Genomic DNA, 230686 nt, shown 5'->3' with positions numbered 1-230686 from the left:
AGGTGCAAAAATTGAACGGGTAAAAGCTGAAGTATAACCTGCATGTTTTTGTATTTTAGTGCATGAAAAAGGCCTGTTAGGTGTTATCTGACAGGCTTTTTCATTGCACCAATGATGATTGGCGATTGATACTTTTATTGCATTATACTCTTGCAGCGTTACTGTTGTATCGCTTATCTAAAAACATACAACGTATAGATACGCATACTCTGTCATGAGCAATAAAAGCGCAAGAGCCTCATGTGTCATCTTCGCTTAATGAATAGGATATTCACTGACTGTAACCGGAATAGTCATCTCTTTACCATCGCGGATTAGCGTTACTTGAATGGTTGAGCCTGGACGAATTTCTGCAACTTGATCCATGACACCAACAGCACTGACCGGAACTTTACCATCAATAGATGTCACAATATCGCGAACATGCAATCCTGCGATAGCCGCAGGGCTTGAAGGTTCAATTGCTCCAATAATAATGCCTTGTACACGCTCAAGATTAAAATGTGGGCTTCTTGCAGGCACAACTTCGCGACCTTGAACGCCAATATAACCACGGATCACCCGACCATCGCGGATCAGTTTACTCATTATTTTACTGGCTAACGCAACTGGAATTGCAAAACCAATCCCTTCTGCAGCCTCACCAGAGTTACTCTTATCTAAACTCAGCGTGTTAATCCCAACTAACTCACCCAAACTGTTTACCAATGCACCGCCAGAGTTACCGCGGTTGATTGATGCATCTGTTTGCAGGAAGTTTTGCCGTCCAAACGTACTCAAACCGATACGTCCAGTCGCACTGATAATTCCTTGTGTAATGGTTTGACCTAAATTATAGGGGTTACCAATAGCCAACACGATATCACCAACACGGGCAGGGCGTTCTGAGTTTTGCGGGATTTTTGGCAAATTTGTAGAGTCAATTTTTAGCACTGCTAAATCAGTCATTGTATCAGAGCCAACAAGCATTGCCTCAAAAACCCTACCATCTTGCAACGCCACAATGATTTGATCTGCACTGGCAATTACATGCTGATTGGTGAGAATGTAGCCACGCGGGTCCATAATTACCCCAGATCCTAAATTACGGATCCCCAGCGTTTGATCTTCACTGTTGTTCCCCATACTGCGGTTATAAACATTAACGACCGCAGGTGCAGCACGTCGTACCGCTGAATTAAAACTCACCGGTTGTTCAGTGCCAATAGATAAATGGGGAGCAGGTAGCCCGATAGAGCTTTTACGTATTTCAGGATAAAGCCAGAGCACCAGCAAGGCAGCCAGTATTCCTAATACAATTGCTTTAAACAGCTTTGCAAGCATAATGGCAGTCAGTTGATATTGGAAAGCAAAAAAGAAGAAGTCAGGATACAAAAACAGCATCCTGACTCCGTTATATATCGCTGTACATTAAATTGCGTTGACAGCACACACTACGGCAATAATCCTTGAGATGAAACGATATATTAGCGTAGTAATATATAGAGCGAAGCATCACCACGCAGAATATTCATCGCAATCACTGGAGGTTTGCTATCTAATACTTTACGTAGTTCGCCTAAATTCGCTATAGGCTGACGATTAATGCCAACAATCACATCGCCATTTTGTAGACCAACTCGCGCAGCTGATGAACCTTTATCCACTTTAGTGACCTGCACACCATGCTGCTCACCTTTACTGTAATTGAGCAACTCAGCGCCTTCTAAACCAGGATATAAGTTTGATGCGCTTGTTTGTACATCATCACTTTGTGCAAGTGTCACATTTGCATCAAGAGGTTTGCCATCACGTAATAGGCCGAGTTTTACCGTTTTACCCGCACCCATAGTGGCAATTTTGGCACGCATTTCAGCAAAGCTTACAACAGGTTGGCCATCCATCATCACAATCACATCACCCGCTTTAATACCGGCTTTTGCGGCTGCTGAGTTTGGTACAACCTCGCTGACAAATGCCCCTTTTTGAGCATCTAAATTAAATGCTTTGGCCAGATCAGGGTTCATTTCACCCGCTTTAATGCCCAAAATACCGCGACGTACACCACCAAACTGAATAATTTGATCAACTAAATTTTTTGCCATTGTACTTGGAATAGCAAAACCGATACCTACGTTACCGCCATTAGGCGCTAAAATTGCGGTATTAATACCAATTAACTCACCGTTTAAGTTCAGCAGCGCGCCGCCTGAGTTGCCTTGGTTTATTGCTGCATCAGTCTGAATAAAGTTTTCAAAGTTCTCTAAGTTTAATCCCGTGCGGCCCAGTGCAGAGATAATTCCAGACGTAACAGTTTGACCTAAACCAAACGGATTACCCACCGCTACAGCAAAATCACCTACGCGTAAACCATCTGAATTAGCAATCTTAATTGCCGTTAAATCTTTAGGATTTTCTAACTGCAACAGGGCAATATCAGATTGTTTATCTGTACCAAGCAACTTAGCTTTAAACTCACGACCATCTTTGAGTTGTACATTAATCTTATCTGCACCATTAATCACATGATTATTGGTAATCACATAACCTTTAGCTGCATCAATAATTACACCTGAACCTAATCCACGAAATGGGCGTGCATTTGATTGTTCAGTAGGAAAATCAGGGCCAAAGAAAAATTTGAACTCTTCAGGTAAGCGTTGACGTTGAACCTGAGTCCCCTCTACGGAAATGCCCACTACAGCAGGAAGTACTTTCTCTAGCATAGGCGCAAGACTTGGCACCGTCTGCCCATTGACTGCCGCAGGAAGCGCTGCAAACGCCGAAACTGGGCTCAAAGATAAGCCTAAACTTAACGTTAAAGCACTCAGCAATAGCATAGGTTTTTTCATAGCAACACACCCAACAATCGAAAAAATATAATTTAGTAAGGATAAAAGAATATTGCCGTTCAAAAAGAACAACTTATCCTCTAAGACTATAAATGCCCCATTTAGTTCACTAAATGACCAATTAAACCGCTGTTTTTTTAATCTTGAGGTTTTTTCGGATTAAAAATACCCGTGTGTTGATCAGGATAATCGCGTGGCATACTAATAGGTGCTTGGTCATTATCAGCTTCTGTTAAGCGATAACGAAAAGGGTTATCTTGCTTTGGTAACTCAGGCAGCAGCTGATTTGACGTTTTTGCCATATGTTGATAGAGCTTACGGTAATCATTAGCCATATTGTCTAACAGTTCTGCACTGTGTGCAAAATGGTCAGTCAACTCTTGACGATACTGCTCTAACTCATACTTATTTTTTTCAAGTTCAGTCTGTATTTTTTTCTGCTTGCGTAAATCTTTACGCATTAAACGAGCCAAAATCATACCTAGCGCCAAACCAACAATAAAAGTAAGCGCACTAATCCAAGTCATAATTACTCCTAAGGAAAATCAAGCTTAATCAGCAAGGTGGCTATCATGCCACTGTCTTTACTGTTGTCACTATACCTGCTCTTACAGGCGACGTGATACTATAAGCGTCATCTTTTAATGTGATAAAAAACACGTAAAGACTATACCGAATATTTATACAGGAAGTGGTCGAACAATGGATGTGATTCCACCTAGCCAACGTTATCAACAATTGTTACTTGAACCACAACTGAGTTTTGATCTCACTCAGCAGCGGGCAGTACAGGAATTAGATCGTCTTTTTTTCCAATTAGTTCAACATACCACTACCTCAGTGCCGTTGAATACCCTGTTTTCTTTAAGTGATAAAGATTTAAACAAGGCCATGGAAAAAAAGAGGGGAATAAAATCGTGGCTCCCTCTACTTAAAGTTGTTCGTTCGCGTTTTGTTACCTCCAATGCCCCTTCTACGCCGATACAGGGAGTATACCTGTGGGGTGGTGTAGGGCGAGGGAAAACATGGCTAATGGATCTGTTCTACGATGCATTACCAGGCAATCGTAAACTGCGTATGCACTTTCATCGTTTTATGCACTATGTACACAGTGCATTAAATGAGCAAAAAGGGCGCTCCGATCCGCTTATTCATATTGCGCAGCAACTGAGTGAGCAGTATGCCGTTATCTGTTTCGATGAGTTTTTCGTTTCTGATATTACCGATGCGATGTTGTTAGGAGGCTTATTTAAGGCACTATTTGCGCAGGGAGTGGTATTAGTGGCAACCTCAAATGTGCAGCCAGACGAGCTTTATCGTAATGGATTACAACGCAGCCGATTTTTACCTGCTATTTCACTTATCAAACAACATTGTCAAATATTGTCTGTTGATAGTGGAATTGATTACCGTTTGCGTACACTGCAACAGGCTGAAATTTATCATTGTCCACTGGATGCACAGGCCGAGCGCAACATGCAACATTACTTTTCCCGTTTAAGTACTGAACATCCTCAATGTAATCATTCCATTCTGATTAACCAGCGGTTAATTCAGGTTAAAGCTGAGTCTGCGGGTGTGCTCATGGTTGATTTTAACGCACTGTGTGAGCAACCGCGTAACGCGGCTGACTTTATTGCACTCTCACAGCGTTACCATACCGTATTGTTAATGCATGTGCGTTGTATGTCAGAGGAAAACAGTGATACTGCCCGGCGCTTTATTGCCTTAATCGATGAGTTTTATGAACGTAAGGTAAAATTAATTATTTCAGCTGAAACCTTGCCAGAACAGCTTTATCAGGGAAATTTATTGCGTTTTGAGTACCAAAGATGTTTTTCTCGCTTGCAAGAGATGCAGAGCATAGATTATCTTGCGCAGCCTCATTGGTCGTAATTGCAGATGTGATGCAAAAAACAGTCGATTTTATCGACGGTCTTCACTATAATCTTGCGACCCCACGTTACATTGGTAGTCCCCGCCAATACGGTGCTAGCAAACTCAACTCGAAGGGGTTGTTGTGCTTGGCATGTGAGTGTGAATTTTCATCATTCCCGACGTTAATTCACCGGGTGTAACTTTTTTATTGGGTAAGCTATTTCATGAAAACTTTTGTAGCTAAACCAGAAACCGTTAAGCGTGACTGGTATGTAGTAGACGCAAACGGCAAGACTCTGGGTCGTCTGGCGACCGAGCTGGCTCGTCGTCTGCGCGGCAAGCACAAGGCGGAATACACTCCGCACGTTGATACCGGTGATTACATCATCGTTTTGAACGCAGATAAAGTTGCTGTAACAGGTAACAAGCGTTCTGACAAGGTTTATTACCGTCACAGCGGCTATATCGGTGGTATGAAATCTGCCACTTTCGAAGAAATGATCGCCAAGCATCCAGAGCGCGTGATCGAAATCGCTGTTAAGGGCATGCTGCCAAAAGGTCCTCTGGGCCGTGCCATGTTCCGTAAGCTGAAAGTGTATGCGGGTGCTACGCACGATCATGCAGCACAGCAACCACAAGTTCTGGACATCTAATACGGGATCAAGGCAATGGCAGAGAATCAATACTACGGCACTGGCCGTCGCAAAAGCTCTTCCGCGCGCGTCTTTATCAAGCCGGGTAGCGGTAACATCGTAATCAACCAGCGTAGTCTGGATCAGTACTTCGGCCGTCCAACTGCCCGTATGGTAGTTCGTCAGCCGCTGGAACTGGTTGAGATGAGCGAGAAGCTAGACCTGTACATCACCGTTGTTGGTGGTGGTATTTCTGGTCAAGCGGGCGCAATCCGTCACGGTATTACCCGTGCACTGATGCAGTACGACGAGACCCTTCGTCCAGCTCTGCGCGCTGCTGGCTTCGTAACTCGTGACGCTCGTTGCGTGGAACGTAAGAAAGTCGGTCTGCGTAAAGCACGTCGTCGTCCACAGTTCTCCAAGCGTTAATTTGTTACCGCTTCGGCGGTTACAGATTACCTTCAAAAAGCCCAGCGTATGCTGGGCTTTTTTGTTGTTATATATGTTGCAAAAAGGTTTTAATAACTTGTCAAAAAGTGTTGTTTTTCTTATTATTTGCGTGACTTTTGCAATTATGGGGATCTCATGCTACTCAAATGTTAATATTTTAGTAGGGGGCAAGAGATTTCACGTCAGGAAGCAATAAGACCGCAGGGAAATAATAATAACCAAGCGGGATGCGATGGGAGAGTGAGGGATGAACAATGCGCCTGTAAACAACAGTCGCCGGCGTTTTTTAACTGCCGCAACTGGCGTAGTCGGTGGCGTAGGGGCAGTTTTTGTAGCTGTACCCTTCATCAAATCCTGGAATCCCAGTGCGAAGGCCAAGGCGGCAGGTGCACCGGTTCAGGTCGATATCAGCAAATTAGAAGAAGGGCAGTTGATTCGTGTCGAGTGGCGGGGGAAACCTGTCTGGCTTGTGCGTCGAACCAAAGTGGTATTGGATGAACTGGCCACGCACGATGGAAAATTGCGCGATCCACAATCGTCTGAACCACAACAACCTGAGTATGCAAGTAATCCTTATCGGTCGATTAAACCCGATATTTTTGTTGCGGTCGGGATTTGTACGCATTTAGGTTGCTCACCGAGTTATATTCCAGAAAACTTTGGTGTACAAGTTGAAGGTGTGCAATCAGGCTTCTTATGCCCGTGCCACGGTTCAAAATTTGATATGGCCGGTCGCGTATTTCAGGGCGTTCCCGCCCCCTTAAATTTGATGATCCCACCGTATAAATTTGTCGACGACAATACCATTATCATTGGCGTAGATGACAAGGGAGTGGCTGCGTAAATGAATACTCTACTCGACTGGATTAATGCCAGGATCCCCTTAACCGCAACCTACAACAAACATGTTGGCGAATATCCTGCGCCGAAAAACTTCAATTTTTGGTATTTTTTCGGATCGCTGGCAATGCTTGTGTTGGTGAATCAGATCATCACTGGGATCTGGTTGACGATGAACTACAATCCGTCTGCTGAAGGGGCATTTGCCTCTATCGAATACATCATGCGTGATGTTGAGTACGGCTGGCTGCTGCGTTACATGCACTCTACCGGTGCTTCGTTCTTCTTTATTGTCATCTACATGCACATGTTCCGCGGGCTGATTTACGGTTCATACCAAAAACCGCGCGAGTTGCTGTGGATTTTCGGCATGCTGCTCTTTCTTGCATTAATGGCCGAAGCATTTATGGGCTACTTGTTGCCGTGGGGTCAGATGTCATTTTGGGGAGCACAGGTGATCATTTCACTGTTTGGCGCAATCCCTGGTATCGGTGATGCGCTGACATTGTGGATCCGAGGTGATTATGTCATTTCGGGTGTTACACTGAATCGCTTTTTTGCTCTGCACGTGATTGCCGTTCCGTTGGTGTTGGTACTGTTGGTCTTCCTGCATATTGTGGCTTTGCATGAAGTGGGATCAAATAACCCTGATGGTATTGAGATCAAAAAGAATAAAGATGCCAACGGCTGGCCAAAAGATGCCATTCCGTTCCACCCTTATTACACCGTAAAAGACATTATGGGGGTCGCCGGTTTTCTGTTTTTCTTCTGTTATGTGATCTTTTTTAACCCTGAAATGGGGGGGTACTTTCTTGAGCCACCTAACTTTGAAGCGGCAAATGGCTTAAAAACACCGCCACACATTGCACCGGTTTGGTATTTCACCCCGTTCTACGCTATTTTGCGTGCCATTCCTGACAAGTTGTTGGGGGTAATTATGATGGGCTTATCGATAGCGGTACTGTTTTTATTGCCATGGGTTGATCGTGGTAAGGTCAAATCAGTGCGTTATCGCAGTGCTTTTCATCGTTGGAATATCGGGTTATTTACCGTTAGTTTTATTGCGTTAGGTATTTTAGGGACGTTACCAGCGACACCAACCTATACCTTGTTATCGCAAATTTTTACGGTGTGTTATTTCATGTTCTTTGTTTTGCTGTTTTTCTACAGCAAAAATGAAAAAACCAAGCCTTTGCCAGAAAGGGTGACATTCAAATGAAAAAACTGACGATTGTTTTATTTGCGTTGTTACCCGTGCTCTCTACGTTGCTGCCTGTAAATGCATCAGAAAGTGTGCCATTAATGAAAGCCAACAATGATTTAAGTGATAAAGCATCATTACAAAATGGTGCTAGATTATTTATGAATTATTGTGCAGGCTGTCATTCTACTAAATATCAACGCTATGAGAGAGTTGCAACGGATTTAGGTATTCCACCAGAGTTAATGACACAAAATCTGATCTTTGATCCACATGCAAAAATTGGGGATCTTATGGAGAATGCGATGCCGCAAAAGAGTGCTGCAGCTTGGTTTGGTGCGCCTCCTCCAGATTTAACGTTAGAGGCTCGTTTGCGTAGTCCTGATTGGATTTATACCTATTTACACTCTTTTTATGCTGACTCAAGCCGACCATTCGGTGTCAATAACACGGTTTTCCCAAATGTGGGAATGCCGCACGTGTTAGAAGAGTTGCAAGGAACACCAATAGCGAAAAAAGAGACACATGAAATTGATGGCCAGCCACATGAAGTGATTGTTGGTACTGAGATTGTACGTCAAGGGGAGCTAAATGCTGAAGAGTATGATAACGCCGTGCGCGATATTACTAACTTTTTGGAATATTCTGGTGAACCAATGAAAAAAGAACGTCAGTATATCGGTTATTGGGTACTCGGGTTTTTAGTGCTCTTTTTCATCATGGCTTACTTGCTGAAAAAGGAATACTGGCGCGACGTACACTAATTATGCGAAACTGAAGCCTGTTTTTCGGTTTATCCGACCGGCATGGGGGCTCGAGCCCCCTTTTGCTGTTTGTGTATTTGAGTGAAAGTGGAGGGTTGAATGGCTATTGCAGCTAACAAACGCTCGGTGATGACGCTATTTTCTGGTGCAACCGATATTTATAGTCATCAAGTTCGCATTGTTCTTGCTGAAAAAGGCGTGAGCGTAGAAATTGAGCAGGTTGATGCCGAGCATCTACCAGAAGATTTGCTTGATCTAAATCCGTATAATTCCGTACCAACGTTGGTCGACCGTGAGTTAGTATTATACAACGCGCGTATTATCATGGAGTATTTGGACGAGCGTTTTCCTCATCCACCACTGATGCCTGTTTACCCTGTTGCTCGTGGTCAGAGCCGTCAGATGATGTACCGTATTGAACAAGATTGGTACACATTGCTTGAGAAAATTGAGCAAGGTACACCGGCTGAAGCAGATATGGCACGTAAACAACTGCGTGAAGAGCTTCTGGCAATTGCTCCTGTTTTTGCAGAATATCCGTTCTTTATGAGTGAGGAGTTCAGCCTCGTTGACTGTTACCTAACACCGCTGTTATGGCGTTTACCCGTGCTGGGCATTGAGTTGAGTGGGCCTGGTGCGAAAGAGCTTAAAGCCTATATGACTCGCGTGTTTGAGCGTGATGCATTTTTAGCCGCATTGACAGAATCAGAGCGTGAAATTCGTCTACACGGTAAGGTCTAAATATGGAAGTAACCCAGATGAAACCACGTCGGCCCTATCTGGTTCGGGCTTATTATGACTGGTTGTTAGATAATGACTTGACTCCCCATTTGGTGGTGGATGCTATGTTACCTAATGTACAAGTTCCGATGGAGTTCGTACGTGATGGTCAGATAGTGCTGAACATAGCCCCTCGTGCTGTGGGAAATCTGGAGTTGGGTAATGATGCAGTAAGGTTTAATGCTCGATTTGGCGGTATACCACAGCAAGTGGATGTTCCACTTGCGGCGGTATTGGCTCTGTACGCCCGTGAAAATGGTGCGGGTACTCTGTTTGAGCCTGAGGTAGCTTATGATATTCCTGAAGATGAAATGATTCATTCATCAGAGGTATTATCACCGGTCGAGCCTGAGCCTGCATTAGCACTAGTTGAAGAGCTGGCAGATGGGGAGCCTGATCCTGATAATGAGCCCCCACGTCCGCGGACAAAACCAACGCTAAGGGTAGTAAAATAACGTTGGTGTATTGATTATTGCAGATACGCGATATCAAAAATGACAGTATATATTTATACTGACGATTTCATCGTTGGACAGTATTTGCTGATAATCCATAGAAAAAGATAAAAAAATGCAGCATATGCTGCATTTTTTTTATCTTTTGCTGATTACTGACGGATTTTTTGACCGATCTTTATGCCTTACATTTAACAACGGCCTACGTTAATTCGGTATTCAGTTCAGGTATTCAAACACTTTGACAACTCGTCTGACTCCTGCAACATTTCGCGCAATATTTGTTGCCTCTTCCGCTTCTGCCCGCGTTAGTTTTCCAATTAAAAACACTTCGCTATTTTCAGTGGTAACTTTTACATTACTGGCTTTAACTTTATCGCTTGCGAGCAGTTGAGATTTTACTTTGGTTGTGACCCACGTATCATTTGAAATAGTACCAAAGCTAATAGGTTTGCTAATACGAATTTCGTTATAGACAGCAGTAACACCTGCAACACCTGCAGCAATTTGTGCTGCGTGTTTTGACAGTAGCGGTGTGGGTGTTTCACCGACAAGTAATACTCGCCCTTCATAGGCAGTAGCTAAAACTCTTGCCTCTTTACGCAGTTGTGCATCTTTTGATAACGCATCGCCAACACGTAACTCAAGGGTTTCATCGTCAATTTGTCCACCGACTGAGCGTGGATCTGTGGCAACTTTACCGGCTACTGCCGCTGACCCGACTAAAACAGCACCAATACATCCTTGTAACATAAAGGCTAGTAGAATAATGCCCAGTTTACGGGTGACACTCATGGCGCTCTCCTTCGATGAGTTAAATTATTTCTTGTTATATTTACGTCATACACCCTGCTGAGCGGGGCATATTAATTATCTTGATGCGGAAATAATGTACGATCGATTAAATCACTTAAACAATTTAGTGTCAGCATATGCATCTCTTGAATACGGGCTTGCCGATGAGAAGGTATGCGTATTTCAACATCTTGTTCACCAAGTAATCCGGCTAAAATACCGCCATCACATCCAGTTAACGCAATAATGGTCATATCCCGCGTAACAGCAGCCTCTACGGCTTTAACAATATCTTTACTATTACCTTTAGTTGAAATTGCGAGCAAAATATCACCATTTTGCCCTAATGCGCGTACCTGTTTTGAGTAGACCTCAGCATGCAAATCATCATTACCGATCGCAGTGAGCATAATGCTATCCGCTGTGAGGGCAATAGCGGGTAAGCTGGGGCGTTCCGTTTCATAACGGTTGACTAAACAGGCTGTAAAGTGTTGTGCATTGGCGGCAGATGCTCCGTTACCGCAACATAAAATTTTATTACCGTTGAGTAGGCTTTGAGCCATGATCATCGCGGCTCTGGCAATTGCATCAGGCAATGCTTCGGCTGCAGCAATTTGTGTTTGGATGCTTTCAGTAAAGCAGGCTTTAATTTGCTCTAACATAACGTCTGTCATTGATGTTGTAAGGTGTTACGATACCAGTTGATAGTCTCATCTGGCCCGTCAATTGCCACAATATCGAAGCGACAATATTGTGTATCTATACTTAATCCACGCTGGTGAAACCAAGTTGCAGCAGCATGATGCAAGCGTTGTTGTTTTTTTGTTGTAATACTCTCAACTGCTGATCCGTAATGGTTTGAGCGTCGATAACGTACTTCAACAAAAATCCAATCATCTTGATCACGCATAATCAAATCCAACTCTCCACCACGAACGGTTACATTAGCTGCGATAAAACACAGCCCATGCTGTTCTAAATAGCGGCGCGCTATGTGTTCATAGTAAGCGCCGCATTGACGTTGTGAAGACTTGTTGATGATGGTCACTACGTCATTATTGTGCTGGTATTGCTACAGGCTCAGAGGCTGCCCCTGTATACGGGGTATCTGAGGATGATGGTGGAGTAATGGCAGTATTATCTGTTGATGCTACGGGTACCAGTGCCCCATTTTGATAGCGCAGCCAGTTGAGTTTACGGTCCACAGTGCAAGCTTCATCTGCACTGAGTAAACCAGTTTGCCCTGCATATTGATAACCACTGACTTGGCGCAACTCATTGAGGTGATTAGCTAATGACCATGCATCCATACCCATTGCATATAAGCGAGAGAGTGAATAATCAGGATTATGCCAAATTTGCGCAACTTGCTGTGCTGCAGGTGAGTTAGCTGTTGTCAGCATAGGGATATCACTAAACTGCACACCATCCATCTCTAAACGAAAATCTGGGCCATTTCCTGCTTGGTTACTGCGTGAGCTTGCATAGAGTGCGGGGCGCTGATATCCCGGCATAATGGCCGCATCGACAAACGGTTTGAGGAGTGCGAGTTCATCGGGTGTAGTGACATAATAAATGGCATCAATTGGACCATGTGTTGCATCTGCTTGCAGTGACACACCTAAAGCTTGGCGCATGATGTCAGCTTTACCTTGATTCCGCAGGCTTTGATTAATTGATTGGCGTAAAGCCGTTGTTGAACCAAAGTACTGAATCGTAGGTTGTTCACCGCTTAATTCTTGCCACTTACGGCTAAATGCACTAGCAACACGCTGCCCAAACGGTGAGCTTGGCACTAATATCAGTGGAGTGCGTTGGCCTTGAGCCCAAATATGTTGTGCGGCATCACGTGCTTCATCTTCAGGTGAGAGCGCATAGTAACAAAGATTTGGATTGGCATTCGGGTTTTCAGGTTGATTGAGGGTTAAAATAGATAAACCCGCTGGTAGTTGCATCTGCATTAATTCATCAACCCGATTTTTTAAGAGTGGGCCAACAAGAGTACGCACACCTTCTTGTTCTGCTTGTTGTAACAGTGCAGGAAGAGGTTTATCCGCTGTGTCGTAAACCTGAACACGAACATTCGGGTTACGTGCTGTATCCTCAAGCATACCAGCCATAAAACCCTGACGAATGGCATCGCCAAGTGCTTTGTTCTGACCACTGACAGGCAATAATAGACCGATAGCATCCATACTGGTTACTGGCAGTGTTAGATATTGGCTTAAGGGGGTAGGTAGTGTAATTGCAGCTGGGTGTTCAGGGAAACGCGCTTTCCACTCGGCAATACCGGCTTTAAGTTGTGGTAAGTTGTAACGATTATCTTGATACACGCGTGCTAAATCAAGCCAACCTATTAAGATGCTCTCTTTAGGGTTAACAATCGCTTGGGAGAGTTGTGCAGTTGACACTTTAGTCAAGGCTAACCAAGTTTGATCGTTATTTTGCTGTTTTTGTGTTGCATCAGTGAGATATTGATCAAGCGCAATATGATCACGTACAGCTTCAATAATCTGATTTTGGCTGTTATTCAGTGCAATTTTCGCACGGTAATAACGCACTTTCTGCGCAGGGGTTAACTGCGCCACATTTAGCATAGCGAGTTTGGCTGCAGCATGGGCCGGATCTTTTTGTGCTAAGGCAATATCTGCCCACAAAAGCAGTTGTTCATGACGTTGTACATCGCTCAAAGGCTCTTTGATTTTACGTAGCTCGATAGTGGCTTGTGCAATGTTGTTTTCTTTTAGCAACGCTTGCACCGCTAATAATTGCCACGGCGTTTTTTCACTGGCTGTGCTGATGTTGGCTTGTTGCAGATAATAGGCTGATGATGCTAGCAGATCAGAGGATGACGGAGTATTGCCATTTGAATGCAGTGGCATTTGGCATGCGCTCAGCATTAAAGTGGCAAAAATAGGTAAAATTATGCGTCTAACATTGACGCGAGTGTATAAAGAGGCAAGCATGGGTATCCCAATCACGTTTCTTCCTAGAGACGGTTAATCTTAAATCGGCAATGAAGTCTATACAATGAAAGCTACTGAACAATCTTTCATCACCCCAGCAACTTTATACATAGTTCCCACGCCAATTGGTAACTTAGATGATATTACACAACGGGCATTAAAGGTGTTGCAACAGGTTGATCTGGTTGCCGCTGAAGATACCCGTCATAGTGGTTTATTGTTGCAGCATTTTGGCATACAAGCGCGTTTTTTTGCGTTACATGATCATAACGAGCAACAAAAAGCGGAGGTTTTAGTCGAAAAATTGCTGCAAGGCAATAGTATTGCACTGATTTCTGATGCAGGAACACCACTGATTAGTGATCCTGGTTTTCATTTAGTACGTCGTTGCCGTGAAGTGAATATTAAGGTAGTTCCATTACCGGGACCATGTGCTGCAATCACAGCGTTGAGTGCTTCAGGAATCGCCTCTGATCGTTTCTGTTTTGAAGGTTTTTTACCTGCAAAAAGTAAAGGTCGACAAGATGCTCTACATGCCATCTTAGAAGAACCACGCACGTTAATTTTCTATGAATCTACTCACCGTTTGCTCGATAGTTTGCAAGATATGGTTACGGTTTTAGGTGCTGATCGTTACGTTGTCTTAGCCCGTGAGTTAACTAAAACCTGGGAAACACTGTATGGTGCACCGGTCGGTGAGTTATTGGCATGGGTGCAAGAAGATGAAGTGCGTCGACGTGGCGAAATGGTGCTGGTGGTTGAAGGCGCTAAACCGGCTGAAGATGATGCATTGTCTGCCTTGGTGATCAAAACTTTAAGCTTATTGGTACAAGATCTTCCGTTGAAGAAAGCGGCAGCATTAACTGCTGAGATTCATGGCGTTAAGAAAAATGCGTTATATCGTTATGGATTAGAACATTTCACCGAGTAGTAGCCTTGTGGTGTATTTCACTAGCACAGTGAGCTGTTTCTCTATATAATCCGCTGCGGAGTTAGCTAGACAGTCGCTGCTTCGTGGTCGTCCCTTCGGGGAGACACACGGAGGAGAGGAAAGTCCGGGCTCCATAGGGCAGGGTGCCAGGTAACGCCTGGGAGGCGCAAGCCTACGACTAGTGCAACAGAGAGCAAACCGCCGATGGCCCGTAAGGGATCAGGTAAGGGTGAAAGGGTGCGGTAAGAGCGCACCGCGCGACTGGTAACAGTTCGTGGCACGGTAAACTCCACCCGGAGCAAGACCAAATAGGGGTTCATTGGTGCGGCCCGCATTGAACCCGGGTAGGTTGCTTGAGCCAACGCGCGAGTGCTGGCCTAGAGGAATGACTGTCCACGACAGAACCCGGCTTATCGGCTAATTCCCTCGTTTCAAACAAAAAAGCCACGTTGAAAAACGTGGCTTTTTTGTTATCTGTAATACAAGCATGTGATAAGTCTATTTGCTGCCCATTTTTCTTTAATACGAATAGATAACCGTATTTTGCTTTCGCCCACACTTTTCATTCAATAAATAACACTAAGTGTTTTATTTATCGCTTGCCATTTTGACTAAACGATAGTGCAAAGTAGGAAATACTCTATTTCTCTTGTTCGTGTGGTAATTCATGCGGTTCTTTGCTTGACAAGCTTTTTCCCCCCTCCGTAAACTTGCATTTGTGGGACTTTATGGGTTTTAGTGGTGATTTTTGGGTAGCAAGAGGGGCATTAAGTTATGTTTCGTGGTACCCATACATTAAATTTAGATAATAAAGGGCGTATGGCTGTTCCCACTCGCTACCGCACATCATTGGTAGAGGCATATCAGGGGCAGCTTGTTTGTACGCTCGATATTCACCACCCATGCTTACTGTTCTATCCGCTGCCTGAGTGGGAGCGGATAGAACAAAAATTGATGACCTTGTCGAGTATCAACCCAGATGAACGGCGTATTCAGCGTTTATTATTAGGGCACGCTACTGAGTGTGAAATTGACAGTGCAGGGCGAGTTCTGTTAGCTGCTCATTTGCGTCTGTATGCAGATTTAGTGAAAGAGATAGTGCTAGTAGGACAGCTCAATAAATTTGAGATTTGGCGTGCTGATGTTTGGCAGCAACAAATCCAACATGATATTCAAGCGGAGCGGATGACACCACATACGTTATCGGCCCGATTACAGGATCTGTGTTTATAATGATGTCTGAAAATTACCAGCATATCACCGTTCTGCTACAAGAGGCCGTAGAGGGGTTAGCCATTCACCCTGACGGTATTTACATTGATGGTACATTTGGCCGTGGCGGGCACTCTCGTCTAATTTTGTCAAAATTAGGTCCAGAAGGCCGTTTGATTGCTATTGATCGTGATTTACGTGCAATTGCAGAAGCCAACACTATTGATGACCCCCGTTTTCAGATTATTCATGGGCCATTTTCTAATGTGCAGCACTATGTTAATGAATTAGGACTTAACGGTAAGATCAATGGCTTTTTACTTGATCTTGGTGTCTCTTCCCCTCAATTAGATGAGGCAGAGCGCGGCTTTAGTTTTATGCGCGATGGCCCGTTGGATATGCGTATGGATCAGTCATGCGGTCAATCAGCGGCAGAATGGCTGATGAAAGCAGAGGCAGATGATATTGCTTGGGTCTTAAAAACGTTTGGTGAAGAGCGTTTTGCTAAACGTATTGCGCGTGCCATTGTTGAGCGTAACGCCGAAAACCCGATGACTCGTACACGTGAGTTGGCGGAGTTAATTGCCATTGCCAGCCCGTTTAAAGAGAAACATAAGCACCCAGCAACACGCACTTTCCAAGCGATTCGTATTTATATCAACAGCGAGTTGGAAGAGATTGAGCGTGCGCTTGAAGGCTCATTGCCTATTTTAGCTGAAGGGGGGCGTTTGTCAGTGATCAGTTTCCATTCGCTTGAAGATCGAATTGTAAAACGTTTTATTCGTCGTCAAAGTAAAGGCCCTGAGATCCCTGCGGGATTACCATTAACCGAAGCACAACTTGCTCATGGTAAAAAAATGATGGCAATAGGTAAAGCAATTATGCCTTCAGAAGATGAAATTGAGCGTAATGCACGCTCGCGTAGTGCAGTACTGCGTTTAGCCGAGCGGACAACAGAAAGATGAGTGCTGAACGTCATTCGTTACCCTCTATTATCAGTGAGGATTTGTGCCGTTTCGGTAAGCTGCCACTTTTGTTATTAGTGTTAGTGTTTTGCTCTGCGATTGCCGTGGTTCTTAGTACACACCGTACACGCTTACTCAGTGTTGAGCGTGAACATCTGATATTAGAGCGTGATGCGTTAGATATCGAGTGGCGTAACTTGATCTTAGAAGAGAATGCGCTTGGTGAACATAACCGAGTTGAACGGCTGTCTGTTGAGAAATTGCAAATGCAGCGCGTATCGCCTGCTCAGGAAAAAGTGGTTAAACAGTAATGAGTAAACCAACCCGAACGGCAGCAGCAAAAAAAACAGAAGAGACATCAAGTTTTATCCATTGGCGCTATTTGCTCATTGGCGGTGTAATGGTATTGGCTTTGTTGGGCCTATTGCTACGCGCTAGTTGGATTCAAGTGATTAATCCTGATCGTTTGATTCGTGAAGGGGATATGCGCTCATTACGGGTGCAATCTGTTGCGACACCGCGTGGAATGATTACTGACAGAGCAGGTCGTCCATTGGCCGTGAGTGTGCCTGTTGATGCTATTTGGGCTGATCCGAAAGAGATTGCTGATAAAGCGTCATTGGATAAAACCGAACGTTGGGCAGCATTAGCCGATGCGTTGGGTATCCCTCTGGATAAACTGATCTCGCGTGTTAAAACTAATCCAACTTCTCGTTTTATCTATTTAGCACGTCAAATTAGCCCTTCACTGGCCAGTTATGTGCGTGACTTGAAAATTCCAGGGATTTATCTTAAGCAAGAGTCTCGCCGTTTCTATCCTAGTGGCGAAGTGAGTGCACACATTATTGGCTTTACCAATATTGATGGTAAAGGCATTGAAGGGGTAGAGAAGAGTTTTGATACTTGGTTAACTGGTGAACCTGGTAAACGAACTGTACGCAAAGACCGTTTTGGACGTGTTGTTGAGAATATCTCTTCAGTTGAAAGCCGTGCTGCACATGATTTGTCATTGAGTATTGATGAGCGTTTACAGGCAATGGCCTACCGCGAGTTAAAAAATGCAGTGGCATTTAATAAAGCGGAATCAGGCTCTATTGTTTTGCTTGATGTACAGACTGGTGAAGTCTTAGCAATGGCAAACTTACCATCGTATAACCCGAATAATCGAGTACAAGTTGACAGTTCACACTATCGAAATCGCGCGATTACTGACACATTTGAACCGGGTTCAACAGTAAAACCCCTGGTCATCTTGACAGCGTTAGACAGAAAAATCGTTAAAGAGTCAGCGGTACTTAATACTATGCCATTCTATTTGAATGGGCATCGTGTGCGAGACACTGTCGTTTATCCAGAATTAACATTAACCGGTATTTTACAAAAATCGAGTAACGTTGGTGTTTCTCATTTGGCATTAGCAATGCCAGAAACAGCCTTACCTGAAACGTATACGAAATTTGGTTTTGGTCAGCCTACCAATTTAGGGTTGGTCGGTGAGAGTACCGGTATGATGTTGCAAAAGCCACGCTGGGCTGACATTGAACGTGCAACGTTTGCTTTCGGATACGGGTTGCTTGTTACACCACTTCAGTTAGCAAGAGCGTATGCTACGTTAGGTAGTTTTGGTATTTATCGTCCACTGTCGATTACGAAAGTTGATCCCCCTGTTGAAGGCACGCGTGTTTTCTCTGAGGATGTGACTCGTAAAGTTGTTCATATGATGGAGAGCGTGGCATTACCGGGAGGCGGTGGTCGACGTGCGGCAGTTGAAGGGTATCGCGTTGCAATTAAAACCGGTACGGCAAAAAAGATTGGTCCAAACGGAAAATATATTGATAAGTATATTGCCTATACGGCTGGTGTTGCGCCTGCAAGCAATCCACGTTTGGCATTGGTTGTAGTGATTAACGAGCCTCAAGCGGGGCAATATTACGGTGGTGCGGTATCTGCACCTATCTTCTCTGCCATTATGGGTGGAGCTTTGCGGATCCTCAATATCGCCCCAGATGCCTTGCCTGCGGGTGATGAAGTGGTTATTAACAGGAGTAGTCACGCCCGTGTCAACACATGATCTGCGCACTTTATTAGCGCCTTGGGTAGAGAATGCGCCTGCGTGCGCGTTACGGGAGATGACCTTAGATAGCCGCACTGCGGCTGCAGGTGATCTATTTATTGCTGTGATGGGGCATAAGACAGACGGTCGACGCTACATACCCCAAGCGATTGCTCAAGGTGTGGCTGCAATTATTGCTGAAGCAGAGGGCGAAGCATCAAACGGTACAATACGTGAAGTTCATGGTGTACCTGTGGTGTATTTAACAGAGCTCAATCACCGTTTATCTGCATTAGCAGGGCGTTTTTATCATCAGCCAAGTGAAAAATTAACACTAGTTGGGATTACTGGTACAAACGGAAAAACCACTACAGCACAGTTGTTAGCACAATGGAGTGCTCTGCTTGGTGAACGCGCTGCAGTGATGGGCACGGTAGGGAACGGGCTATTAGGGCAAATTACGCCAGCAGATAATACGACCGGTTCTGCCGTTGATGTTCAGCACACGCTCAATGATCTTTGTCAGCAAGGTGCTACTTTTGCGGCAATGGAAGTGTCTTCACACGGATTAGTACAAGAGCGCGTTGCTGCATTGAAATTTGCTGCTGCAGTCTTTACCAATTTAAGCCGTGACCACCTTGATTATCATGGCAGCATGTCAAATTATGCCGATGCCAAATGGCGACTCTTTCAGATGCATCATGTTGAGCAGGCAATTATTAATGCAGATGATGCTATCGGGCGCGAGTGGCTAACACAGCGACCTGATGCTGTCGCTGTTAGCATGACAATGCCACGACGATCAGATTGGGGCGGACGTTGGTTACAGGTGACTGCAGTTGATTATCATAATCAAGGTGCGCGTATACAACTTGATTCTAGTTGGGGCTCTTGTGAAATTGAAAGCCACCTGATGGGGGCATTTAATGTCAGTAATCTTGCATTGGTATTTGCAACATTATTGGCACTCGGTTATTCGTTGTCTGATTTAGTGAATACGGCCGCGAAATTACAACCAGTGTGTGGGCGGATGGAGGTATTCACTGCTCCTGCGCGACCAACAGTGTTGGTTGATTATGCTCATACACCTGATGCATTGGAAAAAGCACTGGAAGCGGCCCGTTTACATTGTCATGGGCGTTTATGGTGTGTGTTTGGATGTGGTGGTGATCGTGATCGCGGTAAGCGCCCACTGATGGGGGCAATTGCAGAGCAATTAGCTGATTGTGTTGTGATTACCGATGATAACCCACGCACCGAAGAGCCACAGGCGATTGTGGCCGATATTCTGACCGGTTTGCTTAATCCTGCCAGTGCTCAGGTTATCGCTGGCCGTGCAGAAGCGGTGACAGCCGTGATCATGAATGCGCGTGCTGATGATGTTGTGTTGATAGCAGGTAAAGGGCATGAGGATTACCAGATTATTGGTCAGCGTAAGTTTGATTACTCTGATCGTGAGACAGTTGCACGTTTGCTAGGAGTTGTCGCATGATCCCTTTAACACTTGGCACTCTGACTGACATTGTCGGTGGGCAGTTACGATTAGGAGCTGCCTCTTCCACATCTATTATTACTCAGGTCACAACTGATACGCGTCAGCTTACTGAAGGCGGCTTATTTATAGCCCTACGGGGCGAGCGTTTTGATGCACACAATTTTGTACTGCACGCAATTGAGAGCGGTGCACAAGCCCTACTTGTTGATCACTACCTGACCGATGAACGGCTGCAATCAGTACCGCAGTGTGTGGTAGCAGATACCCGTATTGCGCTCGGTCTACTAGCACAGTGGGTACGCCAGCAATCACGTGCTCGTGTGGTCGCGATGACCGGCTCGTCTGGTAAAACAACCGTAAAAGAGATGACAGCCGCTATTTTACGTCAGTGTGGTTCGGTGCTCAGTACTGCTGGTAATTTTAACAACGATATCGGTGTTCCACTGACCTTGCTGCGTCTAACGGCTGAACATGACTATGCCGTTATCGAACTTGGTGCAAACCATATTGGCGAAATTGCCTATACCACTGCGTTAGTTCAGCCAGACGTTGCATTGGTCAATAACGTGATGGCTGCACACCTTGAAGGGTTTGGCTCACTCGCGGGTGTACATCAAGCAAAAGGTGAAGTTTATCAAGGGTTATCCAAAGGCGGTACCGCTATTGTTAATCTGGATATTGAGGATTACCAAGCATGGCAACCCTATTTTATTGGAAAATCAGTCAAAACATGGTCACTGACTCAACCTGCAGATTATTGTGCTGAAAACATCACTATTGTGCAGGGAGTAACTGAGTTTACACTCTGTACCCCGCAAGGAAGTGTACCGATTAAATTGCCTTATCCAGGCCAACACAATATTGCTAATGCATTAGCTGCAGCGGCATTGAGTTTGTCTGTTGGCGCAACGCTTAATGATATTGCCGCGGGCTTACTCTCGTTACAACCAGTTAAAGGGCGATTATTCCCATTACAGATTACTCCGCAATTGTTAGTGATTGATGACACTTATAATGCCAACGTTGGGTCAATGCAGGCAGCTATCAAAGTATTAGCTCAACAGTCAGGTATACAAATCTTTGTGGTAGGGGATATGGGGGAGTTAGGTCCAGACAGTTTAGAATGCCATCATGATGTAGGGATCAGTGCACTACAAGCCGGCCTGACCCACATAATGAGTGTTGGTACATTAAGCGCAGCGATCAGCCAGCCTAGTCAGGGGCAGCACTTCACTGAAAAATCAACCCTTATTGCAGCATTATTGTCACAAATATCTACATATTTACAGGCACAAACGGCAGTCACCGTTTTAGTTAAAGGTTCACGCAGTGCTGCAATGGAGCAAGTAGTGCAAGCGTTGCAGGAGACATATTCATGTTAGTTTGGTTAGCAGAGCTACTGGCACAGTATTATACCGGTTTTCACGTTTTCTCTTATTTAACGTTGCGGGCCATTGTCAGTTTATTAACTGCATTAGCAATTGCATTGTGGATGGGGCCACGTTTAATTGCATGGTTGCAAAAACTGCAAATTGGCCAAGTTGTTCGTAATGATGGCCCTGAGTCACACTTTAGTAAACGTGGTACGCCAACTATGGGCGGGATCATGATACTGGCATCAATCAGTATTTCTGTATTGTTGTGGGCTAACTTAAGTAACTTATATGTCTGGTGTGTACTGTTTGTATTGCTAGGCTACGGTGTTGTTGGGTTTGTTGATGATTACCGTAAAGTTGTCCGTAAAGACAGTAAAGGTCTGATTGCTCGCTGGAAATACTTTTGGCAGTCAGTCATTGCTTTACTTGTTGCCTTTGTTTTATTTGCGATAGGTAAAGATACTCCCGCAACTCAGTTGGTTGTGCCTTTTTTCAAAGACATCATGCCACAACTGGGGTTGTCATATATTTTATTAACCTATTTTGTTGTTGTTGGTACAAGTAATGCTGTGAATTTGACCGATGGGCTTGATGGTTTAGCCATTATGCCAACCGTATTTGTTGCCGCAGGATTAGGGCTTGTGGCATGGGCAACGGGTAACGTCAATTTTGCTGAATATTTGCATATTCCTTATATTCGGTATAGCGGTGAATTGGTCGTGGTTTGTACGGCTATGGTCGGTGCTGGTTTAGGTTTTTTGTGGTTTAACACCTACCCTGCCCAAGTTTTTATGGGGGATGTCGGCTCATTAGCACTCGGTGGGGCATTAGGAATCATTGCCGTGTTATTACGCCAAGAATTTCTTCTGTTCATTATGGGCGGTGTGTTTGTCATGGAAACACTGTCAGTTATTTTACAGGTTGGATCATTTAAATTGCGTGGACAACGTATTTTTCGAATGGCACCTATCCACCATCACTATGAACTAAAAGGCTGGCCTGAACCGCGAGTTATTGTGCGTTTTTGGATAATTTCACTGATGTTAGTCCTTATTGGTCTAGCTACACTGAAAATTCGCTAAGGATTGCACCATGGCACGTTATACAAATAAAAATATCGTCATTGTTGGATTAGGCGCAACAGGGCTTTCCTGTGTCGATTTTTTTCTCAGCCAACATGTTACCCCCAAAGTGATGGATACCCGTAATGCACCAACGGGGTTAGATAAACTACCAACAACGGTTAAGGTGCATACTGGTGGGCTAAATCAAGCATGGTTACTCGATGCAGATTTAATTGTTGTAAGCCCTGGCATTGCGCTTGCACGCCCAGAGTTACAAGCAGCATTCGCTGCAGGGGTAGAGATTATTGGTGATGTCGAACTGTTTTGCCGTGAAGCAAAAGCACCTATCGTTGCGATTACTGGCTCAAATGGCAAGAGTACAGTCACCCGCTTAGTTGGTGAGATGGCGAACAGTGCCGGATTACGTGTGGGCGTAGGAGGGAATATTGGCATTCCGGCCTTATCATTGTTAGAGGCCACTTATGATTTGTATGTTCTTGAATTGTCGAGTTTCCAACTAGAAACTACCCACAGTTTACAGGCTATTGCCGCTACGGTATTGAATGTGACTGAAGATCATATGGATCGCTATCGGGGAATAGATGAATACCGTGCAGCCAAACTCTCTATCTATCAACATGCGGCACATATTATCGTCAATGCCGATGATGAATTAACAAAACCTACTCAGCCTGTTGATGGCCAACTTATACATTTTGGGATCACACAAGGGCAGTATTATTTATCAGAAGTAAATAGCTCTGTATGGCTAACAGCCCCTATTGCTAGTGAGCTTCATGCACCTGTGCACTCTGAAGCTGTATTGCCTGTCGATGACATGAAACTTGTAGGGCAACACAATTATGCCAATGCATTAGCTGCACTTGCATTAGCTGATGCAGCAGGAATTTCGCGTACAGGCGCATTACATGCATTGCGTACTTTCAGTGGATTAGAGCATCGCTTTCAATTGGTACACGAAGCGCATGGTATTCGCTGGATTAATGACTCTAAAGCGACCAATGTTGGCAGTACACAAGCAGCATTACATGGCCTAAAAGTAAGTGGGCGCTTACATTTGCTGCTTGGTGGTGATGGAAAAGGCGCTGATTTCAGTACGTTACAACCCTTACTACAACCTAAGCACATTCAGTTGTACTGTTTTGGCCGCGATGGACAACACTTAGCAGCATTAAAATCAGGCGCCGTGTTAGTCGATACACTTGCACAAGCTATGCAACAAGTTGTGGATTCTGCAACGTCTGGCGATATAGTATTACTCTCTCCTGCGTGTGCAAGTTTAGATCAGTTTAAGAACTTTGAAGTGCGCGGACAAGAATTTGTGCGTTTGGCACAGGAGTTAGCGCAATGATAGGGGCAAAAATATTCTCACGCATTATCAACTGGATAACAGGTGCATGGGAAAATGATGATCCTGGAAGTCGACTTTACGATCGTACACTACTTTGGTTAGCCATCGGTTTAGCTTTAATTGGCTTAATCATGGTGACATCTGCGTCAATGCCCGTTGGGCAGCGATTAGCCGATGATCCCTTTTTGTTTGCTAAACGTCACGGCCTTTATTTAGCCATTGCATTTTGCTTGGCATTAGGCACGTTACGTATGCCGATGAGTTTATGGCAACAACTGGGCGTACCACTTTTATTACTTTCAGTACTCATGCTGATTGTCGTTCTTGGTGTAGGCAGCTCGGTTAATGGTGCTTCTCGCTGGATAGCCTTTGGGCCTTTACGTATTCAGCCAGCAGAGCTAACGAAGCTTTCACTATTTTGTTATTTATCAGGTTATTTAGTTCGAAAAGGGGATGAAATTCGGGGAAAGCGGCTTGGATTTTTAAAACCAATGGGCGTGATGCTGCTATTAGCCATGCTTTTACTCGCTCAACCTGACTTAGGTACAGTTGTTGTATTATTTGTTACTACTGTAGGTATGCTATTTCTTGCTGGTGCACCTTTGTGGCAATTTTTAGCCTTAATTAGTATGGGTGCATTAGCTGTTGTTGTCTTGATATTGGCTGAACCTTACCGTGTTCGACGCGTAACCTCTTTCCTTGACCCATGGCAAGACCCTTATGGCAGCGGTTATCAACTGAGCCAATCACTCATGGCCTTTGGTCGCGGTGATTTTTGGGGGCAAGGCCTTGGTAACTCCATCCAAAAACTTGAATATTTACCTGAAGCACATACTGACTTTGTTTTTTCGATCATTGGCGAAGAACTTGGGTATATCGGTGTGGTTCTCATTTTGTTAATGGTATTCTTATTAGCTTTTCGTGCGCTGGCCATTGGTCGTCGGGCATTAGAAGCTGAACTGCGTTTTTCTGGATTTTTAGCGTGTGCTATCGGTATTTGGTTTAGCTTTCAAACTTTAGTTAATGTTGGTGCTGCCGCCGGTATGTTACCAACCAAAGGTTTAACCTTACCCCTGATCAGCTATGGGGGCTCAAGTTTACTTATTATGTCAACGGCAGTTGTTATTTTACTGCGCATTGATCATGAAACACGGTTAGCTAAAGCACAAGCTCATGTAAGAGGAAGCTAATGAAGGCAAAACGACTCCTGGTAATGGCAGGAGGCACAGGTGGACATGTATTCCCTGGCCTTGCCGTAGCCCATCAGTTGATGGAACAAGGGTGGCAAGTTCGCTGGTTAGGTACTGCTGATCGTATGGAAGCTGATTTAGTGCCTAAACACGGCATTGAAATAGACTTTATTCACATTACTGGCTTGCGTGGAAAAGGCTTAAAAGCTCAACTGAGTGCCCCTTTACGTATTTGGCGCGCGATCAAACAAGCTCAAGCGATTATCGCAGATTACCAACCTGATGTTGTGTTAGGGATGGGGGGCTATGTTTCTGGTCCAGGTGGTATTGCCGCTTGGTTACAAGGTGTTCCTGTTGTATTGCACGAACAAAATGCTATTGCTGGATTAACCAATCGCTGGTTATCAAAAATTGCTGCACGTGTACTACAAGCCTTCCCTGGTGCATTTCGTAACGCAGAGGTTGTGGGAAACCCTGTGCGGGCCGATGTCCTTGCATTACCAGCACCTTCAATACGTTATGCTCATCGACAAGGTGCATTACGTGTACTCGTTATTGGGGGAAGCCAAGGTGCACGCGTACTAAACCAAACATTACCAAAAGCGGCGGCACAACTTGGGGATAAAATTTGTCTGTGGCACCAAGTCGGGAAAGGTGCACTAAATAGTACCGCCCAAGACTATCAGCAGGCGGGAGTAATCTGCCAAGTTACTGACAATGAGCATCCACTGACACAACCAATTACTGAGCATACACTGGGCGAATTTATTGATGACATGGCCGCTGCGTATGCGTGGGCAGATATCATTATTTGTCGTTCAGGCGCACTGACAGTTTCTGAAGTGGCTGCCGCAGGCTTACCAGCAATTTTTGTTCCATTTCAGCATAAAGATCGTCAGCAATATTTAAATGGCCTGACGTTGGCACGTGCTGATGCAGCAATGATTATTGAACAAGATCAGCTTACAACAGAATATCTAGTGCAAAGTTTGCTAGAGTTAGATCGTACACGACTACTTGATATGGCACAAAAAGCACGCCATGTCGCTATTTCCGATGCCACAGAGCGGGTTTGCACAGTCATTACGGCGCTAGCAGATAAGAGATCATAATGAATCATATTAATAATCAAAAAATTGCAAAATTGCGCACAATGGTTCCGGAAATGCGCCGTGTCAGCCGCATTCACTTTGTTGGTATTGGTGGCGCAGGGATGGGAGGGATTGCTGAAGTCCTTGCTAATGAAGGGTATCAAATTAGTGGATCAGATATTGCAGAGAATGCAGTCACTCAACGCTTGCGTAATTTAGGGGCTGAAATCTTCTTACAGCACAGTGCTGATAACGTCTCTACTGCCAGTGTGGTGGTCGTATCGACTGCCATAAAAAGTGATAATCCAGAAGTTACCGCAGCGCGTGAGGCACGAATCCCCGTGATCCGCCGTGCTGAAATGCTGGCTGAACTGATGCGTTTTCGTCATGGTGTAGCTATTGCCGGAACACACGGTAAAACAACTACAACAGCACTGGTTTCCGGTATTTTTGCTGAAGCTGGGCGTGATCCTACCTTTGTAAATGGTGGATTAGTTAAAGCAACGGGCACTAACGCACGTTTGGGTGCGAGCCGTTACCTGATTGCTGAAGCTGATGAGAGTGATGCCTCATTTTTACACCTGCAACCTATGGTTGCAGTAGTCACCAATATTGAAGCTGATCATATGGAAACCTATAAGGGCAGCTTTGAAAATTTAAAACAGACCTTTATTGATTTCCTGCATAACTTGCCTTTCTACGGTTTGGCCGTGATGTGCATTGACGATCCTGTGGTCCGTGAGCTTTTACCGCGTATTGGCCGCCATATTGTGACTTATGGTTTTAGCGATGATGCTGATATTAGAATATGTGAATATCAGCAGCAGGGGGCTCAAGGTCATTTTGTTATTTGCCGTAATGGGCGAGATGCACTACAGGTTAAATTAAATATGCCTGGTCGTCACAATGCTTTGAATGCTGCCGCGGCAATTGCAGTAGCAACTGAAGATGGCATTGATAATGAGGCCATTGTGCGAGCATTAGAAAATTTTCAGGGAACAGGACGGCGTTTTGATTGTCTAGGAGAGTTCAGTGTAAACGGAGGCGATGTCATGCTTGTTGATGATTATGGGCACCATCCGAGTGAAGTTGATGTCACCATCAAAGCTGCTCGTGCAGGTTGGCCTGATCGTCGGTTAGTCATGATTTTTCAGCCACACCGTTATACTCGAACCCGTGATTTGTACGAAGATTTCGCCAGTGTTCTTTCGCAAGTTGATGTATTACTGATGCTTGATGTTTACGCTGCCGGAGAAAATCTTATTGAAGGGGCTGACAGCCGCTCATTATGCCGTACAATTCGCAGCCGAGGGAATGTCGACCCTATTTTTGTTCCTGAGCAGCACGATTTGCCACAAATTTTAGGACAAATTCTAAAAGGTGGCGATCTTGTACTGGCTCAAGGTGCCGGTGATATTGGCAAAGTCGCCCGAAATTTGGCGAATATGCGTTTACAAGCGCAGTAAACATTACGCGCATAGAGGATAACCATGACAGAGAAAGTGGCAGTATTACTGGGCGGAACATCAGCAGAACGTGAAGTTTCATTGAACTCGGGTGCTGCGGTTGTTGAAGGTTTGCGTACCGCAGGTTTTGATGCGTATCCTATTGATACTAAGAGTATTTCTGTTGCCAGTTTACCGGCGCAAGGTTTCAGTAAAGTTTTTATTGCCCTGCACGGACGGGGTGGTGAAGATGGCAGTATGCAAGGCATGCTTGAGCAAATAGGCTTACCCTATACAGGCAGTGGCGTATTAGCCTCAGCATTAGCAATGGACAAAATGCGAACCAAACAGATTTGGCAAGCCGTGGGTCTACCAATTGCTGAGTATGAATCTGTCACAAATTCGGTATTGGATAACGATTACCTAGCTACTATAATCGCGCGCCTTGGGTTACCGCTAATGGTAAAACCCTCGTTAGAAGGTTCTAGTGTAGGAATGAGTAAAGTATCAACTGCTCAAGAATTACGACCTGCACTGGAAAAAGCGTTTGAGCACGACACTACCGTATTGGTAGAGCAGTGGCTCAGTGGCCCAGAATTTACGGTGGCCATTGTGGGTGAACAAGTATTGCCTTCGATTCGTATTCAAGCGTCTGGCGTTTTTTATGACTACCAAGCGAAATATTTGTCAGATGAGACAGGTTATTTTTGCCCAAGTGGTTTAAATGAGACACAAGAGGCGGAAATCGGTGCACTGGCGAAAGCCGCTTATGATGCATTAGGTTGCCGTGGCTGGGGACGAGTCGATGTGATGATGGATAGTCAAGGGCGCTTTAACCTGCTTGAAGTGAATACATCACCAGGAATGACAAGCCACAGTTTAGTGCCGATGGCAGCACGTCAAGCTGGAATTGATTTTTCACAATTAGTCACCACAGTTATCGGATTGGCAGTCTAATTATGGCGCAGGCCTCAATAGTCTCACGATCATCAGAAACAACTGCGAAACGCCGTACTTCACAACGTACGGTGGCCTCATTTTTATGTGGCTTGCTGTTTTTTATCGCCGTAGTTGGATATGGAGCGAAAGGCGTGTGGTCTGCTATCGAATGGATGCAAGATAGTGAGCGTTTACCGCTATCGCGATTAGTTATTGCAGGTGATCGAAAGTTTACCACTGATGATGATGTACGCCGAGCGATCCTCTCAATGGGACCGTTAGGCAGCTTTATGACGCAGGATGTCCACAGTATTCAACAGCAATTGCAAATGATGCCATGGATTTCACGCGCTTCTGTACGCAAAGAGTGGCCAGATACTGTTCACCTTGATATTGCAGAATATACACCGGTTGCACGATGGAATGACATGCAACTTGTTGATGATAAGGGGAAATCATTTAATGCCCCTGTTGAACGTATGGCGAATAGTAAATTACCGTTACTATATGGCCCTGAGGGATCAGAAAAAGAGGTACTAGATGCGTGGCATAGCATGGAAAAGCTCATGCAAGATAATGGATTTCACCTTACAATGTTGGCATTAAGTCCACGTCATTCATGGCAAGTTGGGCTTGAAGGTGATATCCGACTCGAATTGGGGCGCGACAACCGCATGGCACGTTTAAAGCGGTTTATTAACGTATATCCTTTGTTACAGCAACAACCGGATAAGCGAATTAGTTATGTTGATTTGCGTTATGACAGCGGTCTTGCAGTAGGGTGGGCTCCGGTATTAATTGATCCGCAGCAACCTATAGCACAAGCTAAAAAAGCAAATCGAGCCACAATAAATCAAGCGAACACTAAGTCAGGTTAAGCACATGACCAAGGCGACGGATAGAAAACTGGTTGTTGGATTAGAGATTGGTACATTTAAAGTCTCCGCTCTCGTAGGGGAAATACTCCCTGATGGTATGCTAAATATCATCGGTGTTGGTAGTAGTACATCCCGTGGTATGGATAAAGGTGGAGTCAATGATCTTGAATCTGTCGTAAAATCTGTACAACGAGCAGTTGACCAAGCAGAGCTCATGGCCGATTGCCAAATCTCATCAGTCTATTTGGCACTATCAGGAAAGCATATTAGCTGCCAAAATGAAATGGGGATTGTGCCTATTTCAGATGAAGAAGTGTCACAAGAAGATGTAGATAATGTTATTCACACAGCGAAATCGGTAAAAACAAAAGAAGAGCACCGCATTCTGCATGTGATTCCTCAAGAGTTTGCCATAGATTATCAAGAGGGGATTAAAAACCCGGTTGGATTATCAGGTGTACGCATGCAAGCAAAAGTGCATCTTATTACCTGCCATAATGATATGGCAAAAAATATTGTTAAAGCTGTTGAACGGTGTGGATTAAAAGTTGATCAGCTTATTTTTGCAGGTTTAGCATCGAGCGATGCAGTACTTACCGAAGATGAGCGAGAGTTAGGTGTCTGTGTCGTCGATATCGGTGGTGGTACAATGGATATTGCCGTTTATACTGGGGGGGCGTTGCGTCATACCAAAGTGATCCCCTATGCAGGCAATGTAGTAACCAGTGATATCGCCTATGCATTTGGTACTCCACCTACTGACGCTGAAGCAATTAAAGTGCGTCATGGTTGTGCGATGGGTACATTAGTTAGCCGTGAAGAGACAGTTGAAGTACCGAGTGTAGGGGGGCGTCCACCTCGTAGTTTACAACGTCAAACACTGGCTGAAGTTATCGAACCACGTTATACCGAGTTATTGAACTTGGTTAATGATGAATTACAGTATTTACAAGAACAGCTGCGGCAGCAGGGCGTAAAGCACCATCTTGCAGCTGGCATTGTACTGACCGGCGGTGCATCTCAAATGGAAGGGCTTGCCGAGTGTGCCGAGCGTGTATTCCACACGCAAGTGCGAATTGGTCAACCGTTGAACCTAACGGGATTAACCGATTATGCACAAGCACCTTATTACTCGACAGTCGTTGGGTTATTGCATTATGGAAAAGAGTCGCAAATGAATGAGGAAGCTGACACTGAAAAGCAACGTTCAGTGGGTGGCATGTTAAAACGCCTCAATGGTTGGCTGAAACGGGAATTCTGATTTAGACCTGCTGCGGACAGGCACAAAACGGAGAGGGTTATGTTTGAACCAATGGCAATGATTAATGACGCGGTGATTAAAGTCATCGGCGTTGGTGGCGGTGGCGGTAACGCTGTCGAGCACATGGTGCGTGAAAATATCGAAGGTGTTGAGTTTTTTGTCGTCAACACGGATGCACAAGCACTGCGTAAGACCGCTGTAGGTCAGACAATTCAGATTGGCGGTGGAATTACCAAAGGTCTGGGCGCGGGTGCAAACCCAGAAGTGGGTCGTGGTGCAGCAGAAGAAGATCGCGAAGCACTGCGCAATGCACTTGAAGGCTCTGATATGGTCTTTATTGCTGCCGGTATGGGTGGTGGTACAGGTACAGGTGCAGCTCCGGTTGTGGCTGAACTGGCAAAAGAGTTGGGTATCCTGACCGTTGCTGTTGTTACCAAGCCGTTTAGCTTTGAAGGCAAAAAGCGGATGGCATTTGCTGATCAGGGTATCACCGAGCTATCAAAGCACGTTGACTCATTGATCACCATTCCAAACGATAAACTGCTCAAAGTGCTGGGTCGGGGGATCTCTTTGCTTGATGCTTTTGGCGCAGCGAATGATGTTCTTAAAGGCGCAGTACAGGGTATTGCCGAGCTGATTACTCGCCCAGGCTTGATGAACGTTGACTTTGCTGACGTACGCACCGTAATGTCTGAAATGGGTTATGCCATGATGGGCTCTGGTGTGGCAAGTGGCGAAGATCGTGCAGAAGAAGCAGCTGAAATGGCTATTTCAAGCCCATTGCTAGAAGATATCGATTTGGCTGGTGCGCGCGGTGTTCTGGTTAACATTACTGCTGGCTTTGACTTACGCCTTGATGAGTTTGAAACGGTAGGTAATACGATTCGTGCGTTTGCTTCTGATAATGCAACGGTTGTTATCGGTACATCATTAGACCCAGAGATGCACGATGAGCTGCGTGTCACTGTGGTTGCGACGGGAATTGGTGTAGAGCGTAAACCTGATATCACTCTTGTTAGCAAACATGCGCCACAGCAACCTATACATGAGCGTTATGCCGCGCATCAGATGACACCGATTCAGCAAGAGCCAAAACCAGCAAAAGTGGTAAATGAGCCAGCAGTTCAGCCAACAAAAGAGCCCGATTACCTCGATATTCCGGCATTTTTGCGCAAACAGGCTGATTAATTAAGCAACAATTTGGAATCTCCGTCACTTGTGTTAACATGTCTGACTATGAGATGAACATTTTACTTCGTTGTTATTTTGCTGTGCTTTTGTATTGAAGGCGAGTAAAGAGAGTAAATGTTAACGTAGCTAACTATGAGCGTAGTCAGACAACATAAACTTGTTACGCAGACGAGATAAACAAGATGATCAAACAACGGACTTTAAAACGTGGTATTGAAGCGACTGGGCTGGGGTTACATACCGGTCGTAAAGTCACTTTAACATTGCGGCCAGCTCCGGCTAATACCGGGGTCATCTATCGTCGCACTGACTTAAATCCTCCGGTTGATTTTCCGGCTGATGCTAAATCCGTGCGTGATACTATGCTCTGCACGTGTTTGGTGAACGATGATGATGTACGTATCTCTACCGTTGAGCACTTAAATGCTGCGTTAGCGGGGTTAGGGATTGATAACATCATCATAGATGTGGATGCACCTGAAATCCCGATTATGGATGGCAGTGCAAGTCCGTTCGTTTACCTGTTGCTCGATGCAGGGATCGAAGAACAAAATGTAGCAAAGAAATTTATCCGCATTAAAGATACGGTACGTGTTGAAGATGGTGATAAGTGGGCAGAATTTGTTCCTTATAACGGTTTTAGAATTGATTTTACTATCGATTTTAACCACCCAGCAATTGATGCAGGTGCACAACGTTTCCGTTTAGATTTATCGGCAGATAGCTTTGTTAGCCAAATTAGTCGTGCACGTACTTTTGGTTTTATGCGTGATATCGAACACTTACAATCGAAAGGGTTGTGTTTAGGTGGTAGTTTTAATTGTGCCATCGTGTTAGATGATTATCGTGTATTAAATGAAGATGGTTTACGCTACGACGACGAATTTGTGAAACATAAGATTCTCGACTCTATTGGTGATCTCTATATGTGTGGTCACAATATTATCGGTGAGTTTCGTGCATATAAGTCAGGCCATGCGTTGAATAACAAATTGCTGCAAGCAATGTTGGCTCAGGCCCATGCTTGGGAGTATGTGACTTTTGAAAATGAAGCACAGATGCCACTTAAATTTGCAGCACCTTCATTGGTATATGCATAAACTGATAAACTGCGCACATTAACGATAAGCATAGAGTATAAACACAGATAAATATAGGCATGCCTTTTTCATCAGGCAGTGTTTAGATAAATTAATGTGTTATGTGCACAGAGTATAAGCAAACTAAAGAGGATTGTACGTCATTCATTTGCGTACAATCCTTTGTTCATTTTGGTGTTTTAAATCTGTATCTCTTGTGCAATAGAGTATGATAGTAGTGATTTTTGGGGACATAAATAGCTAAGTAGGTTGTTATTTAGCCTTGGAGTTTAATGCTGTATTTTGCTGTGCTAAAGCCGCAAGTTTTTGCAGTTTTTCCTTTAATTTAGCCGATGCCGAGCTATGGCTGGCCAATACATGTAAATGCTCTGCCGTTTGTGCACTAATAGTTCGTGTGGCCCTCTCTGCAGACTCAGAGTAATGCTGTATTGATGGTGTACTCTGCCATGTAGCATGAGAAATAGCCATTCTCGGATTGATTCGGTGCTCAATGGTCACTAGCGTTGGGAGTGTCTGGCGACGTAATTCCGAGAGTAATGCTGGAATAAGGTAGCGTAAACGTAACGCAAAGCTGGCATTTGTAATTTCAAGGATTAAAATGCTCTGGCGGAAGTTGGCTACTCGACAATGTGGATGCAGCTCTGCGGGTAGTAACGCTTTGACCGTTTGATTGAGCTTTAGCAGTGCAATAGCCCGTTGTTGTACATTTTGTAGATGGCTTTCAGTAAACAAAGCTTCTAGTGGTTGTGGGCGATGATCGCGCATAATAAGCTATACCGTACAGGTTATTTAGCTCACACGTTAAATTAACATTCAACGTGCGAGAGATGTGTCACATCTGATACTACTATGCTATCAGTCAGTTAGTGGTATCATCAGGTATAACGTGATGTAAAACCATCCGTATTATATAAGCCGTGGGTGCAAAACGGTTAATATTCGTTTGTCTCAATGCATTTGTTAAGATGTGCTTATAATATCCCTATATAGAGACAAGGGATCTTTAGTTTTTATCCCTAAACGGGGTATTTTTTGATGATGTATAGCATGAGTAGCTTATAAAGCATGTCGATTTTGGTTCGTTGTGGACAATTTGGCCGTCGTTACCTGTGGCCGCACCTTTTATTAGGTGTGGTAGCTGCCGGTGTCGGTACAGCCAGTACCACGCTCGAAATCCATGCTGATAACACAACGAACCAGACAATTAGCCGATCTGCTCAACCACTCTTTTTAAATACAGCAGTTCGCTTACGTAATGAGTTGATTGCACCGCAACGTCTTCCTGCAACAGGTGTTGCGTTACGCGTTGTTATTCCTCAAGCAGAGCAAAAAACGGAGTCTAGCTGGAATCCTGTTTCTGGCTTTTTTGTCCGTTTAGCTCGTATTCTTGCGCCACAGGTGCTTGCGGCAGATACTGATGTCGTTTTTAGCCCAGAGCAACAGTATTATAGCACCCACAATCTTACCCCTACGCTTGAAAGCGGTGCTGATGTTTTTAGGCCAATTTTTGCAGCAATAACACTGTTCGCGGCAGAACAGCGTTTACCGATTGAAATCGCCGTTTCAGCCATGTTATTGCCGCTTGTTCCCGTATTGTTAAGTTATGCGCCTTGCTTGTGGGTAGCACAAGTGCAAGGTATTCGAGCTGGGCCACAAGCTACAGCATAATAAAAGCGATGTCCTACCCGTTTTTATGCTGTGTTGTATCCCTTAGGATATCTGGTTTTACTCCGGCCGCCGGAAAAACCGCAGATTGACTTGCTAGAAGATGTAATTTAACTATGTTGACAAAAGTACTCACAAAAATTTTTGGTAGCCGTAATGACCGTACCTTACGTAGCTTAGGTAAAGTTGTTGCACGAATTAATGCGCTTGAAGAGCAATTTATTGCGCTGTCTGATGATGAGTTAAAAGCAAAAACGGCTGAATTTCGTGCACGTTTGGAGCAAGGTGAAGCGTTAGATGATTTGATCCCAGAAACGTTTGCAACTGTGCGTGAAGCAAGTAAGCGCGTTTTTGGTATGCGCCATTTTGATGCACAAATGATCGGCGGCATGGTGCTCAATGGCCGTAATGTGGCTGAAATGCGCACGGGTGAAGGTAAAACACTGACAGCAACACTGCCAGCATATCTCAATGCGTTAACAGGCCGTGGTGTTCACGTGATCACTGTGAACGACTACTTGGCTCGCCGCGATGCAGAGACTAACCGCCCGCTGTTTGAGTACTTAGGTCTGAGTGTGGGAATTAACCTGCCTGGTATGCCTGCACCAGCCAAACGTGAAGCGTATGCAGCAGATATTACCTACGGTACAAACAATGAGTTTGGCTTTGATTATCTGCGCGACAACATGGCATTTAGCCCAGAAGAGCGAGTACAACGCCCTCTGTTTTACGCCATTGTCGATGAAGTTGACTCCATTTTAATTGATGAAGCACGTACGCCACTGATTATCTCTGGCCCTGCAGAAGATAGCTCTGAGCTGTATATTCAAGTCAATAAGCTGATCCCTAAGCTAACGCAGCAAGAGAAAGAAGATTCAGAAGAGTTTCAGGGGGAAGGCGATTTTAGTGTAGATGAAAAGGCCCGTCAGGCGCATTTAACTGAGCGTGGTCAGTTACGCATTGAAGAGCTGCTCATTGGTGCAAAACTGATGAAAGAGGGGGATTCACTGTACTCTCCGGCCAATATTTCCCTGTTACACCATGCTAATGCTGCATTGCGTGCACATGCTCTGTTTGAGCGTGATGTGGATTACATTGTGAAAGACGGTGAGGTAGTCATCGTTGATGAGCACACTGGCCGTACTATGCCAGGTCGCCGTTGGTCTGATGGCTTGCATCAGGCTGTTGAGGCGAAAGAGGGGGTTCAAATTCAAAATGAGAACCAAACTCTAGCTTCTATCACCTTCCAGAACTATTTCCGTTTGTATGAAAAGCTTGGCGGGATGACAGGTACAGCCGATACTGAAGCGTTTGAGTTCCAACAAATTTATGGTTTAGATACGGTGGTTATTCCAACTAACCGCCCTATGATCCGTAAAGATATGGCCGATTTAGTCTATATGACTGAAGGCGAAAAATTTAACGCGATCATCGAAGATATTAAACAACAAGTTATTGCAAAACGCCCAACGCTGGTGGGTACAGTATCGATTGAAAAATCAGAAGCACTTTCACAAGCCCTGCGTAAGGCGAATATCCCGCATAAAGTTCTGAATGCCAAATTCCATGCTTCTGAAGCGGATATCGTGGCACAAGCGGGTCAACCGGGCGCTGTTACTATTGCAACTAACATGGCAGGCCGTGGTACTGATATTTTGCTCGGTGGCAGTTGGAAAGCGGATGTCGAGGCGATTGACGCGCCAACTCAAGACCAAATTGATGCAATTAAAGCGGCATGGCAAGTGCAACACGATCTGGTGGTTGAGGCGGGTGGTTTGCACATTATTGGTACAGAGCGCCATGAATCTCGCCGTATTGATAATCAGTTGCGTGGCCGTTCAGGTCGTCAGGGTGATCCGGGTTCATCCCGTTTCTATCTTTCAATGGAAGATAGCCTGATGCGTATTTTCGCCTCAGATCGTGTCAGTAACATGATGAAAAAATTGGGCATGCAAGAGGGCGAGGCAATTGAACACCCATGGGTGAGCAAAGCGATTGAAAATGCCCAGCGTAAAGTGGAAGCCCGTAACTTTGATATTCGTAAGCAACTGCTTGAGTTTGATGATGTAGCTAATGATCAACGTAAAGCGATTTACGAGCAGCGTAATGAACTGCTTGATGCTGACGAAGTGGGTGCGACCATTGATGCGATTCGTGATGATGTGGTTGGCGCGGTGATCGATCAATATATTCCGCCGCAATCACTTGAAGAGATGTGGGATGTACCAGGATTAGAGCATCGTTTACACAATGACTTTGATTTGACATTGTCTATTGGTCAGTGGCTCGAAGAGGATAATAGCCTGCATGAAGAGGTATTGCGTGAGCGCATTCAGGCAGAAGCTCTGAAACTGTATCGCGAAAAAGAGGATGTTGTTGGTGAGCCAATGATGCGCCATTTTGAAAAAGGCGTAATGTTGCAAACGCTAGATACACTTTGGAAAGAGCACTTATCGGCAATGGATCACCTACGTCAAGGTATTCATCTGCGTGGTTATGCGCAAAAAAATCCAAAGCAAGAGTACAAGCGTGAATCATTCGAGATGTTTACTGAAATGCTTGAAACACTAAAATTAGATGTTATCAGCACCTTAAGTAAAGTGCGTGTTCGCATGCCAGAAGAGGTTGAGCAAGTTGATGTACAACGCCGTGAAGAAGCTGAACGGATTGCACAAAAGCAGCAATATAGCCATACAGAAAGCGAAATCGATACTGAGCTTACAGAAAGCCCTGATGGTTCAGGTTCATTAGTGCGTGTTGAACGTAAAGTGGGCCGTAATGAGCTATGCCCATGCGGTTCAGGTAAAAAATACAAACAATGCCACGGTGTTTTGCAAGGTTAAGCTAATAGTCTACTGAGAGTCTCTGTGTATCAGTAGGTGTATTACATTGTGCAAAAAGGGCGATTACATCAGTAATCGCCCTTTTTTTAGAACAAAATTTTATTTGATATCGAGTACAAAATAAGAGCACTGATTATCACCATGGCACGTAATATGTGCCGTATTAGAAAGGGCGCTTTAGGGTGTGTATTGGAAATTTTTTATGGCTGTGTGTGAAACGGTAATATCTGTTGAGCCGTATTAGGCTCTTTCTGATAATGTGAAAGCTGACATTAATATACTTATGCATCATGTTTGGGGGGATGCATTGTGTGGCCCACAAGACAGCATTTTCCCACCGCATTGCCTTGAATATTCACCAATTTCTTGCACTGTGTATGTGAATGGCGCGTTAGCCAGTTATGCGGGTGTGCTTACGTTTCCTATTCAGCACCATGGTCTGACTTTTTGTGTGGCAGCATTAAGTATGTGTAGCGACTTATCTTCATTTAGCCCGTCAAGGCTTTGGCCACTTAGCCGTGAACGCGGCAACTCAGCATATATTGAGCAGTCAGGCTGATATTGGTTTATTTACTTGTGACCCTCCGTTACAGCAGTTTTATGCGCGTAGTGGGTGGCAAGTGCGCGGTAATTTGCGGCTGATTAGCCAGTCAGGTACAGAAGCCTTGTGCAGCCGAGCATTGGGAAAAGTGGTGTTGTTTCAAGGGGTATCTCTTTTAGCAAAAGAGAACGCCTACTGGTTTGATGATGACACACTGAATCTTGAATTAAGAGGTGGGCAGTTTATTTAATCATTATGTCAATTTTCCTCTGTTAATATCAGTGCGAGTGCCTGCTTTTATAGTAAATCGATATAACGTACTGTTTTTGATGATTTAAACGCATAAAGCTTTTTACACTCTTTTCGTGATATTTTTCATCTAAATCATCCGTTAGGGTACTGTGTAGAGCAGGTGTATGTAGGTTGAGTTATGCATACAAATAAACGATTTTTTGAGGAAATTAGCGTGAAAAAACAGATGCATGTTGCCGTGGGCATTATTCGTAATGCTGATCGTGAAATTTTTCTGACAAAACGTAAACCTGATAGTTTTTTAGCCGGTTACTGGGAGTTTCCTGGTGGAAAATTTGAAGCCGGAGAGTCAGCACAACAGGCATTGGCCCGCGAGCTACAAGAAGAAGTGGGTATTGAGGTGATACAATCAGTGCCGTTTGATAATGTCAGTGTGGAGTTTGATGACCGTGTTGTACATTTACACTTCTTTTTAGTTGAAGATTATCAGGGTGAACCTTTTGGGCGCGAAGGCCAACGTTCAGCATGGGTTGCGCAGCGCGATTTACTGGCCGAACGTTTTCCTCACGCTAATGCTGCCATTGTTCAGACATTACTGGCCGAGGTTGCCACAGTTAACACTCAGTGCTGATAATAGGGCTGCAGAGTATATGCCTGCCCCCGTTTTTGACAACGGGGAGCGGCTTACAACACGAACGTGTATTTACAACTGATCGTTTTCACTCCAATTTTCTGCATTGGAGTGATCTTCTGGGCCAGGGATTCGCTTTTCCTCTTCTGCCCACTCACCTAAATCAATTAACTGGCAGCGTTTACAACAAAAGGGGCGATAAGGGCTGTTTTCGCTCCATTCAACCGCCGCCTGACAGGTTGGGCACGGAACGTAAAGTGGTTGCGTCATTGGGGTTTCTCTTTTCAATGGGCAGATATACTGCCACCTATTTTAGGTGTTTTTTACTGTCAGAGCTTAACAACACGCCAGCTTAAACGGCAGATGTTGTGGTACTTCACCGTGTTCGCTGTCGAGCGGTAAAAAGCGAATAGCATAACGGCTTTTGTGTCCAGACACTTGCGGATAGACCATAAAATCAAGCTGTAAACAGAGACGCAGCATTTCAGCATCACCACCATTATCTTGATAAAAACCGGCATTTGCACTGCATGGGTGAAACGTTGCAGTTTGTCGAATTAGCGTAAGAATCAGGCGCAGCGGGTTACGCAGTGTGTCGAGTGTTGACATCCAGTGAACGGCTTGCTGCTCTTTTTGCTCATGGGATAAATGCAACCAAAGGTGCAGAGTAGGCAGATCAAAACTGCAACTGCCTCCGGGAATACTCAAGCGTTGGCGGATTGGGTTAATAAAGCGATCATCACGCAGTGCTTGCCCTAAACGTGGGGCATTGAGCAAGTCAGTATAGTGTTGCTTTAATTGGGTGCGCAGATCTTGTAATACGCTGATATCAACCCCTGGTGTATCAATAAATTGCTCTAATTTTTTTTGTTGGCGCTCAAGATCTTTGAGCAGATCGGTTCTTACTTCGCCACGATCAAGCACATCAAGTAGATCGGCAATAGTGCGGAAAAAGACCATAGATTGCGCGGTATCGGCTAAGTGTTGATTATCATCTAATTGTTGTAGTAGATACTCTATGCGTAACCACGCTCGCATCTTCTCATTAAGGGGATGCTCAAAAATCACTGGGCAAGTTGCGTCATTTGTCATGGATTAATTCATTGAGAGTGAAAAAGTCATTGGGCTAAATACTAAGTAATAATCTGGGCAGCGTCTATATGGGTGACCTACTGATTCATGGCTATCTGGTATAACCAGTGTGCTAAGGTTTGTCTGTTATTCCTGATGATCTTGTTGGTATTACGTAGCCGTAGTGTGGCGATTAAGCTGATAGTGTGCCGCTAATTGCAAATATTTTTGGTGGAGTAATGCCACTTGCGCGCTGAGGGAATTTGCTGTTGATACCGGCTGGGCGTGTGTGTTGTTGTGATGTGGTGTGTGGAGCAAATTTTGCTGATGCTGTTCAGCAACCGTGTTGCTTACCGTTGCGTGATGACCGTGGTGATCATTATCAATAATATCATCAGCCACCGCTAAACGGTCACTGCGTGAGGCTTGTGCATTTAGAATTTGCTTGATCTGCTGTTCAGAGACTTGATCGCGCAGCAAAGTACGCGTGATCTGAGTTTGTGGGCTGACATCAACCACTAAGACACGATGCGCGAACTTGCAAAGGTTGTTTTCAACCAGCAATGGCACAACCCACAGTGCATAAGGTGAGGTGACAGCGGCTAACTGCTGTTGCATTGTCTGGTTGATTAGCGGATGCAATAACTGGTTCAACCACGCCTGTTGCTGCGGATCGGCAAAGATGATTTCACGCAGTGCGGCGCGATTTAAGCTGCCATCGGCGAACTGCACTTGTGTGCCAAAATGGGTGATGATGCTGTGCAGTGCCGATGAACCGGGTGCGACTACATCGCGTGCTACAATATCAGCATCTACCAAGGTAATACCGTACTGGGAAAATAGATTGGCAACGGTGGTTTTACCACTGCCAATGCCTCCAGTAATCGCGACGGTGTAGGTCACAAGTAGCTCCATAATAGGGGCAATAAAACGGTTAAAAGCGCAACAATATGCACATGGAGTATGTGCATAAGATAGCCTGCTCATTTTAATGATTTTAGGGAAATGATAGCCTAATTCAACGTGTTATATATCACTGCATTGTATATCAACGTACCATAAATTACGGTGCTATACGTTAATTTATGGTGCTATATGTTGAGATGCCCTTACGTTAATCTGCCAGATTAACGTGCTAGAGACCCATCAGGGTAAAATAAGTGTGCACAATATTATCGCCCCACAGTAAAGTGATCCAACCGCCAAGTGCCAACCATGGGCCAAAGGGAATAGCTTGTTGAGTGCGGCGGGTTATGACGGCATAAAAAAGGCCACTGAACGAGGCAAGCATAGCCACTAACAGTAATTTTTCAGCGCCCACCCATGCGCCGAGTGCGGCCATCAGCGCAAAATCGCCGCGGCCCATGCCCTCTTTACCGGTTAGCAGTTTAAATATCCAGAACAACCCCCAGAGCGAAAGATAGCCGACCATTACCCCAGCAAGGGCGCTGTGTAGGTCAAGGTGGCTTTCACCTTGCCAGGCTAACAGTAACCCTCCCCAGAGCATTGGGTGTGTCAGGCTGTCGGGTAGCCAGAATGTGTCAAGGTCTATCACACTGGCAACCAGCAGCAGAGCACTGAGCAGCATAATAGCCAGACTCCACGGAGTAAGCCCCCACAGTAAGATTGGCAGTGCAAAGAGTGTGGCAGTTATCAGTTCAATGGCGGGATAACGAACACTGATTGGTGCTTGGCAGTGCCGACATTTTCCACGTAGCCATAACCATGAAGCCAGTGGCAGGTTGTCAAACCAGCGAACGGGCGTTTTACACTGTGGGCAGTGTGAGGCAGGCAACAACAGATCAAAACGCGAAGAGCTTGGTGTGGGGGGCAGATCGCTAAACTGGGCACTGCACTGTGCCCGCCAGTGGCGTTCAAGCATAATCGGGTAGCGGTAGATCACCACATTCAGAAAACTGCCGATGACTAAGCCAAACAGTGCCGCTAACAACATGATCCCGTCCACTGGAAACCTTATCCTAAGGGCGCACAACGCGCAGAAAAAAGAGATAAGCGCATAGCTGCATGCTTATCTTCGTGTATAAAATCAGTTAACTTCCTGAGATACCAGATAATATTACCGCAAAAGATAAACAGCGTCTTGCTGCGGTTTACGTGTGCATTAGTGAATAATATTCCCCAAATTGAAGATAGGCAGATACATGGCAACCACCAGTGAGCCAACAATGCCACCAATAATGACCATGATAAAGGGCTCTAATAAGCTTGCCAGAGCATCAACCATATCATCAACTTCTTGCTCATACACCACGGCCACTTTATCAAGCATGCCATCAAGCGAGCCAGACTCTTCCCCGATCATCACCATTTGTGTGGTAATAGGGGGAAATAAGTTCTGTTTTTGCATGGCTTGGTAAATGGGTAAACCTTGCTCGGCTTCTTTGCGTACGGCTAATATGGCATCACGGTAGACAAGGTTTCCGGCTGCGCCCGATGCAGAGAGCAGCCCACTGAGTAAGGGAACACCTGCTGAAAAGGTGACAGAAAGCGTGCGAGCAAAACGGGCAACGGATGCTTTATGCAGCAATAAACCGATAACAGGCAGTTTGAGCATGAATTGATCTTGTTTATAACGCATTTTTGCAGAGGCGCGGTATAGGTGCCGATACCCCAACGCGACCGCCACCACAGCAGCGAAAAGATACAGCCCATTTTCCCGCAATAAGCGTGAAAGGGCTAACACCATATTGGTAAAGGCCGGTAATTCAGAACCAAAGCTGGCGTAAATAGACTCAAATTGTGGGATAACAAACAGCAACATCAACAGCGTGACCCCAATGGCTACTACCATCACCATAGCGGGATAAAAGAGTGCCTTTTTTATTTTCGATTTTAGCGCCTCCATTTTTTCACGGTGCGTAGCGATTCTATCCATCACGATATCGAGCCGACCGGTGATCTCGCCAGTGCTAACCAGATCGCAGTAAAGGTCATCAAAAATAAGTGGATATTTGCGCAGCGATTGTGAAATCGGCAAACCGCTCTCTACATCGGTGGTGATGGTGGACAACAACCGCCGCATGCTGCGTTTGGCATGGCTCTCTCCAATCATTTTTAGGCTTTGTAAAATGGGAACACCGGCAAACAGCATGGTTGAGAGCTGGCGGCTCATAAATGCAATATCAGCCGGTTTGATACGATCTGTGATACGGCTAAACAGTGACACCGGCGTTTTTTTCAGCTCTATACGGTTAAAGCCTTTGCTCATCAGTTGCATACGCGCTTCATCAATAGAGCTTGCTTCTAATTCGCCCTCGGCAGGTTGCCCCTGACGATTAACCGCTTTCCATGTATATGGCGATAAACGGCGCGGTTTTGGCTGTGCCAGTGTGTTCATGGTTACACTCCTGTTACCCGTGCTATCTCTTCTAATGAGGTGATGCCGTCAACCACTTTCGCAAGGCCCGCTTCACGCAAGGTTTTCATGCCGAGCTGACGGGCAATGGCTGTCAGCTCAGGGGCGTGATCGCCGCGCAAAATGGCCTCGGTCAGGGTGGCGGTGATCGGCATAATTTCATACAACCCCGTGCGCCCTTTATAACCGTGGGTGCATTTAGGGCAGCCTTTGGCTTTAAAAATGTGCATGCCCGTTGCCAGTGGGTGGCTAAACCCTGCTGCCTTTTGCTCGGTTTCTGTCAGCAAACAGGGCTGGCGGCACTCTGGGCAGAGTTTGCGGGCTAAACGCTGGGCAATAATCAGGTGAATAGATGAAGCAATGTTGTAGGCTGGCACCCCCATATTGGCAAGGCGTGTGAGCGTTTCGGCTGCCGAGTTGGTGTGCAGGGTTGATAGCACTAAGTGGCCGGTTTGTGCCGCTTTAACGGCAATTTCCGCCGTTTCCAGATCACGAATTTCGCCCACCATGACCACATCAGGGTCTTGGCGCAAAAAGGCCCGTAAGGCACTGGCAAAGGTGAGCCCTGCTTTAAGGTTAATTTGAGTTTGGTTGATGCCGGCTAAGTTAATTTCCACTGGATCTTCAGCCGTTGAGATATTGCGCTCAGGCTGATTTAAAATGGATAACCCCGTATATAAGCTGACGGTTTTACCGCTGCCAGTTGGCCCGGTGACTAAGATCATCCCCTGCGGTTTGGCCAGTGCATTGAGGTAGAGCTGTTTGTCGTGGTCAGTAAACCCCAGTTGTTCAATGTTTAAACTGGCGGCGCTAGAGTCTAAAATGCGCAGTACCACTTTTTCACCGAACAGGGTTGGCAGGGTAGAGACACGCAGATCAATGGCTTGAGTTTCTGTTAGTTTGAGCTTAATACGGCCATCTTGCGGGATCCGCTTTTCAGCGATATCGAGCTTGCTCATGATTTTTAGGCGTGCAGCAAGGCGCGCGGCTAATTTTTCCGGCGGGTTAGCTATCTCTTGTAATACGCCATCAATACGAAAACGCACCCGATACTGCTTTTCATACGGTTCAAAGTGAATATCAGAGGCCTTAACCCGCACCGCCCGACTGAGCATTTGGTTGATAAAGCGCACTATTGGGGCTTCATCTTGATCATCATTTAACGCCCGCTCATCAAGGCTATTGCTGTTTTCATCAGCAAGCTCGGCAAGTTCAATCAGGGTATCAGTATCACGGGCTGATGGGGTGGGGTTCAGTTGCTCGGTATCTTCTGGATATTCACCAGTAACTTCAAAAATTGCACGGCGCAGCTCTTCTTTATCCACCAAAACAGTTTCAATCTGTTTTCCAGTGGCAAAGCGAAAAGCATCAATACAGTTGAAACAGTGATTAGTATGGGTTGCGATATAAATCGTATCGTTTTTTTCAAACAGAGGAACAGCAAAGAATTTATTAATCAGTGATGAATAGGGTAAGTATTTTTTAAGTTCAAGTGTATTGTCTATTTTCATAATAATGAAATGGTGAGGTTTTTCCTCACCATTTTAATTCTGTTATTAAAAAAACACTACAAGCCAGAGCCAGAGTCTGATTTTTTTTGGTCAGCAGTGCATAAAGCAGTGAGCCCTTTGGTTGCTGTACATGATTTATACCATGTCATAGTGCCTGCAGAGGTTTGCACACCATCTAAAACAAATGCATGTCCTTCTAATTCGTTTTTTCCAGTAATAGTAAATTTGACAGCATTATCTTTTGCTGTGTCTATTGTGTATTTTTCAATATTTGGTGCTTCAGCGATTGTATTTGATGAAGGAATTCCATTTGCACCAGTGTCATTAATGCCATCAAACTTCCCTTTTTCAAAACCGTAAATTTCAATTGCAGTTTTAATAGGGGATGCCGCCTGCATTAATTCAGTCATTTTTGCTTTTTGTGTATAGCTTTGATAAGCCGGTAACGCAATAGCCGCCAAAATAGCAACAATCGCTACCACTATCATCAATTCAATGAGCGTAAAACCCTGTTTTATTTTGTTCATGCTGTTCTCCTAACGATTCTGACCCGTATTCCATTACTGGCGGGGAAATAAGTGTTCTGTTGCGCTCAATATATTTTGAGCGGGCTTTGGGGGCGTTCTAGCCTTTAGCTCTGCCGTAGGGCCAGAATAAGCGGAGTCAAAACAGTGACTCTCAGGCATATTTTGCTGCGTGGTTATTTATTTTGGCATTGCTTCAATAGGAAGTTGGAATCTATATCGCAAAGATATCACGTATGAAACAGCAAAGATGAAATAGAAAGAGAACGCTATGCAAAATGTTGGGTTTGTTATCTGCCAATATAAAGACACGATAATGATGTGGGCATAGTGCAGCATTGTGGCGAGAAACAGTGTGCGCTGTCAAGCGGTGGTCGGTTTTATAAAATGTGTGCGGTTATTTATATTTTATGTGGGTATTTTACTCTTGCTATTCGGTTTTTTTGAATAATGGCAGCGAGCATTGTTAATGCGAAAAAAAATAACCACAGAATAGCATGTGGTTATTTTATATCCGCCAGCGTTTGTCATAAGTAAAAGCGTGGTTGTGCGGTGTGCTAACCGGTAAAATTAATAAAAGCGCATTGAGAGATCAAGGGCTTTAATGTGTTTAGTCAGCGCACCGACAGAGATAAAATCAACGCCGGTTGCGGCATAGTCGGGCAGCGTGGTTAAGGTTACATTGCCAGACACTTCAAGCAGCGCACGGCCTGCTGTAAGGGTGACGGCATCGTGCATCATGCTGGTGGTGAAGTTATCGAGCATGATGATATCGGCCCCTGCATCAATAGCGTGTTGCAGTTCAGTCAGATTTTCAACTTCCACTTCAACGGGCACATTGTGCGCCAGCACATGTGCATTGGCCACGGCGTGTTGCACACCGCCTGCGGCAATAATGTGGTTCTCTTTAATCAGAAAGGCATCGTACAGGCCTAAACGGTGGTTAACGCCGCCACCACACTGCACGGCATATTTTTCTGCGCTGCGCAGCCCCGGCAAGGTTTTACGGGTATCGAGCAGGCGAGTATGCAAGCCTTGCAGTTGATCGGCATAACGGCGAGTGGTTGAAGCCACACCAGAGAGCGTTTGAATAAAGTTGAGCAGCGTGCGCTCGGCAGTGAGCAGTAGGCGGGCGTTACCCGACAGTTGCAGTAGGCACTGGTTTGGTGCAATGCGATCACCATCGGCCACTAACCACTCAAGTGTGATTGGGTTAGGGTGCTGCGCACTAAGTTGGGTGCAGACCTCTTCTGCCCACTGTTTTCCGCAAAAAACCCCTTGTTCACGGGTGATCACCCGTGCTCGTGCCTGTTGGTTTGCGGGCAGCAGTTGTGCGGTAAGATCACGCCGGGCAAGGGTTGCGGCATTGGTCAGAGGGGGAGTTGATGTGCTGCTAAAAGGGGGGCGCTGTGCCGGCACACCGAGATCTTCGCACAAGGCAGCATACACAGCGGCCGGTATGTCATGTTGTAGTTGAGTTAACAAAGTGGCCTGACGCTGGGCCGAGTTGTGTGTGCGATGTGGCATCTCTGTTGCTCCGCGGTAAAAGTTATGCCGATGGTAGCTTACTGTGAGATTTTTCGCATCTATCGGTTGTGTGGGGGAGGCTGGGGCTTAATAAAAAAGTGATTTTAAAAATATAATTCTCTCATGTGTTTATTTTTAATAGATACTTTTGTATATACTGTTATAACTATAACCTGTTATTAACTCGTATGTTTCTAGAACACAAGTCGTGTCTCTCATTTTAAACCATTTGATTTTTCATAAAGAATAGAACATATATAGTACATGTCACTTTTGGTTCTTTCATTAGATAGTAGAAACTAAGAATAAACCATTAACAAGAAAAATACTGGTTTATCTATAGCTATCGAGCACTAAATTTTTTGGTGAAAAGAATTTAATGAAATTCTCTGTGATTCTATATGAAACTATTGAATCAGGTTTAATCGTCTTATATTAAGTCTATTTACTCCTATTGGATAGTGGTCTTTGACGTAAATGGTGTGCTTTACCAGTGTTTTAACTGTTATCTATATCTTCAATGTACTGTGAAATGTATTTTCCAAACTCTTTTACACTATCTAGTTCACACTGGAGTGTTAATAGCTCTCCACGTTGGCCGCCAACATTAGAGTATAACATGCATTTCTCGTGAATAGAGAGTCGTTGTTTATTATAAAAGTCTTTTGAAAAATTATAATCACTAACTTTGGAGGATAATTGATTTTTAATTTCCGATTCATACTTTGCAGTCTCTTTTTGAATACAAGAAGTCATTTCTTGATGTAGACCATGCATATTATCGCAGCTATTGCCAGCTATTGCATATTTATCAACATGAAAAATCGTTAGATAGAACCCAACAAAAACAAAAAAATATTTCATTTTATATCTACCTCCAATGATTGGCTTTCTAACTCTAGCAATGACTCTTTTTCTGAAATGGCTCGTTTTTTTAAATCATTCCACCATGATGGTGACGACTTAAAAAGAGTTTCTGTATTATCCCTTTTATAGTCTTGTACGGCAATAATTAGCTCTCTGTCAGTAATATCTTTTGAGTTTATTTTATTTAAAACTTTTAGGATTAAGTTGGTTTTTGCGCCAAACTGAACTGAGGTGGACCATATTAAATCGTGAATGGCTGCGCGTGAGTGATCTATAATGAATCCTTTTGATTTAAGTCGATTAATTTGAATGTCATAGTGTGTTTTTTTAATAAAAATATGTTGATCCTCTCTGAATTCCTGTGGATGTTTAAACGCAATATCCTTCCAAATATCGTTAAATTGGGAGGAAGCAGGAGTCAACCCATCAAAAAATTGTTTGTATTTTGACGACTGAATATATTGTTGCAGCACACCCATGTTTGATGACAATTGGTAGCAACCATATGAGATACCACCATAATCGCCTTTTCCTGAAGACACTACACCAGGGCCTCTTCCGGCAGATTCGTATCTTTCCGAAGTTTTACCCAGTACCCACAGAGCTCCTTTTTGATTACTCTTTACCAACTCCATCAACCCCGCAGGATGAATAAACCACAGGTGAGTGCTGCCTAATATATTTTTAGCTTCTTCAACCCATGCCATATTGTTGTGTACTTGCATTGCGTATTTATACAAGTTGGGCTGGTTGGCGAGCTCTTTTTTAAGGCGTGGCCAATTATCACCCCGCTTTATCCACTCACTTTCGTGCTTAATAAATAACTTACGTAATGTATAGGTTAAGTTAGTGTCGGTTAATGCCGATTTAATGTTGTTACTGCTTAATTTGTGATCACCGTGTTTGTCTGCTACAAGCTGTTGGTAGAGAGTGCTGAAAAATGTGCTGCCTTCTTTGCCTTCGGTATCTTCTTTATCTAAAAAGCCATCGGGATCATGGCTGCCATCAATCAGCATTGCGCCGAGCTTGCCCCAGTCGTGCTGGTTGATAAGTGCAGCATCACCCGTGAGTAATACAAATTCTCCGGCCCGTTCGCCTTCTGCTGCTGCTTGCTCGCGTATTTTGGCAAACTGTTGAGCGCCATGGGTGATAATATCTGCGTTATTGAGGGCCAAAGGCGCAGCCAGTGGCCCAAAGGTTGCTAGACTGTTATAACTCGGCTGGTTATTGTGATACGTTAAGCGATAGGTTGTGACTTTTTTATCTTTTGTGAGCACCAGATAATTTTGACCGCCCGTGGCTTGGGCTTTATTCCGAATGCAATCTTCCAGTGCTTGCCTATCTTGTTTGCTCTTTTCTGCAATAAACACTTCAAAGTGTATGGCTTTCTGATCAGGGTCAATGTGAAAACCTTGCGCAGTTAAGGTGGCTATTTGGTGCTCACCCCAGTGGCCGATGGTTTCTCCGGCCTGTACTATTATCGAGTTTTGGCTACAGTCAACAACGGTATCGAATACGATGGGCATATTTGATGTTGCGGCCAGTGCTGCACCTATTTTGCTTTTTGCCACCCAGCCAACAGCGCCTTTATGTGCATTTGTCATCACTTGATTAGCTGAGTCTTTAACAGTGCCAGTGCCTGCCTTGAACACCTGTATTTTACGAAATTCAGTAGGGCCGCCATGGGTGATAATCATTTGCTGCTCTGCAAATACGATGACTTCGCTCTTAGCTGCAAGCCCAAGGCTTCCTGTTGTGTGTGTCGGTGTTTGCCGTAGCCACGTATTATTCGGGATTGTATAACGAAGCGGTTTATTTTCAGGTGGCATCATCCAGCTGGGTTTTATTTTTTGTTCCCCATAAATGTATTGTGTTGCGATATAAAACTGCGGTGGCTCACCGGTTTTTGGGGTGGTATAGCGAACGAGTTGGTATGTGTGAGTTTCATTTTTGAGATTACGCCGTTCAGAGGGGGTATCCATTAAAATGATTTCAGCCCCTTGACGTGCGAAACCTAATTTATCTTCTGCTTGGAGTTGTAATTTAGCCATTGCACTGTAGATAGAGACCCTATTACCTGTAATGACATAACGTTCAGGTTCAGCGTGATAAGCGTTGGCACAAGCAATATGCATGTAGAGGCTATAAAAAGTCAGGCGATTTTTATGCTGATCACCTGTTTCGTAACGGTGACGTATCAGACAAAATGAGGGGGAGGTATATAAATCAATATCTTGCCCATTCTGGCCTTGTTCAGGGCTGCGGGTTGCTTTGGCAGGTTGTGTTGCTAACCGATAAGCAACAATTTCCCCATCAGCAATGGTGCGCACTGCGCCACTTGAGTGCCATCCGCCTTTTTCACTGAGGTGAACGCCACCGTGCCAGAGCCGGTTGCGCCCAAGGGGATATGTGCCGCTGTGCTGGCCATGAAGTTTGTCGATAAAGGCTTCGAGTGAGGCAACCTCGCGAGGTGTATTGCCTTCCCCTTGTTGCATAGGGTAGACGATTTTCATCTTTGATGTTCTATCCTGTGTGATATGGCCATGGCTATTTATATGAGCACTTGCATGATGTTTAGAGCCAGAGCATGTTTCATGCCAAAGATAAAAGTTCTTTTAAATCAATAAAGTAGTTGATTTTTCAATGAGGCAGTCTGCCAAGCCAGCAAGACATTGCGTGATATGCGCAAAGTAGCCAGCAAACATGGCATAAACAAGATAATTATCTAAAAGGTGCGCAACAGGTTGCGTAAAAAAAGTGATTATTCTGTATAGCGGCATAAACTGTATGAAGATAAAGCAAGCTAAGAGGGTGCAAAAAGACTGTGCGTACTATTTATGCGGGGCTTGATGATTGCGTTGAAAATATCGGGATTTTTTCGCATGTAAAACCGTTTTGGCTGTGTATCCCCAAAAGTAGGGGGTTGATTTTAGTCAGATATGCATGCCGAGGTTAGGGAAGTGGAGCAAAACTTGCCGTATGGGGGGTTATCCCGCACACTAATATTCTTTTCAGTTATCAGAGAGTTGTTGTTATGCCACGGCTAAGTTTACCGGTACAGGCTGATTGGTTGAGTGGGGCGCGTTGTTGCCCTTCGCCACACTGTAATGGGCGAGCTGAGGGAGAGGTGATCTCTTTGTTGGTGGTACACAATATTAGTTTACCACCGGGAGAGTTTGGTGGGCCCTATATTGATGATCTGTTTTGTGGGCGCTTGCAACCTGATGCACACCCCTATTTTGCTGATATTTATCAGCTACAAGTGTCGGCGCACTGTTTAATTCGGCGTGATGGTGAGGTGGTGCAGTATGTGCCATTTAGCCAGCGCGCATGGCATGCTGGGGTATCAAGTTTTGCTGGACGTACACAGTGTAATGATTATTCGATAGGAATAGAGCTAGAGGGCACAGATACACAGGCATATACGTTGGTGCAGTATCAGCAGTTGGCGCGGATTACGCGGTTGTTACAGCGGCGTTTTCCCGCAATAACCGATGCGCGGATCACCGGCCACAGTGATATTGCACCACAGCGCAAAACAGACCCTGGTATTGCGTTTGACTGGGCATATTTTATGCAGTGTTTGCAACAATGTGATGATGTAAGTACTGAGTAAACGGTTGAGTTATTAGGTAATGCTGCAGAATGTTGCACTTAAGAGAAAAGATAAAAAAATACAGAGGGGTTTTGAGGGATGAAGTTATTTAGCTTACTGCTGATTTTAGCATGGGAGCGGTTGTTTAAAACGGGTGAACATTGGCAAATTGATCATTGGTTGCACCCACTCTGGGGAAAAATTGCGCGGCCTTCTTTAATAAAAAGTACGCTGTTATGGCTAGTCAGTGTGCTATTAATCAGTGCCGGTTTGTTGCTGGTAAAAGGGCATGTGTTTGGGCTGGTCTCTTTGGTGTGTTGGATAGCGTTAGGATTGTTATGTATTGGTGCCGGGTATAAGCGGATGCGTTATCGCGCTTATTTAGTGGCTGCGCGGCGTGGTGAAACGGAAAATGCATTAGCATTAGCTGAAAATATTGCGCGGATTCATGGTTTGCCATGTGGTGGTGGTGATGCTGCACGGTTACAAGCGTTGCAATCAGCACTGTTGTGGACACATTTTCGTTACTATATTGCGCCCGCGTTTTGGTTTGTTGTAGGGGGGCCGGCTATTATGGTGGGGTATGCGGTGTTGCGTGCTTACCAAAGTTGGCTGGCAGAGCAAAATATACCACAACGTGCAGAGTCAGGTGTTGATACGTTGTTGGGGTGGCTTGATTGGTTGCCTATTCGTATCTGCTCATTAGCCTATGTGTTTGCTGGAAAAGGGGATAAGGCGCTGCCAATGTGGGCGGTGGCAGTGGCTGACCTGCATGCATCGGCGTATCAGATATTAGGCAAGGTAACGCGTTTAGCCTTGTTACCACAAGATAGCGATTCATGGGTAGATATGCCGCAAGCGGCAGTAACGTTAGCACGAAAATCGGCACTATTGCTGGTGGTAGTGGTTTCTGTGCTGACAATCTATGGGTTATTAGTTTAGTGCGCCTCCCCCTGTATTGCTACGCACTGTTTTGTAAGAGGTGTTTTTGTGTAGTTTGCAGGGGGTAACATGACAACACTGGTAAGGTTCTGTGTTAGCAGTGCTCATGTTATTTCAAAAAGTGAATTTTTATTTTCATTTTTTTAGTTTGTTGTTTGGTGGTCGGATTTGTATAGTGATAGAGCTGTATATCGCTACGATGAGCTAATGGACTGGGCTAAATTTAGCAAATATATTGTCATATAATTATTATTTATAACTATTATTGAGAATGATTTTGTCTTAAGGTGCAGTTATGTCTAATCCAACACCTAACTATTTAAAAGTGGCTTACTGGATTTATGGAAAAAAAGGATCAGTATTAGGCCATGAAATAGCACGCCATTTTAATTTAAGCAGCAAGCAATTGAGACAATATATTAATTATATGGTGTCTAATGATGATATTGTTAGAATAAGAACAACTCAGATGGAGTGTGAGCTTAGCTCGCTGTATAATGTGCTGAGTATTACTAAAAAGAGTTTAGATAAAATTCAGCAAGACCCCACAATCGCTCGTTTAAATGTAAAAGGTCGAACGCAAATACAGTGTCAAAAGCAGACTCAAAAACTGTGGAGTTTAGCATTAGGTATTAGGCCAAGAGTGTCGATATAAGCAATCATGAATATTGATGTGAATATTGTTTTGCTAAATGTAGCTTAATTTAAAAAACAGGGCGTACAGTGATTTGTACGCCCTGTTTTTTGTTTAAGCAGCCTAACTTAAGGTATGCTATGCCTGCGCTATTTCTCTTATCTACGACGGTGGATATTAGAGGGAGTTCAAGAAAATCATTTCTTTTCAAGTGTATTAGAGAGGGTGTTATAGCTATTTTTAACACTGTTGGTTTGTTGTTTAATCTGCTCTGCAGTGTGGTTGATTGACTCTTTTGTATCATTGAGTGACTCTTTTTTCTCACTTATACCGAGTGTATTATCAATTTCTTTTTTAATCGCTTTTTGTGGCGTACATTTGCTCGATACACCAAGGGTTTTATCAAGTACTTCGTTACGAACCGCTTTCTGCATATCGCATTTTGCAAATGCAGAAAATGAGGTGAGTACGAAGAGTGAAACAACGAAGCTCGTGCGAAGCGATGTGGATAATTTGATTGTCATTATAATATGTCTTTGTGTGATGTTAAGTGAGGAGTGTTTTCATTTACGAATATATCAACAAGAAAGATTATATTATAGTCTTAGTAGAAAAAAGAGTTCAAGGTGGTTATGTTGCGTAGTTGTGTTATTGCCCATGTGCAAATTATATTGTGGGTTGTAATACAATGGCGTTATTAAAAATAAATATAACGGAATGTTTTATTATAGCGCAGCAGTGCTGTGCCATGGAAACGTATAAACTGAATATATCAGAAAATATGCAATATTATAGGCGTTAAAATACAGGCTTTATTTTTTATTAATCCTCTATTAGTTTTCTCTTTAAATTATCTTCAATCTGTATAGTTTATACGGTGAGCTGTGTGCTTATATCATTTATGCACTCTGTGCAGTATTTTTGTCATCTTTCTCGCTTAAGCTAACTCGATTCAGCTTGATTTTGTTCGCTTTTTTTTGAAAAAAACAGGCTAAACGTTAAATGGTATGACCAATTAAATTATTATTTATGTTGTGTGAGCTGAAGCGTTTTTGTTATCAAAGCGATGAAACCATGATTCAGATCAATTTTCGTCTGGACAATGTTTTTCAGCTCTGGTAATTTTTATCACATAGTAAAATTGGTATTACCAATTGACAGCCAGCGAAATTGATTTCAATGTGGCAGATAGTTTAACGCGGATGGATGTTCTTAGATGGCCTATAGCAAAATTCGTCAGCCCAAACTTTCTGATGTGATTGAGCAGCAGTTAGAGCGCCTGATTCTTGAAGGTACACTCCGCCCAGGGCAGAAACTCCCGCCAGAGCGTGAATTGGCTGTACAGTTTGATGTTTCGCGCCCCTCATTACGAGAAGCTATTCAGCGTTTAGAAGCGAAAGGTTTGCTACTGCGCCGCCAAGGTGGTGGTACGTTTGTACAACAACAACTCTGGCAAAGTTTTAGTGACCCCCTCAGTGAATTATTATCTACCCACCCTGAATCACAATTCGATCTGTTAGAAACACGGCATGCCCTTGAAGGGATTTCTGCGTACTATGCTGCTTTGCGTGGTACAGATGCGGATTTTCAGCGGTTACGTGAAAGCCATCAAACCCTAATTAATGCACAGCAAAAAGATGATCCGGCTGCCGAGGCTGAGGCGGTAATGCAGTATTTAGTGGTAGTTACAGAAGCATCACACAATGTGGTGTTGTTACATTTAGTCCGTTGTTTAGCCCCTTTGTTAGAGCAAAATGTAAAACAGAATTTTGAGCTACTGTATATGCGCCGTGAAAAACTTGCGCAAGTCAGTTGCCACCGTGCGGATGTGATTACTGCAATATTAGCTCGTGCACCAGAGCAAGCGCGTGAAGCATCACATCGGCATTTAGCCTTTATTGAGGAAACTTTGTTGGATCTTAGCCGTGAACACAGTCGCCAAGAGCGATCGTTACGGCGATTTCAACAACGCATGGAGTGACAAGTGTTCATTCACCTGTTCTGCGAAAATGATTTAAAAAGTAAGACCATAAATTAGCAATAAATAGGTTACAGAATAAGTAACACAAACAGACGGTGTTTTTGTGCAGTCATGCACTGATAGAAGAGCATCTCGATTAAAGTGAAACTGACCGAACTAAAGAAGATAAGGAAGACCACCATGTCAGACATGATGAGCAATGACGTGGATCCGATCGAAACCAGCGACTGGCTGCAGGCTCTCGAATCGGTAATTCGCGAAGAAGGCGTTGAGCGTGCACAGTTTTTGATTGATCAGATCATGGATAAAGCACGTATGGGTGGCGTATCGCTGCCAAGCGGTATTCACACAAATTATATCAACACCATTCCAGCTTCTGCTGATCCAGTTTATCCGGGTAATCATAATCTGGAGCGCCGTATTCGTTCTGCGATCCGCTGGAATGCCATCATGACGGTGCTGCATGCATCGAAGAAAGACTTGGATCTGGGCGGCCACATGGCTTCTTTCCAGTCTTCTGCCACCATTTATGATGTGGCGTTCAACCACTTCTTCCGCGCACGTAATGCGCAAGATGGCGGTGACTTGGTGTTCTTCCAAGGTCATATTTCTCCGGGGATCTATGCACGTGCTTTCGTTGAAGGCCGTCTGAGCGAAGATCAACTGAACAACTTCCGTCAGGAAGTTGAAGGCAAAGGTGTCTCTTCTTACCCACATCCAAAACTGATGCCTGAGTTCTGGCAGTTCCCAACCGTATCTATGGGTTTAGGCCCGATCAATGCTATCTATCAGGCACGTTTCCTGAAGTATCTCAATGATCGTGGTTTGAAAAACACCGCAGAGCAGACCGTGTATGCGTTCTTGGGTGATGGTGAGATGGATGAACCAGAATCTAAAGGTGCGCTGACATTTGCCGCCCGTGAGAAACTGGACAACCTGTGCTATGTGATTAACTGTAACCTGCAGCGCCTTGATGGCCCAGTAGTGGGTAACGGTAAGATTATTCAAGAGCTAGAAGGCCTGTTCCGTGGTGCTGGCTGGGAAGTGATCAAAGTTATCTGGGGTTCTAAGTGGGATGCCCTGCTGCAGAAAGATACCTCAGGTAAGCTGCTGCAACTGATGAGTGAAACCGTTGACGGTGACTATCAGAACCTGAAATCAAAAGATGGTGCATACGTGCGCGAGCACTTCTTTAACAAGTATCCGGAAACGGCAGCACTGGTTAAAGATCTGACTGATGACGAAATTTGGTCACTGAACCGTGGTGGTCATGATCCGGTTAAAGTCTATGCGGCATTCCAAAAAGCGAAAGAGACCAAAGGCAAGCCGGTTGTGATCCTGGCCAAGACCGTAAAAGGTTACGGTATGGGTGATGCAGCGGAAGGCAAGAACATTGCTCACTCCGTGAAGAAACTGGATATGGAAAGCGTGAAGCAGTTCCGTGACCGTTTCAACATCAACTTGTCTGATGATGAAGTGCAGAACCTGCCATACATCAAATTCCCAGAAGGCTCTGAAGAGTACAACTACCTGCATGAGCGCCGTCAGGCCCTGAAAGGGTATGTACCAACCCGTCTGCCGAAATTCACCCAAGAGTTCATCACGCCAGAGCTTGAAGAGTTCAAGCCGCTGCTGAATGAACAAGCGCGTGAAATTTCAACGACGATGGCATTTGTCCGTGCACTGAACGTCCTGCTGAAAGACAAAAATATCGGTAAGCACATTGTGCCAATTATTGCCGATGAAGCACGTACCTTTGGTATGGAAGGCCTGTTCCGTCAGGTGGGTATCTATAACCCGCAGGGTCAGAACTATACCCCACAAGATCGTGAAGTTGTCTCTTACTACAAAGAAGATAAAGCCGGTCAGGTTCTGCAAGAGGGTATTAACGAGCTGGGCGCAGGGTCTTCATGGCTGGCGGCGGCAACCTCTTACAGCACCAACGATGTACCGATGATTCCGTTCTACATCTACTACTCAATGTTTGGTTTCCAGCGTATTGGTGACCTGTGCTGGGCAGCAGGCGATCAGCAAGCTCGCGGCTTCTTGGTCGGTGGTACAGCAGGCCGTACGACGCTTAACGGTGAAGGTTTGCAGCATGAAGATGGCCATAGCCACATTCAGGCACTGACAATTCCTAACTGTGTTGCATACGACCCAGCCTATGCGTATGAGTTGGCTGTTGTGATGCAAGACGGTGTGCGCCGTATGTATGGTGAGCAGGAGAACGTGTTCTACTACCTGACTACCATGAACGAAAACTACCATCAGCCTGCAATGCCAGAAGGCGCAGAAGAGGGTATCCGTAAGGGTATCTACAAGCTGGAAACTGTTGCCGGTGATAAGGCAAAAGTTCAGCTGATGGGTTCTGGTGCAATCTTGCGCCATGTTCGTGAAGCGGCACAGATCCTGTCTGCTGATTACGGCATCGGTTCTGATGTATACAGCGTGACTTCGTTCACCGAAGCGGCTCGTGAAGGCCAAGATTGTGACCGTTGGAACATGCTGCATCCAGAAGCTGCGCCACGTGTGGCTCATATCACTTCTGTGATGAATGATGCACCAACTATCGCGGCAACTGACTACATGAAACTGTTCGCTGAACAAGTGCGTGCATTTGTACCGGCAGCTAACTATCGCGTACTGGGCACTGATGGTTTTGGCCGTTCTGATAGCCGTGAAAACTTGCGTCGCCACTTTGAAGTGAACGCGCATTACGTGGTGGTTGCTGCGCTGACCGAGCTGGCTAGCCGTGGTGATGTTGCTAAATCTGTTGTGGCAGATGCCATTGCGCGATTTGGTATTGATGCAGATAAAGTCAACCCGCTGTACGCATAAGAGGCACGATTCATGAGCATGGAAATTTTTGTACCGGATATCGGTTCTGATGAAGTTGAAGTTACCGAGATTCTGGTTAATGTCGGCGATAAAGTTGAAGCCGAACAATCATTGATTACTGTTGAAGGCGATAAAGCCTCAATGGAAGTGCCTGCCTCTGCCGGCGGTATTGTAAAAGAGATCAAAGTTCAAGTTGGCGGTAAAGTTTCTACCGGTTCACTGATCATGATTTTTGAACAAGAGGGTGCGGCAGCCGCACCTGTTGCAGCGCCAGTAGCGGCTGCTGCGGCTGCATCTGTTGCTGCTGCACTTAAAGAAGTGTGTGTGCCGGATATCGGTGGTGATGAAGTTGAAGTCACCGAGATTATGGTTGCCGTTGGCGATAGCGTGACCGAAGAGCAGTCTCTGCTGACTGTTGAAGGTGATAAAGCTTCAATGGAAGTGCCTGCACCGTTTGCCGGTGTGGTCAAAGAGATCAAAGTGGTTACGGGTGGTAAAGTCTCTACCGGTTCCCTGATTATGATCTTTGAAGTGGCGGGTGCTGCATCTGCAGCGCCAGTGGCTCAGGCAAGTGCACCGGTTGCTGCTGCACCGGTGGCGAGTGCCGCTAAAGATGTACACGTGCCGGACATCGGCGGTGACGAAGTTGAAGTTACCGAGATCATGGTTGCCGTGGGTGATAGCGTAGAAGCTGAACAATCACTGATCACCGTGGAAGGCGACAAGGCTTCTATGGAAGTGCCTGCGCCGTTTGCTGGTGTGATCAAAGAGATCAAAGTACAAGCGGGCAGCAAAGTGTCTACCGGCTCTCTGATCATGGTCTTTGAAGTTGCCGGTGCAGCGCCAGCTGCTCAGCCAGCACAAGCCGCACCTGTGGCTGCCGCAGCGCCTACAGCAAAAGCTGCCGCACCTGCCGCGGCTAGCGAGTTTACTGAAGATGCTGCGTACAGCCACGCAACGCCAGTTGTACGCCGTTTAGCACGCGAATTTGGTGTTAACTTAGGTAAAGTGAAAGGTTCTGGCCGTAAAGGTCGTATCCTCAAAGAAGACGTACAAGACTATGTGAAGAACGCACTTAAGCGTTTGGAGTCAGGTCAGTCGGCCTCTTCTGCGGCAATGAGCAGTGGTGCAGGCTTGGGTCTGCTGCCGTGGCCGAAAGTAGATTTCAGCAAGTTTGGTGAAGTGGAAGAGGTTGAACTGGGCCGTATCCAGAAGATCTCTGGCGCTAACCTGCACCGTAACTGGGTGATGATCCCGCACGTAACCCAGTGGGATGACGCGGATATCACCGAGCTGGAAGCCTTCCGTAAGCAGCAAAATGCTGAGCTTGAGCGTGCAAAAGCTGATCTGAAAGTGACTCCGCTGGTCTTTATCCTGAAGGCTGTGGGTAAAGCTCTTGAAATGATGCCGCGCTTTAACAGCTCTATTTCTGAAGATGGCCAGAAGCTGACGCTGAAGAAATACATCAACATTGGTGTTGCAGTGGATACGCCAAACGGTCTGGTTGTTCCGGTCGTGCGTGATGTGAACAAGAAGAGCATCACTGAGCTATCGCGCGATCTGATGGAGATCTCCAAGAAAGCCCGTGCTGGCAAGCTGACATCGTCAGACATGCAAGGCGGTTGCTTCACTATCTCTAGCCTTGGCGGTATCGGTGGTACAGCATTTACACCTATCGTAAATGCGCCGGAAGTGGCTATTCTGGGTGTCTCTAAGTCTGAGATGAAGCCAAAGTGGAACGGCAAAGAGTTCGCACCACGCCTGATGCTGCCACTGTCACTGTCTTATGATCACCGTGTGATCGATGGCGCTGATGGTGCTCGCTTCATCACCTTCTTGAACAATGCCTTGTCTGACATTCGCCGTTTGGTGATGTAAACAATGATCGATTGGCACGGTTACGGCATAAGCTGTGACCGTGCCGACGAATCTGGCATGTCGGATACGAAGCTTGTTTGCGAGTTGTTAACAACCTTGTAAACTTGTGGCGCACAAACCCTACATGGTGCGCTTCGTACCCGAGTTCAGGGATATAAAGATTATAATGAGGTCATGATGAGTAAAGAAATCAAAGCCCAAGTTGTGGTACTCGGGGCTGGCCCTGCGGGTTACTCAGCCGCATTCCGTTGCGCAGATTTAGGTTTGGATACCGTTATTGTTGAGCGTTATTCTACCCTCGGTGGTGTGTGTTTGAACGTGGGTTGTATCCCGTCAAAAGCACTGCTGCACGTAGCAAAAGTGATCGAAGAAGCAAAATCACTGGCTGAACACGGTATCGTATTTGGTGAGCCAAGCACTGACATCACCAAAATTCGCCTGTGGAAAGAGAAAGTTATCAGCCAACTGACCGGTGGTCTGGCTGGTATGGCGAAAATGCGTAAAGTGCAGGTGGTTAACGGTTTAGGTAAGTTCACCGGCCCGAACAGCATTGCTGTTGAAGGTGCTGATGGTGTGACTACCGTAAATTTTGATAACGCTATTATTGCTGCAGGTTCACGCCCGATTGAACTGCCGTTTATTCCGCATGAAGATCCACGTATTTGGGATTCAACCGATGCGTTGGAGCTCAAAGAAGTGCCTGAGCGTCTGTTGGTGATGGGCGGTGGTATTATCGGTCTGGAAATGGGCACGGTATATCACGCTCTGGGTTCAAACATTGACGTTGTTGAAATGTTCGATCAGGTTATTCCTGCTGCGGATAAAGATATCGTTAAGGTGTTTACCAAGAAAGTCAGCAAGAAGTTTAACTTGATGCTGGAAACCAAAGTTACCGCAGTAGAAGCGCGTGAAGATGGCATCTACGTGACGATGGAAGGTAAAAAAGCACCGGCTGAACCACAGCGTTACGATGCGGTACTGGTAGCAATTGGTCGCGTACCAAATGGTAAACTGCTTGATGCTGGTAAAGCGGGCGTTGAAGTTGACGAGCGTGGCTTTATCCGTACCGACAAGCAAATGCGCACTAACGTGCCGCACATTCATGCTATCGGTGATATTGTGGGTCAGCCGATGCTGGCACACAAAGGGGTGCACGAAGGTCACGTGGCAGCCGAAGTGATCTCTGGTAAGAAGCACTACTTCGATCCGAAAGTGATCCCATCTATTGCCTATACCGATCCGGAAGTGGCTTGGGTAGGTAAGACTGAGAAAGAGTGTCAGGCAGAAGGTCTGAAGTACGAAACTGCAACCTTCCCGTGGGCAGCGTCTGGCCGTGCTATCGCGTCTGACTGCGCTGACGGCATGACTAAACTGATTTTCGACAAAGAGACTCACCGTATTTTAGGTGGCGCGATTGTCGGTACTAACGGCGGTGAGCTGTTAGGTGAGATCGGTCTGGCTATCGAGATGGGTTGTGATGCAGAAGACATCGCACTGACCATCCATGCGCACCCGACACTGCATGAGTCAGTAGGCCTGGCGGCAGAAGTGTTCGAAGGTTCGATTACTGACCTTCCAAACGCGAAAGCGAAAAAGCGCTGATTAAAACATTATCGTGATGTTCTGTGGGTAATCCGTTGATTATCCACTGAGTTATCCGCTAAATATAAAAAGCCCCACACAGCGGTTTATCCGTTGGTGGGGCTTTTTTATGTTCAGTGATACTTCGTTATACAGGCGCTATACGAGAAGTGTTCGGTGAATAAGCGGGTCTGTGTAACAGCCCGCTTATTCAGTGCGTTAGCTTACATATCTGCTTATTCAGTGCGTTAGCTTACATATCCGCTTACTGCACTTGTTTTTTAAGTCTCGTTTTTAAGTATCGCTTTTAAGCATCCTCTCAAAAGTATTGTCTTTTAAGATTGTGCAGAGTCTGACGCGTCAGCAGCACCTTGCGGCAAGTTGACTTCAATCTGATCCACTTTTTGCAAACCGCGCGGTAACAGTGTTCCTTTGCGGCCGCGTTCTGCGCGGAACTTACTTAAATCATCAGGCTTAATGGTCAGCTTACGCTTACCAGCATGCAGTGTGACCGATGCCTGCGGCGAGATGATGCTCAGGTGCTGCAACAACTCTTCTCGGGCGGCTGCACGGGCTGCCGGAATGGTGACAATTTTATTGCCTTTGCCTTTTGACAATTGCGGCAGGTCACTGACTGGGAACAGCAGCATCCGGCCTTCTGAGGTGATAGCCATCAGCAGATCGTCATCATGATTGACATTCAGTGGCGGTAAAATTTTGGCATTTTCAGGCAGATTGAGCAGTGCTTTACCGGCACGATTACGAGCGACCAAATCAGCAAAGGTACAGACAAAACCGTAACCGGCATCGCTGGCGAGCAGCAATTTCTGGCTCTCTTCTTCCATCAACACCTGTTCAACCACAGCACCTGCCGGTGGCGTGAGTTTACCGGTTAACGGCTCACCTTGCCCGCGCGCGGAAGGCAGTGTTTGTGGATCGAGCGCATAACTGCGGCCACTAGAATCGAGGAAGACCACTGGCAGGTTGCTCTTGCCGCGAGCAAACCCACGGTAAGCATCACCCGACTTATAACTTAAGGCCGCAGCATCAACATCGTGCCCTTTCGCGCAGCGAACCCAGCCCATCTCTGAGAGTACGACAGTCACCGGTTCTGCTGGGGTGAGATCGCGCTCGGTCAGTGCTTTGGCTTCACCCCGCTCAACCAGTGGAGAGCGGCGGTCATCGCCAAAGGTTTCGGCATCAGCCAGTAGCTCTTTTTTCATCAGGGCGTTGAGTTTATGCTCTGATCCTAATAGGCCTTCAAGCTGTGCTCGCTCTTTTTCCAGATCGTTCTGCTCACCGCGGATCTTCATCTCTTCCAGTTTTGCCAAATGGCGTAACTTTAGATCGAGGATCGCATCAGCTTGTGTTTCACTTAAGCCAAAACGCTGGATCAGGATCGGTTTGGGTTCATCTTGCTGGCGGATGATCTCAATGACTTCATCAATATTGATAAATGCAGTGAGCAAGCCTTCAAGGATATGCAGGCGTTTTAATACTTTCTCTAAACGGTGCTGTATCCGGCGGCGAATGCTGTCGCGGCGGAATGTCAGCCATTCGCTCAGAATGGTCAGTAAACCCTTCACTTCTGGGCGGCCATTGAGCCCCAGCATGTTGATATTCACCCGATAGCTCTTTTCCAGATCGGTCGAGGCGAACAGGTGGTTCATCAGCATCTCTGCATCAACCCGATTCGATTTTGGCACGATCACTAAGCGGGTTGGGTTTTCATGGTCAGACTCATCACGCAGATCGTCAACCAGCGGCAGTTTTTTCGCCCGCATTTGAGCGGCAATTTGCTCGATGACTTTCGCGCCAGAGCACTGGTGTGGCAGGGCGGTGATGATGATTTCACCGTCCTCTTTTTTCCACAAGGCGCGCATGCGGATAGAGCCACGACCGGTTTGGTAGATTTTTTTGATATCACTGCGCGGGGTGATGATCTCCGCTTCGGTCGGATAATCCGGCCCCTGAATATGGGTCAGCAGCGCATCAAGTGTTGCATCTGGATGATCGATCAGATGAGCGGTGGCGTTGACGATCTCCCGCAAATTGTGCGGCGGAATATCGGTAGCCATACCTACAGCGATACCGGTTGTTCCGTTCAGCAGTATGTGTGGCAGACGGGCAGGCAGCCATTTAGGTTCAGGCAAGGTGCCATCAAAGTTTGGCTGGAAATCGACCGTGCCTAAGCCGAGTTCACCGAGCAGTACATCAGCAATTTTTGATAGCCGTGACTCGGTATAACGCATCGCGGCGAATGATTTCGGATCATCGGGCGCTCCCCAGTTACCTTGCCCGTCAATCAGCGGGTAGCGATAAGAGAAGGGTTGTGCCATCAGCACCATGGCTTCATAGCAGGCGCTGTCACCGTGTGGATGATATTTACCCAGTACATCACCGACGGTACGGGCTGATTTTTTAAATTTTGCCGCGGCGCTCAACCCCAGTTCAGACATGGCGTAGATAATACGCCGTTGTACCGGTTTTAGGCCGTCACCGATAAATGGCAGGGCACGATCCATGATCACGTACATGGAGTAGTTCAGATAGGCGCTTTCTGTGAACTGGCGCAGGGTTTGCTGCTCAGTTCCATCATGATTATTATCGCGCCCATCACGTGGGGTATCAGTCATTACGCTTTCCCATTCAATCTATTAGGCTTCAAGATCAGCCAGATCGCCTTTGCTTTGCAGCCAGTTGCGGCGGTCTTCCGAACGTTTTTTCGCCAGCAGCATATCCATGATGTCGAGCGTTTGCTGCACATCATCAATGGTGAGCTGTACGAGGCGGCGGGTATTCGGGTCGAGCGTGGTTTCACGTAACTGCAATGGGTTCATCTCACCCAGACCTTTAAAACGCTGTACGTTAGGCTTGCCTTTTTTCTTTGCTAAACGGCCTAAAATGCCCTCTTTTTCGCTTTCATCAAGGGCATAAAATACCTCTTTACCTAGATCGATACGAAACAGTGGTGGCATGGCAACATAGACATGACCTTGCTCTACTAGCGTGCGGAAATGGCGCATAAATAGCGCGCACAGCAAGGTGGCAATGTGCAGACCATCAGAGTCCGCATCGGCTAAAATACAGATTTTACCGTAACGCAATTGGCTGAGATCATCGCTATCGGGATCAATACCAATGGCGACCGAGATGTCGTGTACCTCTTGTGAGGCCAGTACTTCATCGGACGAGACTTCCCACGTATTGAGGATCTTTCCGCGCAGCGGCATAACAGCCTGAAATTGACGGTCACGGGCCTGTTTGGTTGAGCCGCCCGCAGAGTCACCTTCTACCAAAAACAGCTCAGTGCGGCTAAGATCTTGCGAAGAGCAGTCGGCCAGTTTTCCGGGCAGTGCAGGGCCACTGGTTAGCTTTTTACGTACCACTTTTTTGGCGGCACGCAGGCGGCGCTGGGCGCTGTTAATGGCAAGTTCAGCTAACTGTTCAGCATATTGCACATTCTGGTTAAGCCATAAACCAAAGGCATCTTTAACAATACCTGAGACAAATGCGGCACTCTGGCGTGAGGAGAGGCGCTCTTTGGTCTGCCCAGCAAATTGTGGATCTTGCATTTTGATCGAAAGCACGTAAGCACAGCGATCCCAGATATCTTCCGCCGAAAGTTTAACGCCGCGCGGCAGCAGGTTACGGAATTCGCAAAACTCACGCATGGCATCAAGCAGGCCTTGGCGTAGGCCGTTGACGTGTGTACCGCCTTGTGCCGTGGGGATCAAGTTGACATAACTCTCGCCAATCAACTCGCCCCCTTCAGGCAACCAAATCACTGCCCAGTCAGCCGCTTCGGTATCTGATGATACCGTGCCGGTAAACGGTAATTCCGGTAGGGTAATAAACTCTTTAACAGCATCAATTAAATAGTCATTTAAGCCGTCTTGATATAACCAGCGTTGCTCGGTGTTATTGACTTTATCAGTAAAGACAATTTCTAGCCCTGGGCAGAGCACCGCTTTGGCTTTGAGCAGATGTGTCAGGCGCGATACGGAAAATTTTGCTGAGTCAAAATAGCTGGCCGTTGGCCAAAAATGGACGCTGGTACCGGTGTTTTTACGCCCACAGGTGCCGATGACGGTGAGATCTTGAATTTTTTCACCATCGGCAAAAACAATCGAGTAGATCTGGCCATCACGCTTAACGGTAACTTCAACACGGCGAGAGAGTGCGTTGACAACGGAGATCCCCACCCCGTGTAGACCACCGGAGAACTGATAGTTCTTATTGGAGAATTTTCCCCCCGCGTGCAGTCGGCATAAGATCAGCTCAACGCCAGAAACACCCTCTTCAGGATGAATATCTACTGGCATACCACGGCCATTATCAATGACTTCAAGTGATTGATCGGTATGTAAAATAATATCGATACGGTTTGCATGACCGGCCAGAGCTTCATCGACACTATTATCTATTACTTCCTGCCCAAGGTGGTTTGGGCGCGTCGTATCAGTGTACATACCGGGCCGGCGACGAACTGGCTCAAGGCCACTGAGAACTTCAATGGCATCGGCATTGTAATTATTGGTTTGAGTCATGGTATGTATATATTTACAGGTGTTTGGCCATCATGGTCGTCAGAGAACCATGAAATGTCAAGATGTGGTTAATCTGAGAAAGGCAATTATGGCAGCAAAGTAACGGGAAAACCCAGTGAAAGCATGATTGCCTTGCATTTCCACGCTTTGACGACAGGCATGAAAGTAAGCCACTGCTTGCCGATAATCGAGCACTTCATCACCCTCTTGTTGTAGTAACCAGAGTAACGTGGGAAACGGTAGTGGATCAAGGTGTAGATCGAGTAGCTGTTCCATATGTTGATGAGTCAGGGTGTAATGCTCACCGGTATAAGGGTTGGTATTGTTTCCTAAATAGTGTTGTAACAGCTCAAAAGGGCGCACTGCAGGGTTAATGACAACAGCACGTAGCTGATAGTGTTGGGAAAGGTAGGTAGTATAATACCCGCCTAATGATGATCCTATCAGTGCTGGTGTTTCCCCTTCTTGCTGACACTGTTCAATCAGCGCAGAAACCTGATCAATGGCCGCTTGTGGGGCAAAAGGCAATGTGGGAATGTGCATCTGAATATCAGGGTGATGCTCTGCAAGATGGTCACGCAGTGCGACGGCTTTAGCCGATCCACTTGAGCCATTAAAGCCATGCAGATAGATTAAGGTCGCCATCAGTAACCTTCCGATTCCATATCTGGACAAAATTGCTGGCCGGGTAGACGGTGAACTTGTGTTTCGACGGTGCCATTGGGCAGTAAATCGAGATAACGCCAACCGGGTGACAGTTGATCAAGGGTAAAATTAGTGCAGTGTGCTTTAAATTGAATACAGGTTGACGGTGTAGCGAGTAGACGGCATTGACTCCACAAGCAATCCATCTCTTGATGGATGTGGCCACAAACAATTACTTTTGCTTGTGGGCGAGGGCGCAAAATTTCTTGTAGTGCGCCCGCATTTCGCAAGCTGTGTTGATCAAGCCATGTACAACCAGAAGGTTGCGGGTGGTGATGCAACAGTATCACAGCATGCCGTTGTGGATATTGATCTATTTTTTTAGCCAACCAGTTGAGCTGATAGTCGTTAAGCTCACCATGTGGAACGCCCAACACTTGGCTATCGAGCAAAATTAATTGCCAGAACTCACCCAGTAGCACCTGTTTTGAGGGTTGAATACCATTGCGCTGTAAGCCATCGACCATTGCCGGTTGGAAATCATGATTACCAGGTAGCCAGACACAGGGGCGTGCTAAACGCGCTACACCCTCTGCAAAATGGTTATAGGCAGCCTGTGAGTGATCTTGTGCCAAATCACCTGTTGCAACAATGAGATCAACTGGGCGCTGCTCTGCTTGAATGTGATCAAGTACCGCATGATAGCTTTGCAGTGTGTTGATCCCAAGCAGCTCTCCCTCTTTTGAGGCGAATAAGTGGGTATCAGTAATTTGCAAAAGTCGGATCCGCTCAGAGGCAACCGGCGGTTGGAACAGGCTTTCCACGTAGTGTCCTTCGTTTTGTCTATTATTACGTTAATGTATGAGGTATTAATGAAATATACTTTAGTAAATACCGTATTATCCTTATACCACAGGTAAATAGGCACTTAATATTGCATTTAGCCTGTGCCATATGAACACCGTTTTATGGTGTAATTTGATATGCAGTTTATCTGATAATTTTAAATGTTTCGGAACAATGTTTAATTCAGTGATAAATCCCCAGGTTAAAATGTCAAAACTGTTGCATGGCACACATTTCTGTTTTTCAGCTTGCGCTCCAATTTTCGCGCAGCACTTGCCCGTGCAGTTGTAGCCATTGCAGCGCAATAATTGATGCAGCATTGTCAATCTTACCTTCAGTAACCCACTGATAAGCTTGTGTACGGCTGACTACGTGCACGCGAATATCTTCGCCCTCTTCGGGCAACCCGTGCAGGCCTTTGGCAAGGGTAGCATCAACTTCCCCTACGTACAGTTCAAGGCGTTCTGATGTTCCCCCTGGGCTTGCTAAGTAACTGAGCATATGCTGACAACGCTGCACAGTAATGCCAGCTTCTTCATGAGCTTCACGTCGCACCACTTGTTCGGGATGTTCAGAAGGCTCGATAATGCCGGCAATCAACTCTAATAACCACGGTGTAGGGCTTGTATCGAGTGCTGCAATGCGTAACTGCTCAACCAGAACGACTTCATCACGTTTAGGATCATAAGCGAGTAACACCGCAGCATGGCCACGCTCAAAAATTTCTCGGCTAATAACAGGGCTCATTTGGCCATTGAACAGACGGTGGTGAAAGCGATAACGCACTAAAGAGAAGAAACCTTGGTAGAGTGTGTCACGTTCTAGCATCTCAATGTCGTCAGGAGTCATGCAAGCATTTGAATAATCAGGATTGTTTGTATCAGTCATTTGCAGTTGTTATCCTAAAAGTCGTATTATTCTTTCGTTAAGTTAAAGTAACATGCTGAAATTAAAGGATTACTTTAATTCTTTTTTCCTTTGCTTTGTTATATTTTTAATCAATATGGCACAGAATCCCTATTTCTCTGCGAAGACTTTGGTACACTAACGCACAATTTTGCGGTGATTGATTGCATCACAACTTAAATAAAATTATCGAACAAGGAATAGCCATGAAAAAGATTCTTCCCATTTTAATCGGGTTGAGCCTCGGTAGCATGAGTTTGGCAGCACAGGCTGATTCACTCTTGGATATCTATCAGCAAGCAAAAGTGAACGATCCTGTACTGCGTAAGGCTTCTGCTGATCGTGATGGTGTTGTTGAGCAAATCAATCAAGCGCGTGCAACTTTACTGCCACAACTGACAGGTGCAGGTACAGTCACCTATAACCGCGATGCCAGCCGTTTTACTAAAACGCATGGTTCATCTGCTCAAGTCAATTTAGCGCAGTCATTGTACGATCGCTCAAATTGGGTGAAGTTGACGCAAGCGGAGAAAAAAGGAAGCCAAGCCGATGTTAACTATACGGCAGCGCAGCAAGATTTGATTGTACGGGTAACTAACGCCTATTTTGGCGTGCTGCGTGCACAAGATGATCTTACCGTTATTTTAGCCGAGAAAAAGGCCGTTTATCGCCAACTTGAACAAACTAAACAGCGTTTTGACGTGGGTTTAGTTGCGATTACCGATATGCAAGATGCTCAAGCACAATATGATCAGGTGATCTCTAGCCAAATTACAGCACAAAATACGCTGGATAATAACTTAGAGAACTTGCGTGAAATTACCGGTAATTTACCAAGTCGAATCAATATCTTAGATACTAAAAAGTTCAGCACGAAAAAGCCGCTGAAAATTGATCAGTTGATGAAAGAGGCGGATTCGAAAAACTTAAACCTGATGGTTGCGCGTTTAGGCCAAGAGCTGGCACGTGAAAATATTCGTTTAGCCGAGTCTGGTCATATGCCGACTTTAGGCTTGCAAGGCTCTATGGGTTTTGCTGATAACGAAGTGACCAACTCAAACTATATGAAGTCTAACCACGGTAGTAACTCATCGGTCTCTTTAAACTTAGCCATTCCAATCTACTCTGGCGGCGGCACTAGCTCTAAGGTGAAAGAGGCTGAATATGCTTTTGTCAGCTCGAGTGAAGATTTAGAGCGTATTTACCGCGGTATCCAAAAAAGTGTTCGTGCCGCACACAACAACATTGTGGCCTCTATCAGCTCAATTAATGCTAATGAACAAGCGGTTGTCTCTGCAAAAAGTGCTTTAGATGCAACGGAAGCGGGCTATGAAGTGGGTACACGTACTATTGTTGATGTGCTAAACAGTACCCGCGCGCTATACAATGTAAATCGTCAGCTTGCTAATGCGCGCTATGACTACCTGATCAACACCTTGACATTACAAGGGGCGGTGGGTCAATTGAGTGAGAAAAATATTCAAATGCTCAACAGTGCACTGAATACACCATCACCAGTTATTCTTGAAGAGACATCACAATAATAGACACATACTAGGATGCAGTATTCGCACAATACAACATAGTGTTAAAATAGTGCGTTTTATATAGCCTACAAGTCACATAACCAGCCATAAGTTTCTTATGGCTGGTTTTTTTTGGTTATTTTACATGAGTGTGCTTGTGGGGAAGGTAAAACACATCAGTGGCCTCGCATGATGATTTTGTGGCAGTTAGCAGGTTACTGAGAAATAACCAACAACCTTGTAACATTTATTTTAAGTTAGGCCTAAATTCTGCTAGTCTGACACGTATTTCCAGTAATGTATTTGTTCTCTGAGCTGAATGAAAAATAGCCAGCTCATCACGATAAGCAAGACCTGCAACAACACAAGGACAGGGGGAATAACCCCGATATTAGGATAATAAAAGAGGAACTCGTCGTGCTAGAAGCGTATCGTCAACATGTCGCGGAGCGTGCCGCCGAAGGTGTAGTGGCTAAACCACTCGATGCTGCACAAGCAGCGGCATTAATTGAACTGCTCAAATCCCCTCCTGCAGATGAAGATGCATTTTTACTCGATCTGCTCGCCAACCGTATTCCACCAGGTGTTGATGAAGCGGCCTATGTGAAAGCCAGTTTTCTGGCCGCGGTTGCTAAACAAGATGTGCACTCACCGATAGTTTCCCCTGCTTATGCTGCAAAGCTACTTGGCACAATGCAGGGTGGCTATAATATTCAGCCACTGATTGACCTACTTGATAGCTCTGATCTTGCCTCGATTGCCGCCGATGCCCTGTCACAAACTCTACTGATGTTTGATAACTTCTACGATGTGGAAGATAAAGCCCGTAATGGCAACGTGTATGCACAGCAGGTTATTGAGTCATGGGCTGAGGCTGAATGGTTCTTATCGCGTGCGCCGGTAGCCGAAAAAATTACAGTAACCGTCTTTAAAGTCACCGGTGAAACTAACACCGATGATCTCTCGCCAGCCCCTGATGCGTGGTCGCGCCCTGATATTCCACTGCATGCACTGGCCATGCTGAAAAACCCGCGCGAGGGTATTGACCCCGATCAACCGGGCACTGTAGGCCCAATTAAACAGCTTGATGCACTGAAACAACAAGGTTTTCCGCTGGCCTATGTGGGTGATGTGGTCGGTACCGGCTCTTCACGTAAATCGGCGACGAACTCAGTGCTGTGGTTTATGGGGGATGACATCCCATATGTGCCAAACAAACGTGCCGGTGGTATCGTTTTAGGCAGCAACATTGCGCCGATTTTCTTTAACACCATGGAAGATGCCGGCGCTCTGCCTATTGAGGTGGATGTCAGCCAACTCAAAATGGGTGATGTAATAGACATTTACCCGTACCAAGGGGAAGTGCGTCTGCACAGCACTCAGCAGGTTGTGGCCCGTTTTAGCTTGAAAACCGATGTGTTGTTGGATGAAGTGCGCGCCGGTGGGCGTATTCCGCTGATTATTGGCCGTGGTTTAACCAGCAAAGCCCGCGAATCACTGGGGCTGCCGGTCAGTACCGTGTTCCGCCTGCCACAAGCGGTGGCAGATACCGGCAAAGGTTATACCTTAGCGCAGAAAATGGTCGGTAAAGCCTGTGGTGTTCAGGGCGTGCGTCCGGGAACATACTGTGAACCGAAGATGACCACCGTCGGCTCACAAGATACCACCGGCCCGATGACGCGTGATGAGCTGAAAGATCTTGCTTGTTTGGGCTTCTCGGCGGATTTGACCATGCAGTCATTTTGCCATACCGCCGCTTATCCAAAACCGGTTGATGTGCAGACACACCATACCTTGCCCGATTTTATCATGAACCGTGGTGGTGTGGCTTTGCGTCCGGGGGATGGGGTTATTCACTCTTGGCTCAACCGCATGTTGCTGCCCGATACCGTAGGTACGGGGGGCGACTCACACACCCGTTTCCCGATGGGTATCTCCTTCCCTGCAGGTTCAGGGCTGGTGGCTTTTGCTGCAGCCACTGGCGTGATGCCGCTGGATATGCCTGAGTCAGTCTTGGTACGCTTTTCTGGCGAAATGCAACCGGGTATCACCCTGCGTGATCTGGTGCATGCGATTCCTTATTACGCCATCGAGCAGGGTTTGCTGACGGTGGAGAAAAAAGGCAAAAAGAACATCTTCTCTGGCCGAATCTTAGAGATTGAAGGTCTATCACAACTGAAAGTAGAGCAAGCGTTTGAACTGGCTGATGCCTCGGCTGAACGCTCTGCGGCGGGTTGTACTATCAAGTTGGATAAAGAGCCGATTATTGAGTATCTGAACTCCAATATTGTGCTACTCAAGTGGATGATAGCTGAAGGCTATGGCGATCGCCGTACTCTAGAGCGCCGTATTTTGGGGATGCAGAGCTGGTTGGCTGATCCGCAACTGATGAGTGCCGATCCTGATGCCCAGTACAGCGCGATTATCGAAATCGATCTGAACAAGATTTGTGAGCCAATCTTGTGTGCGCCAAATGATCCTGATGATGCGCGCCTGCTCTCTGATGTGGCTGGTGGCAAAATTGACGAAGTCTTTATTGGTTCGTGCATGACCAATATTGGCCACTTCCGCGCCGCGGGTAAAATGCTGGATAAATTCAAAGGCCAGATCCCAACCCGTTTATGGATAGCTCCGCCAACCAAAATGGATGCCGCCCAGTTAACCGAAGAGGGATACTACGGCGTGTATGGCCGCTCCGGTGCACGTATTGAGATCCCCGGTTGTTCACTGTGCATGGGAAATCAGGCGCGGGTACATGATGGGGCAACGGTTGTCTCAACCTCAACCCGTAACTTTCCGAATCGCTTAGGGACAGGCGCTAACGTGTATCTGGCCTCTGCAGAACTGGCAGCGTTGTCAGCAGTGCTAGGGCGTTTGCCAGAAGTGAGTGAGTATCTGGCTGCGATGCAGGAAATTGATCTAACGGCAGCAGATACCTACCGTTATCTGAACTTTAATCAGTTGTCTGATTACACACAAAAAGCCGATAACGTGATTTTTCAGGTTGCGCTGTAACAGGGCGCTACAATAGCTATTGTCATTCTCATAACAATGACAATGCGGCCCTGCCTGAAAGTCTGAGGTGTACCCCTGCCTTAGCCATTCAGTAACGGCTGTTTGTGCTCGATAGATTGAGCGGGAAGGTGAACTTCCCGCTTTTTTTTTACCTTATTGGCGGTATATGGTGTTTTCCGGTGTCTGGAAAGTGGTGCTGTAGGCGCGTGTTATTGCGATACGATATACTCTCATTGTTGTGTTTGACCGTATGCTGTGCGCCCTGCATGGCCATATCTGCAAAAATTAAAGGGGATACCAATGGATTACGAATTTCGCCGTGACCTGATGGGGGCTGTGAAAGCCCAGTTTTCGATGGGGCACGAAGCTCTAGCCTGTTGGATTAATGATGAAATTGCCGGCAATCTGCCGTTTCTGACGGATATTTTGTCGGCGATTGATAGCGTGCGCGGTTCAGAACGGCAGTGGCAACACACTGGGCGCGAATTTAGCCTGTTGATGGATGGCGAAGAGGTCATGGTGCGTGCCAACATCATGAGCTTTGAGAGCGATCAGCTCGAAGATGATATGCAATATTATGATGAAGAGAGCCTCAGTTTGTGCGGATTAGAGGACTTTGAACAAGCACTGTTAGCTTATCAGCAATTTTTGATTGAAGGGCGTTAAGTGCCTCTTTTGATATTAATACAGGCCATGTTTGTATTGTTATCACGACACAAGAGTACAACAGCACAACAGCAATAAAATGGCTATGTAACCACTTATGAGAGTATACATTTTTAAGTGGCAGATAATTTATATCTCTCATTGTCAAGTGAGAAAACCATTAGTGCAGCATGTTGCATATTCAGAGTTGGTGTAACTGCAGTGTGAAAATAACTTGACCTTCCTGTAAGGGGAGGCATTAGTCTAAACGGCCATTTCACCTGTTACGGATAGCACGATGCAACGCAGAGATTTTCTTAAATTGGCCTCCGCTTTAGGTGTTGCCACCAGTTGGTCTGGCAGCGCATGGGGGGCTCTATCTGCCCCGCTTAGTACACCCCTACCCATTCCGCCTTTGTTAGAAGCTGACAACACTGGCACAGTAAAATTGAATTTACAAACCGGCAGTATGTACTGGCGTGCGGGTATGGCTACGCCCACGTGGGGTATTAACGGTGGTTTTTTAGGGCCAGCGGTAAAGTTACAACAGGGCCAGCGTACCGCATTGCAGATCACCAATAATTTGCCAGAAAGTACCACTATTCATTGGCACGGCCTTGAAATACCAGGCGATCAAGATGGTGGGCCACATCAGATGATCCCAGTGGGAAAAAGCTGGACTGCGCAACTTGATATTACTCAACCGGCTGCTACTTGCTGGTTTCACCCGCACCCACACCATATTACCGGCCGTCATGTTGCTATGGGGTTGGCCGGTTTATTGCTGATTGAAGATGAGCAAAGCCGCCGTCTTGATCTACCCAAAACATGGGGTGTTGATGATATTCCGGTGATTTTGCAAGATCGCCGTTTAAATGCGCGTGGTGAAATTGATTATCAACTCGATGTGATGACTGCTGCCGTTGGTTGGTTTGGCGATATTATGCTGACAAATGGCGTGGTCTACCCGCAACACAGTGCACCACGTGGTTGGGTGCGCTTACGCCTGCTGAACGGCGCGAATGCACGCAGTATGCTATTGGCCTGTAGTGATGGGCGCGATATGCAAGTGATTGCCAGCGATGGTGGATTTTTAGCAGCACCAGTAGCATTAAAGCAGCTTAGTATGTTACCCGGAGAGCGTTTTGAAGTTTTAGTGTCTACTGCTGACGGTAAGCCCTTTGATCTGATATCACTCCCTGTTGGGCAAATGGGGATGGGATTACCCCCTTTTGATAAACTGCTTCCTGTGTTGCAAATTCGCCCAAATGATAAAGCTGGTGTCACTGCCTTACCTCCGACACTCGGTACGCTGCCCCCTTTACCCGCATGGCAAAAATTCCCAGTACAAAAATTGCACCTGAGTATGGACTCACGTCTTGATCGCGAGGGTATGCAAGCCTTGATGGATCGCTACGGCATGGCCGCAATGGGCAATATGGATCACTCGATGATGATGCAGCATATGTCACCACCGAATCGTACAAAAATGACAACATCTGCGCCTGCAGAACATTCGGGTCACTCAGATAATCGCATTGAAAAAGATCATGCCAGCATGGGGCATGCTGCAACGAAAGCCTCAACAGAGGGCACCATAAGTGATCACATGGCAAGCATGGATCACAGTATGCATAGCCAGCCAAAAGAGGGGATGCCGAATAACCACTCTGCTAAAGCTGCAAACACAACAGCAGAGCAACCTCTGGATCTCATGAATGCAAATCGGATTAATGGACAAGCATTCTCAATGACCACGCCTGCTTTTCATATTCCACAAGGGGAGTATCAACGCTGGATTATCTCAGGTCAGGGCGACATGATGTTGCATCCATTTCATATTCATGGTTGCCGTTTCCGAATACTCAAAGAGAATGGTCATCCACCTGCGGCACACCGCCAAGGTTGGAAAGATATCGTTCAAGTTGAAGGAGGGGTCAGTGAAGTGCTGGTACAGTTCAATCATCCTGCCGGTGTCGATCACCCCTATATGGCGCATTGTCATCTGCTTGAGCATGAAGACAGCGGCATGATGTTATCGTTTACCGTGGGTCAGTAATATCGATAATTTGTAGTACATTTCTGCATAATTTATCTCTATACCTTCAATAAAATAGAATGCGCGATGCACATCGCGTGTTTTTTTATGCATAAAGATATAAATCAGATGACACTTAATTTCAAATCCGTATAATCAATCGCAATGAGAGTAATTATCACTCGTGTTATCTTATGGTGTAGCAATAGCACCATAATAACCGTGTTATAACCTATGCCACCATGTAGGTGGAATAAAGCGTGCTTCTATTTAGGGATGGAATTTAATGAAACGTACACTCGGTACTCTGACTCTGTTGGCGGCAAGCGTTATTTCCGCTTCAGCATTTGCAGCAAGCAATGAAGTGAATGTTTACTCTTATCGTCAGCCATATCTGATAGAGCCTATGCTCAAAGAGTTCACTAAAGAGACCGGTGTTAAAGTCAATATGGTATATGCCGAAAAAGGGCTGGTTGAGCGTTTAAAACGTGAAGGTGAATTAAGCCCTGCTGACGTAGTATTGACCGTTGATATCAGCCGTGTGATGGAAGTGGTGAACGCAGGCCTTGCACAGCCGTTAAAAGATCCCATTCTTGAGAAAAATATTCCAGCCCAATACCGTGATTCAGAAGGCCGCTGGTTTGCGCTGACACTGCGTGCCCGTGCTATTTACTCCTCAAAAGATCGTATGGGTGCATTGCCGATAAGCTTTAACTACGCTGATCTGGCTGATCCAAAATACAAAGGTAAAGTGTGTGTTCGTTCAGGTAAGAACTCTTACAACGTCTCACTGGTTGCCTCAATGATCGCACATCAAGGTGTTGAAAAAACCCGTGCATGGTTAGAGGGCGTGAAAGCAAATCTGGCACAAAAACCGCAGGGCGGCGATCGTGATCAAGTCAAAGCCATCAAAGAGGGTGTTTGTGATTTGGCGCTGGGCAACAGCTACTATCTGGGTAAAATGATCGAAGATCCAAAGCAGCGGGCATGGGCAGAAGCGGCGGTTATTAACTTTCCTAATCAACAAACTGATGGCACACATGTCAATATTAGCGGTGTGGTTTTGACTAAGTTTGCACCGAACAAAGAGAACGCAGTAAAACTGATGGAGTTCCTCAGTGGTGATACGGCGCAGCATATGTATGCAGAAACTAACTTTGAATACCCAGTAAAAGCAGATGTTAAACCGTCAGAGCTGGTGGCATCGTGGGGAACATTTAAGGCTGATACTTTGCCATTAGAAACGATTGCCAATAATTATAATCAGGCACTCAAGCTGATTGATGAAGTGCAATTTGATCTGTAATTCCTGATAACGTTGCCACTTTCGTGGCAGCTTAAAGCTACGTGTAGAAGGGGGATTTGACTGGGTGATACAGTCATCTCCCTTTTGTTTTTTAGTTTATACGATAAGCAGCATAGTGAACCTGATGCTGGGCGCACACTTTTATCTTGTTATCGCCAGTGAGTTATCAGGGTATGGTATGTTGCTCTTCATGAAATCAGTGATGAAGTTTTAGCATGATAAGACCTGTGAACCTTGGTTGGAGATGGAGCAGTTGGGCAGTCGGTTTACTGCTCGTGATGCCAATTGGGGCAATTTTTTATGAAGCCAGCCTGAGTGATTCAGGTGATGTGTTCAGCCATTTGTGGAACAGTGTGCTGACAGTCTATTTAAGTAACTCTGTTTTACTGGTCTTGGGCACGGTTGCTTTGAGCTTGCTGTTTGGTTTACCTGCCGCATGGCTGATGGCGATGTACCGTTTTCCTGGTCAAAACGTATTGCAGTGGGCGCTTTGTTTGCCGCTGGCGCTGCCGGGGTATTTGGTAGCATACCTGTATACCGATTTTCTGGACTTTGCAGGCCCCGTACAATCATCACTGCGCGCGCTGTTTGGCTGGCAGAGTATGCAAGATTACTGGTTTCCGCCGATCCGTACTCTCGGTGGGGCGTGCGTTATCCTCGCGTTTGTGTTGTATCCCTATATCTATCTGATGACCCGCACAGCCCTGATGGAGCAATCTTCTTCATTGCTGCAATCGGCACGTCTGTTGCAGGCTTCACCGTGGCAGGTGTTGTGGCGGGTTTGCCTGCCATTGGCACGCCCTGCAATTGCCGTAGGTGCATCACTGGTTGCGATGGAAACACTGGGTGATTTTGGTACGGTAGCCTACTTTGCTGTGCCAACATTAACTACTGCCGTGTATGACACTTGGCTAGGATATGGCGATCTCAGCTCCGCTTCTCGTTTAGCCTCACTGATGCTGTTAGCGGTGTTCTTTTTGGTCAGCATTGAGCGTTATAGCCGTCGGCGGCAGCAGGTATACCAAAAGGGGATGGGGCGTGAAGCCCATGAGTTGACCCGCTTAACGGGCTGGCGATCACTGGCTGCACAAACTTACTGTTGGGGGCTGTTACTGCTGGCGTTTGGTTTACCTGTCGGCAAACTTCTTTACTGGGTTACGCACTATTTTAGTGAGTCATGGACCAGTGCATTTTTGATCTACAGCGGTAACAGTCTGCTGGTTTCACTGTTGGCTGCGGGTGTTACTCTGCTGTTGGCGCTGCTACTCAATTTTTATCGCCGTTTAAGCCAGACCCCGCGTAGCGCCGTGCCAATGCGGATGGCATCACTTGGGTATGCGGTACCGGGTACGGTGTTGGCGATCGGTTTACTGATCCCGCTGACCGCGGCTGATCATGGGCTAAACGGTATGGCTAAATGGGCAGGTTTACCGATGCCTGGGCTGATTTTTAGTGGATCACTGCTGGCGCTGGTGTTTGCCTACAGCGTGCGGTTTTCGGCCATGGCTGTGGGGGGAGTTGAGAGCAGCTTAGGTAAAATATCCCCTTCATTGGATATGGCCAGCCGTACGATGGGGTGTAAACCATTGTCGATGTTGAGGCGCGTACACTTGCCGCTGTTGCGCCGTGGTTTACTGACTGCCGGCATGATGGTGTTTATCGAAAGCATGAAAGAGCTAAATGCCTCATTGCTGCTGCGCCCATTTAACTTTGATACGCTGGCGACCCATGTGTTTACCTTTACCTCTGATGAACAGCTTGAACTGGCCGCATTGCCAGCTCTGGTTTTAGTGCTGGTGGGGTTGTTGCCCGTGATCTGGCTTAACCTCTCGTTACAGCGGAAATCTTAATATGTACGCATTATCTGTAACCGACCTGACCTGCCATTATCAGGGGCGAGCAATACTGGAAAATCTTTCACTGAATGTGATGGAACAAGAGATCCTGTGTCTACTTGGCTCAAGCGGATGTGGTAAAACCACCTTGCTCAAAGCAGTAGCCGGACTGTTGCCATTGAGTGATGGTGAAATCGTGATTGGCCAGCAAACTGTAAATAGCAAAGGGCGAAATATCGCCCCTGAGAAGCGCAATATTGGTATGATCTTTCAGGATTATGCGCTCTTTCCACATCTAACCGTAGCTCAGAATGTGGCTTTCGGGCTACACGGCCAACCACATAGCCAGATTAATACCACGGTGCAAGAGATGTTGTCGCTCGTGCGCCTTGACGGGCTTGATGATCGTTTCCCGCATGAGTTATCCGGCGGGCAGCAGCAGCGTGTTGCTATTGCGCGTGCACTGGCCTGCGATCCAGCACTGTTGCTGCTTGATGAACCGTTTTCCAATATTGATACCCAAGTGCGCTTTGCGATGATCCAAGAGATTCGACAAATCCTGAAAGCGCGCGGAGTGGCTGCCATTTTTGTCACCCATAGCAAAGAAGAGGCATTTGCGTTTTCTGATCGTATGGCAGTAATGAATGAGGGTGTGATTGCACAAATTGGTGAGCCTTCACAGCTGTATCACCAACCTTGCAGCCGTTTTGTGGCCGATTTTCTGGGTACTGCCAATTACTTAAGTGCCTGTATACTCGACAAACAACGTATAAATACGGTGATTGGCAAGTTTTCATTTCAACAGCCATTGCCATTTGCGCAAGAGAGCCTTGTTGATTGGCTCTTGCGCCCACAACAGATGACGTTACGCGCAGATCATAACGGTCTTGCCCAAGTGATTGAACGGCAATTTCTCGGCAGCATGAGTTGTTATCATGTTGAGTTAGCGGGGGTATGCTTGGTTATCAACTCAACCACACACTTAATGCCCGGTCAGCGGGTGACGTTATCTGTAGAGTGCGATCAACCTGTACTGTTTGCCACACACTAACACTGTGATAGCGTCTATTATTATTGCTATTAACAGTATTTACGACGATAGAAAATAGGGATAGCACTTAACTGCATTGTTATGCATATGGGTTATGCAGATTGCAGATACCGAACATAGAGCGGCTTGTGATAAACTTTATTTTCAATTCCTGCCAGAAAACGTGAGAAGTATGAAACATACCGTTGAAGTTTTGATTACTGAACAGGCTGTAAGAAACCGAATTACTGAACTCGGTGCACAAATTACTGCACAATACAGCAACAGTCAGGGTTTGGTACTCGTTGGTCTATTGCGTGGTTCATTCATGTTTATGGCTGATCTGGCGCGTGCAATTGATCTGCCACAAGAGGTCGACTTTATGACGGCCTCAAGTTACGGCAATAGTATGAACAGTAACCGTGATGTGCGTATCTTAAAAGATTTGGATGATGATATTAACGGTAAAGATGTGCTGATCGTCGAGGATATTATCGATACAGGCTATACCTTAAGCAAAGTTCGCGAGATTTTGAGTTTACGTAAGCCAAAATCATTAGCAATTTGTACGTTGCTAGATAAGCCTTCACGCCGTGAAGTGGACGTGCCCGTTGAGTGGGTTGGTTTTACCATTCCTGATGAGTTTGTTGTAGGCTACGGTATCGATTATGCGCAAAAATACCGCAACCTGCCTTACGTCGGTAAGGTTGTTCCTATCGCGTAATTATGCTTCGCGCGGTGTAAGTTGTTGATGCTGTTGGATAAGCGTTGCCATGGCACTACGATAGTTCATCTCAAGTGTTTCACGGCTGGTTGCGCTGACTTTTAGATCACGCAACTTGCCGTCCTGCATACCGTATACCCAGCCATGCACCATCACATCTTGTCCACGCTTCCATGCTGACTGGATAATTGTCGAGTTGCCTAAGTTATACACTTGCTCGATAACATTGAGTTCACTGAGGATATCGGCACGCTCTTCATGGGGAATTTTACCCAGCAGGTGGCTATGTTTGTACCAGATATCACGAATATGCAGCAACCAGTTGTTGATAAGCCCCAGTTCTGGATTATCAATAGCAGCTTGTACCCCACCACAACTGTAATGCCCACAAATAATAATGTGTTCAACTTGCAATACATCAACGGCATATTGCACAACGGACAAACAATTAAGATCAGTATGAACAACTAAATTGGCCACATTACGGTGCACAAACAACTCACCCGGTGCCATACCGGTTAGACGTTCTGCGGGAACACGGCTATCAGAACAACCAATCCACAAATAACGTGGTTTTTGAGTTTGGGATAAACGCTCAAAGTACGAAGGATCTTCGTTGCTGATATTCTCAGACCAGATCTGGTTGTTTTGCAGCAGTCGTTCGATGTTGTGCATTCGTATCACCCCTGTTAAGTCGGTGTAGCATGAGTATAATTAGATTCGCTTAATATAAAAGACCCACTGAAAAACACAAACAGTAAGTTTTATCTGAACGCAACAAACAGCAACTAGGATCAAATCAGGAGTAAATAGCCTATGCATGCGCTGGAAATTCAAGGGTTAACAAAACGATATGCTAACGGCGTGCAGGCGTTACGTGGTATTAACCTGACCGTCGAAGCCGGTGATTTTTATGCTCTTCTTGGGCCTAATGGTGCTGGGAAGTCGACCACTATCGGTATTATTACCTCATTGGTGAATAAAACTGCCGGCAGTGTGAAAGTTTTCGGCCATGATCTGGATACCGATTTGGTGGATGTAAAGCGCCAGCAAGGGCTAGTGCCGCAAGAGTTTAACTTCAACCCGTTTGAAACCGTGCTGCAAATTGTGGTGAATCAGGCCGGTTACTATGGCATTACCCGCCATGATGCCTTGATCCGCGCTGAAAAGTACCTCAAACAGCTCGATTTATGGGAGAAGCGCGATTCACGTGCCCGCATGCTCTCTGGCGGTATGAAACGCCGTTTAATGATCGCCCGTGCGCTGATGCATGAGCCTAAATTGCTGATCCTCGATGAGCCGACCGCCGGTGTTGATATCGAACTGCGCCGCTCAATGTGGGGCTTTCTAAAAGAGCTTAATGCGCAGGGAACGACCATCATTCTGACCACCCACTACCTGGAAGAGGCTGAAATGTTGTGCCGTAATATCGGCATCATTCAGGGCGGTGAGCTGATTGAAAATACCTCGATGAAAAATTTGCTCGGCCAGCTTGAAAACGAAACCTTTATCTTAGACCTTGCCCCGCACAGCCCGTTGCCAAAACTGAATGGTTATCAAATCAAGGTTGTTGATACCAATACTATCGAGGTTATCGTGGCACGTGAACAGGGGTTGAATGGCGTATTTAGCCAACTCAGTCAGCAGGGAATTCAGGTTTTAAGTATGCGTAACAAAGCCAACCGGCTAGAAGAGCTGTTTGTCACATTAGTAAAAGGTGATCAAAAGGAAGTGCAAGCATGATGCGTTTATATTGGGTGGCACTACAAAGTATCTGGATCAAAGAGATCACCCGTTTTATGCGAATTTGGGTACAAACCCTCGTTCCGCCAGTGATTACTATGTCGCTCTATTTTGTAATTTTTGGCACCCTGATTGGTTCGCGTATTGGTGATATGCACGGTTTTAGCTATATGCAGTTTATTGTGCCGGGGCTTATCATGATGTCGGTGATCACCAACTCTTACTCGAACGTGGCTGCCTCATTTTTCAGTTCAAAATTCCAGCGAAATGTGGAAGAGCTGCTGGTTGCGCCTGTTCCGCCGCACGTTATCATTCTCGGCTATATTGGCGGCGGGGTAGCGCGTGGTTTGTGTGTTGGTATTCTGGTGACACTGATTTCACTGTTTTTTGTACAAATTGAAGTACAACACTGGTGGGTTGTGGCCGTAACCGTACTGATGACCTCAGTCGTGTTTGCCTTAGGTGGCCTGATTAACGCAGTGTATGCGCGTACTTTTGATGATATCAGCATTATTCCTACGTTTGTGCTGACCCCACTGACCTATTTAGGTGGTGTGTTTTACTCACTGACTTTGCTGCCCCCTTTTTGGCAGGGTGTGTCTCGTTTAAACCCGATTGTGTATATGATCAGCGGTTTTCGTGAAGGATTTCTCGGAATTTCAGATGTCGGTTTACCGATGACCTTTGGTGTGCTGGTGCTGTTTGTGGTCGGCTTATATGGTTATGCTTGGTATCTGATTTCACGCGGTATTGGTTTACGTACCTAAGCCTCGGTGTAGATGAGCCACCTATTAAGGTGGCCTGCTCACAACACAATAAAAGCGTGGGTGGGATACAAGCAAAAATGCCATTGTCAGTGACAATGGCATTTTTTTGGTCAGCGTGGCAGGAGCGCGTATCTTGCGATTATGCCATCTGTACCGGAATGGCGCTGGCTTTACGCTGCAAATTATTGTGCTGATCAAAATAGGCCAGCATTGGCTTATGCTGACGCGCTTTGGCATCGTCAATTTGCACATAAGCACAGATAATCAGCAGATCACCTGCGCTGGCTTTATGCGCCGCCGCACCGTTGACCGAAATGATTTTTGAACCGGCCTCGGCGGCAATCGCATAGGTCGAGAAACGCTCACCGTTGGTCACATTGTAAATATCAATCGCCTCATATTCCAAAATGCCGGAAGCATCTAGAAAATCCTGATCGATGGCACATGACCCTTCATAGTGCAGATCTGCCTGCGTTACCGTTACGCGGTGTAGCTTACCTCTGAGCATAGTACGTTGCATAAACTTCAATCCTTTGTACAGCAAACCGAGTTCAATATAGGTCAGGCAAAAAAGGGGCATCCGCACCCGTTTTACCCCGCATAATATTCATGAATCAGCAGGTAATGTCTACTACCGTATTATCAATTAAACGCGTTTTCCCCAACCATGCAGCCATCAGTAAGACCGCCTGCTTACTGCCAGTATGCAGCGGTTGCAGGCTGTTGGCATCGCAGATAAATAGCTTATCAGGGGTAAAACCGGCCTGTGTCAGTGCTACCGCCCCGCGCGCGAGGATAGCGGTACTGTCGGTTGGCGTATGCTGCAACTCTTGCGCCATCTGCTGCATGACTTTGGCCAGAGTGGGGGCAATGGCCCGCTCTGTTGCAGTCAGGTGGCCGTTGCGTGAGCTCAGTGCTAAACCATCTTCCGCGCGTACGGTGGGAACAGCAACAATCTCAAGATCAAACGCTAAATCTTGTACTAACTGGCGGATAAGCGCCAGTTGCTGATAGTCTTTCTGGCCAAAGCAGGCGATATCCGGTTGCACCAGATTAAATAGCTTACTGACTACCGTAGCAACGCCGCGAAAATGGCCCGGTCGGCATTCACCTTCAAGAATGCCAGAGATGGCAGGAACATCAACAATCGCCTGATTATCCAGCCCGTTGGGGTAGATAATATCGGCAGTCGGGGTGAATACAGCATAGACCCCGGCAGCTTGCAGATGGGTGCAATCTTGTTCGAGAGTGCGCGGGTAGTGTGTCAGATCACTGGCATTATCAAATTGCAGCGGGTTGACAAAAATACTGGCGATAACCACATCAGCACGGCGCTGGGCCTCATGCATCAGAGTGAGGTGGCCGGCATGCAAATTGCCCATTGTCGGTACAAAAGCGATCCGTTTTCCTTCGGCTTTTAAGCGGCGAATTTCACGGCGCAGCACGGTGGTCGTTTCAATGATTAACATGCGCATTATCCTTAATTTGCCTGATTTTATTCTTTTGTTTTGCGCTTTTTCGCTGTGCAACACACCAGTAAAGATTTTGAATGACAGACAACTTGGCATATTTACTGGTGTACTCACCGGTATATTGACCGGTGAAATCTCACTCTGAATCAGCGAAATGTATGCTCTTCGGCCGGAAATGTTCCTTGTTCCACCTCTGCCACATACTGGCTGATGGCTTGGCGGATATCGCCCGTGGCGGCCAGATAATTTTTCGAAAATTTAGGCATGTAATTGGCCGAGATACCGAGTGCATCATGCATCACTAAAATCTGGCCATCGGTATTTGCGCCCGCGCCGATACCGATAACCGGAATGGTCAGACGGCGGGTAATTTCACTGGCCAACCCTTCAGGCACACACTCGAGCACTAGCATTTGTGCGCCAGCTTGTTGCAGCAGCAAGGCATCATGCAAAATTTGCTCTGCACCATCTTCATCGCGCCCCTGCACTTTGTATCCGCCAAAAAGGTGTACGGATTGCGGGGTTAAGCCTAAGTGAGCACAGACCGGAACAGCGCGTTCGGTCAGCATACGAAGGGTATCAACCAGCCAATTTCCACCTTCGAGTTTGACCATGTTTGCACCTGCTTGCATCAGCTTGGCAGCATTCAGACAAGCCTGCTCAGGGGTGGCGTAGCTCATAAATGGCATATCGCCCAGCAGCAGACACTCAGGTGCACCCTGACGAACACAGCGGGTGTGATAAGCAATATCATCAATGGTGACAGGCAGGGTATCGGTGTGCCCTTGCAGCACCATACCCAGTGAGTCACCAACAAGCATCACCGGAACGCCTTGTTCGGTGAAGAGTTTGGCAAAACTGGCATCATAAGCGGTGATTGACGCGAACTTACGTCCTTCTTGTTTCCATTTACGTAGGTGGGTAAGGGTTATCTGACTCATGCTATCTCGCTCTTCCTTTTGTTGTGATGTGCAAGAGTGGCTGGCGTGGTACTACGTAGGCAACCAGCAGATTAAATCATTGCATGCAACTTGTTGTCGATGGTGTTGCAGTGTGGTGTTGTCTGGCAAGATCAGATCAGGGGCGATCTCGGCCAGTGGATACAGCACAAATTCACGGGTTGTCATACCGTAATGTGGTACCACTAAGCGCGGATGATCGATACACATATTGCCGTAAAGCAGAATATCCAGATCCAGTGTGCGCGGGCCCCAGCGTTCGGTCTTGCGCTGCCGCCCGTGCTGTAGTTCGATGTGTTGGGTTGCATCGAGCAATTCAAGTGGCGATAACGTGGTATCGAGTGCGACAACCGCATTGATGTAATCGGGCTGATCTTGCGGCCCCATCGGTTTGCTGCGGTAGAGGCTAGAGCTGGCAATCCAGCGGCTGTTAGGAAGCTGTTTTAGGGCAGCTATTGCCTCACGAGCCTGCGTTACAGGCTCGATCAGGTTACTGCCTATCGCGATGTAAACACGGATCATGCCTGTGGCTTCCGCGGGCCAGTACGACGACGGCGAAAATGCGGGCGGCGTGGGTGCTTAGGTTTTCCACTGCTGTCGGTTTCTGGTTCAACATCTCGCATCAGTGTTTCGCGCTGATTACCGTTACTGAGTTGAAAATCGGCCCACCACTGTACCAGCTCTTTCAGATCGCGCCCTTCAAAAGCGGCTCGCATCTCAAGTAAGTCAAATCCAGCACGGAATTTAGGGTGTTCGAGTAAGCGGAAGGCTTTTTTACCCTGACGGCGCGGCAGACGCAGTTGCAGCATCCAGATATCGCGGATTAGTGTAGTCAGACGGCGTGGAATGGCCAGCGTACGGCACTGCTCATCTAAGATATCGTTCATGGCAACCATAAATGCATCGTAGTAAGTCAGCCCACTCTCTTGGGCGATGCCTTGTGCCTTCTCAACCAGCGGGTACCACAGCATGGCAGCAAATAAGAACGCGGGGTTAACGCGCTTATCTTGCTGGATGCGATCATCTGTGTTGGTCAGTACACGCTCAAGCATACGCTCTAATGGGCTGTCTTCGTGCTCGGTAAAACCGGCCGACACCACAGGGAACAGTTGCTGGAACAAATTATACTGGCGCAGCAGTTTGTAGGTTTCAAACCCGTAACCGGCTTGCAGCAGTTTGAGTGACTCTTCAAACAGGCGTGCTTGCGGAATGCTGTTGAGCAGATAGGCCAGATCAGGGATCGGATCAGCCGTTTCGGCAGTCAGTGTCATGTTGAGTTTGACCGCAAAACGGATCGCCCGCAGCATTCTGACCGGATCTTCGCGGTAACGGGTTTCCGGATCGCCAATCAAGCGCAGCACGCGGTTGTGCAGATCTTCCATGCCGTTGGCATAGTCACGAATACTGAAATCGGCGATGTTGTAATACAAGCCGTTAACTGTAAAATCACGGCGCTGGGCATCTTCATCGATATTGCCGTAGACATTATCGCGCAGCAGCATGCCGCCATCAGATTGTACCGATTGATTGGCCGGTTTTACATTGTCAGTTTGGCTGTCGTCTTCATCGTGGTTGTGATGGCCACGGAAGGTTGCCACTTCAATCACCTCTTCGCCAAACAACACATGGGCAAGCCGGAAACGTCGGCCAACCAGTCGGCAGTTTCGGAACAGGCGACGAACTTGGTCAGGGGTGGCGTTGGTTGAGACATCAAAATCTTTGGGTTGTTTACCAAGCAGAAGATCGCGTACACCTCCTCCCACTAAATAGGCATCGTAACCTGCTTTATGCAGACGATAGAGCACCTTTAGTGCATTTTCACTGATGCCTTGGCGTGAGATCCCGTGTTGATCGCGCGGAATAATGGTCAGTGTTAAATCCTCAACCGTCGGCGTTACTGTGTCGGTTTGACCCAGTACTTTACGGCAGAAATGGGCTACTCGTGTAAAAATGGTACACCTCACAGTTGTATCGTGTGCAGTACACGTATACAGAAAAACCGTATGTTCAGTGCCGTTATTCGGCATACGGATAAAAAATCGTGGCTAATAATAGCGCAGCCCCCAGTAATTTAGCAAAAACGCTGTAAATCCTCACCCGATATGCATTGACTCTATCGAGTTAAAGGATGTGTATTCGAGCTCTACATTATCGTACAGCTCTTGTCACTTTAAACGAATGTTTATGCTGCCTAGGCTAACCATTACCGTGGCGATTATCGGTTGTGATACAAAAAACTTTGTGGCAATAAGCTGTTTTCCTGTGGAATATCGCGTAGTTGCCAGTGTGTAATAGCCCAATTGAGCAGTTGATCTATGCGGGCATCTTGCCAGTTATCAGGTAATCTTTGCCCTAAAAAGCCGAGTGCTTGTGCTAACGTATGCACCGGGTGTTTAGGGGGAATGGGGGGGGCGTGGTTTTGTTTTGAGAGTTTGTTGCCCTCGGTATTTACCGCAAGTGGTAGATGAAAAAATTGCGGCACAGTAGCACCAAGTGCCCGATATAAGGCTATTTGGCGTACGGTCGGTTCAATTAAATCAGCACCACGCACCACTTCAGTAATGCCTTGATAAATATCATCAAGCACAACAGCCAGATTATAGGCGTACAAGCCATCGCGGCGAAATAAAATAAAATCCTCTTCTGCCAGCGCCTTTGGAACCACAATCTGGCCGCGCAGTGTATCGGTAAATTGGTAAACAGGTTGCTGCTGATAGAGGCGAATGGCACTTTGGTTGGCCTGACACCGGTGCTGGCGGCAATGACCGTTATAAAACCCGCCCATTTGTTGGATCTGTTTGCGTGTACACTGGCAGTAATAAGCACGGTGTTGCGTTAACAGGTGATCTAGCATTTCATCATAGGCTGCATGGCGATTAGATTGGTATAAAACCTCGCCATCCCAATGTAGATGATAGGCTTCCAGTGTTCGAAGGATCTGTGCCGATGCTCCGGCAACCTCGCGTGGCGGATCAATATCTTCAATACGCAGTTTCCATAAACCATGTTGGCTACGTGCTTGTAAGTAGCTGCCTAACGCGGCAACTAAAGAGCCAAAATGTAAAGATCCTGAAGGTGAAGGTGCAAAACGACCAATATAGAGGGGCGTATTCATTCCAGTTATTGTGTTGATTAATCAAAGAAGATGATAGGTGGAGTATAACGGTTTGTTTTTCGCTATCGAGATAAATCTGTGTAGATGAGGCAATGATATTAAGGCACAAAAGCAGCGGGCATTTTATCGTTTTATTTAGTAAAACGATAAAAGAGGGCAATACCCTCTTTTATCGTAGCCTGACGGGGCAACGGATGTGTGCACTAAAACCATACAGGCGAGCAGATCAATTAACCGGCCATCTGCTTTTCGCGGATTTCAGCCAGTGTTTTACAGTCAATACACAAGTCAGCTGTTGGGCGAGCCTCAAGACGGCGAATACCTATCTCAACACCACATGACTCACAAAAACCGAAGTCATCTTCTTCAATTTTCAACAGGGTTTTTTCAATTTTTTTGATCAGCTTGCGTTCGCGGTCACGGTTACGGAGTTCTAAGCTGAACTCCTCTTCCTGCGCAGCACGGTCTACCGGATCGGGGAAGTTAGCCGCTTCATCCTGCATATGGGTGACAGTGCGATCAACTTCAACCCTGAGCTGATTACGCCATGCTTCAAGAATCTTTCTGAAATGCGCGAGCTGGGCTGCATTCATGTACTCTTCGCCCGGTTTTTGCTGATAAGGCTCAACCTCTGCGATGGCAAGAATGCCCAGAGACGATTTCCTGATTTGGCCTTCTGGCATGCTGCTTCTCCTAAATACGCGCTACCCACCCCCGATTAGGGGGTAAAATTAGGCCGCTATAAATAGCAGAACGATACAGGCTTGGCAATTTTTCACACCTATGCTGTGAAGATAAACGCACTTTACCTGCTTATTCTGCGCTAAATAGCGACATTTTAAGCACCGAGTGAGCGGATTAATGTGACTAATTATTAATTAGTGTCATGTAATCCCAAAATATCTGTTTTGTGATAGCCGAACGCGATTTGTAATCGAAAACAGCAAAGAGCCACTAACATATCCACACAGGTTATGTTGTGTCTGCATGGCCAAAACACATGACACCATTGATATGCCTGAAATAGGAGGCATGAGTCTACGGCCGTGCTTATACCGTGTACTCTGGTGGCATCGGGAAAGTATCCACATTGATATTGCAGTAAGGTGACAAACCACCTTTTACTATAGCAGCGTATGCTGATATTACCTTGGCACTCAGTATTACGCTGTGCATACTTTCATGTCACGTGTTGAGCTTTGCTCTACGACGTACTTTCACACTATGTATCCCGCATTTTAGCGGCGCAACACCATACCCTATCTGTTGCACAGATGCATCAGGTCATTACGTTGAAATCATGTTTATGTACTGATTTTCATGCATTATGTTCAAGATATTCATATTTTTGCTTTTTTTATCCGGCAATAATGTCACTTTATTGCGGTATAAATACGGAAAAACAGTGTATGAATCTTACAGTGTTTTTTATTTTAACTATTTAATAATCAAACTGTTAGGTGAGTAACATAATGCTATTTATGATTTTTTATATTTAGGGATAATCTGCATTTTTAGAAAAAAGAGCATAAAACAGACGCTCGAAATATGGCCAATACCACGACGTACGACGAGTATGTAAAAATGTACCGATATGCAAATAAAAGTGAATAAGCCTGAATGTGGCTAATGTGTTCGGTATCCTGCCAAATAGACATCAATAACGAATGACATACACCACCGCTCTGTTGTTGTAACAACAGGGTTGATCAATGAGACAACCACACTAAAAAGCAACAATGACACAGATAGGCGTGTGATATAACAACGCGAAACGCATCTGCACTTTGCATGCATACTGCTGGTGTTACTACACGATGAATTTATTCATAATGTATTGAATTTATTGTCATTAATAATGAAATTAAGCAGAAATGATTAAATCTGAACCCTCTTTGCCGATTTGTACAGTGATCCCCACACTATTACAGGCTCTACAACAGCAATTACAGGTGATCTTAAAAGCTCCGCCTGGTGCTGGAAAATCAACATGGCTGCCGATTGAGTTGCTGAATCAGCCATGGCTAACCGGAAAAATTATTCTGCTTGAACCACGCCGTTTGGCCGCGCGCAATATTGCTGACAGATTAAGTGAGCATTTAGGGGAAACCACCGGCCACACGGTCGGGTATCGTATGCGGGCAGAGAGCCGGGTCAGTGCTCACACTCGTCTTGAAGTGGTGACAGAAGGCGTACTGACCCGCAGGTTACAGCAAGACCCGGAGTTGAACGGCATTAGCCTGATCATTTTTGATGAGTTTCACGAGCGCAGTTTGCACGCAGATTTGGCATTGGCGCTGGCGCTTGAGGTACAGCGTGAGCTACGTGATGATCTGAAATTGCTGGTGATGTCGGCTACGCTCGATGATCAGCGATTACAACAGCTACTACCCGATGCGCCAGTCATTGAATCTGCCGGACGCAGCTATCCGGTTGAGATACGCTATCAGCCAATTGCAACACATCTTCATCTTGAAGATATTGTGACAAAGACGATCTTGAATATGCTGGCACAGGCAGCAGGTTCAGTATTGGTTTTTCTCCCTGGCGTGGCGGAAATAGAGCGAGTAGCCCAGCGTCTACAGGGCAATCTTGATACTGATACCGATCTCTGCCCACTGTATGGCGCGCTCAGTCTGTCTGCGCAGCGGCAAGCGGTTACGCCGGCTATGCATGGGCGGCGTAAAGTTGTGCTGGCCACCAATATTGCAGAAACTAGCCTAACTATTGAGGGTATTCGGCTGGTTATTGACAGTGGAGTTGAGCGGCAAAGTAGCTTTGATCCGCACAATGGGATAACCCGCTTGCAGACGGTAAGGATCTCACGCTCATCTATGACCCAACGTGCCGGACGCGCAGGGCGAACCGAGGCCGGTATTTGTGTGCGGCTATACAGCCAAGAGCAGGCTGAACGAGCACCAGAGCAGACTCGCGCCCAAATTTGCCGCAGTGATTTAAGCCATATGTGGCTCGACTTGTTGCAATGGGGTTGCCACGATATACAAACACTCGCACTGCTTGATATTCCCCCTATCGCGAATCAGCGGGCAGCAAAACAACGATTAGAACAACTTGGCGCACTTGATGTTGATACACAACGATTAAGCATACGTGGGCGGGCGATGGCAGCACTAGGTTGTGATCCACGCCATGCGGCTATGTTATTAGAGGGGATCGCACACAGCCTTGCTGCGGCGCAACAAGCTGCACATTATATTGCGTTACTCGAAGACCCACCACGGCAAAGTGATGATTTGCAACGTCTGCAACCTAATCAGCGAACACAACAGCGTGCCGCACAATTGTTACAACGGTTGGGTATTTCTGCCACAAAAAAATCGGTACAAGACACCGTTGATGATACTGTTATTGCGCATTTACTGGCCACGGGCTATCCCGATCGGATAGGTCAAAACCGCAGTGCTGAAGGGCGTTTTCAGCTTTCTGGTGGCAATGGCGTACGTTTGGCAGATGAGAGTGTCTTGCAAGGTGCACGCTGGATTATTGCTCCAGCACTGATTATCGGGGCGAATAGCCAAGAAGCGCGTATTTTACTGGCCTGCGAAATTGATGTTGAGGCACTCATACGCCAATATCCGCAATGGATACAGGCACGCATGGCACTAGAGTGGGATGCCACGCGCGGTAGCCTACGGGCGATTATGCGGCGTAAAATTGGTGCGTTGACACTCAGCGAACAACCCATGAGCCGTCCAGAGCCCGCACTGATGCAACAGGCTTTACTCGATTGGATTCGTGAGCAAGGTATTGCGGTGTTGCCGTGGAGTGATGCTGCTGTACAACTGCGCGAACGGTTACGTTGTGCACAAACATGGCTACCCGAAGTGGCTTGGCCTGATGCCTCCGATGAAGGGCTTTTGGCAGCACTTGAACAGTGGTTAGCCCCAGCACTGGCACAAGTGCAAGATGTACGTGGATTAAAACAGCTTGATCTTCATCAGGCGCTGCGTAATCTGCTCGATTGGCCGTTACGCCAGCGTTTAGATCAAGCATTGCCGGTGACTTATACCGTACCAACGGGATCGGCTATTCCTATTCGTTATGCGCAGGGTGCAGATCCAGTACTGGCCGTGCGTTTACAAGAGATGTTTGGTGAGCAAACCTCACCACGCATTGCTGAAGGGCGGGTTGCGCTGGTGCTTGAGTTACTCTCACCGGCTCGTCGTCCATTGCAGATTACCTGTGATCTCAGCACTTTTTGGCTGGGGGCATATAAAGAGGTACAAAAAGAGATGAAAGGGCGCTATCCAAAACATGTGTGGCCGGATGATCCTGCAAACACCCATGCCACACGTAAAACCAAAAAATACTGGCAGGGATAATGAAATACGACGACAAGGATGACGATCGTACACCTATCGGTCGGCGAAACCAGATTACCGCTGATCGCCACTCAATGCGCACACCCCATGCTGTGCGTGATAATGTGCGAAGCGAGCCACCACTCTCACTGAATCATGTGGTTGAGCCTACCACACAAGAGAAATCGCGCATTTTGCGCACTAACCGCAGCAGTAATAATAACGATGATAATAATGATAATAATGATAATAATGATAATAATGATAATAATGATGAAAAAGATGATGATAACGCGGAGTCGGCATTGATGGCTACTTCGCGCTCATGGAAACGCAGATTGTTCAGTCTAAGCCTGAAATTGGCAGTGCTTGGTTTAGTCTTCGTGGTTGGTTGGGGTGTTTACCTTGATAATAAAATTCGCCATCGAATGGATGGGCAAGTTTGGCAGCTACCAGCCTCTGTATACAGCCGTATTATCACCTTACAACCGGGCGAACCTTACTCATTAAAGATGATGAGTGAGACCCTGCAAGGCATGCAATATCGCCCGGTTAATGCATTGCGCCGACCTGGTGATATTGTGATAGGGCAAAGCAGTATTGATATTTTCCGTCGTCCGTTTGACTTTCCTGATGGCCCAGAGCCACAAATGCGTCTGCGGTTAAGTTTTCAACATGATCAATTGACGACGATGCGCGATCTGGATAATGGTGAGCAGATGCAAATGCTGCGCATTGATCCTAAATTGATCAGCATGATGCAGTCACCACACAATGAACAACGCCTGTTTACCCCGCGTGAAGGTTTTCCCGATCTGCTCATTGAAACGTTGCTATTGACCGAAGATCGTGATTTTTATCACCACGATGGTATCAACCCACTGGCCATTGGGCGTGCGATATGGGTGAATTTATTGGCAGGCCGTACGGTACAAGGTGGCAGCACCATTACTCAACAGCTAGCAAAAAACCTCTTTTTGAGTAATCAGCGTTCATTAATTCGTAAAATCCGTGAAGCGTATATGGCGATACTGATCGATTATCGTTATAGCAAAGAGCGGATTTTAGAAACCTATTTAAATGAAGTGTATTTAGGGCAAAATGGTAATGATCAGATCCATGGGTTTGCGTTAGCCAGCTTGTTCTATTTTGGTCGACCGGTTAACGAGTTAACTACCGATCAACAAGCATTATTGGTGGGCATGGTCAAAGGGCCATCATACTACAACCCATGGCGTTATCCTGAGCGAGCTAAAGAGCGTCGCAATGTGATCTTAAAAATAATGCAAGATCAGCAAGTGATCGATCAAGAGCTGTATGATCTACTCAGTGCCCGCCCGTTAGGGGTGCAAGCGCGTGGAGAGGTGACTGCCAGCCAACCAGCTTATATGCAGGTGATGCGACAAGAGTTACGGCAAGCCTTAGGAGATAAAGTAGAGAATCTGGCTGGAATGCGGATTTTTACCACGTTAGACCCTGCTGCACAGCAAGCGGCAGAACAGGCAGTACAAGCGGGTATTCCAGCACTGCTCAGTCAACATCATCTAAAGCAGCTTGAAACTGCAATGGTGGTGGTTGATCGCTATAGTGGCGAGATACGTGCCATGATTGGTGGAGCACAAACCAGTTATCCGGGCTTTAACCGAGCACTGCAAGCACGTCGCCCGATTGGATCACTGGTTAAACCGTCTATCTATATGACAGCGTTAATGTCACCACAACGTTATCGCTTGAATACCGAGTTAGCCGATAACCCACTCTCAATTCGGATGCCAAACGGTCAGCTCTGGCAGCCAAAAAACTATGACCGTCAATACCGTGGGCAAGTCACACTATTAAATGCGCTAGTGAACTCGTTGAACGTACCTACCGTAAATTTAGGAATGGCGGTTGGGGTCGAGACCATTGCCGCAATGATCCATAAAATGGGCATTGAGCAACAATATATTCCGCAGTTGCCTGCTATGCTGCTAGGCGCAATTAGCTTAACACCTATCGAAGTCACTCAAATTTACCAAACGCTATCCAGTGGAGGCCAGCATGTTCCACTCTCGACACTGCGCAGTGTGCTTGATGAAAATGGTCAGTCACTTTTTGAAAGCCTGCCTCAAGCGCAAACCGTTGTGCCACCGCAAGCCGCTGATTTAGCTTTGTATGCCATGCAACAAGTCGTTGTTCGGGGAACGGCTCGCTCGCTCAGCCAGCATTTTAATGCCGGATTAGCAGGAAAAACAGGCACAACGAATGACTTACGTGATAGCTGGTATGTCGGCGTAGACGGTAAAAATGTCGTGACAGTTTGGGTTGGGCGCGATGATAACGGCGATGCCAAACTTACTGGCGCAAGTGGGGCATTGACACTGTACCGTCGCTATTTAGAGAACTTACCGCCGATGCCACTGGTGATTAAAATGCCACCTGGCATTACATGGATTGGAGTGAACTCAAGTGGTACATTTGATTGCAGTTCAGGGCAAAAATTGCCGGTTTGGAGTAGCGATCCTGAACAATTTTGTACACGTTCAGAGCCAATGAATGAACCTGAGCCCGTCAATCCAGCAGCACAACCGGACTCGAATCATCCCGTCGATAAGTTAGGGAGTTGGATTCATAATGTACTGGGGTTATAACCGCATAGGTAGGATATTTGTTAAAATAAAATATGCAGTGTAAATAATAGGTTATTAGCCACAGTGTAATAGATCCTCGCCCAAGGTGAGTGAGGATCTATTACTATCAAACCACCATTATTGGCTGACTAAAAACATGAGTGCCATATTAAAACGGTGATACTCGCATTATCTGGGGGTTGGTTATTTTTTAAGCTGTGCAAAACAGCGTTCTGCCGCGGCAATTGTTGCATCAATATCCGCTTCAGAATGGGCTAAAGACATAAAACCTGCTTCAAATGCAGAAGGTGCAAGGTATTGCCCCTCATCTAACATTAAGTGGAAAAAGTGCTTAAAGCGTTCTATATCACATGCCAGGGCATCTTGATAACAGGTGACTCGTTCAGCCTCGGTAAAGAACAGACCGAACATTCCACCAACCTGATTGACCACTATCCCGATATTCTGACGCTGTGCTGCGGCACGCAACCCTTCAGCTAAACGTACAGTCAACATGTTCAAGCGTGCTTCATTACCCGCTTTCGCCAACTCAGTTAAACAGGCATAACCTGCGGCCATTGCAATGGGGTTGCCCGATAACGTACCGGCCTGATACACAGGTCCGGTTGGGGCGATATGTGCCATAACATCGCGGCGACCACCAAATGCGCCAACTGGCATGCCACCACCGATAATTTTACCCAAACAGGTGATATCCGGTGTCACGCCGTAGTAGGCCTGTGCGCCACCTAATGCCACCCGAAAACCGGTCATCACCTCATCAATAATCAGCAGAGCACCAAACTGATCACACAGTGCGCGAAGCCCCTGTAAAAAGCCCTCTTCAGGCAAGATACAGTTCATATTGCCGGCTACAGGTTCGATAATAATGCAGGCGATTTCTGTCGGAAACTGCTCGAATACCGTTTGTACTGAGGCCAAATCATTATAAGTACAGGTCAGTGTGTGTTTGGCAAAATCTGCTGGAACACCCGGTGAGTTAGGTTGCCCTAGTGTCAACGCCCCTGATCCAGCTTTTACCAACAACGAGTCAGCATGACCGTGGTAGCAGCCCTCAAACTTGATTATTTTGTCACGATTTGTGTAACCACGCGCTAAACGGATCGCACTCATGGTAGCCTCTGTACCAGAGCTGACCATTCGAATTAACGCCATGGAAGGCATGAGCTGAGTCACATACTCAGCCATGATTACTTCCATTTCCGTTGGTGCACCAAAACTTAAACCGCGCTCGGCCGCGTCAATAACTGCATGGCGGATAGTCGGGTGGTTATGCCCTAAAATCATCGGCCCCCAAGAGCCAACATAATCGGTGTATTGTTTACCCTCTACATCAAACAAGTAAGCGCCATCGGCACGCTCAACAAACAACGGGCTACCACCAACACCGTTAAAGGCGCGCACAGGGGAATTGACCCCACCGGGAATGGTTTTTTGAGCCTGAGCAAATAAAACTTCTGATTTGGTCATATGAAATTCCTGAATACGGGGCACTGCACTAAGATCATTATGCTCAGGCAATGACACTAAAAAAAAGGCGCATACAGTATGCGGTAGGCATACACATCATTACGCTAAAACCAAACGAACACAAATAGACTAAAACAGGGTGGAAAAGGAAAGCAGATATAGTAATCGAAATGATTTAGCACAGCGATCTGTGTTGCAGATCACTCTATTGTCCATACTACAATTTTTATATTCCCCAGATTAGGATAGTTTCTTCTATGAGTGGCTTGATTGACGGTACACCTGAACAGCCCACTGTCAGGCAAGAAAAGACAGGTTGGGTTCACCGCCTGTTCGGACACGATAAAACCCCCATTATTATCTTGGTATTATGCACCTTGGTAGGGCTGTGTGCCGGTATTATTGGCGTCGCATTTAACCACTTTGTTACATGGGTCAAGTTTGAACGTGTTGATGTTCTCGCATCTATTGCTGACTACGATGTGCTGGTTTGGATCGGTGTTTTTATTCTTTCCGCTGGGCTTGCTGCATTTGGTTATTATCTGGTGAATCGATTTGCGCCAGAAGCTGCCGGCTCAGGCATTCAGGAAATTGAAGGGGCGATGGAAGGCTTACGTCCAGTTCGCTGGTGGCGTGTATTGCCCGTGAAGTTTTTTGGCGGATTAGGCACATTAGGTTCAGGCATGGTACTTGGGCGTGAAGGGCCAACGGTTCAGATGGGGGGTGCAGTAGCGCAAATGATTGCTGACATCTTTCGGATGGGAAAAAATCCAGAGATCCGCAATACCTTACTTGCTGCGGGTGCAGCCGGTGGCCTGACCGCGGCCTTTAACGCACCACTGGCTGGGGTTTTGTTTGTTATTGAAGAGATGCGCCCACAGTTTCGCTATAGCTCTATCTCAATTAAAGGGATTTTTTTGAGTGTGATCATGGCCTGCCTGATGGTCCGTTTTTTTACCGGACAAGTGCCTGAATTGCCACTAGGAGATCTTGGGTTTGTACCTTTAGACTCATTATGGCTATTTTTAGTGCTAGGCATGTTTTTTGGTGTATTTGGTGTACTGTTTAACCGCATGGTGTTCTGGTCGCAAGATAAATTTGCCGCACTGCACGGCGGGAAGCGGCGTAAATTTGTCTTGATTGGTGCACTTATTGGTGGCACATGTGGTTTGCTGGCTCTGTTAGTGCCAGAAGTTTCCGGTGATGGAATGTCATTGGTGATGATTGCTGCAAAAGGTAACTTTACCATCACGGCACTGATACTGATTTTTGCTGCCAGAGTTATTACCACATTGATGTGTTTTTGCTCTGGTGCACCAGGGGGGATTTTTGCCCCAAGTTTAGCCATTGGCACGCTATTTGGTACGGCATTTGGTACATTTGCTAGTCTGTTATTCCCCCAGTATCACCTTGAAATTGCAACTTTCTCTATTGCTGGTATGGGGGCGCTATTTGCCGCTACGGTACGTGCGCCACTGACCGGGCTAGTACTTGTTCTTGAGATGACCGAGAACTATCAACTGATTTTACCCATGTTGATTACGGTGTTAGGTGCAACACTGCTTGCTCAAGCACTTGGCGGGAGACCGTTGTATACTGTATTGCTTGAGCGCACATTACAAAAGCAAGCTCAACAACAGGCGTTGCAACAAGAGCAAGCACAAACTCAAGCACTTGAGCAAACATCAGTCAGTGCAAGCACGGATGTTGAAGAAGCATCGGCAAAATAGCGTTATTTGTCGATATATCTTGAGAAAATGAGCGGGTATTGCTGCTGTATGCGTGGCGATAGCGAAATAATCGAGCTCAATACTTGAACGCATTGGTCAGGTATTAGATAATCGCCCCGCTTCTGATGATGGAGACAGAAAAATGAGTGACATACCCGCCTTGCCCTTGCAATTTACTGATGCGGCAGCAAATAAAGTGAAAACGCTGATTGCAGAAGAGAATAATCCAAACCTGAAATTACGCGTTTATATTACCGGGGGGGGGTGCAGTGGTTTCCAGTATGGCTTTACGTTTGATGAAGTGGTCAACGATGGCGATATGCTCATTGAAAACAGCGGTGTGGCATTGGTCGTTGATCCGATGAGCCTACAATATTTAATTGACGGTGAAGTTGATTATATTGATGGCCTGGAAGGTTCGCGTTTTGTGGTGCAAAACCCGAATGCAAAAAGCACCTGTGGATGTGGTTCATCGTTTAGTATTTAAACGAAAACAGAGTCAACGTATAGGCATACCCCGTTGCCTATTAAAAAGTGCCCCGTGAACGTTGCGGGGTATTTTTTTGTTTGTAGATCTGAAAAACAGAATAAACCCCAGCTTTATGAAGATTTATGCGCTACAGGCAGAATAATCCTCATGATTCCCTTGTGTTCCGGTTTGCCTTGCCTGCTGAATCCAGTAAGATGAAGTATTCATAATGACTGTTTTTACGTATCGAGGAGACCCGAATGGTGCGTATCGAAGAAGCACTGGCGGTAATTAAACGCGGTGTAGATGATCTACTGCCGGAAGATGAGCTCATCGCCAAGCTAAAAGAAGGGCGACCACTGCGGGTAAAATTAGGCGCTGATCCAACAGCACCTGATATTCACCTTGGTCATACCGTTATTCTGACCAAGCTGCGTCAGTTCCAAGAGCTAGGCCATGAGGTTATTTTCCTGATCGGTGATTTTACCGGTATGGTCGGTGATCCTTCGGGGAAAAATACTACGCGCCCACCTCTGACGAAAGAGCAAGTATTAGCCAACGCCGAGACCTATAAAGAGCAGGTCTTTAAAATTCTTGATCCTGAAAAAACCCGTATTGAGTTTAACTCTAGCTGGTTAGGTGAAATGGGGGCTGAGGGGATGATCCGCCTTGCAGCCCGCCAAACTGTTGCTCGTATGCTAGAGCGTGATGATTTTAAAACCCGTTTTCGTGATAACCAATCTATTGCGATTCACGAGTTTATGTACCCACTTTTGCAAGGTTATGACTCAGTTGCACTCAACGCTGATGTTGAACTTGGGGGAACGGATCAACGCTTCAACCTATTAATGGGGCGTGAACTGCAAAAAGATTATGGCCAAAAACCACAAATTGTCATCACCATGCCATTGCTGGTTGGGTTAGATGGCGAGAAGAAAATGTCAAAATCGGCCCACAACTACATCGGGGTAAGTGAAGCACCCTCTGAGATGTTCGGTAAAGTAATGTCGATTTCTGATGAGCTGATGTGGGATTGGTACGTACTGCTCTCTTTCCGCCCGCTGGCTGAAATCGAGGATTTCAAAGCGCGCGTAGCGGCCGGTACACTGAACCCGCGTGATGTGAAAGTGTGGCTGGCAAAAGAGATTATTGCCCGCTTCCATTCACAAGCTGATGCCGATGCTGCAGAGCAAGAGTTTATCAACCGTTTCCAAAAAGGTGCAATGCCGGAAGATATGCCAGAACTGACGCTGGAAGCCGGCAGTGAAGGTATTGCTATTGCCAATTTGCTCAAAGAGGCTGAGTTGGTAGCATCAACGTCAGAAGCACTGCGGATGATTAAGCAAGGTGGCGTGAAAATTGATGGCGAGAAGGTCGATGATGCCAAACTGACCCTGAGCGCCGGTAATACTGCGGTGTATCAGGTTGGTAAGCGTAAGTTTGCGCGTGTCACGCTGAAATAATCTGCTTGAAACAGCATACTAATAAAAAAGCCCGTCAGATGACGGGCTTTTTTTGACTGTGATGGCGCGGTATAGCTTACACCGCATCATCTAATCATTGATGGTTATCGATGAGCACTCAGTGTTATCGATGCTCATTAATTGCAATGAGCACCGATAACAATTGTAATTTACTCGTCAAGGAAGCTGCGCAGAACTTCTGAGCGGCTTGGGTGACGCAGTTTACGCAGTGCTTTAGCTTCAATCTGACGAATACGCTCACGAGTAACGTCAAACTGTTTACCAACCTCTTCGAGCGTGTGGTCAGTGTTCATATCGATACCAAAACGCATGCGCAGCACTTTGGCTTCACGTGCAGTCAGGCCTTCTAAGACATCACGGGTCGCGTTACGCAGGCTCTCTGAGGTTGCAGAGTCAAGCGGTAGCTCAAGCGTGGTATCTTCAATAAAATCACCTAAATGCGAATCTTCGTCATCACCGATAGGTGTTTCCATTGAGATTGGCTCTTTGGCGATTTTCAGCACTTTACGGATTTTATCTTCCGGCATCATCATGCGCTCGGCCAGCTCTTCTGGGCTCGGCTCACGACCCATCTCTTGCAGCATTTGGCGCGAGATACGGTTTAGCTTGTTGATAGTCTCAATCATATGCACAGGAATACGGATGGTACGTGCCTGATCAGCAATCGAGCGCGTAATCGCCTGGCGTATCCACCACGTTGCATAGGTTGAGAACTTGTAACCACGGCGATATTCAAACTTATCTACCGCTTTCATCAAGCCAATGTTACCTTCTTGAATCAGATCCAAGAACTGCAAACCGCGGTTGGTGTATTTTTTCGCAATTGAAATAACCAAACGTAAGTTTGCTTCAACCATCTCTTTTTTTGCACGGCGGGCTTTCGCTTCACCGATAGACATACGACGGTTGATGTCTTTAACTTGCTCAATGGTCAGCCCAGTCTCTTCTTCGATCTGACGCATTTTTTGTAGGCAACGCTGCACTTCTTCGCCGACTTCAGTCAAGCGCATAGACCAAGGCTTACCGGCTGCCAGTGCTTTTTCAAACCAGTTTGGGTTAGTTTCATTGCCAGCAAAGAGAGTAACAAAATTCTTTTTCGGCATTTTGCACTGCTCAACACACAGCTTCATGATGATGCGTTCTTGAGTACGAACTCGCTCCATCATTGAACGCATTGAGCCAACCAGATAATCAAACTGCTTTGGCACTAAACGGAACTGTTTGAACACTTCAGAGAGTTTTTGGATCTCTTCATTGGTTGTTGCATGGTTACGGCCATTAAGCTTGATAGCTTGACGGGTAACTTCATACTGTTCACGCAGTTCGGTGAATTTTTCACGTGCTAATTCAGGATCAATTGAGCCATCATCATCAGAAGAGTCATCACCTTCACCCTCTTCATCATCGTCGTCGACATCTTCGTCAGCCAACTGCTCTTCGGTAAGTTCGGAGCCAACATGTGTTGCTGTTGGAGCCATATCCTCTTCTGCATTGGGGTCAACAAAGCCCGTAATCAGATCAGAAAGACGTGATGTGCCCGCTTCAACACGGTCATATTGCTCTAAAAGATAGGTAATGGCTTCCGGATATTCGGCAACTGAACACTGTACTTGGTTGATACCGTCTTCGATGCGTTTGGCGATATCAATTTCACCCTCACGGGTGAGCAGTTCAACAGTACCCATTTCACGCATATACATACGCACAGGGTCAGTTGTACGACCAATCTCTGACTCAACACTTGACAATACCTGCGCAGCAGCTTCTGCGGCATCATCATCAGCAAGGCTCTCTGCCAGCATCAGATCATCGGCATCAGGGGCTTCTTCCAGCACCTGAATACCCATATCGTTGATCATCTGGATAATGTCTTCGATTTGATCGGAGTCGACGATATCTTCCGGCAGATGGTCATTGACCTCAGCATAGGTCAGGTAGCCTTGCTCTTTACCCTTGGTAACAAGAAGCTTAAGCTGTGACTGCGGGTTTTGCTCCATAAGACGATATCCACACTTCAAGGTCTGAAAGAAGAAACTAGTATACGGCGGTGTAAACCGCGAATTACGGTGGTGTAATGCACTGCATCAAACAGCGTAAACCATCGATTATAGCATTTGGGCGCTTTTTCTACTAGCCATTGCCCGGTTTGGCTGTAGTTATTAGCAGGGCTAATTCCCTGCGCTCTTCGGCACTTAAGCCGTGTGTGCGGTCTTTTGCAATCAGTTGATTCATACGCTGTTCTACCCCTTGAATATATAGGTGATCGAGCGTATTCATAAACTCATCATCAATGTTCTCGTCACTGATCATATGGTGCCACATGGCCAGCATTTCAAGTTGTTGCCCCTCTTTTGTTCCACGCCAGTGTTCTATTAGCTGGCCTGTGGTGATCCCCGGTTGAGCCTGACAGGCCCTAATCAACTGAATAAACAGTGGGAGTCCGGGAATATCAAGCTGTGCTAATCCACCTAACGAAGGAACGCATGCAGCAAGTCGAGGGTTTTGGATCAGTAAACCGATTAAAATACGCATCGGTGTACGCTTGATTTGCGGTGCTTTAGCTCTCTTTTCACTGTGTTGCTTCGGCAATAATCGCTCTAATTGGCTTTCATCAAGAATACCCAACTTTTGCCCTAAGGCATTACGCAAATAGAGCCGTAATGTATTACCTGGCACTTTGTCTATCAACGGAATAGCCAGTGTACTGAGTTTAGCACGCCCATCTTGGCTACTTAAGTCTACTTGTTGTAGCAAATGCTCAAACAAAAAAGCAGATAATGGAATAGCTTGTTCTACACGTGCTTCAAATGCGACCTGACCCTCTTTTCGAATCAGTGTATCAGGATCTTCACCGTCGGGTAGAAACATAAATTTTACCTGTTTCCCATCATTGAGATAGGGTAAGGCTGTTTCCAGTGTGCGCCATGCGGCATCACGCCCAGCATTATCACCATCATAGCAGCAGATAACAGTATCGGTACTGCGAAATAGCAACTGTACATGTTCGGCAGTGGTCGATGTACCCAGTGATGCAACCGCATAATCAACATTAAATTGTGCGAGTGCCACCACATCCATATACCCTTCGACCACCAATAAGTGCGCAAGTTTCGGATGGGCTTGCTGGGCTTCATAAAGGCCATACAGTTCACGGCCTTTATGGAAAATGGCCGTTTCTGGTGAGTTGAGGTATTTTGGGGTACCTGTACCTAAAATGCGCCCACCAAATCCGATCACTCGCCCACGACGATCGCGGATAGGAAACATCAGGCGTTCGCGAAAGCGATCATAGATCCGGCCATTATCGTTATGCACCAGCATGCCGGCATCAGAGAGTGCTTGCTGATGCTCTGCCGAACCACCAAATTTGCGTAGCACATTATCCCAGCCATCAGGCGCAAAACCGATGCCAAATTTATGGATAATCTCTGTTGAAAGTCCACGCTGTACTAAATACTGTTGTACCTGTGTGGCTAGAGGTTGTGCTTGTTGTTCTCGGTAATAAGCAGCAATCGCAGCCATTAACTCATACAGATTACGTTTTTCTTTGCGATCTTGCGTCGGCGGGCTACTGCCCATTTCACGTGGAATATCTAAGCCATGCTGTGAAGCGAGCTCTTCAATTGCTTCAACAAAGTCAAGGCGATCAAAATCCATTAAAAAACCGATAGCATTACCGTGCGCACCACAACCAAAACAGTGATAAAACTGCTTTTCTGCACTGACAGTAAAAGAGGGGCTTTTTTCGTTATGGAACGGGCAACAGGCGTGGTAATTCTTACCCTGCTTTTTGAGTTTGACGCGCGCATCTACCAGATCGACGATGTCGGTTCGGGCAAGAAGGTCATCAATAAATGCACGGGGGATTTGACCTGCCATGACACCTCGTTAATTGGTTAGTCAGACGAAGCAAGTTCACAAACGAGCAAAAGCCGCGCGCTCCTAACGGAATGCCCGGCCTGTGCTGCAACAGAAGTCTGTTGGTCTACTCTGTTTTAGCCACAACGTAAATAAGCCGGTTTGATCAGCTAACATTTTTGTGGCAAATAAAAAAGGGATAAATCCCTTTTTTATTTTGCTAATACAGCGTAAATCGTCTTTCCTGTTATGGAAAATAATAAGAGATCACTAATCGTGAAAAATCATTATATTACATAAGGATCAGACAAGCCCGAAGGCTAAACGTACTCAGCGGTTTGTAGAGTGTGGACTACACAATAACCGAGTACGCCATTGTATTAGTACAGACGAGTGCGGCGTGCGTTTTCACGAGCCAGCTTCTTCGCGTGACGCTTAACAGCAGATGCTTTAGCGCGCTTACGCTCGGTAGTTGGTTTTTCGTAAAATTCACGACGGCGAACTTCAGACAGGATACCTGCTTTTTCGCATGAACGCTTGAAACGACGCAGTGCAACGTCGAACGGCTCGTTTTCACGTACTTTAATTACTGGCATGTGCCTCTTACCTCAATGGAAATCGGGTTGTACCCGCTGACTATCAAATCGCCAGCTTGACTAAAAATGGTGCGGAATTTTAATCCGAACACATAGCTATTGTAAAGCGTTACCGCGATCTGCTGGCGCGATTTTAATGCACAGGATAACATACTCGCCTTTCTACGTCAGCTTGAGGCCACTTATGCGTATTCTAGGAATTGAAACTTCCTGTGATGAAACCGGTGTTGCAATTTATGATGATAAGGCCGGCCTGCTGGCTAACCAATTGTATAGCCAGATAAAATTACATGCTGACTATGGTGGTGTTGTGCCAGAGTTGGCATCACGCGATCATGTAAGAAAAACCGTGCCTTTGATTCAAGCTGCTCTTAAAGAGGCACAATTAACGGCAAAAGATATTGATGGTGTGGCTTATACCGCAGGCCCTGGGTTGGTCGGTGCGTTATTAGTTGGGGCGACGATTGGCCGTGCATTGGCGATGGCATGGGATGTTCCGGCAGTGGCTGTGCATCACATGGAGGGGCATTTGCTTGCACCCATGCTAGAGGATAATCCGCCTGCATTTCCATTTATTGCACTGTTGGTTTCAGGTGGACACACGCAGTTGATTCGTGTGGATGGTATTGGCGAGTATACGCTAATGGGCGAATCAATTGATGATGCCGCTGGTGAAGCATTTGATAAAACGGCCAAACTGATGGGGCTTGATTATCCTGGTGGCCCATTATTGGCAAAATTGGCTGAACAGGGCACACCAGCACGTTTTATTTTTCCGCGGCCGATGACCGATCGTCCGGGGCTCGACTTTAGTTTTTCTGGTTTAAAAACCTTTGCTGCCAATACGATTGCCCGTGAGGGGAGTGATCCACAAACTCGTGCAGATATTGCGCATGCCTTTCAGCAGGCTGTGGTTGATACGCTGGCGATTAAGTGCCGCCGAGCACTAAAAGAGACCGGATTTAAACGATTGGTGATTGCAGGCGGTGTGAGTGCAAATACCTCTTTGCGTGCACAGCTTGGTGAGTTGATGACCCAACTCAACGGTGAGGTGTTTTACCCGCGTACGGCATTTTGTACTGACAATGGCGCGATGATCGCTTATGCCGGTATGATGCGGCTAAAAAATAAAGAGTATCAGGATTTGTCTGTCTCTGCACGTCCGCGCTGGCCGATGGAAGAGCTAAAACCACTGACATTTTAACGGTTGTTGTTTCGACAATGATGTGTGTTGTATTTTAACGGTGAGCTGGGTAGATAACCCCGACTCACCGTTTTTTATGTGCCTATTTTGGGGTTATTCATCATCAGTATGTGAGGTGAATTTTCGCCAAAAGCGAGGCTCTTGTCCGCGCCATAAACGTTGTAAATTGTCATGGTGTCGCAATAAAATTAGGCACGATAACATGGCAACGGGTAAGGTAAATTCAGGGCGAACCCACCAAACATACAGCGGTGCAAGCAGTGCGGTAAGAATAGCGGCCAGAGATGAATAACCGGTGATCAGTGCCGTGAGCAGCCATGTTAGACTAAGCAGCCCGGTGATATCCCAACTAATCGGGGCTATTGCGCCAAAAGCTGTGGCAACCCCTTTGCCACCACGAAAGTGGAAAAATATCGGGTAGATATGCCCAAGGCAGGCTGCAATGGCAATAACACCTAAAATCGGGGGAGGCAGTGCAAGTTTGTAAGCTCCCCAAACCGGTAGCCCCCCTTTTAGGACATCAGCAACCAATACGCCCATTGCTGCAATACGACCGCCAATGCGTAGTACATTGGTGGTTCCGGGGTTGCCCGATCCACTTTCACGTGGATCGGGTAGACCACAAAGACGGCAAATCAGTACGGCACTAGAGATTGAGCCAAGCAGATACGCAAGGATTATCATTGCGAATGCAAGTGTACTCATGGCGAAATTCCTGTATCGAGGAAATATGATCCGATAACAACCGGATTCCAGAGATTCTCTTGATAATACGCAAAATGAGCCCATTGAGGTATCCGACCTCTCTTTATTTTTGATGATCACTTTTTTATGGATAACAGTGTGATGGATATTGTGTTTATCGAACAGCTTAGTGTGATTACAACGATTGGTGCTTATGACTGGGAGCAAACCATCAAACAAAAGCTGGTGTTTGATATTGAAATGGCCTGGAATAATCAGGCGGCTGCCGAACAAGATGATGTGCGCTTATGCTTAGACTATGCCGCAGTGAGCGATGCTGTAACGAGTTTTGTACAACAACGGCAATTTGCGTTGGTTGAGCGGGTAGCAGAAGATGTGGCTGCGCTGATTTTGACGCAATTTGGTGTTCGCTGGTTACGTTTACGGGTAAAAAAACCAGGCGCGGTGGTTAATGCATTGAGTGTTGGAGTCACTATTGAGCGTGGAGTGCGTGTGTAATGGTAACGCTGTTTATCGGTATTGGTAGCAATACTGAGCGTGAAAAGCATGTGCGGGCTGCAGTTCAAGAGTTACAACAGGCATTTACTCAGGTTGAACTTTCCCCTGTTTATGAAGCCAAAGCGGTGGGAGTTCATAGCGATAATTACTATAATTTGGTGGCTAAGTGTCAGACTGAGTTGGATGTGATTGCAGTGAGTCAGCTTTTGCAAGCGATAGAGAATCGCTGGGAAAGGCGTGCCCGACACGATGTCTGTACACTCGATCTTGATTTACTGTTGTATGGCAATATGTGCCGCCAAGATAAACCGATATTGCCGCGTCGAGATATTTTACACTGTGCATTTGTGTTGCAGCCATTAGCTGATTTAGCACCGCAATTGTTGCACCCTGAACACCAGTTGCCCTTTGCGATATTATGGCAACAATTTGCGCGTTCAGAGCAGCTATTGTGGCCGATTCCTTTTGTATGGTAAGCAGTGCACAAGTGAAGTGTTAAGCAAATGTGTGTTTTATGTAAGATGCATGATGTGAGCATTAATGCTTAACATTATGTTTTGTTATTGTTTTTCCTTTCGCAGGTAGGCGTTATTCATGAATGAGTTGTTGATTGCTTTCATCCTCGGTGTGGTTGAAGGTTTAACCGAGTTTTTGCCGGTATCTTCTACTGGGCATTTGATTTTAGTTGGCCATTTATTAGGCTTTGAAGGGGCAAAAGCAGCTACTTTTGAGATTATCATTCAATTAGGATCGATCTTAGCCGTTGTTGTGGTGTTTTGGCGGCGAATGTTTGGCCTGATTGGTATTCATTTTGGTGAGAAACCGGTGCAGCAAGCCGGTGGGCACTTAACACTGATCCACATTATTTTAGGTATGCTTCCTGCGGTAGTGATTGGTCTATTAGTTCATGACTGGATTAAAGCTAACTTATTTGGCCCGCAAACGGTGATGTACGCACTGGTTGTTGGTGGTGTGTTATTGCTGGTGGCGGAATTTTTCAAGCCAAAAACTACTGCGCATGATGTGGATCAAATCACCTATAAGCAAGCATTTGGCATCGGTTTATTCCAATGTTTAGCACTGTGGCCGGGCTTTTCACGTTCAGGCTCAACAATTTCTGGTGGTTTGTTGCTTGGTGTAGGTCGTCAGGCGGCGGCAGAGTATTCGTTTATTTTGGCTGTACCTATGATGCTGGGAGCAAGCGGGCTGGATCTGCTGAAAAGCTGGAGTATTTTGAGTCTGTCTGATCTGCCGATGTTTGCAGTGGGTTTTATTACCGCATTTGTGGTGGCGATGATTGCCATTAAAACCTTCCTTGCGGCGATTAAGCGGATCTCGTTTGTGCCTTTTGCTATTTACCGTTTTATTTTGGCGGCAATGGTATTTTGGATTGTGGTGGGTTAAGAGCACGGTTAACGCGATCTTTAAGATTCTGATGTTGTGATCTGTTTTGATGATCCTAAAAAAGAGAAAAAAACAGCGGGTTTGATACCCGCTATTTTTGTACTTGAATACGTTTAATTGTATGAAAGGTATTTTAAGCGTTTTTATGTGCCAGCGATTGGGCGTGTACCAAAGGGAGCACGTGCCGAAAATTACAGTTTACTGCGTGGCTTGATACTGATGTTTAAAATCAGCAATAGCCGTTATTCGTTGTTGGTGTAATTGTGTTTTGATTGCCGCACCGCTAAAGCCTTGCGCAATAATGGGTTGTACAGCAATGGCCGCTGCTGCCTGATAAGCGGCACGGACATAATCAGCTTGTGGATAGGGTTTCTCGGCAAAACCAGTTCGTCCGCAAAAGTCAGCTTCAGTGGCCAGTAAAGCAAATTCAAGACGTTCAGGTTTACGCCAGATATCGAGTTTATCGAGCATGTTCAGCAGGGTTTCAGGGCGCAACGCAAAGGCGGTGTGGATCAGGCCGTGTACCTGTGCTACTAGCATAGCGATATCACGCAGATGATTGGGAATTTTTAATCGGGTACAAAATGCCCGAATGAGCGGCACCCCTTTTTCGCCATGCCCATGATGGCTTGGCCAGCAGTGTGGCGGGGTTAATGCTTTACCAAAGTCGTGACACAATGCGGCAAAACGAACATCAAGAGATAGACTTAAACGGGCCGCTTGTTGCAGCGTCAGCATGACGTGCACACCACTGTCAATTTCAGGATGCCACTTTTCGGGAGCAGGAATACCAAACAAAGCATCAAGCTCAGGAAATAAGCAGGCGAGTGCGCCACAATCACGCAAAATCTGAAAATAGACCTGTGGGGCTGCACTGTTGAGGGCTTTTTCGGTCTCTTTCCAGACACGCTCTGGTGTCAGATGATTTAACTCACCTGCAGCCACCATTGTACGCATTAATTGCTGTGTTTCAGGGGCCACTTGAAAGCCTAAATCGGCAAAACGTGCAGCAAAGCGGGCAATACGTAATACCCGCAGTGGATCTTCGCTAAATGCCGGTGAGATATGGCGTAAGAGCCGTAGCTTGAGATCGTGCTGACCGTTATAAGGGTCAATCAACGTGCCATCAATATGCTGCGCAATAGCGTTGATGGTGAGATCGCGCCGGATCAAATCTTGCTCTAGTGTTACATCAGGAGCCGCATGGCAAATAAAACCGGTATAACCTACACCCTGTTTGCGCTCGGTACGTGCTAACGCGTACTCTTCACGGCTTTGCGGATGTAAAAAGACCGGAAAGTCTTTGCCGACCTGTTGATAGCCTTTGGTCAGCATATCTTCCGGCGTTGAGCCAACAACTACCCAATCTCGTTCATGAATAGGTAAACCGAGTAGTTGATCACGCACTGCACCACCGACCAGATAGACTTGCACCCTACATTCCTCTTGTTCACTCTTTTCATCAGTATACCTGATTCAGTGATAAACAGGATCTAGACAATTAACGCAACAGGTTGTGCAATTAATTGAATGTAATAAAAATACAGACTGAAACAGTATGTAACAGTAAAATGTGACACTTAAATGGTGTGTGACTTTCGTACAAAGGTCATGCAGACTGGTTTTTACCCGCGGGAAATATACACACCTGCCTAATTTAATTAGGGTTGGAGAGTCAATGTATCAAACATTTTTCGGGTTAACCGCGACACCTTTTTCAATTGTCCCCGATCCGCATTTTCTGTTTTTAAGCGATAGACACCGTGAGGCACTGGTGCATTTGTTTTATGGCCTGCGTGATGGGGGAGGCTTTGTGCTACTGACCGGTGAAGTTGGTACAGGGAAAACGACCGTTTCGCGCGCGATGCTTGAAAAGGTTGATAACCAGTTTCAATTGGCAACAATCCTCAACCCTATGTTAGATGCCCGTGAGTTACTGGCCGCAATTTGTGATGAACTAAAATTAGACAATATATCGCCTAATTCGGCTACACAGGCTAGTTTAAAACAGCTTTCTGATCGCTTATATCAGCACCTATTGCATAACCATGCACAAGGGCGCAAAACTATTTTATTGATTGATGAAGCGCAGCATTTACAACCCCCTGTGCTTGAACAGTTACGCTTACTTACCAACCTTGAAACCAATCAAACCAAATTATTACAAGTCATTTTAATTGGGCAACCTGAGCTGTTACAGCGTTTAGAACAACCAGCACTGCGCCAACTGTTACAGAGAATTACCGCTCGCTATCACCTGTTGCCACTGAGTTTATCTGAGTTAACCGATTATATTGCCTTTCGCCTAAAAATTGCAGGGTGCGAGCGTGCTCTGTTTAGCCCAAAGGCACTGCAAGCATTGCATAAGGCCAGTGGCGGTGTTCCGCGGATTGTCAATGTGTTATCAGATCGCTGTTTAATGTTGGCATATGCCAAAGGAGCACCCCAAGTACACCGGCAAGATGTACTCAATGCTGATCGCGAAATCCGAGGTATATTGCCTCAGACCACAATAAGTACCCCATGGGCTCTGTGGCGCTGGCCATTGCTAGGAGGGTGTATTGGGAGCGTATTAACATGTGCTTTATATCTAGAAAAACCAGAATGGTTTGCGTGGCAACCGTTAACGTCTTCAATATCAGCCTTAGTGAAACCGGTTTCTGTACCAATGACAGGCACAGTTAACGGTGCAACCACCACAGGATCATCACCAAAGCAGTCTGTTTTGGTAGGATCAACAGAAAATAACCCGACTGCTTTACTACAAAATAAAACAATGCAACCTATAGAGCAGTTAAAACAGTCAATAACCCTTGCACGTGAGCCTGAAAGTGCTATGCGTGCACTGTATCGAGTATGGGGATATCAGTGGCAAGATGCTGCTGTAGACTGTGCTGCTGCTGATGTATTAGCACTACGCTGTTATAAGGGAACGACCTCACTCGCGCGTTTAGAGAGCTTAAACCATCCGGTAATGTTGTCATTACGTGAAGATGATCAAGATTACCATGCTGTACTGTACGCCCTTGAACCACAAGAGGCGGAATTGTTGGTGGGGAATATGCGTTGGCGAGTGAGCCGCTCTTGGCTTGAACAGCATTGGTTAGGTGAATTTACACTGTTGTGGCAACCACAAGATAGCGGGGCATTCAAAACAATACGTCAGGGTGATAGCGGAGAGTCAGTGCAGTGGCTTGACAATCAATTAGCACTGATTTTGAAAACACCCCAACGAACAGTCACTCGCTTTGATAGCACACTGGCAAATAAAATACAGCAATTTCAAACCCGTTTTGGTTTGCATGCTGATGGGATGGCGGGCCCAATGACACTGATTGCGTTAAATGCCGCACTCGGCAATGCTGGGCCAACATTAACAGCCAAAGAGGATGAGTAGTGTCTAGCATATTAGAAGCATTGCGTCGCTCTGAGCGTGAGCGTCAGTTGCGTAATGGGAAAGAGCCAGCTTCATTGATGGCCCCGCATCTAACAGCTCCCATTTTACCTGTGCCTTCTTTGCAGATTTCCATGCGTCGGCGTGCGATATTAGTAGGTATAGGGCTATTGGTTGGAGGGGGATGTACTGCAGGAATCATGTTGTTGTGGCATAAACCTCTATTAGAGATGAACAGCACTGATACTCGCATGCTTGAATCGGCAACTGCCGCAGTGAGAGCAAGAGCTCCCTCTGAACGGGTTAATCCACTTGAAGTTGATGGGCGGAAAATTTTACCGCTTCCACAACTTGATACAGAGAGTGTCAATATCACTGAATTAAAACAAGCCACGGCACTGACTAACATTGATGCTTACCCATTAACTGCACCATGGTCTGAAAGCGACACTATTTCACCAGAAGATATCTTGCCTACCCCCCCTTTACCAACAGATCCTGTACGTAAACCGGTATCAAGTCACAGTAGTCAAAAGAACCGTCAACACCTTGGTGCAGTAGCTAATATACGCACTGAACAGGTTGATTTAAGTGGGGTATCACCAGAGCTGGCATTGGCATTTCGCAGTGCATTAGATGCTGAAAAAAGCACTCAAGGCACTCGCCGTAATACCCATTTGCAGCCGTTACCCTCTTCACCTAAAACTGATATCAGTAAAACAGACATTACACGATTGCCAAGTTTGGCAGATTTACCTGCAGCAAGCCGTAAGATGATCCCTTCACTGCATTTTGAAGTACACAATTATGTTTCTGATCCTAAAAAGCGGTGGGTGAAATTTAACGGTAATGTATACCGTGCTGGCGCAAAACTGGCTGACTCCGTTGTCTTAACACGCATTGAGGCTGGGCGTGTTGTGCTCTCTGTTCGTGGGCAAGAGGCAACGTTAAATGCGCTTCAAGATTGGATTTAAGTTATTTTCTGATAGCACAATATAGAGTGAGATATTGTGCTTAATCAATATCATGGGTGCTAATAACCCTGCATTGCTATTATCTCGTGTTATTATCGTATTGCTCTTTTTAATGTTGTTTATCACACTTACATCTGCTTATAGTCAAATGATATCACTAATACATAATTGTCATTGAGAGTCATATTTTATTATGCATATCGCGTTACACAATGTAGTTAATGTGTGGCTTCTGTGAAACGTTGAAAACCATTTATTAAAAACAACTTTATTATAAACAACTTTTTTGAATAAATATCGGTATCGGTATCGGTATCGGTATCGGTATCGGTATCGGTATCGGTATCGGTATAGTTGTTATTTAAACGGGTGTTTTTTATGAGGAGCGGCTATGTTTGTAGGGAGTGATACTTACATTCATACAATAAATCCCAATAAAATAATTCAGGATATTGATGAGGAAAGAGATATTTATCATGAATACTATACGGTGTTACTTAAAAAACTTTCAGAGGTAAGCTCTATTGATGGGAAAATAGATTTAAAAGAAAGAAAATATAATGCGTTACAATACCTTCTTAAATAACACCTTCTTAAACAAAACACTATCGATAACTCGATAAATCTTAATAATGTAGATTTAAGTGGTATGCATCTATACGCTATGAATTTTAATGGTGTGTCTCTTTGTGGTGCAAATTTTAATAATGCATCATTAGATAGTGTAAGTTTTTGTGGTGCAACATTAGATAGTACAGTATTCGATTTTGCAAATTTTAAAGATGTGAATCTAGATGGTGCAAGTTTAATAAATACCCGTTTTGTTAGTACTCAATTTAACAATGCTGAGTGTGAAAGATTGTAAAAGATTAAAAAAATCGTCCGCTACAGATGCTGGCAAATACAGCTAGATTGGCAAAAGAGATTGCTACGCTGAAAGAAATTAAAAACAGATGATTTTTGATAACTGAAAATCATCTAGTGAGTTCATGTGTAAACTAATTTATTGCACCGTGTTATTTTTTTGGTGAATCATACTATTTATATTCGATTTCATCATAAAAACTGACGGTTATTTTCACTTCTGATGTTGTCGATTTGTATTATATACTTTCTTTTATCGAATAATACAAAAAGACGCTTCATTAGAATGTGCTTGATTGTAACCGCCAGTGTTTTCGTTATCATCAATAATATTATAACAACATGGCAATACCGGGATTATTTCATCCAACGATCTTTTCGTTTACGTGTTGGCATAATGCTAGGCAACACTAACCCGATGAGCAAACCAATACCCGCAACACCACCGCCATAGATAAACCAACGCATTAGAATTTCGCGTTTTTCACCGTTTAACTGTGTGCTGAGTAACAGCATCTTGTCTTGTGTATTTTTTAATTCACTTTTTAGGCGATTATTTTCATTTTTTAAGGCACTCAGATCAGCATCACTGTTACTCACTTTGTGTTGCATCTCTTTGGTGCGCTCTTGCCAACTGTTATCAATAGTACTGAGTTTTTCACTTAGCGTTTTGACCTGTGCTTCAAGCTCTGGCACACGGGTACGTAAACTCGGTGTTGTACTTAATTGGTTCGCCGGTAACCAGACTTGGCGGCCTTTACTATCTGTAACCTGAGCGTAGCCTGATTGTGCGTTTGAGGCATCAAGAGTGACAGGCTCTCCGGCATTGAGTGTACCAACAATGCGGTATTGGTTTCCTGGGCCTGAGTGCACATATGTTTGTAATGTATCTGAAATATAACGTGTTTCAGCCGCTAGTGTATTGAATGAACAAGCAGCAAGCAGCAAGGCTGCAAGGTGTAGATATCGTTTGTTAGGCATAAGGTTAAATTTTGTACGTGTTCAAGATGAGGCAATAGTAGAGGGTTTGTCAAAGTGAAGCAAATCGGTGGTACGCCTGTTTGACGTACCACCCAATACTATTGTTATATTTTAAGTTGTTTTCCAGCGATTAAGAGAATACCGCGCGGAAAAAATAGAAGAAAATAATTGATAGGAAAGCACCGGCAGGTAGGGTAATGATCCACGATGCAACAATATTTCGCACTACCCCTAAGTTCAGTGCGGCAATACCGCGGGCAAAACCAACACCTAATACTGCCCCTACCAGTGTTTGGGTTGTAGAGATTGGTAGGCCTGTTCCTGAGGCAATGACTACAGTTGTCGCGGTAGCAAACTGCGCAGCAAAACCACGGCTCGGTGTTAGATCGGTAATGCCTGTACCCACTGTTGCCATCACTTTATGTCCGAGTAACGCAAGACCAATGACAATACCTACTGCACCAAGCGGTAAAATCCACCAGACGATAGGTGAAGTATTTTGTAAATCACCGCCGCTATTTATCACCGCAACAATCGCCGAAAGTGGGCCAATAGCGTTAGCCACATCGTTTGAACCATGGGCAAACGCCATTGCACAAGCGGTAATCACCATCAGGACACTAAAGACCCGCTCTACACCGGCAAACCCATTTTTAGAGACAGCTTTGGCAGTAAAGCTTTTGCTGGAGATATACAGGTAGCCACCAACCATTACGGCGAAGGCCGATAACACGGAAATCAGCAGTGTTTCGCTGTCGCTCAGATCCAGACCAACATGTTTTAAGCCTTTTTTGATGGTTACTAAGAAAATAACCAGTGCGGTCAAAAACATGTACACCGGGCCATAACGTTTAGCATTTTTCATTGGGTTTTCGGTATCAAATATCAGCCGTTGTGCACTGATAAATATGCCGTAAGCCAGTACCCCTGCAATTAATGGGGTAATAAGCCAGCTCCCTACGATACCTTTTACACTGCTCCAATCGACCGCATGTGGCCCAACAGACACACAAGCAAACCCGATAATCGCACCGATAATAGAGTGCGTAGTTGATACAGGCCAGCCCATAAATGAGGCCACAATCAACCATGTTCCGGCTGCCAGCAGTGCTGACATCATGCCAAAGACCAAAATTTGCGGTTGATGGTTGAATAACGAAGTCTCAATAATTCCGTTACGAATAGTTTGGGTTACTTCACCACCGGCCAAATAAGCGCCAGCAAACTCAAAGATCATTGCGATAATAATCGCTTGTTTGATAGTGACCGCTTTTGAGCCGACAGAGGTACCCATTGCATTGGCAACATCGTTTGCGCCGATACCTACAGCCATCAATAAGCCTAAAAGAGCCGCGACCAGCACGATAAGTGAGCCGTGTTGTGCCAAAATTTCCATTGTATTACCTATTATTTGCTACGTTATGAGCGAGCTAGCATCAATTCTAAACGTGCGCCTACGCGCAGTGCTTGATCGGCTAAATCACCCACCCATTCCAGAGTCTTGTACAGGAACACCACATCAATCGGATTGAATTGATCTTCCAGCGTCAATAGTGTCTGACGTAGCAGGATCTGGAGGTGGTCTGTATCATCTTCGATGTGATCCAACTCCGTGATCATCGTTTCTACCAGTGCAACCTCACGGCCTTTAAAGCCGGTTTCGAGTAAACCATCCATTTCGGCGATAACTCGGTGTGATTGCGCTGTTGCGTCCAAGCAGCGTTGCAGATAGTTCATAAAAGCAGAGTGCATTTCATCGGGAATGCGTAAATGGCGGCCGATAATGCGTCCAGAGATATCTTTCGCACGGTTGGCAAGTTTGTCTTGCTGAGTGAGCAATTCAAGCATGTCAGTACGGTCAACAGGCAGGAATAAGCCACGGGGTAGCTTAAGGCGGATCTCACGTTTTAGCGTATCAGCTTGTTTCTCAAGTTGAGAAATATGCTCGCGCAGCTGATTCGCTTTTTCCCAATCATTGCTTGCAGTGGCTTCAAAAAAAGGCACGAGCTGTAAACAACACTCATGTACCTTTTTTGCATGCTCACCTAAAGGTTTAATTGGAGACTTGGCAAAAAGACCTAAAATAGTATTAACTGGCATAACCAATGCACCTATGTTGGCGTTTCATTGCGCAACAGTTGTCAGAGGATGCGCATGTTATCGTATGTCAGTGCAGACTTCATCCGCTTGACATCAAATAACCTCATTTTTCTGCTGCCATTAAGATAAAAAGCAGTGCTATTTATGTGACAACATCGGGTTTCCCATTATGAATACTGAAATTGAGCTGAAATTTATTGTGTCACCGGCGATTGAAGCCCCGTTGTTACAGTTAGTAAAAAAACACGCCGTCAGCAAACACCATCAACAACAACTGACCAACACCTATTATGATACGCCCACACAACTTTTGCGTAGTGCCAAAATGGGATTACGTGTACGCACCGCAGATAATGTTCATACTCAGACGTTAAAAACAGAGGGTCGAGTCGTTGCAGGGTTGCATCAGCGGCCAGAGTTTAATGTAGCTATTATGCAAGATGTGCCCGATTTAACACTGTTTGATGTCGGCATTTGGCCAGCGAAGTGGGATGTCAGTGCCGTGAATGCACAATTACAACCGCTATTTAATACTGATTTTTTGCGTCAGCAATGGCTTATTTATTGCGAAGATCTCGATGAAAATGGCAAGCCGTGCAATCAATTTTCGGAGATAGAGCTGGCATTTGATCAAGGTTGGGTAATTGCAGGCGAGCATCGAGAAGCCATTTGTGAAATAGAACTTGAGCTTGTGAGCGGTCAGCCACGTGCGCTGTTTCAACTGGCGACTGAGTTATGTCAGTTGGGGGGATTACGCCAAGGCAGTGAGAGTAAGGCAGCACGTGGCTACCGTTTAGCACAGCAAGTCGCTTTATCATACACGGGTACTTTAGCACGACATACTGCAGATATAGCCGCACCGTTATCACTGATGGCGATATCGCGCAAAGCAAATTTAGAGCACGCATTTGCGCAGGCATTAGAGCAAGCATTGGCACATTGGCAGACCAATGAGGCACGGTTTCACACTGCATTATGTTCAACAACGGGCATTGAGCCCGCTTATCATGCCCCATTAGCATGGTCTGCATTGCAAGAGGTGCGCTGTGCGGTTGATTTTATCCGCCACTGGTTTACGTTGTTTGGGCGGCACATTCCCCGCAAAGCTACGGCGACTTTACGGCATGAGTTATTGTGGCTTGATGAACAACTGGGCGTTATTGAGGCATTGAGCCCATTAGCTGTATGGCTACAACAACCAGATCTTGCTCTGCATATTAATGCGCCAGCCCTATTTGATGCGGTTGAAAAGGCATTACACCCATTATCAGTGACACACTATCAGGCACTGCTCTTCAGCCCGCGCTACGCCCAATTAGTGCTGATGTTTAATCAATGGTTAATTGAGCAACGCTGGCAAGGTTTTATTGATACAAAAAGCCGGCAGGATTTGGCTGCGCCAATTAAACGATTTGCTGATATTCAATTGGCACGTCAGTGGTCTGAGGTAAAAAGTGTTTTGGTTGGCGCAAAGCCATTGGCGCGACAAAACTATTTAGATCAAATACCACGGGTACAGCGTTATGCTCAAACCGAGCGGGCATTAGGGGGGCTGTATGTCGCCGAGCCGTGTTTATCGTTTCGTCAGGCGTGGCAACGGGTATGGGCATTGCAGCAAACGTTACAACAGCATGATGCAGTACGCCGTTTTGTCCAGCAGTACATTGACAATGTGCTGATTGCAAACAAGACAGAAGAGGTGGAACAGAAAACATCAGATTTGCAAAGCAATACTGCGACTGCGCAGATGACATGCTGTGTTTCGTTATTAAATAGCTTAAATGCCGAAGAGACGTATCTTGTTGAGCAGTTAGAACAGGCGCGACGTCATCTTTTAGCCCAAGATACGTATTGGTTTTAAGTCAATATATTCGTTTTGAGTGAAATAGCAGTACTTCGGGTCTGCTATTTCATTACAAGATACGTTGAAATACGCAATCAAGAAAAGAGATAAATAATAAGCCGACCATGACAAGAAAATACAGACGTTATAAGCCTAAAAGCTGGGCTGATAAACGTTCACATTGTGTTTTTTTACCGCGTAACATGTTGATTTTTTTTCTAGCTGGATAATGGGTGTGTAGGAAAAGAGATGTTATGTTGAGTTTTGAGCGGTGCCGGCAATTTTTCTACCTCAGTTTAATGAGAAGTATGTGTTTTATTTGCGAGGCCGTTCGTCTTTATTCCCCCAAATTATTTTCTTGGCGGTGATTTTTGTGACATGAGTCGCTTATTTTTGTCGATGAAATTATGTATTGCTGCTGTTTGCCGATAGAGCTGTAGATAAAAATTTTCCGCTACAACTAGGGATAGGCAGACACAGGGATTGGCATGAGTACAATACGGTTTAATTTTGTAGAACGCTGGTTGGTTAATATTCGGTTATTACCCAAGATTGTACTGTTGATGGTAGGCAGTACCGTATTATTAACAGGAAAACAATTATTTGATGCTCACTTACTGCAGCAAAATTTACTGCTCTCCGCGCAGCAAAATACACAGCAACAAGCCAATACAGTGGCCACTTTACTGAATAGTTTATATACCACTGGGCAACTGTCTACGCTTTCTGGTCTGTTACAACAAGAGAAAAAAAGCGTTTATGTGTTGACGCCTGAAGGGCAATTATTGGGAAACCCCCGTTTTCATGATCGCGATAGTTGGCAAAAGAGTGTTGGAGGGGTGCTATCAGGCTGGGTGCACGAGGGTAATCAGCAAACATATTTACTCAATCATCATGGCTGGGTGATTGGCGTAGAGCTTGACCGACAATTTGCCGATCAGGCGTATCAAGATTTTCTGCTAAGAATCGTGTGGCAGACGTTAGCCATGATAGTATTATTTATTGGTTTGTTGGTCAGTGTTGTGCGAGTGATGCATAAACAGATTAACTACTTAACTACAAATATTAACGCTATTGCGAATAAAGATCTGACATTGCCCATCGTAATGCCGTGCCGTGATGAGTTTGGGGATATGGCTCAGGTATTAGAGCGGACCCGATTAAACTTGCATAATATTGTGGCGATTCAAACCTCAACGGCACAGGAGTTAACGGCAATTGCTGAAGTGATGTCGATAGCCATGAGTGAAACGGGTGAGGCGACTAAAGAGGAGTTTGCGGAGATAGATCAGTTAGCCTCTGCCATGAGCGAGATGAGCTCTACGGTGCAAAATGTCGCACAAAATACAGAGTTGGCTTCAAAAACTACAACGATCAGCGCCGAACAAGCCAAGCAAGGGGCCCAATTTGTTGGGCGTACTACGGAGGTAATCTGCCAATTGTCAGCGGATATTCGTGAGTCAGCCCACGCGGTAAATCAGGTTGAAGAGCGGGTGGGTTCAATTGGTTCGGTTGTTTCAACGATTCGGAGTATCTCTGAACAAACGAATTTGCTGGCATTAAATGCCGCCATTGAAGCGGCACGCGCAGGGGAGCAAGGGCGTGGATTTGCGGTGGTCGCAGATGAAGTCCGACAACTTGCACAACGTACCCAAACTGCAACGGTTGAGATTCAAGAGATGATCTCGCAATTGCAAAGTAGCGCAAGTCAAGCCGTTGAGTTTATGGAACAGAGTGTTACTGAAGCGGCAGAGGGAACGGCACAGATTACACAAGCAGGCAGTGAATTTACAAAAATTGAAGCTAGTGTACTCAGTATTAGTGAAATGAACTTTGAGATAGCGTCATCGGCCCAACAACAAAGCACGGTTGCACAAGAGATGAGTAAAAATCTGAGCAACGTGCGTGAGCTGATTTTAGGTGCTGTTACGGTGATGACGGAGCTGACTGAAACAGCCGATGCGATGCAATCACACGCTGAGAAATTACAAGCGGAGATTGGTGAGTTTCGTTTTAAACATTAAGTTAAGATTGTCTCGCTATTCTCTTCACTGAGCATAAAAAGCCCTGTATTCATAGTGATGAAGCAGGGCTTTTTTGTTAGCTTAGAAGGTATTGTTCTGCTGTTTTTATCGGATTGGATGCCGCCATGACCCAGACTCCTAACACATTAACTACCACCATATTGAGTGATTTTGCGATAGCCATGAGTACGGCCTGTACGCAGTTGCCAGAACCACTTGCACATGCAACACAACCTTTGTTGCAACGTATGGTGCAGCGGTATAGTCAGCCTGATGCTGCGGTACATCTACCAACATTGGCTATGTTATCAGCGCCTGCGTCGATAGATGTGCGTCATTCATTGGTGCAACTGTTAGCGTTGTCTGAATTTGCGGCTGAGACACTGCTATTACAACCTGATGTACTGACCGCGTTGTGTACTGAACTACCGGCTTATGGGCGTGAACAACACTATACGACACAGCTTGAGCAAGCACTGTCTCAGGTGTTTGATGAAGCCAGTTTGATGCGGGTATTGCGTCAATTTCGGCGCGCTGAGTTAACCAAAATTGCATGGCTACAAGTTGCTGTGCGATCAGCATCTGATAACCTATGTTTACCTGAAAAAGACCCTCTTTTGGCCGGTAGCCCACGGTGCTGTCATGCCGAATTACCACAGTTGACTCAACAAACACTGACACAACTGAGTTTACTGGCTGAAGCCTTAATTGTGGGAGCACGTCATTGGCTCTATCAAGCCGCTTGCCGTGAAATGGGTACACCTTGCAATGCACAGGGTGAGCCACAACCTCTTTTGATTTTAGGAATGGGAAAACTCGGTGGTGGTGAGTTGAACTTCTCATCTGATATCGATCTGATCTTCGCTTATCCTGAAAACGGAGAGACACAAGGTGGTCGGCGCTCAGTGGCTAATGCGCAGTTTTTTACCCGTTTAGGGCAACGTTTAATCAAAGTATTAGATCATCCTACTGCGGATGGTTTTGTGTATCGGGTAGATATGCGATTACGCCCGTTTGGTGATAGTGGCCCGTTAGTAATGAGCTATGCGGCATTAGAGGATTATTATCAAGAGCAAGGGCGTGATTGGGAACGCTACGCGATGATCAAAGCGCGGCTGTTGGGGGAAGATGGTAGCCAATATGCGCAGACATTGAAGCAGATGTTACGGCCATTTGTATTTCGTCGTTACATTGATTTTAGTGTGATCCAATCGCTACGAAATATGAAAGGCATGATTGCGCGTGAAGTTCGGCGGCGTGGGTTAGTTGATAACATTAAACTTGGCGCAGGCGGTATCCGTGAAATTGAATTTATTGCACAAGCCTTTCAACTCATTCGTGGTGGTCGTGAACCCGCATTACAAGGGCGTTCACTGCTGCCAACGTTATATGCTTGTGGTGAAATGGGGCTATTGACACCTGCTGATGTGCAGCAGTTACACAGTGCTTATCTGTATTTACGGCGGTTAGAGAATGTATTGCAGGCCATCCGTGATGAACAAACTCAAACCTTGCCAATGCAAGATTCACCAACGCACACCCTAGATCGTGCGCGTTTAGCATGGGCAATGCAGCACGATAATTGGTCGATACTGACACAAACACTCAACCAACATACTGACGCAGTGCGGAAAATTTTTACTCAGCTTATTGGCGAAGATGATGAACATTCGGTAGCAGAAGCAGATGTTCATCATCAGGATAAAAAAGATCATGTAAAAGTCAAAAGCGAAGCACACTGTTACCTTGAATTATGGTTGGGCCATTTGAGTGATTCTGAAACCACAACATTATTGTGTGCAGCAGGCGTTGCTATTGATCAGCAAGAGACAGTGCGGCGTACTATCACTGATTTTCGCCACGAAATGGATAAGCGAACGCTTGGCCCACGCGGGCGAGAAGTGCTTAATCGCCTCATGCCGTGTTTGTTAGATGCGGTACTAACACATACACAGCCTACAGAACTGTTAGCACGTATTATTCATCTGATGAGTAAAATTGCGACCCGCACAACGTACCTTGAACTGTTGCTTGAGCATCGTTCGGCATTAACGCACCTGATTACCCTTTGTGCGGCATCACCGCTGGTGGCTGCGCAATTAGCACACTACCCTATTTTGCTTGATGAGCTGTTAGACCCACATACGCTCTACCAACCGCTCTCTTTACAGCACTACCCTGATGAGCTACGCCAATATTTACTGCGCGTTCCCGAAGAGGATGAAGAGCAACAAATGGAAGCGTTGCGCCAGTTTAAACAGGCACAACTGTTGCGGATTGCTGCGGCCGATATTGTAGGGGCATTGCCAGTGATGAAAGTCAGCGATCATCTCACTTCGTTGGCAGAAGCGATGATTGAAGCGGTTGTGCAACAGGCATGGGGTCATGTTTGTGCCCGTTTTGGTGAGCCTGAACATTTGCACGAACGTGGAGGCCGCGGCTTTGCTGTTGTCGGTTACGGTAAACTGGGTGGGTGGGAGCTTGGTTATGGATCGGATCTGGATTTGGTTTTTTTGATTGATTGCCCAGCAGATGTAATCACACAAGGCCCTCGGAAAATTGATGGTCGCCAGTTTTATCTGCGTTTAGTGCAGCGGATTATGCACTTGTTTGGTACACGAACTGGCTCCGGTATTTTGTACGAGATCGATACCCGTTTACGCCCATCGGGTGCAGCAGGGTTATTAGTTAGCCCTTTGCATGCGTTTCACGCCTATCAGCAGCAAGAGGCTTGGACCTGGGAGCATCAGGCACTCACCCGTGCCCGCGTCGTGTATGGTGATCCGATATTACGCGCCGGATTTACGCAAGTTAGGCAAAATATCTTATGCCAACCTCGTCATGAGTCAGCACTCCGACACGATGTGCTAACCATGCGGCATAAAATGCAAGATCACCTCGCTAACCGTGATCCCGCGTGGTTTGATTTAAAAGCTGATCCGGGGGGGATTACCGATATTGAGTTTATTGCGCAATATCTGGTGCTTCGCTTTGCTGCCGAGCAGCCAGCCGTGACACTCTGGTCTGATAATGTACGAATTTTTGAGCAGTTAGCCCGTTACGGTCTGATGCCGACACAAGAAGCACATGCGCTAACACAGTGTTATTGCCGGTTACGGGATGAGAACCACCGTTTAGCTCTGTTACAGCAAACTGGAAAAGTCAAAATGACGGAATTTATTGCCGAACGAGAGCAAGTATTAGCCAGTTGGCAAACATGGCTTGCAGAACCTACAACATAGTTGTTGTCATAAAATAGTGATAATGGCCATGTAATAATGATCATATAACGACAGGAGTATCACAGAAGGGCCTGATTATAGGCCCTTGTTTTTACAGCGTTATTACTGACATTACCAAACAGGTAACAAGAGTAAGATACGGTGAACACGTATTGTGAATTTTGGCGAATAGAACATTATCAATACAGTGAAGGTTCGCCATCAGGCCGCGTTTTAAATCGGCGATGCAACCACATGTACTGGCCTGGTGCGCGTAAAATCTCTTGTTCCACAATTTTATTCATAAAGGTTGCTGCTGCTACCTCATCTTCCATTGGGAAACCTTGCGCAGGTGGCTGAACAATTAAATGATAGCCACTGCTATCTTGATTACGAATGGGTGCAAACGCGATAATCAGCGGGTTTGCTGCCTGCATTAAAATGCCAGTACCTGTCGTTGTTGCTGCTTTTTCTACGGCAAATAGCGGGGCAAAAACACTGCGGCGTGGGCCGTAATCATGGTCAGGGGCATACCACATCAGCTCACCTTGGCGCAGAGCTCGAATCATACCTTTAAGATCTTTACGATCTATCATAAATTTATTCGAACGTAGCCGACCCCATGTTTGCAACCAGTCAAGCAGCGCATTGTCATTCGCGCGATAGACACCAACACCGGGCGTATCAATACCTAAAATCCGGCCACCGAGTTCGAGAGTTAGGAAGTGAACACCAATCAGCAATATACCGCGTTTTTGGGCTTGTGCAGCATAAATATGCTCTACACCCTCAACATGAAAAATACGCTTGATTCTCCAGTCTGGCCAAAACCATGCCATACCGGTTTCCATAATGGCCATTCCGGTTGATGCAAAATTTTCGTGTAAAATTCGCTGGCGAGCTTCATCACTCATATCTGGAAAGCAGAGTGCTAAATTACGCTCTGCGACTTTTACTCGACGTTTTCCAACACGCATATACAGACGGCCAAGACCAAACCCGATTTTTCGGATCACTGAATAGGGGAGCAGGGTTACGAGAAACAAAGTACTGATCCCCAACCACGTAAACCAATAACGTGGATGAAAAAAGGCAGAGCGAAATTGAGATTTAACCATGATGCACTTCATAATAAATAACGTGGACTTAGTTAGTTTACCTTCATATGCTGTACCTTGCATGTCTGTTATTTTCCCTTGTGATACACTCAGGCATAATCTAATTATTTTTGCTGTCTGTGGAGCAAAGCATGAATGTGATGTTGCCTGATTACTCTCGCGCCGGTGTATTGGTTGTAGGGGATATCATGTTAGATCGCTACTGGACTGGCCCAACTAACCGAATCTCACCAGAAGCCCCTGTTCCTATCGTAAAAGTTGAGAATATTGAAGAGCGACCAGGCGGTGCAGCTAACGTAGCTATGAATATAGCGTCTCTTGGTGCACGTTCACATTTAGTCGGCTTAACAGGGATAGATGATGCTGCAATGGCTCTATCGCATGCACTCAGTGCTGTAGAGGTTGAGTGCGATTTTGTGGCAGTGCCTACTCATCCGACTATCACTAAATTACGTATTTTATCGCGTAATCAACAACTGCTACGTTTAGATTTCGAAGAGGGTTTTGAGAATATTGACCCTCAACCTCTGTTTGATCGTATTGCTGCAGCCTTACCTCATATCGGTGCACTTGTTTTATCGGATTATGCAAAAGGGGCACTAAATGCCGTACAACCGATGATTCAACTGGCACGTGCTGCGGGTGTTCCTGTGCTGATTGACCCTAAAGGCAGTGATTTTGAACGCTACCGTGGTGCAACCTTACTGACACCAAATTTATCAGAATTTGAGGCTGTAGCAGGCCGTTGTAAATCAGAGCAAGATATTGTTGAACGCGGTATGGTGTTACTGCGCCGCTTTGAATTAGATGCATTACTGGTTACGCGTTCAGAAAACGGGATGACATTACTGCGTGAAGGGCATGCCCCATTGCATTTACCAACCCAAGCTCAAGAGGTGTTTGATGTCACCGGTGCAGGCGATACCGTGATAGGTACGCTCGCAGCCAGCCTTGCTGCCGGTAAGTCATTGGCTGAAGCCTGCTTTTTGGCTAATGCAGCCGCGGGTGTTGTTGTCGGCAAACTGGGCACGTCAACGTTATCGACCCTTGAACTGGAAAATGCTATCCGTGGCCGTACTGATAGCGGTTTTGGTGTGATGACCGAGGCAACACTAAAAACAGTAATGACACAGGCACGTCGTCGTGGCGAGCGGGTGGTAATGACGAATGGCTGCTTTGATATTTTACATGCAGGCCATGTTTCGTATTTGGAAAATGCCCGCAAACTGGGTGATAGACTCATTGTGGCGGTAAATACTGATGCGTCAGTACAACGCTTAAAAGGTGAGAGCCGCCCGGTCAATCCGTTGTCGCAACGTATGGCCGTACTTGCGGGGTTAGGTGCAGTAGACTGGGTTGTACCGTTTGATGAAGAGACGCCACAGCGTTTAATTGCCTCTGTGCTGCCTGATTTATTAGTCAAAGGCGGTGATTATTTGCCAGAGCAAATTGCTGGGGGGGCAGAGGTTATTGCCGCAGGAGGGGAAGTGAAAGTGTTGAATTTTGAAGATGGTTGTTCAACGAGTAATATCATCGCTGCCATTCGGAATGGCCGCGGGTAAGTTGAGCGTATTGTATTCAATGTGTTATTCAATATGCTATACCACATAAGTGGGTTATATCCATATAACATGTTGTAGTATAACGCTGTTGATCTTATCTTTTTTTGATGAGAACACGGTTAATACGCTCTTTTTATACAACATACTTTTATACCCTACGCTTTTGAGCACAAGGATGTGCCATAAATGTCTTTTTTTTCTGTTTTTTTCTTACAAACATCACCCAATTACCACCTGTATTTGCAATGAAAACCACATCTGGATTGAAACCCGAGTTGGGGGTACTGCAGGGGATTGGTTTATTAGCCACATCACTACTGGGTACGGGGGTTTTTGCTGTTCCAGCACTGGCGGTGACACTGGTAGGAACAGGCGTACTCTGGTTATGGCCACTCTTAATCATGCTGGTTTTTCCTATTGCCATTGGCTTTGCCGCACTGGGGCGAGCATATCCACATGCAGGTGGAACGGTACATTTTGTTGAGCTTGCTTTCGGTGCATATCTAGCGCGTGCAACTGGTTGGTTGTTTTTGCTGGTTATTCCGGTAGGTTTACCCGCCGCGTTACAGATTGCAGCGGGGTTTTGGATAGCAGCATTTGGATTTAACCCACAGCAGGCGTTAGGTATTGAACTATTGACACTGCTTGTAGTGCTTGGGTTTGGCATGCGCAGTGCTGGTTCATCGGCAAATATTCAAACACTGATTGCTCTGTTGATTGTGGCTGTGGTGATATTAATCAGTTATTACGGCCAAATTTGGCAAAATCTCACGTTTCCAGCATGGCCCAAATACCAGCCCTTAAGTGCTGGGTTGGCGGTGATGTTTTGGTGCTTTGTTGGGCTTGAAGCTTTTGCGCATTTAGGCTCAGAATTTCGCCAGCCTGCTCGTGATTTTCCTCGAGCCTTGCTAGGCGGATTACTGCTGGCAGGCAGTGTATATTGGGCATGTACACTGGCTATTCTACATTTTCAGGTATATGACCTTACACTTGCGCCTTCTGCCTCTATTCCAACGATTGTCGGAGGATTATTGGGCAAAACAGCACAACAAATAGCGTGTTTGATTGGATATCTTGCCTGCTTTGCCAGTATTAATATCTATCTACAAAGCTTTGCCCGTTTAGTGTGGTCACAAACACGCCAATATACCCCACATCATCGTATTGCCCAGCTTTCGGTTCACCAAGTGCCAAGCCATGCGCTGTTATGGGTTGTTGGAATATGTGCGCTGTGTACCGTCATCATTTATGGGGTAAACCTCTCGTTATCGAGTTTGATCATCTATGCCAATGCCATTTTTGTGTTGATTTATCTGTTAGCGATGCTTTCTGGTGTTGTTTTATTGCGCGGTATGGCCCGAATAATGTCATTAATAGGGGCGTTGTTGTGCAGTATTTTTCTGTTTTGGATTATTGGCATACAGAGCAGCTATGCGCTGTTATTGCTGCTACTCTGTTATGTTATCGCAAAAATATTACCAAGCTACTCAACATAAGCATGGTGTTAGTAGGGTTGAGATTAACGCTTGTATCTGCTCATGGTGTTTATTATCTCGTGCGTAATAAACCCAAATAGGTTGGCTCTCATCTGCATCAGCGAGCTTACGCCAGACCAGTGTATTATCAGGCAATAGTTGCATGGCCGTGGCAGGCAGTACCGAGATCCCCAAATGTGCATTAACAGCAGCCATAATGGCGGTGATCTGGCTTAATGTCGCGGAGATCTTCAAGGGAAGATCGTGCTGGCGCGCTATTTGCAAAAGCGTTGTTTGGGTAATGTGGGGCTCTGGTAATAAAATCAGATTTTGATCTAATAGCTGATTAAAATAGATCTGTGGCTGGTTGGCTAAACTGTGATGTGGTGGCAAAACAACCATTAGTTGATCATCACAAAATGGTTGTTGTTCAATTTGGCTGGCTAATAAAGGAACAGAGTGGCCAATGACCATATCTAATTGATGCTGATTAAGTTTATCGAGCATCGTATCAATAGGCGCTTCAGTGATCGTAATTGATAATTTCGGTTGTTGCAGTGCATAACGCAGTAAATTATTGATCACCGGCTCAACAGATTGAACAACGCCAATATGCAAATGTTGCTGCGTTTCCCCTTTGTAATTATCCACACAGTGATCGAGTGAATCCACTTCCTGTAAAATACGCTTTATATGCAGATAAATATGATCGGCAAACTCCGTAGGCAACATATACGTTTGCCGCCGCTCAAACAGAGGTTGGTTATAGTGCTGTTCTAAGCTCATTATCTGTTGTGATAGCTCAAGTGGCGAAACAAACGCTTTACTGGCTGCCTGTGTCATATTTTGCTCTTGATAGAGCACACTAAAATAGTACAAAAGCGTTAAATCAGTTCGCCGCATTATTTTCCCTTATTGCTTCTTTTCTTACATCACTGCTGGTCTAACAGTTTACATGATTAGCCACCTAGTATCATAACAGAGTGCCGTACTGATATCAGATATCACGGTATTTGATACTGTGTGAGTACGTTATAAAAGATAAGAATAAAGGTTATTATTGCTGTATGCGTCATAAGCCGCAGCGCATGCAGTAGGCTACCTGCATACACTTTTTAGCCACAAGTTATGAGAAACCGATCAGTTCCGCGGTGAGTTTTTTGTCGAACTGAGTATACTAGCTTACAGCTGTGAACTTGAGGTGATTATGCTTGTTGTTTTCCGTACCCTTATTGTCGTGCTGTATGCCTTGGTAGTCTCCATTGGCGGCAGCTTATATTGTTTGTTTAGCCCACGTAATCCGCGCCATGTTTATACTTTTGGGCGCTTGTTTAGTAAGCTCGATCGTATTTTGGGGTTACGCGTTGAACGGCGTTTTGCTGATAATGCTGATCAATTTGGTAACTGTATTTATATTGCTAACCACCAAAATAATTACGATATGGTTACTGTATCAGGCATGGTGATGCCGCGTACGGTGACTGTCGGGAAAAAAAGTTTGTTGTGGATACCGTTTTTTGGCCAATTATATTGGTTAACCGGTAATATTTTAATTGACCGGAAAAATCGCTCAAAAGCGCACGATACTATCGCGCAAATTGTCGAAAAAATAAAAAATCGCAGTATTTCTGTGTGGATGTTTCCTGAAGGTACTCGCAGCCGTGGCCGCGGGTTATTACCGTTTAAAACTGGCGCATTTCATGCTGCCATTGCAGCAGGTGTGCCTGTTGTTTTAATTTGTGCCTCAGAGCAGACAAATAAAGTCAGTTTACATCGTTGGAATAATGGCGAGGTTATTGTTGAAATGCTACCTCCGATTGATACTACCGGTTATAGCCGTGAAAATGTGCGTGAGTTAGCCGACCATTGTCATCAATTAATGGCAGAAAAAATTTCGCAGTTAAATGCTGAGGTAGCAGCTCGTCAATTGCCTTAACGCATATTTTAGTATGAGCGAAATCTACAATATTTTTTGTTAATTCAAGGTTGTTTTCCTGTATTTATACAGGTTCTTTAGTCATTGATGAGCATTTGATGCATCGGGTATACGCACATTTATAATGCTCATTAATGATTTTACTGTGTAAACCGTTTTTAGATTCGGAGAGAAAGATGTCTGTCAGCCGTCGACGTTTTTTGCAGCTTACAGGGGCAACCTTGTGTGTAGGTGCGGCCTACCCTGCATTAAAAGTGCAAGCAGAGTCAGACGTGGGTGGCCAACGGCTGCCTATTCCGCCCTTATTAGAGTATCGCCATGGGCGACCACTCTTTTTGACTTTGCAATCTACACAGTGGGCTTTTAATGGCACGATGGCCTCTTTAGTGTGGGGAGTTAATGGCCGTTATCTTGGGCCCACGGTGCGAGTTCGCCGTGGTGACAATATCAAACTGATCTACAGTAATCGGTTGGATGAAGCGGTTTCCATGTGTGTGCAGGGTTTACGCGTACCGGGTATTCTTGATGGTGGTAATGCGTGGCTAATGGCCCCTAAAAAAGAGTGGGCACCGATTTTGCCTATTCGGCAAGTGGCCTCAACATGCTGGTATCATGCAGATACAATAGGGAAAATGGCACCGCAAGTTTATCGTGGTTTAGCCGGATTATGGTTAGTTGACGACGATCACTCCCGTGATCTGCATCTGCCTAAACATTATGGTGTAGATGATCTGCCGTTAATTTTACAAGATAAACGTTTTAATGCTTTTGGTGATCCCAAATATGAGCCTGATGAAAGCGGGTTTTTAGGTAATATTTTGCTGGTTAACGGTGTGCAATCACCGTTTATTGAGGTCTCGCGCGGTTGGGTACGTTTGCGTTTGGTTAACGCATCAAACGCACGCCATTTAACACTGCAATTGAGTGATGGCCGTCCGATGCAAGTGATTGCAGGGGATGCGGGGTTATTGCCTGCACCGGTGAGTGTCGCGCAATTTACACTCGCTCCCGGTGAGCGTCGAGAAGTGTTGATTGATTTAACCAATGGTAATGAGGTGTCATTAACCGCAGGTCAAGCAGCTAGTATGATTGAGCGTGTTAAAGGCTTTTTTGAGGACTCTTCGACATTAGTCTCTTCACTGGTTTTAACTTTAAAACCAGAAGGCCTATTACCATTGATGACAGATAAACTGCCTGCAGCCTTACCATCAGACGATTTTGGCCTGACAAATATTGAGCGCACACGCACATTGCGTTTAGGTGATGCTAAAAACCCAGGGATCAATGGTGCGCTGTGGGATGCTAATCGGGTCGATATTACTACACGTTTAGGCGCAGTTGAGCGTTGGATCGTAAGTACATTGACACCACAACCCTTTACCTTGCACGGTGCTGCCTTTAGGATTCAATCAGTGAACGGATTACCGCCAAAAGCGGAAGATATGGGTTGGAAGGATACTGTGTGGGTTGAGAAAGAGGTTGAGCTAGTTGTTCGTTTTGATCAACCTTCGACCGTTAAAAATCCTTTCCGGTACCGCAGTGGTATTCTTGAGTTAGCTGATGCAGGTTGTATGGGGCAATTAGTGGTTAGTACAGTGTAAGTTCAGTATTAAGTATGATAAGTGCTCTGTAAGCTAAAAAATAAACGGATAAATCATTAAAAACGCCACATATTCAGCATTCCTGAACATGTGGCGTTTTTAGTTAATGCTATATGCGTTATCTCAATATGCTCAGCACACACTGTAAATTGTGTTTTCACTTTAGCTTATCTGTTCACCACATAGTCAGTAACCTTGCAAAACAAGGCTACAACGCTAATGACAGATTAAGTAAATAGCCTACTTAGCGCATACACGGTATGTAAACACAGTGCTTAACTACGACGCAGTGCAATAGCTTCAATTTCAATTTTCACATCTTTTGGCAAACGTGCAACTTCCACGCATGAGCGAGCGGGAAATGTGGCATTGTGCTCAACAAAGAATGCCTCGTAAACGCTGTTTACAGTAGCGAAGTCATTAAGATCTTTGACAAATACCGTCATTTTGACAATGTCAGCAACACGTAAGCTGCCAGCTTCAACGATAGCACGCACATTTTCTAATGATTGACGAGCTTGCGCTGCAATATCTTCAGGAATTTCACCGGTTGCTGGGTTAACAGGGATCTGGCCAGAGGTCAGGATCATGCTGCCCAGATCAACACCTTGTACATACGGGCCAATGGCGGCAGGGGCTTTTGCTGTATTGATAACGTGGCTCATCTGTTTTCCTTTTTCAGTATACCAACAATATGTTTGTCAGTATAAAGGCTGTTGTCTGTGAAACCCAATTTCTTGTGTAAGATCAGGTGTGTTGCGATGTTCACATTACGATTGTTCGGTAACAACATCACTGGCGAACACTTTTTCGCAATATTTACACTTTAACAGGATATGGTTCTGCTGCTTGCGGACACTAAAGCCGGAGTTAATCGGTTCACTGTGGCTAATACAATTACTGTTTGGGCAGCTCAGTACCCGCTCAATAAACTCAGGCAGTGTTGGTTTTAATTTACGCACAACTTGGTAGTTTTCAATTTGATTCACACTAGCATCGGGTGCATAGATCGCTAACTGGTTGGCTTGATCCTCTGTTAGAAAAATATTTTCAATTTTGATCAAATCTTTTTGGCCAAGTGCCGCAGAGGGTAAATTTAAACCCACGGTGATCCGCTGACGAGTTTGAGAAAACTTAAACAAACTTAAGATCTTAATACCAATTTGGGCGGGAATATGATCGATGACCGTACCGTTTTTAATCGCTTCAACTTGAAGTTTATTTTCGCGATCCATAAATCACAGCTCCTTATCTTTGTATTCGATAACAATGTGTATGTGCCGTTTTGCGTGCAAATAGACTCATCAGGTCTGTGTTATTGCCAAATCAGATCGGCATTCTTTACTTTGCTAATAACTTAATCGGCATTGAGTACCAACGCTAATAGGGCTTGTCTGGCATATACCCCGTTATCTGCTTGCTGGAAGTAGTACGCATGTGGTGTGGCATCAACATCAACCGTAATTTCATCAATACGTGGTAATGGATGTAGAATTTTCATCGTACTTTTTGCTTCGTGTAGTTCAGCGGCTGTGAGTACAAATTGTGATTTTAAATTCGCATATTCTGAGGGGTCAAAACGCTCTTTTTGTATGCGAGTCATATATAAAATATCAATAAACGGCATCACCTCTTCAATACTTGGGTGCACGCTGTAGGTAATCCCTAAGCTATCGAGCTCTTCAAGAATATAATCGGGCATCGCCAGTGCATCGGGTGCAATAAAGTAGAAACGGTTAGCCTTAAATTTGGCCAATGCTTGTGTCAGTGAATGTACTGTGCGGCCATATTTTAAGTCACCAACCATGGCGATAGTAATATTATCTAACCGCCCTTGTGTTTCACGAATCGTAAACAGATCGAGTAACGTTTGGCTTGGGTGCTGATTTGCACCATCACCGGCATTGAACACGGGAATACCGTTAGAGAACTCAGAGGCTAAACGGGCTGCCCCTTCTTGCGGGTGTCGCATTACAATAGCATCAACATAGTTGCTAATAACGCGAATAGAGTCAGATAAACTTTCACCTTTTTTACCCAGTGAAGTGTTGTTGCTATCAGAAAAACCAATCACATCACCACCTAAACGCTGAATGGCGGTTTCAAATGATAAACGTGTGCGTGTTGAGGCTTCAAAAAAACAACTGGCAATGACTTTACGTTTGAGTGCGTCAGGCTGCGGATGAGCTTTGAGCTGTGCAGCGGCATCTACCACTAATTCGAGTTCTTCGCGGGTAAATTCAGAAATGGATAGGATGTGTTTGCGATAGAGCGGGTTAGCCATGGTACGATCCTCTGCATCCGGTCGAGGTGAATAGGGTGATATGCTGCAAGTTTGCACAGTATTGCGTGGTGCTCGCTTTTTGCTCAAGTAGTACAAGATGTTGACGAAAAAAAGCCCCTTCATAAAGGGGCTTTTTTTACCACGTATATGATCGGATAGACATCGGTTGCCACGATAGTTGTGGTGCTTTGGTACTGTGTTACGCAAAATCGTTGCATGGGTGGCGATGTCCTGTCATATGCAGTATAAAATGAATTGCGCGAATTATACGTTATTTACTTTTACCTGCAAGATGTGTGCAGGGGTATACATATCAAGCGGTTGATCGTTTGCGTACTGTCTCATTTTTAACAATATTTATTGTTATACGTAAGATGAAAAATGAAATTTATTTTTTACGAAATACCTTATATATAGGATGACACGATGATGTTGTAAGGCGCTTTTCACGTACCAAGTGTTGCAACCATCACCGCTTTAATGGTGTGCATACGGTTTTCAGCTTCATCAAAAACAATGGAGTGCACTGATTCAAAAACCTCGTCAGTAACTTCTAACCCTGCCATACCGTATTGTGCGCTAATTTTCTTTCCAATCGCCGTTTGCGTATCATGATAAGCCGGCAAGCAGTGCATAAATTTGACCTGTGGGTTGCCGGTCAGCTTAAGGGTATTCATATTAATCTGATAAGGTTTGAGTGCCGAGATTCGCTCTGCCCAGACGCTTTCAGGTTCGCCCATAGAAACCCAAACATCGGTATAGACAAAGTCTACTCCTTGTACACCTTTGGCTATCTCTTCGGTTAAGGTCAGCTTGGCACCGGTATGTTTTGCAATTGCCTGACATTGTGTCACCAGAGCCTCTTCTGGCCAGTAGGTTTTCGGTGCTACTAAGCGCAAATCAAGACCCATTAACGCAGCACCTTCAAGCAGAGAATTACCCATATTATTGCGGGCATCACCTAAATAGGCCAATTTCATCTCGGTGAGCAATTTGCCTTGCCCGTGTTCGAGCATTGTCAGAAAATCAGCAAGAATTTGGGTGGGGTGAAAACTGTCGGTTAAACCATTCCAAACCGGTACGCCTGCATATTGGGCGAGTGTTTCCACGGTATGTTGGGCAAATCCGCGATACTGAATACCATCGTACATACGTCCTAGTACACGAGCTGTATCAGCAATTGACTCTTTTTCACCCATTTGTGAACCCGATGGGCCTAAGTAGGTAACATGTGCACCTTGATCGAATGCAGCCACTTCAAATGCACAACGGGTTCTTGTTGAGGTTTTCTCAAAAATGAGTGCAATATTTTTGCCGCGTAAGCGCGGTTGCTCATAACCGGCGTATTTTGCTTTTTTTAACTCACTGGCAAGATCAAGAAGATAGTGGATCTCTTTTGGCGTAAAATCAGAGAGTTTCAGTAGGTTTTTGTGACGTAAGTTAAAAGCCATAAATGCATCCCTGTTCGCATATCCATGATTAACAAGCGGCTTGATTTGATTTTATATTCAATTTATTTGAGTTTTCATGCATTATCAAGCCATGTGTGGCATTTATGTTAATTAATAAAACAGCGGTGGTGAGTGTCGTGTGAGTGTGTGACAATACACAGGAATAATTCAACTCTCTGGAGGCTATATGTCAAACCGTGAATTTCTAGAAGCCCAGCAGGAAGAAACTCGACTGATTATCAGTGAACTGTTGGAAGATGGGAGTGATCCAGAGGCACTGTATACCATAGAACACCATTTCTCTGCCGAGCAGTTCGAAGATTTAGAAAAAGCCGCTGTTGAAGCATTTAAAATGAGCTATGAAGTGAGCGATGCTGAAGAGCTAGAAGTAGAAGACGGCTCGATTCTTGTTTGCTGTGATATGAGCTGTGAAGTGCCATTAAAAGCAGAGTTGATTGATGCGCAAGTCGAGCAACTGGTGAAACTGGCTGAGAAATGTGGTGTGAACTATGATGGTTGGGGCACCTATTTTGAAGATCCTGATGCTGAAGATGACGAGGATTTTGATGATGATGATGAAGAGACTGAGGATACAACGCCAACCCGTCATTAATTAGAGTTTCTTGCGTTAAAAATAAGATTACACAAATAATCAATACATTCTAAAACCGCCGTTAATTTACATTGTCGGCGGTTTTTTTTATACCTAAAAAACAGTGTGTTGTTATAGAGTGCTGTAAACAACGCTAAGTCATGTGCTGTTAAACATAATGAAAATAATGATTAATGGCTCTATTACAGTCAGAAAATAAAAGGAGTAATGTCATTTATTTATGACAATAAATTGCTCTGTTGAGTCTGTTTTGATTGTATTTGAAATATTATTTATTTCATTCCATTTCATAAGCTTATCTTAATGCATATTTATATTTAACATTTTGATTTTAGTGTTTTATTTTTAATTAATTATTATTTGATTTAATAAGAGCAACACCTATCCATTAACTGAAAGTCAGTATTTGATTAATTTCCTGTAACAATTTTAATTGTTTTGACATAATCACTTCATAGTTAAGCAAGCAACACATCACTCCTATAAAAATACGCTTTATTTCTTCATGACTTTTTAAAATGGAATGTGGAATAACTCCGATAAATAATGGTGTTAAAAGCCTTTTTAAATAAATTCTTTTATATTTTCGGGTTTATTTTGTGGCGATTATCTATTTTCTAGGCTCTCATTACTCTTATTATGAAAACAACGAAGTTAACGACAACTCCTAATCGTGCGGTTACCTTAATGGCGTGGGAAAATATAGCGGTGCAAGCACTGCTGTCTATTTCATTAAGCCTATCACCGGCAGTATATGCGGCTATTACTGAAACAAAATCACGTACTGATTCACTGGTTGTTTATCAAGTGCAATTGGGTGATACCGCCACATCTATTTCCAAACAATTTGGTTTAACGCTAGAAGAGTTAAAAAACTTAACAGTGAGGCGTATAAAAATAAGTCATTAGACTCACTGCAAATTGGCGATAGCTTATTAGTGCCTGATTTACGTTTAGGTGAACGTAAGCCTGCGCACAGTATTGCTGTGAAAATGGAGCGCGATACAGAACAACTGATTGCAGATGCAGCAACCATTTTAGCAACAGGCTCTGTGGAAAGCAGCTTGCGTTCGGCGGCATTATCAAAAACGAACCAGTCAGTTGAAGAGTGGTTAAAGCAGTACGGTACTGCGCGCGTTAACATTAATGTTGATGATGACTTTAATCTGACGGACTCTGAAGCTGATTTATTGGTCAGTTTAAAAGATACGCCAGAGATTTTCTCATTTACTCAGTTAGGTTTACGCCATAAAGAAGATCGAACCACTGTCAATGCCGGTTTAGGTCAGCGTCACTTCAATGCTGAAGATAAAGACATGTTGGGTTATAACCTGTTTTTAGATCATGAAATTGAAGCAGGCCACACCCGTGTTGGTGTTGGTGCTGAATATTGGCGTGACTTTTTAAAACTGTCGTTTGGGTGAGAGCTGGGATAAACAGCTTGATGGTGCGTCTATGGCTCACTATCGCTCATTGGCGGGTAATCGCTATGACTTGGTTGATCGTAACAACAACATTGTACTTGAGTAACATCGGCACTAATCCAGAAGCACTAAAACTTTTAGTTAACTGTTATAAATCGTTATAACGGTAACATCTGATAAAAAAAGCCCGCGAATGCGGGCTTTTTTTATGCCCTAAAATGGGCACAGTTTTTGTGGTTAGCGCGGTATTCCAAAAAGCGTGTTGCTTTAAAATAATATGTTGAGTGTAAAGAGAGATAACAACTATCAATTATACATATTGTTTTATCTTACAATTAGTTAGGTTACGCATTAACCCTATTAACCCACGCTACTCACTCAACACCAACCCCGCCACTTTTTTCCAGTAGCCGTTACAGTCGTGCTCGGCTTCTAGATGCAGTGGTTGTTGCCCTTGTTCATTAGCGCGAAAACGGCGCAGCATATCAAGCGTCTCTAACCCCAGAGGGGAGAGGCGGACAATATCCACCAGCCCTTGCATGGCATTAAGCTCATTGCCAAGGTTGTAACAGTAACCGCTCTGGGTTTGTATCCCGTTTAATGTAAAGACTTTTTGCTCTTCTTGTGAGTAGAGCACGCGGCCATTCGGGTATTTGATACAGCAGGTGGCGCACTCATCTTTTGGCAGGTCTTCGGCACGTGCGGTAAAGCAGCGGGCGGAGTACGCCAGCGGCAGGTAGCCGTAACTGAATACTTCCACTTCAAACTTATCTTGCAGCCCGATATCACGGCACTGTTCGAGCAGGTTTTGCAGCCAATCACGTGAAAGCTCAACCGGCATACACCAGCGGTTCATGCCTTGGCGGTGCAAAATTTTCAGGGTATGTGCGTTGTAGCAGTTCAATGCTGGGCCGGCGACAAAGGGCAGTTTTTTTTCGGCTGCCAAGGTCACACCGGCCAGATCATTGGCCTCGATTAAAAACTCGCCGTTATCTATCAGACGGCGCATCTGGGTTATTTCAGAGGGCGCTTCGAGCAGTGCCATGGTTGAGAGCACCACCTGTTTGCCGCTGCTGGCTAACTCTCGTGCCAGTGCAAACCAGTCTTGCACCTTCAGCTCACGCCGCTTGCTACAGACGGTTTCACCGAGGTAAACAATGTCGGCATCGGCGTGTTGGGCGGCAGTGTAAAAGGCTTCCATTTGTGCTTTTGGCCAGAAGTAGAGTACCGGCCCTAATGCATATTTCATATGTGGAGCTCCCTTTATTGCCATTTGCGGTGATACGCACCGAGGGTGGTCTGGCGGCCTTCAGATACCGCATCAAGTGCCTGCATCCACTGCGGTTGGGCGGTGAAGTTTTGCGGATCGGCCTGATAGGTATCAATGGCTTGTCGCCAGACTTTGGTGATTTGGCTGACATAGGCTGGGCTGCGCTGGCGGCCCTCAATTTTTACCGAGGCGATACCGGCAGCAAACAGCTCAGGCAATAGGCTAAGGGTGTTGAGGCTAGTGGGCTCTTCTAGCGCATGGTAGAGCGCACTTTTTTCCTGATGGGTGTTATCACAGCGGTAGCGCCCTTTGCAGAGGGTCGGGTAGCCGGCATGTTCGTTGTCGGCGTAGCTGTCTATCAGCACATCATTTAAGCGGCACTCTAGCCCTTTAGGGGTTTGCTGCCAGCGCACAAAACGGGCAGGTGAGCATGCACCAACGGTGTTGGGGGATTCACCAGTTAGGTATGAAGAGAGATAGCAGCGCCCTTCGGCCATAATGCACAGGCTGCCAAAGGCGAATACTTCCAGCGGCACACTGCTGTTGCGTGCGAGTTGTTTAACTTGATGGATAGAGAGTACGCGCGGCAGAACAATGCGTGAAACGGCAAAATTTTGCTCGTAAAAGCGAATGGCCTCACTGTTAGTGGCCGAGGCTTGCACTGAAACATGCCGCTCAATGTGCGGATAGCGTTCGGCCGCATATTCTAACATGGCAATATCAGCCAAAATCAGGGTATCGGCCCCCAGTTGTGCGGCGGTATCGACCGCGCGCTGCCAGCGGACAAACCCGTCGGGGTGAGCAAAGGTGTTGATGGCCACGTGCAGTTTACGCTGATGGCGGCGGATATAGGCAACAGCCTCTTCGAGTTTTTTTTCAGTAAAGTTCAGACCTGCAAAATGGCGGGCGTTGGTGTCGTCCTTGAAGCCGATATACACAGCATCTGCGCCATTATCGACTGCCGCTTTGAGGGCTGGAAGATTACCCGCGGGGCAAAGCAATTCCATGTGAGCGATGTCCTATTGATGAAAAAGACAAAGTCTTGATCCTAAGGGCTTTATCCTCACACAATATTGATATTTAACAGTAATTGAGACAATTTACTCAAAATAATGCAGGGTTAGACAACCTAGGCCCGATAAATAACGCCACGATGATTAGCGACCACATGCATATGAGCCTTGAGTTTTGCATGACAGATGATGTAACGCCTTGTTGTTTTTATGATTACCCAACCGAACAAATTTTTAATGTAGGCTGCAATAACTGTACGATTTGCACCTCTGGCATAGGCTGGAAGAAGTGATAGCCTTGAATACCATCACAATTTAATCCGGCAATCAGCGTGGCCTCTTCATGCGTTTCAACCCCTTCCATAATGACATGCATATTGAGCGACTTTCCCAGATTAATAATACTTTCAACAATCGCCAGTTGTTTCGGATTATGCAAAATATCGTGGATAAAACTGCGATCAATTTTCAGCTCATCAAACGGAAAATTGGCCAGATAAGCGAGTGAAGAGTAACCCGTACCAAAATCATCAATGGAAAGAATAAAACCGTGTTGTTGGAAATCATTGAGCAGTTTAGCGGCATGGGCTTGATCGGTCATCACCGCGTTTTCAGTGATCTCAAGAATAATACGCTGTGGGGGGATCTGATAACGTTGTTGCAGTGTCAGCACTTCATTAAACAAGCCCGGATTGGCAAACTGTCGGGGGGATAAGTTAATGGAAACCAAACCGGGGTTTAACCCTTGCATCAGCCAGCGTTGCAGAGTAGCAAACACTTTTTCCATGACTACGCGCCCAAGCCAGTCAATTAACCCCCCTTTTTCAGCCACAGGGATAAAGCGAGCTGGGCTGATAAAGCCCTCACTGTGGTGTTTCCAGCGCACCAGTGCTTCCATACCGATAATGCGAAAATCGCGGGTATTCACTTTCGGCTGGAAGTAGATATCCAGCTCATTACGAGTCAGTGCTTTTTGCAACTCAACTTCTAGCCACAAGCGCAAGCGCGCTTCACGGTTCATCTGCGGCTGATAACAGGCCAGCCGATTACGCCCTTGTGCTTTAGCATCATACATAGCGGTATCAGCATGTTGCAGCAAGTGGTGCGCTTGACTGCCATCAGTTGGAAAGCTGACACAACCAATGGAACATGAGAGCTGCTTACGAATCTGTTGCAGATCAAGAGGGTGTTGAATGGCACGGATCAAGCTATTGCCATACTGTTTGGCCGACTCTTGTGTGGTATTGGATAAAATAATGCCAAATTCATCGCCACCAAAATAGCCAAGAATCGCATTCTCTGGCAGATGGTTACGTAAACGCCCGGCAATCTCGATCAGCACTTTATCGCCAATATGATGGCCAAGTGAATCATTTATACTTTTGAAATTATCTAAGTCTAGATAGAGCATTGAGAGCGGCGTATTGTGGCGAATTAAACTTTGTAATTGGCGCAACGTACTGTGGCGATTGAGCAAACCGGTAAGCGGATCGCGCTGTTGTTGTTCATCTTTTAGCCGCGTTTCGGCGCGCAGCATAACCAATTGAGCAGGGTTGCCCATCTGCATAATGTTGGCAGCTTGTAAGCTTAAGCGTCTACGTGGGCCAATACGTGGGGCCGTATTCAATGCTACGGTTTGGCACTGCTGAAAAGTGATATGTAAATTGTCAGGAATATGGCCAGAGTGCGGATCACGCAAAAAATCGTGCAGAGGGTGGGAAAGTAGCGCCGCTGCGTTAGCTACGCCAAGTATATTAGCCGCTGACTCGTTCGCCGAGATAATCGTGCCCTCTTCAAGGATACAGACTCCATCATCGAGCATTGCCGTTAAATGGTGGCAGTAACGCTGTGTCTCTTGCAAGGTATCGAGCAAGCGGTGGCGCTCAGTGATATCACAGCCTTGCAGCAAATACCCTTGGTGTTGTCTCTCAGTATTGATAATAGGGGTGATACAAAAATGGTAACTGTAGGGGGATACCCCTTCTGATGACATGATCTCACCATAGACGGCCTCCCCTTTTCCTGCGCGGACAAAATAAGGAGTCATATACTGAAACAGTGCTGGAGAGAGCACGTGTGCTAGGGGTTGTGAGACCAGTTCCGAAGTATCTTTCCCTAATACAGTACAAAACTGATGATTAACCATTTGAATATGAAGCTGTAAATCGAAAACAGCAAACATAAATGAACTGTGCTGAGTCAGCATAGTGACATGAGCTGTTAACGTTGAAAGCGGCATTCAGATATCCCCAATGGCCAAAATATGGGCAATGTTAAGTTTTACGCGCTGAAAAAAGAGGGATTACCCCGATTTTTTTATCGTTTTTATTACTTATTGTCGGTAGGTTAACGGCTCATTGTGGAATAAATTAATATGTGATTTGCAGATAAGGAAGATTCTAAATGTCATATTCGTGACACAGTGCGAAATTTCAATTTTATTGATACAGACCGCTATGCGATGAGTTTGTCTGCGATAAAATCGGCCATAGACTTTAACGAGCATATTTTTATCGGGAAATCGCGACGCATAGAGGCGATAATGCAAATGTTAAGGTTAACTGTCTCGAAACAAACCACAGAGAGGTCAAGGTGCTGACGCAATTACCTGCACGCTTAGTTAATGATGCGCCCCGTTTTTTACGAATCCCGTTACAGTGGGTGCCATTTGGGGTGCAAAAGCATGCCCTTGAACAACTGCTTGGTTGGATGTTTAATCAGGCAATGGAAGATGGCGAACTGGAGTTTTTACAGTCGCGCTGGTTAAAAGTCGATATTGAAGATCTGAATCTGGTCTGGTTTATCAGTGTACAGGGTAATCGCTTGGTGGTTGCTCCGCATGCTGAGGCCGATGTCACTTTTCGTGGTAAAACCAATGATTTGATCTTAATTGCAGCCCGTTGTGAAGACCCCGACACCCTATTTTTTCAGCGTCGCTTAGTGATTGAAGGGGATACCGAACTGGGGCTGTATGTGAAAAATCTGCTCGATGCAATGGATATGACACAAATGCCAACCCCTTTGCAAATGGCACTGCAACATCTGGCTCAGTTTATTCAGCGCGGGCAGGCTCAAGATGCATTGGCAAAAAGCCATGCAACGAAACAGGTAATAACATCATGCTGATTCGAGTTGAAATACCCGTTGATGCGCCACAAATTACGGCGCTGTTATCTCGTACCTTTCCTAGCCCAGCAGAAGCTAATTTAGTCAATCAGCTGCGTGAGAATGGGCAACTAACACTGTCATTGGTTGCTGTTGATGAGAGCGGGCAATGCATTGGTTATATTGCGTTTAGCCGCTTACTGCTTAATGGTGATGATTATCATTGGGTTGCGCTCGCACCCGTGGTGGTGGATTCCGCTTATCAGCGTCAAGGTATTGGCCAAGCATTGATAAAAGAGGGGCTTAATAGCCTCAATGAATTTGGTTATGAAGCAGTGGTTGTGCTTGGTGATCCCGCTTATTATCAGCGTTTTGGTTTTCATCCGACCACCGTAGCACAACTGCCTTGCCCATGGGGTGAGTATCAGCACGCTTTTCAATTGCTCAAACTTGACAGTTTTAATCAGCCAGACGATCTGGTTATTACACAAGTTACCTATGCCGAGCCATTTAATCAGCTGTAATATTAATACTTTGCATAAAGTTTACATATCTTGACATAAATATCGGGCGACAGAGGCTACACTGTCGCCTGAGCTTACTTATGGATCGAGATACCCAAAACATGACAGCGATAACCGGTGTTACTCATACTCTTACCCGTTTTAGTGTAGCCATTATGTTTGGCCTATTAAGCCATTCAGTGTGGGCAAGTGCCCCAGACAAGGCTGCTGGGATAAAAAAAGCAACTATAGTAGGTGTTGAACCGGTTACCGAACAGGTACTAAACCGCCAGCTCCCGTTGATTGGTAATCTGATTGCACGCCAAGGGTTACGTTTACAGTCAAAAGTTGAAGCAACGCTGACGGGCATAAACATGCAACCGAGTGGGCAAGTGAAACAAGGGCAATGGCTAATACAACTAGATGATGCACAGCCCAAAGCAGCATTGGCTGAAGCTCAGGCGAATGCCGTCGATGCCGAGCGTAAACTGCAAGAGTTATCCCGATTAGCAGCACTAAAAGCGATATCCAATACTGAGTTAGAGTCACAGCGCGCCGCAGTACAAGTGGCAAAAGCTAAAGTGGCCTCTGCACAATCTACGGTAAATAACTATAAAATCACTGCCCCTTTTAGTGGTCAAGTGGGGCTATATACCCTGACTGTAGGCCAACTTATCAGTAAAGATACTGTCATTACCTCACTCGATGATCTGGCTCAAATGACGCTCGATATCAGTGTGCCAGAGAAGTTTTTATCACAAGTGAGTATCGGGTCAAAAGTCTTAGCTACAACAGAAGCTCTGCCAAAACAGAACTTTACCGGTACGGTGGTGAGCAAAGATGTACGGCTTGATGAAAACACGCTGAACGGTAAAGTACGGGTCAGTTTTGATAACCCGCAACAACAATTACGCCCTGGTATGCTCGTTAGAGCCAAGATTATGTTAGATACTCAAAAACGGCCAGTGATCCCTGCACGTGCACTGCTGTTTCAAGGCAACCAGCGGTATGTTTTTGTTATCGAAGAGGGAAAAGCGGTACAGCGCCAGATCCACGTTGAGCGCATCTACGATGATCAGGTTGAAGTTGCAAAGGGCCTGAAAGCGGGTGAGCTACTGGTGGTTGATGGTACTGTAAAGGTACGTAATGGCATGGCGGTAGAGGCAAAATTGATCACCCCTTCTACGCCAAACGCAGATAGCGCACCACAGAGTGCCGCGCCTGTAGCAACCTCTTCCACATCGGTTGGGCAGGTGTAGCCATGAAATTAGCCGACATCTCGTTACGTCGCCCTGTGCTGGCACTGGTCATCAGTTTACTGATGATGGTTTTTGGTTTGGTCTCATTTAAGCAACTTGAAGTGCGCGAGATGCCTGAAACCGAAAAACCGATTATCTCCATCAGCACCTCTTACAGCGGTACATCTGCGGCAGTGATGGAGAGCCAGGTCACTAAAGTACTTGAAGATCAGCTATCAGGGCTATCAGGTCTAAGCTCTATTCAATCAAGTTCACGGTATGGGCGTTCAAACATCAACGTTGAGTTTTCACCCACTCGTACGTTAGATGATGCTGCTAATGATGTGCGTGAAGCCGTATCGCGTGCTATCCGCAAATTACCCGATGATGCCGATACCCCAATAGTCTCGAAATCAGGGAATAATGATGATGTGATCATGTGGATCTCACTGGCAGGCTCAACGCTTGATCCTGTCGCATTATCACGGTATGCCACCGAAGTGCTAGAAAAGCGCCTGCTGCTGGTAGACGGTGTTAGCTCTGTCAATATGTCAGGTTATCGTGATTTGGTGATGAACATTCGCCTTGATCCAGCAGCGATGGCTGCGCGAGGTGTTACCGTTGCAGATATTGATAATGCCCTGCGCAAAGAGAACGTTGAGCGCCCTGCTGGTGAGTTGCGTACCGCAGATTTACAAATGTCAGCCCGTATTAGCCGTGCGTTCAACTCGGTGAATGATTTTGCACACCTTGTGGTGCGTAGCGATGCGAAACACCCAATCTACTTAAGTGATGTTGCCAGTATTGAAGAGGGCGCACGCGATTCAGACTCGCTCTACCGTGCTAATGGCCAAAACGTGGTTGGATTGGGGATTGTTCGTCAATCTCAATCGAACACCGTTGCTGTCACCAAAAACGTTAAAGCTGAACTTGAACACCTAAAAGCCAACTTACCAAAAGGGGTTTCGATCACGATTGGTTTTGACAGTGCAGAGTTTATTGAAAGTGCTATTGATGAAGTTTATAGCACATTAGCTATCACTGCTGGTTTGGTTATCCTCACTATTTACCTGTTTTTGGGCAGCCCACGTGCCACCCTGATCCCAACCATTACCGTACCGGTATCACTGGTCGCTGCGTTTATTTCTGCACTGGTTTTTGGGTTTTCAATTAACTTAATCACCTTAATGGCACTGGTTTTAGCCATTGGTTTGGTGGTGGATGATGCCATCGTTGTACTAGAAAACGTGCATCGACACATTGAAATGGGGCGTTCACCGCTGGCTGCTGCGTGGCATGGTACAAAAGAGGTCGGGTTTGCTGTGGTAGCAACCACTGCCGTGTTGGTAGCTGTCTTTGTTCCGGTTCTCTTTTTGACAGGGACAGTTGGGCGTATTTTTGCCGAATTTGCCATGTTACTCAGTGCCGCGGTCGTGTTTTCCAGTGTTATTGCCTTAACGTTGACTCCTGTTATGTGCGCAAAACTGCTGCGTCCACAGATGTCACAAAACAGGCTGACCCGCTCATTTGGGCAAGGCGTGAGCTGGGCATCAGCTCAATATCGCCGCTCATTGCAAATGACACAACGTCATCCATGGTGGGCTCCGGTAGTGCTGGTATTGCTCCTTGGCGGCTGCTATCTATTGTATCAACACATCCCACAAGCCCTTACGCCGAAAGAAGATCGGGGCAGTATTTTTGTGATGACTCGTGCAGCAGAAGGTGCAGGTCCAGAGTTAATGCAGCGCAACATGCTAGAGCTAGAAAAGCGCCTACATCCGCTGTTAGAGCAAGGTATAGCTGAAAACATCACCGTACGTACCCCTGGTTTTGGTGGGGGTGTGAATACCGGAATGGCGATGATTACCTTAAAACCGTGGGATCAACGAACCCAAAAAGCGGGCGATTTGGTAGGGTTTATTGCAAAAGCCACACAAGATTTATCTGGAATAAGCATTGTACCTGTACTGCCTTCTAGTCTACGTGGTGGCTCTGATAATCCTGTACAATTTGTACTGGGTGGGCCTGACTATACCCAATTAAAAGGCTGGATGGATAAATTACAACAAGCGGCCAGGGCCAACCCAGGATTAACCGATATTGATATTGATTACCGGGAAACTACGCCTGAGATGATATTGGATGTCGACCGCTCTTTGGCAAACCAACTGGGTATTTCAGTTTCTGATATTGCGAGCACACTGCAAAGTGTACTCGGCGGTGAAAACGTGACAACCTTTGCCAAAAATGGAGAGGAGTTTGATGTCTATTTGCGTGGTTTAAAGCAAAATTTCCGTGGTGTTGAAGATTTAGCACAGATCTATTTACGCGCTAAAAATGGCCAATTAGTATCAATGTCGACCTTAATTCATGGGCAAGAGCAGGCCTCTGCATCGACCTATTATCACTATAACCGCAACAAATCGATCACCTTATCGGCGAATCTTGCCGCAGGGTATGATTTAGGTCAGGCACTGGATTATCTTGATCAACAAGCACGGACGTTACTACCACCACAGGCGATGATTGACTATAAAGGTGAATCGCTCGAATATCGTACCAATCAAGGCAATATTATGTTTGCCTTTGGTATGGCGATGGTGGTGGTATACCTGTTCTTAGCGGCACAATTTGAGAGTTTTGTGCACCCGTTTGTTGTTATGCTCACTGTACCACTAGGAATTGCAGGTGGTCTGTTTGGATTATGGATAACCGGTATGTCGCTCAATATCTATAGCCAACTTGGGCTAATTATGTTGGTTGGATTAGTAACAAAAAACGGTATTTTGCTGGTGGAATTTACCAATCAGTTACGCGATAACGGCTACTGTTGTGCGGATGCAATTTTAGAAGCAGCCGAAAAGCGGTTTCGCCCAATTATGATGACAGCTCTGACGGCCATTATCGGTGGGATCCCTCTGATTGTTGCCAGTGGTGCAGGTGCAGAAGGGCGACAAGCGATTGGTATTGTTGTGGTTTTTGGGATGAGTATCGCGCTGGTATTAACCTTATATATTGTACCGGCAATGTACGCTTTATTGGCTAAAAATACCGACTCCCCTGATGCAGCAAGCCATGCACTTGATAATGCTTTACAAGAAGATGTCGCGCGCAACAATATATCGACACACACTCCTATCTAATTAGCGTTCCTCTTTAACTTAAGCAAAAGCCTGCTCTTTTCCGAGCAGGCTTTTTTTCTGGTTGTCTGATCATGTAAAGCTTATCAACCGTTTTGTTAGCGCGATCGAAAACTGAGGAATTGACAGCGATTAAGTTGTAGCACCTCCATAAAATAAAGACTTTTCAGGGAGGAGAGACAATGAAAACAACGTTTGGCATGCTTTTAGGGGGGATGTTACCCCTGTGTGCGGTTGCCGCAGATGTTCCTTTAGGCACCGACCTTGCCAAACAGCAAGTGGTTGTGCGGGCAAACGGGAAAGATCCGTCCATGCTCGATCCTAATATCGCCGATACCGATTTTGCAACGCAAGCTGTGCTATCAGACCTGTTTGAAGGCTTAGTGCAAGAGGGCGCGAACGGTGAAAATATGCCAGCTCAAGCTGAACGCTGGGTTACTTCACCCGATGGTAAATCAATGACATTTTGGCTGCGTGAAAATGCCCGTTGGTCTGATGGATCGCCAGTAGAAGCGGCTGACTTTGTGGCCGGATGGCAGCGCGCAGTTAACCCAAAAACTCGATTAAGTAACCGAAACTACATGGCTGAAGCCGGGATTGCCAATGCCGAGTTGATTGGTCGAGGAAAATTGGGCCCTGATAAACTGGGTGTCAGTGCATTAGAGCCAAAAGTGCTGCAAGTGACCTTTGATAAACCCATGCCATTTTTTATGTCGATGCTCTCATTACCGGCATTTATGCCTGCCCCTCTACACCAGATCAAACGTGGTATTAGCTACCCACAAGCTCCGTTTTTAAGTAATGGTGCATTTATGCTTGCAGAGTGGGTGAATGGTAAATCTTTACGGTTAAACAAAAATAACCACTATTGGGAGAGCAGCAAAACCGTACTGACAAGCGTGATTTATCTACCAAAACCATTTATAAAAAACGATATTGCACACATTGATGGTGGGCAATTGCACATGACAGATAGCATTCCTGGTAGCCAATATCGAGCAATTCAAAACAGTGTGCCAGAATCATTACGCCCTTTTAATTTACTTGGGTTATACCAATTAAGCCTCAACAACCGCCGCCCTCCGCTGGTGGACAAAAATATCCGTCAAGCACTCTCTATGGCTGTGAATCGTGAGTTAGTCACAGATACGCTCAGTGGTCAGCTTGTGAAACCGGCCTATACTGTTATCCCCGATAATGTGCCAGAGTACCTTCCGGTGAGTGTTGAATTTGCTAATGAGCCTTTTCGTTTACGTCAAGATCAAGCGCGTAAACTGCTGGCACTGTCCGGTTTTACGCCGGATAACCCGCTGCAAATTACCCTCTCATACCGCGATGATGATGAACAAGAGCGTCTGGTCAACTCCGTTGCCTCTATGTGGAAAGTGATCGGCGTAAAAGTTGAGATGAATCGCTTAACTGATCCCGCTTTTCGGGCGACACGGTACACCAATCACTATGATGCGGTTGCCACTTATATTTATGGTGACTATAACGAACCCTCAGCCTTGTTGAATGATTTTCGTTGTTATAGTTTGGCGAATTTAAGTGGTTACTGTAATAAAGAGTTTGATCTGATTTTAGACAGTGCACAATCGGCCACCGCGGATAAACGAGGGGTACTATACCGTCGTGCAGAAGAGCTATTATTAACATCAACACCGCTTGTTCCTGTGTTTCACGATACTAAAACACGGCTCGTCAGTGCAACATTACAAGGTTTACCACAAATTAGCCCACGAGGGGTCGTCTTGAGTAAAAATTTGTATCTGAGTGCATATTAGTGATGGGTCTATAAGAGTATAAGTGTTTTTTTAAGAGAGTATTATTTTTTAAATATGAACATCTATCTGTTCAGCGAAGTAAAAGAATAGACTCTCTGCTTTTTTATTGCCAATTGTTTTTGATTGTAATGTTGTCTATTTTCTTGTGTTTAAATACACTCTTTTGTCTCTTTTATTTATTCGTGATGCCATTCACATAGAAAGTCAGTATTAAAGCCAATAAGAATAAAAGTGATCTTGGTCAAGTTAATTATTTAGGTGATGCGTAAGATATTTAAAAACATACTATTATTTACAATGTCATGTTGTTTATACAATAGATGTTTAAAAGTAACCTGTGATTTATGCAGTGTACAAAATAAGGTAGGGCAATGTTAGTACAACTCGCGTTTCGCATAGAATATGGAAATGAAATGTTTCTGGTCGGTACTCGACAAAAACATACACTTGCTCAGTTGCCTAAAGACATTCCCACCCAATGGAGAGAGTTTAAAAAAACATTTGAGAAGTTATGTGAAAGAAGCGCCTTATATGGCGTTATTTGTAGCGCAGACGAAAATGTAATAGAGTACATGTGTGGTGTAGAGGTTTCACCTTTGCAGTTTGCATCTGAATATGTAGGTAAAATCATTATCCCTCAGCAAAAATATGCTGTTTTTTTACACCGTGGGCATATTTCAGCCATTGGCGCATCATGGGATGATATACTGCAATAGCGTATGCCTACGTTAAAGCTTAATGATGCAAAAACACCAAGTTTTGAGCGTTATACTGAAAAATATGATGCAGAAACAGGGCTTGGTGAAGTAGAGATATGGTGTCCCATTAAATAAATATTGATATAAGCTGAATAAATGCTATAAAATATTACTCTAGTTTTTATCGTAAACTTATTTTGAATAATAGATGCTTCAGGAGGGGATGTGAAAGGCTTGTCTATCATGAAACATATCCGCCGGACAAGGCATTTAATGATGCCTGTATACCGGAGCTATTTTACATACGCATTTTTTATCTGCAGGTAATACTGACGGAATATTGATAAGAAGCCAGAGCTGATTATCGTATGCCGTATCATCCCTTTAAGAGTTATTACAGTCATTCCTTATTGACTCTTATTGTCGATTGCTTAGTGCATAATCTGGGTTATAAGTTGGTTGCTTTATTTAAAAAGCAAACTTATGGAATTTGCATGTCTATGTAAATAAACATGTATGTATTCATAAATACATTAAATAGATAATTTTTATCTAAAGAAATGGATGTTATGGATATAACAGATTATTGCATCAATAGGGCATACATCAATATTCTTATACGCTGGCGACATATCCTATTTGCGACAGATGTCTTCCTATTTATTGTTAATAACAGTTAGCAAGGGAACGTTTGTCTATATTTTTAAAAATTATACGGTTAATAATATAATGAAATCATTAAAAATAGCGGCCAGTGACAGTACTTTATCTTGCTTTGATAGTGAACGTGAAATCTCTTCACTGAACAACACTGATTTTTCTGATATTGGTGCCATTGTTGTTTCTCTTAATGATATTAAGCACGGTATCTTAAATAAACTGCACCATACTGGCTTAAATATCCCTGCATTTGCTGTTGTACACGAAGGCGAAGAGTTAACATCAGAGGTGTTGCCGCAGGTGCAGGGTGTTTTTGAGCTAGGTAAAGAGAGCACTGATTTTTACGGTAAACAACTTGAGTCAGCCGTATCCCGTTATGAAGACAATCTGCTTCCACCCTTTTTTAATACGCTAAAAAAATATGTAGAAATGGGGAACTCAACTTTTGCCTGCCCAGGGCATCAAGGGGGGCAATTTTTCCGCAAACACCCTGCTGGTCGCCAATTTTTTGAGTTTTTTGGCGAAACCCTATTCCGTTCTGACATGTGTAATGCTGACGTGAAACTCGGTGATCTGCTGATCCATGAAGGTGCGCCTTGTGCTGCACAAAAACATGCAGCAAAAGTCTTTAATGCAGATAAAACCTATTTTGTACTTAATGGCACATCTGCTTCCAACAAAGTTGTCACCAATGCACAGTTAACCCGTGGTGATTTAGTGTTGTTTGATCGTAATAACCATAAATCAAACCATCATGGCGCTCTGTTGCAAGCTGGCGCTACACCGGTTTATCTGGAGACCGCTCGTAACCCGTTTGGTTTTATTGGCGGTATTGATGCGCACTGTTTTAATGAGCGATATTTGCGTGATGAGATCCGTAAAGTTGCGCCAGAAAAAGCGGCCGCTCAGCGCCCGTTCCGTTTAGCGATTATTCAGCTCGGCACGTATGACGGTACTATCTACAATGCACGTCAGGTGGTGGATACTATCGGCCATCTGTGTGATTACATTCTGTTTGACTCAGCATGGGTAGGTTACGAGCAGTTTATTCCGATGATGAAAGAGTGCTCACCGTTATTGCTCGATCTGAATGAAAATGATCCGGGTATTATCGTGACCCAATCGGTGCATAAACAGCAGGCTGGTTTCTCACAAACCTCGCAAATCCATAAAAAAGATCGCCATATTAAGGGGCAAGATCGCTACTGTAACCACAAACGCTTTAACAACGCCTTTATGATGCACGCATCAACCAGCCCGTTCTATCCTCTGTTCGCGGCACTAGATGTCAACGCGAAGATGCACGACGGTGAAAGTGGTCGCCGTTTGTGGATGGACTGCGTGAAAACCGGTATCGAAGCACGTAAATTGCTGCTCAACACGTGTAGCATGATCAAACCGTTTGTACCGCCTATGATTGACGGGCGCAAATGGGAAACGTTTGATACTGATGTCATGGCCAATGATCTGCGCTTCTTTGATTTTGTGCCGAATGAAAAATGGCATGCCTTTGAAGGTTATACCGCGCACCAATACTTTGTTGACCCGTGCAAATTTCTGCTGACCACATCGGGTATTGATGCCGCCAGCGGTGAATATACTGAGTTTGGTATTCCGGCCACTATTTTGGCTAACTTCCTGCGCGAAAACGGCATTATCCCTGAAAAATGTGATTTGAACTCGATTTTGTTCCTGCTCACACCGGCAGAAGATCTGGCTAAAATGCAGCATTTGATTGCCCAGATTGCCCGCTTTGAACATTTGGTTGCCGAAGATGCACTGCTGAGTGATGTACTCCCAAGCATTTATCGTGCGTACGAAACCCGTTATCGCGGCTACACCCTGCGTCAGCTCTGCCAAGAGATGCACGATCTGTATGCTAGTTATAATGTTAAGCAACTACAAAAAGAGATGTTCCGCCAGTCTCACTTCCCGAAAGTGATGATGAACCCGCAAGATGCACACCTTGAGTTTGTACGTGGCAACGTTGAATTAGTGGCGCTGTGTAAAGCTGAAGGGCGTATTGCGGCAGAGGGCGCACTGCCTTATCCACCGGGTGTACTGTGTGTTGTTCCAGGCGAAGTGTGGGGCGGGGCGGCGCAGCGTTACTTCTTGGCGCTAGAAGAGGGGATTAACCTGCTACCGGGCTTCTCACCTGAGTTACAAGGGGTGTATATCCAGCAAGAGCCTGACGGCACACAACGGGCTTACGGGTATATGATCAAACAATAAGTCAGTCAGCCATAGTCAGTTAGCGTTATATTGGCTAACGCGGATATCGCATTCACCATGCCCTTCCTACCGAAGGGCGTTTTTTATGGCGCTTGAGAGGCGCTTACAGCCGTTTTTTTTGTGTATGATACCACTTGATAAATCACAACCTCACAACGACACTCTCAGCATGCCAGAAGAACAGACCTGTTTTGACACACACCTCTCTCATACTCAAACTCTCACGCAGAGTACTGAATCTGAATGCCCGTCAGAGACAGACCCAATACCCGCTTTATCTGCGGTAGTCTGGTCGGTTTATATGATCAGAATGGCTGATGGGCGCTTATATACCGGTATTTCAACCGATGTGACACGCCGAGTACAACAGCATCAACAGGGAAAGGGGGCAAAAGCATTGCGCGGAAAAGGGCCTTTAACGCTAGTTTGGCAACAGGAAACCGACAATCAGCGCAGTGCTCTACAGATAGAGTACCGAATTAAACAGTGGCGTAAGGCAAAAAAAGAGGCGTTTATTACTAACCCTTGCGTACTTGTTGGTCGTGAATAGTGTGAGTAAATAACAGGGGTTACATGGGTGGGATAAAGCAGAAACAAAAAAGCCTCCAGATATCTGGAGGCTTTCTTATATGGTGCTGGCTATCGGAATCGAACTGATGACCTACTGATTACAAGTCAGTTGCTCTACCTACTGAGCTAAGCCAGCGTAAATCTTTTGGTGCCCGGACGCGGAATCGAACCACGGACACGGGGATTTTCAATCCCCTGCTCTACCGACTGAGCTATCCGGGCAGCTCGTGGGACGTATTAAACGGTTTTTCAGCTTTTCTGTCAACGATAAAAATGCAAAAATCAGCGAAAACAGTGTGTTCGGTGCTTTTTTCATCGCTAACGCGCAAAAAATCAACTGCGGTGTAAAATTCTGACCAATAAACTGCCAGCCTCGCGCAGTGGATCGCTATTAATACTCAATACCTGTCCGGCAGTGGGTGCGTAATAACGCTCAACTTCATTGCCAAAAGCATCCCACTGAATGGCGACCAATTGCTCGGCAATGACCGTATCACCCAGTTGTACTTGCGGCAGTGCATAACCGCTGCTGTTAGCGCGTAATGTTGTTGTACTTGTGCCTTCATAACAGTTTTCGGCCACAAAACCGTTCACTGAACCTGCCAACATGCCCTCAGCCCGCAAGATATTCTCGATACCCTCTACACTGCGGTTAACCATATCAGGCTGATAACGTTTGGCTGTGCCGACCTCAACAGTAATACAAGGCACGTTACGGCGATTCCATTCTGTCTCCAGAACACCCGGATCGCCCGGATCATCCAAAATACAGTCAGGGTTCATCAGGCGGGCCATTTTCACACACAGCTCAATGCGGTAATCGGCAAATACATACAGCGGATATTCTGCACCGCGTGTTTGTGTATGTAAGTCGACCGTGAAATCCGCATTCGGCGTGAAAAGATGATCCCACAAATTGGCTAAATAGCGCCCTGCCGCCGTATTGTGCTGGTGATTTCCGGGAAACAAACGGTTCAAATTCACCGGAGAGGCATCGGGGTCATTGGGAATAAAATCACGACTGCTGCCCAGAATACCGGGCAAGTTTACGCCAGAAACAATCGTCACTGTACCGCTGAGTGTGGCGGTCTCTAACGATCGCATTAACTGCTGCGCGGTTAACACGCCATTAAGCTCATCACCGTGCACACCGGCGGTGACCAACAGGCGTTTACCCGGCAGTGTCCCTTTTAGCACCGTGACGGGAATATACCAACCTTGGCCGGTTGCCATATCCAGTGGCCGGAAGTAGAACTGGTGCTTTCCTGCCGGTAAATCATCGCTATTTAAATGCGCGACGACCTTTTTACCGTCAATAATATCGGATGTAAAACAAGTTGCAGACATAACGGTCAGTGTTCCATCAGTAATACGTTATTCTTCCACGATACGCGCATCTTGCCTGCGTTATCAAGACAATCGGCTAACGTTCGGGCAGAAATTATGGCGTGAATATAAACGTGTGGATATAAAAAATACCGTAAGACACTCAGCATCTTACGGTATCAATCGCCGATATTTTTATCTGATTAATTTACCTGATTGAGATCTGTATCTGAGGGTTTTATCTCATCGCGTTATCGGGCGCATTCACCCAAAAAGAGTGAGAGAGTAAACAGATACACTTACCTCATTTACAGAAAATTATCATAGATAGTCATCGGTAGCTCTTTCTGCAAGATGCCGTATTAGCTATAACCAAACCACTGTGCCAGCACGACCACGATACTGGCCATCACAAACAGCAGCAGCATAAAGCGCCAGCAAAAACGTGCCCAATCGCCCCAGTCAACACGGCAAACACCCAGCGTCCCCATTAGAGATGCTGAAGTTGGCACAATCACATTGGTAAAACCATCGCCAAGCTGGAAAGCCAGCACCGAAACCTGACGGCTCACACCCACCAGATCACCGAGCGGCGCCATCAGCGGCATAGTGAGGGCAGCTTGCCCCGATCCTGAGGTCACAAAGAAATTGAATACTGACTGGAAGGTAAACATAAACCATGCCGCCACCGAGTCGTGCATGCCGCCAATCAACCCTGAGGCACTGTGCAAAATACTGTTGAGCACGCTTGGTTCATCCGTACCGCCACTGCCGACCATCAGTAACACCCCTTTGGCCAGACCAACCAGCAGAGCAGGGGCAATCATCACCGCTGCACCTTCACGAAATGAAGAGGCGATATCATTTAATGTCATGTTATTTAGGCGAAAGACCACGGCAATTAAGCCAGAAATTAAGCCCATAGCAAAAAATTGTGACGCGATTTCAGGGATATACCACGCATGAACGACTACGCCCCAGATAACCCAAATGGTTACCCCGATAACGGTCGCGAGTACCAGCCAATCACCCAGCACAAAGCGGCTATCGCGCAGTTCAGCCGTTTGGTTACGAAAGTGAGCATCAGTACGGTAACTGTAAGATAATGTAGGGTCTTTACGTACTTTAGCGGCATAACGCATGGTAAAGGCCATACCAACTAGCGTAAACAAGCACCACAGTACAATTCGCACACTGGCACCTGAGAGCACCGGAATACCGGCAATACCTTGTGCAATAGCAACACTGAATGGATTCATCCACGACGTTGCAAAGCCGATTTGAGTGGCGATATAGGTCACCATCACCGTTGTGATGCTGTCATAGCCTAAGCGTACCATCAGCGGGGCGATGATAATGGCAAACGCAATCGCCTCTTCGCCCATGCCAAATACTGCACCGCCCAGTGAAAAGAGCGTAAACATCACGGGGATAAACAGCAGCTCGTTGCCTTTCGTTTTATCAATCAGCCGCAAAATGCCGTTATCGATAGTGCCTGTGCGCATAACAATGCCAAATGCACCGCCGATCACCAGCATAAACATGATCACGCCAATTGCCGAGCCCCATTTGTCACCGGAGACCAGCCCTTCAAACGGGAAGTTCAGTAAACCAATATCTCCGCCGCTGGCAAATACTTTAATCGGTTGATAAACGGTTTCACCGGCTGCATCGGTCACATAAGCGAATGACTCTGGGTTAACAACTTTACGTGTTTTTTCTGCACCATCAATAACATAGTGCACTTCTTGATTTTGGAATGAACCTACCGGAATCACATAGGTCAGCGCCGCAGCAAGGATCCCAACAAAAAAGATAATGACCAAGGTATCTGGCATTTGCCAACGGCTGGCAGTACCGACCGATTTATTCTCAGCAACAGGCTCGCTCATGAATTCCGTATCCTAGATTTTTATTTGAATAATAATGCTTAATAGTGAATATAAATGTCTTCAATGCGCATACTAAGGCAAAGGGGTTTTGTGCGTAAAGTATAAAATGCAGGGAAAGTGGAATAATTAGTAAGGGGAGGGATAGAGATAAAACGATATGTCTGTAATGTATCGAACTTGTGGCATTTTATCGGGTGAGAACATAAGGAATATCACGAAAAACCGGCTTGAAAAACAGAGTGTATTCGTAGAAAAAATAGAGACAACGATAGATAACAGGCTATAGGACACAGTGCGGGAACGGTTCAGATGTGAGTAGTGATACAAGAGGGGGATGATACGAGAGATGATGACAGGCAAAAAAAAAGCCCTGCTCAATGAGCAGGGCTTTTCTGTATGGCTCCTCCTGCAAGACTTGAACTTGCGACATACGGATTAACAGTCCGCCGTTCTACCGACTGAACTAAGGAGGAATTGAATTTTGTACGTTTATACGTGATGGTGCCCGGACGCGGAATCGAACCACGGACACGGGGATTTTCAATCCCCTGCTCTACCGACTGAGCTATCCGGGCAGCACGTATAAATTTGGCTCCTCCTGCAAGACTTGAACTTGCGACATACGGATTAACAGTCCGCCGTTCTACCGACTGAACTAAGGAGGAATTATTCTTGCTGTTTTCACAGCTTACAACGCTTAACTAATTTCTCAGTTCACCGAGTGATAATGAGAAGTGGTGCCCGGACGCGGAATCGAACCACGGACACGGGGATTTTCAATCCCCTGCTCTACCGACTGAGCTATCCGGGCAGCGCGTTGTGGGGCGTATTAAACGGGTTTTAGGCTTTTGAGTCAACACCCTTTTGCAATAAATCCCGTTTAATACAGCCGTTTGGCTTATTTTTCAACGAAATGGTTATTTTATAGCATCAAACCAGCAATCAATGCGGAAAGTACACTGACCAGTGTTGACCCATACAGTAAACGTAAGCCAAACCGTGAGACCATATTACCGCGCTCTTCGTTTAGCCCTTTGACGGCTCCGGCAATAATTCCGATAGAGCTAAAGTTGGCAAAAGAGACCAGAAAAATCGAGATAACGCCAACGGTATGCGGTGATAAAGTCATGGCTTGTTTTTTCAGCTCCATCATCGCCACAAATTCATTGGTGACCAGTTTTGTCGCCATAATACTGCCTGCTTGCAGTGCTTCGGTGTGTGGAATGCCCATCAGCCAAGCAACGGGGTAGAACAGGTAGCCGAGTGTGTTTTGGAAACTTATCCCAAACAGAGCACTGAAAATATGGTTAATCATGGAGATCAGTGCAATAAAACCAATCAGCATTGCCGCGACAATCACCGCAACTTTAAAACCGGCCAGAATATATTCACCCAGCATTTCAAAGAAGGTCAGGGAACTGTTTTCTGACTCAATCTCCATCAGATCATCTTCTTCATGGCTGTCATACGGGTTGATGACTGACAAAATAATAAAGGTGCTGAACATGTTCAAAATGAGGGCAGCAACAACATAGCGTGGTTCAATGAGCTGCATGTATGAGCCAACAATTGACATTGATACGGTCGACATTGCGGTTGCCGCCATGGTGTACATGCGCCGTTCTGAGATCCGGCTGAGAATATTTTTATAGGCAATAAAGTTTTCTGACTGGCCAATGATCATGGCACTGATTGCATTGAATGATTCAATTTTTCCCATACCGTTGATTTTTGACAACAGCACGCCGATAAAACGGATCACTACAGGTAACACTTTGATGTGTTGCAATATCCCTATTAATACTGAAATAAACACGATTGGCATCAGTACTTGCAGGAAAAAGCTAAACTCACCGACATTGAGTAAACCCCCAAATACGAAGTTTGTGCCATCAGCAGCATATGCCAATAATCTATTGAAAGCATTAGATAAACCGGTCACTAAATCGAGCCCGATTGACGAGTGCAACAAAAAATAGGACAAGAAAAGCTCAATTCCAATCAGTTGGATGAGATAGCGAATTTTAATTTTCGAACGATCTTTACTGACAAGCAGGGCGAGAACAAAAACAACAAACAGGCCGAGCAGAAAGTGGAGGATTTTCATAAAATACACCGATGCAGCTCACAAAATAATAAGCAAGATACTGTATGTGGGGTTTCATAATTTGAAGTGTATTACAAAAATACGCTTACTTACATTTATCATGCAAATCAGATTAGCTAGGTGGTGAAATAAAGTACGAAAGGCAAAAAATTGCTTACTTGATAACTTAGCGCATACGTGGTTTGTCTGCGCTAAGTGTTATCTATCAAAAAGTGCTATCTATTAAAAATCAGTAGCAAAAAAATTAAGCAAATAGTAAATAGAGCTGATGTGCGCTGATCCCTGCCACTAAACCGCCGAGAGTATGGGCAATAATGGCGCGTGAGGTCAGAAAACGGTAGCCGAGTGCATCAAGCATCGCTGTATGCGTGCTGAGAAATCCACTCCAACACATACCCATCGCGGTAAATACTGCAATTTCATTACCAGAAATAAGCCCTTTTCCGATAAACGGTGGTACAAGTGACATGGCTGCTCCGACAGCGCCCAGTGAAGTTGCTGGAAATGCAATAAGCTCAGGGTGTTTAAAGCCAAATAGAGCATCAAACAGCCAACCTGCTTTACCGGCTAATACAGGCAATAAACCTACACCTTGAAAGGCCTCACCTGTATAACCTTGTGCGCCTGGTCCAAAGGTTAGCAGCATAACAAAGGTACTAATAATCAGTACGCCGGGGATCACGGCCATTCCTAATTCTACACCCGACTTACCACCATCAAGCAGGGCATTGAGTACACGTAACCAAAGCGGTGTGGTCTCTTCCATTGGTCTATTTTCTAATGTGCAATGGGTAGGGTTAGCAGGTAATACGGGGGCGGTTGATGCTGTAGCGATATTCACAAAGTGCTCAGGTGAGGTTTCATCAAGCGGCTGATCACCAACAAGTGGTTTGATCATGCGTTGCATTAGGCGTGTACTGACAATAGAGCCGATCAGTGCACCCGCTAACCCTAACAGTGCTGCTTTAACTGTATTTTCTTGTGTATTAAGTTGTAGCGTGGCCATAAAGGTGACTACTATCAGCCCCATCCCAAAAGCAGTACCAAAATTGGTCAGTGAGATCAGCTGCCATGGGCGTAATCCGCGCCGAAAACGTGGATCTTTTGCCAAGCTGATGACCGCTGGATTATCAGAGAAAAAGGTCATTAATCCGGCAAGTGCTGCTCGCCCTGGTAGGCGATATAACGGGCGCATGAGTGGGGCAAGCAGTACTTCGAGCAGGCGGATCACCCCAAATTCACTGAGTAGTTGGCTCAATGCGCCAGAGAGCACAGTGATCCCCATAATAAAAAGAATGGTATTGAGTAGCAGTTGATGCGCAGTATTGAATAGGGTGTTGACCATTGCTGATAACCCCATCACATGGCCAAGATAGCCAAAAAGCAGCCCCAGCATCGTCAGGACTAACACTGGTTCAACCCACGGTTTTATTGATGATATAGGGGATATTGTGCTGTGTTTTGGGTTTTGCGTGGTCATTTCATACCCTAAGTTGTGTTTAAGGCTGGGAGGATAACGCTTTCGCTAGTATGGGGGCAATAAAAAAGCCCTGCTCATTGAGCAGGGCTTTCGTATGTGGCTCCTCCTGCAAGACTTGAACTTGCGACATACGGATTAACAGTCCGCCGTTCTACCGACTGAACTAAGGAGGAATTGAGTTGATGTTTACCGTTTATTGAACTCACCGGGTGAGGTTAAGCGGCTACTGTTAATAGTGTATTACTTAAATAAGACTCAAAGTAATGTACTACGAACAACAACGAGAACTTCATCTCGAAACAGCGGGCAGAACTATAACTGTATTCGTTACTGCTGTCATCTTTTTTTTATGTTATTTAGTGAAAAATAGTATGCTTAGTCAGTGTTTGGTTATTTTTGATACAAATTACTCTGTGCGATGAGTTTAAATTGGGTGAAACTGTGGGCTGTTAGCAACGTTTTAGTCTTTTTATCGTTCATTAAGGTGACAAACAGTTCATATAGAGCCATGGTTTCTTCGTATTCTGATTTATTAATAGCCAGTAAGAAAATAATATGAGCTTTTTCACCTTTTCCCCATTCGATCCCCTGTGGAGATAACACAGTAAACACAGTGGTTTTATTCGCAAGTAATCCAAGTGAGTGAGGCAGTGCAATGCCTTCGCCTAACATAGTTGAGAGAATATTCTCTCGTTCTACTAATGAAGGGTAGAAGTCCGCGTTTATATAGCCTTCGCTTTCAAGCTGTTTACATAACTGTACAAATAGCTGATCTTTTGTGATCTCTTGCTGTAGAACACAAAAGTGCTGTTCGTGAAAAAAACGCTCGAGCACATACGGTTTAATACGATCTTTTTGCATTAAATAACCAATCTCTTCGAGTTGATAATCACTTGGGAAGGTGTGAGTTGTACAATAGGTTTATCTTTTGCAGGTAATGGCACGACACTAATAACAAAATCTTCTTCAATATAAGATAAACATTGATAGTCATTGACTGACTCAAGACGTTTAATTATTAACTCTGGATATTTACGCTTAATAATTGTTTGTAGCATGCGAGTGGTTGATTTACCTGAATCACACACAAGCAGTGCGGTAGGGTAGTGCTCATATCCTATATTATAGTGCCGAACAAGCCCAACACCAATATGAATGACGATATACCCAATTTCATCTTCACTAATACGGTATGTAGTCTGTTTCTCCCATGCTGAAAGTGCAGATAAGGTGATGTCATACGCGAGTGGGTAGTATTGTTTTATATGATCACGCAGTGGGTTTTGAATATCAATATGGTGTTGTAAACGGGTGATCATACTGGTGGTATGAACAATTAAATCATGTTCAAGTTGTGTATCATGGCGCAGGTCATAATTATAATATTGATTAATATAGTTTAGTAAATGGCTGACAAGTTGTAAGTGCTCATTATATTCTGACGCTAAGTTTATATTGTTGTGCTCTTTGCAACGAGAGGCAATTTGAATGCAAAGATAATCAATTTCCGCAAGGGTATTTAACCCTGATTCACGCGCAATATCTTGTGCTGCAAGGTATATCGGTGAGTGTAAACGATGAGAAGGTGTAATGGGTTTTTGTTGTAAAACATAACCAGATGTATAGCGGATAATTGCAGCTAGACAATAAATAGAGATATATTTTTCTCCTTCAATACCTGTTTTTATTTGATGATGATGGCACAGTCGATTAACAGAATTAAATAGTTGTAAAATAGGTAAGTGAGCAAGGTGTTGTTGAATGAACTCATTTTTAAATATTGAGTGCTCACACTCTGAAAAAAGTACATTAGCTAAACAAGCGCGTATTGACTCTTCTTTACCAAAGAGTGACATACCATGTTTTGCCTTGCTCTCTATTGTGAGATGATATTTTTCAATAACAGATCGGATTTCTAATAAGTCATTTTGTAATGTACCGCGACTAATAAACCAATTGTCAGCAATCTCATTCAGTTTTATATAATCTTGGCTGATAAGAAATAAGATTAAAAGACTCTTTACTCTCTCAGGTGCGGTTCTTGGTATTGAATTTATACGTGAACCTTGGGTTAAGAAGTGCTGATATTTATCTGCATGAGTAATATGAAGTTGATAACCTTTCCCTCTCAGGTGAATAAACTCTGCACCTTGACTAATAAGTATATCATTGAGCGTATTAATGTCACTGCGTACTGTTCTTGTTGAGACATCAAGAAGCTCTGATAATACCTCTTGAGATAGCGTTCTTTCTTGCAAATGTTCAAAGAGGTCATTTAATCGTTGGTGTGAAAAATAAGGCATCTTGTTATCTCGTGATTCACTGCAGTGTGGTGGTGCAACATGTGATCTTGGTGGCAGGTAATGACATTATCTTATGTCACCTCTTAGCACATGGCATAACGCATTCGTCTTAATATTTGAAGATAGTAATAGAATTTATTTGTTTCTCTTAGATTTTAAAGCATATAGGCAAAAAACTGTGAGTTAGGTCAATCTCAATGGCGTAATTTCCAGTTCTAACTGGAAAAAGAGGAAATATACCCCTTTATCGATATACGTTAATGTAAGTCTATTGATAACCCTAAAGATAAGGACATTACATTTTGCTGATGACAGGTGAGTGTATTGCTACTTCTGATGATACTGCGCTAATAGAAGAGATTGAGACTCAAACACAATTAACGCTATTGCAAATTGGCAATATGCTGAATAAGCACGGTATTTATCAAGATGATGTGCAAAAACAAATGCTCGCATCACATATTAAAGCGATGGTGCGTAGATCTAAAACGGGTGAGCCACTTCCTGATATTGATCTCTCGCTATTTGATGAAATTTCGGAATTTTCATTAGCACGGGCAAAAGAGGTGGTCGCGCTATTTGATAATTTAGCCTTTGAAGAAGCACATCTCCTTTCGGTTCATTTTGAAGTTGCAAAAGAAAATGAATTAAGCACAGTGAATGAGGGCGTATAAAATGATTAAAGTTGTGATTGGTGATCGTTTAGGTAAAGGGCAAAAAGTGGGTGCAGGTGCAGAAACAGCTGGTGCACAAGTGGTTGTTATTCCAGGTATGGCTGCCGATATGAAGCTGGGTGATACGATGCACCGTGAACAAGCTGATTTGGGTATTTCATTTTGTGGCAGTGGTGGCGCGGGTGCTATTACTGCACAAACAAAATATGGTTATAAATCACGTTATGGTATGCGTTCAATTGAAGAAGGCGTGACTGCGATTAATGAAGGGTGTACGGTATTGGGTTTTGGTTTTATGGATAAAGAAGAGCTAGGCCAAAAACTGGTAGACGCTTTTGTTAAAAAACACGGTATTGTTTAAATGAAAGAACAATTTACCTCAACAGTGACAGTCAGTGGCAAAGGAAATACAAAACAGAGTGCATTTGCCGCTGCACTGAGTCAGGTTCAAAATAAAATGCTAAAGGGGTCATCGCAGGTTCTTTTACGAATTGAGCCTGTTGATGTCACTATTATCAATGCAACTTATCGTACGATTACTGATAAATTTTTGTTTTTCTTTTTATCACGCCGTAAAGATGAGTTTTCAGTGACATTAGATGTTAAGGTAAATGTTTCTATTATTGATCCGGAAAAAATAACATTTACTAACGTAAAATGATCTGCACGTCTCTTTAATAAGGGGAGTACGATGTTTTTAGCTATATTAATTAAATCGCTCATTATTGGTGGCCTGGTCGGGGTAGGATTAGGGGCTGGTGCTGCACGAATGTTCCATGCTCCCACTGTGCAAGGTATGGGGGCATTTAGAACCTTAGGTGAATTAAATTCGTGTGAAGGCGATCCTGCATCGCACTTCTCTTTTGGTTTGGGTTTTTTCTTTAATGCGTGGGCCTCTACTGTAGCTGCCGGTGCTTTTACCCAAGATGTTGACCACCGTATTATTCCGCATTGGGGTGTCTCTGCGCTGTTAATTAAAGATCGTAATATAGCAACGACATTACATGATCCGAAAAAAATGGCGATTGCCTGCGGTATTATTGGTGCAATTGTTGTGGCCTTTTTAAATTCAACAGCATCAGCCGTACCAGAAGCATTACAAGTGACAGCGGTTAAAGTATTAGTGCCGGCGGCTAATTTACTGGTTAATACTGTAATGCCCGTTATTTTTTGGTTAGCTGCGATTGAAGCTGGAAAACGTTCTGGTTTTTGGGCCACTATTTTTGGTGGTTTAGCGCAACTGATTATGGGTAATGCCGTGCCAGGGTTGGTGTTAGGTATTTTAATCGGTAAAGGTGTTGAAGAGGTCGGCTGGAATAAAATCACAAAAAGCATGTTGATTGCTGTGATTATTCTGTTTGCCTTAAGTGCTTTCTTCCGCGGATTTGATATGCAACTACTCAGCTCTTTCCAGCTTGATATTCCAATGTGGCTTGAGCAATTGCACATAAATATTAGTGGAAAGTAAATAAACAAATAAATAAGAAAGTAAATAAGCAAGTTCTTGTATTGAATTAGCTCTGATCACTCCAAACGAACGCGGTAATTAAGCAGGAAACGATTATGGATGAGAGTATAAAAAATAATTTCTGGTACGCAGATTGGTCATTCCCTATTTTTGTTGGATTATTATCATCAGGCGTTTTTGCCGGAACACATATGTATTATGTCTACGGTATGGGCGCATTTAACGAAGTCGCATTTGTTTCTATGCTGCGTGCAGGTATGGATACCGGTGTTTATGGTGCCGTTGCCGCATTTGGTGCTAGTTTTCTTTTCGCACGTATTATTGAAGGCTCGCTAGTTGGTATTTTGGATATTGGTGGTGCTATTCAAACCGGTATTGGTTTAGGTGTTCCTGCACTATTGTTGGGTGCCGGTATTGTTTTTCCAGTTGAAAATTTTATCGCGTCATTAATAACCGGTTTTGCATTAGGTGTTGCCGTCGGGTTTATTATTACCACTACCCGTAAATTTACCATCAATCAAAGTAACTCAACTTATGGTGCAGATGTCATGATGGGGGCGGGTAACTCTTCAGGCCGTTTTCTTGGCCCTTTGATTATTCTGTCAGCCATGACCGCCTCAATTCCAATTGGTATCGGCTCATTATTAGGTGCACTGGGCTTTTATGTCTGGAATAAACCTATTACCGGTGGCGCTATTTTAGGTGCAATGTTACTCGGTGCTTTCTTTCCTGTATCACTGTAGTAGGCATAATTTAACCGGCTGTTATTAATATCAGGCGCTGTTTTTAGCAGATAAACAGCGCACAAGGGAAAGGTGAGCATTGTGAATAGCTATGATTTAATTCTTCGCCGTGGCCGCACGGTTGACGGGCAATTACTGGATATTGCCGTTCAAGCAGGAAAAATTGCCCTTGTCGGTACTGTGCCATCAACGGCCAGTGCACAGGTTGAGCATGATCTGCAAGGCCAAGTTTACGTGAGCGCCGGCTGGATAGATCTGCATGTTCACTGTTATCCACACTCCCCGATTTATAATGACGAGCCCGATAAAGTGGGCATTGCCTGCGGTGTCACCACCGTTGTTGATGCTGGTAGTGCTGGCGCAGATGATATTGATGACTTTTACCGTCTGACTCGGCAAGCCAAAACCGAGGTTAAAGCCTTACTGAATGTCTCTCGTATTGGCTTGCTGCGGCAAAATGAGCTGGCCCAACTCGATGATATCAATGAACAAGCCGCGCATTCAGCCATCACTCAACACCCTGATTTTATTGTGGGATTAAAAGCACGTATGAGCAGTAGTGTGGTTGAGCATAACGGCATTACTCCGTTGCTCAGGGCAAAAAAAATCCAACGGCAACACCCGCATTTACCGCTGATGGTGCATGTCGGCAATAACCCGCCTACGCTGGATGATATCGCTGACTTGCTAGATAAAGGCGATATTATTACCCACTGCTACAACGGAAAACCAAACCGTATTCTAAATACGCAGGGGCAGTTGAAACCCTCTGTACAGCAAGCACTGGAGCGCGGCGTGCACCTTGATGTCGGGCATGGCAGTGCTAGTTTCAGTTTTGCCGTTGCCGAGCAAGCCATCAAACAAGGCATACTTCCCCATACCATTAGTTCTGATATTTACTGCCGTAACCGTATTCAGGGGCCGGTATTTGGGCTGGCTCATATCCTATCAAAATTCTTAGCCATTGGGCTTACCCTGCCACAGGTGATTGCCTGTGTGACTCAGCATGCAGCAGATGTACTGCATTTTGACCAGAAAGGGGCATTAGAAATTGGGTTTGATGCTGATTTAACCCTGTTTGAACTGCTCGAACAGCCCTCATTTTTTGTCGATGCAGAACAACAGCAGAAACGTGGTGCATTACGCATTGCCCCGGTCGCGGCTGTTCGCGCAGGTGAAATATTTATAACCGAAGAAGGAGAAGCACACGATGTCTTCTGTTTATAACCAATATAACGTTAAACCGGTCATCAATGCTTCCGGCAGAATGACCGCACTCGGTGTTTCAACCCCCTCAGCCACAGTTGCCCAGCGTGTTGATTTTGGTTTAAACCACTATTTTGAGATTAAAGATTTGGTGGATAAAACCGGTGCTTACATTGCGGATATGCTGAAGGTAGAAGATGCCGTTGTGGTCTCGTGTGCCTCGGCCGGATTAGCACAATCAGTTGCCGCGATGATTGTGCGTGGTGATCGCTACCGGTTGGAGAATCTGCATGCGCACAGCCACCCTGTGCCAAGTGATATCGTGCTACCAAAAGGGCATAACGTCAATTTTGGCGCGCCGGTAGGCACTATGATCACGTTGGGGGGCGGGCGAATTGTTGAAGCCGGTTATGCCAATGAGTGTTCGGCAGAGCAGCTTGCTGCTGCCATTACGCCGAATACCGCCGCGATTGTGTACATCAAATCACACCACTGTGTGCAAAAAAGTATTCTGTCGGTAGAGCAGGCTGTCAGTGTCGCTAGTCAGCATAATCTTCCACTGATTGTTGATGCCGCCGCAGAAGAAGATTTGCAACTGTACTATCAGTTAGGGGCAGATCTGGTCATTTACAGTGGAGCAAAAGCCATTGAAGGCCCGACAAGCGGTTTAGTGTTGGGAAAGAAACAGTATATCAACTGGGTTAAACAGCAGTCAGCCGGTATCGGCAGAGCCATGAAAGTGGGAAAAGAGGGCGTTCTGGGCCTGACTTTAGCCATTGAAGAGTATTTGCAGCGCGAAAAAGAGAGCGGACAGCAGATGCTGGAAAAAATGGCTGATTTTATCACCCAGCTTAACACCCTGACGGGCGTGAACGCCAAACCGGTATGGGATAGCGCAGGGCGTGATATCGCCCGTACCGAGATTGGCTTTGATCCTGCACTCACAGGTATTAGCACGCCTGACATTGTCAGCCGCATGCAGCAACACACCCCAGCCATTTACTGCCGTGCGTACCGCATGAACGAAAACAAAATTGAAATGGATGTGCGCAGCGTACAGCAATCTGAACTTGCGCAAATTTTTGCTGTTATTCAGCAGATCCTCTTGTCAGTACAAGGAGCATAAAGCATGCAACTCACCCCTAATTTTTACCGTAACCGTGTATGCCTAAATGTACTGGCCGGATCAAAGCAAAATGCCCAAGAGGTCTATCAGGCCGCGCAAGGGCACGTGTTAGTCGGCGTACTCTCGAAAAATTATGCCGATATTGATAGTGCGGTAGCCGATATGCGTGACTATGCCGGATTGATCAACAATGCACTCTCCATTGGTTTAGGCGCTGGTGATCCAAAGCAATCAGCAATGGTGTCAGAGCTGGCCGGCATTTTACAGCCGCAGCACGTTAATCAAGTGTTTACGGGGGTGGCAACTAGCCGTGCACTGCTGCGTCAGTCACAAACCGTCGTGAACGGTTTGGTTTCACCAACGGGTAAAATGGGTTGGGTAAATATCTCAACTGGCCCACGCAGTTGTGAATTTACCCCCGCCGTCGTTCCCGTTGATACCGCCATTGCCATGTTGCAGGATATGGGGGGCAGCTCGATTAAATATTTCCCGATGGGCGGTTTGACGCACCGTGACGAGTACCAGTGTGTAGCAGAGGCTTGCGCGCGCAATCAGTTTGCACTTGAGCCAACTGGTGGGATTGATCTGGATAATTTTGAAGAGATTGTACAGATAGCACTTGATGCCGGCGTTGAAAAAATCATCCCACATATTTACAGCTCTATCATTGATAAGGCCAGCGGGCAGACCCGCCCGCAGGATGTTGTTACTTTATTGCAAATGACTCAGCGGCTTGTCGGTTAATCCCATTCAGTGTACTGAGTAGGCCATTAGCGGGTTATTGCGTACGAAAAATGGTTTTCTGCACAACAAAAAGCCCTGCTAAAAAATAGCAGGGCTTTTTGTTTGCAGGTTATGTGCGATAGCATGTAACTATCGTTACACAATACGCCCACGATACCCTTTTTGTGCCGTGTTCACTTTATACAGATAATTTCGTGCCTGTGCTGATGGGTGTTTGGTTGTCAAAATATTGTAAACTTCATCAGGATTAAGACGATTGATAATATCTACCGCTTTTTGTTTATCTTGCGAAAACACTCGCAACACTGCACCTGCACCACCGTTATAGGCTGAGATCATCGCATAGCGGCGAGATACAGGGTTACTGATTTGGCTTAAATAATTCGTTTGTAAAATGTGTAGATAGGCTGTACCAGTATCAATATTTTTTTCTGGATCAAACAGATAATCGCGGCTTGGCGCGCCATCTTGATTTTTCACCAACCGATAAACATCCCGACCAGCCGTTGTTTGTACTACCTGCATCAGCCCTAGTGCATTTGCCGAACTGACAGCATACGGGTTAAAACTTGATTCAATTTGCATAATAGCCAGAATCAGGCTCTCATCCACATTATAATTCTTAGAGGCTTTTCGTACGATATGGATATATTTTTTTGCTCGATAATTCAAATGGTTTGCAATCATCGGCACGGCTAAGTACCACACGGTTTGATTACCAATAACCCGGCTTTTTAGCTGTGTACGTAATAGCACATCGGCAAAGCGTTCTGCCCGCCAAGGGGTTGTAATGGACTTTCTCTCATCATCGAGCACTTGTCCAGCTAAAAACGGATGTTTGCTAATAGGCACATCACTGTCAGAGAAGAGATCAATACCGGTTGGGTCTTCTCCCATCAATAATGTATGAACCAGTGCATTTTTTAGTTTATCTTGCGGATTACGGGTCGAAATTGTTTCAACAATGACCGAGCCATTTTCAAAATCAATATGGCTACGGGTTTGGTAATGATCGGTATATTTCACATAATCTTTACGGGTGGCCACTAACATCTCATTAAGGCCCCAAAGATCTTCAATATTGACCGCAAACTGCCCCATAAAAATATCAAAACCATTGGTATCTTTAACGTAAAGATCGGGGTTCTCTTTGGGTTTACTGGCACATGAGGCCAGTAGCGGAATAATTAGACAAAGTGCAAGTTTTTTCTTCATAGTTCAAGCAGTTCCAAGAGAACCAACACCGCAAGTTGTTGGTTCATCTGTGGTTTTATTATTATTCACTCGGTGGAGTGTAACCATCAATCTGAACATCCTGCCCTTCAAACAGGAATTTCACCATCTCCTGCTCAAGGAACTGGCGATGCTCAACATTCATCATGCTCAGTTTTTTTTCATTGATTAGCATGGTTTGTTTACTTTGCCATTCAGCCCATGCCGCTTTCGAAATAGAGTCATAAATGCGTTTACCTAGCTCACCGGGATAGAGCTGAAAAGCCAACCCTTCGGCATCTTGCTGTAAACGAGCACAAAAAATAGTCCGGCTCATGGTGTTACTCCTCGTCAGATAGTGCGTCAGGTAACTGGCGCAGTAAACGTTCGACCGGTGCGGCTAACCCGACCGTCTGTGGTTGCGCTAATTTATACCAGAGACCCGGCCCTGCATCCATGCACACCTGTGTTTGGTCAGCAAAAACCAGCAGCGGAATGATATCTAGATGAAAATGGCTGAACGTATGGCGAAATGCACCTAACTGGCGTTGTACCCGTAATCCGCGCTGCGCCAGCCACTGTTGGGCGTCATCACGGGTAGAAAATTGCGGAAAACAGAACAAGCCGCCCCATAAGCCGCTGGGCGGGCGCTGCTCAAGCCAGACTTGCGCCTGTTCGGTGGCAATCGAGGGCTCACTGGTCTGCTCCATGCTTATACGATCGACTAGCAGCAACAGATATCCCTCTTTTTCCGGTAACGTCTGTTTGGGTTTTTTCCCTGGATAAGCAGCCCAGCTCTCTTGCGCATACGCAACACACCCCTTGGCCAGTGGGCAGAGGCTGCACTTGGGTTTTGAGCGGGTGCACACCAGCGCGCCTAAATCCATCATAGCCTGATTAAATGATGCTACATCCTGCTGCGGCGTGACCTGTTCACTCAGCGCCCATAATTGATTTTCAACCGCCTTTTGTCCCGGCCAGCCCTCAACTGCATAGCAGCGTGCCAACACCCGTTTCACATTACCGTCTAAAATGGGGTAGTGCTGATTGAGCGAAAGTGATAACACCGCGCCGGCCGTTGAACGGCCAATACCGGGCAACCCGACAACCTGCTCATACTCGGTAGGAAAGATGCCCTGATACTCAGCCGCAATCTTTTGTGCTGCCTTATGTAGATTGCGCGCACGGGCGTAATAGCCTAAACCAGTCCATAAATGCAGCACATGATCAATCGGCGCTGCCGCCAAATCAGTCACGGTTGGAAATTGCTGCATAAAACGTTCAAAATAAGGGATAACCGTGGCAACCTGAGTCTGCTGTAGCATGACCTCAGACAGCCACACTTTATAAGGTGTTTTATGTTGCTGCCAGGGTAAAGTTTTACGCCCAAAAGCGTGATACCACGCCAAAACGGCTTGTGAAAATGCAGTAGCATCAAGAACAGGGATCGGCATAACAGGCTCAGTTTAACAGTCAAGGCGGCGATTGCAGCATACCCGCAGCGCGCTGTAAACCCGATCATGATGCAGGGAATCAACATTCTACTGCGGCTTTACTTGCTAAGTTGAGCCATCTTTGCATAATGCGCCTTTCATAAATATTGATTAAAACTCTATTCAGCAGGATAAAGCCATGGGTGAGGTCACCATTCCAGAATTTGATGATGAAGGTCGTTATCTGCGTAAAATTCGCAGTTTTGTACGTCGTCAGGGTCGTTTAACAAAAGGGCAAGAGCTGGCATTAGAAAGCTATTGGTCTGAAATGGGTGTTGATTTCCAAGAACAACCCCTTGATTTTACAGCTCTCTTTGGTCGTGATGCACCGGTGGTGTTAGAGATCGGCTTTGGAATGGGCGCTTCACTGGTTGAAATGGCAAAAAACGCACCAGAGAAGAACTTTTTTGGGATAGAAGTGCACACCCCTGGCGTAGGTGCATGCTTGTCACTGGCCCATGAAATGGGCGTGACTAATCTGCGGGTCATGTGCCACGATGCTATCGAAGTGCTGGAAAAAATGATCCCAGATGCAAGTCTCAGCGGCATGCAACTGTTTTTCCCTGACCCATGGCACAAAGCGCGTCACCATAAGCGCCGTATCGTTCAACTGCCGTTTGCCGAGCAACTGCGAGTGAAATTGGCCATAGGTGGCGTGTTCCATATGGCCACCGATTGGGAAAATTACGCAGAACATATGCTGGAAATCATGCAAGCTGCGCCAGGATATCGTAATCTATCCACTACTGGGGATTTTATGCCACGACCAGAGCAGCGTCCGCTGACCAAATTTGAGCGGCGCGGGCACCGTTTGGGGCATGGAGTCTGGGATCTAATGTTCGAGAGGACAGAGTAATGTCTAAACATCGTAGCGCACGTCTGCGCAAAAAACTGCATGTGGATGAGTTCCAAGAACTGGGCTTTACCGCAAGTTGGCAGTTTCCGGAAGGCACTAGCGCAGAACAGATTGATGCCGCACTCGACGCTTTTATTGCAGAAGTCATTGAACCAAATGGTCTCTCTTATGATGGCAGCGGCTACCTGAACTGGGAAGGCCTGATCGTGCTGCAAAAAATCGGTAAATGTACCGAAGCGCATCGTCAGCTGGTAAAAAGCTGGGCCGAAAAGCAAGGTCTGAACGATATCGACGTCAGTGACCTGCTGGATGTTTGGTGGGATTAATCCCCCTACGTTTGTCATAACAGCTTACAGCAACAACGGATACCGCAGGGTATCCGTTTTTTTATCCTTTTTTCGCACAAAAATTGAATATATGGGATAGGGTGGCACAGTTACCGCCTCTTTCCCTGCAATATGCTATTCTTGCGCCCTGCAACAACCGCCATTAAGACAGGGGAATTCGAGTGATACTGAGTAACGCACTGTTGGATGATATTTTAACGCAGGTACGCCCGCTGATCGGGCAAGGAAAGGTGGCCGACTACATTCCGGCTTTGGCCAGCGTTCCGGCAGAGAGACTGGGTATTGCGGTGTGCCTGTCTGATGGCACAGTGTATCAAGCCGGTGACGCACAAGAGCGATTCTCTATTCAATCCATCTCAAAAGTGCTGGCGTTAACACTGGCGCTGACCCGTTATTCTGAAGCTGAAATCTGGTCACGCGTAGGCAAAGAGCCCTCCGGTCAGCCATTTAACTCGCTGGTACAAATTGAGTTAGAAAAGGGCAAACCGCGTAACCCATTTATCAATGCCGGCGCGCTGATTGTTTGTGATCTGCTGCAAAGCCGTTTGAGTGCCCCAAAACAGCGCATGCTAGATCTGGTGCGCCAACTGGCCTGCCAGCCCGATATTGGTTACGACAGTGTCGTGGCCAAATCAGAGTTTGAGCACTCAGCTCGCAACGCAGCCATTGCCTACCTGATGAAATCTTTCGACAACTTTAATAATGATGTCATCGAAGTGCTGCAAACCTATTTTCATTATTGTGCGCTACAGATGAGCTGTGTTGAGCTGGCAAAAACCTTCTCCTATCTTGCCAATCAGGGGCAATCACTGTGTACGCTGGAGCCTGTTATCTCAGGAAAACAGACCCGCCAGATTAATGCACTGCTGGCAACCTGTGGTCTGTATGATGGCGCGGGAGAGTTTGCTTACCGTGTCGGAATGCCTGGGAAATCGGGTGTTGGCGGGGGCATTGTTGCCATTATTCCGGGCGAAATGAGCATCACCGTTTGGTCACCTGAGCTTGACCCTAGTGGTAACTCTCTGGCCGGTATTGCAGCACTTGAACTGCTATCTCAACGCTTGGGGCGTTCGATCTTTTAACACATTTTGTTTTTTGATACTTCTTCAGAAAAGTAACAGGCAAAAAAAGGGCAGACAAAAAAATTGTCTGCCACGATAAAAGCAATTTTTATTCAGCTGCCAATTACAGATCAGCAGAGTTCTCAGACAGGAAGCGTGCTACGCCGTCCGGAGAAGCTTGCATTGCTTTTTTGCCTTTTTCCCACTGTGCAGGGCACACATCGCCGTGCTCTTCGTGGAATTGCAGCGCATCAACCATACGCAACATTTCATCAATGTTACGGCCCAGTGGCAGATCGTTCACCACTTGGTGACGAACAACACCGTGGGTATCGATCAGGAAAGAACCGCGCAGCGCAACGCCAGCAGCTTCCAGCTCAACACCGTATGCGCGGCAGATTTCGTGCTTAACATCAGCAACCAGAGGATAACGAACTTCGCCGATACCGCCCTTGTCTACAGGTGTCTTACGCCATGCGTTGTGGGTAAACTCAGAGTCGATAGAAATACCGATCACCTCAGTACCACGCTTCTTAAACTCTTCGATACGGTGATCAAAAGCAATCAGTTCAGAAGGACAAACGAAAGTAAAATCGAGTGGGTAAAAGAAGATCACTGCAGTTTTACCGGCAATGTACTGCTTTAGATTGAAATTATTAACGATTTCACCGTTACCCAGTACTGCTGAAGCAGTAAAGTCAGGGGCTTGATGTGCTACCAGAACCATTAGCAACTCCCGTGTATTTGATTTAAGAGGTGATGAGAATATTCTCAGACAACGCGATTTAGTTTATGGAAGGTGTTACATTGAGGAAAGCGAAAAAAAACGATTGTTGTAATCGATTTTTTCGATTATCTAAATAAATCGATTAATCCCGCACCTCTCATAAGAGATAATCATAGACAATGATGACAAATAACTGGCCCTCATTAAAACAACTGCACTATTTAGTGACTTTACATGATGTTCGGAACTTTAACCGTGCAGCCCGTGCCTGTTATGTCAGCCAGTCTACGTTAAGCAGTGGGATTCAAAACCTTGAAGAGCGTCTGGGTTGTACACTAATCGAGCGTGATCACAAAGCCTTTATTTTTACTCCCAGTGGTGAAGAGGTGGTAATTCGTGCACGTGAACTGCTGGCTCGCAGTCTTGATTTAACCGATTTTGCTGCCAGCCAAACTGCTGAAATGGAAGGTCAATTGCGGGTAGGCTGTATTCCGACTATTGCCCCTTTTTTATTGTGTGATCTGGTCAAGCAAGTACAAGCGCAGTACCCGCGCCTTGAGTTAGTTTTACGTGAAGACACTACCCGTATGCTCATTGATGCATTAAAAAGTGGGCAGCTTGATGTACTGCTGCTGGCATTGCCGGTAGATATTCATGGGTTGCACAGTAAAATTATTGGGCGTGATCACTTTAAAATGGTCTTGCCTGCTACACTGGCTAAGAAACTGGTCATGCCACTTGATTTTAATCAACTGCCAGATAACTCAGTATATCTGTTAGAGCGGGAGCACTGTCTCACAGAACATGCTCTGAGTGCTTGCCATTTGGCCTATAGCAGTAAAATAAATCCTTTTACTGCTACAAGTTTACATACATTAGTACAAATGGTGGCTAATGGGTTGGGTACAACATTTGTACCACATATGGCATTAAAGCAGGGGCTGATACAGGGGTTAGATTTAGTGGTTATTGACCCACCGCAAAGCCCTGCTTATCGTGATATAGGTTTAGTTTGGCGGCCAAGTTCTAGCCGAATTAAAACATTCACTAAATTAGGTGAAGTGGTGTCAAATCTGATAACCGAATGAATATATGGGAAATTTCGCTATTAACCTTTTTATTATGCTGCATTGATAGGTCCAGATTATGCTGCCCTTGATATAGAAATAATTCAATGATGTGAGATATTTTTTATATCCTGAACCTATTACTGCTTATCGTTTTGCTATTATTTTTTTATAACTCCTCGTTTTATTGGATCTTTTTTCTCTGATCGCTAACCCTTTCTATTACCATGTTTGATACGATGTAGTGATAATTACCGGACTTAAACGGGATATGTCATTAAATTACTACGCAGCTTTCATTGTTTAGCAACAAAATATGAAAAACGTATGTGATAGAGTGATTTTTAGCTGATATTTTAATTCTTAGTCTGTATTTTTTATTATTTTAACGGCTAATACTGAAACCTTTTTTCACTCTTTTTGCACTGTATCTTGCCGTGGAATGTTTATTTTTTGTTGTCAATTGTTCATATCAACGGTAGATAATGGCATGTTGATTGGCAGAGTATAACGATAAAATCACGATACACCGCAGTATAAACAAGAGAAAAAACCATTGCATAGGTAAGTTATAAAATTACAACGTTAAAAACAGAGGCAAAATACCGATAGACAGTAAAAAAGTATCAAAATAGCTAATACTCTCTGCGGTATATTTTGATATACACCAGCAAATCGTGAAATAGTGAAATGTACTGATAACAATTCACGTAAATAAAGGTTCACCTTGATAGGCAGTATGTGATTAGCCATTTTCATATCGCAGTGTTAATCCCATGCGTGGCTATTAATGAGCCGTATTAACATTATATTCATTACATTTAAAAAGCATCGCGTTAATCGAATGAAAGGAGCAGGGCATGAACGGATATTCAGAGACCTTAACGCACCCAATACTGACATGTACTGAACCTCTTACCCGCGAATACGCGTCGATTTTAACCCCTGATGCCGTTGAATTTTTAGCGCAGTTAGTGGTTCAGTTTGCACCGCAAGTCTCCCCGTTGTTGGCTGAACGCGAAATTTGGCAGGCTGATATTGATGCAGGTGGTTTGCCTGATTTTTTGCCAAATACGCAAAACATCCGTGAAAGTGAATGGCAAATTCGCGGTGTACCGGCTGATCTGCAAGATAGGCGAGTTGAGATTACCGGCCCGGTAGAGCGCAAAATGATCATCAATGCGTTGAATGCCAACGTAAAGGTGTTCATGGCTGATTTTGAAGATTCGTTAGCCCCGTCATGGGAAAAGGTGATGCAGGGGCAACTTAACCTGCGCGATGCTGTTGTCGGTACAATCGAACACCGCGGCGAGAACGGTAAAAATTATCGTCTAAATGCCAAACATGCGGTGCTGATTTGCCGTGTGCGCGGTTTTCACCTGCAAGAGAAACACATTCAGTATCAGCATGCACCTATCCCCGGTAACTTGTTTGATTTTGCTCTGTATTTTCATCACAACTATCAGCGTTTGCTGGCCAAAGGCAGTGGCCCTTATTTCTATCTTCCTAAAATGCAGTCTTATAAAGAAGCGGCATGGTGGAGTGAGGTTTTTAGCTTTACTGAAACTCGTTACGGATTGCCGCTCGGTACGATTAAAGCCACGGTATTGATAGAAACACTGCCGGCGGTGTTTCAGATGGATGAGATTTTATATCACCTTAAAGATCATATTGTTGGGCTAAATTGTGGCCGTTGGGATTACATTTTCAGCTATATCAAAACACTGAAAAATCACCCAGAGAGAGTGCTGCCAGATCGTCAAGTTGTCACCATGAATCAGCCTTTTTTAAGTGCATATTCACGCCTGCTGGTGCGGACATGTCACCGCCGCGGTGCGTTTGCCATGGGGGGAATGGCGGCATTTATTCCCAGTAAAGATCCCGCGCGTAATGAGTGGGTACTTAATAAAGTGCGTGCGGATAAAGAGCTTGAGGCCAGTAATGGCCATGATGGTACATGGGTTGCCCACCCAGGGTTGGCTGATGTTGCAATGGCGGTATTTGATCGCGTACTCGATGGTAAACCCAATCAGCTTGATGTGCGCCGAGAGCATGATGAACCGATTACCGCCGAGACACTGCTGAGGCCGTGTGACGGTGAGCGTACCGAAGAGGGCATGCGTGCGAACATTCGTGTGGCCGTGCAATACATTGAAGCGTGGATATCAGGCAACGGTTGTGTACCGATTTATGGCCTGATGGAAGATGCCGCTACCGCTGAAATTTCTCGAACCTCTATCTGGCAGTGGATCCGCCACCAAAAGCGGTTGAATAATGGCAAGTTGGTGACCAATGCGCTGTTCAGTGACATGTTGCGTGAAGAGCTGGCCACACTGCGCGATGAGTTGGGCACTGAAACGTATGATGCCGGCCGTTTTAGTGAAGCGGCTGGATTAATGGAGCAGATTACAGTTTCTGATGATCTGGTTAATTTCCTGACCCTGTCGGGCTACCGTTATCTTGATTAAACACCGCAGTATTGCCCATACATCAATGAGGCAATAACCGTTCCGATAAAGGCGAAAGAAGAGGGAGTTTTACGATGGGCATGACACGTGAACAACAAATTGCTGCGTTAGAGAAAGAGTGGAAAGAGAATCCTCGTTGGCAGGGAGTGCGTCGTCCTTATACTGCGGCTGAAGTTGTGCGTCTGCGTGGCTCTTTTGTGCCTGAACACTCACTGGCACAGCGCGGTGCAGATAAACTGTGGCGTCTGATTAACGGTGAAGCCAAAAAAGGTTATGTAAACAGCCTTGGCGCACTGACTGGCGGACAAGCGGTGCAACAGGCAAAAGCGGGTATCGAAGCGGTCTATCTGTCGGGTTGGCAGGTGGCAGCCGACGCTAACTTGGCATCATCTATGTATCCTGATCAATCACTCTATCCAGCCAACTCAGTGCCGGCGGTGGTTGAGAAAATTAACAATGCTTTTTTACGTGCTGATCAAATTCAGTGGGCCAATGGTATCGGGCCACAAGATGAAGGTTTTATTGACTATTTTCTGCCAGTAGTTGCCGATGCTGAAGCCGGATTTGGCGGGGTACTCAATGCGTTTGAATTGATGAAATCAATGATTGAGGCGGGTGCGGGTGCGGTGCATTTTGAAGACCAGTTAGCGTCAGTCAAAAAATGCGGGCATATGGGCGGAAAAGTGCTAGTCCCAACGCAAGAAGCAATACAAAAGCTGGTGGCCGCGCGTTTAGCTGCAGATACATGCGGTGTGCCGACCGTGCTGGTTGCGCGTACTGATGCCGATGCTGCTGATTTGCTGACATCAGATTGTGATCCGTACGATGCTGATTTTGTGACCGGCGAGCGGACCAGTGAAGGTTTTTACCGCACACGTGCCGGTATTGATCAGGCTATTAGCCGTGCTCTGGCTTACTGTCCGTACGCTGATATGGTGTGGTGTGAAACCTCTAAACCCGATCTTGAGCAAGCTCGTCAATTTGCAGAGGCGGTTCATGCCAAATTCCCTGGTAAGTTACTTGCCTATAACTGTTCCCCTTCTTTTAATTGGAAGAAAAACCTTGATGACGCGACGATTGCTCGCTTCCAACAGGCATTGTCAGACATGGGCTATAAATACCAATTTATTACCTTAGCCGGTATTCATAGCATGTGGTTCAACATGTTTGAATTGGCTCACTCTTATGCACAGGGTGAGGGAATGAAACATTACGTTGAAAAAGTACAACAACCTGAATTTGCTGCCGCAGAGAAAGGTTATACCTTTGTCGCGCATCAGCAAGAAGTTGGTACCGGTTATTTTGATAAAGTCACGAATGTGATTCAGGGCGGTGCATCATCGGTAACAGCGTTAACAGGGTCAACAGAAGAAGATCAGTTTTAATGTGATTTCCGTTATCCTCGCTGTTAAATATTAAGTTGTAATTTTACTTAATACAGCATTAATACTTGCGAGTTAATAAAATAAAAGGCGGGCATCGGAAACGATGTCCGCCTTTTATTTTAAACGCTATATTCCGTGTTGAAATTAACGTGTTGATTATTATTGCTAATCCTTTTTTATTTCGTTTGAAATTGTGTTTTTCATTTTTTTTCATGGTTTGGATATATCTTTTCATTAGCTTTGTGTTTTTTTGCTTGGTATCTTTTTTTTCCGCAATCTCAGCAGTGCAAATACAATTTTAAAAATCACCTTTTAAAAGGTAAGGTACTAATATGCATAAGCTATCATTAGCTTCTTTGATCGTTACAACAACGCTATCTGTTTCTTCATTTACAACAATGGCTGCAGGTGGATTAGGCACAATTACGTTTACAGGAACCGTTGTTGCAGCGCCGTGCTCTGTTGATCCTGTCAGCCAAACACTGACTGTTCCAATGGGAACATATAATGCAGAGGATGTTAACGCGGGTGTCTCAAATGAAGTACCATTCTCTATTAAATTAACAGCCTGTGATGTTACTACATTAAAAAATGCAGCGGTTACATTTAATGGAACTGCAAGCACAACCCCAGCGTGGCTTGCAAATGGTGATACAGCCGGTGGTGCAATTAAAATTAGTGATAATGTGGGGAATCAAATTGATTTAGGCACATTATCGCAGAGTACAGCATTAGTCACGGGGAGTAATGAGCTTTTATTTAAAGCACAATACTTAAAAGATCAGGTTAATGTGACTCCCGGTTTAATTAGTGCTACTGCTACCTTTATTATTACTTATTCATGACAATTAGTGCAGAAGGTAAGCAGTAAGAGCTCGGTATCGTTCTTACTGCTTATAAGATGATCTATTTCTTTTGAATGTTCGCACAATTTATCGATTAATTTTACATCATTTATAGCAAGCTATTAACTGAAGTGTTAAAGGTTAATATGATTATTATAAAAAAAAGTCGCGCAATTATTTTACTTGTACCGATGGTTTTATTGAAGGTTGTGTGTGCAGAGGAAGTTGAATTTAATTCAAATGTTCTAAGTAAAGAAGAACAAAAAAATATTGACCTGAGTCGCTTTTCTCACTCTGGTGATATTGTTGCAGGGGATTATATTTTAACATTAAATGTGAATAAACAAGAAGTGGGTTATTTTAGTGTTAACTTTAAGCAAGATGAGAATACTAAGCATTCTGCGTTACCTTGTATTACATCTAATATGGTGAATAAATTTGGCTTAACACAAAAAGCGATGAGCGATATTCAATGGGATACTCATAGCCTTTGTTTAAATCTGGCAAGCCTACCAGGGTTAAATGTGAATGTTGATTTAGCCAGTGCAACATTGAATATCGCTATTCCCTATGGTGAGCTTGAGTATTCCTCTGCAGTATGGGAACCCACCGCACGTTGGGATGATGGTATACCCGGTATATTACTTGACTATAATATTACTGCACAAGCTCTTCACAAAAGAAGAGAAGATAACAGTGAAAGCGTTAATGGAAATGGAACTGCCGGTTTTAATTTAGGGCCTTGGCGGTTTAGAGCAGATTGGCAAGCATATTCACACGCGACTGATATTGATAATAGTATGAACTGGAGTCGCATTTATGCTTACCGTGCTCTTCGAGGCATAAAATCAAAACTTACTTTGGGTGAAAGTTATCTTAACTCGACCTTGTTTGATGCATTTCGTTTTATTGGCGCAAGTCTTGCGTCTGATGAAAGTATGGTCGCACCTCATTTACGTGGATATTCACCTGAAATTTCGGGGGTGGCAAAAACAAATGCGAGAGTCATTATTACACAACAAGGAAGAGTTATTTATGATACGCAAGTATCTCCTGGTGTATTTCGAATCCAAGATATAAATAGCGCAGTATCAGGTACACTTGATATTAGAGTCGAAGAGCAAGATGGCAGTATTCAACAATTCCAAGTAGATACAGCGAAAATCCCATATTTAACTCGGCCAGGACAAGTGAGGTATAAATTGGCAATGGGAAAAACATCTCAATGGGAAAATAACCAACAAGGTGAGCCCTTTGCAAACAGTGAATTTTCTTGGGGAGTCACGAATGGTTGGTCACTTTATGGTGGTATTATTGCCTCTGAACACTACCAAGCAACTTCATTAGGTCTTGGGCGTGATTTGTTGGCATTTGGTGCAATATCTGCAGATATGAGTGCTTCTTGGAGTCAGCCTGAGGAAAAGAAATTACACGGTTTATCTTATCGGCTGAGTTATGCTAAACGGTTTGATGAATATAATAGTCAAATATCATTTGCAGGCTATCGATTTTCTGACCAAGATTTTATGAGTATGTCTGACTATTTAGACGCTAAATATCGTGAGGATATACAACAAAAACAAAACAAAGAGATGTATAACCTCTCATTAAGTAAAACGTTTGAAGATATAGATTTGAGTACATACATTTCATATAGTCGCTCAACCTATTGGAATCAAAAAAGTGACAGCCGTTATAATATTACTGCGTCTAAAATGATGGAGTTAGGGAATTTTCGCCATGTAAGTGTAAATATCTCAGCCTTTACGACAGAGTATGAAGATAATATTGATGATAATGGTATGTACTTATCCTTGTCTATTCCGTTTAGAGATAATGGGTCGATCACACTATCGAGTGATATATCACAAGGTGGGATACAGAGCATAGGTTATTACGATAAGATAAATGATCGCAGTAGTTATCACTTGAGTACTGGTGTAAAAAGTCATGGAGGGGAAATTACATCATCAGGATCATTTATTTATCAAGGTAGTGTGTTTGATTTGAATATTAACGCAAGTCAAGCTGCAGGTGACTATAATGCAGTGAGTATGAATTTACGTGGAGGAGTGACATTAACAACAGAGGGAGGTGCTCTGCATCGAATGAACCAAATAGGAAGCACTCGACTTTTAATTGATACAAACCGCATTTCTAATATACCCATTAATACGTTAGGGGCTGATACTCATACAAATCTATTTGGTAAAGCTGTAGTCAATGATATTAACAGTTTTAATCGAAACAGTTATACGGTGAATATCAATAAATTAGCAGATGATGTTGAAGTTATACAGTCTGTTGTGCACGCTTCCTTAACTGAAGGGGCAATAGGTTATCGTACTTTCCCAGTTGTATCCGGTGAAAAAATAATGGCAACCATTAAAAAAAGAGATCACAGTACACCGCCACTTGGTGCAGAGGTGACTAACAGCGAATTACACCAAGTTGGTATTGTTGGTGATGATGGTATGACTTACTTGAGTGGATTAAAACCAGCACAAATCCTTTCGGTTTCATGGAATGGAAAACCACAGTGCCAAATAAAATTACCTGATACTTTTAAAAAGGATAATCAGCAAGTTTTGTTGTTACTTTGTAAATAACTCATATTTTATAAAATATCGATGATGTCAAGCCTATTATTAATAATGAGATGATAACAATGACTCCACGTGGTGTAGATTACCTTTATATGGGTGTGGCTTTAATTATTATTTTAACTGCACCTACCACCAATGCAACAATATCCGTTGACCGCACAAGAGTTATTTTTAACGGGAAAGATTCAACAATGGGGATGACACTTCAAAACAATAATGAGAAACAGCCTTACTTAGCTCAAAGTTGGATCGAAGATGAGAAAGGGAATAAATCGACAGATCGTATCATTGTGCTTCCCCCACTGCAAAGGATTGAAGCAAAGAGCAAAAGCCAAATAAAGTTTCAAGCACTACCAGGTTTATCGTTATTACCTCAAGATAGAGAGAGCGTTTTTTATCTTAATGTCAGAGAGATCCCACCTAAAACAAAAAAAGAGAATGTTTTACAAATAGCATTGCAAACAAAAATAAAACTTTTTTATCGTCCTGCTTCTCTTGTTGTATCGCGAAATGATAAACCGTGGCAACATGAAATAGTATTAAAACAAGAAGAGGTCGGCGCAAAAGTCATTAATCCAACACCTTATTATATTACCCTTACTGATGCCCGTTCAGATAAGCGATTAGCAGTTAATAATGTATTTAAAACAGTGATGATCTCACCATTTAGTGAGCACCCAATTGGCCATCTATTACTGAATGGAACACCGACGCTATCATACATTAATGATCATGGTGGTGAGGTTGAATTGACTTTTTCATGTGAAAAACAAACGTGCCAAGTGCAAGATAAAAAGTAAAACTCCATTGCTATAAATAAAAAACTCAACAGAAGATACGTATTGATTGGGTCGAGGGGTGATAAGTGAAATGTAGAATAGTTATCACATTTATATTTATTAACGCGCTATTGTATCACCCACTAACTTTGGCTGTAAATAGCATGATGACGTATACTATTACCGGGGTGGCATTTGCTCCAGCTTGTATTATTAATAACAATAGTGATATTAATGTAGAGTTTGGTAACGTTAATACTGAAAGTATTCGTGATGGTCTGTATAAAGTAATCACCGTGGTTCCAGTTGAGTGTGCTTATCATACCGGTACACCAAAGGTTACTTTTTCTGGTGTTATTAGCCCTGAGTTTGGTAACGCAAATATACTCAGCACTACAAAAGAGAGTGAGGGGCTCGGTATTGCTTTATATAAAGGTCACTATGTTGATGCAAGTCATGCATTACCATTAAATATCGCGGTTGATTTAAATAGTGATGAGTTTACTGGCACACAATTTTCATTCACCTCTTTATTAATAGAGAGTGGGCGTATAGCCGTGACGCCTGGAATATTTACTGCAGTAGCAACAATTAAAATAGCCTATGAGTAAAGCAAATACCTCTTTCATAGCTTGAATATTCACTTTAGATATCAATAAAATAACCCAGCGGTGATATTAATGTACGGTATTAAATGCACGTTTTTTTTGTGTTTGTTTATTATCTATACTACGCCAACATATGCAGTCACAAAAACAGCCTCACAAAATGGTATTCACGCTATATATGAATACGATGATCCTGAGCAAATGTATGCAATAAATACCATTACCTTAGATACCAGCTCTTATAATCCAATGGATACCAATTCAAATGTGACTATTTCATTGGCCATTATGCCAAATCCAAGTACACACCATTGGAGTGGAACATCAAATCAAAGCTCACCTAGATCAATATATACTGTTTATTCAGGATGTAAGGCATTAACCGGAGTAAGTACAACAGTTTTACATGAGCACTGTTCATCACGCAGTGGTACAGTAGATGTTCCCGATCAAAGTACACAAACAGTCAATATTGCCTATACCTATAGAGGGCAAGATATTACGGTAAGCCCTTCTGTATTTACACGTAACGTTATTGGTGCAGGGCAAGCAGCGTATGATGGTCAGTTTTCATACCGAATAGATAATAATATTACCGGTACTCGAATACCTGTAGAAGCAAGGCTGTCGTTAAAGCGTGATAACGCTTGTTGGTACAGTAATCTCTCAAGCCTGATTGAGTTAGGTAGCTTAACAGTCGGAGAGCTAACTGATGCTACACTAACGCAAAAAAGTGAGTGTCTTACAGATATTGCACGAGAAATATCGTATACCCTTATCAGCGCAAACAATGCAGCAAATTTAACATTGCACAAAAATGGCGCAAGCTCAGGAGTACCGTTACCAACAACTGTCACAGAAACAAACACCAGCACAGCTGATAAATTACGTTTTACAGCGATAAACCCAGGGCCTGTTGAGATTATACTGCAAGCCACAGTTCGTATTCCGTAGCATCAACATGCGCATATTTTGCGGAAATGTCGCCATGTTACCGTATCACATAGCCATTAAAAGTGTGGCAATTTCAGAAGAAACCCCAGATAACAACTTGAAGACACGGGCAGGCAGCTCTAGACTACTTACCTATTTATTTATCGGTATTGGTCATGCGTGTAGCTGATTTTTCATTTTCTCTGCCTGAAGAGCTGATTGCGCGGTATCCGCAACCTGAGCGTACAGCAAGCCGTTTGTTGTCACTTAATGGTACAACAGGCGCATTAACACACGGTATGTTCTCTGACGTACTGAATCATATTCAAGCCGGTGATCTGGTCGTATTTAATAATACACGCGTGATCCCTGCCCGTATGTTTGGTCGCAAAGCCTCAGGTGGCAAAATTGAAGTATTAGTTGAACGTGTGCTCGATAACCAACGTATTTTGGCACATGTGCGCTCATCTAAATCCCCAAAACCTAACACAGAGTTGCTGTTAGGGGATGATGAAAGTGTACATGCAACAATGCTGGCACGGCACGATGCACTATTTGAGATCCGTTTTGATGATCCGCGCAGCGTATTTAGCATACTCGATGCAATCGGCCATATGCCACTGCCGCCTTACATAGATCGCCCCGATGAAGAGAGCGATAAAGAGCGTTATCAAACAGTGTATAACACCACCCCAGGTGCTGTGGCTGCGCCCACTGCGGGGCTGCATTTTGATGATGCCATGCTTGAAAAACTGAAAGCCAAAGATGTTGAACTGGCATTTGTTACCCTGCATGTAGGCGCAGGCACTTTTCAGCCGGTGCGGGTAGATACGCTTGAAGAACATCACATGCACTCAGAGTATGCCGATGTCTCACAAGATGTTGTTGATGCGGTTTTAGCCTGTAAAGCCCGTGGTAATCGGGTTATCGCCGTTGGGACAACATCTGTTCGATCACTTGAAAGTGCAGCAAAAGCTGCTGGAGATGATCGACTCATTGCACCATTCCAGCAAGATACCGATATTTTTATCTATCCAGGTATCAAATTTAAAGTCGTTGATGCGTTGATTACCAATTTTCATCTGCCAGAATCAACCTTAATCATGCTGGTTTCTGCCTTTGCCGGATATGAACATACGATGTATGCCTATCAGCAGGCTGTTGAGCATAAATATCGCTTTTTCAGCTACGGTGATGCGATGTTTATCACGCGTCAAGCATAAAAAAGTCATTCAATTCTCAACGAATCGTCAGTTAGCATAATAACTGACGTGTTAAATGCAGATTATCGGTATAATTACGACACCACACTGTCGTGTCGCAATAATAGCAAGACAACATCAGACTGTTTCTCTGATGTCAGGAGGATAAGTGAAGTACGAACTGATTAGCACTGAAGGCAATGCTCGCCGTGGACGACTGGTTTTTGAGCGTGGCGTTGTTGAAACCCCGGCATTTATGCCCGTGGGGACCTATGGCACAGTCAAAGGGATGACTCCGGAAGAGGTAGAACAAACAGGTGCTCAAATCCTGCTTGGTAATACCTTTCACCTTTGGTTGCGTCCTGGGCAAGATATTATGCGTAAGCATGGTGATCTGCACGACTTTATGAAATGGCCTGGCCCAATTCTGACTGACTCAGGGGGGTTTCAAGTTTTCAGTTTAGGCGATATACGTAAGATCACCGAAGAGGGCGTACACTTTCGTAGCCCTGTGAATGGTGACAAAATCTTTCTAAGCCCTGAAAAATCAATGGAAATTCAGTATGATTTAGGCTCTGACATTGTCATGATTTTTGACGAATGCACGCCTTATCCAGCAGATTGGGACTATGCAAAACGCTCAATGGAGATGTCATTGCGTTGGGCTGATCGTTGCCGTATACACTTTGATCAATTAGGGAATAAAAATGCCCTATTTGGTATTGTACAAGGTAGCGTATATGAAGATCTGCGTGATATTTCAGTGAAAGGGCTCACCGAAATTGGTTTTGACGGCTATGCTGTCGGTGGATTAGCTGTCGGTGAACCTAAAGAGGATATGCACCGCATTTTGGAGCATACCTGCCCACAATTACCGCAAGATAAACCCCGCTATCTAATGGGTGTAGGTAAGCCTGAAGACTTGGTCGAAGGCGTACGTCGTGGTATCGATATGTTTGACTGTGTGATGCCGACACGAAATGCGCGAAATGGCCATTTATTTGTTACTGATGGCGTAGTAAAAATTCGTAATGCCAAGTATCGTGACGACTTAGCGCCCTTAGATGCTGAGTGTGATTGCTACACATGTCGCAATTATACGCGTGCTTACTTGTACCATTTAGATCGTTGTAACGAAATTCTGGGTGCTCGCTTAAACACCATCCATAACCTGCGTTATTACCAGCGTTTGATGGCTGGCATTCGCCAATCGATTGAAGAAGGGGCGTTTGCTGAGTTTGTAACAGCATTCTATACCCGAATTGGAAAACCTGTTCCACCACTGAATCAGCAATAACGTTGAGACACGTGTAATTTAAATCACCAATAATATAGATGAGGAAGATTCACCGATGAGTTTGTTCATTTCTGACGCTTATGCGGCCGCCGGAGCGCCGGCACAGGGAAGCAGCCTACAATTGATTTTCATGCTGGTTATTTTTGGTCTGATTTTCTATTTCATGATTTACCGTCCGCAAGCCAAGCGTACTAAAGAGCACAAAAACCTGATGGACTCTATCAGCAAAGGTGACGAAGTGCTGACCAACGGTGGTCTAATTGGTCGTGTTGCTAAGGTGAATGCTGAAACGGGTTATTTAGCCATTGCGTTAAATGACACGACAGAAGTCACCATCAAGAAAGACTTTGTGACTGCCGTTCTGCCAAAAGGCACGATGAAGTCTCTGTAATTTTAATACTTCCCTAAGGGGATCGTCGTGTTAAACCGTTATCCTTTATGGAAGTATCTGATGGTGGCCTTCGTGGTCACCATTGGCGCTTTATATGCACTTCCAAACATCTATGGCGAAGACCCGGCAATTCAAATTTCGGGTGTTCGTGGTGCATCTGCAGATGTACAAACGCTAGATACAGTAAAAGAACTTCTCACAAGCAAAAAGCTTCCAATCAAAGCTATTGCATTAGAAGATGGCACTGTTTTAGTCCGCTTTAAAGACACTGATGAGCAGTTGACTGCGCGTGATATTGTTGCCGATGCTTTAGGCGATAAATATACTGTCGCACTCAATCTGGCTGCAGCAACGCCACGTTGGTTAGAAGACATTGGTGCTAACCCAATGAAACTCGGTCTTGATCTGCGTGGTGGCGTACACTTCCTAATGGAAGTGGATATGGATGCAGCATTGGATAAACTGCAAGAGCAAACCGCAGATAGCTTCCGTTCAGAACTGCGTGAACAGCGTATTCGTTACAGTGCTGTCCGTAAAGTTGACTCTGGTGCGGTTGAAGTGCGTTTTCGTGATGCCGCAGATTTAAAAGCCGCTTTAGCCTATCTTGAGCCTTTACATCGTGACCTGGTTTTTAACAGCCTAGATGATCAAAATGCCTTTACTGCAAAACTCAGTGAGGCAAAGCTTAAAGAAGCACGTGAATATGCGGTACAGCAAAATATCACTATTTTGCGAAACCGTGTTAATGAGCTAGGTGTTGCTGAACCGATTGTACAGCGTCAAGGTGCAAGCCGCATTGTTGTTGAACTGCCGGGCATTCAAGATACTGCACGTGCAAAAGAGATTTTAGGTGCAACAGCTACACTTGAGTTCCGGTTAGTAAATAACCAAGCTGATCTGCAAGCCGCACTTAATGGCCGTGTTCCTGGCGACTCTGAAATTCAGCGTATGCGTGATGGCAGCCCTGTACTTTTATATAAAAAAGTCGTACTGACCGGTGATCATATTACTGACTCTAGTGCCAGCGTTGATGAGTACAACCGTGCACAAGTGAACATCTCCCTTGATGGGGAAGGTGGCACTAAGATGGCTAACTTTACCAAAGATAACATCGGTAAACCGATGGCTACTCTGTTTAGTGAATACAAAGACAGTGGTAAGCGCGATGCCAGCGGTAAAGTCATTTTGCAAAAGCACGATGAGGTCATCAACGTTGCAACTATCCAATCACGTTTAGGCCGTAGTTTCCGAATTACCGGAATTGATAGCCAAGCTGAAGCTCACAACCTCTCTTTGCTGTTGCGTGCTGGTGCGCTGATAGCACCTATCCAAATAGTAGAAGAGCGGACCATTGGCCCATCACTGGGTGCACAAAACATCCAGCAAGGTCTTGATGCCTGTATGTGGGGTTTAGCTGCCGTTGTTATCTTCATGGCAATTTACTACCGTAAGTTTGGTCTCATTGCAATCAGTGCACTGTTAGCAAACCTTGTACTGATTATCGGGATTATGTCAATGTTGCCGGGTGCAACCCTGACAATGCCAGGTATTGCCGGTATTGTCTTAACAGTGGGGATGGCAGTCGATGCGAACGTACTGATCTTTGAGCGGATACGTGAAGAGATGCGTAATGGTCGTTCGATTCAACAAGCGATTCACGAAGGCTATAGCAATGCATTCTCCAGTATTGCCGATGCGAACGTGACGACATTGATCACCGCGTTGATCTTGTATGCCGTGGGTACGGGCCCTGTGAAAGGCTTTGCTATCACCCTCAGCATTGGTATTGCGACCTCAATGTTTACCGCCATTATCGGTACCCGCGCTATCGTAAACTTCCTTTACGGTGGCAAGCGCATTGATAAGCTATCAATCTAAGGAGTGCCGACGTGGTAGCTGAAAAAAGTAACATTCCCGACAATAAGCCAAAGATCATTGACTTTATGCGTCTTGGTCCGGCAGCGTTTGTATTTTCGCTGGTGTTAATGGTTGTTTCGCTTGGGATTATCTTCACCAAGGGCTTTAACTGGGGGCTTGATTTTACGGGTGGAACGCTCATTGAAGTCAACTTTTCACAACCTGCTGATCTCGGTCAAGTTCGTGATGAACTGCAAAAAGCAGGCTTTGAAAATGCCATCGTACAGAACTTTGGTACTTCGCGTGATGTCATGGTGCGTATGCCACCAAAAGATGATGTTAAAGGTGAAGAGCTAGGGCAGCGTGTACTGGCTGCGGTTCAGAGTGGCGTTGACACAAAAGCACAAGTTCATCGTATTGAATTTGTTGGCCCAAATGTCGGCAGTGAACTGGCAGAAGCGGGTGGCATGGCTATTTTAGTGTCACTATTAAGTATTTTGCTGTATGTCGGTGTGCGTTTTGAATGGCGTTTAGCCATGGGTGCAGTGCTCTCGTTAGCGCATGATATCATCATTACGCTAGGGGTATTGTCTCTGTTCCAGATAGAGCTGGATCTGACCATTGTCGCATCATTGCTATCAGTGGTTGGTTATTCACTGAACGATACCATCGTTGTATTTGACCGGATCCGTGAGAACTTCCGTAAAGTACGCCGTGGTACACCGGCAGAGATCCTAAACCTATCACTGACACAAACCCTGAGCCGTACACTGATGACCTCAGGCACAACACTGGTAGTTGTCTTGTCACTGTTTGTTTTTGGTGGTGCACTGATCCACGGTTTTGCGACCGTAATGCTCATTGGTGTGGGTATCGGTACTTACTCATCTATCTACGTAGCATCTGCTTTAGCACTGAAATTGGGTGTTAAACGTGAGCATATGTTGCCACCGGTAGTCGAGAAAGAGGGTGCTGATCTTGAGCGTCTACCCTAACCGCTGATCTGTACACTGTGATACCTGATATGTATTGTGAGTATCAGTAGTTTGATTGAGCCGTTGTAAGTGCAGCGGTTCAATCGGTAACAAGCAGCAGATAGATAGGTGATAATGATGCAATACTCATAATGACCTTATCGTATGCAACATAATAAAAAACCGCATCAGCCAAGGCTAATGCGGTTTTTTTTAATCAGTCTTCGCCGATAATTGCTTAACGCTTGAGAGCTTCACTCAAATCATCACGCATTGTTGCAAGCATGGCACGAACCACACGTGGATTACCGGCAACAGTATTGCCACTCAGCAGGTGATTATGCCCACCGATAAAATCACATACAATACCGCCGGCTTCACGCACAATCAGTTCACCCGCTGCAGTATCCCACGGCTTTAAACCTAACTCAAAGAAACCGTCTACACGACCCGCAGCAACATAAGCCAAATCCAGTGCAGCCGAACCCGTACGGCGGAAATCTGCACACTGTGTGAACATTGTCGATAAAATTGCCATATAAGCATTGGCGTGTTGCTTGGCTTTGAATGGGAAGCCTGTTGCCAGAATAGTACCGTTCAGGTCTTTTGCATCACCACAACGTAAACGATAGCCGTTCAGTTGTGCGCCGCTACCGCGTGTTGCGGTAAATAGCTCATTACGGATAGGATCGTATACCACAGCCACTTCGGTGCGGCCTTTAATGCGCACAGCGATAGAGACTGAGAAATGTGGAATACGTTTAATGAAATTAGTTGTACCATCCAGCGGATCGATAACCCATTGTACATCAGCATCTTCACCAATATGTTCACCACACTCTTCACTGATAATTGTGTGATTAGGGTATGATTTTTGAATGGTGTGGATAATTGATTTTTCAGCCGCTTTGTCAATATTGGTGACAAAGTCGTTTACACCCTTCTGGGTTGCCTCAACAGAGTCTGGTTGTTCGTAAGCTTTGGCAATAACGTTACCAGCCTTGCGCGCAGCACGCACGGCAATGTTCAGCATCGGATGCATAGGTCTCTTCCGGTGGATGTTGTTAAAGAACGGGAAAACGGTGGCGGAGTATAGCAAGCTAATTAGTATAAAAGCAAAGAGTGTTTTTTCTTGTGTTGCATCCTAGATGCATAGCATGGGCTCTGAATCACTGCGCAACCTGTTGGAAATATGCTAATATAATTCCCTTTTTTGAGCGTGTTGATCTTGGGGCGTTATCGTCACCTCGGTCAACTCACCCATCGTCTGATTAACCACGTTAGAGCAATCATGTTAGAGAATGTGCGAATTGTCCTGGTAGAAACCTCCCACACCGGCAACATGGGGTCTACCGCGCGAGCAATGAAAACCATGGGGCTGACCAACTTATATCTGGTTAACCCAAAAGTTGAGCCAGACTCACAAGCAATTGCTCTGGCAGCAGGGGCGAGCGATGTTATCGGCCAAGCTAAAATTGTCGCATCACTCGATGAAGCTATTGGTGACTGTGGTCTGGTTATCGGCACCAGCGCCCGTTCACGTACGCTACAGTGGCCGCTGATTGAACCACGTGAATGTGGTCAGCGTATTGCCAGTGAATCAGTTCATCATCCTGTTGCTTTGGTGTTTGGCCGTGAGCGTGTTGGGCTCACCAATGAAGAGCTGCAAAAGTGCAACTATCATGTCACCATTCCTGCTAATCCTGAATATAGTTCATTGAATTTGGCGATGGCGGTACAACTGTTAGCGTATGAAATTCGTATGAATTTTCTTGAGCAAACACGCACCTCTAAAACAGATTACACTCAACAAGAGAGTGTCTATCCACTCAGTGATGATCTAGAACGCTTCTATCAACACCTCGAACAGGTGCTCACAGAAGTGAATTTTATTCGTACCGAAACGCCGAGTGCGGTAATGAGCAAATTGCGCCGCATGTATACCCGCGCGCGCCCAGAAGCGGCAGAGCTAAACATCTTGCGCGGCATGCTAACAGCAGTACAAAAAAACAAGCGTAAACAAGATAATAATCCTGAGTAAAATGGTCGGGCTTATACTTGACTGTTTTAGTCGGGAATGGCACAATATCCCTACATTTATTAGAGGATGAAGTGCCGCATGAGACTGACATCAAAAGGACGTTACGCAGTGACCGCTATGTTAGATGTGGCACTGCATTCAGAGCAAGGGCCTGTAACACTTGCTGAGATCTCCGAGCGCCAAGGGATCTCTCTTTCATACCTTGAACAGCTTTTTGCACGGCTGCGTAAACAAGGTTTAGTCAACAGCGTTCGTGGCCCTGGTGGTGGATATTTATTGGGGAAACCCTCTGAAAGTATCGCAGTAGGTATGGTGATTTCTGCGGTAGATGAATCGGTTGATGCTACTAAGTGTTTAGGAAAAGGTGACTGCCAAGGTGGTGTTCGTTGCCTGACACACACATTATGGCGCGATCTTAGCGACAGGATTAGCAGTTTTTTAAATAACATTACGTTAGCCGAGTTGATGGCAAATCAAGATGTTTTACATGTCGCTGATCGCCAAGAGAGTGCACTTCGTCATCCTGCACAAAAAACATCACTGAATACCGATGTGCAAAATATAAATTTAAGCGTTTGATTTTAAAATTAATTTTAAAATAATAAAACCTAACGAAATGTTTTGGAGCAATGAGATGAAATTGCCTATTTATCTTGATTATTCTGCAACCTGTCCAATGGACCCGCGTGTTGCCGAAAAAATGATGCAGTTTATGACGATGGATGGCACGTTTGGTAATCCAGCGTCGCGTTCGCATCGTTTCGGTTGGCAGGCAGAAGAGGCCGTTGATATTGCGCGCAATCAGATTGCCGCGCTGGTCAACGCTGATCCGCGTGAGATAGTCTTTACCTCAGGTGCAACTGAAGCAGATAACCTGGCAATTAAAGGCGTTGCTAATTTTTACGGTAAAAAAGGTAAGCACATCATTACCTGTAAAACCGAGCATAAAGCCGTGCTAGACACCTGCCGCCAGATGGAGCGTGAAGGTTTTGAGGTCACCTATCTTGATCCTGAGCCAAGTGGTTTAGTTGATCTTGATAAACTAGCCGCAGCAATGCGCGATGACACCATTTTAGTCTCTATCATGCATGTGAATAATGAGATTGGTGTGATTCAAGATATCGCGGCTATCGGTGAAATGTGCCGCAGCCGTGGAATTTTATTCCATGTTGATGCCACCCAAAGTGTGGGTAAAATTCCCGTTGATCTTTCAACTCTTAAAGTTGATTTGATGGCCTTCTCTGCACACAAAGTGTATGGCCCGAAAGGTATTGGTGCACTGTATGTCCGCCGTAAACCGCGTGTTCGTTTAGAAGCACAAATGCACGGCGGTGGACATGAGCGTGGCATGCGTTCCGGCACGCTACCCGTACATCAAATTGTTGGCATGGGTGAAGCTTACCGTATCTCTAAAGAAGAGATGGACGTTGAAATGGCGCGTATCCGCACACTGCGTGACCGTCTGCTTAATGGCCTCAAAGATATGGAAGCTGTCTATGTGAACGGCAGTCTTGAACAGCGTATGGCCGGAAACCTCAACATCAGCTTTGCCTATGTTGAAGGTGAGTCATTGATCATGGCGCTCAAAGATCTGGCTGTATCCTCAGGTTCTGCCTGTACTTCTGCCAGCCTTGAACCCTCTTATGTTTTACGCGCGCTAGGCCTCAATGATGAGCTTGCACACAGCTCTATTCGTTTCTCAATTGGCCGTTATACCACGGAAGAGCAGGTCGATTATGCCATTGAACTGTGCCGCACAGCGGTAACACGGCTGCGTGAACTTTCGCCTCTGTGGGATATGTACCAAGAAGGCGTAGATTTAAGCACTGTTGAATGGGCGCACCATTAATTTCTTACAGGATTGAGGATAGAGATCATGGCATACAGCGAAAAGGTCATTGACCACTATGAAAACCCACGTAACGTCGGCGCGTTTGATAAAAACGATGCGCAAGTTGGTAGCGGTATGGTCGGCGCTCCTGCGTGCGGCGATGTAATGAAACTGCAAATTAAAGTCAGCGAAAACGGCATCATTGAAGATGCACGCTTTAAAACTTATGGTTGCGGTTCAGCTATTGCATCAAGCTCACTGGTCACAGAGTGGGTAAAAGGCAAAAGTCTTGATGAAGCAGCGGCCATTAAAAATACCGATATTGCAGAAGAGCTAGCTCTGCCTCCGGTAAAAATTCACTGCTCTATTTTAGCGGAAGATGCAATTAAAGCCGCGATTGCTGATTATAAAAGCAAACATAACAGCGCAGAATAACCACAAAAACGAGTCAAAGGGGTTGTAGAGTAATGGCGATCACCATGAGCGAAAGCGCAGAGAACCGAGTTCGCACGTTTTTAACTAATCGTGGAAAAGGGCTAGGGTTACGCTTAGGTGTGAAAACATCAGGTTGTTCTGGCATGGCGTATGTGCTTGAGTTTGTTGATGTATTAAATGATGACGATGTCGTATTTGAAACAAACGATGTAAAGGTGATCGTTGATCAAAAAAGCCTACAATTCCTTGATGGCACAGAGTTGGATTTTGTGCGTGAAGGGTTAAATGAAGGGTTTAAATTCAATAACCCAAATGTGACAGGTGAATGTGGTTGTGGTGAAAGTTTTAATGTATAAGCGGCCACTTACCCGTGTTATTTTGTAGTCAACGCTGGGTTGTATCCACATGAACTACTTTGAATTATTTGGGCTGCCAGTCTGCTTTAAGGTCGACGGCAGCCTTTTAACATCTCACTATCGTGAGCTGCAAAAACAGAATCATCCTGATAAATTTGCAACAGCATCAGAGCGTGATCGTCTTTTGGCGGTTCAAAATGCTGCCAACATCAATGAAGGTTACCAAACACTGCGTGATCCTTTGCTGCGAGCAGAATATTTGCTGGCTCAAAATGGGATTTCATTGCATGCAGAGCAGCAGACCTTGCGTGATCCTGAGTTTTTGATGCAGCAAATGATGCTGCGTGAAGAGCTCGAAGAGATTGAGCAGGCGAGCTCCGCAGACATTGAGACGCTGCTGGGCGAATTTGAGCAACGCCTCACGGTGATGAACCGTACGCGTATGCAGCAGTTGCAAGATGATCTGGAAAAGGCGCAGTGGGATCAGGCCGCTGATCATGTGCGTAAACTTAAATTTTTAGCCAAACTCCAGCAGGAAATTGAGCGGTTAGAAGATAACCTGTTGGGGTAATAACGGAAAATAATATGGCGTTATTACAAATTGCTGAACCTGGGCAAATGGCTGCGCCGCATCAGCATCGTCTGGCAGCGGGTATTGATTTAGGCACCACAAACTCACTGGTTGCATCGGTACGCAGTGGTCAGGCACAAACCCTGCCTGATGATCAGGGGCGTCATTTGCTGCCTTCTGCTGTGTATTATGGCCATGTTGATGTGGCAACCACGCCAGAGGCTAATCCCTCTGCTGCCGTATCGCTAATGAACGGTCCACTGGTTGGATGGCATGCCCGTACGCAAGCTGCACAAGACCCTGCAAATACTCTAATCTCGGTTAAACGTTTTATGGGGCGTTCACTGGCTGATATCCAGCAGCGTTACCCGCGTTTACCGTACCGCTTTAGTGCCAGTGAAAATGGCTTACCGCAAATAGAAACTGCACAAGGCTCGGTCAATCCGGTTCAGGTTTCTGCTGAGATATTAAAAATACTGGCTGCGCGTGCCGAACAGACCCTTGGTGGTGAATTGAGTGGCGTCGTGATTACCGTTCCGGCCTACTTTGATGATGCACAGCGTCAAGGCACCAAAGATGCGGCGCGTCTTGCGGGTTTGCATGTGCTGCGTTTGCTCAACGAACCAACGGCGGCCGCGATTGCTTACGGGCTAGACTCAGGTCAAGAGGGCGTTATTGCCGTCTATGATCTGGGTGGTGGCACGTTTGATATCTCTATTTTGCGTTTATCGCGCGGTGTGTTTGAGGTATTGGCAACTGGCGGTGACTCTGCGCTGGGTGGTGATGACTTTGATCATCTGCTGGCCGATTGGCTACGTGAACAAGCAGGATTAACCAGTGCAGATGCCAGCTTACAGCGGCAACTGCTCGATGAAGCTATTCGCGCTAAAATCGCGCTGAGTGATGCTGATAGCGTCAACGTTGCTATCGCAAACTGGCAGGGTGAGTTGACCCGCGATCAGCTAGACACCCTGATTCTGCCGCTGGTTAAAAAAACATTGTTAGCTTGCCGCAGAGCACTGAAAGATGCCGCGGTCAGCAGTGATGAAGTGCAGGCTGTGGTGATGGTCGGCGGTTCAACCCGTGTTCCACTGGTGCGCGAACAAGTCGGGCACTTTTTTGGCCAAACCCCGTTAACCGCGATTGATCCAGATAAAGTGGTCGCTATTGGTGCTGGTATTCAGGCCGATATTTTGGTCGGTAATAAACCAGATGCCCAAATGCTGTTGTTGGATGTGATCCCACTTTCACTGGGCATTGAGACCATGGGGGGGCTGGTTGAGAAAATCATCCCGCGTAATACCACGATCCCAGTGGCCAGAGCACAAGAGTTTACCACTTTCAAAGATGGCCAAACGGCCATGATGGTTCATGTGGTGCAGGGTGAGCGGGAGTTAGTGGCAGATTGCCGCTCACTGGCCCGTTTTACCTTGCGCGGCATTCCCGCTATGCCGGCGGGTGGTGCACATATTCGCGTGACATATCAGGTTGATGCCGATGGGCTGCTCAGTGTCACGGCGATGGAAAAATCATCGGCAGTACAAGCTTCCATTCAGGTTAAGCCATCGTACGGGCTGAGTGATGACGAGATCGTAGCAATGCTGCGAGATTCGATGACACATGCCGAAAATGATGTGCAGGCTCGCATGCTCGCCGAGCAACGGGTGGATGCCGATCGTGTGATTGAGAGTGTGGTTGCGGCGCTGGAAAAAGATGCCAATCTGCTCTCTGCCGATGAGCTTGCCACTATCACTCAAGCACTTACCGAATTACGTGCTGTACGGCATGGTTCGATAAGCAGCGCGATTGAACAAGCAATTAAAAACGTTGATGCGGCAACCCAAGATTTTGCTGCTCGCCGTATGGATGAATCTATCCGTCATGCATTGATGGGTCACTCTGTGGACGAGATGTAGTATGCCAAAAATTGTATTTTTACCTAACCAATCACTCTGCCCTAATGGCATGGTGGTTGATGCTGCTGCCGGCGAAACCATTCTTGACGTTGCACTGCGTAACGGCATTGAAATTGAGCATGCGTGTGAAAAATCCTGTGCTTGTACCACCTGTCATTGCGTGGTGCGCGAAGGGTTTGATTCACTGGCCGAAAGTGATGAGCTAGAAGATGATATGCTGGATAAAGCATGGGGTCTTGAACCGGAAAGCCGCTTAAGCTGTCAGGCTCGTGTGGCCGATGAAGATTTAGTGGTAGATATTCCACGTTATACTGTAAACCATGCACGCGAGCATAACTGAGTCACGGCACAGAACAGGGAGTGTAATATGCAATTAACATGGAGTGACAGCCGAGAGATCGCACTGGCATTGCTCGATATCTATCCAGATACCGATCCGAAAACCGTGCGTTTTACGGATTTACACCGTTGGATCTGTGAGCTTGATGGCTTTAATGATGATCCACAACGCTCAAATGAGGCAATACTCGAAGCTATTTTATTGTGCTGGATGGATGAAAACGACTAGGTTTTTATTTTTTTGAACTTCTGATTTTTTTGATCGAATATACCGCCGTTTTAAATTGTATTTCTAATAATAGGCATTAGGGATGCAGTACAAAATAGGCGGTTTTTTTATATCTAAATATAGATGTTATCTATATTACAGAGAATGTCGCTTCGATAATAATGATTAAAGAGTCACTCTATTTTCAAATAACAGTGCTATATATCCTCATAATAGGCTTGTTAGTGTTATGTTAGCTTGCAAAAGAGTGTCACATTATTCAGGAAATTATGCTAACAATAAACAACCTGCTATAGGATTTGTGCTACTCATAGCGAATATTAACGCATACAGTTTTACTGATGTTTCATCATATCAGTATGAATATATACACAAACTTAGCTAAGGATGCCCCATGTCTGATGTAATGTCTGTCTTTTTATCGTATGAACCTGCGGCCCGTTGTTGGGGAGAAAAAGCCCTGATCAGTATGAGTGAGCAGGGGATCAACATTCACTTAAACGGTGATCAGCAGTACGAAACTGTACAGCGTGCTGCACGTAAGTTAGACTCTCAGGGGATTCGAAATGTCATTTTGTTAGGGGATGAGTGGTCGAGTGAGTATTGCTGGGCATTTCATCAAGGGTTTCGTGCAAGTAAAGGTGAGCGTCAGCTAACATTTCCCTCTTTACCTGCAGATCAACATCATGAGCTTACTGCTCGTATAACTTGTACCGATTGGGTACGTGATACCATTAATTTGTCAGCAGAAGAGTTAGGCCCGCAACAATTAGCGTCACGTGCTGGAAGCTTTTTAAAAAGTATAGGCGGTGAGCATATCAATTTTAAAGTGATTACTGGTTCTGATTTACGTGAACAAGGTTATCACGGGATCTACACTGTTGGTCGTGGTTCTGATCGTATTCCCGCTATGCTGCAGCTTGATTTTAACCCAACAGGGCTGGCTGATGCACCCGTAATGGCATGCTTGGTAGGGAAAGGTATTACCTTTGACTCCGGTGGTTATAGTTTAAAGCAAAGCAGTTTTATGGATTCGATGAAATCAGATATGGGTGGTGCTGCATTAGCAACAGGTGCTTTAGGATTGGCTATTGCTCGTGGTCTGAGTCAGCGAGTAAAACTGTATTTATGTTGTGCTGAGAATATGGTCAGTGGTAGTGCTTACAAACTAGGAGATATCATTCACTACCGTAATGGCAAAACGGTGGAAATTTTAAATACAGATGCTGAAGGGCGTTTGGTTTTAGCTGATGGCTTACTGGATGCTGATCAGCAAAATGCAGCTCTTATTATTGATTGTGCAACACTCACAGGTGCAGCAAAAACAGCATTAGGTAATGACTATCACGCTGTTTTTAGTTTTGATGATCAGCTTAGTCAACAAATGCTTGCCGCTGCTGAAGAAGAGCATGAAGCATTCTGGCGTTTACCATTAGCAGAGTTTCACCGTCAGCAATTACCATCGAATTTTGCAGATTTATGCAATATCTCAACAGCAGCATATACTGCCGGTGCAAGCACAGCAGCAGGCTTCTTGTCACATTTCTTAAATGATTATAAGCATAACTGGTTACACCTTGACTGTTCGGCAACGTATCGGAAATCAGCGACTGATCTTTGGTCTGTCGGTGCTACAGGTATTGGTGTTCGCTCATTAGCAAATCTGCTCTTAAAGCGTACTGAGCAAATAACGCATTCAATGTCAGTATAAGCGATAGACATTATAGTATAACTATGTGTTCTATTATGTGCTGATATTTGCTATTTTCATAATAAATAGGGTCATATGATTAGACGTAGACCCTATTTTAATTTCTATAATAAAAATAACATTATGTGATTAAATTAATTGTTCACGTTAATTTTATGTTTGTATAATGTATTCTATGCAGGTGCGAAAAGTCAGTTTGGTGTTGTTTGAATAATATAAACACAATTATCAAATAACTTTTCTTGTTTCAATGCATCATGCTGCGTATCGTATATATTCCGATAATAATTATGATGAATTTAAAATAGGACATCACACCCATGGCTCTTGAACAAACCTTCTCTATTATTAAACCAGATGCTGTTGCTAAAAATCTTATTGGCGCTATTTACTCTCGTTTTGAAGCAGCAGGCTTGAAAATTGTAGCAGCAAAGATGCTTCATTTGACTTCAGAACAAGCTGGCGGTTTTTACGCAGAGCATGAAGGGAAGCCGTTTTACGATGATTTAGTCACTTTTATGACTTCAGGCCCAATTATGGTTCAAGTATTAGAAGGTGAAGATGCTGTGCGTCGTCATCGTGAAATTATGGGGGCAACTAATCCCGCACAAGCACAAGCAGGAACGTTGCGTGCTAATTATGCTGAAAGCATGAGTTGTAATGCAGTACATGGTTCTGATGCTGTTGCTTCAGCTGCACGTGAAATAGCGTACTTTTTTGCAGAAAGTGAAGTGTTCACTCGCTAAAATTATTCGTACTTAATACATTTTGCAAAAAGAGATATTGATATATTCTCTTTTTGTCAATATTAAGAGCTTAAGCATACAAGCCTCATGATAGTCTCATTGGGTTTGTATGCTTTTAAAGATTAGCTAAATTCTTGTGTTACCATAGCAAACAGACTCATTCCACACTGACTTAAAATAATATTTTGTTTTTATTACCGGGTTCACTCAATAAAAATAGCCAATATGTTTTTGTACGCATTTTTCATGCATGCTTTTAGGTGAGTTACTGCATTTTATTCTTTTATCTCTCATCTCTTTAGCCACAGAAACGTTTTATTGTGATTTTTTAGTATTAAAATCAATGTGTTGTTTATCTTTGCTTTCCCTGGTGGCAATCATTTATTTTATGGTAAAGCACGTTGTCGTGTACTGCTTAATAATGCGTGAGAGTTATATATAATCCCAATTATGGCAATAATGATAAGCGAAAGCGATGATACAATACCGAGTATTTTCGATGACTTTCCTGTTGAAAAGTAACTGATCGTTATTATATACATTGAGAGAATAGAAAGATCTAAAATCATCCAGGCGATAGACAATATCGTTAAGCTTATTGTCATGTTATCTGTTATCGCTATAAATTGAGGAAAGAATGAGACAAAAAAAAGAATATCTTTAGGGTTTGATATTGCCACTAAAAAAACATGCGAAAATCCACTTCGCTGATAATGTTTTTCATGTGCCTCTTCATGTTGTTCTCGTGCAGATAAAATTAAAGCCTGTATTGATGAGTAAGCAATGTAGAGAGACCCTATAATACCTAAAACAGACAAAAAAAGGTTATTAACAGAAACAATGCCGGTCAATACGAATGCTGAAAACGCAATAAGAATTAAAGATGCTGCATTTGTACCTAGTGCTGTTTTTAATGCTACTAATCGGCCTTGTGTGGCTGCTGTTCCGGTAATGAGCGCGACAACAGGGCCTGGTGTTAACAACAACAGTAATACCGATAATATAAATGTAAAAAATAGAGAGTGGTTTAGCATAGAGAAAATCCTTTATCGTATTTTCAATGGGCATGTGGGTATTATGGGATAACGGTGTTCGTGCAAAGTATATTTTTCACACTCTCTATAAACTGCTTATACTCTACGCTATTTCACACTTAGTTCTCCATCTATCATAAGATCTAATTTGGTTTTTTACTGATAGACAAAAAACATGACGTTAGACACGGTCATGTTACTCGTGTGAGTGTTAACTGTTTATTTGTTGTTTTATTTATTATGAAATTTGCCAAGTGCTTCATAAACGACATGATAAGTTTTCGCGCTCTTCATTTTCTTTTGTGATAAATCCATAAAAATAGAGTGTTCTATATTCATTTTAATTATTGATAGTGAGCCGTGTTCGCTATCTCATCTTGATGAGCCATAAATCGCGCAGTATTTTAATGTGTGTAATTAAATATGAAGGTATATCGCAGAGGGGTTTTTTGTTGTTTATTGAGTGATATGGATGAAAATTGAACAATATAATTTTGCTTTAGTATAATAGTGGTAGTGCTATTAGGCCGTGATCATTGAGCAACACGACATTGATATCACGCATAAGTGACACAGGTTTACCATTTTATGTTCAAGACTTTTTAGTATCTCAGTGGAAAGCCTATCCTAAACTTTGTACAATGCCGCGCCTTTGCTGCTTGCAAAGCGCCGTTGTTTTTCCTTTCAACGCCATAACGTGTAATAACGAGGCTACTATGTCCAACACCAAAATTAATCTTTTAGATCTAAACCGTGAAGCCATGCGGGCTTTTTTTGCTGAAATGGGCGAAAAGCCGTTCCGTGCGGATCAGGTCATGAAATGGATCTATCACTTTGGCTGCGATGATTTCGATGCCATGACCAATATCAACAAGGTGTTGCGCAGTAAACTGAAAGAGAAAGCAGAAATTCGAGCGCCAGAAATTGTAGAAGAACAACGTTCTGCTGACGGTACAATTAAGTGGGCACTGTTAGTTGGGGATCAAAGAGTTGAGACTGTCTATATTCCTGAGAGTGATCGCGCAACCCTATGTGTGTCATCACAAGTCGGTTGTGCCTTGGAGTGTACTTTTTGTTCAACGGCCCAACAGGGTTTTAACCGTAATTTAAAAGTTTCTGAAATTATTGGCCAAGTATGGCGCGCTGCAAAAACGGTGGGCCCTGTTGCACATCATAGTGGTCAGCGCCCTATTACCAATGTGGTAATGATGGGGATGGGTGAACCATTATTGAACTTTAATAATGTGATTCCTGCGATGGAGATCATGTTAGATGATTTCGGATTTGGGCTATCAAAACGTCGTGTTACTCTATCTACGTCAGGCGTTGTTCCAGCATTAGATAAGTTAGGGGATGTTATTGATGTGGCTCTGGCTATTTCTCTGCATGCACCTACAGATGATGTACGTGATGAAATTGTCCCAATCAATCGTAAGTACAATATCGAAACATTTTTAGCCTCTGTACGTGGTTATTTAGCTAAATCGAATGCAAATCAAGGCCGTGTTACGGTTGAATATGTGATGCTGGATCATATCAACGACAGTACTGATCAAGCACATCAGCTTGCTGAGTGCTTGAAAGACACACCGTGTAAGATTAACCTCATCCCATGGAATCCGTTTCCGGGAGCGCCATATGGCCGTAGCTCAAATAGCCGGATTGACCGTTTCTCTAAAGTGTTAATGGAATATGGTTTAACCGTTATTGTACGTAAAACACGGGGTGATGATATTGATGCTGCTTGTGGTCAACTTGCCGGAGAGGTTATTGACCGAACAAAGCGGGTATTGAAGAAGCAAACGCTTGGTGAACCTATTAGTGTGAAATCCGTCTGATTGTTAGACACTGTATTTTCTGTTTGTATAGTAGCAAGGTAGCGATAATAAAGCATGAAGCTAAAGCCTATATTACATGCAGCGTTTTTTTCTGTTTTACTGTCAGGGTGTGTAAGCTCGGCAGCGGATAAAGATCCCATTAACGCGACTGATGCCGCGCAAGCGCGCATCAATCTTGGTTTAGGGTATTTGAATCAGGGCGAGATGGTCTTAGCTCGACAGAATTTAGAGCGTGCGCTAAGTTTTGCACCCAACGATTATCGGGTATACATGGCAATGGCTTACTATCATCAGCGTGTTGGTGAAGTCAAAAATGCCGAACTCGATTATGTTAAGGCATTGCGTTTATCCCCTAAAAATGGCGATATACTCAATAACTACGGTGCTTTTTTGTGTGCACAAGGTCAATATACCCAAGCAGAAGCGCAATTCAATGCTGCATTGAGTGTTCCGAATTATTACCGAACCGCAGATAGCCTAGAGAATTTAGGCTTATGTGCGATGCGTGCAGGTAATAAACAAAAAGCAGAAGATTATCTTGTTCGTGCACTTAAGCACGAACCGGTAAAAGGGGCCCGTCTCATGTTATTAGCTGAAAATGAGCTAAAATCAGGCAGGTCTACGTATGCTGAATTTATGCTTACTACCTATGATCGCGTATTGCCAGTCACAGCTGATAGTTTATGGATGCATATCCGTATAGCAAAAAAACAAGGTGCGTTAAATCTTGTGAATCAGTACGGTCAGCAAATGGCTCGCGAGTTCCCTCAATCTCAACGCTACCAGCAGTTTTTAGCCAATGAATACTGAAGCCCAATATGATGAAAATACGCTGACACCTGGTCAGCGTTTGCGCCAGGCGCGTGAAAAACTCGGTTATTCTCAGGCACAAGTGGCAGAGCGTTTGTGTTTGAAACACTCCGTTGTACGTGCATTGGAAGATGATAATTTAGCCTCTGGTTTAGCACCCACATTTATTCGTGGCTATGTGCGATCATATGCACGATTAGTCAACTTACCTGAAAAAGAGATGGTTGCAGCAATTAATGCAGTATTACCTGCAGAGCCAACACCACATGTCTCGATGCAAAGTTTCTCCAGTAAAAAAGAGCGTCGTAGCCATGATAATCGGTTAATGCTATTTACTTGGGTATTACTTTTTGTCGTGATCAGTCTAACCGGCTTATGGTGGTGGCAAAATCATCAAGCACAGCAAGCTGATGTAGACAAAATGACCAGTAGTTTACCTCTTGAAGCCTCTATTTCAGGGGATACAGACAAAAGCACTGAAGAGATGAGTAAACATAGTCGCCCTATTACGGCTCAACTCAGTGAAAAGAGCGGAACGACAAACAGTGTTGCACAGGTAGAATCTGTACCAACATCTGCATCCGCTGCAGAGACATCAACAGTTGGCACGGTTGTGAACACTGCGGGTATAGCAGCAACACAAACTCAAACTCAAACAAGTGCCCCTGTTGCTAACACACAAGTTACTCAAGCACCAAATATGCCTTCAACATCGTTGAGTGCGGCAACAGAGAGCACAGCCACAGAGCAAGTGATACCTGCAACTACAGAGGCAGCAACTGCAGGGTTAAAACTCCATTTTACGGGGGACTGTTGGCTTGAAGTTAAAGATGCAACCGGTAAGAAGTTGACCAGTGGCTTACAAAAGCAAGGCGCAACATTAACATTGTCAGGTACAGAGCCTTATCGCTTAACTATTGGTGCTCCAGCCGCAGTTAGCCTTGATTACAATGGAAAACCGGTTGATCTACGCCGTTATGCTACGAGCGGCCGTGTTGCTCGCTTTAGCTTACCTTTAACGGAGTAATAGCTGTATGCATAAAGAATCGCCGATTAAACGTCGCCACTCCCGACAGATTTTTGTCGGGAATGTTCCTGTTGGTGGTAATGCACCTATCTCTGTGCAGTCAATGACAAATACTCGAACCACTGATGTGGATGCAACAGTGGCGCAAATTCGAGCACTTGAGCGAGCAGGTGCTGATATTGTACGTATCTCAGTACCAACCATGGATGCTGCAGAGGCATTTAAACTGATAAAGCAGCAAGTGAATGTTCCATTAGTTGCAGATATTCACTTTGATTATCGTATTGCGCTTAAAGTGGCCGAATATGGGGTAGATTGTTTACGGATTAACCCTGGCAATATTGGGCGTGAAGACCGGATTCGTTCGGTTGTTGATTGTGCTAAAGATAAAAATATTCCGATTCGTATTGGTGTAAATGCAGGCTCTTTAGAAAAAGACATTCAGGAAAAATACGGTGAGCCAACCCCAGCGGCACTAGTTGAGTCAGCGTTACGCCATGTTGAGATTTTAAATCGCCTTAATTTTGACGCTTTCAAAGTCAGTGTAAAAGCCTCTGATGTTTTTCTTGCGGTAGAGGCTTATCGGTTACTGGCTACTCAAATAGAACAACCTTTGCATTTAGGCATTACTGAGGCCGGAGGCGCTCGAAGTGGTTCAGTAAAGTCCGCTATCGGGCTTGGTATGCTACTTGCTGAAGGTATTGGTGATACTTTGCGCGTGTCACTGGCAGCCGATCCCGTTGAAGAGATTAAAGTAGGCTTTGATATTCTTAAATCTTTACGAATTCGCTCTCGTGGCATTAATTTTATTGCTTGCCCAACCTGTTCGCGTCAAGAGTTTGATGTGATAAGTACCGTAAATGCACTGGAACAACGTTTAGAAGACCTAATTACACCCATGGATGTCTCTATTATTGGTTGCGTAGTCAACGGCCCCGGTGAAGCGTTAGTTTCAGATATCGGTGTGACAGGTGGTAGCAATAAAAGTGGGTTTTACGAAGGTGGTGTTCGCCAAAAATTCCGGTTTGATAATGATAATTTAGTTGATGAACTGGAAGCGAAAATTCGGGCAAAAGCGGCAATGATTGATGAACGTAATCGTATAGATATCAACCAGATTGATTAGTGCGTTAATACTTTATTACACCTAAACCTATCGTTATCTTTTGTGTCAATAAGGCACACATTGCGTACCTTAAAGGTTAACGAAAGCAAATGTCGTTGATTTATAGTGTGTAGGTGTAGTTTTGTATTCGTGTGATTGTGAGTTTACTTGTAACATTTGTGCCAGTCATGATGATTGAATCAATTCTGATAAACTTATTATACTTATCGCAACGCATAATTTTAATGACCTCACACGCTTGATCGTAAACCCTTATGGTGAATGTGAATACCACAGAAAAATACGGGAAGGCTATATACAGTTACCGACTACGGTAAGTAGCCTAAAACCTGATACTGATGAAATGCGATCGTAATTTTAGCGTGTGAGAAACACGAAGAAGAGAACTAACGTGGCCAAGCAAATTCAAGCTATCCGTGGGATGAATGACTGTTTACCTGTCGAAACACCGGTATGGCAAAAAATTGAAACAACCGTCAAAAATGTGCTATCGAGTTACGGTTATAGCGAAATTCGCATGCCGATTGTTGAGATGACCCCACTTTTTTGCCGTGCTATTGGTGAAGTCACCGATGTGGTTGAAAAAGAGATGTATACGTTTGAAGACCGCAATGGCGATAGCCTGACCTTGCGCCCTGAGGGCACAGCAAGCTGTGTTCGTGCCGGTATTGAGCATGGCCTGCTGTACAATCAAGAACAGCGCCTGTGGTATATCGGGCCGATGTTTCGCCATGAGCGTCCGCAAAAAGGGCGCTATCGTCAGTTTCATCAAGTTGGGGTTGAGGTCTTTGGTTTACAAGGGCCTGATATTGATGCCGAGCTGATCATGCTCACAGCTCGCCTATGGCGTGAGCTTGGCATTGCTGATCACGTGCGTTTAGAGCTGAACTCTATTGGTTCACTGGAATCTCGTGCTGAGTATCGTACAGCGTTAATCGCTTTTCTTGAGCAGCACACTGAAGTACTTGATGAAGACTGTAAACGTCGTATGTATACCAACCCATTACGGGTGCTTGATACTAAAAACCCGGAGATTCAGGCATTACTAGAAGATGCACCTAAACTGGCTGACTATCTTGATAGTGAATCTCGTGCGCATTTTGATGGTTTATGTGCGCTGCTTGATGCTGCCGGGATTGCGTATACCTTAAATAACCGCTTGGTACGTGGTCTTGACTACTACAACCGCACTGTATTTGAGTGGATTACCGAAAGCTTAGGTTCACAAGGTACCGTTTGCGGCGGTGGCCGTTATGATGGCCTTGTTGAGCAACTGGGTGGCCATGCAACACCGTCTGTTGGTTTTGCGATGGGGTTAGAACGCTTAGTATTACTCGTTCAGACCGTAAACCAGAATATTGAGGTGCAAAATCCAGTTGATGTCTATGTTGTTTGTGCCGGAGAAGGTACACTCACTGCCGGTATGTGTTTAGCCGAAAATTTACGTGATTTATTGCCTGAGCTACGCATCATGACACATTGCGGTGGTGGCAATTTTAAAAAGCAATTTAAACGTGCAGATAAAGTAGGGGCTAAATTTGCCCTCGTATTGGGTGAGAGCGAAGTCGCAAATCAGCAGGTCGTGCTAAAAAACTTACACACCTCTGAGCAAGAAACCCTGACACAAGAGACTGCGGTAGCGCGTTTAGCGACGCTGTTTTAAATAATGGCGCTGTTTTAATCAATAAAGGATGGAATCCGTGGACATCTATACCACAGAAGAACAACAACTTGACACATTTCGTCAGTGGTGGAAAGACAATGGCCGTGCTGTGATTATTGGTGCGGTGCTGGGGTTAGGTGGCTTATATGGTTGGCGGTACTGGCAAAGCCATCAGCATGGTAATTTTAGCGCCATGTCAGTGCAGTATGAACAGTTGCAAAATGAGCTAAGTACTGATAACGCTAAAGCTCTACAAGACGCTCAAACGTTTATCAGTGCAAACCCAGAGACCTCATACGGTATTTTTTCTGCGCTTGATTTGAGTAAAAAATTGATTGAAAAAGGCGATTTTTCTGCTGCTGAAAAACAATTAGTCTGGGCACAAGCCAATACAAAAGATCAAACATTGCTGCCTATGGTGACATTACGCCTAGCACGTGTACAGCTACAATTGGGCCAATTTGATCAAGCACTACAAAGTGTAGATAAAGTGACTGCGGCTGCGTGGAAAGGTAAAGCACTTGAGATCCGTGGTGATATTTTAGTGAGTAAAGGAGATATTGCAGGGGCAAAAACTGCATATACCCAAGCATTGACTGCCGATGCAAACCCGACACTGCAAACGATGTTGCAGATGAAACTAAATGATTTATCCAACTAGTTTGGCAGCTAAAAGAGAGGTTGGCATGGCAAAGCGTTGTCGTCTGCTCGCAGTGAGTCTATTGACTGCAACACTGTTAAGCGGTTGTTCATTATTTCGTGGTGAAGAGGATGTTGTGAAAGCCTCACCTCTTCCTGTTGTAGAAAACCAGTTCGCGATTCAAACAATATGGGATACATCAGTCGGAAGTGGTGTAGGTGATTTCTTTTCTCGCCTGCGTCCGGCTTATCTTGATGGTAAAGTATACGCTGCTTCGCGTAGTGGTATTGTTGATGCATTAAATGCTGAAACAGGTAAGCGTGAATGGCGCACTAACGTGGCTGAAAAATCGAGCTTTTTCTCTAGTAGCCCGTCAGCTATGTTAGCCGGTGGTGTTCTTGCGGTTGATGGCGTTGTATATGTCGCAAGTGAAAAAGCGGAAGTCTATGCGCTTAATGCTGAAGATGGCAGTGTTAAGTGGGTCGCAAAAGTAGCCGGTGAAGTATTATCAAGCCCTGCAGTTGATAATAATACGGTTTTAGTTCATACCACTAACGGTATGTTGCAAGCACTCGATGCTGAAGATGGCCATATTCTCTGGACTGCAAATCTTGATGTTCCAAGCCTCTCTATCCGTGGTGAGTCTAGCCCGGTGACTGCATACGGCGCTGTGCTTGTTGGTGGCGATAGTGGTCGCGTTACCGCGATTATGTTAGATCAGGGGCAACTGATTTGGCAGCAACGGATTGCTAAAGTCGGAGGCGCTACAGAGATTGATCGTCTTTCAGACGTTGATGCAACGCCGATTGTCGTAGACAATGTAGTGTATGCATTAGCGTATAATGGCGATCTTGCCGCACTCGACTTACGTTCCGGTCAGCAAATTTGGCGGCGTAATTTTGGCTCTGTAAATGATTTCGTGATTGATGGAAACACCTTGTATCTTGTTGATAATACAGGCCGTATTGTATCAGTTGATATTCGTGGTGGTACAGAGTTGTGGAGTCAAACCGAGTTACTGCATCGTGGTGTTACTGCGCCGGTTATCTATGAAGGATATCTGGTAGTAGGTGATAACGAAGGTTATTTGCACTGGTTAGATTTAGGTAATGGGCATTTTGCTGCGCAAAATAAAGTCAACAGCAGTGGCTTATATGTACAGCCTGTTGTCGCTGATAACACATTATTGGTTCAAACGCGCAATGGTGATGTTGTTGCCTTGAAAAAATAAGTGCAATACTGATATTTAGTTGCTTTACGGCTCCTGATCATCTGGTCAGGAGCCGTTTTATCTATAAGAAATAAAGAGGTCTCTATGGTTCCTGTCGTCGCTCTAGTAGGACGTCCGAATGTGGGTAAGTCCACGCTGTTCAATCGTCTTACCCGCACGCGGGATGCGTTGGTTGCTGATTTTCCCGGCCTAACCCGAGATCGCAAATATGGACGTGCGGTTTTATCCGGCCATGAGTTTATTGTGATCGATACCGGTGGTATTGATGGAACAGAAGATGGTGTAGAAACCAAAATGGCTGAACAATCGCTGATGGCGATTGAAGAGGCTGATGTTGTTCTATTTTTGGTTGATGCACGCGCAGGGATGACCAGCGCTGATCAGGGTATTGCCCAGCACTTACGTATGCGTGAAAAGCCCACTTTTGTGGTGGCAAACAAAGTTGATGGTCTCGATGGAGATGCCCACAGTGCCGAGTTTTATGCGCTAGGTTTGGGAAGTGTTTATCAGATTGCTGCAGCCCATGGCCGTGGTGTCTCTGCACTGATTGATCAGGCGCTTGCTCCGTTAGCAGCAGAGTTAGAAGAAGAGCAAGATACTGAGCAGCTTGATCTGGATGAAGAGAATGATGGTTGGACTGAACCAGAAGGCTTAGAGTTCGATGAAAATGGTGATCTGATTGAAACAGATGAGCCAGAAGAAGAGATAAAACCTGACGATCGTCCAATCAAAATTGCGCTAGTTGGCCGACCAAATGTGGGGAAATCAACCCTGACTAACCGCATTTTAGGTGAAGATCGTGTGGTGGTGTATGACATGCCGGGAACGACCCGTGACAGTATCTACATCCCGATGGAGCGTGATGGTCGTGAATATGTGATTATTGATACAGCCGGTGTTCGCCGCCGTGGTAAAGTCACTGAAACGGTTGAGAAATTTTCGGTTATCAAAACACTGCAAGCGATTGAAGATGCGAATGTCGTGCTGCTCGTGCTTGATGCGCGGATGGGGATTTCCGATCAGGATTTGTCTCTGCTCGGTTTTGTGCTGAATGCTGGCCGTTCACTGGTTGTTGTGGTGAATAAGTGGGATGGTCTTGATTCATCAGTTAAAGATCGCGTCAAAGAAGAGCTAGATCGCCGAATGGATTTCGTTGATTTTGCTCGTATTCACTTTATCTCTGCGCTGCATGGCAGCGGTGTGGGTAATCTGTTTGACTCTATCCAAGAGGCGTACACGTCAGCCACTAAGCGTGTTACCACCTCTTTGCTGACCCGCATTATGCAGATGGCAGTACAAGATCACCAGCCACCGATGGTTAATGGTCGCCGTATTAAACTGAAATATGCGCATACCGGTGGACATAATCCGCCAATTATCGTGATTCACGGTAATCAGCTGAAAGATCTGTCTGATTCCTACAAACGTTACTTGATGAACTACTACCGCCGTTCACTGAAGATCATGGGTACGCCAATTCGTATTCAGTTCCAAGAGAGCGAAAACCCGTTCAGTCAGAAACGTAACCTGCTGAGTGTGACTCAGATGCAAAAACGCAAGCGTCTGATGAAATTCATCAAGCAAGGTAAAAAGTAAGATTCAATTTAGTCAGTAAATGTAGTGTATTGCTGAGTAGCGCATTTCTGAACGATAGATTCCAAAAAGGCATCGGTTAATCCGATGCCTTTTTGATGGGATTGCTGTGTATTTATACATCTACATAAATTAGGATAGGTGCGTAGTTCTATCTCTGCGCATATAAAAGCCTAAGCTTACTCCACCCGACTGTAAATAGTACCGTCAGCTACCTGAATATGTAGTTGTTCACCGGATTTGACCTGTGAGGGGGAGGTGATCATTTGTTTCTGATCGTTTTGTACTACGGCATAGCCGCGTGACAGTGTTGCCAATGGGCTAATAGCATGTAAGCGTGCGCTAAATGTACCGAGTTTTTGTTGCTGTACTTGTAGTGTTTGTTGCATTTTCTGTTGTAAACGTTGTAGTAGGTAATCTGTTTGCTGCTGGTAGCGGGCCACACGGTATAATGGGGTCTGCTGTTGTAGACGATGTTGTAAATGCTCTAATACACCGGTATGTTTTTGCTGTTGCGCAGTGATCAACTGCTGTAAACGATGTTCTACATCATCCAGCCGATTTTGCTGATGTTGCAGACGAATTTGTGGGTGATGCTGCTGTAAGCGGTGTTGCAGGCGTTCTAACCGCTGTAATTGCCGACTATGTTGATGTATCAAAGCACGCTGTAGACGTTGCCGCTGATCATCAAGATGACGAAACTGTATGTGTTGATCGGTACTGATCATTTCAGCCGCCGCTGAAGGTGTAGGCGCTCGAACATCGGCCACAAAATCAGCAATCGTCACATCAGTTTCATGGCCAACGGCACTCACCAATGGCAGAGTACTTGCAAAAATGGCACGCGCAACGGCTTCAGTATTAAACGCCTGTAAATCTTCCAGTGAGCCCCCCCCACGCGCAAGAATCAAGAGATCACACTCAGCCCGTTGATTAGCCAGTGCAATGGCCTGTGTGATTTGGACTACTGCATCTTGCCCTTGCACGGCAACCGGATAGATCACCACTGAGAGTTGCGGATCACGACGCTGTAAGATCTGTAAAATATCGTGCAGAACCGCACCGCTCGATGAGGTAATGATCCCGATTTGTTTTGGGTGTATAGGCAGAGCTTGCTTACTGTGCTGGGAAAACAGTCCTTCAGCGGCCAGTTGCATTTTAAGTTGCTCAAACTGCTGTTGCAGTAGCCCATCACCAGCCGCTTGCATCCCTTCAATGACTATCTGGAAGTCACCACGCGGTTCATACAGTGTGATATTTGCGCGGACTAAGATTTGTTGGCCATTTTGTGGGCGGAAAGTCACTTTGCGGTTGCTATTACGAAACATCGCGCACCGCACCTGTGATTGGGTATCTTTGAGAGTGAAGTACCAGTGTCCAGAAACGGGGATTGATAAATTAGAGATCTCACCACTCACCCAAATCTGACCTAATTGGGTTTCCAGCAGTTGGCATACAGTTTGATTTAAACGTGTAACAGTAAAAATAGCGCGATTTTCTAGCAAAATAGCACCCTTATTTCTGGTAAATAAAGTCTGGCTTACCCACGGTAGTGATCGAGCCATAATACGTAAACATGCTCAAAGTACAAGCAAGAATACTGAAAAAACGTTTGGCTAATCGTTTTCGTTCTGTATAATGCCACGGCAATATTTTATCTAATTTTAAACCTCCTTGCCTTGGTGAGATATTGCGATGTTAAGAATAGCGAAAGAAGCTCTGACTTTTGATGATGTACTGCTAGTACCTGCCCATTCTACTGTCTTACCCAATACTGCCAATCTTGGAACCTGGTTAACGAAAACCATCCACCTGAATATTCCTATGCTCTCTGCGGCGATGGATACCGTCACCGAAGCGGATCTGGCCATTGCTTTAGCGCAAGAGGGCGGAATCGGTTTTATCCACAAAAACATGTCTATCGAGCGTCAGGCCGACGAAGTTCGTAAAGTTAAAAAATACGAAAGTGGTGTGGTCAGTGATCCGGTTACGGTTCGCCCAGACACTACTATTCGTCAGGTTCTTGCGCTGACTGAAAAGAACGGTTTTGCTGGTTATCCGGTGGTGACTGACGAAAAAGAGCTGGTCGGTATTATTACCGGTCGTGATGTCCGCTTTGTGACTGACTTAGATCAGCCAGTGACTAAGGTGATGACACCAAAACCACGTATGGTGACCGTTCTTGAAGGTGCGCTGCGTACTGATGTGCTGGCTTTGATGCATGAGCGCCGAGTTGAGAAAGTGCTGGTAGTTGACCGCAGTTTCCGCTTGAAAGGCATGATCACCGTGAAAGACTTCCAAAAAGCAGAACGTAAACCGAATGCCTGTAAAGATGAGCTGGGTAGCTTGCGTGTAGGCGCGGCAGTCGGTGCAGGTGCGGGCAATGAAGAGCGCGTTGATGCACTGGTTGAAGCGGGTATAGATGTGCTGCTGATTGACTCCTCCCACGGCCACTCCGAAGGCGTATTGCAGCGTATTCGTGAGACACGCGCAAAATACCCTGAGCTGCAAATCATTGGTGGTAACGTAGCTACTGCCGCCGGAGCATTAGCACTGGCGGAAGCCGGTTGCAGTGCGGTAAAAGTGGGTATTGGCCCAGGTTCAATTTGTACTACACGAATTGTAACGGGTGTGGGTGTACCACAAATTACTGCAGTATCAGATGCTGCAACAGCGTTAATGCCACTGGGTATTCCCGTTATTGCTGACGGTGGTATCCGTTTCTCAGGTGATATTGCCAAGGCAATCGCGGCGGGTGCATCGTGCGTGATGGTGGGCTCAATGTTGGCTGGTACAGAAGAGTCGCCGGGTGAAATAGAGCTGTATCAAGGCCGCTCTTTTAAATCTTACCGCGGTATGGGCTCATTGGGTGCAATGTCTAAAGGTTCATCAGACCGCTATTTCCAAAGTGATAATGCAGCCGATAAACTGGTACCGGAAGGCATTGAAGGGCGTATCGCCTATAAAGGTAAGCTCAAAGAGATTGTTCATCAGCAAATGGGTGGGTTGCGCTCTTGTATGGGGCTAACCGGTTGCGGCACGATTGAAGAGCTGCGCACCAAAGCTGAGTTTGTTCGCATTACCGGTGCGGGGATCCAAGAGAGCCACGTGCATGATGTGACTATCACCAAAGAGTCACCGAACTATCGCATGGGTTAATAGCGCATGGGTTGATATTTTACCCTGCTTTGCATCCCCAGAAAGCGTTTGCTCTCTGTGCGCCTAGTAATGCTAGGCACGATGCAGCTTCCACCGATTTTATTTTGACTGCCTGTTAAACTACGTAGATAGAGTAACCGATGAGCAAAGACATTCACGACCACCGTATTCTTATCCTTGATTTTGGTTCCCAGTACACACAACTGATTGCACGCCGTATCCGAGAGATTGGTGTGTATTGCGAATTATGGGCATGGGATGTGACCGAAGAGCAGATTCGTGAATTTAACCCACAGGGTATTATTCTGTCTGGTGGCCCAGAAAGCACCACCGAGCAAGGCAGCCCACGTGCGCCTGAGTATGTATTTACTGCCGGTGTTCCGGTATTGGGTGTGTGCTATGGCATGCAAACCATGGCGATGCAGCTTGGTGGTATGGTGCAGTCATCTACCGAGCGTGAGTTTGGGTATGCCAGCGTTGATGTACTGACTGACAGCCGTTTATTTGCGGGAATTCAAGATACACTCTCTGCCAATGGTCAGCCACAGCTGGATGTATGGATGAGCCACGGCGATAAAGTTACGGCTATTCCGGCTGACTTTACCACTGTTGCGATGACAGAAACCTGTCCGTTTGCGGCAATGGCACAAGAAGAAAAACGCTTTTACGGCGTGCAGTTCCACCCAGAGGTGACGCACACCCGCCAAGGCCAGCGTATGCTGGAAAATTTTGTTCGTGATATTTGCGGTTGTGATGCACTGTGGACTCCGGCAACCATCATTGAAGATGCCGTGGTTCGTATGCGCGAGCAGATTGGCAATGATCATGTGATCTTAGGCCTGTCTGGTGGTGTTGACTCTTCGGTAACGGCACTGCTGTTGCACCGTGCTATCGGTGAGCGCCTGACATGTGTGTTTGTTGATAACGGCTTGCTGCGTTTGAATGAAGCCGATCAGGTGATGGAGATGTTCGGTGATCAGTTTGGTCTGAACATTATTCGCGTTGATGCTGAACAGCGTTTTCTTGATGCTCTAAGCGGTATTGCCGATCCGGAACTGAAACGTAAAGCGATTGGCCATGAGTTTATCAAGGTGTTCGATGAAGAGTCGGGCAAGCTTAAAAATGTGAAATGGCTGGCGCAAGGAACTATCTATCCGGATGTGATTGAGTCTGCAGCCTCAAAAACCGGCAAGGCGCATGTAATTAAATCGCACCACAATGTGGGTGGCCTGCCGGATGATATGGAACTGGGTCTGGTTGAACCGCTTAAAGAGCTGTTTAAAGATGAAGTGCGCCGTATCGGATTAGAGCTGGGTTTGCCGTATAACATGCTGTATCGCCACCCGTTCCCAGGGCCAGGTTTGGGCGTTCGCGTTCTTGGTGAAGTGAAAAAAGAGTATTGCGATATTCTGCGCCGTGCTGATGCGATTTTCATTGAAGAGCTGCATAAAGCGGATTGGTACAATAAAGTGAGTCAGGCTTTTGTGGTCTTCTTGCCGGTACGTTCAGTGGGTGTTATGGGTGATGGCCGTAAATATGACTGGGTTGTTTCACTGCGTGCAGTAGAGACGATTGATTTTATGACCGCACACTGGGCACATCTGCCTTATGAGTTGCTGGGTAAAGTGTCTAACCGCATCATCAATGAAATCAGCGGTATTTCACGCGTAGTCTACGATGTGTCAGGAAAACCGCCAGCAACCATTGAGTGGGAATAAGATTAGAGTAATTCCTACTGGTAACTCATTGTAACTTAAAGATAAGCCTTGATTGATTTCCTCATTGTGGTGACCTTTGTGGTGACCGTCAAGGCTTTTGTTTGTTACATTTAGTGTCCCTATAGGGGGGGATATTGCTTCCTTCATATATCAGATAGGTACTCAGATTTTTCTAATGTTTATACAAAGGGGTTATCACTCAATAGCTTAATGACCTCGTTAAGTATAGCCGCGCTTATGTCATGGTCATTGGCAGTGAGTAAGGCAATTAATCCAAGTGTGCTGATAACCACTTGCCTTAAAGGTCTCATACTGTCACTTCCTCATCATCAAAAGTAACCTTGATTACAAGAGGTAACTTGATGTCAGCCTTTACCAGCTCACCATCCACATCAGCCTTCACCTCTGTGAAGCCATCAACCAACAGGTCGCACACAGCTTTAAATTCAATGACTGTAGATTGCTTGCTTGGCATACGGGTTACGCTTGGTGTGAACACTGTACCATCAGTAGCTTCACGGAATGACACTGCACATACAGTCTTAGGGACAACAAAGACAGCATCCTTACCAGAATCAATAGGTTGGTTAACGTAGTACTGATAAACATTAGTACCCATAAAGTCCTCGATAGTGGAATGACCAGCACGGCGACTCATACGCTCAAGCACACGATAGATGCTAGGAGTGACCCCGAATATGAAGTCCTCAATAGATGTACCAAATTGTTTTAGCTTGGCTACAGCACCATACATACCACCTTCTAATGTATCGAATACCGTAGAAATATTACCTACAGGCAGCTTAGGCAACTTCATATTAGTAAAGTATTTTGTTCCTGTGGAATCAGAGCGTTCTAACTCTTCCATAATCTGAGTGGTGATTTCTCGGTCAAGTTGTAGGAAGACTTGCTGTGCCTCTTGTTGTAGTGATAAGTCAGTAATAAAACCATCACAATCAGCATCATACTTCTCTACAGCTAGACTAATCAGCATTGCGGAGTCTGTAGGTTTGCTGTAAATATTAGAACCAATAGGTGCAACAGCTTTAACAGGCATAGCGTTCTCAGAGTATGGGTCTTTCATGTTAATCGCCACGGAACGACTAGCTAAAGAGGGCATTGCAATAGGTGCAGGCTCAGTGCCTTCAGGGTGAAAACGAATCCAAGTGTCTGTACCCATTTCAGTTTTCATTTCTACACTATTCAATGTGTCGCATACTCGGTTAGCTAACATAGAGCAATAACGAGTAGAAGCTCCTGAGTTAGTAACATCTAAAGATGAACTATCACCAGCTACTTTAAAATTTAATTGTGATTCAGTTTCACGGTCTACGATTACAATATTAGTCATGATTGGTCTCTCCTTATTGAATATGTTATTGGTGACGCTGCATGAAAGACCCAAGGAAGACCCTTAGGGGTTTTCAGATTTAACACACACACAGCGTTATCGGTTAAGCGCGGTTATTCCCAGTCACCAGAGCGATTAATACCCCCACCATAGTTAGTGCCATAAGCTGACTTATGTGTTTTACGACCTTTAACTAGAGCAGCTTGGCGCAGACAATGAGCACGAAAAGCCTCTTCGTCTGTTTGACGTTGTTTAATCTCTTCTTGTGTGGGGTTCATCATGCGATAGTGTGCTTCGTTCTCTAAACGTTGACGTTCAGCAGTCTCTTTAGCTTCTTGAATATCAGCATAATGATTAATTAGCTTAGGGTGACGTGTTGCTGGAAACCCTGAGTCATCAATCATGTTAGCCACATAAGATACCGACCAGCCTAATACGTCCAATAGCATTGGAATATGTACACGGTTCATGTATTCGGTTGTAAAGGTCGTACCTAAGAAAGACCATGTGTCACCCTTAATATGTTTTAACATGATGCACCTCCTGTTGTTGTTTATACCCAGCTACTGAAGACAGCATCATGCTTAATCTTGGCGTGTTCAGCCTGAAGCGTCAGACCAAATGCGGGGTTGATAATTAGTGTTGCTTGCTCTTGCCAATGATGACGTAAAGGTAATCCATGTAGGGAAGCCTGTACTGCAAACTTCTGGTAAAACACTCCGATATTACTTAGTGATGCATGAACACCACCACAAGCTACTGAAGCCATTTTGATAATCATCTTAAACAGTTCCTTGGTAGCCTTATTCTTAAGAGCAGTTTGAGGGCATACAAAGCACATGATACTTGAGGCCAAATGTTTATAAGCTACGTCCTCTGCCTTGCGTTGAATCTCTTCTGGGGTCTCACCAGCGTTAACTGCATCGACAACCTCTAAGGCAGCCTTAAAACCATCCCAGACCAACATCCCTAGATTCATGTCATAGGACATTGCAAGGGCTACAGCTTGGCGTTCATCCAGTAAGTAAGAATCGGTAGTTTTCATCCCGCCATTAGGCATAGGCACATCAATTTTATGTGTGCTCAAATTGAGTAAACATACTCCTTGTTCTTCAAGCTTACGCAATAGATTCGAGTGACGTTTATTTAACATCATTGCTAATTCATGAGTAGGCATATGACCTTGGTTGGACTGAATGGTAGACAGAATGCTTGATAGTTCGATAGTAGTAGTTTTCATAATTGATTCCTTCTATTTAATGAATACATCAAGAGCCTCATCAGGTCACAGCCTCAGAGATATAGGAATCACTGTGCCTGCAATTGATGTATTCATTGAATAACTCTGATTAATGTGTGTGACCGTTGAGGTGGTCTTTGATAGTGATACGGGATTTTCCATGTACACTTTCAACCTTACGTACACCGTTAGAGCTGATGTCGCTATTAGCGGGGTCACATATTGTACAGTCGTAAACCTTAACCTTTTGGCGGTCTTCTTCATCTACAGTTTTATTAACTGAGTCATACCCACGCTTAATGCCTAGTGCGTCTGTAACATCCTTAGCAATAAACCAAATATTAGTATCATGAGGCAATTGAATAGTACGCACACTGGAAGTATGGAATTTAAATAGAGAGAGTTTGTTATTAGTCATAGAATGGTGCTCCTTATATTAGGGCTCATTACACCAAAGCCTCACCTGACTACACCCACAAACTGAAGCACAATGCGTCAGCAGTGATGTAAGGAGAACTGATATAAATCGTTTGTGTGTGATTGATTGTGACCGTTGAGGTGGTCTTTGATAGTGATACGGGATTTTCCATGTACACTTGGGTGTCACACAAGGCTGATTACTTAACTTAAGGAGAACTGCAAGTTAAAACCTTGCCTGAATCATGGGGTAGGTTGAAATGACACCCTTGAATAACCAAGATTGTCTCTGTCTCCCTATAGTGAGGGTTAATTCATAACGAGGTTATTCAGTTAACATTTACTTAACAACGCCTTCCGTTGACTTCATTAGCATTACTTCATGTAGACCCTGAAAAGTCGTAGTGAACACCTCAGCGTTGATGTAGTACAAAGCACTCATTGCTTGAGCTAGTGTTAGAGCCACTACGTGGTTGTGCTGACCATAGAAGAGAGAGAGAGTCTTTAGGTGAGACATAAAGTAAGTCATATGGTTAAACATCAAGTACCTCTAATGTCTATTCATATGCTCTCTTTATGTCAGAGATATATTCTTATATTAAAATAATAATTCTATTCACTAAGAGTCTTCTATCTGTGTAGAACTTAATGTCTCAAGCTCTTTTACAGAGTCATAAGCTCTTAGTGTCTCAGGTCTCCCTGATACTAATGTTATAGACTTCTCATGTCTTTGTTATTCAGCTATGAAGGGTGGTCTCAATTCCCTAAGCTTACGTTAATGGTCTAATAACTCACATGCTTGATAGTAATTCCCAATGTCTACCTCAACCGATAGTTCAATGTTTCATACGTCATGTGTTCAGTGTGGGCTTTCGCTGCGAAACCTTTAGGTTTCCGTTACTGGCTTACTGTTATTATTAGGGTGAGCAGCTGATACTGCATGAATGAATGGGATAATCTAAATTATATGTTTTAGTTATGTGGTCTCCCTATAGTGAGGGTTAATTCAGAATGTAGCTATTTCGGTAACAATCTGGCAACATCTCAGGGGTCAATGCTTCAATCTGACCACGTAAGGCTGCAAACTCTTCAGTAAACATCTTAGCTTCTGCTGTGTTCGACTCTTTGATGTCATAAGTGCCAATCTTTCGGATTGACGGTAAGACTTCCTCAGTGACCCACTTACGGAAAGGCTCAGATTGTTTAGCGTGACCACGTAGTAGCATCTGATAGGTCAGAGACTCAGAGAATAGCCACTGAGCTTTCCAGTTACCGTGATACTTAAGAGAACTTAAGGCTTCAACTTGAAGTCCACACTCTAATAGACTGTTTAACTTCATGCTATTAGAGACATCACCATGACGGTTTACAGTGTTCAGAGTAGCATTCTTATCTAACCCAGCCATCTTTACCACATCACCAGCGACAAACAGAATGTCATGCTCAGGGTGTCCAGTAAGTACACGTAGAGTTTGATCAGCGAAAGTCATGTTGGAAACGTTAGCCATGATGTTTAACCTTATCTCTACAGTTGGTATTGCCAATATGATGGTTAAAGGTAAGACCACATGACACATCAGGAAGTCAGCAACAACCAGTGTAATAAGTATTATTGTTCTTTAAAGTCTGCATAACGTTTACTCTTTCTCAATTAATAACTGAAGCTATGATTAACGTAGTGAACCCTATAAGTTAGACATACAGATGGTCAGATATACAACATAAGTGATAACCATTCGCATTAACAAAATACTCTATTCTTTAGCTCATTATGAAGTGTGACCATATCGACACCTGATGAACCATAGCGACCATAAGTGATACTCTGTGCATGTCCTAATAGCTTTCCTGTAAAGGCTTCAGGCATTCCTTTATTTAGACATAGCGTTGACATCGAGTGTCGTAAACTATGGAATGTGGCTGTTTCAGGAAACGATTTATTGGCTTCTTTATAACGTTTAAAAACCTTGCTAAATAACTGAGTGATAGACCTTGTTGTTTTGGTTAATCTAAAAATATAATCAGAATCATCTTGGCAAGTTACAACAACATCTTCCATAAATTGTTGTAGATTAAACTCATAAGCTCCATCCACTAAGGGAACACAGCGTTCACTTGTTGCATTCTTAAGAGTGTTACCCTCATGGTCAGCGTTAATTGAGATATAAATAACATTATCGATGGTTTTTATGTCAGTCTTGCGTAGTTGAAGGATTTCTGCTTGTCTTGCTCCTGTTATTGCTGCCAATGAGACAACCCATTTTAAATAAGGGGCAAATTCTTGTGTGGAGTTATGGTGAAAGTCATTATGCATATATTGGATAAATCGGTTTAACTCATCCTCAGGTATATACTTATCTACTGCTTTATTTTTGTCTTTAATGTTGAGCTTAATTGCAGGTGATTTACCTGTTAACAATTGACACATCTCCGCATAACTAAACAGGCTAGTAATATCTGACATTCTAGAATTTAGTGTTGAGGTCTTTAGTTTCTCTGTAAGTTTATCCCTCACGTTGATTAAGTCAGCACGGGTAAAGTCATTGATGTCTTTTTCATGTAATCCACAAGCCATAAACGCTTGAATCAGAGTTACTTTGAATGATGTTTTGCGGTTATCAAGTGTCTTAGTTGACCATTCATTGTTAGCTATTTTTTCATTGATATATGTGTCAATCAGTTGAGTAATATTTGTTGTTTGTACATTTATCACTAGTGATTGAATATCGCTGGTGGGGACTCTATCAGGGCGTGATGGACAGTCATTAGTCATGTCTAGCAGAGATTTATACTGTTGAGTTTGTCCTAGGGTTAATACCTGTTTGTATTGTTTAAGAAACTCATGCTGCTCAATAGAAGAGGCTAAGTGTTGTGCTTCCTGAGCAACCATTAATTGACCTTTATAAAACCAATCTGGCTGCTTTGTAGTTAATAGTTCTTTTGCAAATGAGCGAATATAAGCCCTCATTGCATTAAAATCAGCAAATGAACCAGCTTGTTTCAGTAGCGCATCTTTTAAGTATTCTGCATTGACCACCGCAACACTCCTTTTGTTTGTTCTAAGAGATATAGTGCAGGACGAAAGGTAAACACCTTTATGACCACGATACGACAGCCTCATATAAAAACCTTTTGCTTCACGCTTTAGTATCGTGAAGTAGATAAAAGTGTTTTCTGTAGAACTATCTCTATAGTGAGGGTTAAAAGCAGAGTGGTGACCCGTATGGTGACCTTTGTGGTGACCTAACTCTTTATTTAAGCAGTGTTGTACAGTCATGCTTGCTCACTATTCTATTAAGAACAATGACTTACTAGTAAGTGTGATGAGCAGCAACCATTGAGTGGGAATAACCACTTAGTGTCAATGTGCTGAATAAGCAAAACACGCTGATATTTCGTTAACGAGTTTTATTTTTGAAAGCCCTGTGTATACAGGGCTTTTTTGTATTTGGCTGAACGTTTCATTCAACGTATCGAGTGCGGAAAATAACCATAACACATGGCAAAAAACGAAAAAAAACCCGCTAAAAAAGCGGGTTTAATCAGGATGAAATCCAGTCGTTAAAAACAGCCTAATGCTACTAACGTTTCGCGATTAACGCTTTACGCTTTCCAGCAAATAGCTGAGGATGCCGTCAATTTTAATCAGCTGCTTTTCACCGCCACGACGGTGTTTGTACTCAATCTCACCGGCATCAAGGTTGCGATCACCAATCACAACCATATGTGGAACACCCATCAGTTCCATATCTGCAAACATCACACCCGGACGCTCTTTGCGGTCATCCATGATGACATCAATACCTGCAGCTTGTAGTTCGTTGTACAGCTTTTCAGCCGCCTCTTGAACACGGTAAGACTTATGCATGTTCATTGGCAAAATCGCTACTTGGAACGGCGCAATGGCATCTGGCCAGATAATGCCGCGCTCATCATGGTTTTGCTCAATAGCGGCAGCAACCACACGGGAAACACCGATACCGTAACAGCCCATGATCATGGTTTGATTACGGCCATCTTCACCCTGCACAGACGCTTTCATGGCTTCAGAGTATTTGTAGCCTAGCTGGAAGATATGGCCCACTTCGATACCTCGTTTGATTTGGATAGAGCCCAAACCATCAGGTGATGGGTCACCTTCAACCACATTACGAATATCGGCAACGGCAGCTAAAGGCAGATCACGTTCCCAGTTGATACCGAAATAGTGCTTACCGTCTTGGTTAGCACCGGCACCAAAATCACTGAGCATTACAACACTGCGATCTGCAATGATTGGCATACTTAAACCAACTGGGCCAAGTGAGCCAGGGCCTGCGCCGATAGCCGCACGGATCTCGTCTTCTTCAGCCATCACCAATGGGTCGGCAATCAGTGGCAGTTTTTGTGCTTTGATTTCGTTTAGCTCATGATCGCCGCGAACCAGCAGAGCAACCAGTGTATGGCCAGACTCTTCGGCAGCTTTAACGATCAGCGTTTTCACTGTTTTCTCAATCGGTAACTGATGCTGCTCGACCAGTTCAGCGATAGTTTTAGCATGTGGTGTATCGACAAGACGCATCTCTTCGCTTGGCGCTGCACGCTCACCGGAAGGCATCAAGGCTTCAGCCATTTCAACGTTAGCGGCATAATCAGAGGTGTTAGAGAAAGCGATATCATCTTCACCGCTTTTTGCCAGCACGTGGAACTCATGTGATGAGCTGCCACCGATAGAGCCGGTATCTGCCAGTACTGGGCGGAAGTCGAGATCCATACGGCTGAAAATGGCGCTGTAAGCCGCATACATTTTTTCGTACGTGATCTGTAAAGACTCTTGTGAAGTATGGAAAGAGTAGGCATCTTTCATCAGGAATTCACGGGCGCGCATAACACCAAAGCGCGGGCGAATTTCATCACGGAATTTTGTTTGAATTTGGAATAAATTCAGCGGAAGCTGTTTGTAAGAGAACACTTCATTACGAATAAGATCAGTGATGACCTCTTCATGTGTTGGGCCTAAAACAAACGGGCGATCATTACGATCAGCAATGCGCAATAACTCTGGGCCATACTGCTCCCAGCGACCAGTCTCTACCCACAAATCCGCAGGTTGCACTACCGGCATCGAGACTTCAATTGCACCCGCTTTGTTCATTTCATCACGAACAATGTTTTCAACTTTTTTCAGTACGCGCAAACCGGTCGGCAGCCATGTGTACAAGCCTGATGCCAATTTACGGATCATACCGGCGCGCAGCATCAGCTGGTGGCTGATCACTTCCGCGTCAGACGGAGTTTCCTTTAAAGTAGAGAGCAGATAATTACTGGTACGCATGGATAAAATTCCGTAAATAATTCAAACAAAATCACAAGGGTATTAGTGTAGCAGCGTGATCGGTCGCTCAAAAGCTTCTTTGGTTAAATCAGCTGCGCTTTTCAATCGCAATGACTTCAGCCTCTGACTCGTGCACCACCCAGCGCACATTGAAATCGAGCAAATGTACCGCATAGTGGCGATTATCTGCCTGCTGTTTTCGATAGGCCGGGCGGGGGTCTTGTGCCAGTACCTCACTGATAAAACGGCGCAATGTGGGGAGCTTTTTCTGCTGGGCGTGTAAAACCGACTCTGCTGCTGCATTAAAACGAATCGGCATCTGTGGTTCAGGCGCTTGCTGTGCAAATCCGGCGCTGGCATCCGGTTGGCTATCAACATAGGGCAGATAGGGTTTGATATCGAGAATCGGCGTGCCATCAACCAGATCAAGGCTACCCAGCTTCAAAAAAATCTCACCATTGCGGCATACCGTACCGTGGTAAGCCACTTTTGATAAACCAATCGGATTGGGCCGAAAAGTAGAGCGGGTAGCAAAAACACCAATCCGCTCATTGCCGCCTAAGCGTGGGGGGCGAACCGTGGGGCGCCAGCCCTGATCTTGGGTTTGATGAAAGACAAAAATCAGCCACAAGTGGCTAAATTGCTCCAAACCCCGTACTGCATCAAGCTGATTGAAGGGCGGCAACAGTTGTAGCTCACCGATACCATCCTCAACCAGACCCGGCTGACGTGGAACAGCAAACTTCTCTTTATAAGGTGAGTGAATAATACCAATAGGTGTCATTGCCACCGCTTCTTGTGGGGTATCTAACAGCATCAGCCTTTTCTACATAAATTAAGTGGATATTTAAGGGGCGATAATAATCGCAGACCCTTGGCAAAGAGCGAGTTGCTTACAACCGGGGACATTATCTAGAATGAGACATTGATTTAGCAAAAGTGCATTACCTCCCATCTCTTGGGCATGTCGCTGTGCAGTATTGCGAGCCTCTTGAATACTGGCGGGCTTCTCATTATCACTGGCCTGGCAAACCTCTCCTTGAACACGGCCAATATTCTGATAATTAACCTTATTAAGCTGCTCTGTTTTTTCATATACCGCAATGGTGGTGGGCGCAAAATACGTTTTTACATTTTGGGGATTCAGATTACTGTCTACATTATAGTGTGTTGCACATCCGCCTAATAATAATGCGGTCGAAACTAGGATGATTTTTTGCATTTATACTGTATCCATACATTAAAGAATGAGATTTACTCTCTTAATCTACTTTGTAGATATACCGCGCGAGAGAGCATTAAAACACGTCATTTATCACAGATAGTAAAACAAAAGAGCACCCTTGGGTGCTCTTGCAAAAAAATAATCATAAATTAATCAAAGTTGGTGAGAAAGAGCAAGAGCTACCAGCCCTTGACAACACCACCTTTAAATATTTGGTTCGCAGCGTGATAGACCTCTTCAGTTTGGAACGCTTTGACGAAATTCTTTACGTTCTCTTCATCTTTATTATTGTCGCGTGCCACAATCAGGTTCACATACGGAGAGGCTTTATCCTCCACAAATAAACCATCTTTTGGCGGTGTCAGCCCAATCTGGCTGGCATATGTGGTGTTGATAATAGCTAAGTCCACATCATCAAGTGAACGTGGTAATTGCGGTGCTTCTAGCTCGATTAATTTTAATTGTTTCGGGTTAGCAACAATATCCAATACCGTTGCATTCAGGCCGCTGCCCTCTTTGAGCGTTAGCAATCCCTGTGCTTGTAACAGCAGTAAAGAGCGGCCAAGGTTGGTTGGATCATTAGGTAATGATACTGTCGCACCCTCTTTTAGCTCAGACAATGCCTTGATTTTTTTTGAATAACCGGCAATTGGATAGACAAAAGAATTACCTGCAATAGCGAGCTTATATCCACGATCAGCAATTTGCTGATCAAGATACGGCTTGTGCTGGAATGCATTCAGATCTAATGAACCATCCGCCAGCGCCGCATTTGGCGTGATATAATCGCTAAAACTTACCAATTCCACATCTAAACCATATTGCTCTTTGGCGACTTTTTTTGCTACTTCTGCAACTTGTTCTTCTGCACCAGAAATGACACCCACTTTAATTTTGTTTGTATCACTATCTTGCCCACAGCCAACAAGTAATACAGAACTTGCCAATGCACTTATTAGGGCTAATGTTTTAAATTGTAATGCCATCGTATCTACCATCCTTGTTTATTGCGGTGCGTGAACACCAATCACAAATCATATTGTTGTAAAATAACTGTTTAATAAAACAGCGTAAACGTTATATGGCTATAGAGGAAGCAACATCTTACTTATGATCTGTTGCCTTAATCCAGCGTTCACCTACGCTTTGAATCAACTGTACTAATACCACTAAAATAGCAATGACAACCAGCATTACCGTACCGTCAAAACGTTGATAACCATAACGAATACCCACATCACCTAAACCACCGCCACCCACAGCACCGGCCATCGCCGAATAGCTGACCAAGGTCACTAACGTAATAGTAATACTGTTAATGATCCCCGGCAGCGCCTCAGGCAGCATCACCTTAGTGATAATCTGCATCGGGGTTGCCCCCATCGCTCTTGCTGCCTCAATCAAACCGGCAGGCACTTCCATTAATGCCCCTTCAATTAAACGGGCAATAAATGGGGTTGCACCAATGGCCAACGGCACTACCGCTGCCGCCGTACCAATAGACGTACCAACCAGCAAACGGGTTAACGGAATAATAGAAACAATCAAAATAATAAAAGGGATAGAGCGCCCGATATTAATCACCGCACCTAACACTTTATTTATCGGCGCATTTGCCTTAATTTGTCCAGGTTTGGTAATAAACAGGATCACTCCCAGTGGGATCCCCAGTGCAAAACCAATAACCCCTGAAGCCAGCACCATCATCAGTGTTTCGCCCAATGCCTTAAACAGCAGCTCAATCATTGCTTGCGACATAGCCTAACACCTCCACCTTGACATGCTGCTCATGCAGATAATCCATCGCCTGCGCACAACGCGCCTCATCACCAAACAACTCTGCCAGCATCACCCCGAATTTAATTCCGCCAGCATAATCCATCTGCGCGCTTAAAATATTGCAATCAATATTAAATTCCCGTGCCACTTTTGACAGCAGCGGTGCATCAACAGATTGTCCGGTAAACTCCAAACGGATCAACGGAAAATGTAATGGCTGCGGTGTTGTCACTAACCTAGCGGCATAATCTTCGGGAATGCTTAAATCAAGCGTTGAGCGAATAAACTGCTGTGCTAGCGGCGTTTTCGGGTGTGCAAAAACCTCACCCACCGAACCTTGCTCAATCAGCTGACCGGCGCTGATGACCGCAACTTGATCACAAATTCGCTTTACCACATCCATTTCATGTGTGATCAGTAAAATCGTCAGCCCCAAACGGCGATTAATATCCTTCAACAGCGTTAAAATAGACCGCGTTGTTGCCGGATCAAGCGCACTGGTGGCCTCATCACACAACAATACCTTCGGATTACAGGCTAGCGCACGGGCAATCGCCACTCGCTGTTTTTGCCCGCCGGAAAGATTTGCCGGAAACACCGTCTTCTTATCTGTCAGGCCAACTAGTGCCAGCAACTCATCCACTCGTGTGGCAATCGCCTCTTTATTTAAGCCTTGTAACTCCAAAGCAAAAGCCACATTACCAAACACCGTACGTGAAGAGAGCAGATTAAAGTGCTGGAAAATCATCCCAATATTACGTCTTGCACGCTCGAGTGCCGGTTCATCCAGCACCATCATATCCTGCCCATCAACAAATACCTCACCTGAAGAGGGGCGCTCAAGCAGATTCACACAGCGAATCAGCGTACTTTTCCCTGCTCCCGATGCACCTATCACGCCAAAAATCTGGCCAGCCGGAACATGCAAACTCACCTCTGAAAGCGCACTGATACTTCGCCCTTCCGTGTGAAATATTTTACTGATGTGATTAAGCCTAATCATGGTACGTCATGCTCTCCATGCTGAAACAGATGCTTACTTCTATCGCACAAAAACAGATCCTAAACAATATATAGGGATAGACAGCAGAGCGAACACACAGATGCTAAGATGTCTGGATGGCTACAGTCAACAGTTTTTACGTCTAGACGGCTAAAAGAAAGGGAAATAAACCCGTATATCCCCACATTTATCCTCAAAAACGCCTCTCGTCTTACATTATAAGAACAGGCAGGCGATAATCAGCACATACTTCATACCGTAAATCCAGACCCGCCGGAGATCTTCACATGGCAACCTCAGCACTATTTATTGATCGTGACGGTACACTGAACATTGATCATGGCTACGTACATGAAAGTGACAACTTTGAATTCATCAAAGGCGCGATTGACGCTTGTCGCCAAATTAAAGAGATGGGGCTGGCACTGGTCTTAGTCACCAACCAATCTGGCATTGCCCGAGGTTTGTTTACCGAAGCTCAGTTTACCCACTTAACTGAGTGGATGGATTGGTCACTGGCTGACAGAGGCGTTGATCTTGATGGTATCTACTACTGTCCGCATCACGCAGAGCACGGTAAGGGTGAATACAAAATTGACTGTGAATGCCGCAAACCGAAGCCAGGCATGTTTCTTGAAGCACAAGCAGAGCTTGACCTCGATATGGCCTCCTCTTATATGGTTGGTGATAAACTTGAAGACATGCAAGCGGCACAAGCGGCTGGCATTGGCACCAAGATTCTGGTTCGCAGTGGAAAACCCCTCACCGCAGAAGCCGAAGCCCTAGCAGATTACGTCCTCGATAGCCTTGCTGATGTACCCGCGCTGCTTAAAAAACGTATAAAATAAACAAAAAGAGTAAAAAATGAGCAAGCAAAAGATTTATTAACTTTTTTGCTTGCCTCTTTGTAAATACTCCCTATAATGCGACCCCACTGACACGGCAACCGTGATGCAAATCACTGAATGCTAACAGTAAAGAATAAAACGCTTTTAAGGGATGTGAAAAACAGACCTTGACAGCTAAAGGGAAATGCGGAATAATTCGCGCCCTGTTAACGTGAAAGCGTTGACACTGCTCTTTAAAAAATTAATCAGACAATCTGTGTGGGCACTCGTTGAAGACGCTGACTATCCAAAAGATACTTAGTTAAACGAGTGACTGACAATTTATTTGCTAGTTAT

General features: G+C 45.1%; 201 protein-coding genes, 7 tRNA genes and 1 other RNA gene (1 of these 209 cut by a window edge). 127 read left to right on the top strand and 82 right to left on the bottom strand.

Features of this window, described 5'->3' with window-relative positions; translation table 11 throughout:
* Positions 1–37, top strand: the 3' end of a protein-coding gene (murA, locus tag ACRC53_RS02345) for a UDP-N-acetylglucosamine 1-carboxyvinyltransferase (protein ID WP_438641960.1). Its footprint begins 1226 nt before the window's first position; the window shows 37 of its 1263 coding nt (coding positions 1227–1263); its start codon lies beyond the left edge, outside the window; it ends in the stop codon at positions 35–37.
* 218 nt (positions 38–255) lie between these two features.
* Here the strand turns inward: murA and degS are convergent, their stop codons facing one another.
* From degS to zapG, 3 genes are all read right to left on the bottom strand, one after another.
* A complete protein-coding gene (gene degS, locus ACRC53_RS02340; RefSeq protein ID WP_438642013.1) occupies positions 256–1323 on the bottom strand; it encodes an outer membrane-stress sensor serine endopeptidase DegS in 1068 nt (355 codons plus the stop codon).
* 143 nt (positions 1324–1466) lie between these two features.
* The gene (locus ACRC53_RS02335) at positions 1467–2831 is read right to left on the bottom strand and encodes a Do family serine endopeptidase (protein ID WP_438641959.1); all 1365 of its coding nucleotides are present in this window, start codon (positions 2829–2831) and stop codon (positions 1467–1469) included.
* Positions 2832–2968: 137 nt separating this feature from the next.
* Complete coding sequence (gene zapG / locus ACRC53_RS02330; protein ID WP_438641958.1) at positions 2969–3358, bottom strand: Z-ring associated protein ZapG; 390 nt, start codon at positions 3356–3358, stop codon at positions 2969–2971.
* A 175-nt stretch (positions 3359–3533) separates the two neighbouring features.
* Here zapG and zapE point away from each other — a divergent pair, with 175 nt between their 5' ends.
* From zapE to sspB, 8 genes are all read left to right on the top strand, one after another.
* Positions 3534–4727 (top strand): cell division protein ZapE, encoded by a 1194-nt coding sequence (gene zapE / locus ACRC53_RS02325; protein WP_438641957.1) that lies wholly within the window; start codon positions 3534–3536, stop codon positions 4725–4727.
* 206 nt (positions 4728–4933) lie between these two features.
* Positions 4934–5362 carry a 50S ribosomal protein L13 gene (gene rplM, locus ACRC53_RS02320; protein WP_438641956.1) on the top strand — a complete coding sequence of 143 codons (429 nt, stop codon included), beginning with the start codon at positions 4934–4936 and terminating at the stop codon, positions 5360–5362.
* 15 nt (positions 5363–5377) lie between these two features.
* Complete coding sequence (gene rpsI, locus ACRC53_RS02315) at positions 5378–5770, top strand: 30S ribosomal protein S9 (protein WP_438641955.1); 393 nt, start codon at positions 5378–5380, stop codon at positions 5768–5770.
* A 268-nt stretch (positions 5771–6038) separates the two neighbouring features.
* Entirely contained in the window at positions 6039–6635 is a 597-nt protein-coding gene (gene petA / locus ACRC53_RS02310; RefSeq protein WP_438641954.1) for a ubiquinol-cytochrome c reductase iron-sulfur subunit, read from the top strand.
* Positions 6636–7850 (top strand): cytochrome b, encoded by a 1215-nt coding sequence (locus ACRC53_RS02305; protein WP_438641953.1) that lies wholly within the window; start codon positions 6636–6638, stop codon positions 7848–7850.
* The gene (locus ACRC53_RS02300; RefSeq protein ID WP_438641952.1) at positions 7847–8596 is read left to right on the top strand and encodes a cytochrome c1; all 750 of its coding nucleotides are present in this window, start codon (positions 7847–7849) and stop codon (positions 8594–8596) included. Before ACRC53_RS02305 ends, ACRC53_RS02300 begins: the two co-directional genes overlap by 4 nt.
* Before the next feature lie 99 nt (positions 8597–8695).
* Positions 8696–9337 (top strand): stringent starvation protein SspA, encoded by a 642-nt coding sequence (gene sspA / locus ACRC53_RS02295; RefSeq protein ID WP_438641951.1) that lies wholly within the window; start codon positions 8696–8698, stop codon positions 9335–9337.
* A gap of 2 nt (positions 9338–9339) precedes the next feature.
* Positions 9340–9831: a ClpXP protease specificity-enhancing factor gene (gene sspB / locus ACRC53_RS02290; protein WP_438641950.1), complete on the top strand. Its 492-nt coding sequence runs from the start codon at positions 9340–9342 to the stop codon at positions 9829–9831.
* Positions 9832–10050: 219 nt separating this feature from the next.
* Here sspB and dolP read toward each other — a convergent pair whose 3' ends face one another.
* The 4 genes from dolP to ACRC53_RS02270 form a co-directional block, all read right to left on the bottom strand.
* Entirely contained in the window at positions 10051–10626 is a 576-nt protein-coding gene (gene dolP, locus ACRC53_RS02285; RefSeq protein ID WP_438641949.1) for a division/outer membrane stress-associated lipid-binding lipoprotein, read from the bottom strand.
* A gap of 71 nt (positions 10627–10697) precedes the next feature.
* Positions 10698–11288 (bottom strand): DnaA initiator-associating protein DiaA, encoded by a 591-nt coding sequence (gene diaA / locus ACRC53_RS02280; RefSeq protein ID WP_438641948.1) that lies wholly within the window; start codon positions 11286–11288, stop codon positions 10698–10700.
* 8 nt (positions 11289–11296) lie between these two features.
* Positions 11297–11674, bottom strand: coding sequence for a YraN family protein (locus ACRC53_RS02275; RefSeq protein WP_438641947.1), 378 nt, complete (start codon positions 11672–11674; stop codon positions 11297–11299).
* Positions 11675–11681: 7 nt separating this feature from the next.
* Positions 11682–13508, bottom strand: a complete 1827-nt coding sequence (locus tag ACRC53_RS02270) for a penicillin-binding protein activator (RefSeq protein WP_438641946.1) — start codon at positions 13506–13508, stop codon at positions 11682–11684.
* Positions 13509–13656: 148 nt separating this feature from the next.
* Here ACRC53_RS02270 and rsmI point away from each other — a divergent pair, with 148 nt between their 5' ends.
* From rsmI to lpxC, 18 genes are all read left to right on the top strand, one after another.
* A complete protein-coding gene (gene rsmI / locus ACRC53_RS02265; RefSeq protein ID WP_438641945.1) occupies positions 13657–14523 on the top strand; it encodes a 16S rRNA (cytidine(1402)-2'-O)-methyltransferase in 867 nt (288 codons plus the stop codon).
* 57 nt (positions 14524–14580) lie between these two features.
* An RNA gene (gene rnpB, locus ACRC53_RS02260) (RNase P RNA component class A) lies at positions 14581–14952 on the top strand.
* 345 nt (positions 14953–15297) lie between these two features.
* Complete coding sequence (gene mraZ / locus ACRC53_RS02255) at positions 15298–15756, top strand: division/cell wall cluster transcriptional repressor MraZ (protein WP_438641944.1); 459 nt, start codon at positions 15298–15300, stop codon at positions 15754–15756.
* 2 nt (positions 15757–15758) lie between these two features.
* A complete protein-coding gene (rsmH, locus tag ACRC53_RS02250; RefSeq protein ID WP_438642012.1) occupies positions 15759–16700 on the top strand; it encodes a 16S rRNA (cytosine(1402)-N(4))-methyltransferase RsmH in 942 nt (313 codons plus the stop codon).
* A complete protein-coding gene (gene ftsL / locus ACRC53_RS02245) occupies positions 16697–17011 on the top strand; it encodes a cell division protein FtsL (RefSeq protein WP_438641943.1) in 315 nt (104 codons plus the stop codon). The genes rsmH and ftsL overlap by 4 nt, the downstream gene beginning before the upstream one ends.
* Positions 17011–18771 (top strand): peptidoglycan glycosyltransferase FtsI, encoded by a 1761-nt coding sequence (gene ftsI, locus ACRC53_RS02240; RefSeq protein ID WP_438641942.1) that lies wholly within the window; start codon positions 17011–17013, stop codon positions 18769–18771. The genes ftsL and ftsI overlap by 1 nt, the downstream gene beginning before the upstream one ends.
* A complete protein-coding gene (murE, locus tag ACRC53_RS02235) occupies positions 18758–20245 on the top strand; it encodes a UDP-N-acetylmuramoyl-L-alanyl-D-glutamate--2,6-diaminopimelate ligase (RefSeq protein ID WP_438641941.1) in 1488 nt (495 codons plus the stop codon). Before ftsI ends, murE begins: the two co-directional genes overlap by 14 nt.
* On the top strand, positions 20242–21630 hold the full coding sequence (murF, locus tag ACRC53_RS02230; RefSeq protein WP_438641940.1) for a UDP-N-acetylmuramoyl-tripeptide--D-alanyl-D-alanine ligase: 1389 nt from the start codon (positions 20242–20244) through the stop codon (positions 21628–21630). Before murE ends, murF begins: the two co-directional genes overlap by 4 nt.
* Positions 21624–22706: a phospho-N-acetylmuramoyl-pentapeptide-transferase gene (gene mraY / locus ACRC53_RS02225; protein WP_438641939.1), complete on the top strand. Its 1083-nt coding sequence runs from the start codon at positions 21624–21626 to the stop codon at positions 22704–22706. The genes murF and mraY overlap by 7 nt, the downstream gene beginning before the upstream one ends.
* Positions 22707–22716: 10 nt before the next feature.
* Positions 22717–24060 (top strand): UDP-N-acetylmuramoyl-L-alanine--D-glutamate ligase, encoded by a 1344-nt coding sequence (murD, locus tag ACRC53_RS02220; RefSeq protein WP_438641938.1) that lies wholly within the window; start codon positions 22717–22719, stop codon positions 24058–24060.
* Positions 24057–25250 carry a cell division protein FtsW gene (gene ftsW / locus ACRC53_RS02215; RefSeq protein ID WP_438641937.1) on the top strand — a complete coding sequence of 398 codons (1194 nt, stop codon included), beginning with the start codon at positions 24057–24059 and terminating at the stop codon, positions 25248–25250. The genes murD and ftsW overlap by 4 nt, the downstream gene beginning before the upstream one ends.
* Positions 25250–26362, top strand: coding sequence for an undecaprenyldiphospho-muramoylpentapeptide beta-N-acetylglucosaminyltransferase (murG, locus tag ACRC53_RS02210; protein WP_438641936.1), 1113 nt, complete (start codon positions 25250–25252; stop codon positions 26360–26362). Before ftsW ends, murG begins: the two co-directional genes overlap by 1 nt.
* Complete coding sequence (gene murC / locus ACRC53_RS02205) at positions 26362–27807, top strand: UDP-N-acetylmuramate--L-alanine ligase (protein ID WP_438641935.1); 1446 nt, start codon at positions 26362–26364, stop codon at positions 27805–27807. Before murG ends, murC begins: the two co-directional genes overlap by 1 nt.
* A 24-nt stretch (positions 27808–27831) precedes the next feature.
* Positions 27832–28743: a D-alanine--D-alanine ligase gene (locus tag ACRC53_RS02200; RefSeq protein ID WP_438641934.1), complete on the top strand. Its 912-nt coding sequence runs from the start codon at positions 27832–27834 to the stop codon at positions 28741–28743.
* Positions 28744–28745: 2 nt separating this feature from the next.
* Positions 28746–29603: a cell division protein FtsQ/DivIB gene (locus ACRC53_RS02195; RefSeq protein ID WP_438641933.1), complete on the top strand. Its 858-nt coding sequence runs from the start codon at positions 28746–28748 to the stop codon at positions 29601–29603.
* A 4-nt stretch (positions 29604–29607) separates the two neighbouring features.
* Positions 29608–30864: a cell division protein FtsA gene (ftsA, locus tag ACRC53_RS02190; RefSeq protein WP_438641932.1), complete on the top strand. Its 1257-nt coding sequence runs from the start codon at positions 29608–29610 to the stop codon at positions 30862–30864.
* Between the two features lie 39 nt (positions 30865–30903).
* Positions 30904–32052 (top strand): cell division protein FtsZ, encoded by a 1149-nt coding sequence (ftsZ, locus tag ACRC53_RS02185; protein WP_438641931.1) that lies wholly within the window; start codon positions 30904–30906, stop codon positions 32050–32052.
* A gap of 185 nt (positions 32053–32237) precedes the next feature.
* On the top strand, positions 32238–33155 hold the full coding sequence (gene lpxC, locus ACRC53_RS02180) for a UDP-3-O-acyl-N-acetylglucosamine deacetylase (RefSeq protein ID WP_438641930.1): 918 nt from the start codon (positions 32238–32240) through the stop codon (positions 33153–33155).
* Between the two features lie 252 nt (positions 33156–33407).
* Here lpxC and ACRC53_RS02175 read toward each other — a convergent pair whose 3' ends face one another.
* Complete coding sequence (locus ACRC53_RS02175) at positions 33408–33920, bottom strand: DUF721 domain-containing protein (RefSeq protein WP_438641929.1); 513 nt, start codon at positions 33918–33920, stop codon at positions 33408–33410.
* 300 nt (positions 33921–34220) lie between these two features.
* Between ACRC53_RS02175 and ACRC53_RS02170 the strand changes: the two genes are divergently transcribed.
* The 4 genes from ACRC53_RS02170 to mutT all read left to right on the top strand — a co-directional run bounded on the left by ACRC53_RS02170 (position 34221) and on the right by mutT (position 39087).
* Positions 34221–34823, top strand: a complete 603-nt coding sequence (locus ACRC53_RS02170; RefSeq protein ID WP_438641928.1) for a hypothetical protein — start codon at positions 34221–34223, stop codon at positions 34821–34823.
* A 113-nt stretch (positions 34824–34936) separates the two neighbouring features.
* Positions 34937–37663: a preprotein translocase subunit SecA gene (gene secA / locus ACRC53_RS02165; RefSeq protein WP_438641927.1), complete on the top strand. Its 2727-nt coding sequence runs from the start codon at positions 34937–34939 to the stop codon at positions 37661–37663.
* Positions 37664–38181: 518 nt separating this feature from the next.
* Positions 38182–38454, top strand: a complete 273-nt coding sequence (locus ACRC53_RS02160) for a hypothetical protein (protein ID WP_438641926.1) — start codon at positions 38182–38184, stop codon at positions 38452–38454.
* A gap of 216 nt (positions 38455–38670) precedes the next feature.
* The gene (gene mutT, locus ACRC53_RS02155) at positions 38671–39087 is read left to right on the top strand and encodes an 8-oxo-dGTP diphosphatase MutT (protein ID WP_438641925.1); all 417 of its coding nucleotides are present in this window, start codon (positions 38671–38673) and stop codon (positions 39085–39087) included.
* Between the two features lie 72 nt (positions 39088–39159).
* Here the strand turns inward: mutT and yacG are convergent, their stop codons facing one another.
* The 10 genes from yacG to ACRC53_RS02105 form a co-directional block, all read right to left on the bottom strand.
* The gene (gene yacG, locus ACRC53_RS02150) at positions 39160–39357 is read right to left on the bottom strand and encodes a DNA gyrase inhibitor YacG (RefSeq protein ID WP_438641924.1); all 198 of its coding nucleotides are present in this window, start codon (positions 39355–39357) and stop codon (positions 39160–39162) included.
* Positions 39358–39423: 66 nt separating this feature from the next.
* Positions 39424–40179 carry a cell division protein ZapD gene (gene zapD, locus ACRC53_RS02145; RefSeq protein ID WP_438641923.1) on the bottom strand — a complete coding sequence of 252 codons (756 nt, stop codon included), beginning with the start codon at positions 40177–40179 and terminating at the stop codon, positions 39424–39426.
* Positions 40180–40329: 150 nt separating this feature from the next.
* Complete coding sequence (gene coaE, locus ACRC53_RS02140; RefSeq protein ID WP_438641922.1) at positions 40330–41061, bottom strand: dephospho-CoA kinase; 732 nt, start codon at positions 41059–41061, stop codon at positions 40330–40332.
* Between the two features lie 232 nt (positions 41062–41293).
* The gene (locus tag ACRC53_RS02135; protein ID WP_438642011.1) at positions 41294–42112 is read right to left on the bottom strand and encodes a prepilin peptidase; all 819 of its coding nucleotides are present in this window, start codon (positions 42110–42112) and stop codon (positions 41294–41296) included.
* Between the two features lie 168 nt (positions 42113–42280).
* Positions 42281–43516: a type II secretion system F family protein gene (locus ACRC53_RS02130; protein WP_438641921.1), complete on the bottom strand. Its 1236-nt coding sequence runs from the start codon at positions 43514–43516 to the stop codon at positions 42281–42283.
* A gap of 2 nt (positions 43517–43518) precedes the next feature.
* Positions 43519–45045, bottom strand: coding sequence for a type IV-A pilus assembly ATPase PilB (pilB, locus tag ACRC53_RS02125; RefSeq protein WP_438641920.1), 1527 nt, complete (start codon positions 45043–45045; stop codon positions 43519–43521).
* 56 nt (positions 45046–45101) lie between these two features.
* Entirely contained in the window at positions 45102–45572 is a 471-nt protein-coding gene (locus tag ACRC53_RS02120) for a pilin (protein WP_438641919.1), read from the bottom strand.
* Between the two features lie 567 nt (positions 45573–46139).
* Positions 46140–47096: a carboxylating nicotinate-nucleotide diphosphorylase gene (nadC, locus tag ACRC53_RS02115; protein ID WP_438641918.1), complete on the bottom strand. Its 957-nt coding sequence runs from the start codon at positions 47094–47096 to the stop codon at positions 46140–46142.
* 498 nt (positions 47097–47594) lie between these two features.
* Positions 47595–47960, bottom strand: a complete 366-nt coding sequence (locus tag ACRC53_RS02110; RefSeq protein ID WP_438641917.1) for a hypothetical protein — start codon at positions 47958–47960, stop codon at positions 47595–47597.
* Complete coding sequence (locus ACRC53_RS02105) at positions 47957–50476, bottom strand: hypothetical protein (protein WP_438641916.1); 2520 nt, start codon at positions 50474–50476, stop codon at positions 47957–47959. The genes ACRC53_RS02110 and ACRC53_RS02105 overlap by 4 nt, the downstream gene beginning before the upstream one ends.
* A 521-nt stretch (positions 50477–50997) precedes the next feature.
* On the opposite strand from ACRC53_RS02105, the gene ampD reads away from it, so the two are divergent.
* The 3 genes from ampD (at position 50998) to ACRC53_RS02090 (ending at position 53155) form a co-directional block, all read left to right on the top strand.
* The gene (gene ampD, locus ACRC53_RS02100) at positions 50998–51579 is read left to right on the top strand and encodes a 1,6-anhydro-N-acetylmuramyl-L-alanine amidase AmpD (RefSeq protein WP_438641915.1); all 582 of its coding nucleotides are present in this window, start codon (positions 50998–51000) and stop codon (positions 51577–51579) included.
* A gap of 78 nt (positions 51580–51657) precedes the next feature.
* A complete protein-coding gene (gene ampE, locus ACRC53_RS02095; RefSeq protein WP_438641914.1) occupies positions 51658–52500 on the top strand; it encodes a beta-lactamase regulator AmpE in 843 nt (280 codons plus the stop codon).
* Between the two features lie 295 nt (positions 52501–52795).
* Positions 52796–53155: a hypothetical protein gene (locus tag ACRC53_RS02090; protein WP_438641913.1), complete on the top strand. Its 360-nt coding sequence runs from the start codon at positions 52796–52798 to the stop codon at positions 53153–53155.
* Between the two features lie 176 nt (positions 53156–53331).
* On the opposite strand, the gene ACRC53_RS02085 is transcribed toward ACRC53_RS02090, so the two are convergent.
* Entirely contained in the window at positions 53332–53658 is a 327-nt protein-coding gene (locus tag ACRC53_RS02085; RefSeq protein ID WP_438641912.1) for a hypothetical protein, read from the bottom strand.
* 692 nt (positions 53659–54350) lie between these two features.
* On the opposite strand from ACRC53_RS02085, the gene pdhR reads away from it, so the two are divergent.
* The 4 genes from pdhR to lpdA all read left to right on the top strand — a co-directional run bounded on the left by pdhR (position 54351) and on the right by lpdA (position 61433).
* Entirely contained in the window at positions 54351–55115 is a 765-nt protein-coding gene (gene pdhR / locus ACRC53_RS02080; RefSeq protein WP_438641911.1) for a pyruvate dehydrogenase complex transcriptional repressor PdhR, read from the top strand.
* Between the two features lie 180 nt (positions 55116–55295).
* Positions 55296–57953: a pyruvate dehydrogenase (acetyl-transferring), homodimeric type gene (gene aceE, locus ACRC53_RS02075; RefSeq protein ID WP_438641910.1), complete on the top strand. Its 2658-nt coding sequence runs from the start codon at positions 55296–55298 to the stop codon at positions 57951–57953.
* Positions 57954–57965: 12 nt separating this feature from the next.
* On the top strand, positions 57966–59831 hold the full coding sequence (aceF, locus tag ACRC53_RS02070; protein WP_438641909.1) for a pyruvate dehydrogenase complex dihydrolipoyllysine-residue acetyltransferase: 1866 nt from the start codon (positions 57966–57968) through the stop codon (positions 59829–59831).
* Between the two features lie 177 nt (positions 59832–60008).
* Positions 60009–61433 (top strand): dihydrolipoyl dehydrogenase, encoded by a 1425-nt coding sequence (gene lpdA, locus ACRC53_RS02065; RefSeq protein ID WP_438641908.1) that lies wholly within the window; start codon positions 60009–60011, stop codon positions 61431–61433.
* Between the two features lie 314 nt (positions 61434–61747).
* Here the strand turns inward: lpdA and parC are convergent, their stop codons facing one another.
* From parC to nudF, 5 genes are all read right to left on the bottom strand, one after another.
* Positions 61748–64048: a DNA topoisomerase IV subunit A gene (gene parC, locus ACRC53_RS02060; protein ID WP_438641907.1), complete on the bottom strand. Its 2301-nt coding sequence runs from the start codon at positions 64046–64048 to the stop codon at positions 61748–61750.
* Between the two features lie 21 nt (positions 64049–64069).
* The gene (gene parE, locus ACRC53_RS02055; RefSeq protein ID WP_438641906.1) at positions 64070–65962 is read right to left on the bottom strand and encodes a DNA topoisomerase IV subunit B; all 1893 of its coding nucleotides are present in this window, start codon (positions 65960–65962) and stop codon (positions 64070–64072) included.
* A gap of 57 nt (positions 65963–66019) precedes the next feature.
* A complete protein-coding gene (gene yqiA / locus ACRC53_RS02050; RefSeq protein WP_438641905.1) occupies positions 66020–66607 on the bottom strand; it encodes an esterase YqiA in 588 nt (195 codons plus the stop codon).
* Positions 66607–67431 (bottom strand): 3',5'-cyclic-AMP phosphodiesterase, encoded by an 825-nt coding sequence (gene cpdA, locus ACRC53_RS02045; protein ID WP_438641904.1) that lies wholly within the window; start codon positions 67429–67431, stop codon positions 66607–66609. Before cpdA ends, yqiA begins: the two co-directional genes overlap by 1 nt.
* Positions 67432–67696: 265 nt before the next feature.
* Positions 67697–68302, bottom strand: a complete 606-nt coding sequence (gene nudF, locus ACRC53_RS02040; protein ID WP_438642010.1) for an ADP-ribose diphosphatase — start codon at positions 68300–68302, stop codon at positions 67697–67699.
* A 263-nt stretch (positions 68303–68565) separates the two neighbouring features.
* Between nudF and tolC the strand changes: the two genes are divergently transcribed.
* The 8 genes from tolC to hpt all read left to right on the top strand — a co-directional run bounded on the left by tolC (position 68566) and on the right by hpt (position 80478).
* Positions 68566–69903, top strand: a complete 1338-nt coding sequence (tolC, locus tag ACRC53_RS02035) for an outer membrane channel protein TolC (RefSeq protein WP_438641903.1) — start codon at positions 68566–68568, stop codon at positions 69901–69903.
* 399 nt (positions 69904–70302) lie between these two features.
* The gene (gene acnB, locus ACRC53_RS02030; protein WP_438641902.1) at positions 70303–72900 is read left to right on the top strand and encodes a bifunctional aconitate hydratase 2/2-methylisocitrate dehydratase; all 2598 of its coding nucleotides are present in this window, start codon (positions 70303–70305) and stop codon (positions 72898–72900) included.
* A gap of 300 nt (positions 72901–73200) precedes the next feature.
* On the top strand, positions 73201–73566 hold the full coding sequence (locus tag ACRC53_RS02025) for a YacL family protein (protein WP_438641901.1): 366 nt from the start codon (positions 73201–73203) through the stop codon (positions 73564–73566).
* A 277-nt stretch (positions 73567–73843) separates the two neighbouring features.
* A complete protein-coding gene (gene cueO / locus ACRC53_RS02020; RefSeq protein WP_438641900.1) occupies positions 73844–75604 on the top strand; it encodes a multicopper oxidase CueO in 1761 nt (586 codons plus the stop codon).
* 265 nt (positions 75605–75869) lie between these two features.
* Positions 75870–76889 carry a Fe(3+) ABC transporter substrate-binding protein gene (locus ACRC53_RS02015; RefSeq protein WP_438641899.1) on the top strand — a complete coding sequence of 340 codons (1020 nt, stop codon included), beginning with the start codon at positions 75870–75872 and terminating at the stop codon, positions 76887–76889.
* 215 nt (positions 76890–77104) lie between these two features.
* Positions 77105–78739 (top strand): ABC transporter permease, encoded by a 1635-nt coding sequence (locus ACRC53_RS02010; protein ID WP_438641898.1) that lies wholly within the window; start codon positions 77105–77107, stop codon positions 78737–78739.
* A 1-nt stretch (position 78740) separates the two neighbouring features.
* The gene (locus ACRC53_RS02005; RefSeq protein WP_438641897.1) at positions 78741–79775 is read left to right on the top strand and encodes an ABC transporter ATP-binding protein; all 1035 of its coding nucleotides are present in this window, start codon (positions 78741–78743) and stop codon (positions 79773–79775) included.
* Between the two features lie 172 nt (positions 79776–79947).
* Positions 79948–80478 carry a hypoxanthine phosphoribosyltransferase gene (gene hpt / locus ACRC53_RS02000; protein WP_438641896.1) on the top strand — a complete coding sequence of 177 codons (531 nt, stop codon included), beginning with the start codon at positions 79948–79950 and terminating at the stop codon, positions 80476–80478.
* On the opposite strand, the gene can is transcribed toward hpt, so the two are convergent.
* A complete protein-coding gene (gene can / locus ACRC53_RS01995; RefSeq protein ID WP_438641895.1) occupies positions 80479–81153 on the bottom strand; it encodes a carbonate dehydratase in 675 nt (224 codons plus the stop codon).
* 141 nt (positions 81154–81294) lie between these two features.
* On the opposite strand from can, the gene ACRC53_RS01990 reads away from it, so the two are divergent.
* Both ACRC53_RS01990 and ACRC53_RS01985 read left to right on the top strand, forming a co-directional pair.
* The gene (locus ACRC53_RS01990) at positions 81295–82221 is read left to right on the top strand and encodes an ABC transporter ATP-binding protein (RefSeq protein WP_438641894.1); all 927 of its coding nucleotides are present in this window, start codon (positions 81295–81297) and stop codon (positions 82219–82221) included.
* Complete coding sequence (locus ACRC53_RS01985) at positions 82218–82988, top strand: ABC transporter permease (protein ID WP_438641893.1); 771 nt, start codon at positions 82218–82220, stop codon at positions 82986–82988. The genes ACRC53_RS01990 and ACRC53_RS01985 overlap by 4 nt, the downstream gene beginning before the upstream one ends.
* Before the next feature lie 139 nt (positions 82989–83127).
* Here ACRC53_RS01985 and panD read toward each other — a convergent pair whose 3' ends face one another.
* The 7 genes from panD to dksA all read right to left on the bottom strand — a co-directional run bounded on the left by panD (position 83128) and on the right by dksA (position 89217).
* A complete protein-coding gene (gene panD / locus ACRC53_RS01980; protein ID WP_438622344.1) occupies positions 83128–83508 on the bottom strand; it encodes an aspartate 1-decarboxylase in 381 nt (126 codons plus the stop codon).
* A gap of 94 nt (positions 83509–83602) precedes the next feature.
* Complete coding sequence (gene panC / locus ACRC53_RS01975) at positions 83603–84457, bottom strand: pantoate--beta-alanine ligase (RefSeq protein ID WP_438641892.1); 855 nt, start codon at positions 84455–84457, stop codon at positions 83603–83605.
* 149 nt (positions 84458–84606) lie between these two features.
* Positions 84607–85401 carry a 3-methyl-2-oxobutanoate hydroxymethyltransferase gene (gene panB, locus ACRC53_RS01970; RefSeq protein ID WP_438641891.1) on the bottom strand — a complete coding sequence of 265 codons (795 nt, stop codon included), beginning with the start codon at positions 85399–85401 and terminating at the stop codon, positions 84607–84609.
* 51 nt (positions 85402–85452) lie between these two features.
* Entirely contained in the window at positions 85453–85941 is a 489-nt protein-coding gene (gene folK / locus ACRC53_RS01965; RefSeq protein WP_438641890.1) for a 2-amino-4-hydroxy-6-hydroxymethyldihydropteridine diphosphokinase, read from the bottom strand.
* Positions 85938–87371: a polynucleotide adenylyltransferase PcnB gene (gene pcnB, locus ACRC53_RS01960; protein WP_438642009.1), complete on the bottom strand. Its 1434-nt coding sequence runs from the start codon at positions 87369–87371 to the stop codon at positions 85938–85940. Before pcnB ends, folK (ACRC53_RS01965) begins: the two co-directional genes overlap by 4 nt.
* Positions 87372–87634: 263 nt before the next feature.
* Positions 87635–88534, bottom strand: coding sequence for a tRNA glutamyl-Q(34) synthetase GluQRS (gene gluQRS / locus ACRC53_RS01955; RefSeq protein WP_438641889.1), 900 nt, complete (start codon positions 88532–88534; stop codon positions 87635–87637).
* A 230-nt stretch (positions 88535–88764) separates the two neighbouring features.
* Positions 88765–89217: an RNA polymerase-binding protein DksA gene (gene dksA / locus ACRC53_RS01950; RefSeq protein ID WP_438641888.1), complete on the bottom strand. Its 453-nt coding sequence runs from the start codon at positions 89215–89217 to the stop codon at positions 88765–88767.
* Positions 89218–90408: 1191 nt separating this feature from the next.
* On the opposite strand from dksA, the gene hrpB reads away from it, so the two are divergent.
* Positions 90409–92877 (top strand): ATP-dependent helicase HrpB, encoded by a 2469-nt coding sequence (gene hrpB, locus ACRC53_RS01945; RefSeq protein ID WP_438641887.1) that lies wholly within the window; start codon positions 90409–90411, stop codon positions 92875–92877.
* Positions 92877–95486 carry a bifunctional glycosyl transferase/transpeptidase gene (gene mrcB / locus ACRC53_RS01940; protein WP_438641886.1) on the top strand — a complete coding sequence of 870 codons (2610 nt, stop codon included), beginning with the start codon at positions 92877–92879 and terminating at the stop codon, positions 95484–95486. Before hrpB ends, mrcB begins: the two co-directional genes overlap by 1 nt.
* Positions 95487–95669: 183 nt before the next feature.
* Here the strand turns inward: mrcB and hemL are convergent, their stop codons facing one another.
* Positions 95670–96956, bottom strand: coding sequence for a glutamate-1-semialdehyde 2,1-aminomutase (gene hemL / locus ACRC53_RS01935; RefSeq protein WP_438641885.1), 1287 nt, complete (start codon positions 96954–96956; stop codon positions 95670–95672).
* Between the two features lie 257 nt (positions 96957–97213).
* Between hemL and clcA the strand changes: the two genes are divergently transcribed.
* The 3 genes from clcA to tyrS all read left to right on the top strand — a co-directional run bounded on the left by clcA (position 97214) and on the right by tyrS (position 100618).
* Complete coding sequence (clcA, locus tag ACRC53_RS01930) at positions 97214–98686, top strand: H(+)/Cl(-) exchange transporter ClcA (RefSeq protein WP_438641884.1); 1473 nt, start codon at positions 97214–97216, stop codon at positions 98684–98686.
* Between the two features lie 142 nt (positions 98687–98828).
* Complete coding sequence (erpA, locus tag ACRC53_RS01925) at positions 98829–99173, top strand: iron-sulfur cluster insertion protein ErpA (RefSeq protein WP_438641883.1); 345 nt, start codon at positions 98829–98831, stop codon at positions 99171–99173.
* Positions 99174–99415: 242 nt separating this feature from the next.
* Positions 99416–100618: a tyrosine--tRNA ligase gene (gene tyrS, locus ACRC53_RS01920; RefSeq protein WP_438641882.1), complete on the top strand. Its 1203-nt coding sequence runs from the start codon at positions 99416–99418 to the stop codon at positions 100616–100618.
* A gap of 170 nt (positions 100619–100788) precedes the next feature.
* Here tyrS and rpoD read toward each other — a convergent pair whose 3' ends face one another.
* The 3 genes from rpoD to rpsU form a co-directional block, all read right to left on the bottom strand.
* Entirely contained in the window at positions 100789–102636 is a 1848-nt protein-coding gene (gene rpoD / locus ACRC53_RS01915) for an RNA polymerase sigma factor RpoD (protein WP_438641881.1), read from the bottom strand.
* A gap of 133 nt (positions 102637–102769) precedes the next feature.
* Positions 102770–104518, bottom strand: a complete 1749-nt coding sequence (dnaG, locus tag ACRC53_RS01910; protein WP_438641880.1) for a DNA primase — start codon at positions 104516–104518, stop codon at positions 102770–102772.
* 359 nt (positions 104519–104877) lie between these two features.
* Positions 104878–105093: a 30S ribosomal protein S21 gene (gene rpsU / locus ACRC53_RS01905; protein ID WP_010862554.1), complete on the bottom strand. Its 216-nt coding sequence runs from the start codon at positions 105091–105093 to the stop codon at positions 104878–104880.
* Positions 105094–105277: 184 nt separating this feature from the next.
* Here rpsU and tsaD point away from each other — a divergent pair, with 184 nt between their 5' ends.
* Positions 105278–106297, top strand: a complete 1020-nt coding sequence (gene tsaD / locus ACRC53_RS01900) for a tRNA (adenosine(37)-N6)-threonylcarbamoyltransferase complex transferase subunit TsaD (protein ID WP_438641879.1) — start codon at positions 105278–105280, stop codon at positions 106295–106297.
* A 93-nt stretch (positions 106298–106390) separates the two neighbouring features.
* On the opposite strand, the gene plsY is transcribed toward tsaD, so the two are convergent.
* On the bottom strand, positions 106391–107002 hold the full coding sequence (plsY, locus tag ACRC53_RS01895; protein WP_438641878.1) for a glycerol-3-phosphate 1-O-acyltransferase PlsY: 612 nt from the start codon (positions 107000–107002) through the stop codon (positions 106391–106393).
* 141 nt (positions 107003–107143) lie between these two features.
* Here plsY and folB point away from each other — a divergent pair, with 141 nt between their 5' ends.
* From folB to bacA, 3 genes are all read left to right on the top strand, one after another.
* Complete coding sequence (gene folB / locus ACRC53_RS01890; RefSeq protein WP_438642008.1) at positions 107144–107500, top strand: dihydroneopterin aldolase; 357 nt, start codon at positions 107144–107146, stop codon at positions 107498–107500.
* Positions 107500–107976 carry a 2-amino-4-hydroxy-6-hydroxymethyldihydropteridine diphosphokinase gene (gene folK / locus ACRC53_RS01885; RefSeq protein WP_438641877.1) on the top strand — a complete coding sequence of 159 codons (477 nt, stop codon included), beginning with the start codon at positions 107500–107502 and terminating at the stop codon, positions 107974–107976. The genes folB and folK (ACRC53_RS01885) overlap by 1 nt, the downstream gene beginning before the upstream one ends.
* A gap of 118 nt (positions 107977–108094) precedes the next feature.
* Complete coding sequence (gene bacA / locus ACRC53_RS01880; RefSeq protein ID WP_438641876.1) at positions 108095–108904, top strand: undecaprenyl-diphosphate phosphatase; 810 nt, start codon at positions 108095–108097, stop codon at positions 108902–108904.
* Positions 108905–109102: 198 nt separating this feature from the next.
* Here bacA and ACRC53_RS01875 read toward each other — a convergent pair whose 3' ends face one another.
* Positions 109103–110338, bottom strand: a complete 1236-nt coding sequence (locus tag ACRC53_RS01875) for a multifunctional CCA addition/repair protein (protein ID WP_438641875.1) — start codon at positions 110336–110338, stop codon at positions 109103–109105.
* Between the two features lie 244 nt (positions 110339–110582).
* Between ACRC53_RS01875 and ACRC53_RS01870 the strand changes: the two genes are divergently transcribed.
* From ACRC53_RS01870 to ACRC53_RS01855, 4 genes are all read left to right on the top strand, one after another.
* Positions 110583–112301, top strand: a complete 1719-nt coding sequence (locus ACRC53_RS01870; protein WP_438641874.1) for an AAA family ATPase — start codon at positions 110583–110585, stop codon at positions 112299–112301.
* On the top strand, positions 112301–113272 hold the full coding sequence (locus ACRC53_RS01865) for a general secretion pathway protein GspB (RefSeq protein ID WP_438641873.1): 972 nt from the start codon (positions 112301–112303) through the stop codon (positions 113270–113272). The genes ACRC53_RS01870 and ACRC53_RS01865 overlap by 1 nt, the downstream gene beginning before the upstream one ends.
* 391 nt (positions 113273–113663) lie before the next feature.
* Positions 113664–113858 (top strand): hypothetical protein, encoded by a 195-nt coding sequence (locus ACRC53_RS01860; protein ID WP_438641872.1) that lies wholly within the window; start codon positions 113664–113666, stop codon positions 113856–113858.
* Between the two features lie 21 nt (positions 113859–113879).
* Positions 113880–114137 (top strand): pentapeptide repeat-containing protein, encoded by a 258-nt coding sequence (locus ACRC53_RS01855; protein WP_438642007.1) that lies wholly within the window; start codon positions 113880–113882, stop codon positions 114135–114137.
* Positions 114138–114493: 356 nt separating this feature from the next.
* Here ACRC53_RS01855 and ACRC53_RS01850 read toward each other — a convergent pair whose 3' ends face one another.
* The 3 genes from ACRC53_RS01850 to ACRC53_RS01840 form a co-directional block, all read right to left on the bottom strand.
* Entirely contained in the window at positions 114494–115117 is a 624-nt protein-coding gene (locus ACRC53_RS01850; RefSeq protein ID WP_438641871.1) for a TIGR04211 family SH3 domain-containing protein, read from the bottom strand.
* A gap of 130 nt (positions 115118–115247) precedes the next feature.
* Positions 115248–116513: an inorganic phosphate transporter gene (locus ACRC53_RS01845; protein ID WP_438641870.1), complete on the bottom strand. Its 1266-nt coding sequence runs from the start codon at positions 116511–116513 to the stop codon at positions 115248–115250.
* Positions 116514–116536: 23 nt separating this feature from the next.
* Complete coding sequence (locus ACRC53_RS01840) at positions 116537–117217, bottom strand: TIGR00153 family protein (RefSeq protein ID WP_438641869.1); 681 nt, start codon at positions 117215–117217, stop codon at positions 116537–116539.
* 169 nt (positions 117218–117386) lie between these two features.
* Here ACRC53_RS01840 and ACRC53_RS01835 point away from each other — a divergent pair, with 169 nt between their 5' ends.
* From ACRC53_RS01835 to glnE, 3 genes are all read left to right on the top strand, one after another.
* Complete coding sequence (locus ACRC53_RS01835; protein ID WP_438641868.1) at positions 117387–119078, top strand: CYTH and CHAD domain-containing protein; 1692 nt, start codon at positions 117387–117389, stop codon at positions 119076–119078.
* Positions 119079–119548: 470 nt separating this feature from the next.
* Positions 119549–121084 (top strand): methyl-accepting chemotaxis protein, encoded by a 1536-nt coding sequence (locus ACRC53_RS01830; RefSeq protein ID WP_438641867.1) that lies wholly within the window; start codon positions 119549–119551, stop codon positions 121082–121084.
* A gap of 302 nt (positions 121085–121386) precedes the next feature.
* Complete coding sequence (gene glnE / locus ACRC53_RS01825; RefSeq protein ID WP_438642006.1) at positions 121387–124326, top strand: bifunctional [glutamate--ammonia ligase]-adenylyl-L-tyrosine phosphorylase/[glutamate--ammonia-ligase] adenylyltransferase; 2940 nt, start codon at positions 121387–121389, stop codon at positions 124324–124326.
* 179 nt (positions 124327–124505) lie between these two features.
* Here glnE and ACRC53_RS01820 read toward each other — a convergent pair whose 3' ends face one another.
* Complete coding sequence (locus ACRC53_RS01820) at positions 124506–125423, bottom strand: Kdo(2)-lipid IV(A) acyltransferase (protein WP_438641866.1); 918 nt, start codon at positions 125421–125423, stop codon at positions 124506–124508.
* 131 nt (positions 125424–125554) lie between these two features.
* On the opposite strand from ACRC53_RS01820, the gene hldE reads away from it, so the two are divergent.
* Both hldE and yjeH read left to right on the top strand, forming a co-directional pair.
* A complete protein-coding gene (hldE, locus tag ACRC53_RS01815; RefSeq protein WP_438641865.1) occupies positions 125555–126985 on the top strand; it encodes a bifunctional D-glycero-beta-D-manno-heptose-7-phosphate kinase/D-glycero-beta-D-manno-heptose 1-phosphate adenylyltransferase HldE in 1431 nt (476 codons plus the stop codon).
* Between the two features lie 245 nt (positions 126986–127230).
* Positions 127231–128481 carry an L-methionine/branched-chain amino acid transporter gene (gene yjeH / locus ACRC53_RS01810; RefSeq protein WP_438641864.1) on the top strand — a complete coding sequence of 417 codons (1251 nt, stop codon included), beginning with the start codon at positions 127231–127233 and terminating at the stop codon, positions 128479–128481.
* On the opposite strand, the gene ACRC53_RS01805 is transcribed toward yjeH, so the two are convergent.
* Entirely contained in the window at positions 128473–129363 is an 891-nt protein-coding gene (locus tag ACRC53_RS01805; protein ID WP_438641863.1) for a LysR family transcriptional regulator, read from the bottom strand. The two genes, yjeH and ACRC53_RS01805, sit on opposite strands and share 9 nt — an antisense overlap.
* 304 nt (positions 129364–129667) lie before the next feature.
* Between ACRC53_RS01805 and ACRC53_RS01800 the strand changes: the two genes are divergently transcribed.
* Both ACRC53_RS01800 and ftsP read left to right on the top strand, forming a co-directional pair.
* Positions 129668–130396: a 1-acylglycerol-3-phosphate O-acyltransferase gene (locus tag ACRC53_RS01800; RefSeq protein ID WP_438641862.1), complete on the top strand. Its 729-nt coding sequence runs from the start codon at positions 129668–129670 to the stop codon at positions 130394–130396.
* A 176-nt stretch (positions 130397–130572) separates the two neighbouring features.
* On the top strand, positions 130573–131997 hold the full coding sequence (gene ftsP, locus ACRC53_RS01795; protein WP_438641861.1) for a cell division protein FtsP: 1425 nt from the start codon (positions 130573–130575) through the stop codon (positions 131995–131997).
* A gap of 275 nt (positions 131998–132272) precedes the next feature.
* On the opposite strand, the gene ridA is transcribed toward ftsP, so the two are convergent.
* The 4 genes from ridA to argF form a co-directional block, all read right to left on the bottom strand.
* Positions 132273–132662 (bottom strand): 2-iminobutanoate/2-iminopropanoate deaminase, encoded by a 390-nt coding sequence (gene ridA, locus ACRC53_RS01790; protein WP_438641860.1) that lies wholly within the window; start codon positions 132660–132662, stop codon positions 132273–132275.
* A gap of 105 nt (positions 132663–132767) precedes the next feature.
* On the bottom strand, positions 132768–133232 hold the full coding sequence (gene pyrI / locus ACRC53_RS01785) for an aspartate carbamoyltransferase regulatory subunit (protein WP_438641859.1): 465 nt from the start codon (positions 133230–133232) through the stop codon (positions 132768–132770).
* A gap of 122 nt (positions 133233–133354) precedes the next feature.
* Complete coding sequence (pyrB, locus tag ACRC53_RS01780) at positions 133355–134281, bottom strand: aspartate carbamoyltransferase (protein WP_438641858.1); 927 nt, start codon at positions 134279–134281, stop codon at positions 133355–133357.
* Between the two features lie 446 nt (positions 134282–134727).
* A complete protein-coding gene (gene argF / locus ACRC53_RS01775; protein WP_438641857.1) occupies positions 134728–135732 on the bottom strand; it encodes an ornithine carbamoyltransferase in 1005 nt (334 codons plus the stop codon).
* Between the two features lie 187 nt (positions 135733–135919).
* On the opposite strand from argF, the gene rraB reads away from it, so the two are divergent.
* From rraB to ACRC53_RS01755, 4 genes are all read left to right on the top strand, one after another.
* On the top strand, positions 135920–136345 hold the full coding sequence (gene rraB / locus ACRC53_RS01770) for a ribonuclease E inhibitor RraB (protein ID WP_438641856.1): 426 nt from the start codon (positions 135920–135922) through the stop codon (positions 136343–136345).
* 687 nt (positions 136346–137032) lie between these two features.
* On the top strand, positions 137033–137254 hold the full coding sequence (locus ACRC53_RS01765; RefSeq protein ID WP_438641855.1) for a LysM peptidoglycan-binding domain-containing protein: 222 nt from the start codon (positions 137033–137035) through the stop codon (positions 137252–137254).
* A 29-nt stretch (positions 137255–137283) separates the two neighbouring features.
* Complete coding sequence (locus tag ACRC53_RS01760; RefSeq protein WP_438641854.1) at positions 137284–137769, top strand: inverse autotransporter beta domain-containing protein; 486 nt, start codon at positions 137284–137286, stop codon at positions 137767–137769.
* The gene (locus ACRC53_RS01755; protein ID WP_438641853.1) at positions 137762–137875 is read left to right on the top strand and encodes an inverse autotransporter beta domain-containing protein; all 114 of its coding nucleotides are present in this window, start codon (positions 137762–137764) and stop codon (positions 137873–137875) included. Before ACRC53_RS01760 ends, ACRC53_RS01755 begins: the two co-directional genes overlap by 8 nt.
* 264 nt (positions 137876–138139) lie before the next feature.
* On the opposite strand, the gene ACRC53_RS01750 is transcribed toward ACRC53_RS01755, so the two are convergent.
* From ACRC53_RS01750 to ACRC53_RS01740, 3 genes are all read right to left on the bottom strand, one after another.
* Entirely contained in the window at positions 138140–139018 is an 879-nt protein-coding gene (locus ACRC53_RS01750; RefSeq protein ID WP_438641852.1) for a U32 family peptidase, read from the bottom strand.
* A 14-nt stretch (positions 139019–139032) separates the two neighbouring features.
* Positions 139033–140046, bottom strand: a complete 1014-nt coding sequence (gene ubiU / locus ACRC53_RS01745; protein WP_438641851.1) for a ubiquinone anaerobic biosynthesis protein UbiU — start codon at positions 140044–140046, stop codon at positions 139033–139035.
* Positions 140047–140266: 220 nt separating this feature from the next.
* A complete protein-coding gene (locus ACRC53_RS01740; RefSeq protein ID WP_438641850.1) occupies positions 140267–142291 on the bottom strand; it encodes a sensor domain-containing protein in 2025 nt (674 codons plus the stop codon).
* Positions 142292–142644: 353 nt separating this feature from the next.
* Here ACRC53_RS01740 and ubiT point away from each other — a divergent pair, with 353 nt between their 5' ends.
* The 9 genes from ubiT to ACRC53_RS01695 all read left to right on the top strand — a co-directional run bounded on the left by ubiT (position 142645) and on the right by ACRC53_RS01695 (position 153962).
* Complete coding sequence (gene ubiT, locus ACRC53_RS01735) at positions 142645–143178, top strand: ubiquinone anaerobic biosynthesis accessory factor UbiT (RefSeq protein ID WP_438641849.1); 534 nt, start codon at positions 142645–142647, stop codon at positions 143176–143178.
* A complete protein-coding gene (locus ACRC53_RS01730) occupies positions 143172–143681 on the top strand; it encodes a GNAT family N-acetyltransferase (RefSeq protein ID WP_438641848.1) in 510 nt (169 codons plus the stop codon). Before ubiT ends, ACRC53_RS01730 begins: the two co-directional genes overlap by 7 nt.
* Before the next feature lie 80 nt (positions 143682–143761).
* On the top strand, positions 143762–144919 hold the full coding sequence (locus ACRC53_RS01725; protein WP_438641847.1) for an efflux RND transporter periplasmic adaptor subunit: 1158 nt from the start codon (positions 143762–143764) through the stop codon (positions 144917–144919).
* A 2-nt stretch (positions 144920–144921) separates the two neighbouring features.
* Positions 144922–148041 (top strand): efflux RND transporter permease subunit, encoded by a 3120-nt coding sequence (locus ACRC53_RS01720; protein WP_438641846.1) that lies wholly within the window; start codon positions 144922–144924, stop codon positions 148039–148041.
* A 179-nt stretch (positions 148042–148220) separates the two neighbouring features.
* Positions 148221–149822, top strand: coding sequence for a peptide ABC transporter substrate-binding protein (locus tag ACRC53_RS01715; protein WP_438641845.1), 1602 nt, complete (start codon positions 148221–148223; stop codon positions 149820–149822).
* Positions 149823–150193: 371 nt separating this feature from the next.
* On the top strand, positions 150194–150538 hold the full coding sequence (locus ACRC53_RS01710) for a GyrI-like domain-containing protein (protein ID WP_438641844.1): 345 nt from the start codon (positions 150194–150196) through the stop codon (positions 150536–150538).
* A gap of 207 nt (positions 150539–150745) precedes the next feature.
* The gene (gene speFL / locus ACRC53_RS01705) at positions 150746–150847 is read left to right on the top strand and encodes a leader peptide SpeFL (protein WP_438641843.1); all 102 of its coding nucleotides are present in this window, start codon (positions 150746–150748) and stop codon (positions 150845–150847) included.
* A gap of 402 nt (positions 150848–151249) precedes the next feature.
* Entirely contained in the window at positions 151250–153412 is a 2163-nt protein-coding gene (speF, locus tag ACRC53_RS01700; RefSeq protein ID WP_438641842.1) for an ornithine decarboxylase SpeF, read from the top strand.
* A 301-nt stretch (positions 153413–153713) separates the two neighbouring features.
* The gene (locus tag ACRC53_RS01695; protein WP_438630154.1) at positions 153714–153962 is read left to right on the top strand and encodes a GIY-YIG nuclease family protein; all 249 of its coding nucleotides are present in this window, start codon (positions 153714–153716) and stop codon (positions 153960–153962) included.
* Positions 153963–154042: 80 nt separating this feature from the next.
* On the opposite strand, the gene ACRC53_RS01690 is transcribed toward ACRC53_RS01695, so the two are convergent.
* The 13 genes from ACRC53_RS01690 to ACRC53_RS01630 form a co-directional block, all read right to left on the bottom strand.
* Positions 154043–154118, bottom strand: a tRNA-Thr gene (locus ACRC53_RS01690).
* Between the two features lie 10 nt (positions 154119–154128).
* Positions 154129–154204 (bottom strand) — tRNA-Phe (locus ACRC53_RS01685).
* Positions 154205–154315: 111 nt separating this feature from the next.
* Positions 154316–155329, bottom strand: a complete 1014-nt coding sequence (locus tag ACRC53_RS01680) for a succinylglutamate desuccinylase/aspartoacylase family protein (protein ID WP_438641841.1) — start codon at positions 155327–155329, stop codon at positions 154316–154318.
* A gap of 341 nt (positions 155330–155670) precedes the next feature.
* Positions 155671–157146 carry a putative basic amino acid antiporter YfcC gene (yfcC, locus tag ACRC53_RS01675; RefSeq protein ID WP_438642005.1) on the bottom strand — a complete coding sequence of 492 codons (1476 nt, stop codon included), beginning with the start codon at positions 157144–157146 and terminating at the stop codon, positions 155671–155673.
* A 451-nt stretch (positions 157147–157597) separates the two neighbouring features.
* A tRNA-Asn gene (locus tag ACRC53_RS01670) sits at positions 157598–157673 on the bottom strand.
* A gap of 26 nt (positions 157674–157699) precedes the next feature.
* Positions 157700–157775 (bottom strand) — tRNA-Phe (locus tag ACRC53_RS01665).
* Positions 157776–157789: 14 nt separating this feature from the next.
* Positions 157790–157865 (bottom strand) — tRNA-Asn (locus ACRC53_RS01660).
* A gap of 70 nt (positions 157866–157935) precedes the next feature.
* A tRNA-Phe gene (locus ACRC53_RS01655) sits at positions 157936–158011 on the bottom strand.
* Positions 158012–158122: 111 nt separating this feature from the next.
* On the bottom strand, positions 158123–159307 hold the full coding sequence (locus tag ACRC53_RS01650; protein ID WP_438641840.1) for a NupC/NupG family nucleoside CNT transporter: 1185 nt from the start codon (positions 159305–159307) through the stop codon (positions 158123–158125).
* 244 nt (positions 159308–159551) lie between these two features.
* Positions 159552–160787, bottom strand: a complete 1236-nt coding sequence (locus tag ACRC53_RS01645; RefSeq protein ID WP_438641839.1) for a CD0519/CD1768 family membrane protein — start codon at positions 160785–160787, stop codon at positions 159552–159554.
* Positions 160788–160884: 97 nt separating this feature from the next.
* A tRNA-Asn gene (locus tag ACRC53_RS01640) sits at positions 160885–160960 on the bottom strand.
* 217 nt (positions 160961–161177) lie between these two features.
* The gene (locus tag ACRC53_RS01635) at positions 161178–161648 is read right to left on the bottom strand and encodes a PTS sugar transporter subunit IIA (RefSeq protein WP_438641838.1); all 471 of its coding nucleotides are present in this window, start codon (positions 161646–161648) and stop codon (positions 161178–161180) included.
* A complete protein-coding gene (locus ACRC53_RS01630; protein ID WP_438641837.1) occupies positions 161648–163090 on the bottom strand; it encodes a BglG family transcription antiterminator in 1443 nt (480 codons plus the stop codon). The genes ACRC53_RS01635 and ACRC53_RS01630 overlap by 1 nt, the downstream gene beginning before the upstream one ends.
* A gap of 308 nt (positions 163091–163398) precedes the next feature.
* On the opposite strand from ACRC53_RS01630, the gene ACRC53_RS01625 reads away from it, so the two are divergent.
* The 8 genes from ACRC53_RS01625 (at position 163399) to dagF (ending at position 169051) form a co-directional block, all read left to right on the top strand.
* Positions 163399–163764 carry a transcriptional regulator gene (locus tag ACRC53_RS01625; RefSeq protein WP_438642004.1) on the top strand — a complete coding sequence of 122 codons (366 nt, stop codon included), beginning with the start codon at positions 163399–163401 and terminating at the stop codon, positions 163762–163764.
* The gene (locus tag ACRC53_RS01620; protein ID WP_438641836.1) at positions 163751–164125 is read left to right on the top strand and encodes a glycine-rich SFCGS family protein; all 375 of its coding nucleotides are present in this window, start codon (positions 163751–163753) and stop codon (positions 164123–164125) included. Before ACRC53_RS01625 ends, ACRC53_RS01620 begins: the two co-directional genes overlap by 14 nt.
* Positions 164126–164425: a DUF4312 family protein gene (locus ACRC53_RS01615; RefSeq protein WP_438641835.1), complete on the top strand. Its 300-nt coding sequence runs from the start codon at positions 164126–164128 to the stop codon at positions 164423–164425.
* Positions 164426–164455: 30 nt separating this feature from the next.
* The gene (locus ACRC53_RS01610; RefSeq protein WP_438641834.1) at positions 164456–165232 is read left to right on the top strand and encodes a DUF4311 domain-containing protein; all 777 of its coding nucleotides are present in this window, start codon (positions 164456–164458) and stop codon (positions 165230–165232) included.
* 95 nt (positions 165233–165327) lie between these two features.
* Positions 165328–165975 (top strand): DUF4310 family protein, encoded by a 648-nt coding sequence (locus ACRC53_RS01605; RefSeq protein WP_438641833.1) that lies wholly within the window; start codon positions 165328–165330, stop codon positions 165973–165975.
* Positions 165976–166056: 81 nt separating this feature from the next.
* Complete coding sequence (locus ACRC53_RS01600; RefSeq protein WP_438641832.1) at positions 166057–167202, top strand: amidohydrolase/deacetylase family metallohydrolase; 1146 nt, start codon at positions 166057–166059, stop codon at positions 167200–167202.
* On the top strand, positions 167186–168307 hold the full coding sequence (locus tag ACRC53_RS01595) for a DgaE family pyridoxal phosphate-dependent ammonia lyase (protein ID WP_438641831.1): 1122 nt from the start codon (positions 167186–167188) through the stop codon (positions 168305–168307). The genes ACRC53_RS01600 and ACRC53_RS01595 overlap by 17 nt, the downstream gene beginning before the upstream one ends.
* A 3-nt stretch (positions 168308–168310) precedes the next feature.
* The gene (gene dagF / locus ACRC53_RS01590) at positions 168311–169051 is read left to right on the top strand and encodes a 2-dehydro-3-deoxy-phosphogluconate aldolase (RefSeq protein ID WP_438641830.1); all 741 of its coding nucleotides are present in this window, start codon (positions 168311–168313) and stop codon (positions 169049–169051) included.
* Positions 169052–169186: 135 nt separating this feature from the next.
* Here the strand turns inward: dagF and mltC are convergent, their stop codons facing one another.
* The 3 genes from mltC to mutY form a co-directional block, all read right to left on the bottom strand.
* Positions 169187–170266, bottom strand: a complete 1080-nt coding sequence (gene mltC / locus ACRC53_RS01585) for a membrane-bound lytic murein transglycosylase MltC (RefSeq protein ID WP_438641829.1) — start codon at positions 170264–170266, stop codon at positions 169187–169189.
* A 61-nt stretch (positions 170267–170327) separates the two neighbouring features.
* Positions 170328–170600 (bottom strand): oxidative damage protection protein, encoded by a 273-nt coding sequence (locus ACRC53_RS01580; protein ID WP_438623626.1) that lies wholly within the window; start codon positions 170598–170600, stop codon positions 170328–170330.
* 4 nt (positions 170601–170604) lie between these two features.
* Complete coding sequence (gene mutY, locus ACRC53_RS01575) at positions 170605–171717, bottom strand: A/G-specific adenine glycosylase (protein WP_438641828.1); 1113 nt, start codon at positions 171715–171717, stop codon at positions 170605–170607.
* A 178-nt stretch (positions 171718–171895) separates the two neighbouring features.
* Here mutY and trmB point away from each other — a divergent pair, with 178 nt between their 5' ends.
* The 3 genes from trmB (at position 171896) to glsB (ending at position 174041) form a co-directional block, all read left to right on the top strand.
* Positions 171896–172612: a tRNA (guanosine(46)-N7)-methyltransferase TrmB gene (gene trmB, locus ACRC53_RS01570; RefSeq protein WP_438623624.1), complete on the top strand. Its 717-nt coding sequence runs from the start codon at positions 171896–171898 to the stop codon at positions 172610–172612.
* Positions 172612–172938 carry a YggL family protein gene (locus tag ACRC53_RS01565; protein WP_438641827.1) on the top strand — a complete coding sequence of 109 codons (327 nt, stop codon included), beginning with the start codon at positions 172612–172614 and terminating at the stop codon, positions 172936–172938. The genes trmB and ACRC53_RS01565 overlap by 1 nt, the downstream gene beginning before the upstream one ends.
* A 176-nt stretch (positions 172939–173114) precedes the next feature.
* Positions 173115–174041 (top strand): glutaminase B, encoded by a 927-nt coding sequence (glsB, locus tag ACRC53_RS01560; protein WP_438642003.1) that lies wholly within the window; start codon positions 173115–173117, stop codon positions 174039–174041.
* Positions 174042–174144: 103 nt separating this feature from the next.
* Here the strand turns inward: glsB and ACRC53_RS01555 are convergent, their stop codons facing one another.
* Positions 174145–174747, bottom strand: a complete 603-nt coding sequence (locus ACRC53_RS01555; RefSeq protein WP_438641826.1) for a peroxiredoxin C — start codon at positions 174745–174747, stop codon at positions 174145–174147.
* Between the two features lie 179 nt (positions 174748–174926).
* Here ACRC53_RS01555 and ACRC53_RS01550 point away from each other — a divergent pair, with 179 nt between their 5' ends.
* The 13 genes from ACRC53_RS01550 to secF all read left to right on the top strand — a co-directional run bounded on the left by ACRC53_RS01550 (position 174927) and on the right by secF (position 191180).
* Positions 174927–175835 (top strand): LysR substrate-binding domain-containing protein, encoded by a 909-nt coding sequence (locus tag ACRC53_RS01550; protein WP_438641825.1) that lies wholly within the window; start codon positions 174927–174929, stop codon positions 175833–175835.
* Positions 175836–176674: 839 nt separating this feature from the next.
* On the top strand, positions 176675–178282 hold the full coding sequence (aceB, locus tag ACRC53_RS01545) for a malate synthase A (RefSeq protein WP_438641824.1): 1608 nt from the start codon (positions 176675–176677) through the stop codon (positions 178280–178282).
* A 74-nt stretch (positions 178283–178356) separates the two neighbouring features.
* Positions 178357–179667 carry an isocitrate lyase gene (aceA, locus tag ACRC53_RS01540; RefSeq protein ID WP_438641823.1) on the top strand — a complete coding sequence of 437 codons (1311 nt, stop codon included), beginning with the start codon at positions 178357–178359 and terminating at the stop codon, positions 179665–179667.
* Positions 179668–179999: 332 nt separating this feature from the next.
* Positions 180000–180512, top strand: a complete 513-nt coding sequence (locus tag ACRC53_RS01535; protein ID WP_438641822.1) for a fimbrial protein — start codon at positions 180000–180002, stop codon at positions 180510–180512.
* A gap of 146 nt (positions 180513–180658) precedes the next feature.
* On the top strand, positions 180659–183121 hold the full coding sequence (locus tag ACRC53_RS01530; protein WP_438641821.1) for a fimbria/pilus outer membrane usher protein: 2463 nt from the start codon (positions 180659–180661) through the stop codon (positions 183119–183121).
* Between the two features lie 59 nt (positions 183122–183180).
* Positions 183181–183918: a fimbria/pilus periplasmic chaperone gene (locus tag ACRC53_RS01525; protein WP_438641820.1), complete on the top strand. Its 738-nt coding sequence runs from the start codon at positions 183181–183183 to the stop codon at positions 183916–183918.
* Between the two features lie 143 nt (positions 183919–184061).
* Entirely contained in the window at positions 184062–184508 is a 447-nt protein-coding gene (locus ACRC53_RS01520) for a fimbrial protein (RefSeq protein ID WP_438641819.1), read from the top strand.
* Between the two features lie 69 nt (positions 184509–184577).
* Entirely contained in the window at positions 184578–185459 is an 882-nt protein-coding gene (locus ACRC53_RS01515; protein WP_438641818.1) for a hypothetical protein, read from the top strand.
* 155 nt (positions 185460–185614) lie between these two features.
* Positions 185615–186661 (top strand): tRNA preQ1(34) S-adenosylmethionine ribosyltransferase-isomerase QueA, encoded by a 1047-nt coding sequence (gene queA / locus ACRC53_RS01510; RefSeq protein ID WP_438641817.1) that lies wholly within the window; start codon positions 185615–185617, stop codon positions 186659–186661.
* A 148-nt stretch (positions 186662–186809) separates the two neighbouring features.
* The gene (tgt, locus tag ACRC53_RS01505; RefSeq protein WP_438641816.1) at positions 186810–187937 is read left to right on the top strand and encodes a tRNA guanosine(34) transglycosylase Tgt; all 1128 of its coding nucleotides are present in this window, start codon (positions 186810–186812) and stop codon (positions 187935–187937) included.
* A 55-nt stretch (positions 187938–187992) separates the two neighbouring features.
* A complete protein-coding gene (gene yajC / locus ACRC53_RS01500; protein WP_438623616.1) occupies positions 187993–188328 on the top strand; it encodes a preprotein translocase subunit YajC in 336 nt (111 codons plus the stop codon).
* A 27-nt stretch (positions 188329–188355) separates the two neighbouring features.
* Positions 188356–190206 carry a protein translocase subunit SecD gene (gene secD, locus ACRC53_RS01495; RefSeq protein WP_438641815.1) on the top strand — a complete coding sequence of 617 codons (1851 nt, stop codon included), beginning with the start codon at positions 188356–188358 and terminating at the stop codon, positions 190204–190206.
* A gap of 65 nt (positions 190207–190271) precedes the next feature.
* The gene (gene secF, locus ACRC53_RS01490) at positions 190272–191180 is read left to right on the top strand and encodes a protein translocase subunit SecF (RefSeq protein ID WP_438642002.1); all 909 of its coding nucleotides are present in this window, start codon (positions 190272–190274) and stop codon (positions 191178–191180) included.
* A 217-nt stretch (positions 191181–191397) separates the two neighbouring features.
* Here the strand turns inward: secF and suhB are convergent, their stop codons facing one another.
* Positions 191398–192201 (bottom strand): inositol-1-monophosphatase, encoded by an 804-nt coding sequence (gene suhB / locus ACRC53_RS01485; RefSeq protein WP_438641814.1) that lies wholly within the window; start codon positions 192199–192201, stop codon positions 191398–191400.
* Positions 192202–192450: 249 nt separating this feature from the next.
* Between suhB and trmJ the strand changes: the two genes are divergently transcribed.
* The 11 genes from trmJ to ndk all read left to right on the top strand — a co-directional run bounded on the left by trmJ (position 192451) and on the right by ndk (position 201334).
* A complete protein-coding gene (gene trmJ / locus ACRC53_RS01480; protein ID WP_438641813.1) occupies positions 192451–193200 on the top strand; it encodes a tRNA (cytosine(32)/uridine(32)-2'-O)-methyltransferase TrmJ in 750 nt (249 codons plus the stop codon).
* 78 nt (positions 193201–193278) lie between these two features.
* Complete coding sequence (gene iscR, locus ACRC53_RS01475) at positions 193279–193779, top strand: Fe-S cluster assembly transcriptional regulator IscR (protein ID WP_438641812.1); 501 nt, start codon at positions 193279–193281, stop codon at positions 193777–193779.
* A gap of 55 nt (positions 193780–193834) precedes the next feature.
* Positions 193835–195049, top strand: coding sequence for an IscS subfamily cysteine desulfurase (locus tag ACRC53_RS01470; RefSeq protein WP_438641811.1), 1215 nt, complete (start codon positions 193835–193837; stop codon positions 195047–195049).
* 27 nt (positions 195050–195076) lie between these two features.
* Positions 195077–195466, top strand: coding sequence for a Fe-S cluster assembly scaffold IscU (gene iscU, locus ACRC53_RS01465; protein WP_438623610.1), 390 nt, complete (start codon positions 195077–195079; stop codon positions 195464–195466).
* Between the two features lie 32 nt (positions 195467–195498).
* On the top strand, positions 195499–195822 hold the full coding sequence (iscA, locus tag ACRC53_RS01460; protein WP_438641810.1) for an iron-sulfur cluster assembly protein IscA: 324 nt from the start codon (positions 195499–195501) through the stop codon (positions 195820–195822).
* A 49-nt stretch (positions 195823–195871) separates the two neighbouring features.
* Positions 195872–196393 (top strand): co-chaperone HscB, encoded by a 522-nt coding sequence (hscB, locus tag ACRC53_RS01455; protein WP_438641809.1) that lies wholly within the window; start codon positions 195872–195874, stop codon positions 196391–196393.
* A gap of 14 nt (positions 196394–196407) precedes the next feature.
* The gene (gene hscA / locus ACRC53_RS01450; RefSeq protein WP_438641808.1) at positions 196408–198309 is read left to right on the top strand and encodes a Fe-S protein assembly chaperone HscA; all 1902 of its coding nucleotides are present in this window, start codon (positions 196408–196410) and stop codon (positions 198307–198309) included.
* 1 nt (position 198310) lies between these two features.
* On the top strand, positions 198311–198649 hold the full coding sequence (fdx, locus tag ACRC53_RS01445; RefSeq protein WP_438641807.1) for an ISC system 2Fe-2S type ferredoxin: 339 nt from the start codon (positions 198311–198313) through the stop codon (positions 198647–198649).
* Between the two features lie 27 nt (positions 198650–198676).
* Positions 198677–198877: a Fe-S cluster assembly protein IscX gene (iscX, locus tag ACRC53_RS01440; RefSeq protein WP_438641806.1), complete on the top strand. Its 201-nt coding sequence runs from the start codon at positions 198677–198679 to the stop codon at positions 198875–198877.
* A 394-nt stretch (positions 198878–199271) separates the two neighbouring features.
* Entirely contained in the window at positions 199272–200588 is a 1317-nt protein-coding gene (gene pepB, locus ACRC53_RS01435; RefSeq protein ID WP_438641805.1) for an aminopeptidase PepB, read from the top strand.
* A gap of 320 nt (positions 200589–200908) precedes the next feature.
* Positions 200909–201334 (top strand): nucleoside-diphosphate kinase, encoded by a 426-nt coding sequence (ndk, locus tag ACRC53_RS01430; protein WP_438641804.1) that lies wholly within the window; start codon positions 200909–200911, stop codon positions 201332–201334.
* 386 nt (positions 201335–201720) lie between these two features.
* Here ndk and ACRC53_RS01425 read toward each other — a convergent pair whose 3' ends face one another.
* A complete protein-coding gene (locus tag ACRC53_RS01425; protein ID WP_438641803.1) occupies positions 201721–202368 on the bottom strand; it encodes a LysE family translocator in 648 nt (215 codons plus the stop codon).
* A gap of 716 nt (positions 202369–203084) precedes the next feature.
* Here ACRC53_RS01425 and ACRC53_RS01420 point away from each other — a divergent pair.
* The 8 genes from ACRC53_RS01420 (at position 203085) to der (ending at position 212299) form a co-directional block, all read left to right on the top strand.
* The gene (locus ACRC53_RS01420) at positions 203085–204206 is read left to right on the top strand and encodes a bifunctional tRNA (adenosine(37)-C2)-methyltransferase TrmG/ribosomal RNA large subunit methyltransferase RlmN (RefSeq protein ID WP_438641802.1); all 1122 of its coding nucleotides are present in this window, start codon (positions 203085–203087) and stop codon (positions 204204–204206) included.
* A gap of 54 nt (positions 204207–204260) precedes the next feature.
* Positions 204261–205016, top strand: coding sequence for a type IV pilus biogenesis/stability protein PilW (pilW, locus tag ACRC53_RS01415; protein ID WP_438641801.1), 756 nt, complete (start codon positions 204261–204263; stop codon positions 205014–205016).
* A complete protein-coding gene (gene rodZ / locus ACRC53_RS01410; protein WP_438641800.1) occupies positions 205006–206043 on the top strand; it encodes a cytoskeleton protein RodZ in 1038 nt (345 codons plus the stop codon). The genes pilW and rodZ overlap by 11 nt, the downstream gene beginning before the upstream one ends.
* 7 nt (positions 206044–206050) lie before the next feature.
* Positions 206051–207169 (top strand): flavodoxin-dependent (E)-4-hydroxy-3-methylbut-2-enyl-diphosphate synthase, encoded by a 1119-nt coding sequence (gene ispG, locus ACRC53_RS01405; protein ID WP_438641799.1) that lies wholly within the window; start codon positions 206051–206053, stop codon positions 207167–207169.
* Positions 207170–207560: 391 nt separating this feature from the next.
* Entirely contained in the window at positions 207561–208832 is a 1272-nt protein-coding gene (hisS, locus tag ACRC53_RS01400; protein ID WP_438641798.1) for a histidine--tRNA ligase, read from the top strand.
* A 37-nt stretch (positions 208833–208869) separates the two neighbouring features.
* Positions 208870–209493, top strand: a complete 624-nt coding sequence (locus tag ACRC53_RS01395) for a YfgM family protein (RefSeq protein WP_438641797.1) — start codon at positions 208870–208872, stop codon at positions 209491–209493.
* A gap of 25 nt (positions 209494–209518) precedes the next feature.
* Positions 209519–210703: an outer membrane protein assembly factor BamB gene (gene bamB, locus ACRC53_RS01390; protein WP_438641796.1), complete on the top strand. Its 1185-nt coding sequence runs from the start codon at positions 209519–209521 to the stop codon at positions 210701–210703.
* 84 nt (positions 210704–210787) lie between these two features.
* Entirely contained in the window at positions 210788–212299 is a 1512-nt protein-coding gene (gene der, locus ACRC53_RS01385; RefSeq protein WP_438641795.1) for a ribosome biogenesis GTPase Der, read from the top strand.
* Between the two features lie 176 nt (positions 212300–212475).
* Here the strand turns inward: der and xseA are convergent, their stop codons facing one another.
* Positions 212476–213861, bottom strand: a complete 1386-nt coding sequence (xseA, locus tag ACRC53_RS01380; RefSeq protein ID WP_438641794.1) for an exodeoxyribonuclease VII large subunit — start codon at positions 213859–213861, stop codon at positions 212476–212478.
* A 130-nt stretch (positions 213862–213991) separates the two neighbouring features.
* On the opposite strand from xseA, the gene guaB reads away from it, so the two are divergent.
* Both guaB and guaA read left to right on the top strand, forming a co-directional pair.
* Positions 213992–215455 (top strand): IMP dehydrogenase, encoded by a 1464-nt coding sequence (gene guaB, locus ACRC53_RS01375; RefSeq protein WP_438641793.1) that lies wholly within the window; start codon positions 213992–213994, stop codon positions 215453–215455.
* 140 nt (positions 215456–215595) lie between these two features.
* Complete coding sequence (gene guaA, locus ACRC53_RS01370) at positions 215596–217173, top strand: glutamine-hydrolyzing GMP synthase (protein ID WP_438623592.1); 1578 nt, start codon at positions 215596–215598, stop codon at positions 217171–217173.
* Between the two features lie 307 nt (positions 217174–217480).
* Here the strand turns inward: guaA and ACRC53_RS01365 are convergent, their stop codons facing one another.
* The 12 genes from ACRC53_RS01365 to metN form a co-directional block, all read right to left on the bottom strand.
* Positions 217481–218524, bottom strand: a complete 1044-nt coding sequence (locus ACRC53_RS01365) for a hypothetical protein (protein WP_438641792.1) — start codon at positions 218522–218524, stop codon at positions 217481–217483.
* A 113-nt stretch (positions 218525–218637) separates the two neighbouring features.
* Positions 218638–219057, bottom strand: a complete 420-nt coding sequence (locus tag ACRC53_RS01360) for a hypothetical protein (protein WP_438641791.1) — start codon at positions 219055–219057, stop codon at positions 218638–218640.
* A 20-nt stretch (positions 219058–219077) separates the two neighbouring features.
* A complete protein-coding gene (locus ACRC53_RS01355) occupies positions 219078–219764 on the bottom strand; it encodes a hypothetical protein (protein ID WP_438641790.1) in 687 nt (228 codons plus the stop codon).
* A 109-nt stretch (positions 219765–219873) separates the two neighbouring features.
* Positions 219874–220182 (bottom strand): BRO family protein, encoded by a 309-nt coding sequence (locus ACRC53_RS01350; protein WP_438641789.1) that lies wholly within the window; start codon positions 220180–220182, stop codon positions 219874–219876.
* A 1000-nt stretch (positions 220183–221182) separates the two neighbouring features.
* Positions 221183–221689: a BRO-N domain-containing protein gene (locus ACRC53_RS01345; RefSeq protein WP_438641788.1), complete on the bottom strand. Its 507-nt coding sequence runs from the start codon at positions 221687–221689 to the stop codon at positions 221183–221185.
* A gap of 233 nt (positions 221690–221922) precedes the next feature.
* Positions 221923–223458, bottom strand: coding sequence for a site-specific integrase (locus ACRC53_RS01340; protein WP_438641787.1), 1536 nt, complete (start codon positions 223456–223458; stop codon positions 221923–221925).
* A gap of 318 nt (positions 223459–223776) precedes the next feature.
* On the bottom strand, positions 223777–225495 hold the full coding sequence (gene proS, locus ACRC53_RS01335; RefSeq protein WP_438641786.1) for a proline--tRNA ligase: 1719 nt from the start codon (positions 225493–225495) through the stop codon (positions 223777–223779).
* 88 nt (positions 225496–225583) lie between these two features.
* Entirely contained in the window at positions 225584–226312 is a 729-nt protein-coding gene (gene tsaA / locus ACRC53_RS01330) for a tRNA (N6-threonylcarbamoyladenosine(37)-N6)-methyltransferase TrmO (protein ID WP_438641785.1), read from the bottom strand.
* A gap of 30 nt (positions 226313–226342) precedes the next feature.
* Positions 226343–226717, bottom strand: a complete 375-nt coding sequence (gene rcsF / locus ACRC53_RS01325) for an Rcs stress response system protein RcsF (RefSeq protein WP_438641784.1) — start codon at positions 226715–226717, stop codon at positions 226343–226345.
* A 182-nt stretch (positions 226718–226899) separates the two neighbouring features.
* A complete protein-coding gene (locus ACRC53_RS01320) occupies positions 226900–227706 on the bottom strand; it encodes a MetQ/NlpA family lipoprotein (RefSeq protein ID WP_438641783.1) in 807 nt (268 codons plus the stop codon).
* A gap of 118 nt (positions 227707–227824) precedes the next feature.
* On the bottom strand, positions 227825–228478 hold the full coding sequence (locus tag ACRC53_RS01315) for a methionine ABC transporter permease (RefSeq protein ID WP_438641782.1): 654 nt from the start codon (positions 228476–228478) through the stop codon (positions 227825–227827).
* A complete protein-coding gene (metN, locus tag ACRC53_RS01310) occupies positions 228459–229502 on the bottom strand; it encodes a methionine ABC transporter ATP-binding protein MetN (RefSeq protein WP_438623587.1) in 1044 nt (347 codons plus the stop codon). Before metN ends, ACRC53_RS01315 begins: the two co-directional genes overlap by 20 nt.
* Positions 229503–229789: 287 nt before the next feature.
* On the opposite strand from metN, the gene gmhB reads away from it, so the two are divergent.
* Positions 229790–230350, top strand: coding sequence for a D-glycero-beta-D-manno-heptose 1,7-bisphosphate 7-phosphatase (gene gmhB, locus ACRC53_RS01305; RefSeq protein WP_438623586.1), 561 nt, complete (start codon positions 229790–229792; stop codon positions 230348–230350).
* Positions 230351–230686: the final 336 nt, after the last annotated feature.

This window comes from Plesiomonas sp. (genome assembly GCF_051652165.1).
Classification (GTDB): Bacteria; Pseudomonadota; Gammaproteobacteria; order Enterobacterales; family CAMTGL01; genus Plesiomonas.
This window is presented reverse-complemented; position numbering and strand designations above follow the sequence as displayed.

Coding starts and splice junctions, on each gene's coding strand:
- degS (WP_438642013.1), bottom strand. CDS start 1,323: ATGCTTGCAAAGCTGTTTAAAGCAATTGTATTAGGAATACTGGCTGCC.
- ACRC53_RS02335 (WP_438641959.1), bottom strand. CDS start 2,831: ATGAAAAAACCTATGCTATTGCTGAGTGCTTTAACGTTAAGTTTAGGC.
- zapG (WP_438641958.1), bottom strand. CDS start 3,358: ATGACTTGGATTAGTGCGCTTACTTTTATTGTTGGTTTGGCGCTAGGT.
- zapE (WP_438641957.1), top strand. CDS start 3,534: ATGGATGTGATTCCACCTAGCCAACGTTATCAACAATTGTTACTTGAA.
- rplM (WP_438641956.1), top strand. CDS start 4,934: ATGAAAACTTTTGTAGCTAAACCAGAAACCGTTAAGCGTGACTGGTAT.
- rpsI (WP_438641955.1), top strand. CDS start 5,378: ATGGCAGAGAATCAATACTACGGCACTGGCCGTCGCAAAAGCTCTTCC.
- petA (WP_438641954.1), top strand. CDS start 6,039: ATGAACAATGCGCCTGTAAACAACAGTCGCCGGCGTTTTTTAACTGCC.
- ACRC53_RS02305 (WP_438641953.1), top strand. CDS start 6,636: ATGAATACTCTACTCGACTGGATTAATGCCAGGATCCCCTTAACCGCA.
- ACRC53_RS02300 (WP_438641952.1), top strand. CDS start 7,847: ATGAAAAAACTGACGATTGTTTTATTTGCGTTGTTACCCGTGCTCTCT.
- sspA (WP_438641951.1), top strand. CDS start 8,696: ATGGCTATTGCAGCTAACAAACGCTCGGTGATGACGCTATTTTCTGGT.
- sspB (WP_438641950.1), top strand. CDS start 9,340: ATGGAAGTAACCCAGATGAAACCACGTCGGCCCTATCTGGTTCGGGCT.
- dolP (WP_438641949.1), bottom strand. CDS start 10,626: ATGAGTGTCACCCGTAAACTGGGCATTATTCTACTAGCCTTTATGTTA.
- diaA (WP_438641948.1), bottom strand. CDS start 11,288: ATGTTAGAGCAAATTAAAGCCTGCTTTACTGAAAGCATCCAAACACAA.
- ACRC53_RS02270 (WP_438641946.1), bottom strand. CDS start 13,508: ATGCCACTGCATTCAAATGGCAATACTCCGTCATCCTCTGATCTGCTA.
- rsmI (WP_438641945.1), top strand. CDS start 13,657: ATGAAAGCTACTGAACAATCTTTCATCACCCCAGCAACTTTATACATA.
- mraZ (WP_438641944.1), top strand. CDS start 15,298: ATGTTTCGTGGTACCCATACATTAAATTTAGATAATAAAGGGCGTATG.
- rsmH (WP_438642012.1), top strand. CDS start 15,759: ATGTCTGAAAATTACCAGCATATCACCGTTCTGCTACAAGAGGCCGTA.
- ftsL (WP_438641943.1), top strand. CDS start 16,697: ATGAGTGCTGAACGTCATTCGTTACCCTCTATTATCAGTGAGGATTTG.
- ftsI (WP_438641942.1), top strand. CDS start 17,011: ATGAGTAAACCAACCCGAACGGCAGCAGCAAAAAAAACAGAAGAGACA.
- murF (WP_438641940.1), top strand. CDS start 20,242: ATGATCCCTTTAACACTTGGCACTCTGACTGACATTGTCGGTGGGCAG.
- mraY (WP_438641939.1), top strand. CDS start 21,624: ATGTTAGTTTGGTTAGCAGAGCTACTGGCACAGTATTATACCGGTTTT.
- murD (WP_438641938.1), top strand. CDS start 22,717: ATGGCACGTTATACAAATAAAAATATCGTCATTGTTGGATTAGGCGCA.
- ftsW (WP_438641937.1), top strand. CDS start 24,057: ATGATAGGGGCAAAAATATTCTCACGCATTATCAACTGGATAACAGGT.
- murG (WP_438641936.1), top strand. CDS start 25,250: ATGAAGGCAAAACGACTCCTGGTAATGGCAGGAGGCACAGGTGGACAT.
- murC (WP_438641935.1), top strand. CDS start 26,362: ATGAATCATATTAATAATCAAAAAATTGCAAAATTGCGCACAATGGTT.
- ACRC53_RS02200 (WP_438641934.1), top strand. CDS start 27,832: ATGACAGAGAAAGTGGCAGTATTACTGGGCGGAACATCAGCAGAACGT.
- ACRC53_RS02195 (WP_438641933.1), top strand. CDS start 28,746: ATGGCGCAGGCCTCAATAGTCTCACGATCATCAGAAACAACTGCGAAA.
- ftsA (WP_438641932.1), top strand. CDS start 29,608: ATGACCAAGGCGACGGATAGAAAACTGGTTGTTGGATTAGAGATTGGT.
- ftsZ (WP_438641931.1), top strand. CDS start 30,904: ATGTTTGAACCAATGGCAATGATTAATGACGCGGTGATTAAAGTCATC.
- lpxC (WP_438641930.1), top strand. CDS start 32,238: ATGATCAAACAACGGACTTTAAAACGTGGTATTGAAGCGACTGGGCTG.
- ACRC53_RS02175 (WP_438641929.1), bottom strand. CDS start 33,920: ATGCGCGATCATCGCCCACAACCACTAGAAGCTTTGTTTACTGAAAGC.
- ACRC53_RS02170 (WP_438641928.1), top strand. CDS start 34,221: ATGTCGATTTTGGTTCGTTGTGGACAATTTGGCCGTCGTTACCTGTGG.
- secA (WP_438641927.1), top strand. CDS start 34,937: ATGTTGACAAAAGTACTCACAAAAATTTTTGGTAGCCGTAATGACCGT.
- yacG (WP_438641924.1), bottom strand. CDS start 39,357: ATGACGCAACCACTTTACGTTCCGTGCCCAACCTGTCAGGCGGCGGTT.
- zapD (WP_438641923.1), bottom strand. CDS start 40,179: ATGACAAATGACGCAACTTGCCCAGTGATTTTTGAGCATCCCCTTAAT.
- ACRC53_RS02135 (WP_438642011.1), bottom strand. CDS start 42,112: ATGTTGTTAGCGGCACTGTTTGGCTTAGTCATCGGCAGTTTTCTGAAT.
- ACRC53_RS02130 (WP_438641921.1), bottom strand. CDS start 43,516: ATGAACACACTGGCACAGCCAAAACCGCGCCGTTTATCGCCATATACA.
- pilB (WP_438641920.1), bottom strand. CDS start 45,045: ATGAAAATAGACAATACACTTGAACTTAAAAAATACTTACCCTATTCA.
- ACRC53_RS02120 (WP_438641919.1), bottom strand. CDS start 45,572: ATGAACAAAATAAAACAGGGTTTTACGCTCATTGAATTGATGATAGTG.
- nadC (WP_438641918.1), bottom strand. CDS start 47,096: ATGCCACATCGCACACACAACTCGGCCCAGCGTCAGGCCACTTTGTTA.
- ACRC53_RS02110 (WP_438641917.1), bottom strand. CDS start 47,960: ATGAAATATTTTTTTGTTTTTGTTGGGTTCTATCTAACGATTTTTCAT.
- ACRC53_RS02105 (WP_438641916.1), bottom strand. CDS start 50,476: ATGAAAATCGTCTACCCTATGCAACAAGGGGAAGGCAATACACCTCGC.
- ampD (WP_438641915.1), top strand. CDS start 50,998: ATGCCACGGCTAAGTTTACCGGTACAGGCTGATTGGTTGAGTGGGGCG.
- ampE (WP_438641914.1), top strand. CDS start 51,658: ATGAAGTTATTTAGCTTACTGCTGATTTTAGCATGGGAGCGGTTGTTT.
- ACRC53_RS02090 (WP_438641913.1), top strand. CDS start 52,796: ATGTCTAATCCAACACCTAACTATTTAAAAGTGGCTTACTGGATTTAT.
- ACRC53_RS02085 (WP_438641912.1), bottom strand. CDS start 53,658: ATGACAATCAAATTATCCACATCGCTTCGCACGAGCTTCGTTGTTTCA.
- pdhR (WP_438641911.1), top strand. CDS start 54,351: ATGGCCTATAGCAAAATTCGTCAGCCCAAACTTTCTGATGTGATTGAG.
- aceE (WP_438641910.1), top strand. CDS start 55,296: ATGTCAGACATGATGAGCAATGACGTGGATCCGATCGAAACCAGCGAC.
- aceF (WP_438641909.1), top strand. CDS start 57,966: ATGAGCATGGAAATTTTTGTACCGGATATCGGTTCTGATGAAGTTGAA.
- lpdA (WP_438641908.1), top strand. CDS start 60,009: ATGAGTAAAGAAATCAAAGCCCAAGTTGTGGTACTCGGGGCTGGCCCT.
- parC (WP_438641907.1), bottom strand. CDS start 64,048: ATGACTGATACCCCACGTGATGGGCGCGATAATAATCATGATGGAACT.
- parE (WP_438641906.1), bottom strand. CDS start 65,962: ATGACTCAAACCAATAATTACAATGCCGATGCCATTGAAGTTCTCAGT.
- yqiA (WP_438641905.1), bottom strand. CDS start 66,607: ATGGCGACCTTAATCTATCTGCATGGCTTTAATGGCTCAAGTGGATCG.
- nudF (WP_438642010.1), bottom strand. CDS start 68,302: ATGACTCCTGACGACATTGAGATGCTAGAACGTGACACACTCTACCAA.
- tolC (WP_438641903.1), top strand. CDS start 68,566: ATGAAAAAGATTCTTCCCATTTTAATCGGGTTGAGCCTCGGTAGCATG.
- ACRC53_RS02025 (WP_438641901.1), top strand. CDS start 73,201: ATGGATTACGAATTTCGCCGTGACCTGATGGGGGCTGTGAAAGCCCAG.
- cueO (WP_438641900.1), top strand. CDS start 73,844: ATGCAACGCAGAGATTTTCTTAAATTGGCCTCCGCTTTAGGTGTTGCC.
- ACRC53_RS02015 (WP_438641899.1), top strand. CDS start 75,870: ATGAAACGTACACTCGGTACTCTGACTCTGTTGGCGGCAAGCGTTATT.
- ACRC53_RS02010 (WP_438641898.1), top strand. CDS start 77,105: ATGATAAGACCTGTGAACCTTGGTTGGAGATGGAGCAGTTGGGCAGTC.
- ACRC53_RS02005 (WP_438641897.1), top strand. CDS start 78,741: ATGTACGCATTATCTGTAACCGACCTGACCTGCCATTATCAGGGGCGA.
- hpt (WP_438641896.1), top strand. CDS start 79,948: ATGAAACATACCGTTGAAGTTTTGATTACTGAACAGGCTGTAAGAAAC.
- can (WP_438641895.1), bottom strand. CDS start 81,153: ATGCACAACATCGAACGACTGCTGCAAAACAACCAGATCTGGTCTGAG.
- ACRC53_RS01990 (WP_438641894.1), top strand. CDS start 81,295: ATGCATGCGCTGGAAATTCAAGGGTTAACAAAACGATATGCTAACGGC.
- ACRC53_RS01985 (WP_438641893.1), top strand. CDS start 82,218: ATGATGCGTTTATATTGGGTGGCACTACAAAGTATCTGGATCAAAGAG.
- panD (WP_438622344.1), bottom strand. CDS start 83,508: ATGCAACGTACTATGCTCAGAGGTAAGCTACACCGCGTAACGGTAACG.
- panC (WP_438641892.1), bottom strand. CDS start 84,457: ATGTTAATCATTGAAACGACCACCGTGCTGCGCCGTGAAATTCGCCGC.
- panB (WP_438641891.1), bottom strand. CDS start 85,401: ATGAGTCAGATAACCCTTACCCACCTACGTAAATGGAAACAAGAAGGA.
- folK (WP_438641890.1), bottom strand. CDS start 85,941: ATGATCCGTGTTTACATCGCGATAGGCAGTAACCTGATCGAGCCTGTA.
- gluQRS (WP_438641889.1), bottom strand. CDS start 88,534: ATGAATACGCCCCTCTATATTGGTCGTTTTGCACCTTCACCTTCAGGA.
- dksA (WP_438641888.1), bottom strand. CDS start 89,217: ATGCCAGAAGGCCAAATCAGGAAATCGTCTCTGGGCATTCTTGCCATC.
- hrpB (WP_438641887.1), top strand. CDS start 90,409: ATGATTAAATCTGAACCCTCTTTGCCGATTTGTACAGTGATCCCCACA.
- mrcB (WP_438641886.1), top strand. CDS start 92,877: ATGAAATACGACGACAAGGATGACGATCGTACACCTATCGGTCGGCGA.
- hemL (WP_438641885.1), bottom strand. CDS start 96,956: ATGACCAAATCAGAAGTTTTATTTGCTCAGGCTCAAAAAACCATTCCC.
- clcA (WP_438641884.1), top strand. CDS start 97,214: ATGAGTGGCTTGATTGACGGTACACCTGAACAGCCCACTGTCAGGCAA.
- erpA (WP_438641883.1), top strand. CDS start 98,829: ATGAGTGACATACCCGCCTTGCCCTTGCAATTTACTGATGCGGCAGCA.
- tyrS (WP_438641882.1), top strand. CDS start 99,416: ATGGTGCGTATCGAAGAAGCACTGGCGGTAATTAAACGCGGTGTAGAT.
- rpoD (WP_438641881.1), bottom strand. CDS start 102,636: ATGGAGCAAAACCCGCAGTCACAGCTTAAGCTTCTTGTTACCAAGGGT.
- dnaG (WP_438641880.1), bottom strand. CDS start 104,518: ATGGCAGGTCAAATCCCCCGTGCATTTATTGATGACCTTCTTGCCCGA.
- rpsU (WP_010862554.1), bottom strand. CDS start 105,093: ATGCCAGTAATTAAAGTACGTGAAAACGAGCCGTTCGACGTTGCACTG.
- tsaD (WP_438641879.1), top strand. CDS start 105,278: ATGCGTATTCTAGGAATTGAAACTTCCTGTGATGAAACCGGTGTTGCA.
- plsY (WP_438641878.1), bottom strand. CDS start 107,002: ATGAGTACACTTGCATTCGCAATGATAATCCTTGCGTATCTGCTTGGC.
- folB (WP_438642008.1), top strand. CDS start 107,144: ATGGATATTGTGTTTATCGAACAGCTTAGTGTGATTACAACGATTGGT.
- folK (WP_438641877.1), top strand. CDS start 107,500: ATGGTAACGCTGTTTATCGGTATTGGTAGCAATACTGAGCGTGAAAAG.
- bacA (WP_438641876.1), top strand. CDS start 108,095: ATGAATGAGTTGTTGATTGCTTTCATCCTCGGTGTGGTTGAAGGTTTA.
- ACRC53_RS01870 (WP_438641874.1), top strand. CDS start 110,583: ATGTATCAAACATTTTTCGGGTTAACCGCGACACCTTTTTCAATTGTC.
- ACRC53_RS01860 (WP_438641872.1), top strand. CDS start 113,664: ATGTTTGTAGGGAGTGATACTTACATTCATACAATAAATCCCAATAAA.
- ACRC53_RS01850 (WP_438641871.1), bottom strand. CDS start 115,117: ATGCCTAACAAACGATATCTACACCTTGCAGCCTTGCTGCTTGCTGCT.
- ACRC53_RS01845 (WP_438641870.1), bottom strand. CDS start 116,513: ATGGAAATTTTGGCACAACACGGCTCACTTATCGTGCTGGTCGCGGCT.
- ACRC53_RS01840 (WP_438641869.1), bottom strand. CDS start 117,217: ATGCCAGTTAATACTATTTTAGGTCTTTTTGCCAAGTCTCCAATTAAA.
- ACRC53_RS01835 (WP_438641868.1), top strand. CDS start 117,387: ATGAATACTGAAATTGAGCTGAAATTTATTGTGTCACCGGCGATTGAA.
- ACRC53_RS01830 (WP_438641867.1), top strand. CDS start 119,549: ATGAGTACAATACGGTTTAATTTTGTAGAACGCTGGTTGGTTAATATT.
- glnE (WP_438642006.1), top strand. CDS start 121,387: ATGTTATCAGCGCCTGCGTCGATAGATGTGCGTCATTCATTGGTGCAA.
- ACRC53_RS01820 (WP_438641866.1), bottom strand. CDS start 125,423: ATGGTTAAATCTCAATTTCGCTCTGCCTTTTTTCATCCACGTTATTGG.
- hldE (WP_438641865.1), top strand. CDS start 125,555: ATGAATGTGATGTTGCCTGATTACTCTCGCGCCGGTGTATTGGTTGTA.
- yjeH (WP_438641864.1), top strand. CDS start 127,231: ATGAAAACCACATCTGGATTGAAACCCGAGTTGGGGGTACTGCAGGGG.
- ACRC53_RS01805 (WP_438641863.1), bottom strand. CDS start 129,363: ATGCGGCGAACTGATTTAACGCTTTTGTACTATTTTAGTGTGCTCTAT.
- ACRC53_RS01800 (WP_438641862.1), top strand. CDS start 129,668: ATGCTTGTTGTTTTCCGTACCCTTATTGTCGTGCTGTATGCCTTGGTA.
- ftsP (WP_438641861.1), top strand. CDS start 130,573: ATGTCTGTCAGCCGTCGACGTTTTTTGCAGCTTACAGGGGCAACCTTG.
- ridA (WP_438641860.1), bottom strand. CDS start 132,662: ATGAGCCACGTTATCAATACAGCAAAAGCCCCTGCCGCCATTGGCCCG.
- pyrI (WP_438641859.1), bottom strand. CDS start 133,232: ATGGATCGCGAAAATAAACTTCAAGTTGAAGCGATTAAAAACGGTACG.
- pyrB (WP_438641858.1), bottom strand. CDS start 134,281: ATGGCTAACCCGCTCTATCGCAAACACATCCTATCCATTTCTGAATTT.
- argF (WP_438641857.1), bottom strand. CDS start 135,732: ATGGCTTTTAACTTACGTCACAAAAACCTACTGAAACTCTCTGATTTT.
- rraB (WP_438641856.1), top strand. CDS start 135,920: ATGTCAAACCGTGAATTTCTAGAAGCCCAGCAGGAAGAAACTCGACTG.
- ACRC53_RS01765 (WP_438641855.1), top strand. CDS start 137,033: ATGGCGTGGGAAAATATAGCGGTGCAAGCACTGCTGTCTATTTCATTA.
- ACRC53_RS01750 (WP_438641852.1), bottom strand. CDS start 139,018: ATGAAATATGCATTAGGGCCGGTACTCTACTTCTGGCCAAAAGCACAA.
- ubiU (WP_438641851.1), bottom strand. CDS start 140,046: ATGGAATTGCTTTGCCCCGCGGGTAATCTTCCAGCCCTCAAAGCGGCA.
- ACRC53_RS01740 (WP_438641850.1), bottom strand. CDS start 142,291: ATGCCGCTTTCAACGTTAACAGCTCATGTCACTATGCTGACTCAGCAC.
- ACRC53_RS01730 (WP_438641848.1), top strand. CDS start 143,172: ATGCTGATTCGAGTTGAAATACCCGTTGATGCGCCACAAATTACGGCG.
- ACRC53_RS01725 (WP_438641847.1), top strand. CDS start 143,762: ATGGATCGAGATACCCAAAACATGACAGCGATAACCGGTGTTACTCAT.
- ACRC53_RS01720 (WP_438641846.1), top strand. CDS start 144,922: ATGAAATTAGCCGACATCTCGTTACGTCGCCCTGTGCTGGCACTGGTC.
- ACRC53_RS01715 (WP_438641845.1), top strand. CDS start 148,221: ATGAAAACAACGTTTGGCATGCTTTTAGGGGGGATGTTACCCCTGTGT.
- ACRC53_RS01710 (WP_438641844.1), top strand. CDS start 150,194: ATGTTAGTACAACTCGCGTTTCGCATAGAATATGGAAATGAAATGTTT.
- speF (WP_438641842.1), top strand. CDS start 151,250: ATGAAATCATTAAAAATAGCGGCCAGTGACAGTACTTTATCTTGCTTT.
- ACRC53_RS01695 (WP_438630154.1), top strand. CDS start 153,714: ATGATCAGAATGGCTGATGGGCGCTTATATACCGGTATTTCAACCGAT.
- ACRC53_RS01680 (WP_438641841.1), bottom strand. CDS start 155,329: ATGTCTGCAACTTGTTTTACATCCGATATTATTGACGGTAAAAAGGTC.
- yfcC (WP_438642005.1), bottom strand. CDS start 157,146: ATGCCAGATACCTTGGTCATTATCTTTTTTGTTGGGATCCTTGCTGCG.
- ACRC53_RS01650 (WP_438641840.1), bottom strand. CDS start 159,307: ATGAAAATCCTCCACTTTCTGCTCGGCCTGTTTGTTGTTTTTGTTCTC.
- ACRC53_RS01645 (WP_438641839.1), bottom strand. CDS start 160,787: ATGACCACGCAAAACCCAAAACACAGCACAATATCCCCTATATCATCA.
- ACRC53_RS01635 (WP_438641838.1), bottom strand. CDS start 161,648: ATGCAAAAAGATCGTATTAAACCGTATGTGCTCGAGCGTTTTTTTCAC.
- ACRC53_RS01630 (WP_438641837.1), bottom strand. CDS start 163,090: ATGCCTTATTTTTCACACCAACGATTAAATGACCTCTTTGAACATTTG.
- ACRC53_RS01625 (WP_438642004.1), top strand. CDS start 163,399: ATGACAGGTGAGTGTATTGCTACTTCTGATGATACTGCGCTAATAGAA.
- ACRC53_RS01620 (WP_438641836.1), top strand. CDS start 163,751: ATGAGGGCGTATAAAATGATTAAAGTTGTGATTGGTGATCGTTTAGGT.
- ACRC53_RS01615 (WP_438641835.1), top strand. CDS start 164,126: ATGAAAGAACAATTTACCTCAACAGTGACAGTCAGTGGCAAAGGAAAT.
- ACRC53_RS01610 (WP_438641834.1), top strand. CDS start 164,456: ATGTTTTTAGCTATATTAATTAAATCGCTCATTATTGGTGGCCTGGTC.
- ACRC53_RS01605 (WP_438641833.1), top strand. CDS start 165,328: ATGGATGAGAGTATAAAAAATAATTTCTGGTACGCAGATTGGTCATTC.
- ACRC53_RS01595 (WP_438641831.1), top strand. CDS start 167,186: ATGTCTTCTGTTTATAACCAATATAACGTTAAACCGGTCATCAATGCT.
- dagF (WP_438641830.1), top strand. CDS start 168,311: ATGCAACTCACCCCTAATTTTTACCGTAACCGTGTATGCCTAAATGTA.
- mltC (WP_438641829.1), bottom strand. CDS start 170,266: ATGAAGAAAAAACTTGCACTTTGTCTAATTATTCCGCTACTGGCCTCA.
- ACRC53_RS01580 (WP_438623626.1), bottom strand. CDS start 170,600: ATGAGCCGGACTATTTTTTGTGCTCGTTTACAGCAAGATGCCGAAGGG.
- mutY (WP_438641828.1), bottom strand. CDS start 171,717: ATGCCGATCCCTGTTCTTGATGCTACTGCATTTTCACAAGCCGTTTTG.
- trmB (WP_438623624.1), top strand. CDS start 171,896: ATGGGTGAGGTCACCATTCCAGAATTTGATGATGAAGGTCGTTATCTG.
- ACRC53_RS01565 (WP_438641827.1), top strand. CDS start 172,612: ATGTCTAAACATCGTAGCGCACGTCTGCGCAAAAAACTGCATGTGGAT.
- ACRC53_RS01555 (WP_438641826.1), bottom strand. CDS start 174,747: ATGGTTCTGGTAGCACATCAAGCCCCTGACTTTACTGCTTCAGCAGTA.
- ACRC53_RS01550 (WP_438641825.1), top strand. CDS start 174,927: ATGATGACAAATAACTGGCCCTCATTAAAACAACTGCACTATTTAGTG.
- aceB (WP_438641824.1), top strand. CDS start 176,675: ATGAACGGATATTCAGAGACCTTAACGCACCCAATACTGACATGTACT.
- aceA (WP_438641823.1), top strand. CDS start 178,357: ATGGGCATGACACGTGAACAACAAATTGCTGCGTTAGAGAAAGAGTGG.
- ACRC53_RS01535 (WP_438641822.1), top strand. CDS start 180,000: ATGCATAAGCTATCATTAGCTTCTTTGATCGTTACAACAACGCTATCT.
- ACRC53_RS01530 (WP_438641821.1), top strand. CDS start 180,659: ATGATTATTATAAAAAAAAGTCGCGCAATTATTTTACTTGTACCGATG.
- ACRC53_RS01525 (WP_438641820.1), top strand. CDS start 183,181: ATGACTCCACGTGGTGTAGATTACCTTTATATGGGTGTGGCTTTAATT.
- ACRC53_RS01520 (WP_438641819.1), top strand. CDS start 184,062: ATGATGACGTATACTATTACCGGGGTGGCATTTGCTCCAGCTTGTATT.
- ACRC53_RS01515 (WP_438641818.1), top strand. CDS start 184,578: ATGTACGGTATTAAATGCACGTTTTTTTTGTGTTTGTTTATTATCTAT.
- queA (WP_438641817.1), top strand. CDS start 185,615: ATGCGTGTAGCTGATTTTTCATTTTCTCTGCCTGAAGAGCTGATTGCG.
- yajC (WP_438623616.1), top strand. CDS start 187,993: ATGAGTTTGTTCATTTCTGACGCTTATGCGGCCGCCGGAGCGCCGGCA.
- secF (WP_438642002.1), top strand. CDS start 190,272: ATGCGTCTTGGTCCGGCAGCGTTTGTATTTTCGCTGGTGTTAATGGTT.
- suhB (WP_438641814.1), bottom strand. CDS start 192,201: ATGCATCCGATGCTGAACATTGCCGTGCGTGCTGCGCGCAAGGCTGGT.
- trmJ (WP_438641813.1), top strand. CDS start 192,451: ATGTTAGAGAATGTGCGAATTGTCCTGGTAGAAACCTCCCACACCGGC.
- iscR (WP_438641812.1), top strand. CDS start 193,279: ATGAGACTGACATCAAAAGGACGTTACGCAGTGACCGCTATGTTAGAT.
- ACRC53_RS01470 (WP_438641811.1), top strand. CDS start 193,835: ATGAAATTGCCTATTTATCTTGATTATTCTGCAACCTGTCCAATGGAC.
- iscU (WP_438623610.1), top strand. CDS start 195,077: ATGGCATACAGCGAAAAGGTCATTGACCACTATGAAAACCCACGTAAC.
- iscA (WP_438641810.1), top strand. CDS start 195,499: ATGGCGATCACCATGAGCGAAAGCGCAGAGAACCGAGTTCGCACGTTT.
- hscB (WP_438641809.1), top strand. CDS start 195,872: ATGAACTACTTTGAATTATTTGGGCTGCCAGTCTGCTTTAAGGTCGAC.
- hscA (WP_438641808.1), top strand. CDS start 196,408: ATGGCGTTATTACAAATTGCTGAACCTGGGCAAATGGCTGCGCCGCAT.
- fdx (WP_438641807.1), top strand. CDS start 198,311: ATGCCAAAAATTGTATTTTTACCTAACCAATCACTCTGCCCTAATGGC.
- iscX (WP_438641806.1), top strand. CDS start 198,677: ATGCAATTAACATGGAGTGACAGCCGAGAGATCGCACTGGCATTGCTC.
- pepB (WP_438641805.1), top strand. CDS start 199,272: ATGTCTGATGTAATGTCTGTCTTTTTATCGTATGAACCTGCGGCCCGT.
- ndk (WP_438641804.1), top strand. CDS start 200,909: ATGGCTCTTGAACAAACCTTCTCTATTATTAAACCAGATGCTGTTGCT.
- ACRC53_RS01425 (WP_438641803.1), bottom strand. CDS start 202,368: ATGCTAAACCACTCTCTATTTTTTACATTTATATTATCGGTATTACTG.
- ACRC53_RS01420 (WP_438641802.1), top strand. CDS start 203,085: ATGTCCAACACCAAAATTAATCTTTTAGATCTAAACCGTGAAGCCATG.
- pilW (WP_438641801.1), top strand. CDS start 204,261: ATGAAGCTAAAGCCTATATTACATGCAGCGTTTTTTTCTGTTTTACTG.
- rodZ (WP_438641800.1), top strand. CDS start 205,006: ATGAATACTGAAGCCCAATATGATGAAAATACGCTGACACCTGGTCAG.
- ispG (WP_438641799.1), top strand. CDS start 206,051: ATGCATAAAGAATCGCCGATTAAACGTCGCCACTCCCGACAGATTTTT.
- bamB (WP_438641796.1), top strand. CDS start 209,519: ATGGCAAAGCGTTGTCGTCTGCTCGCAGTGAGTCTATTGACTGCAACA.
- der (WP_438641795.1), top strand. CDS start 210,788: ATGGTTCCTGTCGTCGCTCTAGTAGGACGTCCGAATGTGGGTAAGTCC.
- xseA (WP_438641794.1), bottom strand. CDS start 213,861: ATGGCTCGATCACTACCGTGGGTAAGCCAGACTTTATTTACCAGAAAT.
- guaB (WP_438641793.1), top strand. CDS start 213,992: ATGTTAAGAATAGCGAAAGAAGCTCTGACTTTTGATGATGTACTGCTA.
- guaA (WP_438623592.1), top strand. CDS start 215,596: ATGAGCAAAGACATTCACGACCACCGTATTCTTATCCTTGATTTTGGT.
- ACRC53_RS01365 (WP_438641792.1), bottom strand. CDS start 218,524: ATGACTAATATTGTAATCGTAGACCGTGAAACTGAATCACAATTAAAT.
- ACRC53_RS01360 (WP_438641791.1), bottom strand. CDS start 219,057: ATGTTAAAACATATTAAGGGTGACACATGGTCTTTCTTAGGTACGACC.
- ACRC53_RS01355 (WP_438641790.1), bottom strand. CDS start 219,764: ATGAAAACTACTACTATCGAACTATCAAGCATTCTGTCTACCATTCAG.
- ACRC53_RS01350 (WP_438641789.1), bottom strand. CDS start 220,182: ATGACTAATAACAAACTCTCTCTATTTAAATTCCATACTTCCAGTGTG.
- ACRC53_RS01345 (WP_438641788.1), bottom strand. CDS start 221,689: ATGGCTAACGTTTCCAACATGACTTTCGCTGATCAAACTCTACGTGTA.
- ACRC53_RS01340 (WP_438641787.1), bottom strand. CDS start 223,458: ATGACTGTACAACACTGCTTAAATAAAGAGTTAGGTCACCACAAAGGT.
- proS (WP_438641786.1), bottom strand. CDS start 225,495: ATGCGTACCAGTAATTATCTGCTCTCTACTTTAAAGGAAACTCCGTCT.
- tsaA (WP_438641785.1), bottom strand. CDS start 226,312: ATGCTGTTAGATACCCCACAAGAAGCGGTGGCAATGACACCTATTGGT.
- rcsF (WP_438641784.1), bottom strand. CDS start 226,717: ATGCAAAAAATCATCCTAGTTTCGACCGCATTATTATTAGGCGGATGT.
- ACRC53_RS01320 (WP_438641783.1), bottom strand. CDS start 227,706: ATGGCATTACAATTTAAAACATTAGCCCTAATAAGTGCATTGGCAAGT.
- ACRC53_RS01315 (WP_438641782.1), bottom strand. CDS start 228,478: ATGTCGCAAGCAATGATTGAGCTGCTGTTTAAGGCATTGGGCGAAACA.
- metN (WP_438623587.1), bottom strand. CDS start 229,502: ATGATTAGGCTTAATCACATCAGTAAAATATTTCACACGGAAGGGCGA.
- gmhB (WP_438623586.1), top strand. CDS start 229,790: ATGGCAACCTCAGCACTATTTATTGATCGTGACGGTACACTGAACATT.